This is a genomic window from Streptomyces sp. NPDC087859 (genome assembly GCF_044742595.1).
GTDB lineage: Bacteria > Actinomycetota > Actinomycetes > Streptomycetales > Streptomycetaceae > Streptomyces > Streptomyces canus_F.
In genome coordinates this window covers 57,672-283,499 of the sequence record NZ_JBIUUU010000009.1, presented here as the reverse complement: position 1 = coordinate 283,499, position 225,828 = coordinate 57,672, and the positions used below count along the sequence as shown (strand labels likewise).

The window sequence follows — 225,828 nt, the reverse complement described above, 5'->3', positions numbered from 1 at the left end:
CCTGGTCCGGGTCACCTTCGCCGGGGAGGAGTTGCGGGAGTTCTGCTCCAACGGGTGTGACCAGTCGCTGTCGCTGTTCCTGCCACATCCGGGGCAGACCGAGCCCGCGGTGCCGATCGAACTCGGTGACGGCTGGTGGCAGGCGTGGCGTGAACTCCCCGACGACGTACGGGCCGTGATGCGGTCGTACACGCTCCGCGCGCTGCGTCGCGACTCCCTGGGGAACACCACCGAGATCGACATCGACTTCGTCCTGCACGGCGTCGAGCCCGACGCCGCCACCCCGGCGGGCCCCGCCTCCCGCTGGGCCTCCCGTGCCGCCGCCGGGGACCGTGTCCTGCTGCTCGGCCCGGCCATCGCCGACAACCGGGCGATCCGGTTCCGGCCCGCCGAGGACACCGACCTGGTCGTCATCTGGGGTGACGAGACCGCCGTACCCGCCGCCTCCGCGATCGTCGAGTCGCTGCCCGCCGGCACCCGGGCCCGGGTCTGGCTGGAGGTGCAGCACGCCGAGGACGTCCAGGACCTGGTGACCGAGGCCGACGCCGAGGTCACCTGGCTCGTGCGGGACCACCAGGAGCCTGACGCCGAGGGCGCCCCCATGGCCCTCGGCGCCCTTCGCGACGCCCAACTCCCGCCCGCCGAGCGCCCCTACGTCTGGATCGCCGGCGAGTCCGGTCACATCAAGGCACTGCGCCGGCACTTCGTGGGTGAGCGGGGCATCGACCGCCGCAGTGTCACCTTCGTCGGCTACTGGCGTCAGGGGCTGACCGAGGAGCAGCTCCGCGCCGCGGAGTAACCCACCGAGCGGCACCCACCGCTGTACGCGACTCCCGCGTGCGGCGGTGACTGCTGTGCCCGCAGGGCCGACTGCGGCCGGAGTGATCACAGTCACGGCTGATGCCACGTTTGACCAGCGTTACTTAGGTTAGGCTAACCTAAGTAACGCGAAGCGAGATCGAAGATCGCGTCCCCACCCCCGTCCGACCCGCACGGACTGCTCCCCCCGGAGGACCCCCACCATGCGCTCGCACCTGCTCAATGACACGACCGCGGAGCAGTACCGCCGCTCCGTGACCGAAGGAGTAGAGCGGGTGGCAGCCAAACTCGCCGCCACCGACCGTCCGTTCACGGGTGTCACCGTCGATGCCCTCGCCCCGACGATCGACGCGATCGACCTCGACAAGCCGCTGCTCGACACCGCCGCGGCCCTCGACGAGCTGGAGGACGTGTACCTCCGCGACGCGGTCTACTTCCACCACCCGCGCTACCTCGCCCACCTCAACTGCCCGGTCGTCATACCGGCGGTGCTCGGCGAGGCGATCCTCTCCGCGGTCAACTCCTCCCTGGACACCTGGGACCAGTCGGCCGGCGGCACCCTCATCGAGCGCAAACTGATCGACTGGACGAACGCACGGATCGGCCTCGGCCCGAACGCCGACGGTGTCTTCACTTCCGGCGGCTCCCAGTCCAACCTCCAGGCCCTGCTCCTGGCCCGCGAGGAGGCCAAGACCGACTCCTTCGCGAAACTGCGTATCTTCGCCTCCGAGGTCAGCCACTTCAGCGTGAAGAAGTCCGCGAAACTGCTGGGCCTCGACCAGGACGCCGTGGTCACCATCCCGGTCGACCAGAACAAGCGCCTGCAGACCGTCGCGCTCGCCCACGAGCTGGAGCGCTGCAAGGCGGACGGCCTCGTCCCCATGGCCGTCGTCGCCACCGCCGGCACCACCGACTTCGGCTCCATCGACCCGCTGCCCGAGATCGCCGAGCTGTGCGAGCAGTACAACACCTGGATGCACGTCGACGCCGCCTACGGCTGCGGACTGCTCGCGTCGGTGAAGCACCGCGGCCGTATCGACGGCATCGAGCGCGCCGACTCGGTCACGGTCGACTACCACAAGTCCTTCTTCCAGCCGGTGAGTTCGTCCGCGGTGCTGGTCAGGGACGCGGCCACCCTGCGCCACGCGACCTATCACGCGGAGTATCTGAACCCCCGCCGTATGGTCACCGAGCGCATCCCCAACCAGGTCGACAAGTCCCTGCAGACCACCCGCCGCTTCGACGCCCTCAAGCTGTGGATGACCCTGCGGGTGATGGGCGCCGACGGCATCGGGCAGCTCTTCGACGAGGTGTGCGACCTGGCCGTCGACGGCTGGCGGCTCCTCGCCGCCGACCCGCGCTACGACGTGGTCGTCGAGCCCACGCTCTCCACCCTCGTCTTCCGCTACATCCCCGCCGCCGTGACCGACCCGGCCGAGATCGACCGCGCCAACCTGTACGCCCGCAAGGCCCTGTTCGCCTCCGGGGACGCGGTCGTCGCGGGCACCAAGGTCCAGGGCCGCCACTACCTGAAGTTCACCCTGCTCAACCCCGAGACGACGACCGACGACATCGCCGCCGTCCTCGACCTGATAGCCGGCCACGCCGAGCAGTACCTGGGAGAGTCCCTTGACCGCGCGTCCTGAAAACCCGACAAAAACCCATGACTTCGTGGGCATCGGGCTCGGCCCGTTCAACCTCGGCCTCGCCTGCCTGACCGAGCCCATCGACGAACTCGACGGTGTCTTCCTGGAGTCGAAGCCCGACTTCGAGTGGCACGCCGGCATGTTCCTCGAAGGCGCCCACCTCCAGACGCCGTTCATGTCGGACCTGGTGACGCTGGCGGACCCGACCTCGCCGTACTCCTTCCTGAACTACCTGAAGGAGAAGGGCCGGCTGTACTCGTTCTACATCCGCGAGAACTTCTACCCGCTGCGCGTCGAGTACGACGACTACTGCCGCTGGGCCGCGAACAAACTGAGCAGCGTCCGCTTCAGCACGACGGTCGCGGAGGTCACGTACGAGAACGGCCTGTACGTCGTGACGACCACGGCCGGCGACACCTACCGCGCCCGTCACCTCGTCCTCGGTACCGGCACCTCCCCGCACTACCCCCAGGCCGTCCAGGGCCTCGGCGGCGACTTCTTCCACAACTCCCGCTACATGCAGAACAAGGCGGAGCTCCAGAAGAAGGACTCGATCACGATCGTCGGCTCCGGCCAGTCCGCCGCCGAGATCTACTACGACCTCCTCGCCGAGATCGACGTGTACGGCTACCGGCTGAACTGGGTGACGCGCTCCCCCCGCTTCTTCCCCCTCGAATACACCAAGCTCACGCTGGAGATGACCTCCCCGGAGTACATCGACTACTATCGCGAGCTGCCGGAAGCCACCCGCTACCGGCTCACGGCCCAGCAGAAGGGCCTGTTCAAGGGCATCGACGGCGATCTCATCAACGAGATCTTCGACCTGCTCTACCAGAAGAACCTCGGCGGGCCCGTCCCCACACGGCTGCTCACCAATTCCTCGCTGAACAGCGCCGCGTACGAGAACGGCACGTACACCCTCTCCTTCCGCCAGGAGGAGCAGGAGAAGGACTACGACCTGCAGACGCAGGGCCTGGTCCTGGCCACCGGCTACAGGTACGCCGAGCCGGAGTTCCTGACCCCCGTCAGGGACCGGCTGCGCTACGACACACAGGGCAACTTCGACGTCGCCCGCAACTACTCGATCGACACCACGGGCCGCGGCGTCTTCCTGCAGAACGCCGGTGTGCACACCCACAGCATCACCTCGCCCGACCTGGGCATGGGCGCGTACCGCAACGCCTACATCATCCGTGAGCTGCTCGGCACCGAGTACTACCCGGTCGAGAAGACCATCGCGTTCCAGGAGTTCTCCGTATGACCACCCCCCACACCTTCGCCTTCCGCCCGCTCGACCCGCTCAAGGACGCCGAGCTGCTGCACGGCTGGGTCACCCACCCCAAGGCCGCGTTCTGGATGATGCAGGACGCGAAACTGGAGGACGTCGAGCGCGCGTACATGGAGATCGCCGCCGACGAGCACCACCACGCGCTGCTGGGCCTCGACGCGTACGGCGTCCCCGTCTTCCTCATGGAGAAGTACGACCCCGCCCACCGCGAACTGGTCGGCCTGTACGACCCGCGGCCGGGCGATGTCGGCATGCACTTCCTGACTCCCGCGACCGACACCCCCGTGCGCGGCTTCACCCGGTCCGTCATCACCGCGGTCATGGCGCACCTCTTCGAGGACCCCTCCACGAAACGTGTCGTCGTCGAGCCGGACGTCTCCAACAAGGCCGTCCACGCCCTCAACGAGGCCGTCGGGTTCGTGCCCGAGCGCGAGATCCGCAAGCCGGAGAAAATGGCCCTGCTGAGCTTCTGCACCCGGGAGCAGTTCACCGCGGCGACGGCGGTGACGGCATGACCCTCGCCGACTCGGTCGCCCACCTCTCACCCGAGCGCTGGGAGCAGGCCAACCGCCTCCTCATCCGCAAGGCCCTCGCCGAGTTCGCCCACGAGCGGCTCATCACGCCGGAGGCCACCGCCGACGGCCGCTTCGAGGTCCGCAGCGACGACGGTCTGACCCGCTACGGGTTCACCGCCACGCGCCGCGCCCTCGACCACTGGCAGGTCGACGCCGACTCGATCTCCCGTCACCGAGACGGCGTCGACCGCCCCCTCGCCGCGCTGGACTTCTTCATCGAGCTGAGGAAGTCGCTGGGCCTGAGCGACGAGATCCTGCCGGTCTACCTGGAGGAGATCTCCTCCACCCTCTCCGGCACCTGCTACAAGCTCACCAAGCCGCAGATCCCGGTCGCCGAGCTCGTCCGCTCGGACTTCCAGGCCATCGAGACCGGCATGACCGAGGGCCACCCCTGCTTCGTCGCCAACAACGGACGGCTCGGCTTCGGCATCCACGAGTACCTGTCGTACGCCCCGGAGACGGCGAACCCGGTCCGCCTGGTGTGGCTGGCCGCACACCGCTCGCGCGCCGCGTTCACCGCCGGTGTCGGGATCGAGTACGAGTCCTTCGTACGGGACGAGTTGGGCGCGCGGACCGTCGAGCGCTTCCACGAGAAGCTCACCGCCGAGGGCCTCGACCCGGCCGACTACCTCTTCATCCCCGTCCACCCCTGGCAGTGGTGGAACAAGCTCTCCGTCACCTTCGCCGCCGAGGTCGCCCGCCGGCACCTGGTCTGCCTCGGTGAGGGCGACGACGAGTACCTCGCCCAGCAGTCCATCCGGACCTTCTTCAACACCTCGCACCCCGAGAAGCACTACGTGAAGACGGCCCTGTCCGTCATCAACATGGGCTTCATGCGCGGACTGTCGGCCGCCTACATGGAGGCGACCCCGGCGATCAACGACTGGCTCGCCCAACTCATCGACAACGACCCGGTGTTGAAGTCGACGGGCCTGTCGATCATCCGCGAGCGCGCGGCCGTCGGCTACCGGCACCTGGAGTACGAGGCCGCGACCGACCGCTACTCGCCGTACCGCAAGATGCTGGCCGCCCTGTGGCGGGAGAGCCCGGTGGGCTCCCTCCAGGACGGCGAGTCACTGGCGACGATGGCCTCCCTCGTCCACGTCGACCACGAGGGGAAGTCGTTCGCCGGCGCCCTGATCGAACAGTCGGGCCTGGCGCCCACCCAGTGGCTGCGCCGCTATCTGACGGCGTACTTCACCCCGCTGCTGCACAGCTTCTACGCCTACGACCTGGTCTACATGCCGCACGGCGAGAACGTGATCCTCGTCCTGAAGGACGGCGTCGTGGAGCGCGCGATCTACAAGGACATCGCCGAGGAGATCGCGGTCATGGACGTCGACGCGGTCCTGCCGCCGACGGTCGAGCGACTGCGTGTGGACGTGCCGGAGGAGAAGAAGCTCCTCTCGATCTTCACGGACGTCTTCGACTGCTTCTTCCGCTTCCTCGCCGCGAACCTCGCCGCCGAGGGAATCGTGGCGGAGGACGACTTCTGGCGGACGGTCGCGGACATCACCCGCGAGTACCAGGCCTCGCTGCCCGAACTCGCCGACAAGTTCCGGCAGTACGACATGTTCGCCCCGGAGTTCGCGCTGTCCTGCCTCAACCGGCTCCAGCTGCGCAACAACAAGCAGATGGTGGACCTGGCCGACCCGGCGGGCGCACTCCAGCTCGTCGGCAATCTGAAGAACCCGATCGCCGGGTTCTGACCCGGAGACAGACGGGCGCCCGGGGTACGGTCCCCCGGGCGCCCGTCCGCGTCTACCGTGCGGGCCAGGGGACTTGGGGCGACCTGTAGTAGTCGATCCCCAGCGCCTCCCACCGCGGCCCCTGCGCCGCGAGCCGCACCTTGTACCGGTCCCAGTCGTGCGTGGCCGCCGGCGACCACCCCAGCTCGGCCGCGCCCGCCAGCCTCGGGAAGGCCATGTACTCGATGTCCGCGGAGTTCGTGAGCGTCTCCGTCCACATCGGCGCCTCCACCCCGCGGATCGCCGAAGCGGGCGCGCCCGGGAGGTAGGTGCCGGGGTCCCAGTCGTACGACCGCTGCACCTCGACCAGACCGGCCCAGTCCAGCCCCAGCGGAGTGTCCGCCGTGTACTTCATGTCGAGGTAGATCCGGTCGGCGGGCGACAGCACGATCCCGGTCCCGTTGCGCGCGGCTGCCGCGACCTGCTCCTTCTCCTCGGCACTGGTGTCATCGAGCCCCCAGTACTGGGCCACCGCCCCCTTCGCGGGCGTCGCCCCGGTCAGCTGGTGCCAGCCCACCACGGTCTTCCCGTACTCGGCGACGACCGGCTGCACCCGGTCCATGAACTTCACGTAGTCCTCGTGACTCGTGGAGTGCGCCTCGTCCCCGCCGATGTGCAGATACCGGCCCGGCGTGAGCGCGGCGAGCTCCCGGATCACGTCGTCCACGAAGTCGTACGTGATCTCCTTCGACACGCACAGCGAGCTGAAGCCGACCTCGGTGCCGGTGTACAACGGCGGCGCGACGCCGTCGCAGTTGAGCTCGGCGTAGGAGGCGAGGGCCGCGTTGGTGTGGCCCGGCATGTCGATCTCGGGGACGACCTCCAGATAGCGGGAGGCGGCGTACCGGACGATCTCCTGGTAGTCGGCCTTCGTATAGAAGCCGCCGGGCCCGCCGCCGACCTGGGTGGAGCCACCGTACGTCGTGAGGCGCGGCCAGGAGTCGACGGCGATCCGCCAGCCCTGGTCGTCGCTCAGGTGCAGATGCAGCTTGTTGACCTTGTACAGGGCGAGTTGGTCGACGTAGCGCTTGACCTGGTCGACGGTGAAGAAGTGCCGGGACACGTCGAGCATCGCGCCGCGCCAGCCGTAGCGCGGGGTGTCCTCGATCGTGCCGCCGGCGACCAGCCACGGGCCCTGCTGCACCGAGTCCTTCTCGACGGCGGCCGGGAGGAGCTGGCGCAGGGTCTGGACGCCGTGGAAGAGCCCCGCGGGCTGGGCGGCGGTGATGGTGACGCCCTTGGCGCCGCTGTCGAGGCGGTATCCCTCGGCGCCGAACGGACCCTTGGCCAGGCGGAGTTGGATGCCGCCCCGACCCCGGGAGGTGACCGGCAGCGGATAGCCGGTCGAGGGGCGCAGGACGTCCGCGACGTACTCGCCGATACGGCGGACCGCACGGGAGTCGTCGACGCGGATGTGAGTGGCGCGGGTGATGCGGTACGGCGATCCGCCCGGCTCGACCGAGGCGGGCGCCGGGACGACCTCGTCCAGCGGCCTCGCCCCGGTGTCGGACGCCGGGGGCGCCGCCCCGACGCTGAAGGAGCCCGCGGCGGCCATCAGCAGCAGCGAGCCGAGCAATCGGGTCATACGGGGAGTTGGTCTGTGGCGCGGCCTCACCTGTGGCTCCCTTCAGCCCTGAATTGGTAGAGACCACTCTGCGACGGCCACCCCACCGAAGTCCACCCCGAAGCCGCTGGGCAACCCCGTCTGGAATGCCAGACTTTGCCCATGGCGGAAATCATCCAGAAGGACGGCACCTGGACCTTCGACGGCGACGCCCTGCGGCTGACCCCCGGGCGCGACAAGAACGTCAGCCTGTTCCGCAAGACCCTGGGTGAACTGGTCGTCCCGCTGGGCGCGTTGGCGGGCGCCTCGTTCGAGCAGGGCCGCAAGGCCGGGCGGCTGAGGTTACGGCTGCGCGACGGCGCCGATCCGTTGCTGCACGCGACCGGAGGCCGGCTGACCGAGCCGAACGACCCGTACCAGCTGTTCGTCGAGTCCGACCGCTACGGCGTCGCCGAGTACTTCGTGGACGAGGTCAGGAACGCCCTGCTGCTCGACCAGGTCCCAGCCGTGCCCGTCGCCGAGTATCTGCTGCCGGGCCCGGCCGTCCCGCTGTCCGTGTCCGCCGGGGACGGCACCGCGAGCTTCGACGGCGAGCGCGTCCGGCTGGAGTGGAACTGGAAGACGGAGGACGCCAAGGCCGCCGCCGGCATCCGCACCCTCGCCGTCACCGACCTCGACGCCGTGGAGTGGCTCCCGGCGGTCGGCCTGGAGAACGGCTGCCTCCGCTTCAGCGTGAAGAACGCGCCGACCAAGGCACCCCCGAAGTACGACCCCAACTCGGTGGAGCTGTGGGGCTTCAAGAAGGACCCGCTGATGGCCCTGATCGCGGCGGCCGTCCAGGCCCGGCTTCCTCACCCGGCCAGGGCGGCCGCCACGGACGTACGGGGCGCACGCGAGGGACGACCGGAACTGCCCTCCGCTCCGGTCGGGCCCGCCGAGGACGACCACGACGCCCTTCTGCGCCGTCTGCGCGAGCTCGGCGAGCTGCGCCGCACGGGTGTGCTGACGGACGAGGAGTTCACGCTGGCCAAACAGGCGGTCCTCAAGCGGATGTGATCCCCGCGGGCCCCGGAGACTCCACGGCCCCCACGGCCCCCTCGGGGCTACTTGGCCCTGCGGGCCACCGTGAAGCGGTCGACCTCCTCGCCCGTCTCGGCGATGCCGCGTACCGTCAGCGTGGCCGTCCGGCCCTTGGCCGCGGGCGTGACGTCGACCCGCAGGAACGAGTAGTCGAGGTAGCGCACCCGGGACCAGGTGACGGTCTCGTTCTGCTTGCCGTCCTTGGTGTTGATGAACGAGGCGACGGACTCGACCTCGTTCTCGTGCCCCTCGTAGGACTCGGCCGCGCTGAACGCGTACAGGCTGCGGCCCGCCGCACCCGCCGTCACGTACACCACGCCCTCGCTCTCGGGGTACGCCGTGCCGCCGACCGGCAGCTTCTTGGCGACCTCGCCCGCCTTGATGACGTCGGTGCGCTCGTACTGGTGGTTGTGGCCGTTGATGACCAGGTCCACGGTGTACTTCTCGAACAGCGGCACCCACTCCTGGCGCACACCCCCCTCCGAGGCGTGCGCGGTGGAGGTGCAGTAGGCGCAGTGGTGGAAGAAGACCACGACGAAGTCGATGTCGTGCGCCGCCCGGAACTTCTTGAGCTGCGCCTCCAGCCATGTCGTCTGGGTGCCCCCGGAGAGGCCGAGGTTGGCCGGAATCTCGTACGAGATGTCGTTGGCGTCGAGCGAGATGACCGCGGTGTTGCCGTAGACGAAGGAGTAGACGCCCGGGAGGTTCTTGGCGTCGGGTCCGTTGGCGGGGAGGTTCCAGCGGGCCTCCTCGCCGCCGTAGCCGTTGGGCGAGTACCAGGCCTCCATGTCGTGGTTGCCGTACGCCGGCATCCACGGCACGGACTTGGCGACGGACTCGGTCTGGGCCAGGAACTGGTCCCACACGCGCGAGTCGAAGCCGGTGTCGGCGGTCTTGCCCTGGCCCGCCGGGTCGGCGTACGCGATGTCGCCGGCGTGGAGGTGGAAGGCCGGGTTCTGGCCGAGGAGCAGGCTGTTGTTGGCGAGGCCGTGGTAGCCGACGCCCTCGTCGCCGAAGGCGGTGAAGGTGAACGGCTTCTTGTGCGCGGGGGCGGTGGTGAAGGTGCCGAGGGTGCCCAGGAGGTGCGGCTCGGCGGGGTCGAAGCCCTGGTGGCCGACGCCGTAGTAGTACGTCCGGCCGGGCTTGAGCCGGCTCAGCTCGGCGTGCACGTAGTACTGCGTGTGGTCGCCGCTCGCGCCGACGCCGGCCGGTGTGTGGAGCGTGCGGACCTCGGCCTCGATCTTGCGGGAGAGGTCCCAGGGATGGACGCCGATGCGGAGGAAGGGCTTCTTGACGGCGAGCGGGACCTGCCAGGAGACGGTGAGCTCGGTGCGGGGGTCGGCGCCGAAGGCGAGGTGGCGGCCGAAGGGGGCGACGAGGGAGCCGTCGACCGTCTCGGTGCGCGGCGTGGCCGAAGGGGTGGCCAGGGGCGTGGCCTGTGCGGTGGCGCCCGGCACGAACACGCCGCCCGCGACGGCGCCCAGCGTGACGGCGCCGCCTCTGATCATCGTGCGCCGGGAGAATCTGGCGCGCAGGTACTCGTGCTGCTCGGCCATGCTCATGCGCTCGGCGAGCTGCTCGGGTACGCCCATACGAGGAATGTCCATGGCTCCACAAGCTGCTGGTCGGACACATCGGCCCGGGGAACAGCCGGCCAATGGACTCCCATGGGCAGCCCATAAGTGTTCTAAGTGCCCGAACAGCCTCTTGCCCGAAATCGGGCAGGATTCTTGCGAAAGACGTGCCCGTCCTTCAGGATCTACCGGGTGCACGACGAACTTGTTGATCATCTGACGCGATCCACGCCCCTCCAGCGGGGCGAGGCGCTGCGGGTGATCCAGGACGTGCTCGCCTACTTCGACGAGACGACCGAGGACTACGTCCGTCGCCGCCACCGCGAACTCCAGGCCCAGGGTCTGGTGAACGCGCAGATCTTCGAACGGGTCGAGGCGGACTTGAAATACCGGGCGGTCGCGCCGCCGGAGCTTACGCTCAGGCAGCTGCGCCGCATCGTCTACGGCTGAGTCGCTACGACCGGGGAACGGAATACATATACATGTGCGGAATCGTCGGATACATCGGGAAGCGTGACGTGGCCCCCCTCCTTCTGGAGGGCCTGCAGCGCCTGGAGTACCGCGGCTACGACTCGGCGGGCATCGTCGTCACGTCCCCGAAGACGGCCGGCCTGAAGATGGTCAAGGCCAAGGGCCGGGTCCGTGACCTGGAGGCCAAGGTCCCGGCGCGCTTCAAGGGCACGACCGGTATCGCCCACACCCGCTGGGCCACCCACGGCGCCCCCTCCGACGTGAACGCCCACCCGCACATGTCGGCCGACCTCAAGGTCGCCGTGGTCCACAACGGGATCATCGACAACGCCTCCGACCTGCGCCGCAAGCTGGAGGCGGACGGCGTCGAGTTCCTCTCCGAGACCGACACCGAGGTCCTCGTCCACCTCATCGCCCGCTCCCAGGCCGACAAGCTCGAGGACAAGGTCCGCGAGACGCTGCGCGTCATCGAGGGCACGTACGGCATCGCGGTGATGCACGCCGACTTCAACGACCGCATCGTCGTCGCCCGCAACGGCTCCCCGGTCGTCCTCGGCATCGGCGAGAAGGAGATGTTCGTCGCCTCGGACATCGCCGCCCTGGTCACCCACACGCGGCAGATAGTGACTCTCGACGACGGCGAGATGGCCACGCTCAAGGCCGACGACTTCCGCACCTACACGACGGAGGGCACCCGTACGACGTCGGAGCCCACCACCGTCGAGTGGGAGGCCGCCTCCTACGACATGGGCGGCCACGACACCTACATGCACAAGGAGATCCACGAGCAGGCCGACGCCGTGGACCGCGTGCTGCGCGGCCGCATCGACGACCGCTTCTCCACCGTGCACCTCGGCGGCCTCAACCTGGACGCCCGGGAGGCCCGCCAGATCCGCCGGGTGAAGATCCTCGGCTGCGGCACCTCGTACCACGCGGGCATGATCGGCGCCCAGATGATCGAGGAGCTGGCCCGCATCCCCGCGGACGCCGAGCCGGCCTCCGAGTTCCGCTACCGCAACGCGGTCGTGGACCCCGAGACGCTGTACGTGGCGGTCTCCCAGTCGGGCGAGACGTACGACGTCCTCGCCGCGGTCCAGGAGCTGAAGCGCAAGGGCGCGCGGGTCTTCGGCGTCGTGAACGTGGTCGGCTCGGCGATCGCCCGCGAGGCGGACGCCGGCATCTACGTCCACGCGGGCCCCGAGGTCTGCGTGGTCTCCACGAAGTGCTTCACCAACACCACGGTCGCCTTCGCCCTCCTGGCGCTCCACCTGGGCCGCACCCGCGACCTCTCGGTCCGCGACGGCAAGCGCATCATCGAGGGCCTGCGCAAGCTGCCGGAGCAGATCACCGAGATCCTCGACAACGAGGCGGAGATCAAGAAGCTGGCCGAGCAGTACGCCGACGCCCGCTCGATGCTCTTCATCGGCCGGGTCCGGGGCTACCCGGTGGCCCGTGAGGCCTCCCTGAAGCTCAAGGAGGTCTCGTACATCCACGCCGAGGCCTACCCCGCCTCCGAGCTCAAGCACGGCCCCCTGGCCCTGATCGAGCCCGCCCTCCCCACGGTCGCGATCGTCCCCGACGACGACCTCCTGGAGAAGAACCGCGCCGCCATGGAGGAGATCAAGGCCCGCAGCGGCAAGATCCTCGCGGTCGCCCACCAGGACCAGGAGAAGGCCGACCACACGATCGTCGTCCCGAAGAACGAGGACGAACTGGACCCGATCCTCCTCGGCATCCCGCTCCAGCTCCTGGCGTACCACACGGCATTGGTGCTGGGCCGCGACATCGACAAGCCGAGGAACCTCGCCAAGTCCGTGACGGTGGAGTAGGGGCTTTTAGGGGCGCGGGGAACTGCGCGGGCAACCGCAACGCTCCCGCACAGGCCGGACGACAAAACGGACCCCCCACGTGTGCCACCGCACGTGGGGGGTCCGTTTTCATCGCCGGGGCCGCCCAATACCCCGGCGTCGGCTGCCACTTAGCCGGTGGCCGTCACCCCCCGGCCGGCAGCACGCCTCGGAAGCACCGTCGGCCAGTGAGCCATCGCAGCGGTCGCCGCGTACCAGGCCACCGCACCCGCGGCGACGGCGAACCATCCACCCACCTTGGTGAGCCCGTCGTTGTCGGCGAACCGGGCGATGGCCATGAGCACCAGCGCCACGAAGAACAACCCGTAGGAGCCCTGCCCGAGTTGGTCCCCGCCCGCGAGGGTGAGAGACAGCGCCACGAGGGCGAAGAGCGTGAGGAACAGCCCGGCCGCGTTGGCGGAACCGGCGTCCGAGACGGCCCACGTGAACCACAGCGCACCCAGCGCCGCGAAGGCCGTGCCGTTGGCGGTGTCACGGTCGCGGAAGGCCATGAGACCCGCGACGAAGAGGGCGATTCCGCCCACGTACTGGGCGATTGACACCGCGTCAGCGGCTGTCACGCCGTCGATCACGTCGGTGTGGCCGAGGCCGAACGCCAGGAGGGTGATCCCGAGGGCGAGTCGGCCGACGATGGTGGTGGTTGCTCCCGCGGAGACGTCATTGTCCACGGCGGGCTCCCTTCATGCTGTGCAGTTGCGCGATGTGCGATATATGCCCTTCACAAGGGCACAAACACCTCTACGCGCGAGTAGATTTATGCGCTGCACAAGGGAGTTCGAAGGGGCAGCCGACGGTTCCCCCGCCGCATCCCACCAGGGACGACGACGCGTTACGGAATCACGACGACAGGACGCTTCGCGCGCTTCGCGAGCCGCCCCGCCACGGACCCGAAGATCCGCCCGACGAGTCCGTGCGTGGAGCCGACGACGATCGCGTCCGCCTCGTACTCGCGCCCGACCTCTTCGAGTTCATGGCAGATGTCGCCGCCGCGCTCGACAAGGATCCACGGCACCTCGGCGAGATAGTCCGCGCAGGCGAGCTCGAGTCCGAGCACCTCGGTGCGGTGGTCCGGCACGTCGACGAAGACCGGTGGCTCGCAGCCGGCCCACACGGTCGTGGGCAGCCGGTTGGCGACGTGGACGATGATCAGGCCCGAGCCGGAGCGATGGGCCATGCCGATGGAGTACGCGAGCGCGCGCTCACTGGATGTGGAGCCGTCGAATCCGACCACTACGCCGTGCTTGAAGGCGGGGTCGCAGGAATGACGTGGCTCTTCCGCCGCCAGGGGCTCGGCCGCCGTGGGGTCGGCGACGGGCCGCTTGCGGTCCGCGGGTTCAAAGAATTCGTGACCGGCCATGGCTGTCTCGGCGTTGTGATCCTTTTTGGGAGGGACGACAGTGTGCGGCGGAGCTGTGTCCGGGAATCATCTTCCCAACCCCATACCCCCAAGGGTACGGCGGCACGCCTCCTTAGCCCAGATCCCGCGCACGGTCGGTGGGGGTTCCAGGGAGCATGCACGAGGGTGCGCCCGTAACGCAATGGTTGCTGCGCTGTACAGGCGGTTTGCACAGGATTCACGCGGCTGTGGGTCCTGACGGCCGTACGCGCAGTGACCGACCGCTCGAACACGCGTTGAACCCGGCAGTCACGCCCCAGGGAGCAACACATGTCCGGACACCGACCCCCCTCCGAGGACTCCGCCACGGACGTGGTCCGCTGGGCGGTGTTCAGCTGCGCCCTCGTCCCCGTGGTCCTTCTCTGGTACGGCACCTCGCTCGCCGGCGCGGCGGGCACGGCCCTCGGCCTGGCCGCCGTCACGGCCGTCTGCCGGGTCCTGCTGCGCCAGTCCGAGCGCGGCGCCGCCCGGCTGCTCGCCGAGGAAAGCGCGCCCCATCGTGGCCGTCATCACAGGACCGGAAACGGGACCCATCGAGGCGGTCGTCACACTGGGGGAAACTCACCGGTCGCTTGACCGGTTTCCATGCACGGACCCGTATCTTTTCAGCCAACTTCCGGCCACCGCGCATCCGTTGCCGCCACCACCCCCCACCCCCCGTTCGACCTGCACGGAAAGGGTCTCCAGGGCCCCCCGCACCCTACGTGGATTGGCCACTACGACGAGGCGCACTTCCCTGCACGGCCCGCGAGTGCAACGCTTCGTGATCGAATGCTTCACGCCAAGTTGCCATGTCGACAATGTGCCGGTTGCCGAACTGGTCACCCCGGCACCACTGGACACAGTAGATTCGATCTTGACGTCTTACGGCGGGGGACTCGTGCAGGACCGAGGGGAAACGTGCAGGAGCGACACAACCGAGGAGCCGCGACCACCGAGGGGGGCTTAGCAGTATGAGCCACGACTCCACTGCCGCGCCGGAAGCCGCGGCCCGGAAACTTTCCGGGCGACGCCGCAAGGAGATCGTCGCGGTGCTGCTGTTCAGCGGCGGCCCCATCTTCGAGAGTTCCATACCGCTGTCGGTGTTCGGGATTGACCGCCAGGACGCCGGCGTGCCGCGCTACCGCCTATTGGTGTGCGGCGGCGAGGAAGGCCCACTGCGGACCACAGGGGGACTGGAACTCACCGCGCCACATGGCCTGGAGGCGATCTCACGGGCAGGCACGGTCGTCGTGCCGGCCTGGCGTTCGATCACCTCGCCACCGCCGGAGGACGCGCTCGACGCACTGCGCCGCGCGCACGAAGAGGGCGCCCGCATCGTCGGGCTGTGCACGGGCGCCTTCGTGCTGGCCGCGGCGGGCCTGCTGGACGGCCGTCCCGCGACAACACACTGGATGTACGCACCGACGCTGGCCAAGCGCTACCCGTCGGTGCATGTGGATCCACGCGAACTGTTCGTCGACGACGGCGACGTACTGACATCAGCCGGTACGGCGGCCGGAATCGATCTCTGTCTCCACATCGTGCGGACGGACCACGGCAACGAGGCGGCGGGCGCGCTGGCCCGGCGTCTGGTGGTCCCCCCGCGCCGCTCCGGCGGTCAGGAGCGCTATCTCGACAGGTCTTTACCTGAGGAGATCGGCGCCGACCCGCTCGCCGAGGTCGTCGCCTGGGCGCTGGAGCACCTCCACGAACAGTTCGACGTGGAGACGCTCGCCGCGCGCGCCTACATGAGCCGTCGGACGTTCGACCGCCGCTTCCGCTCGCTGACCGGCAGTGCGCCGCTGCAGTGGCTGATCACCCAGCGGGTGCTCCAGGCGCAGCGGCTGCTCGAGACGTCGGACTACTCGGTGGACGAGGTCGCGGGGCGCTGCGGCTTCCGTTCGCCGGTGGCGCTGCGCGGGCACTTCCGCCGTCAGCTGGGCTCGTCGCCGGCGGCGTACCGCGCGGCGTACCGGGCGCGGCGGCCGCAGAGCGACAGGCAGGCCGAGAGCGACGGAGCGGGGGGCCCGGTGGGCCCGGCACCCGTTCTCCATCCGGAGGGCGGCCCGGTCCCGCTCCAGACCCGCCGTACGGCGGCGGCGAGCTCGATGGGCCCGGCGGCCCAGCTGTCGGCGAGCCTGCCGGGACAGCGCAGCGGATCGTAACGACGTACCGGAACGCCGGACGGGATGACCGACTCATCCCGTCCGGCGTTCGGGCGTGCGCTCAGGTCCGCCGCACCGCCGGGCCCCCAAAAGGCGACGTCAGCTTTAGGGTGGTCGCATGAACGATCGCATGGTGTGGATCGACTGCGAGATGACCGGCCTCTCGCTGTCCGACGACGCGCTCATCGAGGTTGCCGCCCTCGTCACCGACTCCGAGCTGAACGTACTCGGCGAAGGAGTGGACATCGTCATCCGACCGCCGGACCGGGCGCTGGAGACGATGCCGGAGGTGGTGCGTCAGATGCACACCGCGTCCGGGCTCCTCGACGAGCTGGCCGGCGGCACGACGCTGGCCGAGGCCGAGGAGCAGGTCCTCTCCTACATCCGGGAACACGTCAAGGAGGCCGGCAAGGCCCCCCTGTGCGGCAACTCCGTGGGCACCGACCGCGGCTTCCTGCTCCGGGACATGCCGACGCTGGAGGACTACCTCCACTACCGGATCGTCGACGTCTCCTCGGTGAAGGAGCTGGCCCGGCGCTGGTACCCCCGGGCCTACTTCAACAGCCCGGAGAAGAACGGCAACCACCGCGCCCTCGCCGACATCCGCGAGTCCATCGCGGAGCTGCGCTACTACCGCGAGGCCGTGTTCGTGCCGCAGCCCGGCCCCGACTCGGACACCGCGAAGACGATCGCCGCGAAGTACGTCCTGCCCGCTCAGTAAGTGCGTCAGGGTCCGCCGAAGGGGCGCCGTAAAAGGCGTGCACGAGCACCCCTTCGGACCCTGTACACTTTTTCTCGGCCGGTCAGGGAAACCTGAAAGCAGGAAAGCCGGTCATGGTGGGTGTAGCTCAGCTGGTAGAGCACCTGGTTGTGGTCCAGGAAGTCGCGGGTTCAAGTCCCGTCACTCACCCTCAGTGATCAGCCGGTGACCTCGATACAGAGGTCACCGGCTGATTCGTTGTCCCGGGAGTCCACGTGCACACCGAACTGATCCGCACGGCCCGCCTCGACCTCCTCCCCCTGCGCGTGGACCACGCCGGGGAGATGTCGGCCGTACTCGCCGACCCGGCCCTGCACACCTTCATCGGGGGAACGCCCCTGACCGTCGAGGAGCTGCGAGCGCGCTACCAACGTCTGGTCACCGGTTCCCCCGACCCGGCCGTCTCCTGGCTCAACTGGGTCCTGCGCCGGCACACGGACGAAACCCTCATCGGCACCGTCCAGGCCACGGTCACGGGTAAGCACGAGGCAGAGATCGCCTGGATCGTCGGCACCCCCTGGCAGGGCCAGGGCCTGGCCTCGGAGGCGGCCCGGGCGCTGGTGACCTGGCTGGTCCGCCACTACGTCCGGACCGTCACGGCCCACATCCACCCCGCCCACACCGCGTCGGCGGCGGTCGCCACAGCTGCGGGTCTGCTCCCCACCGACGAGCAGCACGACGGCGAGACGGTCTGGCGCCTGTCGCTGGGCGACTGAAGCGGACCGCCAACCACCTTGCGTTCCCGCGGGGTTGGCGGGTGCCCTACGACGACGTACGCTCCACCAGCTCCGTGGCCAGCACCACCTGCCGTCTCTCCAGCCCCCGCGACACCGCCGGGCGGCGGTCCGCGATCTCGGTGAGGAGGAGGTCGATCATGTGGCGGCCCATCTCGGCGATGGGCTGGCGGACGCTGGTGAGGGGCGGGTCCATGTGGCGGGCGATGGCGGAGTCGTCGTAGCCGACGAGGGCGACGTCGTCGGGGATGCGGCGGCCCGCCTCGCGGAGCGCCTGGCGGGCGCCGGCCGCCGTGACGTCCGAGGCGGCGAAGACCGCGTCCACGTCGGGAACGCGGGCCAGCAGCGCGGCCATCGCGCGGGTGCCGCCCTCCTCCGAGAAGTCACCCGCTTCGATCAGGTTCTCGTTCGCCTCCAGGCCCGCCTCGCGCAGCGCGTCCCGGTAACCGTCGATACGGCGCTGGGCACCGTACACATCGAGGCGTCCGGTGATGTGCGCTATGCGGGTGCGACCGCGGGACAGCAGGTGTTCCACCGCCTGCCGGGCGCCGCCGTAGTTGTCCGAGTCCACCGAGGGGAGCGTTTCCGCCGCCGAGCGCGGGCCGCTGATCACCGACGGTATCTCCAGCTGGGCCAGCAGATCCGGCAGCGGGTCGTCCGCGTGCACGGAGACCAGCAGCACCCCGTCCACGCGGTGCGCCGCCAAGTACTGGGCCAGCCGCTGCCTTTCACGGTCGTTGCCCGCGAAAATCAGCAGCAGCTGCATCTCCGTGTCGGAGAGTTCGGCCGCGACGCCCTTCAGCATGTCCGAGAAGTACGGTTCGGCGAAGAACCGGGTCTCCGGCTCGGGGACGACCAACGCGATCGCGTCCGTCCGGTTGGCCGCCAGGGCGCGCGCCGCCGTGTTCGGGACGTAGCCGAGCTCCGCGACCGCCGCCTCCACCGCCGCGCGGGTCGCGTCACTGACCCGGGGCGAGCCGTTGATCACCCGGGAGACCGTGCCGCGGCCGACTCCGGCACGCGCGGCCACCTCTTCGAGGGTCGGCCGGCCACCGCTCCGGCCACGCGCTCCGTGGGTTGCCATGGGCTCCGCCTTCCCGCCGTATGTTGACGCTGGCCTGGAATGTAACAGTCCCGTCCATCACAGTGAGCGTCCCTGGGGGTCGCCGTCCCCGGACCTCCGCGTCGGCACGGAGGGCCTCGCCCTCACATGCCGGGCAGGCCGAAAAGGGTCGGCCGGTGTCCGACCCCCGAGTTAGTTAACAGGCCGATAACTGAAGACATATCTCCTCGCCGACTCCCTTGACACCCCCGCCAAGACCGACGACTCTTCAACTCATCACTGATGGGAGCGCTCCCACAGTACCTGACACATACACATCCCGCACGTTCCCCGCCCGAGCCGCCGCGAGAACTAACGGGCCCAACAATGCAGTTGGCCGGGGGGTCGGCACGTCAGGGCAACAGGAGGACTCAATGCGAGCACGTACCCGAACCGCCCGTCGCAGGGTGGTGGTCCTCGCGGCCGTAGCGTCGCTGGGCGCCGGGCTGCTGGCCGGCTGTGCCGACGACGGTAAGGACGACGAGGGAGGCTCGTCGTCCGGGGGCGGCGGCGGCAAGACCAAGATCACGCTCGGCCTCTTCGGCACCGCCGGCTTCGAGGAGTCCGGCCTGTACAAGGAGTACGAGAAGCTCCACCCGGACGTCGACATCCAGCAGACCGTCGTCGAGCGCAACGAGAACTACTACCCGGCGCTGATCAACCACCTCACCACCAACAGTGGTCTCCAGGACATCCAGATGGTCGAGGTCGGCAACATCGCCGAGATCGTCGGGACCCAGTCCGACAAGCTGCTCGACCTGTCGAAGTACGGCAAGAAGAGCGACTACCTGGAGTGGAAGTGGGAGCAGGCCACCACCAAGGACGGCGCGACCGTCGGTGTCGGCACCGACATCGGCCCGATGGCCATCTGCTACCGCACCGACCTGTTCAAGGCGGCCGGTCTGCCCACCGACCGCGAGGAGGTCGGCAAGCTGTGGGCCGGTGACTGGAACAAGCTCGTCGACGTCGGCAAGCAGTACAAGGCGAAGGGTCCCAAGGGCACCACCTTCCTGGACTCTCCCGGCGGTCTGCTGCAGGCGATCGTCAGCGGTGAGAAGGAGCGGTTCTACGACGCTTCCGGCAAGGTCATCTACAAGACCAACCCGGCCGTCAAGGACGCCTTCGACCTCACGGCCCAGGCCGCCGAGGACGGACTGATCGGCAACCAGACGCAGTTCCAGCCGGCGTGGGACACCACCATCGCCAACAGCAAGTTCGCCGCGATGTCCTGCCCGCCGTGGATGCTCGGCTACATCAAGGGCAAGTCGAAGCCCGATGCGGCCGGCAAGTGGGACATCGCCCAGGCGCCGAAGTCCGGCAACTGGGGCGGGTCCTTCCTGACCGTGCCGAAGTCCGGCAAGAACACCGAGGAGGCCGCGAAGCTGGCCGCCTGGCTGACCGCACCCGAGCAGCAGGCCAAGCTCTTCGGCGTCCAGGGCAGCTTCCCGAGCACCCCGGCCGCGTACGACTCGACCGAGGTGAAGAGCGCCAAGAACGACATGACCGGTGACGCGCCGATCGGCACGATCTTCGCCGAGGCCGCCAAGAACATCCCGGTCCAGACGATCGGCCCGAAGGACCAGATCATCCAGCAGGGTCTGACCGACAACGGCGTCATCCTGGTGACCCAGGGCAAGTCCGCCAAGGAAGCCTGGGACAACGCCGTGAAGACCATCGACAACAACCTGGACCAGTGACCCGTATGACCACTGGGCACGAAACCGCTGCCGCGCCCCCCACCAAGGAGGGGGGCGCGGCCCCGGCCCGCCCGCCCGCGGGGCCCTCGGACGACGAGCGCCGCCGGGCCCGGCTGTCGCGGCGCTGGCAGCGCGACATGCGCTGGAGCCCGTACGCCTTCGTCTCGCCGTTCTTCCTGCTCTTCCTCGCGTTCGGCCTGTTCCCGCTGATCTACACCGGCTGGGCCTCGCTGCACCAGGTGGAGCTGACCGCGCCCACCGACATGAACTGGGTGGGCTTCAGGAACTACACGCGGATCTTCGACGACGACTTCTTCTGGAACGCGGCGAAGAACACGCTGACCATCGGGATCATCTCGACGGTGCCGCAGCTGCTGATGGCGATGGGCCTCGCGCACATCCTCAACTACAAGCTGCGCGCCTCGACCTTCTACCGGGTCGCGATGCTCGCCCCGTACGCGACGTCGATCGCCGCCGCCTCGCTCGTCTTCGTCCTGCTCTTCGGCCGTGACTACGGCATGATCAACTGGGCGCTGAACCAGGTCGGCATCGACAACATCGACTGGCAGAACGACAAGTGGGCCTCGCAGATCGCGGTCTCCTCGATCGTCATCTGGCGCTGGACCGGCTACAACGCGCTGATCTACCTGGCGGCGATGCAGGCGATCCCGCAGGACCTGTACGAGTCCGCCGCCCTGGACGGGGCCAACCGCTGGCGGCAGTTCCTGCATGTGACGCTGCCCGCGCTGCGGCCGACGATCCTGTTCACGGTGGTCGTCTCCACCATCGGCGCCTCCCAGCTGTTCGGCGAACCGCTGCTGTTCGACGCCAGCAAGGGGGCCTCCGGCGGATCCCAGCACCAGTTCCAGACGCTCGGCCTGTACCTGTACGAGCAGGGCTGGGTCAACCAACACCTGGGCCGCGCCTCCGCGATCGCGTGGACGATGTTCCTGATCCTCATCGTCATCGGGATCGTCAACTACGTCATCTCGCGCCGGCTGCGCGCCAGTAGTTAGGAGAACCGGCCGTGACGACGACATTGACTCCGCCCTCCGACACTCCCCCCAAGGAGCAGAAGCGGGTACGAGGTCCCAAGGCCGCCCGTGCGGGCGGCACCCTGCACGCCGGGCCGATCGCGTATGTGATCCTCGCCCTGTTCACCGTCGGCTCGCTGTTCCCGCTGGTGTGGACGGCGATCGCCGCCTCGCGCGACAACCAGCGCCTGGCGCAGAACCCGCCGCCGTTCTGGTTCGGTTCGGGACTGTTCGACAAGCTCGAACTCGCCTGGACCGACGCCAACCTGGGCGAGGCGTTCATCAACACCACGTTCGTGGCGGGGGTTTCGGCGATCACCATCGTCGTCCTGTCGACGATCGCCGGGTTCGCCTTCGCCAAGCTGCGCTTCAAGGGCCGTGGCGCCATGATGCTGATCGTGATCGGCACGATGATGGTGCCGCCGCAGCTGAGCGTGATCCCGCTGTACATGATGGTCGCCAAGCTCGACTGGTCCGACCAGCTGCAGGCGGTGATCCTGCCCTCGCTGGTCAGCGCGTTCGGTGTGTTCTTCATGCGGCAGTACCTGATCCAGGCGCTGCCCGACGAGATCATCGAGGCGGCCCGGGTGGACGGCGCGAGCAGCTGGCGCGTGATCTGGCACGTCGTGTTCCCGGCGGCGCGGCCCGCGATGGCCGTGCTGGGCATGCTGATGTTCGTGCAGACGTGGAACGACTTCCTGTGGCCCTTCCTGGTCCTGACCCAGAACGGCAACCCGACCGTGCAGGTCGCGGTGGCGGGTCTGGGCCGTGGCTACACCCCGGACCAGTCCCTGATCATGGCCGGCGCGCTGCTCGGCACGCTGCCGCTGCTGATCGTCTTCGCGATCTTCGGCAAGCAGATCGTCGGCGGCATCATGCAGGGTGCCGTCAAGGGCTGACCTCCACTTTCCCGGGGGCCGGGTCATCGCCGCCTCGGCCCCTTCCCTTCCCCCCATCTACCCGTCGGTCTCCACGACCTCCAATGGGAGCGCTTCCATGCCTGAGCCCGCTACGCCGGCGACCCCGGTGACCTTTCCCCCCGCCTTCCTCTGGGGCGCCGCGACCTCGGCGTACCAGATCGAGGGGGCGGTGCGGGAGGGCGGCCGTACGCCCTCGATCTGGGACACCTTCAGCCATACGCCCGGCAAGACCGCCGGCGGCGAGCACGGTGACATCGCTGTCGACCACTACCACCGCTACCGCGACGACGTGGCGATGATGGCGGACCTCGGCCTGAACGCGTACCGCTTCTCGATCTCCTGGTCGCGTGTGCAGCCGACGGGCCGGGGCCCGGCGGTCCAGGTGGGCCTGGACTTCTACCGCCGTCTGGTGGACGAGCTGCTGGACAAGGGCATCAAGCCGGCCGTGACGCTCTACCACTGGGATCTGCCGCAGGAGTTGGAGGACGCGGGCGGCTGGCCGGAGCGTGACACGGCCTACCGTTTCGCCGAGTACGCGCAGATCGTCGGCGAGGCGCTCGGCGACCGGGTGGAGCAGTGGATCACCCTCAACGAGCCCTGGTGCAGCGCCTTCCTGGGCTACGCGTCCGGGGTGCACGCACCCGGCCGCACCGACCCGGCGGCCTCGCTGAAGGCGGCCCATCACCTGAACCTGGCGCACGGGCTGGCCACTTCGGCCCTGCGGGCGGCGATGCCGGCCCGCAACTCGGTGGCGCTGAGCCTCAACTCCTCGGTGGTGCGGCCGGTTTCGCAGGACCCGGCGGACCTGGCCGCGGCCCGGAAGATCGACGACCTGGCCAACGGGGTCTTCCACGGTCCGATACTGCACGGGGCGTACCCGGAGTCGCTGTTCGCGGCGACGGAGCTGATCACGGACTGGTCCTACGTCGAGGACGGCGACCTGCGGGCGATCAACCAGCCGCTGGACGCGCTGGGCCTCAACTACTACACGCCGGCGCTGGTGTCGGCGGCGGACAACGATCTGAGCGGTCCGCGCGCGGACGGCCACGGGGCCAGCGAGTTCTCCCCGTGGCCGGGCGCGGACGACGTCGCCTTCCACCAGACTCCGGGCGAGCGCACGGAGATGGGCTGGTCGATCGACCCGACCGGCCTGCACGAGCTGATCATGCGCTACACGCGTGAGGCCCCGGGCCTGCCGCTGTACATCACGGAGAACGGCGCGGCCTACGACGACAAGCCCGACCCCGACGGCCGCGTCCACGACCCGGAGCGCATCTCCTACCTCCACGGCCACCTCGCCGCGGTCCGCCGCGCTGTCTCGGACGGCGCGGACGTGCGCGGCTACTACCTGTGGTCGCTGATGGACAACTTCGAGTGGGCGTACGGCTACGAGAAGCGCTTCGGCGCCGTCTACGTCGACTACGCGACCCTCGCGCGTACGCCGAAGTCGAGCGCTCTCTGGTACGGACAGGCGGCCCGCTCGGGCACGCTGTCCCCGGTGCCGGAGGTCTAGCGGGGGCTGGACCATCACGGGCGGGGGAGGGGCGCGGCATCCGAGGGGGATGCCGCGCCCCGGCCCGTGGGGGGCGTCAGTTGTAGGCCGCGAACGCCTTCGAGAACGCGTGCTGGTCCTGGACGATCGAGCTGCAGGTGGCGTCGGCGTAGTTCTTCGCTCCGCCCGAGCACTGCTTGTCGCGGGTGGCCGACCACATGGACAGCCAGCCGATCCCCTTGGACTTGGCGAAGTTCACCAGCTGGGTGGCGTCGTCGACCTTGAAGATCTCGGTGGTGACGTCGTTGACGCCGATCATCGGGGTGACGGCGACGGCCTTCCAGGCGGCGCTGTCGGAGAGGCCGAGGACGCTCTTGACCTGGGCCTGGGTGGCGGTGGCGGCCTGTTCGGCGTAGGTGCCCATGTCGCCGCTGTAGGCCGGGCCGTAGTCCATCGCCATGATGTTGACGGTGGTGATGTCGACGCCGTTCTTCCTGGCGTCGGCGAGCAGGTCCACGCCCGCCTGGGTCAGGCCCTCCGGCATCACCGGGAGGGTGAAGGAGACGTCCAGGTCCGGGTGGTCCTTCTGGAGCTCGGCTATGGCCTGCGCACGGCGGGTGTTCGCCGCGGTGTCGGGCAGCGCGCCGCCCTCGACGTCGAAGTCGACCTTGGTGAGGTCGTAGGCGGCCACGGCCTTCTCGTAGGCCGTCGCCAGCGCGGCCGCCGACGAGCAGGTCGTCGCCAGCTCCGAGCCAGCGGCGCCGCCGAACGACACCCGGACGTCGCCGCCCTTGGCCCGCAGCTCGCCGATCTGGGCGGCCACGGCGTCGCTCGCGAGGTCGGTCACGCCGCCCCACTTCGGGGTGCAGCCGCCGCCGTCGGTGACGAAGGCGAGGTTGTAGTCCTTGACGCCGGTGGCCTCGGCGGTGGCGACCAGGTCGAAGGCCGGGTAGAGGGAGGTGTCGACGTAGGGGGCGAAGCCGGCGCTTGTGGGGGTGCCGGTGCCGCTGCTGGTCGAGGGGGACGCGGTGGCCGTGGGGGTGCCGGTCGCCGTCGGGGTCGGGGTGGCGGTCGGGGTCGCTGTCTCGGTCGGGCGGCCGCTGGGCTCCGGCGTGGCCCCGTCGTCGGCGGAGCACGCGGCGCCGTCGATGAGACAACCGGCCGGGTCGCCGGTGCCGTTGACCACGAAGCCGACGGTGACGGACTTGCCGGGGGCCAGGCCTTCGGTGTCCCACTTGGCCGGCCGCACGGTGACGTGCTGCCCGCTGACGCCGGACTCGGCGTTCCACAGGGAGCTCAGCCGGGACCCGGCCGGCAGGTCGAACTCCAGCGCCCAGTCCTTCTCGGTCTCCCCGCTGTTGTTCGTCACGACGTACTGGGCGGTGTAGCCGGTCGACCAGTCACTGGTCCTGGTGTACGCGGCGCCGACCCCGGCCGCCTGAGCCGTACCGGTGAGCAGGATCGCGCCGCCGCCGACCACGGCCGCGGCGACAGCCCCGGCGATCACCTTGTTTCTGCCGCTCACCTTGCGCCGGTGCGTGCTCATGACGTGCCTGCCTTCGTGGTTCGGGGGTGGGGTGCGGCAGCACGCTAGCGAGCTCGAATCGGGCAAACGGCCTGTTCGGGACGGGGGGCGAGGATCTTAGGGTGCGCTTAAGGAAGGGATCGGGACCGGTTAAAGGTCGAGACCAATCTGCCGCGCCGGCGGCGTCGTACGCCCCCTCGGTGCCCCCGGCCGGGTGTGCGCTCGCGCCCGGCCGGCTGGATCCAGATCCGCACCTCGGTGCCGCCCAGCACGGAGGCCCCGATCCGCACGTCCCCGCCGGTCTCCTCCGCGAGCCGGCGCACGATGTCCAGGCCGAGCCCGGTCGACCCGGCACTCCCCGACCCGCGTCCACGGGCCATCGCCGCCTCGGGATCGCGGATGCCGGGCCCCGCGTCCGAGACCAGCACGATGACCGCGTCCTCGCCGTTGTGCACGTCGACCGCGAAGGCGGTGCCCTCGGGGGTGTGCCGGAAGACATTGCCGAGCAGGGCGTCCAGCGCGGCCGCGAGGTCGGCGCGGGCCACGGGTATGCGCACCGGCCGCTCCACACCGGCCACCCGCACCTTGCGCCCCTCGTCCTCGGCGAGCGCCGACCAGAACGCCATCCGCTCCCGGACCACCTCGGCGGCATCGCATCCGGCGCCGGGCCCGGCGGCCGCGGTCTGCGGCTTGGCCTCCCGCGCCGTCCGGATGATCGTGTCGACCTCGCGCTCCAGCTGGGCCACCGCGGCCCGGGTCTGTTCGGCGGCGGGCCCGTCACCGAGCGAGGCCGTGTTGAGCCGCAGCACGGTCAGGGGCGTCCGCAGGCGATGGGACAGGTCGGCCGCCAGCTCCCGCTCGTTCGCGAGGAGTTGTACGACCTGGTCGGCCATGGAGTTGAACGCCGCCGCCGCGAGCCGCAGTTCGGTCGGCCCCTCCTCGGGCACCCGGCAGCCCAGCTTCCCCTCCCCCAGTTCGCGCGCGCCCTCGACGAGCCGCTGGGCGGGCTGCACCATCCGTACGCCCAGCCGGTCCGCGACCGCGACCGAGCCGACGATCAGGGCGAGGCCGACGCCGGCGAGCACCGCCCATGCCGTGGCGACGCCGTGGCCGACCTCGGACTGCGGGACGTAGACCTCGACGACCGCGATCTCACCGGAGCTGAGCGCGATCGGCTGGAGCAGCGTGGAGCCGCCGTCCACCTCGCTGGTGGAGGCGCGGCCCAGCTTCCGTACGGTCGCGATGTCGCCGTCGGCGGCGCGCTGCCGTCCGATGTCGACGGCCCGGGTGCCGGCGGCGGCCGGTATGTGCACGGCCATCTCGGCCTCCGAACCGGCGGAGGCGACGACCCGCTCCAGCTGGTCCCGGTCGGTGGTGATGGACAGGGCGGGCGCGACGGCCGCGGCCTCGCGCTCGGCGTTGGAGAAGGCGCGGTCCCGGGCCATCTCCTTGATGACCAGGCCGAGGGGGACGGCGAAGGCGACCACGACCATGGTGGTGACGGCGAGGCAGACCTTGACGAGTGCCCATCTCACAGCGGCGGCTCCAGCTTCACGCCGACGCCCCGCAGGGTGTGCAGATACCGCGGTCGCGCGGCGGTCTCGCCCAACTTGCGGCGCAGCCAGGACAGATGGACGTCGATGGTCTGGTCGTCGCCGTAGGACTGCTGCCACACCTCGGCGAGGAGTTCCTTGCGGGGGACGACGACGCCGGGGCGGCCGGCGAGGAAGGCGAGCAGGTCGAACTCGCGGCGGGTGAGATCGAGGCGGGCACCGTCCAGTTCGGCCTGGCGGCGCAGCGGGTCGACGACGAGGCCGCCGACCCGGAGCACGGACTCCGGCTGCGCCTCGCCGACGACGGCCCGGGAGCGTCGTAGGACGGCGGCCATCCGCGCGGACAGGTGCTCGACGGAGAACGGCTTGGTCAGGTAGTCGTCCGCGCCCGCGTTCAGCAGCCGGACGATCTCCGCCTCGTCGTCCCTCGCGGTGGCGATGATCACAGGGACGTCGGTGATGCCGCGCAGCATCTTCAGTGCCTCGGACCCGTCCAGGTCGGGCAGACCGAGGTCGAGGATGACCACGTCGAAACGGATATGGGCGACCTCGCGCAGCGCCTCCAGCGCCGTACCGACACTGCGCACCGTGTGTGCGGCGTCGGTGAGATGCCGGATCAGCGCCGAGCGTACGAACTGGTCGTCCTCGACCACGAGCACACTTGCCATGCGCCGCACCGTACGCCATGCGGGGGAGGCCCATCCGGTGCCTGTGGACAACTCCCGCCTGTGGACAACGCGGGGGACAGGTGAGGCAGTATGGCCCGCGATGCGCAGAGGACTCATACACGTACTGGCGTGGTCGCTCGCCACGGGCGCGGCGGTCACGCTGTCGTGGTGGGGCGTCCACACGGTGATGGCGGGCACGGCCTACGACCCGCCGCGCGCCCTGCCGATCACGGCCGCCGACGCGACGACCCAGGAGTCCAAGCCGCTGGCGTCGTCCACGGCACGGTCGACACCGTCGGCGAGCCCGTCGCGCACACCGTCCCGCACTCCGACACCCTCGCCCTCGAAGACGCCGACGAAGACCCCCGGCCCCTCCCCCTCCGCGTCGGGCCAGGTCAAGAGCTACGACACCGAGGGCGGCCGCGCGGTCTTCGACCTCGGCAGGACCTCCGCGACCCTCGTGTCGGCGACTCCGGGCGCGGGCTGGTCGATGCAGGTGTGGAAGACGGAGACGTGGATCCGGGTGGAGTTCGCCTCGGGAGCGGACCGGGTGTCGGTGTTCTGCACCTGGCACGACAGCGCGCCCCGGGTCGAGGTGGGGACGTACTAGCGGGGAGCCGTCTCGGAGCCCGCTAGCGGAAGACCGACGGCGGCGGCGCGGGTGACGCGACCGCCGCGGCGTCCGTCACCGGTGCGGCCCCTCCCGTGAAGTCGGTGAGGGACTTGCCGTGTTCGAGGCGGCCGGGGTGGGGGTCGGAGGCGGCTCGGCGGGTGAGTTCGGGGACGGGGAGCGGGGCGTCGGAGGCGACCAGGACCGCGTTGCCGAAGCGTTTGCCGCGCAGGACCGTCGGGTCGGCGATCAGGGCGAGGTGCTCGAAGCGGGCGGCGGCCGTGGCGATCTGGCCGCGCAGATGCGCGAGCGGGGGGCCGTCGGCGAGGTTGGCGGCGTAGACGGCGGCGGGTTTGAGGGCCCGGCGGACCTCGTCGAGGAACTCCGTCGAGGTCAGGTGGGCCGGTGTGCGGGCCCCGCTGAACACATCCGCGATGACGAGATCGGCCCAGCCGTCGGGCACCTTGGCGAGCCCCTCGCGGGCGTCCGTCGAGCGCACCCTGATCCGGGCGTTCGGATCCAACGGCAGCTCGCGGCGGACCAGTTGGACGAGGGCCGCGTCGCGCTCCACGACCTGCTGGGTGGAGCGGGGACGGGTGGCGGCGACGTACCGCGCGAGGGTGAACGCGCCTCCGCCGAGGTGCACGGCGTGGACGGGCTTCCCGGGCGGCGCGACCAGGTCGATGACGTGCCCGAGGCGGCGCTGGTACTCGAAGGAGAGGTACGCCGGGTCGTCCAGGTCGAGGTGGGACTGCGGCGCCCCGTCGATCAGCAGCGTCCAGGCACGCGCGCGCTCCCGGTCGGGTATGAGCTCGGCGAGGCCGCCGTCGACGGCTTCTACGACGGCTTCGGCGACCGCCTGGCCGCGCCGGCCGCTCCTGGACTTTCCCATGGGGGCATTGTCGCAAGCGGCGGGCGGTCGTGCCGCCGGGGCGGCTCTTGGCCCGGACCGGCGCCGGGCCCCGTCACGTCACCGGCAGTTGTCCGCCGCCTCGATCAACCGCGCCGCCTCCCCGAGCGCCGCCCGCAGCACCACCGGGTCCGTCGCCAGGTCGGCCTCGCCCGGTGGCAGCAGCCAGTCCGAGCCCTCCACCGGAGGCTCGGGGTTCAGCCGCAGCCCCCGCCCGTCGGTCTCCGTACAGGTGCTGCCCGGTACGTCCCACGCGGCGGCCGTGCCCGGCGGGACCACGAAGCCGAGGGTGTCGCCGCCGTCGTCGTGGAGAACCGGCCCCACCGCGTCCCCCGCCCCGCGCCGCAGGATGTCGACCGCCTCCAGGCCCTGCCGGGTCGGCACCGTGACGAGGTCGCACCCGGCCTCCGGTACCGGTGGTTCGCCGCACCGCGTCAGCGGCGCACACACTTCGATGCTCTGCCTGGTCTCCATCCCGGCCTCCACCACGGAACCCCTCCTCGTCACGAGCGGGTGCGGGAGTCGGGCGGCTCCCGGTCCTGTGGAGTTCAACGCCCGGCGGCGTCAACGGCTACGGCGGAAGTCAGCCGCAAAGGATGGCAGTTCATGGCAGATCCCGGATGAGATATCCGGTTTGTAGCCAAACCCTGCGTGGCGGGTCCGGCACAGCGGGTACGTTCATGCCCGCTGGAAACAGGGTGTCACACGCATAACTCACCCCGAATCCGGCATGGTTCGACGGTTCGCACGAGAGGACCCGGCCATGGCGTCGTCAACGATGACCTCGTCCCAGTACCCCAGGCCACCGCGGCCGAACCTCGCGTTCCGGGAGCTGCGCGGACAGCGCTCCCCGGCCGAGTTCGCCGCGGCGGTGCGACGGGCCGCCCGCGAGATCGGCGAGCGGGTCAGCTGTGACGCGCGCTATGTGGGCCGGGTCGAGGCGGGCGAGATCCGCTGCCCCAACTACGCGTACGAGCGGGTGTTCCTGCACATGTTCCCCGGCCGCACGCTCACCGATCTGGGGTTCGCCCCCCGCTCGTCCGTACGCGGACGCGGGGCGCGCACCACCGAGGTCGCGCCCCCGGCATGCGTCTCGACTCCCGTGCGCGCCACGGGTGAGACATGGGGGGCGTACGAGCCGTATGACCCGCAGGACCCCTACGAGACGTACGACAACGAGGAGAGCGACGTGCTGCGTCGCGCATTCATGACCGGCGGGGGCGCCACGGTGGCCGCCGCCTCACTGACCCCCATCGGGCTCACCCTCCCCCCCTCCCGACTCGGCCCGGGCGGGGGGACACCCGTCGCCGCGGCCTCGGGACGCCCCGTCCGCCGCGTGGGGGCGGGCGAGGTGGACGCCCTGGACGAAGCGGTCCGCAGGATCCGGCTGCTGGACGACCGGCACGGCGCCGACGGGCTGTACCGGCGCGCGGCGACGCCGCTGCGCGCCGCGTACGCGCTGCTGGACGCCGGAGCCACCCGGCAGACGACCGCCGACCGCCTGCACTCGGGCGCGGGTGAGCTCGCCATCTCGGTGGGCTGGCTGGCGCACGACTCGGGACGGTACGACGACGCGCGCTCGCACTACGCGGAGGCGCTCGCGACCGCCCGGATGACCGGTGACGCCGCCCTGGAGTCGCACGCCTTCTGCAACACGGCGTTCCTCGCACGCGACGCGGGGCGCCCTCGGGAGGCGTTGCGCGCCGCGCAGGCCGCGCAGCGCGTCGGACGTCCGCTGGGCTCCGCGCGGCTGATGTCGCTGCTCGCGCTGCGCGAGGCGGGCGGCTGGGCGGGGCTCGCCGACCGCACCGGCTGCGAACAGGCGCTGGCCCGCGCCCAGGCCCTCTTCGACCGTGGCCCCTCGGACGCCGACCCCGAGTGGATGAGCTTCTACGGCGAGGCCGAACTGGAGGGCCTGGAGGCGCAGTGCTGGTCGACGCTGGGCGACTGGCCGCGCGCGGCCCGCCACGCGCACCGCGCGGCCGAGCTGCAGGACCCCCACTTCAGCCGCAACATCGCCCTGTACACGGCCGAACTGGCGGACGACCTGGCCCGCGGCGGCCGGCCCGACGAGGCCGCGGCGGCGGGGATGCGCGTCCTGGACCTGCTGAGCCAGGTGCAGTCGTCACGGATCCAGACCATGCTGGCGGGGACGGCGCGGGTGCTGCTGCCGCACCGCAGGGCGTCGGGGGTCTCCACGTTCCTGGAGCGGCACGCGAGCGTGCCGCGATCGGCCTAGCCCGCCAGATGCCCCAGGTCGTTCCAGCTCTCGATCGCCGGCTCGCCGTAGGCCCAGCCCAGGACCGACAGCGACGTCGGGTTCAGCCGGATCCGCGCGGCGAAGTCGAGCGGCAGGCCCAGCCAGCGTGCGCCTATGGACCGCAGGATGTGCCCGTGCGCGAAGACCAGGACGTCCCGGTCCGCCGCGCGCGCCCAGGCGACCACCTCGTCCGCGCGGGCCGTCACCTCGGCGAGCGTCTCGCCCCCGGGCACCCCGTCGCGCCAGATGAGCCAGCCGGGGCGGACGGCGTGGATGTCGGCCGGGGTCATGCCCTCGTACGCGCCGTAGTCCCACTCGAGGAGCGTGTCCCACTCGCTCGCGCGCTCCTTGAATCCGGCGATCTCGCACGTCTCACGCGCGCGTGCCAGCGGGCTGGTGCGCACCTCGACCCCGGGCAGACCGTCGAGCGGCGCCCGGTGCAGCCGCTCACCGAGTAGTTTGGCGCCTCTGCGCCCTTCCTCCAGGAGCGGCACATCGGTCCTGCCGGTATGTTTCCCGGCCAGCGACCATTCGGTCTGTCCGTGCCGGGCCAGCAGGATGCGCGGTGCCATGATCGGAGGGACCTTTCAAGGAAAAATGCGGGCGGGCCGCATCCATCATCCCGCACCCTGTGCGGGGGCAACCCGTCGGGCGATCTCTGCGTCCTAGAGGGCCGGGGGCCCTCAACAGGGGCGAACACATACACCGTAAAGTGGTAAGACCGGGCAACCGGACGCCGCAACAAGAAGGGGGAGGCGATCGGATGCCGCACGCCGAGACACCAGGCATCGAGGCTGCCTCGCAAACCCGTCTGCGCTGGTGGACGGAGTTGCCGCTGATCCTCCTGGTGTACGCCTGCTACTCGGCGGGCCGGCTCCTCGCGCGGGGCGACGTCACGCACGCCGTCGACCACGGTCTGGCGATCCTGAAGGTGGAGAAGTTCCTCCACATCAACGCGGAGCACCCGCTCAACCGCCTGTTCACCAACGAGACCTGGATCGGTGTACCGGCCGACTTCTGGTACGCGTCGCTGCACTACCTGGTCACCCCCGTGATCCTGGTCTGGCTGTTCCGCTCCCGCACGGTCCAGTACCGCGCGGCCCGCACCTGGCTGATGACCTCGACGTTCATCGGCCTCATCGGCTTCACCCTGCTGCCGACCTGCCCGCCCCGGCTGCTGTCGGAGAGCTACGGCTTCGTCGACACGATGGCCCAGTACAGCTCGTACGGCTGGTGGGGTGGCGAGGCGAGCGCGCCCCGGGGCATGGGCGGCATGACGAACCAGTACGCGGCCATGCCGAGCCTGCATGTGGGTTGGGCCCTGTGGTGCGGAGTCATGCTGTGGCGCTACGGCGGCACGCGTACGACGAAGGCGCTGGGTGTCGCCTACCCGCTGATCACCACGATCGTCGTGATGGGCACCGCCAACCACTACTTCCTCGACGCGGTCGCGGGCGCCGCCGTCATGGGTGTCGGGCTGCTGCTCGCGCCGTTGGTGCTGCGCGGCGCGGACCGGTTCAAGGCGCGCGCGGCGGTGGTCCTCGCGCCTGCCGCGGTGAGCACTCCTGGCGCACAGGCCTCAATTGTCAGTGCCGGATGCCAGACTTCCGCGGGTGAGCGAATTCCACGGCAGCGCGAGACACGGTTCGCACCAGGAGCCGAGCCGAGTGCCTCCCCCTCGGAAGCGGGGGACGGCGCTCCGGCAACAGCTCGCTGAGCTGCGCGGTCCCGACGTACCGGCCAAGGCGCTGGATGCCCGCGCCCTGGCCGCCCTCGCCGCGAACCCGGGCTGCAGACGGCGCGCGATCCTGGACGGCGCCGGGGTGAACAAGGCGGCACTGGCGGGCGCGCTCGGCTCGCCGTCGGCGTTCGGTCAGTCGCAGTTCGCGCTCACCCGGGGCAACGCGTTCGAGGCGAAGGTCAAGGCGGACGGCGGCGCGGAGCTGCTGCGGCTGGTCCACGAGAGGCTGGACCGGTCCGCCGAGCCGCCCGCCCACGCGCGGGTGCCCGAGCTGACGGCGATCGGCCCCGAGGGGCGCACGGCCCGGACGGCGCTGGCGCTGCGCGAGGCCACCGAGGCGGCCGGTGAGTGGACGCTGCTCGACCATCCGATGCTCGCGCTGGACGTCGCGGGCTCCCCCGCCTTCCTGGAGCCGGACGCGGTGGTCGTGCACCCGGACGGCACGTGGACGGTCGTGGAGATCAAGTCCTTCCCGATGCTGGACGGTTCGGCGGATCCGGCGAAGGTGGGCGCGGCGGCGCGGCAGGCGGCGGTGTACGTGCTGGCGCTGGAGCAGGTCGCGGCGCGTCTCACCCAGGAAGACGCCCCCGCTCCCGCGGTGCGCGACCGGGTGCTTCTCGTCTGCCCCAAGGACTTCTCCAACCTGCCCACCGCGTCCGCCGTCGACATCCGCAAGCAGCGGGCCGTGACCGGGCGCCAGCTGGCCCGTCTCACCCGTGTCCAGGACATCGCCGAGACGCTCCCCGAGGGCACCTGCTTCGACCCCGCCCGGCCCGCCGAGGAGCTGACGGCGGCCGTCGAGTCGGTCCCGGCGACGTACGCGCCCGAGTGCCTGGCCGCGTGCGAGCTGGCCTTCCACTGCCGTGACCGCTCCCGCGCGGCCGGCGCGGTGACGTCCCTGGGCCGGTCGGTGCGGGCCGAGCTCGGCGGCCTGACCACCGTGCCGGACGTCCTGGCCGCGGCCCGGGGAGAGGCCGGGGACGCCGAGGACCCGGCGGTGGCCGCCCTGCGCAGAGCCGCGCAGCTGCGGGCCGAGGCACTGAGCGCCATGGCGCCCGGATCGACCGCGCCGGAGGCACCGGCATGTCACTGATCACCACCCTCGCCCGCCTGGAGGCCGTCACCACCGGCCGCGCCCAGCCCTCCGCCACGGTCCGGCACCGGCACCTCTCCGACCAGCCCCTCGTCCTCGTGCCGCTCACCACCGCCGGTGAGGCCGGCGCCCCGCTGGGCGCGCTCGTCGGCACCGACCGGGACGCCCCGCGCCTCCTCGTCGTACCGCAGCCGCGCGACCGCGATCTGCGGTTCGCGTTCCTGGCCGAGCTGGCGGACATCGTGCTGCCGTACGTCGACACCTACGCGGAAGCCGTCGAGGCGGCCGAGCGCAACGAGACCGACCCGGAGACCGGCAAGCGGGTCAAGGTCGAGGTCGAGCTGTGCGCGGACGCCCCGCAGCTGATCGTGCCGAGCCGCGCGGGCATCGACCTCGTACGGCTGCTGGGACGCTCGATGCGTTTTCGGCGTACGGCCGAGCAGGACCCCGAGTCCCCGCATCCCGCACCACCGCGCGTGCCGCTGCTGGGCCGGTGGCTGACCCACTTCGGGGAGCGGGCCCGGGTCCCCGGCTCCTCCCTGCTGCTCGCCGCGACGGAGGTGCTGTCCCGGCACTGGGCGACCGGCCAGTCCACCCTGGAGGACCAGCACCTGGGCGCACTGCTCGCCTGGATCGACCCGCCGGAGGGCACGACCGGCGCCGAGGCCGCCCTGGAGGCGGAGCTCGGCCGGGACGCGAAGGGGCAGCTGCTGCACCCGCCGGCCGGTCCCGCCACCGACCCGGCGTTCGACAACAAACTGCTCGCCCCGGCCATCGAGCGCTACGACCGCGCGCGTACCGCCCTCGCCGCCGCCGAGGACGGTCTTCAGGCGGACGACCGGCTCGGGGAACTCACCACCGCCGAGCGGGAGATCAGAAAGCTGGTCGAGAGCCGGACCCGGCCCACCTGGGACGCGGTGTGGCGCGGCCTGGATCTGCTGCGGACGCTGCCCGAGGGCGCGCGCGTCGAGGAGCGCTGGACGCGGGACCGCTGGTCCTTCACCAGCCACCGCGACCGTGTCCTGGCCGGCGAGCCCCCGCAGCCGCGCCGCGACGACGCGGTCACCGCCGCCAACAAGCTCGCCACGCGCGAGCGCGAGCAGGCCCGTCTGGAGGCGCAGGAGGCCCTGGACGACCCGCTGGTGATGGCGGGGCGGCGACTGTCCGGGGAGGCGTTCGCGGGCGAGGTCACGGACGTCGTGATGACGTACAGCGAGGGCAAGCGGCCCAGCCCGCGCCCGCTGGTCACGGTCCGCACGGACGACCGGCCCTACCTCGGGGAGCGCGTGAAGGTGTACCGCTCGCTGGGCGGCAAGCCGCAGACGGCCGAGTTCGTCGGATACGAGAGCGAGGGGGAGGAGGCCGCCCTGATCGTCCTGCGGATCCTCGACAAGATGGGCCGCGGCAAGGAGCCCGAGACCGGGTCCGTGCCGGAGAAGGGCGACCGGCTCTGCTTCACCCTCTTCGAGCACGAGCAGCGCGGCGGTGCGAAGCTGCCCGACCCGGAGGCCACGCCCTGGACGCACGGCGGACCGCCCGGCGAGGCGGTCCCGGAGGCCGCCGACCGCCCGACCGAGGAGGATGTTCTGTGACCACGGTCTTCGACCCGGGTACGGCCGCCGCGCAGGCCACCGACGCGATCCTCCACGACACCCTGCACAGCGACAGGCGCGGTGTCGTCGTCGATTCCCCGCCCGGTGCCGGCAAGTCCACACTGGTCGTCCGCGCGGCGCTCGAACTGGCCGAGGCGGGGCGCCCGCTGATGGTCGTCGCGCAGACCAACGCCCAGGTCGACGATCTGGTGCTGCGGCTCGCGGAGAAGAACCCGGAGCTGCCGGTCGGCCGGCTGCACAGCAGCGACACGGACGCGTACGACAAGGCACTGGACGAGCTGACGAACGTACGGAAGTCGGCGAAGCCGGCGGAGCTGGCCGGTCTCCCGGTCACCCTCTCCACCGCCGCGAAGTGGGCGCACGTCAAGGTCGACGAGCCGTGGCAGCACGCGATCGTCGACGAGGCGTACCAGATGCGCTCGGACTCGCTGCTGGCCGTGGCCGGACTGTTCGAGCGGGCGCTGTTCGTGGGCGACCCGGGTCAGCTGGACCCCTTCGCGATCGTGGGCAGCGAGCAGTGGGCGGGATTGTCGTACGACCCATCGGCGTCGGCGGTGACGACCCTGCTGGCCCACAACCCGGAGCTGCCGCAGCACCGTCTCCCGGTGTCCTGGCGGCTCCCGGCGTCGGCGGCACAGCTGGTCTCCGACGCGTTCTACCCGTTCACGCCCTTCCGCAGCGGCACTGACCACGGCGACCGGAGCCTCGCCTTCGCGGTCGCGTCGGACGGCTCCGGTCCCGACCGGGTGATCGACGAGGCGGCTCGGTCGGGCTGGGGTCTGCTGGAGCTGCCCGCGCGGCACACTCCGCGCACCGATCCGGAGGCGGTGCGGGCGGTGGCGACGGTCGTGCGCCGGCTGCTGGACCGGGGCGGCGCGGCGACCTCGGAGCGCTCACCGGACCCGGCCCCCCTCACCGCCGACCGCGTCGCCGTCGGCACGGCCCACCGCGACCAGGCGGCGGCCGTCCGCGCGGCCCTGGCCGAGCTGGGCGTCACGGAGGTGACGGTCGACACGGCGAACCGTCTCCAGGGCCGCGAGTACGACGTCACGGTCGTCCTGCACCCGCTCTCCGGCCGCCCCGACGCGACCGCCTTCCACCTGGAGACAGGCCGCCTCTGCGTCCTCGCCTCCCGCCACCGGCACGCGTGCATCGTGGTCTGCCGGGCGGGGGTGAGCGAGCTGCTGGACGACTATCCGTCGACGGAGCCGGTGCAGCTGGGGACGGTGGTGAAGTTTCCGGATGGCTGGGAGGCGAACCACGCGGTGCTGGCGCGGCTGGCCGAGCACAAGGTGATCTGGAGGTCTTGAGCTGCTTTACCGCGCCCTTGCGCGGCCACGAGACAATGGACGACGGCCCACTCCCGACAGGCGGGTCATCGGCAACGTACGAGGAGGAGAAGACATGGCGGAGCCCACGCCGCGTCGGCATGAACCGCGGCTACGCCCCGCGCCCCTGCTCTTCGAGCCCGCGGAGGTGGCCTCCGATCCGGAGCACTTCTTCGACCTGGAGTCCATCGACGATCCCCGGGCGCTGCTGGCCCGGGCGACGGAGCTGACGCATGCCTTCCGCGCGGCGACGGACCGTGCCGTGGAGTTCCAGGCGCTCGCGGCGGCCCAGCTGGCGGACCCGCGGCGGTTCGACCGGCTGACGGCGGCGGACATCGCGGAACGGGCCGAGTGGACCGAGGACTATGCCAAGAAGATGATCGAGTTCGGCCGGGACCTGATGCGGGGTGCCGAGGGCAAGGGCACCATCGACCCTGCGTAAAGCTCTGGCATATGCCAGGCGAGCAAGATACTCCCCCGCACCCTCACCTGTCCCGGTTTCCGGCAACCCTTCGAAACGGCATGCTCACGCCCGGTACACCTTGAGGCATGAGCGACACACCCAAGGAGCTCTTCGCAGACCGTTCCGACGTCTACGGCGTCACCGCGGACGGGGCGGAGTGGCTCGCCTCGGCAGGAACGTATCCACGGAGCACGCTGGCCCTGTGGAGGGACCGGCCGGACGCGCCGGTCGTCCTGCCCTGCGGCACCGCCTTCGACGTCGTCAGCGTGCCCGCGATCTTCGGGCGCCGGATGCTCGACCGGCTGTGGGGCGAGGGGCCGGGCTCGGGGCCGGTCGCGGTGTTCCGCGGGCGGACGCTGCTGTTCGCCGCGCCGGGCACGGCGCATCGGCTGCCCTCGCTGCTGCGGTGGGAGGAGTTCGGCCGTACGGGAGCGGTTCCGCCGCTGCTGTGCCATGGCGCCGGAGACGCGGTGACCGTCCCCGCCCCGAGGCCGACGGACGCCGCCCCGACCCCGTTCGACAGCCGCTGGCTCGTCGCCCCCGACACCCGTCACCCCTGGCTGCCGGGCCCCGAGATCCTGCTGTGGGCAGCCGTACGGGCGGCCCGCGCTGCCGTGCGGATATCGATTTTTCCTCCCGCCGATCAGGGTGCTAAGGTCTACGACGTCAGCAGGCGCCGCTAGCTCAGTTGGTTAGAGCAGCTGACTCTTAATCAGCGGGTCCGGGGTTCGAGTCCCTGGCGGCGCACGACACGGAGAGGCCTCTCGCGAGAGCGAGGGGCCTTTGCCGTGTCCGCTATGCGCTGGGCGTGATCCGTACCGTCCAGGTTCCCGAGGCCGTGCGATTCTCCACGTCCACGCGTACTCCCGTGCCCGGCACCGTGAAGCTTTCACCGAGGGCGACGGGGGCGTCCGCGAGGGGTGGGTACACCGAGCCCTCCCAGCAGGCCTCGGTGCGGGGGTGGGCATCGAGCACCTGGACCGGGCCGCCGCCGGACGGGGAGCCGGCGTTCACGCGGTAGACGAGCACGCCCTCGCGGCAGGTCGCCGTGTCGTTGCCGACCGCACCGCGCGCCTCGAAGCCGAGGGCACTGTCGGGCCCGGTCCTGACCACCGCGAGCTTGGTGCCGCGCCCCAGCCCGAAGGAAGCCGCCCCGGCCGTACCCGCCGCACCCACACCCACGCCCGCCCCCACACCCGCACCGAGCGGCTCCAGCGTCAGCCGCGTCGAGCCGCGCACACACGCCACCTGCCGCTGCTCCAGCCAGCCCAGCTTCCACTTGTGCCAGGCGAACAGGTCCGGCGACAGTCCGAACTGGCTGCCCATCAGGTCCCAGTCGCCGACGAACGTGTCCCAGTCGCCCTTGCCGTCCACGGGGCGGTGGTAGAGATCGGGCAGGTCGAAGACATGACCGGTCTCATGGGCGAGGACCAGCCGGTCCGGCGGATGCTGCTCGAAGACCGTGACGACCCGGCGGATGTCCGTGCCGTCGGCCCGCAGCGGGACGTCCAGGTTGACAACCTTCGTCGCGTCGGAGTCCACGCCGGGCGCGTCCGGATCGGCGACGAAGTAGACGACGTCGTACCGGGAGAAGTCCACCACCCCGTCCACCGCGGTCAGCGCGTCGCGCAGATAGGCGGCGCGGTGGGACGCGCTCCAGTCGCGCTGTATGGCGTACGCCGTGGACGGCTGCGGCATCCGGATCCACTGCCGGAGCGGATGCGGGCGCAGCGTGAACTTGCCGTAGGAAGCCTGTTCGAAGAAGCGGCTGGTGGCCGGGAAGTGGTCGGCGGCCAGTTCGCCGGGCGTGGTGCGCGGGGTCGCGTCCGGGAAGGACAGGAACACCATCACCGCGTCCAGCGCGCGGGCCGGGCGCGGATAGGCGGTGTTCCAGGTGTCCAGACCCTCGGAGTGGTGCGCCTGAGTGCGGGTCAGGGCACAGGGTTCGGCCGAGAAGGGTTCGGCGGCCGACGGACCGGTGATGAGAGAGGTGGCGGCCAAAGCCGACATGGTGGTGAACAAGGCCGCGGTGCTGCGCAGTCGAGGGCGCGGGAAAGGGCGCGGCACAGAGACCTCCGGGTGCGGTTCGCGGGACACCGCACCCAGCCTGTGTGAGATTGTCGTACTACGCCCTGTTTGTCTGCACCAGACGAGTGAGTACGGCGAAGAACCGTCAGAAGCGACACCCCGAATCGCTCACGGAACGTCACACCTGGTCGGGCGCCCCAACAAGCCGTCCAGGTGCGGGCAGAAACGATCTGCCAGAAGGGCCGGTTGTTCCGGGACACTGGACGGTGGCTGGAAGGGGTGGGGGCCAGCCTCTATGATCGGCACACTTTCCTGCACGGACAGAGATCGAGTGCACTGCGGGAGCGAACGGTGAGCGGAACCTCCGAAGGGCCGGCGCCCGCGGCAGATCTCGACCGGGCGGTCGTCACGGACAGTGACTTCAGTGCGTCTCCTCGTACGGAACCCCCGACGTACCAATCGGCGTTCGCGGCCGCGCCGCTGGCCATGGCCGTCGTGGACCGCGAGGGTCTGGTCGTCGGCGCCAACGAGACGCTGGGCGAACTCCTCGGCAGCGTGCCCGAGGCGCTGGCCGGGCAGGTCGCCGCCGAGCTGGTGGATCTGGCCTCGGACGCGCGTACCTGGCACGCGTACCAGGAAGTGCTGCGCGGCCGGCAGGCCAGGCTGCGGTGCACCCGCCGGCTCAAGCACCCGGACGGCCAGTCCGTGTGGGTGCAGGTGACGGTGGCGCCGCTGGGCACGGGTGAGCCCGGTGTGCTGCTGTCCCTGGCCGACATCAGCTCCCAGCGCGAACTCCAGGCGCGACTGCGGCACTTGCAGATGCACGACCCGGTGACCCGGCTGCCCAACCGGACCCTGTTCTTCGAGCGCCTGTCGGCCGCGCTGGAGGTGGAGTCGTACGCGCAGGGCGGCACCGGGCGGATCGGGCTCTGCTATCTCGACCTCGACGGCTTCAAGGCGATCAACGACACCCTCGGCCACCGTGTCGGCGACCGGCTGCTGGCGGCCGTGGCGGAACGGCTGACCCGCTGCGCCGACGAGGCGGGCCTCACCCGGGGCAGCGCGCCGCTGGTGGCCAGACTGGGCGGCGACGAATTCGCCCTGCTCGTCGAGGACTCCACCGGCACCGACCAGCTGGCGGACCTCGCCGAGGCCGTACTGAAGGCGATCCAGGCGCCCTTCGACATCTCCGGGCGCCGGCTCTCGGTCTCCGCGTCGATCGGCGTCGTGGAACGGCACGCGGCCGGCACCACCCCCACCGCCCTGGTCCAGGCCGCCGACACGACGCTGTACTGGGCGAAGGCCGACGGCAAGGCCCGCTGGACGCTCTTCGACCCGGAGCGCAACGCCCATCGGATGACCCGCCAGGCGCTCGCCTCCACGCTCCGGCCTGCCATCGAGCGCGGTGAGTTCACGCTCGAGTACCAGCCGCTGGTCGGCATGGAGGACGGCCGTCTGCGGGGCGTCGAGGCGCTGGTCCGCTGGAACCACCCGCAGTTCGGCATGCTGACGCCGAATCGGTTCATCGGATTGGCCGAGGAGGACGGCTCGATCGTTCAGCTCGGCCGCTGGGTGCTGGCCACCGCCTGCCGCCAGGCGCGGCGGTGGCAGCTGGACCACCCCGGCGAGCCGCCGATCTTCGTCAGCGTGAACGTCGCGGTCCGCCAGGTCTGGGACTCCGACCTCGTCGAGGACGTCGCCGAGATCCTCGCGGAGACGGGCCTGGCCCCGGGCCTGCTGCAGCTGGAGCTGACGGAGTCGGCGGTCATGGGTTCCGCCGGCCGCCCCCTCCAGGCGCTCCAGGCCCTCAGCGACATGGGCGTCCACATCGCCATCGACGACTTCGGCACCGGCTACTCCAACCTCGCCTACCTCAGCCGTCTCCCGGTCGCGGTCCTCAAGCTGGACGGCTCCTTCGTGCGGGGCTTCCAGTACGAGGGGACGGGCGCCCCGCCCAACCCGGCCGACGAGGTCGTCGTGGAGGCGATGATCCAGCTGGCCCACCGGCTGGGGCTGACCGTCACCGCGGAGTGCGTCGAGACCTCGGCCCAGGCCTCCCGGCTGCGCCGCATCGGCTGCGACACCGGCCAGGGGTGGCTGTACTCGCGGCCGGTGGCGCCGGATCGTATCTCCGAGTTGATGAGCGGTCAGACCGCCGGCAACCCGTAGGCGTCGGCGATCAGTTCGTAGCTGCGCAGCCGCAGCTCCGCGCTGTGGGCGTGGGAGGTGAGCATGAGCTCGTCGGCGCCCGTGCGCTTCTGGAGGTCGTCCAGGCCCGCGCGGACCTCGTCCACCGAGCCGTGGATGACGTTGGCGTTCCAGGACGTGATGAAGTCGCGTTCCATGGGGCTGAAGTCGTAGGCCTCGGCCTCTTCGGGGGTGGGGACGAGGCCGGGGCGGCCGGTGCGCAGGCGGACCATGTTGAGGCTCGCGGCGAGGACCTGGCGGCGGGCCTCCTTCTCGTCGTCCGTGGCGAGGGCGGAGACGCCGATGAGGGCGTACGGCTCCTTCAGGACCGCGCTCGGGCGGAAGGACTCGCGGTAGAGGTCCAGGGCCGGGACGGTGTTCTGCGCCGAGAAGTGGTGGGCGAAGGCGAACGGCAGGCCGAGGGTGGCGGCGAGGCGGGCACTGAAGCCGGAGGAGCCGAGGAGCCAGATCGGGGGGCGGTGCGGGGACTGGACGCCGCCGGGGGACGTCGACTGGATGGGGCCGGGGACCGCGTGGATACGGCGGTAGGGGTGGCCGTCGGGGAAGTCGTCGTCCAGGAAGCGGGTCAGCTCGACGAGCTGCTCGGGGAAGTCGTCGGCGCCCTCGTTGAGGCGTTCGCTGCGGCGCAGGGCCGCCGCCGTGGCGCCGTCGGTGCCGGGGGCGCGGCCGAGGCCCAGGTCGACGCGGCCCGGGGCCATCGCCTCCAGGGTGCCGAACTGTTCCGCGATCACCAGCGGGGCGTGGTTGGGCAGCATGACGCCGCCCGAGCCGAGGCGGATGCGGTCGGTGTGGGCGGCGAGGTGGGCGAGGATCACGGCGGGGGACGACGAGGCGACGCCCGGCATGGAGTGGTGCTCGGCGACCCAGTAGCGGTGGAAGCCGCGGGACTCCGTCAGTTTGGCCAGGTCGACGCTGGTGCGCAGCGCGTCCGTGGCGGTGCGGCCGGCACCGACGGTGACCAGGTCCAGTACGGAGAGGGGGACGGGGGCGGTGCCGTGGATCGTGCCCCGAATCTCGTCTGCCGTCACTGTGGTGCCTCCTGTGGTGGGTGCCGTGCGCTGTCCTTCGGCGTGTAACAGGAGGGTGGCTCCGCTTATTCCTTCGCCCCCGCCGCCCCTACCCGTCCCTGGGGACTGCGCCCCCAGACCCCCGCTTCGGCCCTGAAGGGGCCTCGTCCTCAAACGCCGGACGGGCTGGGTGATACGGACCGGCGTCAGCAAATCCAGCCCCTCCGCCGTTTGAGGAGCGGGGGTCCCGGGGGCGGAGCCCCCTGGGGATGGGAATGGGTAGGGGCGGCGGGGGCGAGAACGGCCTACACCTGGACGATCGGTTCCTTCGTGAACAGGGAGCCCAGGCTCGGCGCGTTCACCCTGCGGTCGGTCAGGCGTAGGCCTTCCCAGACGGTGACCTGGTTGGCGGTGAGGACCGGTTTGCCGAGTTCCTTCTCCAGGGCGGGGAGGTGGGCGGCGGTGTGCAGGGCCGTGTCCGGGAGGAGGATCACGTCCGCGTCGGGTGTGTCGGCCGACCTCGCCAGGGCGAAGACCTCCTTCTCGCCCCAGGTGCCGACCTCGGCCGCCGTGATGATCCCGGCCCCCTTCACACCGGTGACCTCCAGGCCGCCCGCCCGCAGGAACTCCGCGAACAGTGCCGCCACGTCGTCCGGGTAGGTCGCCCCGACCGCGACCCGGCGCGCCCCGAGCTCCCGGGCCGCGTGCACGAAGGCGAAGGAGGTGGAGGAGGCCGGCAGGCCCGCCGTACGGGCGAGGCCGCGGATCTGTTCGTGGGCGCCCTCCCAGCCGTAGACGAAACTGCCGCTGGTGCAGGCCCACACCACGGACTCGGCGCCCGCCATGCGCAGTTCCTCGACACCCGCCGCGAGCCGTTCGGCGGAGCCCATGCGGCGCAGGGCGTCGGGGCGGTGGGCGTCCTCGCCGATGTCGGTGTGGACCACGTCGAGGCGGACGTCGCTGCCCAGGAGCTGCTCGATGCGCGGATAGTCGTCCTCGGCGGAGTGGCCGGGGTAGAGAAATCCGAGTGCGGTCATGACCAGCCTTCCTGCTGCTCTTCTTTCGGCTGCTTCTCTTGCGGGAACACGGGGCCGGACCGTGCCGCCGGATCGACCAGCGCCTGGTACGGCCCTACCGCCCGGGTACCCAGTCGGCGCAGCGCCGCCCACATCGTGACCTGGTTGGCCGAGATCACCGGGATGCGCAGTTCCGCCTCCAGTTGCGGGATGACGTCGTACGTCGGGAGGTTGGTGCAGCTGATGAACAGCGCGTCGGCGCTGTGGCGGACGGCCTTGTGGGCCATGGCGACGACCTCCCGGTACGGGACCTTCCAGATGTGCCTGGTCAGGCCCATGAAGGCGCAGCCGGTGACCGCGATGCCCGCCTCCGCGACGTACTCCTCCAGGGCCCGGGTCACCGACACGGTGTACGGCGTCACCAGGGCGACCCTGCGTACGCCGAGGTCGATCAGCGCCTCCAGAAGCGCGCCGGACGTCGTCACGGACGGGACCGCGCCCGCCCTCGTCATCGCCTCGCACATCGCCCGCTCCCCGGCGACCCCGCCGACGAAGCTGCCGGAGGTGCAGGCGTAGGCGACGACCTCGGGCGAGATGGCGTTCAGGGTGCGTACCGCGTCGTGCAGTGTCTCGTGCTCGCTGACGAGACGGGCCAGGTCGAGGCTGACCTCGACGGGGACGTACGGCGTGCGGGTCAGATGGAGCGACACCTCGTCGGGGACCCAGCGCCACAACTCGCGGTCCAGCGCGAAGTCGAAGGGGGCGACGACACCTACGCCGCGCTGGGGGCGCGGTCCACCAAGAAAAGAAAGGTCCATGGCAGGCACCGGCCTCACGGTGAGAGACGGGGGGACAACGGACCGTACGCGCGCCCGTGTTGACGAAGGTAGGTTCGGGTGCGAGCGTGGTCAATCCGCGCATGTCAGACGCCTGTGGAGGAACGGCTTCGGATGACCGCCCCCACCCTTCTCGTCCTGGACGCCGATCCCCTGCCCCGCCTCGGCAGTCTCACCGGCCGCGCCCGCGTCGAGCACACGGACGCGTCGGCGCTGGCCGAGCGGCTGCCGTACGCCGACGTCCTGCTGGTCTGGGACTTCACCTCCCGCGCGGTGCGCGCGGCCTGGCCGGGCGAGGGGCCCCGGCCGCGCTGGGTGCACACGGCCAGTGCGGGCGTGGACCATCTGATGTGCCCCGAACTCGCCGCGTCCGACACGGTGGTGACCAATGCGCGCGGCGTCTTCGACCAGCCCATCGCGGAGTACGTCGCCGCTCTCGTCCTCGCGATGGCGAAGGATCTGCCCCGGACGCTGGACCTGCAGCGGGAGGGCGTGTGGCGGCACCGGGAGTCGCGGCGGGTGGCGGGGACACGGGCGGTGATCGTCGGTTCGGGGCCCATCGGGCGGACGATCGCCCGCACGCTGAAGGCACTTGAGATCACCACGGCCGTCGTCGGCCGGACTCCGCGCACCGGCATCCACGGCCCGGGCGACCTCGACCGGCTGATCGCCCGCGCGGACTGGGTGATCGCGGCGGCGCCGCTGACCGAGCAGACGTACGGGATGTTCGACTCCCGGCGGTTCGGGGTGATGCAGCCGTCGGCGCGGTTCGTGAACGTCGGGCGTGGCCAGCTCGTCGTCGAGGACGCCCTGGCGGACGCGCTGCGCAAGCGGTGGATCGCGGGTGCGGCGCTGGATGTCTTCGAGCACGAACCCCTCGGCCCCGACAGCCCGTTGTGGCAGGTCCCGGAGCTGATCGTGTCCCCGCACATGAGCGGCGACACGATCGGCTGGCGGGAGGAACTCGGCTCGCAGTTCCTGGAGTTGTACGACCGCTGGGCGGCGGGCAAGCCACTGCTGAACGTGGTCGACAAGAAGCGCGGGTACGTACCGGGGCACTGACTGCGCCATTGCACACAGAGCCGGAGGGGCGGATGACGGAGCTCACCGAACTGACCGCAGTACAGCTCGTCGACGGTTACCGCAAGGGCGGGTTCAGCCCCGTCGAGGTGACCCGGGCGGCCCTGGAGCGGGCCGAGCGGATCCAGCCGGAGGTGAACGCCTTCGTTCGGATCACCGCCGAGGAGGCGCTCGCGCAGGCCCGGGAGTCGGCGGACCGGTGGCGGCGCGGTGAGCCCGCGGGGCTGGTCGACGGGGTGCCGGTCACGGTGAAGGACATCCTGCTGATGCGGGGCGCTCCGACCCTGAAGGGTTCCAAGGCACTGTCGGAGAAGGGCCGTTGGGACGAGGACGCGCCCTCCGTGGCCCGGCTGCGTGAGCACGGCGCGGTGTTCCTGGGCAAGACGACGACCCCGGAGTTCGGCTGGAAGGGTGTCACGGACTCGCCGCTGTCCGGGGTCACCCGCAACCCGCACGACCCCTCACGCACCGCGGGCGGTTCCAGCGGCGGCGCGGCGGCGGCCGTGGCGCTCGGCGCGGGGCCGCTGGCGCTGGGCACGGACGGGGGTGGCAGTGTGCGCATCCCGGCGGCCTTCTGCGGGATCTTCGCGCTGAAACCGACGTACGGGCGGGTGCCGCTGTATCCGGCGAGCGCGTTCGGCACGCTGGCGCATGTGGGGCCGATGACACGGGACGCGGCCGACGCGGCGCTGATGCTGGACGTCATCGGGGCGCCGGACGCGCGGGACTGGTCGGGGATGGGACCAAGTGCCGCTTCCCACCAGGGTGTTCTGCGGGAAGGCGTACGGGGTCTGCGGATCGCCTACTCCCCTTCCCTCGGCGGACAGGTGCGGGTGCAGCCGGGGGTCTCGGCGGCGGTGCGGCGGGCGGTGGAGCGGCTGGCCCGGCTCGGCGCGTACGTCGAGGAGACCGACCCCGACCTCACCGACCCGGTGGACGCCTTCCACACCCTGTGGTTCAGCGGGGCGGCTCGGGTGACCCAGCATTTCGGGCCGTATCAGCGGGAGTCGCTCGATCCGGGGCTGCGGGAGATCTGCGGTCTGGGGGCGCGGTACAGCGCGCTGGACTATCTCGCCGCGGTCGACGTCCGCATGGACCTCGGGCGCCGGATGGGCCGTTTCCACGAGTCGTACGACCTGCTGGTGACGCCCACGGTGCCGATCACGGCTTTCGAGGCGGGCGCGGAGGTGCCGAAGGGTTCGGGGCATCGGCGGTGGACGGGGTGGACGCCGTTCACGTACCCCTTCAACATGACCCAGCAGCCGGCCGCGTCCGTCCCGGTGGGGGTGGACGGCGACGGACTGCCGGTGGGGCTCCAGATCGTGGCCGCCCGGCACCGGGACGATCTGGTGCTGCGGGCGGCTCATGCGCTGGACGCGGTCACAGCCTCCGGAAGCTGAGCGTCTCCCCCGACGCCCCCGACCGCCAGAGGTCGTTGCACCCCTCGGCCAGCTCCGCCAGCCCTTCCACCACCGCTCCCCAGACGATGCCGGGCACCCAGCCCACGTCGCCGTTGAGGAGCAGGTTGTTGCGCTCGTAGAAGAGGGCCAGGTCGACCACGGTCGTGCCCGCGCGGACCTCGCGGTCGTAGCCGTAGGACTTGGTGCCCAGTTCCGTACCCGCGAAGGAGAAATAGCAGAGATCTCCAGGGATGGGGGTAACTGTCGGATTTTCCAGGGGTGGCTCTGATTTCGCGAAAGGCGGGAAAAGGGCGTAGATCTCGTTGCGGGCGTATTTCGCGTGATAGACGTCGCCGGCGAGCGGCAGGGAATCCCAGACGGCCGCGCAGGTGATCGGCGCACGATCGTCCAGCAGCTTCGCCGTACCGGTGATCCCTCGCTTGACCAGCGAGACTTCGATGTAGCGGTCAGCCATACGTTCCATGGTCCCCCGCCGGTCAAGGGCGCCTCGGTCGGGATCGGGCTCGAATCGATCGGCATAAGTCGCATCCGGTCGGGTAGCCGCGCCGCCATGGCTCCACCGATACGAAACGACATTCGAAACGACGTTCGGACCGACAGAAGCACGCCCGGAACCACGCGCCGATCGCTGCTCGCGGGGGTGGCGGCGCTCGGTGCGCTGGGAGCGGCGGGCTGCTCGCGGGTGGCCACGGCGTCGACGACGGACGGCGGTGATCTGCTCGAACGCCTCAGGGCGGCAGGTGTCGTACGGCTGGGAATAGCCGGCGAGATCCCCTTCGGCTACATCGACAAGGACGGCGAGCTGACCGGCGAGGCACCCGAGCTCGCGAAGGCCATCTTCAAACGGCTGGGGGTCGACCGGGTACAGCCCGTGCCCACCGAGTTCGGGTCGCTCATTCCGGGACTGAACTCACAGCAGTTCGATGTGGTCGCCGCCGGAATGTATGTGAATCCCGAGCGCTGTGACCAGGTCATCTTCGCCGACCCGGACTATCAGATGCTCGATTCGTTCATCGTGCGCAAGGGCAATCCCAAGGGACTGCACGACTACAAGGACGTCGTCGGGAAGAAGGCCAAGTTCGCCACCGGGACCGGGTATGCCGAGATCCAGTACGCCGTCGACGCGGGGTACAAGGAGAGCGACATCCTCATCGTTCCCGACCAGGTCGCGGGGCTGAACGCCGTCGAGTCCGGGCGGGCCGATGTCTTCGCCGGTACCGCGCTCACCACCCGCGAGGTCGTCAAGAAGTCCGCCAAGGCCGAGGCCACCAAGGCCTTCGCGCCCCTGGTGGACGGCAAGCCGCATGTCGACGGAGGCGCGTTCGCGTTCCGTCTGACCGAGACCAAGCTGCGGGACGCCTTCAACGTGGAGCTGCGGAAGCTGAAGAAGAGCGGGGAGCTGTTCCGGATCCTCAGGCCCTTCGGGTTCACGGAGGCCGAGATGACCGACCTCACCGCGAAGGAGCTGTGCGGCGGATGACCACCGGACTGTGGGAACTCGTACTCAAGGGCGTGTGGACGACCGTCCAACTGCTCGTCTTCAGCGCCCTGCTGGCGGCCGCCGTCTCGTTCGTCGTCGGTGTCGCCCGCACCCATCGACTGTGGATCGTGCGCTTCCTCGCCGGCTTCTACACCGAGGTGTTCCGCGGGACCTCGGCGCTCATCATGATCTTCTGGGTGTACTTCGTGCTGCCGATCTCCTTCGGCTGGCAGCTGGTGCCGATGTGGGCGGGCACGCTGGCCCTCGGGCTCACCTACGGCGCGTACGGCTCGGAGATCGTGCGCGGCGCCCTGAACGCGGTCGACCCGGCGCAGAAGGAGGGCGGGATCGCGCTGAGCTTCACGCCCTGGCAGCGACTCAGGCTGATCCTGCTGCCGCAGGCGGTGCCGGAGATGATCCCGTCGTTCTCCAACCTGCTGATCGAGCTGCTCAAGGGCACCGCGCTGGTGTCGATCATCGGCATGAGCGACCTGGCGTTCAGCGGCAACCTGGTGCGCCTCGCGCTTCAGGAGAGCCAGGAGATCTACACGTATCTGCTGGTCATCTACTTCGTGATCGCCTTCGCTCTCACCCGCCTGATGCGCGGCCTGGAGAAGAAGCTGAAGTCGGGCGTCGGCAAGGAACCGGAGCGCGGGGTGACCGCACATGAGCTGAAGCGGGCCGAGACGACGGGCGTCGGAGGTGGTGTCGCGTGAAGTGGGACTGGGGAGCGGTCGGCGACTTCATGCCGCAGTTCTGGGACGGTCTGCTGGTCACCCTGCAGGCGCTGGCGCTGGGCTCGGTGATCTCCTTCGCGCTGGGCCTGGTGTGGGCGCTGCTGATGCGGGCGCCGACCCGGTGGGTGACCTGGCCGGTGGGCGCGGTCACCGAGTTCATCCGGAACACCCCGCTGCTGGTGCAGCTGTTCTTCCTCTTCTACGTACTGCCCGAGTGGGGTCTGACGTTCTCGGCGCTGACCACCGGCGTCTTCGCGATCGGCCTGCACTACTCGACGTACACGATGCAGGTCTACCGGGCCGGCATCGAGGCGGTGCCCGTCGGCCAGTGGGAGGCCGCGACGGCACTGAACCTGCCGGTGACCAGGACGTGGCGGGTGGTGATCCTGCCGCAGGCGATCCGCCGGGTCGTCCCCGCGCTCGGCAACTACGTCATCGCCATGCTCAAGGACACGCCGCTGCTGATGGCGATCACCGTCCTCGACATGCTCGGACAGGCGCGGCTCTTCTCCCAGGAGCACTTCCAGTTCACCGAGCCGCTGACCGTGATCGGCGTGGCCTTCATCCTCATCGCCTATCTGGCCTCCCTCCTCGTGCGAGCCCTGGAGCGTCGTCTTGTCCACTGACATCGAGCACACCCCCGACATGAACCCCGCCGACAAGCGGCCCGACGGCGAGCTGATCCGCCTGGAGCAGGTCACCAAGCGGTTCGGGGACAACACCGTCCTGGACCATCTGGACTTCTCCGTCAAGGCCGGCAAGCACGTCACCCTCATCGGGCCCTCCGGGTCCGGCAAGACCACGATCCTGCGGCTGCTGATGACGCTGACCAAGCCCGACGAGGGGATCATCACCGTCGACGGGCAGCAGCTGTTCCCCGCGCCGGAGAAGCAGGTCCGCGAGGTCCGCAAGCAGATCGGCATGGTGTTCCAGCAGTTCAACCTGTTCCCGAACATGTCGGCGCTCAGGAACATCACGGAAGCGCCCGTCACCGTGCTCGGCATGTCCAAGGACGAGGCGGAGGCGCGCGCCCGCGAGCTGCTCGACCTGGTGGGCCTGGCCGACAAGTGCGACGCCCGGCCCTCCCAGCTCTCCGGCGGCCAGCAGCAGCGGGTGGCGATCGCGCGGGCGCTGGCGATGCGGCCGAAGGTGCTGCTGCTGGACGAGGTGACCTCCGCGCTGGACCCGGAGCTGGTCGCGGGCGTCCTGGACGTGCTCCGGGACATCGCCCGCAGCACCGACATCACGATGCTCTGTGTGACCCACGAGATGAATTTCGCCCGGGACATCTCGGACCAGGTCCTGATGTTCGACTCCGGGCGGATCATCGAGTCCGGTCCGCCGGAGAAGATCTTCAGCGAGCCGTCCAAGGAGCGGACACGGGAATTTCTCAGCGCGGTGCTCTGACTACAAGAGGTGAAGGGCCCGATGGGCGAGGTCCAGCCTCTGGGGCATGACTTTGGCATATGCCAACGGGTCAGCGTCCCTGCTGAGAGGGATGGAATATCGTCAACAGGCCCTCACTTCAAGCCTCTTGCCCGCTATCGTGGAGAGGATTAGCTGTCCGGATTACGGCCCCAGTTGTAGAGCGACTGAGCGCAGGGGGAACACCGTGGCGCTGAAGCACGAGCCGACCGCGCCGTACCACTCGGCCCAGGACGCCCTTCGCGTCCTGGAGGCCGTGGCGCGGCACACCACCGGAGTCACCGATACCGAGCTCGCCAAGCAGACCGACATCGACCCGGAGCGCCTGACCACGCTCCTGCTGATGCTGCGCCGCGAGGGCTACGTCGAGCAGGTCGCCGACGGCGCGTACGTCACGGGGGACGCGCTGACCCGTCTCGGTTCCGCGCACGACCGAGAGCAGGCCTTGCGCGAGACACTTCAGCGCACGCTGGACCGACTGCGCGACTCGGTCGGCGCGGCCGTCTATCTCAGCCGTTACGTGGACGGCGAGGTCACCATCACCCAGTACGCGGACGGGCCCACGACCCCCGTCGTCAACGAGTGGGTCGACTTCCGCTACTCCGCCCACGCCACCGCACTCGGCAAGAGCCTGCTGGGCCAGCTGGACAACAACAGCCGCCGCGACCACCTCTCCCGGCACAAGATGGCCCGCCTCACCTCGCGGACCATCACCAGCGACAAGCTCCTGCTGTCCCGCCTGGAGTCCCAGCCGCCGACGGTGCCCCACCTCGACCTCCAGGAGTACGCGGTGGGCACGGTCTGCGCGGCCGTCCCGATCACCGCGGGCTCGTCGGTGGGCTGCCTGGCCCTCTCCCTCCCCGTCGAGCACGCCCACCGCCTCCGCCAGGCGGCGGACGCCCTGAACAGGAACGCGGCCCCGGTACTGCTGAGCCTCGCCATCTGAGCACCACTCGCCGGTCACCCACCGGTGGTCAAAAGCACGCCCCAGGACCGGGTACTATTTTCTTCGTCGCCAGCAGCGAGGCAAGAAAATGCAGCTGGCGAGAGTCATGCGCCGCTAGCTCAGTTGGTTAGAGCAGCTGACTCTTAATCAGCGGGTCCGGGGTTCGAGTCCCTGGCGGCGCACTTCAGAAGGACCTCTCGTGGGAGCGAGGGGTCCTTCGGCATGACGTCACTGCTCGCCTCGCGTCACACACAGCCGGGGGCACACGGCAGCGGCTGGGGGTCCGGGGGTCATCCCCCGGGAGATGCAGCATCAGCGGGTCCGGGGTTCGAGTCCCTGGCGGCGCACTTCAGAAGGGCCTCTCGTGGGAGCGAGGGGTCCTTCGATGTCTTGGGGGGTCAGTTTCCGGTAGGTCCGTTCGCCGGGTGGGCGCCACCAGACCGGGTCGGTGCAGCGGAAGCCCTCTCTGCGCAGCAGGGCACGGTGGATCTTGTTCGTCGCCGTGACCGGCATCCGGTCCACGACCCGGACGAACCGGGGCGCCATCTTCGTCCCGAGGTCGGGCTGCGCGGCCAGAAACGCGGCGAACCGCTCCGGCTGAAAGCTCCCGGCGATCGCCGCCATCACCTGGTCCCCGGTCACCGGATCCGGCACCGCGTAGACAGCGACGGCGCCGGCACCCTCGTATCGCGCGAGGATGTTCTCGATCATCGCGGCGGCCAGGTTCTCGCTGTCGACGCGCAGCCGGTCGTCCGTACGGCCCGCGAAATAGAGGTAGCCGTCGGAGTCCCGGCAGAACAGGTCCCCCGTCCAGTACCACCCGTCCCGCCGCCGCTCCCCCTCCGCCTCCGGATTCCGCCAGTAGCCCTCGAAGGGGTTCGGCCCCTGGTTGACCAGTTCCCCGATCGCCTCGCCGCCGTTGAGCAGCCGCCCGGCCTCGTCGAACAGGGCCGCCGGGCACTCCTTGCGCGACTCCGGATCGAGGACGACGAGCCCGGGCCCCGCCCGTCCGACGGCACCGGAGGGCGTGCCGGGCGACCACTGCACGGCCGCCCCGCCCTCCGAGGACCCGTACCCCTCCACCAACCGCACCCCGAACCGCCGCTCGAAGGCCGCGGCGTCCACGGCCCCGGCCTCGGTGCCGAAGCCCATGCGGAGCGGATTGTCCCGGTCGTCATCGCGCTCCGGGGTGGCCAGGAGGTACTGCACGGCCCGGCCCACATACGTGAAGTACGTCGCCCGGTAGCGCCGTACGTCCGCCAGGAATCCCGACGCCGAGAACCGCCGCCGCAGCGCGACCCCCGACCCGGCCGCGAGCGCGGGGGCCCAGTCGGCGATCACCGCGTTGCCGTGGAACATCGGCATGCAGATGTAGTGGACGTCGTCGGGCCCCACTGCGAACTGGTCGGCCAGCGAGCGCCCCGCGGCGGCCAGTCGGCCCTGTGTGCAGATCGCGGCCTTGGGGGAGCCGGTGGACCCCGAGGTGAAGTAGAGGAGGAGGCGGTCGCCCGGGGCGGCGGCGGAGGCGTCCGGCCGGGCGTCCGCGTACGGCTCGAGCAGGGCCTCGTACTCCTCGGTGCCGGTCACCAGCAGCCGGACACCCGGCAGATCGAGGCCCTCCAGCAGAGGCAGCTGGGCCGGCTCGGTGACCAGGACGCGGCATTCCGTGTGCAGGATGTCCCGGGCCAGTTCGGGGCCGCGGCGGGTGGGGTTGATGCCGGCGACGGCGGCGCGGGCGAGGGCGGCCGCGCTCAACCAGAGCGGATATTCAGGGGTGTTGTCGAGGAGGACGCCGATATGGGCGCCGGGCGGCAGCAGGTCGGTCAGCAGCGCCGCCCGGGCCGCTGCGGCGGCCGCGACCTGGTGGTGGGTGAGCGTCCGTTCCTCGAACCACAGCCCCGGCCGGTGGTCGTCCCACCGGGCGGCGACGAGTTCCGCGACCGTGCGCCTGTTGGACTCCATGGCGGCGCACGGTAGTTGATACACCGTCAGATGTGGAGCCCCACGAGGTCATGGGGTCACGAGGTCGTGCGGTCACGGGGTCAGCGTCACGCCGTCCACGACGACGGTGTTGGTGGTGTCGTCGACATCGTCGCCGAAGCCGAACTCGTCGGACATCGCGTGAAACGTGACCATGAAGCCGACGCAGAACACCACGAACACCCCGAGGAACGCCAGGATGCCCACGGTGGACGCCGTCAGCCTGCCACGCTGCGGCGGCTTGGCCGTGGCGACCACGTTCTGGCCCTCGGCGTAGTGGATGGTGACGAAGTCGCCCTCGAGGTTGGTCGCCGGCCCGTTCTCCTCCTCGAAGCGGACCGTGCGGCCGTCGCGGGCGGTGAACTCGTAGACATGGTGCAGCGTGGTGCTCACGGACGAGTCGCCACCGCCGCCGTGCATCGTCGTGAACACCCGCAGACAGCGCCCCTCGGCCGTCAGCCCGCTGTTCCAGGCGCTGCGGATCTGCAGCGAGCGCCGCAGCACCCGGTAGGACAGGTAGAGAACCCCGGCCAGCATGAGGCTGGGTACGAGGTAGAAGACGACGTCCATGATGCTTCCCCCGGTCAAAGTACTGATCGTGGAGGGAACGTACCCGCGGGGAGTGCCGGACTGTCTCAAGTAACGCTCAGAGTTCCGGCACGGTCGTCCAGGCGTACAGGATCGCGATGACGGCCGCCCCGATGAAGAACAGTCCGAACACCATGCCCGCCGTGTCCTTGCCGGGCTGCGGCTCGGACGCGGTGGCCTTCTCGGGGTCCGCGGGCGTGTAGTACACGAGGACCTCCTCGCCGCTGTCGCGGTCCCGGGGGCCGCCGCTCTCCTTGAAGCGGACCGCGAGGCCGTCACCGGTGGTGTAGTCGTACTCGTGCCACTGCACGCGCCGGGCCACGTTGTTGACCATCTGGGTCGTGGCCCAGGCGCGCACCACCCTCGCCCGGGCGGTCAGTCCGCTCTCCCAGGCGGCTCGCCGCTCCCTGGTCCGGCGTACGAGTGCGTACCCGCCCCAGACCAGGAGGGCGATCATCAGGGGCATCACTATGTTGAAGTAGGGATTCACGGAACGCGGACCCTACCGGAGTTGACCAGGTTGATCAGAAGGTGACGTCCGAGCAGGCGTAGAACGCGTTGCCGGTGTCCGCGATCGTCCATACCGCGAGGATCACGTGATGGCCGCTCAGGCCCGACGGCAGGGTGCCGCTGTGGGAGAGGGTGGCCGGGGGCTGCTGGCTGTTGTACGGGACCGTGAGGAACGGGGTCAGGTTGAGGTCGGAGCGGGCGAGGTTGTGGTTCTGGTTCCAGCCCGCCTTCGTGACGTAGTACTTGAAGTCGGTGGTGGCGTGACGTGCGGTGAACTGCCAGCGGAACGTGTAGCTCTGACCGCCCGTCACCCTGGTGGTGGGCCAGGCGCCGCCCGAGGGCGTCCTCGGTGAGCTGAGCTGGCTGAACCGGCTGTGACCGCCGCTGCATATCGTCCCGTCGGCCGGGCCGGAGCCGGGGAAGCCCTTGGGGCCCTCGACGCTCTGCGGCTCCCACTGGATGTCGCCGCAGTTGGTCACGGTGCCGTTCTGACAGACCTTCTGCCGGCTGACGGGGAGGTCGGTGTAGCCGTGTCCGCTCGCGCCGCCGGAGGAGAGCACGAGGGCTCCGGCCGTGCTGAGGCCCAGCACGGCGGCGTACCACTTGGTCTTTTTGCGCATGCTGCCGCTCCCTGGAGAACGTGGGGGAAGTTCAGTGAGCCGTGCAGGTCTAGACCAAGTCCCAGATTATTGCCGTTGCTTGAGCATGTCCAGACCAATCACTGACCCGTCTCCCCGCGTCCCGCGCAGAACGCCACCGTCAAGTCCTTGACCAGCGCCTTGCGTTCGTAGTCGTCCAGTTCCACCAGGCCGCGCATGGTCAGCCGGGTCACCGTGTCCTCCACCGAGTCCACGACCGACGTCAGCACGCTCGACCGGTGCTGGGCGTCCAGCGCGGCGATCCGGCGGCGATGCATCGCGGGGGCGACCTCGGGGGCGTACTCGACGCGTACCGGCTGCACCGAGAACACCTCCAGGCCGACCGGCCCCGCGTCCGCCGCCACCAGCCGGGTCAGCGCGTCGGTCGCCGAGTCCACCGACGCCCTCGCCGAGCCCGGCGGCTCCACCGGCACCCGCGCCAGCGCCGCCTCTACGCACTCGCGCAGATACGTCTCGTGGTCCTCGACCCCCAGCGTGGCCCGCGCGGTGTCCCGCACCCGCCACACCACGAGGACGACGACCCGCAGCGCGACCCCGTTGCCGTCGGCGGCCGGCATCGGCTCGCCGCGCCAGTGCCGCAGCCGGACATCGACCCGGCGGCGCAGCAGCAGCGGGTTGACCCACATCAGGCCGGTGCGCCGGACCGTGCCCCGGTAGCGGCCGAAGAGGCCGAGCACCCAGGCCCGTCCGGTCCGCCCGCGCGCCAGCCCGCCGAAGCCGAACAGGCTCAGGGCGCCGGCCCCGGCGTACGCGGCCCACTGGGCGGGACCGAGCCCGGCACCGGCGTACTGCGGCAGCCGCAGCGCCTCCACCGCGAGCGGCGAGAGCACGCCCGCCCACCACGAGGCGGCCACGCACCCGGTCGCCCCGCAGATCCCGGCGAGCACCCCCGCCGAGCCGGGCAGTACCCGCGCGGGCCGCTCCACGAGATCCGGGTCGACCTGGGCCGCGGGGCGCGGGCCGACAGGTACCGGGCGCCGGAAGCGCGGCTGCTCGCCGGTGCCCTGCCGGCGCCCCACGATCGCGGGGGTCAGCGGCACCGGTGCCGGGTCCGGGTCGTCGCGGAACAGCAGATGGACGGGGATCTCGGTGGTCACCTCGTTCTGGATGAGCCGGGCGGGCCGGGACGCGGTGGTCGTCTCGGCAGGCCCATCGGGCTCCGGTGTCGATGAGGGGGTGTGGGAAGTGGTCGTGCTCATGCGTGCCTCCAGCCTCCGCGCCAGAAACGTCATGACAGTGGATGGGTTGTCGCGGGACAGCGGCCTATGCGAACAGCCGCCGCCAGGTCTCCGGCCCCGGATAGCCGTCCGCCGCGCCGCCCCGCCAGCCCTGGGTGCGCTGGAAGGCCTCCACGGCCCGGCGGTCCGCCTCGCCCCAGCGCGGACCGGGGCCGGTCGTGTAGTACTTGCCGAACCCCTTCTTCACCAGCTGCTTTCCGAGCAGGGTGACGTACTTGCTGCTGACGCCGGGCCGGAACACCGCCCGCCCCGGATAGCCGGACACCCCGTGCGAGGAAGGTGCCCCCGGTGCGGCGGGCGCGGCCGCCCCGGTCCTGATGTCCTTGCCCTGGCCGGTCGCCAGCAGCGTCCAGGTCTGCGGCCCCGGCAGCCCGTCCGCGTCCCGGCCCTGCCAGCCCTGTGCCTGCTGGAAGGCCCGGGTGGCACGGCGGTCGGTGTCCGTCCAGCGGGGGCCCGGACCCGAGGTGTAGTAGGCGCCGGCGCCCCGCTCGACGAGCATGCGGCCCAGCTCGGTGACGTACTTGTTGTTGGCTCCGGGGCCGAAGTAGGCGGCGCCGGGGTACGGGGCGGCCTCCGTCGGCGACGGCTCGCTCGGCTTGTCGCTGCCCGGCGTGCCCGCCGTCAGCCCCTTGTAGCGGTAGGCGGTGTAGCGGGCCGAGTTGCTCCAGTACGCGTACGGGGTGGCCTGCTTGCGGGCGCGCGGGCGGGTCTCCTCGTAGGCGATGTAGTAGGTGTGCGTGTAGTCCGTCCAGCCGCCGAAGATGACCACGTGCGAGCCCTTCTGGGGGTCCGCGGGATTGTGGAACAGCAGGATGTCTCCGGGCTGGAGATCGTCCTTGGCGATCTTCACGCCGTACTGGTCGAGGCTGCCCGTCCATTCGTTGCCCGGCAGGTTCCAGGCCATCGAGACGAAGCCGGAGCAGTCCTGCCGGTAACCGTCGGACCAGTACTCCGACATGCTGTACGGGACCTGCGCGGCGACCCAGTTCTTGGCCCGCGTGATGATCTCGGCGCGGGTGGTGGCCGGCGTCTTGATCACCGCCGGCTTGGCGCCCGGGCCGTGCAGCGGGGCCTTGCCGCCCTGCGGGGTATCGGGCTCGTCACCTGCGGGAACGCCGGGACGGGCGGGGGCGTGCGGGGTGGCGACGGCGGGGGCGGCGTGGCCGACGAGGACGGTGGAGACGGCCGCGGCGAGTACGACCGCCCGGTGGGCCGCCGGGTGGCGGCCGGTTCGGGAATGCGGCAGGACGCGCCGCCAGTGAACGCATCCGGGGCAGTCGCAGTCGCTCATGGGATCGAATTCCTCGAATACCGGTTCCTTGAATCCCGGAGCCTCCATGCGATTCCCCTCACACTCCAGATGGAAATGTCCGCGACTGTGCACATTCGTCAGTTTCTCAACTGTCGTCCGGACGCGCATGTTGACGGTCCGAATGATGTACGGCGACCGCTGCGCCCCTGGTGAGGCGGTCCGGAGCACTCCTAAACATCGGGTAGAGTTCTCCGGGTCAGCAGGCGCCGCTAGCTCAGTTGGTTAGAGCAGCTGACTCTTAATCAGCGGGTCCGGGGTTCGAGTCCCTGGCGGCGCACAGACAACGAAGGCCCCTCACTCCGGTGGGGGGCCTTTCGTGTTGCCGGGGGTCCGGGCGGGGGTTTACCGGGGCGGTCAAGTGGGTGATCCTTAGCGCGCGTTGGGGTCGAGGGGCGGCTCAGCGGGTGGGGGAATTGGCATGTTCAGGGTGGATCTGTTGGGCTCGGTGCGGGTGCACGGCGGGGACGGTCCCGTCGACATCGGCGGCGCGCGGCTGCGGATGCTGCTCGCCCGGCTCGCCCTCGAAGCCGGCCGCCCGGTCTCCGTGGACTCCCTGGTGGACGGCCTGTGGGGCGAGCAGCCCCCGGCCGACGCGGCCAACGCGCTGCAGGCCCTGGTGTCCCGGCTGCGCAAGGTCCTGCGCGGCACCGGCACGGTGGACGCCGTGGCGGGCGGCTACCGGCTCTCCGTACGGGAAGAGGACGTGGACACGTACCGCTTCGAGGACCTGGCGGCCCGGGGCAGACACGCTCTCGCGGCAGGCCGGACCGAGGAGGCGGCACGGACGCTCACGGCCGCGCTGGGCCTGTGGCGGGGCGCGGCCCTCGCGGATGTGCTGGAGGCCCCGTTCGCGGGCGCGGCCGCCACCCGCCTCGACGAACTGCGGGCCGCGGCCGTCGAGGACCGCTTCGACGCCGAGCTGCGGGCGGGGCGGTACGCCGACGTCCTGGCCGACCTCGAGGCAGCCGGCGCCCGGCGGCCGTTGAGCGAGCGCCTCGCGGGCCTGCGGATGCGTGCGCTGTCGGCGGCGGGCCGCCAGTCCGATGCCCTCGCCGTCTACGAGGACCTGCGCGGCAGGCTGGGCGACGAGCTCGGCGTCGACCCGTCGGCCGAGGTACGGGAGATCCATCTCGCGCTGCTGCGGGGCGAGTTGGAGCGTCCGGCGGCACGGCCCACCAACGCCCCGAGCCGACTGCCGGCCCGGCTGACCAGCTTCGTCGGCCGCGACGGCGAACTGGACCGGCTCGCGGATCTGATGGGTTCGGCCCGTCTGGTGACCCTGGTCGGCCCGGGCGGCGCGGGCAAGACGCGGCTGTCGCTGGAGGCCGCGACGAGGGACGCCGCGCACGCCCGGGACCGCGTCCGCTTCGTGCCCCTCGCCGGTGTCAGCCGCCTCGACCAGTTGGCCGACGTGGTGCTCGGCGCGCTCAGCTCCACCGACGGCCGGCTGTACGAGGGCGGCGGGGCCCAGCAGGCCTCCGCGGTGGAGCGGACGGCCGAGATCCTCGGCAGTGGCGACACCCTGCTCCTGATCGACAACTGCGAGCACGTCGTCGAGGCGGTCGCCGAGCTCGCCGATCAACTCCTCGTACGCCTGCCCGAGTTGCGTATCCTCGCGACCAGCCGCGAGCCCCTCGCCATCAACGGCGAGTCGCTGTTCCACCTCGGACCCCTGGACGTCCCCACGGGGTCGCCCGAGCCGGCCGAGGCGATGGCGGCGGCCGCGGTCCGGCTGTTCGTGGACCGGGCCGCCGGGGTCCGGCAGGGGTTCGCCCTCGACGAGTCGAACCTGGACGCCGTCCTGGAGATCTGCCGCCGCCTGGACGGGATGCCGCTCGCCCTGGAGCTGGCCGCGGCCAAGCTGCGGTCGATGGGCGTGGAGCAGATCGCACGCCGCCTCGACGACCGGTTCCGGCTGCTCTCCTCCGGCAGCCGGACGGCCCTGCCGCGTCAGCGCACCCTGCTCGCGATGGTCGAGTGGAGCTGGGACCTGCTCGACGAACCGGAGCGGATCCTCGCCCGCAGACTGTCCGCCTTCCCCGGCGGGGCGACGCTCGCGGCCCTGGAAACGGTCTGCTCGGACCCGCAGGTGCCCGCCGACGACGTCCTCTACGTGCTCGGCGCGCTGATCGAGAAGTCGCTGGTGCAGGAGGTCCGGGACGCCGACGGCGAGTCGCGCTACCGGATGCTCGACACCGTCCGCGCGTACGCGGCCCGGCGCCTGGCCGAGTCCGGCGACGACCTGACGGCCCGCTTCACGGCGTACCACCTGGCCCTGGCCCAGCGGCACGAACCGCTCCTGCGCACCGGCGCACAGCTGCGCGCCACCGCCGTCTTCGACAGCGAGCACGACAACCTCACGCACGCGCTGCGGCTCGTCCGGGAGGCCGGGGACCGGGAGACGGCGGTGCGGTTCGGTGCCGCGATGTTCTGGTACTGGGGCATACGAGGGATGGGCAGCCGCCTCGAGACCCATCTGGCGGCCGTGGCCGACTCCGCCGCCGCCCCGGCGGCCCTGGGCGGGGACTCGGCGGTGGACCGTGAGTTCCATCCCGCCGGGCTGCTCCTGCGGATGTCCCAGGTCGCCTTCGGAGGCAGCTCGCCGACGGCTGACGATCTGCTCGCCTCGTCCGATCCGTGGGTGCGGGCCAGTGCCCATCTCGCCCGGGACTTCGCGCTCACCGAGCAGGGCGACCTGGAGACCGGGGTGGCGTCGCGGATCGAGGCGCTGCGGGGCTTCGAGGCCGTGGGTGACCGGTGGGGAATCGTGCTCGCGCTGATGCCGATCGGCCGTGACCACTCGCTGCGCGGGGAGCACGCCTCCGCCATCGCGACGTTCGAACGGGCCGTCGTCCTCAGCTCCGAGCTGGGCACCGAGGACTACCTCTATCTCAGCAAGGCGCGACTCGCCCGTGAGCGGCGGCGCAGCGGAGACCTCGACGGCGCGTTCCGTGATCTGCGCGCCGCACACCGCCAGGCCAGGGAGCGCGGCCAGCTGCGGCTGGAGGCCAACATCCTGGTCGGCCTCGCCAACGCGCATCGGATGTCCGGGGACGTGGACCAGGCGAACCGGACCCTGGACCACCTGGAGGCGCTGTCCCGCCGCCGCCCCGACCTCGCGGAACTCGCCCACGACCTGGTCCTCAGCACCCGCGTCGAGAACCATCTCGCCGAAGGCCGCGCCCCCGAGGCCCGGGCCCTGCTCCCCCGGGCGGCGGGCGCGCTCTTCGGCCAGGGCGCCGGGGCGGGCCTCGCCTGGGTCGCCGAACTCCTGGGCGGACTGCGCACCCTGGAGGGCGCCCCGGCCGCCGGAGCTACCGCGTTCGGGATCAGCGAGGTCATGCGCGGCGCCTTCGACGCGGGAGAGCCGGAGCTCCAGGGGCATCGGCGGCGGATGGTCGAGGCGCTGGGCGAGGAGGGGTATCGCGCGGCGTACGGGGAGGGGGCGGCCATGCCTCGGGCACAGGCGCGGGACTGGCTGGAGCGGGAGGCGCTGGGGGCTTGGGCGGTGCGGGCCCCGGTGCGGGCGGAGTAGCGCGACGACGGGGTGGGAGCCGCACGTGACGTGCGGCTCCCACCCCGTCGAGCAGGGTCACCGGGTCAGCCGTTGTTCTTGCGGTAGGCGCGCATCGCCAGGGGCAGGAACACCACGACCATGCCGGCCATCCACGCCAGGCTGCCCGCCAGCGGTGCGGCGACCGCGCCGTCGCCGAGGAGGCCTCGGGTGGTGTCGGCCATGAGGGAGACGGGGTTGACGTCGGACCAGGCGCGGAGCCAGCCGGCCATGTCGTCGGCGGGGACGAAGACGTTGCTGGCGAAGGTGAGGGGCAGTACCAGGATGGTCATCAGGCCCTGCACGGAACCGGGGGTCTTGGCCACCATGCCGAGCCACACCGACATCCAGGAGAAGGACATCGCGAAGGCGATGAGCAGACCGAGGGCGGCGAGCGCGGCGGGCACGGTGGTGTCGGGGCGGTATCCCATGATCAGCGCGAGGACGACCAGGGTGCCCAGGCACACGGCGTAGCGGACGAAGTCGGCGAGCACGGCGCCGATCAGCGGGGCCGAGCGGGCGATCGGCATGGAACGGAACCGGTCGAAGATCCCGGTGCTCGCGTCCGCATTGAGGGAGACCCCGATGCCGATGCTGGCCTGGAACACGGTCATCACCATGACGCCGGGGACGATCAGCTGCACGTAGGCGTCCTGGTCGCCGCCGGAGATCGCCTTGCCGAAGAGGTAGACGAACATCAGCAGGGAGATGATCGGGGTCAGGACCACGTCGACCAGTTGGAGCGGGGAGCGCAGGAACTTGGTGGCGCCCCGCCCGGCCAGGGCCAGGCTGTGGTGGAGCGTGGGCACGAGACCGATCCGGGCCGGCCTGGCGGGGGCGGAGAGCTCAGCGGTGTCGGGGGTGGTGAGGATGTCGGTGGCCATGACGGTGGAGTCCTTCCGGGTGGGGAGAGTCGGGGGTCAGACGGCGGCCGGTTCGGCGGCGGCCACGGCGGGCGCGTGGCCGGTCAGGGCGAGGAACACCTCGTCCAGGCTGGGCAGTCGCAGCCCGAGCTCGTCGGCCGAGATCCCGGCGCCGTCGAGCCGGCGGGCGACCGCGGAGACCAGCAGCGGCTCGTCGGCCGGAACGGTCAGCACGCCCGACTCCTCGGCAGCGGTGTGCCCGGACAGTTCGGCCAGGATCGCGGCCACCTGCGGGACGTCGGCCGGCACGGTCGGGCGGACCTGAAGGATCTGTCCGCCGACGCGGCGCTTGAGCTCCCCGGGCCGGCCCTCGGCGACCTTGCGGCCCTTGTCGAACACCGTGATGGAGTCGGCGAGCTGGTCGGCCTCCTCCAGGTACTGCGTGGTGAGCAGGACCGTGGAGCCGTCCGCGACCAGCCCCTTGACCACGTCCCAGACCTCCTGGCGGGCGTGCGGGTCGAGTCCGGTGGTGGGCTCGTCCAGGAAGAGGATCCGGGGCCGGCCCACCAGGCTCGCGGCCAGATCGAGCCGGCGGCGCATACCGCCGGAGAAGGTGGCGATGGGGCGCTTGGCGGCCTCGGTGAGCGAGAAGTTCTCCAGGAGCTCCGCGGCCCTGGTCCTCGCGTCCCGCCGGGACAGACCGAGCAGCCGGCCGATCAGGACCAGGTTCTCGGCGCCGGACAGCGTCTCGTCCACCGAGGCGTACTGGCCGGTCAGCCCGATCAGCTGCCGTACCCGCACCGGGTCCTTGGCGATGTCGTGCCCGCCGATGATCGCGTGGCCCGCGTCGGGCCGCAGCAGCGTGGCCAGGATGCGCACGGTGGTGGTCTTGCCGGCACCGTTGGGGCCCAGGACGCCGACGACCTTGCCGGCCGGGACCTCCAGGTCCACCCCGTCCAGGGCGGTGAAGTCCCCGTACTTCTTGACCAGCCCCTCGGCGCGGATCGCGTAGGACATCTCAACTCCTCGTCAGCTGCGTGCCGTTCTCGATGAGCGGGACTCTGCCGGGGGGCGCTGACAGGCCGCGGACATCCCGCTGACAGAGCCGGCGGACGCGCTGACAGGACGTACGAGGGCTGTCAGTCAGGACGTACGAGAGGTGTCAGGGAGGGTCAGGGAGACCCCAGGTCACAAAAGTCTCTCGGGCGAACGGGGCGCTTCCCGGCCGTTTGGCCGGATACCCTCTCGCCCATGGCAGCTCGTGACGGGGCTCGTGTCACGGCTCGCGGGGCGGCTGCCGCAGGGTGATCCCGTTGAACTGGACGGGCTCGTGGGCCGTATGGAACAACAGGCCGCGCACGGAGGCGACGGCCTGGCCGACACCGACCGAGCGTTTCACGCCACCTTGTACGGGGGTCTGGACAAGGTGGCGTCGGGCGAGGTGATGGAGGCGTTCCGGACGCCTTCCACCGCGTACGCACGGATCTCGGGGGTGTCCGCAGGATCCATGGATCATCTGCGGGCGGCACCGGGAGATCTTGGGTGCGATACGGTCCTGGGATGCGATATGGGCAGAGGGGGTCATAAGAGAGCACTTCGGCAACATCCGTGCCCGGCTGCCCACAACCTCCCCACAAGGCCCCCACAGGGGCCACAATGAACGCGTATGACCGGTAAACACCGCGTTTCGCATCTTGCGATCATGCCTGACACCGTAGAAACCTGGTTTTCAAGATGCTGCGGATACGCGGCACTTGGGGGGCACGGAGCCGGTTGCCGGTGATGACGGGGAGAGGGGGCCCCGTTCATAGGACGATGCCGAGGGGGGCATCATGCAACCGGAAGGTCGCAGTTCCATGTCTATTGGTATGGAGAATGTGGTGACTGCGGCCCACCACTGATACGTCTGTGAAGGTCGAGGGGGACTCGAGCAGACGTAAGGAACCGACAAAGCACGCGATCACTCGCGTGTGGGGGGATGACTCATGACGTCGACGCCGACGGGCGCCCGGCAGAACTTCGACCCGTCTGAAACCACTCAGCTCAGGGTGGCTTCACAGACCCGGACGGGCACGTTCCGCCGGATCAAGAAGACGCTGCCGAAGTACGACTACGAGCACTACAGCCGGTTGGCCGGACCCCTCACCCAGCCCGATCCGTCGAAGCCCTACAAGGTGGAGTACCGATCGCTGATCTCGCAGGAGACGCACCGCCTCAGAGTCGCCCTGATGCTGGCCGCCGCGCCGGTGCTCTCCCTGGTCCTGCTGTTCTGGCTGCTCCAGCCCGAGCACTGGACCGAGCGCGACTACGTGGACTTCAAGTGGCTGCCCGCGCTCGACATAGTGATGCTCGTCTCGATCGGCCTGATCGAGTTCTTCCGCTGCATGAACGTGCTGTCGAACGCGCACGCCACGCTGGTCGCCCGCGACCCGATCCCGGTGGTGCCCGAGACCGGCACGAGAGTGGCCTTCCTCACCTCCTTCGTGCCCGGGAAGGAGCCCCTGGAGATGGTCACCAAGACCCTGGAGGCGGCGGTCAAGCTGCGCCACCGGGGCCTTCTGCATGTGTGGCTGCTCGACGAGGGTGACGACCCCGAGGTCAAGGAGGTCTGCGCCCGGCTCGGCGTGCACCACTTCTCCCGCAAGGGCATCGCGAAGTGGAACCAGGCCAAGGGCCCGCACCGCGCCAAGACCAAGCACGGCAACTACAACGCCTGGCTGGACGCCCACGGCGACGACTACGACTTCTTCGCCTCGGTCGACACCGACCACGTGCCGCTGCCCAACTACCTGGAGCGGATGCTCGGCTTCTTCCGCGACCCGGACATCGGCTTCGTCATCGGCCCGCAGGTCTACGGCAACTACGACAACTTCGTCACCAAGGCCGCCGAGTCGCAGCAGTTCCTCTTCCACGCCCTCATCCAGCGCGCCGGCAACTACTACGGCGCCCCGATGTTCGTCGGCACGTCCAACGCCGTGCGGATCAGGGCGCTCAAGCAGATCGGCGGCCTGTACGACTCGATCACCGAGGACATGGCCACCGGCTTCGAGATCCACCGCCACAAGAACCCGGCGACGGGCCGCAAGTGGCGCTCGGTCTACACCCCGGACGTGCTCGCGGTCGGCGAGGGCCCCAGCGCCTGGACGGACTTCTTCACCCAGCAGATGCGCTGGTCCCGAGGGACGTACGAGACGATCCTCAAGCAGTACTGGAAGGGCTGGTACTCCCTGCCCCCGGGCAAGCTCTTCAACTACACGATGATGATCATCTTCTACCCGATGTCCGCCCTCAACTGGATCCTCGCGGCGCTCAGCTGTGCGCTCTTCCTGGGCCTGGGCGCCTCGGGTGTGAACATCGACCCCACCGTGTGGCTGATGCTCTACGGCAACGCCTCCGCCCTCCAGATCGGCCTCTACGTCTGGAACCGCAGGCACAACGTCTCCCCGCACGAGCCCGAGGGCTCCGGCGGTGTGGCCGGCATGGTGATGTCCGCACTGTCCGCGCCGCTGTACGCCAAGGCCCTGATCGACTCCGCGCTGCGCCGCAAGAGCAAGTTCGTCGTCACCCCCAAGGGCGACTCGGCCAGCCCCGACCGCTGGTTCGGGACCTTCCGCTACCACTGGTACTTCATCGCGATCTTCGGCGCCTCGATCGCCGCCGGTTTCGTCTACGGCCACTCGCACCCGGCGATGATCATCTGGGCGATCTTCGCCATGCTGATCACCGCGACGCCGATCTTCGTCTGGCGGCACATGCTGCGCCAGGAGAAGAAGAAGCCCGCCGAGGAGCCGCAGGGCCCGGCGGTCCCGGCGCAGCAGCAGTACCAGCCGCAGCCCCTGCCGGCCCAGCACGCGCCCGCCCAGAAGCCGAGCTGGGCCGCCTCCCAGCCGGGCGGCGCAGGCGAGAACAGCGGGGGCAACGACCAGACCATGCAAATCGCCCTGGGTGGACTTGGGGGACGTAAGGAATGAACGACCGTGCCGGACGCCGTCGTGCCCGTCGCCTAGCGATAGGTACGGCGGTGGTACTCGCACTGGCCGGGATGAACGGGCCGTGGCTCTACCGCTTCGGGACCGAGAAATACCACCAGTACCAGATCAACAAACCGGAGTACAAAGCCGACAACGGCAAGTGGGAAGTCGTCGATTTTCCGGAGGAGTTCAGACAGAACACGATCCACGCGGCGCTGCTGCGCACCGGCAAGGTGCTGCTCGTCGCGGGGTCGGGGAACAACCAGGAGAACTTCGACGCCAAGAAGTTCGACACCCGCATCTGGGACCCGGTCAAGGGCACCATCAAGAAGGTGCCCACGCCCAGCGACCTGTTCTGCACGGGCCACACGCAGCTGTCCAACGGCAATCTGCTGATCGCGGGCGGTACGAAGCGGTACGAGAAGCTGAAGGGTGACGTCACCAAGGCCGGCGGCCTGATGATCGTCCACAACGAGAACCCGGACAAGCCGATCACGCTGCCCGCGGGCACCAAGTTCACCGGCAAGGAGAACGGCAAGACGTTCGTCTCCAAGGACTCGGTGCTGGTGCCGCGCGCGAAGAAGGTCTTCGACAAGGCGACCGGCGAGTTCCTGCGCAACGACCCCGGTATCTACCGGGTCTATGTCGAGGCGCAGAAACAGGGCAAGACGCACGAGACGGGCACGCAGGACAACTACCGCATCCAGGGGCTGTCCGGCACCGACGCGCGCAACACCTACGGCATCGCGCAGAAGCTCGCCCTCGACAAGAAGGACTTCCAGGGGATCCGGGACGCCTACGAGTTCGACCCGGTCGCCGAGAAGTACATCAAGGTCGACCCGATGAACGAGGCCCGCTGGTACCCGACGCTCACCACCCTGAGCGACGGCAAGGTCCTCAGCGTCTCCGGCCTCGACGACATCGGCCAGCTGGTGCCGGGCAAGAACGAGGTCTTCGACCCGAAGACCAAGACCTGGACGTATCTGCCGAAGACCCGCCAGTTCCCGACGTATCCCGCGCTGTTCCTGATGCAGAACGGCAAGGTCTTCTACTCGGGGTCCAACGCGGGCTACGGGCCGGACAACGTGGGCCGCGACCCCGGGGTCTGGGACGTCGACACCAACAAGTTCACCAAGCTGCCGGGGCTCAGCGACCCCAAGCTGATGGAGACGTCCGGCACGGTGCTGCTCGCGCCGGCGCAGGACGAGAAGTACATGGTGGTCGGCGGCGGCGGGGTCGGCGAGTCCGAGCAGTCCAGCGACAAGACGCGGATCGTCGACCTGAAGGCGGACGACCCGAAGTTCGTGGACGGGCCGACGCTGGAGAAGGGCACGCGGTACCCGAGCATCTCGGTCCTGCCGGACGACTCCATCCTGATGTCGGGCGGTTCGGAGGACTACCGCGGGCGCGGTGACTCCAACATCCTCCAGGCGCGGATCTACCACCCGGAGACGAACACGTTCGAGCAGGTGGCCGATCCGCTGGTGGGTCGCAACTACCACTCCGGTTCGATCCTGCTGCCCGACGGCCGGGTGATGTTCTTCGGCTCGGACTCGCTCTACAGCGACAAGGCCAACACCAAGCCGGGCAAGTTCGAGCAGCGCATCGAGATCTACACACCGCCGTATCTCTACCGGGACTCACGGCCGTCGCTGTCCGGTGGCCCGCAGACCATCGAGCGCGGCGAGTCCGGGACGTTCACCTCGCAGCACGCCTCGACGATCGAGAAGGTGCGGCTGATCCGGCCGAGTGCGGCGACGCACGTCACCGACGTGGACCAGCGGTCGATCGAGCTGAAGTACAAGGTGTCCGGGGACAAGATCACGGTGACGGTGCCGAAGAACAAGAACCTGGTGCAGTCGGGGTGGTACATGCTGTTCGTCGATGACGATCAGGGGACGCCGAGCAAGGCACAGTGGGTCAAGGTGCCTTAGGCGGTGACAGTTGAGGGCGCCCTCCGTATGACGGAGGGCGCCCTTCGCTGTGCGGCTACTTACTGGCCTTCGCCAGATTCAGGGCGTACTCCGCCCACCACTCCCCCGCCTTCGGGCCGCCCTTGCACTCGCCGTCCGACTCTCCCGGGCGCTTGACCCAGACGTACGCGTCGACCAGCGGGTCCGCCGTCTTCGTCGTCGGGGTCTCGCCCAGGGCGCGGCCGGGCGGGTTGCACCAGCGTTCGTCGGCCTTGCCCTCGTTGTAGGGGCCGTTGCCGTTGCGGCTGGTGTCGATCACGAAGTGCTTGTTGCCGACCTTCGCCGAGAGCTGCTTGCCGTAGGCGATGGAGTCCTCGGTCGAGTAGAAGTTGGAGACGTTGACCGAGAAGCCGTCGGCCTTGTCGACGCCCGCCCACTTCAGCGGCTCGAAGATCTGGTCCGGGTGGCCCCAGCCCGCGTTGCCCGCGTCCAGGTAGACCTTGGTGTTCTTCAGGGACTTGAGCTTGGTGATGGCGCCCTGGAGGAGGTCGTAGCGCTCCTCGTGGAACTCGTCCTGGGTGCAGCCGTCGACCAGGTGCAGAATGGCGTCCGGCTCCAGGATGACCGTCGCCGGGCGGTCCCCGATGCCCGCGGCCACACCGTCGAGCCAGGTCCGGTAGGCGTTGCCGTCGGCGGCGCCGCCCTGCGAGTACTGGCCGCAGTCGCGGTGCGGGATGTTGTAGAGGACCAGCAGAGCCGTACGGCCCGCCTTGTCGGCGGCCTCGGTGAAGCCGCGCGCCTCCTGCTCGGGGTTCTCCGTGCCGATCCACTGCCCGGTGGGCTGCTCGGCGATCTTGCGGATGTGTTCGGCGTCGGCGTCCTTGCCGGCCTTCTCGAACTCCGCGACCTGCTGGGCCGCGGTGCCCTCCGGATTGACCCAGAACGGGTCGGTCTCCTTGGGCTGTTGGGTGATCTTGGCGCCGGACGCATCGTCCGGCTCGTCCTTGTCCCCGGACGAGGAGCATCCGGCGATCAGCAGTGCGGCCCCCAGCACTATCGCGGACGTCCTCATTCCGGCCCCCCTCGTGCCGTACATCCAAATCCCCCTCGGTGCTGCAGTCCAAGGCCCAATCCTGACATACGTGCCGTGGGGCACACGAGATCACCCAAGCCTTGTCGGGGAGCTGTTACAGCACCGATGGTCCGGGTAGGCGCGCACCGCCGTCGGCTGCCCCTGGACCGGGTCGCGAGCGCGGTCATCGAACGGAGTGCGGACGACACCGAGCTGCGGCGGGAGTTCGAAGGCACCGCTCGTGGACCTTCGTAGAACCGCGTACCACCTGGCCGTATGACGCAGAGCCACCAGACTTCGACATGGCGTCAAATGCCCCCTAGGCCTCGGGGCCCATCCGTTCTAGAGTCTTCCCACAGAAGGCCCCAGCCCCCGGCCGACTGCCCACCACTACTGGCTCACGAGCCTCCCGTGCCGATCGCCGGGTTACTCCCGCAACCCGTGCGCGCGCGGTTGAGGACCAGCCCGGTCGGCGGCTTCGGGGGGAGCGGGCCGTCGACCGGGCCAGGTGGCGCAGGCCGGACCTAGAGGCCGGTCCCCGTCAGATACGCGGACACGATCACATTCGCCGTATAGCTGCGGCTCGCCCGGTCGAAGATGCCGCCGCAGGTGATGAGCCGCAGCTCGGCACGGCCCTTCTCGTGTGTCCCGTAGGCCTGGCGGGCGTCGAAGAGGTCGCGGGCGACGACCTGGACGTCGTCGACGGTGAACTCGGCGACCCTGCCGTCGTCGCGGATCACCCGGACCGTCTCGCCCGGCTTCAGCGCGCTGAGCTTGTAGAAGACGGCGGGCCTGGTCTCGGTGTCGACATGCCCCACCATCAGCGCGGCCCCGGCGGCCCCCGGCTTCACTCCGGCGGCGTACCAGCCGACGACTCCGGCCTGGTCGTAGGGCGGCGGGTCGATCGCGCCACTCCCGTCGAGTCCGCGAGCCACCACCGGCGCCTGCACGCCGAGTCCGGGAATGTCGATGCGCTGCGGCAGCGCCGGCCTCAACGGCTCGGTGGGGGGCGGAAGTCGGACCCCGGGCGGCCGTCCGACCGCTGCCACGTCCCCGGTCGTGGGCGCGGATATCCCGTTGCGTACGTCCGTGACCTCCCGCCCCCACAGCCACAGCCCGAGCAGCAGCATCACCCAGGCCACCCCGGTGAGGAGGCGGCCCGTGCCGGAGGAGCGCACGTCAGTCGGTCCCTCGGCTCCGGCGGACCCTCCGCAGCACCACGGCCGCGGCCGCCACCCCGGCCAGCACCAGCCCGGTCACCGCCTGTGCGGTCCCGGGTCCGGCCGTGCGGGCGTCGGCGGCGCCGAGGTGCGCCGTGCCGCCGCCGCCCGCCTGGACCGGGGCGACGGGGGAGGTGTGCGGGGACGGCTCCTGTACGACGGTGACCGCGGCCTTGCGGGACGTGTCCCCGCAGGTGACCTGGACGTCGTAGGAGCCCGCCCGCAGTTCGGTGCGGACCCGGGTCTCGCCGACGAGGGTGCCTCCCCCGGAGGGGGTGCCCCCAGCCCCGGTGAGCCGTACGTCGGCGACGAACGCCGCGGAGACGGCCGTGCCGGTTCGGTCGGCGCAGCCGCTCACGCGAAGGGCGATGTCGGTGCCGGGAGCGGGGGACGACGGGGTGACTGCGACTGCGGCGCCGTCGGCCGCGTGCGCGGCCGGGGTGGTCAGTGCGGTGAATGCCAGCAGTGCGGTGCAGAGAGTGAGGCGTAGAGAACCCATCGTGAACCTCCAGATATGTGGAGAGTCCCCCGGGGGCGGCGGCCCCGCATCCTCAGGGGGCCGCCACTACTCCGTACGAGTCGTGTTCATGGGCCGGGGAGTTTCAGATCCGGTCCACGAGGTCCGCGATCGAGTCCACGACCTTCGACGGGCGGTACGGGAAGTCCTCCACCTGCTCCGGCCGGGTCAGCCCGGTGAGCACCAGGAACGTCTGCATGCCCGCCTCCATGCCGGCCAGCACGTCGGTGTCCATGCGGTCGCCGATCATCGCGCTGGTCTCCGAGTGGGCGCCGATCGCGTTGAGACCGGTGCGCATCATCAGGGGGTTGGGCTTGCCCGCGAAGTACGGCTGCTTGCCGGTGGCCTTGGTGATGAGCGCGGCGACGGCGCCGGTCGCCGGGAGCGGGCCCTCGGTGGAGGGGCCGGTCTCGTCGGGGTTGGTGCAGATGAAGCGGGCGCCGCCGTTGATGAGGCGGACGGCCTTGGTCATGGCCTCGAAGGAATACGTCCGGGTCTCACCGAGGACCACGTAATCGGGCTCGTGGTCCGTGAGGACGTACCCGATGTCGTGCAGCGCGGTGGTCAGGCCCGCCTCGCCGATGACGTACGCCGTGCCGCCGGGCCGCTGGTCGTCGAGGAACTGGGCGGTGGCCAGCGCGGAGGTCCAGATGGACTCGACCGGTACGTCCAGGCCCATGCGCCGCAGGCGGGCGTGCAGGTCACGTGGGGTGTAGATGGAGTTGTTGGTCAGGACCAGGAAGGGCTTGCCGGACTCGCGGAGCCTCTTCAGGAAGGCGTCGGCGCCGGGGATCGGTACGCCCTCGTGGATGAGCACACCGTCCATGTCGGTGAGCCACGAATCGATGGGCCTGCGGTCTGCCATGTGCGGGATCTCCTGCCGTACGCATGTACGCGGTGCTGCGTCGGCCCCAGCCTAGACAGTGGCCGGATCTTGAGGGAATGGCCTACTTCCGGTTGGTTCGGCGGGCGAGGAGGAGTGTGCCACCGGTGGTGAGGAGGAGGGCGGCGGCCAGGAGGCGGGCGGGGGTGCTGGGGCCGGTGTGGGCCAGTTCCGCGGCTTCCTCGGCGTCGGGGAGGGCGTCGGTGGTGTCGCTCGGGGGCGGCGGGGCGTCGTCGGTGGCGACGGCGAAGCGGTAGTCGTTGGACTGGCCCACCCAGTCACCGTCGTCTTCATGGCGTTGTACGACCGCGGCGTTGGCGGTGACCTCGTTCGGTACGGCGTCCGAGGTGAGGGCGAGGCGGAGCTTCACGGTGCGGGTCTTGCCGGGGGCGACAGTGAGGCCCTGCCGGAACACCCCTACGAGTTCGTCCTCGTCGGTGGTCTCGAAGCGGACGGGGTGGGGGCGCTTGCCCTCGTAGAACTCGAGTTGGGGCTGGTCGGGTTCCAGGGCGTGCTTCTTGTCGACGAGGACCACTACAGGGTGGATGTTCTCGCAGGTGCGGTCCGTGGTGTTGGTGAGGTCGAGGTACCAGGTGCCGTATCCGCCGCCGATCTCGTAGGCGTCGGGGCCGCCGTGGATGCGGGTGGTGAGGGGGAAGGTGCGGGCGTCGGGGGTGGCGCAGGTGGGCGCGGCGAGGGCCGCCGCTTGGGCCGGGGTGGGGGTGAGGAGGAGGGCGGCTGCCGCGGCTAGGGGGAGGGTGGCGGTGGCGGGGGTGCACAGTCGCATAAACACATGACCATGGCGGGTGGGGGTGGGGAATGGGGGGTGCCGCTCCGGGCTGGGGTGGAATGCCGCCCGATCGGCGGTGGGGGATGCCTGCGGCGGCCTGTCGCGGTTCGGTGGGGGTTTGCGTTGCGCACTACTCGTCGTTGGGGGTCGGTGCCGCACCGGGGGGTGTCCGTCCTCGGTCGGGCGGTGCTGTGGGCTGGGGATGTGCTCTTGGTTGGTCGCCCGACGCTGCGGGCGGACACCCCCCGGTACGTCCCCTGCTCGCCGTTGCGCGAGCGCGAGCCCGTCCCGTCTGGGGACGGTGTGGCGGTGCGGGTACGTCCCGCCTGGGGCGGCGGGCATGCCTGGGTGGTGCCCCGCCGGGGGCGGTGCGGCGGTGGGGGTGGGTTCTGCCCGGGGGCCGTTGCGGCGGTGCGGGCCCGTCCCACCCGGGGGCCGTTGCGCCGGTGCAGGCCCGTCCCACCCGGGGGCTCGACGGCGGTTCTGCGGTGGTCGGCTCAGGCGGCTGCTCGGCCGAAGAGTGGGGCCAGGAGTAGTTGGGCGGCGCCCTCGGCCACGGCGCGGGGGCCGGCGGGGGCGAGTCGTACGGGTACGGTGCCCTTTCCCTGCGTGCGGGTGTCCAGTGCTGTTTGCACTCCTCGTACGAAGACCTCCGGCATCGCGGTAACCGTGCGTCCGCCCAGGAGTACTACGTCGATGTCGAGCAGGCCGACCAGGTTCGCGGCGCCCGCGCCCAGTACCCGTGCCGCCGTCTCCGTGTCCCCCCGTGCCACGGCTCCCAGGCACAGGGCCTCGATGCAGCCCCGGTTTCCGCAGCCGCAGGGAGGGCCGTCGAGTTGGATGACCTGGTGACCGAACTCCCCCGCGCCCGTACGGGCACCCCGGTGCACCTTGCCGCCGATCACCAGGCCGGCCCCCAGTCCCGTACCGAGATGCAGATACGCGAAGGAGTCGGCCTCGTCTCCGACGGCCAGGCCCAGGGCCGCCGCGTTGGTGTCCTTGTCCACGGCGACCGGCAGGCCGAGCCGGTGCGCCAGTGCGTCACGGAGGGGGAAGCCGTCCCACTCGGGGAAGCCGGTGACGCGGTGCAGCACGCCCCGCCCGTGGTCGAGCGGTCCCGGCAGCGCCACGCCCACGCCGAGTACCGACCTCGGCCGCAGCACGGAGAGCAACGCCTCGGCGAGGCCGGCCACCCCCTCCACCACGGCGTCTGCCCCCGACCCGAGGTCCATCGCGACGCACCGCTCCCCCACCACGGTCCCGTCCAGGTCGACCAGCACCGCCCGCAGCTCGTCCCGGTCCAGGTGCACTCCCAGTGCGTGGCCGGCCTCCGGGACCAGCCGCAGTACCGTCCGGGGCTTGCCGCCCGTCGATGCCCGGTGGCCCGCCTCCGTCGCGAGGTCCTCCTCACGGAGCCGGGCGGTGATCTTGCTGACGGCCTGGGGGGTGAGGCCGGTGCGGTCGGCGAGTTCCAGGCGGCTGATGCCCTCGGTTCCCGCGGTGCGCAGCAGGTCCAGCACCAGGGCGGTGTTGTGGCTGCGCAGCCCGAGCAGGTTCACTCCGGCCGTCACCGGGCGCCCGCCCCTCGCCGACTTCTTCGTCCTGTCCACGCCACCATTCTCCCTATGGCTTGCACTTTGGCAACAGCGTTGCCAAAGTGGGAGGCATGACTGGTACGACTGGTACGGCTGGTACCCCTCTCCGCGTGGGCCTCATCGGTTACGGCCTCGCGGGCTCCGTCTTCCACGCCCCGCTGATCGCCGCCACCGAGGGCCTGGTCCTCGACACGGTGGTCACCTCGAACCCCGAGCGCCAGGAGCAGGCCCGCGCCGAGTTCCCGGACGTGCGCGTCGCCGCCACTCCCGACGAACTGTTCGAGCAGCGGGGTGGCGAGCTGGATCTCATCGTCATCGCCTCTCCCAACAAGACGCACGTCACGCTCGGCACCCGCGCCCTTGAGGCCGGGCTCCCGGTCGTCATCGACAAGCCCGTCGCCGGCACCGCCGCCGAGGCGCGGAAGCTGGCCGCGCTCGCCGAGGAGCGGGGGCTGTTCCTCTCCGTCTTTCAGAACCGGCGGTGGGACAACGACTTCCTGACGCTTCGCAAGCTCCTCGCCGACGGCGAGCTGGGTGACGTATGGCGCTTCGAGTCCCGTTTCGAGCGGTGGCGTCCGCAGCCCAAGGGCGGATGGCGGGAGTCCGGTGACCCGGCAGAGATCGGAGGTCTGCTGTACGACCTCGGCAGCCATCTCGTGGACCAGGCACTCGTCCTCTTCGGTCCCGTCACCTCGGTGTACGCCGAGTCGGACATCCGGCGCGCCGGTGCCTCGGTCGACGACGACACCTTCATCGCGCTCACCCACGCGAGCGGAGTGCGGACCCAGCTGTACGCGACGGCCACCACCGCCCAACTCGGGCCCCGCTTCCGGGTGCTGGGCTCGCGGGCCGGTTATGTGAAGTACGGCCTCGATCCCCAGGAGGCGGCCCTGAAGGACGGCGAGCGGCCGGCCGAGGGCAAGGACTGGGGGCTGGAGCCCGAGTCGCTGTGGGGGCGGGTCGGTGCCGGTGAGTCCCCGCTGACGGGCGGCGGTCGGCCCGAACCGACCCTCGCCGGGGACTACCCCGCTTACTATGCGGCCGTGGCGAAGGCCCTGCTCGACGGCGGTCCCAACCCGGTGACCGCACTGGAGGCGGCCGCCGCCCTCGATGTGCTCGAGGCGGCCCGCCGTTCGGCCCACGACGGAGTGGTGGTGAAGCTGTGACGCACAGCGGCGAGTTGACCCCGAAGTTCCACCCGGAACTGACCCCGCCCATCGAGGAGCTGGAGGCGCAGGAACGCCGCCTGGTCTTCCGCCAGTTCACGCATGACGACGCCTGGGCCCTGGGTTCCCTCCTGGTGGAGCTGGCCCGTGAGCGCCAGGCCCCCGTCGCCATCGACATCCACCGCGCCGGCCAGCAGCTCTTCCACGCCGCCCTGCCGGGCTCCGCCCCGGACAACGACGCCTGGATCAACCGCAAGCGCCGCGTCGTGGAGCGCTACGGCTCCGCCTCCTACCTGGTCGGCGCCCGCTTCCGCGCCAAGGGCAGCACCTTCGAGGAGTCCTCCCGTCTCGACCCGGACGAGTACGCGGCGCACGGCGGTTCCTTCCCGATCACCGTGGAGGGTGTCGGGGTCGTGGGCGCGGTGACGGTGAGCGGTCTGCCCCAGCTCCAGGACCACAAGTTCGTGGTGGAGGCGCTGGAAGAGTTCTTGAACAAGAACGTGTAGGTGACCCACCCCAGGGGCGCGGGGAACTGCGCGACCAGCCACGCACGGCCCGCGGCTGACGTACCGCAGTTCCCCGGCTCTCCCAGCGGAGCGTCTACGCGCTCTTGAACTCCTGCCGCTGACGTCCGAGCCCCTCGATCTCCAGCTCGACCACATCCCCGGCCCGCAGGAACGGCTTCGGCTCCGGCTGCCCCAGCGCCACCCCCGCCGGCGTCCCCGTGTTGATCACATCACCGGGGTAGAGCGTCATGAACTGGCTGACGTACCGCACCACTTCCGCCACCGGGAAGATCTGCTCGGCCGTCGTGCCGTTCTGCTTCAGCTCCCCGTTGACCCAGAGCTTCAGCGACAGGTTCTGCGGGTCCGGTATCTCGTCCGTCGTCACCAGCCACGGGCCCAGCGGATTGAACGTCTCGCAGTTCTTGCCCTTGTCCCAGGTCCCGCCCCGCTCGATCTGGAACTCCCGCTCGGACACGTCGTGCGCCACCGCGTACCCGGCGACATGCGCGAGCGCCGCCTCGTCCGAGTCGAGGTAGCGGGCCGTACGTCCGATGACCACCGCCAGCTCGACCTCCCAGTCGGTCTTCTCGGACTTGCGGGGCACGAGGACGGTGTCGTGAGGACCTACGACCGTGTCCGCGGCCTTGAAGAAGATGACGGGCTCGGCGGGCGGCTCGGCGCCGGTCTCGCGGGCGTGGTCGTGGTAGTTCAGGCCGATGCACACGATCTTGCCGATCCGGGCGATCGGCGGCCCGACGCGCAGCCCGGTGGCGTCCAGCGCGGGCAGCTCGCCGGCCTCCGCGGCCGTGCGGATCCGCCCGAGCGCGGCGTCGTCGGCGAGCAGCGCTCCGTCGATGTCCGGGACGAGACCGCTCAGGTCCCGCAGCGTCCCGTCGGCGTCGAGCAGCGCGGGTGTCTCCGCTCCCGCCGTACCGACTCGCAGCAGCTTCATGATCACAATCTCCCTCGATCGCGGCGCGCCATCCCATGGGTGCAGCCATCGGATGACTGGTCGATCCTCCAAGGTAGGCGTCCAGTCCGCAATACCCGGTTCACGGACTGGACCGCGGGCCGGCTGATCAGCGGTAGAGCGCCGCCCGCTCCACCGCGCTCCACGTCGTACTGGTGACGACGTACAGAGCGGCCGCCAGCGGCACGACCGCCACGGTGAAGAGCGTGAAGAAGGACATGAACGGCATGACCTTGCTCATCGCCCCCATCCCCGCCATCGGCTGCCCGTCGACCACCGGTACGGCCGGATTCGCGGCCATCATCCGCTTCGTGCGGCGGAAGTTGAAGGCGGCGACACAGGCGACCAGCGTGAACAGTCCGACGTAGACGAGTCCCGCTCCCCCGAAGGCGCCACCGTCGCCGAGCGCGTCCGCCCAGTGGTTGCCGAGGGGTGCGGCGAAGAGCTGGTGGGTCAGGAGCGGGTTGGTCGTGTTCGAGAACAGGTGGTAGAGGAGGAAGAACGCCGGCAGCTGGCACAGGCTCGGCAGACAGCCGGACAGCGGGGAGACCTTCTCCTCGGCGTGCAGGGCCAGTACGGCCTTCTGGAGTTTCTCGGGGTTCTTCGCGTGCTTCTTCCGCAGCTCGGCGATCTTCGGCTGGAGTTCGGTGCGGGCCTTCTGTCCGCGCGCCGCCGCGCGGGACAGGGGGTGCACGAGGAGTCGTACGAGCGCGGTGAACAGGACGATCGCGCCGGCCGCGGCGGATGCGCCGAGCAGGGGGTGGAGGAGGTCGGCGAGATGCTCGACCAGGGTGGCGAAGACGGACATGGGTGAGCCCTCCGGGGGTCTCGTCAGTGCCGGGAACCCGGATACGGCGATCCGGGAAGGGATGTGCGGCATGACGACCCGCGCGGGGTCCGCGTCACCTCTCGAAGACACCCGGGAGTGCTCTCAGGGAGCCTCGGGGTGCTTCGGGGTGCTTCGGAAAAGAAGGTGGGGCCCCTACGCGGCGGTCGCCAGGAGGCTCTGTCCCGGCGCTCGGGGCCTGGTGCGGCCCTTGGCGTCGGGGTCGCGTTGCGGCAGGAAGGCCGTGCGGCGGGCGCGGTCGCGGATGGCCGTACGGACCCGGGTGGGCGGTACGGCGGGTGCGCAGCGCGCGACGAGCAGGGAGCAGGCGGCGAAGGCCGAGCCGGCCGCGGCGGTCGCCGCGAGGGCGACGGCGGCGGAGAGGCTGCCGGTGTCGAGGAGTACGACCTGGAGGAACAGGAGCAGCAGGGGTACGGCGGAGCGCGGACCGCGGATCATCGGCCACCCCTCCCCTCGCTCACCGGACGACATACGTTATTCGTACCTGTGTCGGTTATACCTGATCGGTCACTACCGGCTCCAACAACCGCTTGGGCTTCAGCAGAGCCCGGCTGACCGGATCCACCGGGTCCGGATCGAGTCCGGGGCCCGGAATCATGAGGACGTCGGCGGGCGGCACGAAGGTCGCGCAGGCGGGGCACTCGCCGTACGGGCCGAGTTCGGTGCCGCACTCGGCGTGCCGGAAGGCGCGCAGCACCGTCTTGTCGTAGTGCTCGCGGCCCCACCGCCCGAGTGAGCGCACCACGGGCCACAGCTCGATGCCGCGGTCGGTCAGGACGTACTCGTCGCGCGGCGGCGACTCCTGGTACCGGCGCTTCTCCAGGACGCCCTCCTCGGTGAGCATCTGGAGGCGGGCGGCGAGGACGGCGCGGGGGATGCCGAGGTGGCCGAGGAAGTCGTTGTAGCGCCGTACGCCGTAGAGCGCGTCGCGGACGACGAGGAGCGTCCAGCGCTCGCCGACGATCTCCAGCGCGCGGGCGACCGAACACTGCTGTGTCGCGTAGTCCTTGCCCAGTGCCATGCCGTCCACCTTAGCCACTTTGCGAGCGGTTGGTTCAGTCACCGAACCGACCCTGCTACGGTACTCCGCATGACTAGGTTCAGTGAACGAACCATCACCGAGGTGGCGGCTCCGGCGCCCCTCCCACCCGCCGGGCCCACCCTCGCCCTGACCAGTGCGGCCACCGCCGTGGCCCTGATGACGTACACCGCGCCGATGGTCACACTCCCCGACATCGCCGCCGCCCTGCACACCCCGCTCTCCGCCCAGGCCTGGTTGCTGAACGGCACTCCGCTCGGTCTCGCCGCCCTCCTCCTGGTCGCCGGCAGCCTCGCCGACGACTACGGCCGCCGCCGGGTCTTCGTCGCCGGCACCCTCGCGCTCGGCCTCACCACGGTCCTCGGCGCCTTCGCCTCCACGACCTGGCTGTTCACCCTGGCCCGCATCACCCAGGGCGCGGCCAGCGCGGCCCTCCTCGCGAGCAGCCTCGGCCTGATCGCCCACGCCTTCCCGACGCCGGCCGGGCGACTGCGGGCGACCGGGGTGTGGGGCGCGTTCGTGAGCGGCGGTATCGCGGTGGGGCCGCTCGTGACCGGTGCCATGCCGAGTTGGCGCTTGTCGTACGTCGTTCTCGGCGCCGCCGCCCTGGTCGTGGGGGCCGTGTCGGCGCGCGCGTTGCCGCATGCCGACGAAAGGAGGGCGGCGCCGGACCTCGTGGCAAAGGAACAGCCGTTGGTGGGCGACCACACGTCCCGCGCCCCGCGTGGCGGCCGCCCCGACCTCGGTGGAGCCGTGACCTTCGGGTCGGCCCTGGTCGCCCTGGTCGCGGCCCTGACACTGGGCCGGGACGGCTGGCTGCGGGCTCCGGTGGGGCTGTTGCTGCTGGCCTCGCTGGTGCTGCTGGCCCTCTTCGTCGTGGTCGAGCGGCGCGCGGCGACCCCGATGATCGACCTGGGTCTGCTCCGCCGCCCCGGTTTCCTCGCCTCCTCCGCGGGCGGGCTCTTCACGGGGCTCGCGGTGATAGGCCTGTTCAGCTTCCTGCCGGCCCTGCTCCAACAGACGATGGGCCTGTCGGCGATGGACACGGCCTGGCTGTTCCTGCTCTGGTCCGGGCTCTCCTTCGCCGTGGCACTCCAGGCACGCCGACTGTCCGGCCGGGTATCCCCGCGGCTGCAACTCGCCCTGGGTTTCCTGCTCCACGCGGCCGGCGTCCTGACCATGCTGGGCTCGGTCGCCTCCGGCTCCTGGACCCGCCTGCTCCCCGGCCTGGTCGTGGCGGGGGTGGGCAGCGGCCTGCTGAACGCCGCGCTGCCCCTGCTCGCCGTGGAGTCGGTGCCCGCCTCGCGGGCGGCGATGGGATCGGGGGCCCAGCAGACCCTCCGCTACATCGGGTCCTGCGCGGGGGTCGCCCTGACGATCGCCCTCGCGACCTCTTCGGGAGATCTGGCCCAGGGCGCGGATGTCGCGATGGTGGTGTCGGCGGGGCTGGCCGTGGTGGCGGGGGTTGTGGTGGGGGTGCTGCGGGAGCGGGGGTGAGGGGTGGGGTCGGGTCAGGGCGTGGCTGGTGGATCATGCCGGTCAGCGCCGCCCATCGGGTCGGCGGCGCGTTTGCCCGACAGGAGGTGCTCGCCGTGTGGCCGGATCCTTGGGCCGTGGTCGCCGAGTCCGATCGAGCACAGTGGGATTACGTCCCGCTCGAACGGGTCGGCCCACTGAGCTTCGGCATGAGCCCGCAGGAGGCGGCCATCGCGATGGAGGCAGGGGGTTACGCCTCCGACAGCGCCGCGGAGATCGCCAGGTTCGCCCGCCTCCAGCAGCTGCGCACGCGGTTCCGTGGCGTGGGTACCCCGCCGTACAGTTCCTGCGAGCGACATCGCCCTCGGTGGTGAACTCGAAGCCCCTGCCGGTCTTCTCCAGACGGGTGGTGAGCTCGGCCGCGCGCTCCGTACGTTCCACTCCTCGGCCGGAACGCAGTCGTACAGGGTGTGGGCCCAGTCCCAGTCGTTGTTGGGGAGTGGCGCGCGGCGCATGTCCTAACGGGGGCGCATCGAGATCAGCTTGCCCCAGACCACCAGGCGGTATCGGGACGTGTACTCCGGAGTGCACGTCGTCAGAGTGATGAAGTAGCCGGGTGCGGTGTAGCCGTGGGCGGGGTGGACCGTCGAGCGGGGGATCTTTCGGAGCACTCCCGAGTCGCGGGCCGAGGTCTGGGCGAGGGTCTTGTCCACGGCGTACGTGTAGACGGCGTCCGCGGTCTCGACCTGGAGCGTGTCCTTGGGTGCGAGCCGGTTGATGTACCGGAAGGGCTCGCCGTGGGTGTTGCGGTGCCCGGCGAGGGCGAAGTTGCCTGCCTGGCCGGGCTGTTGGGTGCCGGGGTAGTGGCCGACGTACCCCTTGTTGAGGACGTCCTGCTTGCCGATGCCCTCGGCGACGGGGACGCGGAGGCCGAGGCGGGGGATGGTGAGGATGGCGTAGGCCTGGGACCAACCGGGTTGTCGGGAGCGGTTGGTGGACTGTTGCGGCTGTCGGCGGGCGTCGTCGGTGTTCGAAGTGTCGGCGCTCGGAGTGTCGGTGCTCTGCGGGCTGGGGACGATGGCCGACTCCTGCCCGGTGTCCCATTCCCGCTCCAGTGCCTCCACCTTCCGCTCGGCGCCCCGCCGTGCCTCCCGGTTGGTCCACCACAGCTGATGGACGACGAGCAGCAGGAGGACGACCCCCACGGTGACCAGGAGTTCGCCGCCCGTCCACAGCGCGCGCCGGCGACGGACACGCCGACGCCGGGTGTCGTGCCCCACGACGGGAACCCGCATGCCGTACACCGCCCTTCGCCTGTGTACGCCGCCTTCACCGGGCCCGCACGATAAGCGCTGCCACCTCAAGTGACCAGCCCCATAAGCTCGTCGGCCATGAGTAAGTACTGGCTCCTCACCCTGATCCCGTTCCTCTGCGGCCTCGCCCTCACGGCGTACGAGGCACGGGTCGCCCTCACCGAGCATGTGCTGCGCCGCATGGGCCGCCGCGCGGAGGCGGTGGTGACGGGTCACACCACGTCCCGGGAGGGGACGTATCCCTCTCTGCATCCGGTGGTTCGCTGGACCGACGAGCAGGGCGAGGAGCAGGAGCACGCGGTCGTCGCCGCGGGCCCGGGCGCGCACCGGCTGTCGGAGGGCGCGGTGGTCCGCATCATCCACACGCCGGGCGCCCCCGGCACGGCGGCGCTGGACACCCCGGAGCGTTACAGGACCGCGGTGTTCGGGATGTGGCTGGGCGTACTGCTGTGGGTGGGCGCGCTGGCGGCGGTGCTGATACGGATCGCGACGCTGCTGCCGACGTATCGCTACTGACCGCCGGTATCCAGCGCGCTCACTAACCGCTACCCCTTCTGATAACCGTTGGAAAAATAGAAAGCCGGATAGAAAGAAAGCGCTGTCACGCATCTCGACAACCCCGTGCGCCACACCCGATGCTTCGTGATGGCACGCGGGGGGCCCGATGGGCGAGCCACTACGTCTTCAGCCCGGCCGCCCGTTCAGGGACAGGCGGTCGAGCCCCACGGAGAGGCGGACAGACAGCCATGATCCGACGCAGAACGCTGCTGACAGCCGCAGGAGGCACCCTCCTCGGCAGCGCCCTGGCGACGGGCACCGCACGCGCGGACGCCACGATCGCCATCACCCCCGGCACGTCGTACGGCACTTGGGAGGGCTGGGGCACCTCCCTCGCCTGGTGGGCGAACGTGTTCGGCGCACGGGACGACTTCGCCGACCTCTTCTTCACCACCAAGTCGACGACCTACAACGGCACTTCGCTCCCCGGCCTCGGCATGAACATCGCCCGCTACAACCTGGGCGCATGCAGCTGGAACGCGGTCGGCGGGCAGTCGATGGTGGCCTCCGCCAACATCCCCGCGTTCAAGCAGATCGAGGGCTACTGGCAGGACTGGAACAACGAGGACCCCACCTCCTCCGCCTGGGACTGGACCGCGGACGCCACCCAGCGCGCGATGCTGACGAAGGCGGTGGCGCGCGGCGCGACGACGGAGCTGTTCGCCAACTCGCCGATGTGGTGGATGTGCTCCAACCACAACCCCTCGGGCGCCTCGGGCGGCGGCAACAACCTCCAGACCTGGAACTACCGCCAGCACGCCTCCCACCTCGCCGCCGTCGCCCTCTACGCCAAGAACAACTGGGGCGTGAACTTCGCGACGGTCGACCCCTTCAACGAGCCCTCGTCGTCCTGGTGGACCGCCACCGGCACTCAGGAGGGCTGCCACATGGACTCGACGGTCCAGGCCGCCGTACTGCCGTACATGCGAAGCGAGTTGAACAGCCGAGGGCTGTCGGGCGTGCGGATCTCGGCCTCGGACGAGACGAGCTACGACCTCGCCCGCACCACCTGGAACTCCTTCAGCTCCACGACGAAGGGGTACGTCAACCAGGTCAACGTGCACGGCTACCAGGGCTCCGCCGGCCGCAGGGACCTGCTCTACACGGACGTGGTGACCACGGCCGGCAAGAAGCTGTGGAACTCGGAGACCGGCGACAGCGACGGCACCGGGTACAACATGGCGTTCAACCTCCTGTACGACTTCCGCTGGCTGCACCCGACGGCCTGGGTCTACTGGCAGGTCATGGACCCGAGCGCGGGCTGGGGCGTGATCAAGTACGACGCGAGCACCCTGCAGGCGGGCGCGATCGAGCGGAAGTACTACGTGCTGGCCCAGTTCAGCCGCCACATCCGCCCCGGCATGCGCATCCTGGACACGGGCGTGAGCTATGCGACGGCGGCGTACGACGCGACGGCGAAGCGGCTCGTCATCGTGGCCCTCAACACCTCGACCTCGGCCCAGACCCTGACGTTCGACCTGTCGCGCTTCACGACGGTGACGGGCGGGACGGGCGGCCTGGTCCCGCGCTGGAACACGGTGACGACGGGCGGGGACGCGTACCGGTCGTACTCGGACAGGTATCTGAGCGGGAAGTCGGTGGCGGTGCCGTTCGCGGCGAAGGCGGTGCAGACGATTCAGATCGACGGGGTGACGATCTGAGGGAGTGGAGTTGCGTGGGGTGGAGCGGGGTGGACTGGAGGGGGGTGGACTGGAGCGGGGTCGGCCGGTCGGGCCGGTTCCGCTGGTTCACGCCTGCTCTGGCTGGGTCATGCCTGTTCTACGGGAGAGGGCGAGTGGGCACCGGCGGCGGTCGGCCGTAGGTGCCGGTGGAGCTGCCAGGCCGTGACCGCGACGATCGGTACGACGACGGCGGGCACGATCCACGACGGAACGCCGATCCACACGGCCGGCAGCCCCACGCCCGCGCAGGCGGCCGTCATGACGATCAGCAGCGTCTTCCCCAACGGCCGCCAGGTGAAAGGCTCGTGACCGTGAGGCCGTGCGATCCGCACCGCGCCGAACCCGAGCCCCAGCGCCGCGAGGAGCCCCAGGAACGTGCCGATGGCGTACGTCATCTGGGGCTCGTCGCGGGGTGCGTCGGAGGTGTTCTGCCGTAACTCCCCCTTGCCCACCGTCATGACCTCGCCCCGCCAGAGGGTGCCGGTGATCCGGTCGCCCGGTACGAGCCGCTCCAGCACGGGGTCCGGGTCACCGAAGGACACGGTTCCGCTCCAGACGGGGGCGCCGTCCAGGGTCGCGGTGTAGCTGCCGCTTCTGCGGCCGGGATCGTTCTTCGTGCGCTGGACGGTGAAGGCGACCGTGAGCAGGCAGTCCGCCGACGCCTTTGCCGTCTCCGGCGTCGACCGGTCCGGGCACGGCTCGGCAGCCCGGTACTCCTGATACCGCTCGACGTCGGAGGGCAGCCAGGCGGAGAACACGAGCCAGCAGCTCACGGCCGGGACGAGGGACAGCAGGACGAGTAGGACGCCCACGAGTCGCGTCCGTGTCGAGGACCGCGGGTCCGTACCTGTTCCGGTCACCGTCATCACGCGCCCCCGTATCGCTGTGCCGTGGTGTAGCCCGTTGCCGTTGCCGTTGCCGTTGCCCACTATCTTCATTCACTGCGGCGGCCCGACAAGGCGGGCCCGGGCTCCGCCGGGTGTCCTGGCCTGCGTATATCTCTCCTCATTCAGCCATCGGCAGTACGGTGTCCCCCATGCGCCCCGACACGCCTGCCGAGAACGTCGACCACACCGCCGAAGCGGCACGCCTGGAGCGAACCGCCGGCCTGTATCCCGAGGACGCCGAAGCCCTGCTCCTGCAGGCCGCGGCCCACCTGGAACTGGCCGGCGACCGCCCCGCGGCGACCGCCCTCTACGACAGCCTGCTGGCATCGCAGACCGCCCTGGAGAACCCCTTCCTGGTACGCGCCCTCAAGGCGTCGAACCTCTGGGAGTACGGCCATGAGGCGGAGGCCCGCGCCATCATCGAGGGCGTCCGGGCAGCGTCACCGCGGGACCCGGCGCCCTGGGTGATCGTGGCGGAGGCCCTGGAGGCCCACGACGAGTTGGAGGCGGCCCAGGAGACGTTCACCGAGGGCACCCGCCTGCTCCTGGCGGACGTGCAGGAGCCGCCGTACTCCACGCACCCGCTGCTGTTCGGCCGCCACCGGGTCCGCCGCATGCTGGGCGCGGGCCACGACGACTGGGACATGCTCGCGGACACCCTCCACACGTCCCCGGTCCCGTTGGACGAGCTGCACGACCCGAAGCGCGTCTGGTCCCTGGGCTCGGACAACCCGACGGAACTGGCGGCGGAAATCTCCCGTCTGCGGGCAGAGCTGGGCACGTTCAGGGAGGCACTGTCCCGCCCGTTCCCGGTGGCGGTCCTGCACTGGCCGTCGGCCGAACTGACGGAACTGGTCACGGCGTACCCGACGCTGGCGGATGAGTACCCCTCCCACGAAGAGCACCTCGCGACCATAGAGGCCTCCCTGCGGGAGCTGGCCGCCTCCGGCACCCCGAACCTGGGCATCGTCACGGGCACCGTCCCCTCCTACGAGGCCTTCGCCGCCTCGGAGGGCACGTCACCGGGCGACGGGGCGCTGCTGCCGCAGTACGCGACGACACTGGCGGCCCGGGGGCGAGCGGTGGCCTGGCCTCCGCAGCGGGGGGCGGTTTGCTGGTGCGGTTCGGGGCGGGTTTATGGGGAGTGCCACGGTACGCAGGCATAGCTGAGCCGGGGAGAGCCGGACATGTCCCAGCCAGGCCTTTCGGTCGCGTTACTCTTGGCCGCCGTCTGGCTGGGCACCGGCCTGAAGATCATCCACGTAGCCGCCCATGACCGCCGGGGCCTTCGCCTCCTGGGCGTACGGGGCGCCCGCACCCAGGGCGAGGTGGTCCGGGGCGCCGCATCGAGGGGCCTGTGGTCCACCCCGCCCAGGTGCGCTAAGAGGCTGGCCCGACGACCAGACCTACCGCCGGGCTCCGCTCAACGCGGAGCACGTCCCCGGCCTTGAGGTCGGCCTCCCGGTGACGGTCCGGTATGACCCGGGGGACCCACGGCGGATGGTGGTGGCGGGCACACGGAGGACTGCTGGGTCTGTCTCCAGGCATCCACGAGCGGCTGCGGCCTCATTCAGTCGACGACCACCTCCCGCCACGCCAAAGCACAGGACAGATAAGGGAATTATCGACCTACTTCAACGCTCTACCTCCCTCTATGTCCTACCTTTGCAGTACGGTCACATTCACCGTCCATATCGAGGGGCCGACGTCTTCGGAGCGGTCCTGACCTGCGCATTTCGAGGAACCAATGCCTTACGAGCCCGGCACCGTCTGGCAGTACGACGTCCCCACCACCGGCAGCACGCATCTGCCACCAGACGCCGGCTACGGCAGAGCACTCACCAACCAGGGTTACGGTTTCGAAGTCGCCGTGGCGGACCTGATCGACAACTCGATCGACGCGGGCGCGGACAAGGTCGTCGTGCACTTCCTGCGGGACGCCGAGCGCATCCTCACCCTGCTGATCATCGACAACGGCAAGGGCATGGACGAGACCGGCCTGGACGACGCGATGACGGTCGGAAGACGCCGCACCTACGGTGACCACGCCCTCGGCATGTACGGCACCGGCCTGAAAGCCGCGTCGCTCTCCCACGCTTCGTCCCTCACCGTGGTCAGCCGCACGAAGCGCAGTCGCGCCGCGGGCCGCCGCCTCACCGCCGAGGGGATCGAGGACGGCTTCCGCTGTGACACGGTCGACCCGCGCTACGCGCAGGACCTCGTCGACCGGTACGACGGCATCATCGAGTGGCACGGCACGGTCGTACGGTGGGACCAGGTGCGCGCCTTCGAAACCGTGACGCCGGGCCAGAGCGACCAGTACCTCTCGCAGGCGATCGCCCGCCTGGAGACCCACCTCGGCCTCTACCTCCACCGCTTCCTGCAACGAGGTCTCCAACTGGACATCGCAGTGTGGGACGTGAGCAGCAGCGCGAACGAACTCGGCGAAGAGGTGGACCACATCGCCGTGGAGGCGCTGGATCCCTTCGGGTACAAGGTGCCCGGGAAGAAGGGATACCCGCGGCCGTTCACCGCGCCCGTGGAGGGCATCGGGGACGTGCGCCTGACCGCCCACATCTGGCCCGCCAAGTCGAAGCAGGCAGGCTTCCGACAGATCGGCGCGCTCGCGGAACGTCAGGGCTTCTACTTCTACCGGAACGACCGCCTCGTCCAGGCGGGAGGCTGGAACGGCCTGCGCAACCCCGAAGGACACCACGTATTGGCCCGGGTAGCCGTGGATCTCCCCACGAACGCGAACAGTGTCCTCAGCCTCGACGTGAAGAAGGAAAAGGTCACGGTCACTCCGGCTTTCACCCTCGGCGTGGACAAGGCGGTGGACTCCGGGGGCAACACCTTCCACCAGTACCTCGGTGACGCCGAGGCCGCCTATCGGGACGGTTCGAGGCGCACGGAGATCGTCCGCAAGCCGGTCACGCCTCCAGGCAAGGGAATCGATCCGAAGGTCAAGCGGGTCATCAAGGAGGAACTGCCGGAGAAGGGCGGCGAAGAGCCCATCACGTTCACCTGGGCAGCGCTTCCCCGCGACCGCTTCTTCGATCTCGACCGCGAGAACAACACCGTCATCCTCAACAAGGATTACCGCGAGGACTTCAACGACGGCAGACGCGGCGGCGCGAACGACGCCCCGGTCTCAAAGACCCTGCTGTACCTGCTTCTTGAGGACTGCTTCGGGCTCGGCCGCTGGGAGCGGAGCCGCCAGGACCGCGTGGACTACTGGAACACCATCCTGGTGGCTGCCGCGGAAGCACATCGCATACGGCGTAAGCAGACGTTCTCCTGACCGCCGTGCGGCACTCTTCCTGGCTCCCCTCCCCCACAGACCGCTGATTGAGGCCCGCCCATGAGCTACACCCCGGCCGACGTTCTCCTGGACATCCATGCTTCCGCCCTCGCGGGCATGGCCAGCAGCCCCAAGCACTTCGAACGCTGGGCCGCGCTCGCCGCCGACGAGGACCATCCCGACGCCGATCTCAGCGAAGATCGCTTCCACGAGAGGTTGGCCGGCGCGGACGAGGCACTCACCGCCCTCTGGAGCCGCCATCTCACCGCATGGGACTTCGCGGAAGACCCTCAGTGGGCACTCGGCACGCCGGCCCGCACCGACGAACGACGGACGGTCGTGTACGACCGTCTGCGCTTCGGCAGCGACCTGCGGAAGGCACTGGACAACGCCGTCCCCGTCGCAAAGCTCCCCGGCCCCACCGTAATCACCCGCGAGTTCACCCCCTGGTACACCCCGGAGCGCACGGCTGCCCGCTCCTTCTACTGGAAGTCGTACGAAGGGAAGCTCCGCGCCAAAGGCTGGTCCGACGCGGCGATAGCCAGCCTCGACGAGGCGAGCCGAGCGGTCGTCGAACGCCTCACCGACCCCGAACAGCCCGCCGCCCGGCAGGCGAAGGGCCTGGTCGTGGGATACGTCCAGTCGGGCAAGACAGCGAACTTCACCGGAGTCACCGCCAAGGCGATCGACGCCGGCTACCGCCTGGTCATCGTCCTCGGCGGAACCCTGAACCTCCTTCGCGCACAGACCCAGCGCCGCCTAGACATGGAACTGATCGGCCAGGAGAACATCCTTCGCGGCGCCGACATCAACGACCTGGACTCCCTCGTCGGCATCGACTACGTCAGCGACGACGACACCGACTGGCCCGACTTCGTCCGGCACGGCGGACGCCCCTCCACGCTGGGCGCGTTCGACGTCGAACGCCTGACGACCCGGGACAGCGACTACAAGAGCCTGGCCCAGGGCATCCGAGCACTGGAATTCGAGAAGCGCGAACCCACCCACCCGCTGCACGACCCGGCGAACCTCCACCACACCGCGGCCCGCGTTCTTGTGGTGAAGAAGAACAAGTCCGTCCTCACCAAGCTCGTCAAGGACCTCAAGCAGATCCACGGCCTGCTCGGCGAACTCCCGGCCCTGATCATCGACGACGAGTCCGACCAGGCTTCGGTGAACACGCTGGACCCGAAGAAGTGGGAGGCGGGCAAAACCGACCGCACCGCGATCAACGGACTGATCTCCCAGCTCCTGAGGCTCCTGCCGCGGGCTCAGTACGTGGGTTACACGGCTACGCCCTTTGCCAATGTCTTCGTCGACCCCGGTGACGAAGAGGACATCTTCCCGCGCGACTTCCTCATCTCGCTTCCCCGCCCCACCGGTTACATGGGGGTCCAGGACTTTCACGACTTGGACGACGACGGGCAAGGGCAAGCGGAGACGACCCACGTCCGTGGCATCTACGACTCCACCGGCGATCGACTCCAGGAGGCCCTGGACGCCTTCGTGCTCACCGGCGCCCTCAAGCTCTACCGAGCCGACCACGGCGTCCCCGAGGGGCCGTTCCGTCACCACACCATGCTGGTGCACGAGTCGGTCAGGATGGCCGAACATGCCGCCTTGGCACTCCGCATCAGCTCGATGTGGCACAACTCGGCGTACAAGGGGACGGAAGGCCACGCCCGCCTGGCCTCCCTCTTCGAGAAGGACTTCCACGCCTACGCGGACGACGCCCTGCCCACTCCGGAGGCGTACGCGGCCCTCAAGCCGTACATCTCGCGTGCCCACCAGCTCATCGCCAAGGGCGGCACGCCGGTCATCGTCGTGAACGGCGACAGCGAACGCGACTACGACCAGCCCGACCTCGACTTCGACCGCAACCCGCATGTCTGGAAGATCCTCGTCGGCGGCACCAAGCTCTCCCGCGGCTTCACGGTCGAGGGTCTGACGATCACGTACTACCGCCGCACGACCCAGCAGGCCGACACCCTGATGCAGATGGGCCGTTGGTTCGGCTTCCGGCCCGGCTACCGCGATCTCGTGCGCCTCTACATCGGCCGCGAGGAATCCCTTGGCCGCGGCCGCAACGCCAAGACGGTCGACCTGTACGAAGCCTTCGAGGCGATCTGCCGCGACGAGGAACTCTTCCGCGACGAACTCTCCCGATACGCCCACCTGGTCGACGGCCACCCCCAGGTCACCCCGGCCCAGATCCCGCCGCTGGTTGCCCAGCACCTGCCTTGGGTGAAGCCGTCGGCGCGGAACAAGATGTTCAACGCGGAGTTGGTGGAGGTGCGGTCGCCGGGGATCTGGGTGGAGCCGACGGCCTACCCGACGGCACCTGAGGACCTACGGCACAACGCGGAGACGTGGGCCCCGGTCCTCTCCGACCTCGGCCATGAACCATTCCCGTTCGTACACCTCTTCGCCAACGACCGTGGTAACTACACGACTTACTCCGCGAAGACATGCGTCGTCCAGCACAGCCAGCTGCTGGAGATCATGAATGATCTCGTCTGGGGACGCCCCGACCTCATGCTCCCGCATCTGCGTTATCTGCAGAACCCGGGCGAGACCGGCTGCGACACGGACGACTGGGTAGTCATCGCGCCCCAGACAAGCGGGCCAACGTCGGTGAAGGCCTCCATCCTCGGCAGCAGCGTCCTGAGCCTCGTCCAGCGTTCCAGGAGGGCGGGCGGCGTCTTCAACCGCATCTCGGGCATGGCGCACCGCCAGGCTGCGGAACGCATCGCCGGAGTACGCCCCCTCACCGAGGAGGACCCGTTCGCGAGCGAGCTTCATCGTCCGCGCCGGGGCGCGCTGCTGCTCTATCCCGTGATCGCTACTGACCTCGGCGCACCGGATTCACTCATCACGGACAACGGTCAGATCAGCCCCGGCAAGATTGTCCTGGCCGTGGCGTTCGTACCGGCCACGGACCGTAACGCCAAGGCTTCCCCGCTGGTCCGGTTCCAGGCCATCAACTCGGCTCTTGAACGTGAGGCCGTCATTGATACCCCGTAGCGTGGAACGTGCCTCACGAACGAGCGCAACCCCATTCGCGGGCAGGAGTCAGCAGTGAACGATCCACAGCCCTGGTCCCCGCCAGAGGGCTCCTGGGCGTCGTCCGCCGCGAGACGCCGCAATATGCAGGCCATCCGAAGCCGGGATACCAAGCCGGAGCGCCTGGTCCGGCGGCTCGTGCATGCCCAAGGCCTGCGATATCGGGTAGCGGCACGTCCACTGCCGGACCTTCGCCGGACAGCAGATATGGTCTTCCGGCCGGCGAAGGTCGCCGTGTTCATCGACGGGTGCTATTGGCACGGTTGCCCGGATCACTACGTGTCGCCGAAGACCAATCCGGGCTACTGGTCGGAGAAGGTCGCACGCAACGTCGCGCGCGACCGCGATACCGATCAGCAGCTCACAGAGGCTGGCTGGCTTGTCCTGCGGTTCTGGGAACACAACCGCGCAGAAGAAACCGCTGCCGAGATCATCCAGTTGGTCGCCGAGCGACGAAGGACCGCATCAGACAAGGGTCCCCTGGGCTGAATCCCAGGTCATTCCGTCAAGCTCAAGATCTCCGTCAGGGATCTCCGCAAGATCTCCCGTGCGTTCCAACGCCTCCCTAATCGCCTTTCCTACAGCCTCGGCTACCGGCGGCGGGAACGCGTTGCCCACCTGGCGGTACTGGGCGGTCTTACGGCCAGAGAAACGCCAGTTTTCTGGGAAACCTTGGATGATGGCCGCCTGCTCGACAGTGAGCATGGGACCTACTTCCTCACCGTCCCCCAGATCTCTGTCGAGATTGACATCGTCCTCGTCGTTGGCAACACCCATGCCATTCACGCCAAGTTCCGCCCAAGCCTTCTTGGCTCTTGTCGGCCCCAAGTCGGCACCACCATGCTTCTTGGAGCCTCCAACCAAGGTCGGCCCAACCGTTCCAGCCTCCGTGGCCTTCTTACTCCACTTGTCATACCAGCCCAGTCGGTTGGCCTTCTCGAAACGACGCTTCATCGTAATGTCGAGCGCCGCAGCAACCGTTCGGAATTCCCCCGCGGGCGTCGGCCAGGAAAATCCGCGGTAGCAGTCCTCCCGAATCGCCACCAGAATGGCGCGGGGGCGGAGCTGAGGAACCCCGTAATCAGCTGCTTGCAGCAGTCGCCAGCCGCACACTACGTACCCCTCGGAGCGGAGCCGCCGCTTAATTTCCTCACGGTAAGTGAAAAACTTATCGTGCGGCTTAACGAGGCCTGCAACATTCTCAATCATCACCGCGCGCGGCTTGAGTTCTTCCACCAGGTCCAGCATGGTTGGGAAAAGGTCACGGTCGTCATCTTTTCCCAGCTGTTTTCCGGCGACAGAGAATGGCGGGCAAGGAACTCCACCGGCGAGAAGGTCCAGTTCTCCCTGTTCAATAGGACGCTTCTTACGCTTGTTGAACTTCTCAAGATGCCTGGCCGGCTCAAAGTCCTTCACGTCCATGGGAAGGATCTCGCACTGCCGAGCCTCCACGGCTCCCCACGACTTCCGGTTGATTACGTTGAGTTCCAGCGTCGCTGCCGCATGCTTGTCGATCTCAACGAGCGCAAGGTGACTGAACCCCGCGTTGTGGAGGCCGACAGCCTGGCCTCCCGCGCCCGCGCAGATCTCAATCGAGGTCAGCGACTGGCCGCTGGAACTCATCGAACGCCTCCCGGTACTGACTGGTTACAGACACGCAAGTGTCGCATCCAGAACCACCGGCCATCCCGCGTGTTGCGCCTCTTCCTCCCTGCATCAGCTGGCGAGCAGCGCTTCCAAGCCCCGCTCAATCCCCTCCCACAACCTCGCTGGTAACTATCCGCGCATCCCTGGGCCACGATCTGTGAAGGTCTGTGGCCGGGGGCAGCGGCCCTCTGCAGCACCCCGGACCCCCCAGGGCGAGGAGGACCTGCCTGATCTCTGGTCAGAGCGAGCTCAGCAGATCACTCCGCCCCTTGCGCGGCGGCTCAGAATGCGACGGGCCGGACCTTTGGCAGCCCCTCACTCAACCCCCAGACGGGCATGAAGGGAGCAACAGCATCCGAGACAAGCCGACGGCCGTCCGCACACACGACGCCACGCTCCAGTACGTGATCCGGGACGATGAAACACGCCGACTCCCACCGAGCATGCCGATCAATGTCTTCAGGTGCGGCCAGGCTCAGCCAGTCCCGGCTGACTGTCACCACATTCAGAGCGTCGCCCTGCGCACCGATCAGTACCGCAGTAAGTAGCCAGTCGGGATCCCGGCGCATCACTTCGTACTCATGTCGCGTGAGGTGAACCCTAAGCCTGGTGGGATCAGTTGTTGCCTTCACCTCAATGTGGCCGACGGCTCCTCGCCTCGATACCGCGCGAACGTCATAGCCGTACGCGTCGGACAGCGCAGCCATGTGAACGACGTCTGCCGCACCGCTCAGCTCCAGCAGACGGATAACGGCCTGCTCGCCCGCTGTTCCCGTCTCTCTGCGTGCGGCTTCAGCAGCCGGGGTCCACTGGACTTCGGCGATATTGAACGTGGCCGTCCTGTCCCGGCGTTCATGCACACCGACCCTGACCAGCGGTCGGCCGTTCGACGCTACGAGCCCCTGCCTGAGCAGCCAGGCAAGGCCATCCGCGTACTGGACCGGAGTGAGGTCCGAGTAGTCCGGGTGATGGCTGAAAAGTGAACGTAAGCGCGGAATGTCGGCTACGTGGAGGTGTTCCAGCCAGCGCCGCGCCGCTCGACGCGTCCCCTCACCGGGTGCTGTGGTCATCAAGGTGCCTGAGCAGAGCGCGAACATCGGCCATGTCCATACCTGCCGCAAGGGCGGGCTCCTCTTGAAGATCCGCGAGCTGCTGTACGGACGGGTCATCCAGGATCTGCCCCATGAATTCGAGCTTCTCCTCCAGCCGAAGAGCCACAAGCTCATCAATCGTGGCTTCGGCAGCGAGCACCGTGACGCGCGTCTGCGTGCCGGGAGCCAGCCCCAGGCGGTGGATGCGGTCGAGGCTCTGCAGGAACCGGCCCGCCATGAAGTCGCGGTCCACGTAAACGGCATCATGGCAGACCTGGTGAAGGCTGATGCCCTCGCCAAGGGTGGCTGGGTTCGACAACAAGACGTGGCAGTCCGGGTCCTCGCGGAACCGCCGGATCTGTTCCTCCCGGTCCGGGGTACCTCCGTGGACCACGGCAGGCTGATAGGCGGCGAAGAGCCTCTCCATGGTGGTCAGACTGCGCACGAACGTCGACCAGACCAGGGTCTTCCGGCCCGACTCGGCGTTCTCAGCCACGATGCTCAGCGCCTCCTTGTACTTGGGCGAGAGCTCATAGCTCGGTAGTTGCTGCATCAGGGAGTACAGCGAATCGGTCTCCGGAATGGCCAGCGGGGGGACCTGATAGGAAAGAGGTGCGTACCGGCTCTCCCCTTCCAGCAGAAGTGCCGGGCTAGTGGCAGCCATCAGCAGGCGAAGCATCGCCTTGCCCAGCGCGTCAAAGTCAGAGCGTCCCGCCTCGGCCCGCGAGGTGAAGTTTCCGATCAGTGCGTCGTACAACTCGCGGTGGAGGGAGGGCAATTCGACGTACCGGATGCGCGTCTCGAATGGGGGCAGCCCGAGTTCGTTCTTGGTGGTACGCGTGAACATCGGACGAAGCACGCTGCTGGCGTAGGCCAGATTCCCGCCGGCGACAGCCTGCGTGACCACGCGCCGCCCATGACCAGGCCAGACGAAGGAGAGCAGATTCTCCAGGTCACGTGCTCCGTTCGGGGCCGGCGTTCCGGTGAGGATGAGGCGCCGCTGAGCCAAGGGCCCGAGAGCCATGCAGGCGCTTCCATAGATGCCCTGGGAACCTAGTTTCATCCGATGTGCCTCATCAAGAATGATCACGGTCGGGGCCGTACGGAGCCAGGAGGCGAGCGCGGGAAGGGAACGATCGAGGCGCTCATAGTTGACAATGAGCACATCGGTGCCCGGGTCCGGGACGCCGTCCATAACCCGCACAGTGAGAGGTTCCTTGAAGCACACCTCGCTCTCATAACGCCAGGATTCGTAGGCCGACTTGGGGCTGACTACGAGAAGCCGCCGCGCTTCACCCCTCGTCCGCATCGCTGCGAACACAGCCAGGCCTACGCGTGTCTTACCGGCTCCCGGCACAGAGAAGTTCGCGCCGTGCTGCATGGAGAGCAACTGGGCGATGTCCCGTCGCTGGAAATCCGTGAGATCGGCACACCACTCCTGGCCGAGCTGTTCATCCACTTCGTCCGGAGCGACAAGACTGGCGGTCTGTGGGTTGTTGAGCAGCTCCTCCGCGCGATCAGCGTCGTCGAGCACACCACCGACCAGCGTAATCAGGTCGGTCTCCCACTCGACCGTATCCGCGTGCGGCCAGGCGGCCAGCGCTTCCAGGCCCGTCAGAAAATCGTCGAGGTCGACCTCCACGGACAGCGAGGTGCGCTGCCCGCCAGATGGAAAGCGCAAGGCCACCTTGGCGAAATCGTCTTCGTAACCCCGGGCTGCCCGCAGGACAGCCCGGGTACGGGTGACGTCAAAGGCAACCCGCAGAGACGGTTCCTCGATTACGGTCACTGGTTCTCCCGACCAACCGCACTCAAGAGCCAGGAGACCCCATCGCCAGGGGCCTTGATGCTCCGCAGCGTCGCCACGGCTAGATCCGTCAGGGTCTCCCGGAGTACGAGCACAGCCTCGTCGAAAGCCTCCTCATCCAAGCTGCCGGATGCCTTGGCGAGTGTCAGGTCCGTGATGCACTGCCTGAGATCCTGGCAGGCATCAGTGATCCGGTCCGGGGCGGCCTGCTTCCGCTTGCGGACTCGAGCGTCTTTACCCGCGGGCTCCAACGCGTTCTCCACTGCCTCCTGCGCTGCGGAGAACGCCCTGGTAGCCGCTGCTCCGCGCTCAGTGAGCTTCCCGTCCTCGGCAGCCTCCACAGCCTTGGCCTTCAAGACGGCGTCCGTCAGCATCTTTGCCTGGACAACCTTAGGAGCAGCGGATTTGACCGTCCGGTTGAGCCCCGGAATGGCGACGGCAGCCGCTGCTGCCGGTTCGGCCTTCAGCGTCTCGGGAAGCTTCTGGTCCAGGTATCGCGCCCTGAAGTCCGACTCGATGAGACGAACGTCAGTCTTCGAGAATCCCAGAACGATCGCGGTAAGCCTCGTCTCCTTGATCAGCTCGGCGTTGTCCCTGTTTCCGTCCACCTCCTTGGCATATCGGCGGTGGAGTTCCCGAAGCTTCTCCTGATGCTGTTCGAAGTCCAGGAGCCGAAGCTGGGCATCCCCATCCTTCGAGCGTTCAATAAGGTCACGCAGGCACGAGAGGATCCACAGATCCTGCTCACACGTGGACGTCCGGATGCGAAAGTCCCGGGCGATGTCGGCCAGGGTACGTCCGAGCAGATGCTGCTCCTCAACAGCGAGCAGACGGTTGATGTACGAGTAGTCACGACGTTGGTCAGGCCGAAGTTGCAGCGAGAGCTCGACCGCACTGATGTCGTCCCATGTGCATGATTCCGGCAGCACACCGACCCGGATATTCTTAACGCCAAGCTTCTTCAGCGCTGCCCTGCGGGTGTTGCCGTTGACAAGGACGCCGTCCCGCGTGATGAGACCGGGCTCGTTCTGCCGGTACTCGCGCAAGCTCTCCAGGAGGTTCTCGAACTCCGGATCCGGCTTCGACGGGTCAGCCGGCAGTGCCTTGAGGAGAAAGTCCAGGTACGCCTGGCTCTCCGGGATCCACGGGTCCTCGTCCAGCTGCAGATCCAGCCCCGGATCATGGCTGCGCTGAGCCCGGATACGGTGCGTTCCCGGGTTGTAGTAGAGCGAGTCCACCGGCATGTCGATGACCTCGACGTGCATCGGCTTGCTACGCCACTCCACAGTCAGCGTCTCCCGGATACCGCCGCCGGCGGCCTCCTTCAGACGCTGCTCAACCAGTGTCTGGTTTTCCTGCGCCAGCGGCGGCCGGCCGAAGTCCTTGCTCATGGAAGTGTTCTCCTGCGAAACGTGATGGTCAGGTCTCAGCGAGAAGGCCGACATGAGGTCCGGCCTCCTCGGGATGTACGGCGGTTTGAGCCTCAGTCGTCCGGCTCAAGGACCTTGCGAATCCTCGCCCTCGACTCCTCGGGGAGCGTGCGGAAATCGGCCCAGATGAGTTCCACCCTGCTGAACTCACGCTTGTCCTGGTCGATCCAGTCCGTGAGCATCCTGCGCTCCATGCCACTGAGACCCTCGACGTCGGCAAGCAGCTCCCCGAAGTCGACCGTCTTCCCGCGCCCCCCGACGCGGCACCGATTGCACTCGGCGACGAGCTCGACGTCCTCAGAGCCATCCGCCTTCCTCACCACCCGGCGCGCGATGTCCAGCTGCGCGGATTCATACGTGCCGGCGTAGATCTCGCCGGGGGCGATCCCGCACGACCGACAGAAGTGCCCGTCCCTCGCCAGGACTTCACGACGCCGGGTCTGCGTGATCGACGTCCCGGGCACGGAACCCTTGCCCGGCTCCCACACCGGAGCGCCCTGCTTGACGAAACGCTGCTCGTGCTGGCCGAGGGAAGCATCCTCACGGTTCGTGTCAATCTGCCAGCCGTGATCGCGCAGATCCCGCACACGGCGATCGGCCTGGCTGACACCCGGAAACAGCTCCTTGACGTCCTCCTTGGTGAAGACGTTCCCCTCGCCGACCACGGTCACGAGCCAAAGCGCCGCGCGCTTCATCGTGCCGAGCTTGGTGTCCTGCCACGACGGAAGATCCATCAACGTTCCCCTTACGCCAGATCCTCTGAGACCGCTTCGAAACAGACCACGAGCAACTCCGAAGCCCATCCGAGCGATGCTCCACTGTCACCCTCGGCAGCACCTGAAATCCAGTCCCACAGGATCTTCGCGGGATGCGCGTAAGTCACATCCGCCACGGAACCTGTCGCCGCTGACAAGGCGTCACCCACAATCAAGAGTGGGGGACTTCGCTCACCATCCGAGAGGGCTGATGTGACCGGCAGAACGCAGAGGTGGAAGGAAATCCGGAGTGAACGTTCCTCCGGAATCCGGGAGTTCGTCATCGCACTGCGTGAGGCGAAGGACTCGACAGCCCTGACCCAGCAGCAGGTCGCTGCAGCGGCCGGGATAGCGCCAACCACGTTCTCCGGCTATCTGAACGGCTCGCGCCTCCCGGAGGAGGACGTCCTGACACGGATCTTCAACGTTATCTCGGAGGACGTACGGCAGAGGGGTGCGCGCGAGGCACACTCCCTCGACACACTTCGCGGGCTCCGGAACCGTGCGGTGTACTGCCCTGCCTGCGCTCGGCGCGGGCCGAGTATCCCGCCAGAGAAGTCTTCACCTGAGGGAGCCACTAACACCACGACTGCCAGGCAACGGCCGGCACCCCAAGTCGTTCGCAGTCAGGCACGAAAGCGGATCCGCCTTCACCGCAGCCGCCGACATGTGATTTCTGTGCCGCCGCCACGCGCAGAGGTGCCGGTCCCCCCTCAAGAGGGGGACCGGCACCTCACACCGGAAATTAGTGGCCCACTCGCCGCGGAGCTCACGGCGCTGCGCCGCCATCAGGCCGCAGGGCGCACCCGGGACACACACTTGCTGCTGTGGGGCAAGGCCCGCAGTGTCACGCCTGGCGAGTTCCCGGAGACCGTCGCGGCCTATAGGGCCGCCGGATTAGAGGAAGAGGTAGAGACCCTCTTGCGGACTGCCGCCTCCGAACGGGACGTGCACGCTGTACTGAACATCGTGGCAGCGCTGCACGACAGCCATCAGTATGCGGACGCGCAAACCATACTGACGACCGCCCGCACCGATGCCTGACCTCCGCCGGCCGGCATACGGCCACCAGGGCGACGCCTGTTACGCGGCTTCCGCTTCAGCCTCGAAGTGCGTCTGCGCCCGGTCCAGCACATCATCCGGATCGCCGCCCTGAGCCGCGAGCCAGTGCAACAGATCAGCGATGACGTCCGTGACCGACTCCTCCAGCACCGCATAGCTCGGCACTACCACCGAGGACGCGCCGACCGCACGCCGGTACTCGTCCAGCACCGTGGCAGCTCGCCGGATCCGCGTACAGCGACGCGTAGGTTCCAGGGACAACTCGCACCACACCGCCTTGCCGCTGGCTGTGAGCAGGGTGCCCCATCCCAGGCACATCGCCGCCAGCAGGTGCAGCCCTCGTCCGCACTCCAGGTCACAGTCGGCCGACACAAGTGCCGGTACAGCGCGACTCTTGTCATGGAGCTCGACCCGAAGCCGGTCGCCCCCAGGCTCCAGGACAAGGGTCGCCGCAGCACCCTCCCCCACGTGCTTGATGACGTTGGTAGCCAACTCGGTTACGGCCAGTTCGGCCTCCTCCGCAACAGCTGCTGCACCCCACTGCCCCAGCACGCCCCGGACCGCGAGACGCATCGTTCGCACCTCCGCCGGCTCCGCTTTGAAGGGCAGGACGAGACGCAGGCGATGTTCAGTCCGTTCATGCAAGGTCATGACGAAACTCCCTCCTGGCCACGCTAGTGCCGCGCCCACCGCGATCACGCGGCGACACTGTGTAGCCGTCCTGAGTCCGAGTATCGCATCGAGAAGTCTCGCCGTGTAACTTCTCACGAAACCCGGTTGGGTGAATCTGGTAGTACGCCAACTCCTGTTCGACCTAGCCTGATTGGCGCTCACCAGGCATGTGGTGCGGCATCGCAGCGGGGAGGAAGACAACATGTCCGCGAGAGCCACAACCCGTCGCCGCCAACTCGGCGCCGTCATGCGCAAACTGCGTGTGCACAAGGGGATGACGCTGGAAGAGGCCGGGCAACTCGTGGGGGTATCCAAGGCGACGATCAGCCGCTACGAGACTCAGACCGGGCCCGTGAAGTGGCTCATCGTCGATGCGCTCTGCCAGGCGTACGGAGTGAGCGACGCCGAGCGCCGGGCTGTTGTGGCCCTGGCCAAGGACGTGAAGCAGCAGGGCTGGTGGAGCTCCTTCGCTGACTCCATCCCAGAGAGCATGAACCTGATGCTCACGCTCGAAGACGAAGCTGTCCGCGAGAACCACTTCTCGTGCGTCTACGTCCCAGGGCTTCTGCAGACAAGGAGTTACACGACCGCTTTGCAGCAGGCCAATGAGATGCGCCGCTCACCAGAGGAGATCGAGCGACTGGTCGACATCCGCATGAAGCGGCAGGAGATCCTGACACGCCCCAACGCGCCGCACCTGTGGGCCATCCTCGACGAGTCGGTGATCCGTCGCGTGGTCGGATCACCCGAGATCATGAGAGAGCAGCTTTGCCAGTTGCTGAGTGCCGGCGAGTCCTCCAATGTCACTCTCCAAATCCTGCCGTTCGCCAGGGGTGCTCACGCCGCTGCGCTCGGCAGCTTCGTGATCTTCGGCGGAGCCGAGGCCTCCCTCGATGTCGTGTACGTAGACCTCCATGTCGGCTCCCTCTTCATGGAAAAGGAGGAAGAACTGGACCGTTACCGGCTTGCGTTCGAATACTTGCGCGCACAAGCCTTGGACATCGACGCTTCGTCGTCGATGATCAAGCGTGCGCGTGAGGAGTTGTGAAATGGCCACTGGTATCGGTGTTGTGCCGGACACCGCATGGTTCAAGTCGTCGTACAGCGGGGCGAACGAGACCGAGTGCGTTGAGGCCGCGATGCTGCCCGGCCGAACCGCCGTACGGGACAGCAAGCATCCAACGGGGCCGCTGCTGTCCTTCCGGTCAATAGCCTGGGCCGACTTCGCGACTGCTGTCGGGCGGCACGAACTCTGAAACCGCAGACCAGTGCAGCAGACTCAGCTCACCGCCATCCGAGCCCCAACGACAACAACGACGCCCGCAGACGCAACTCGCTGCGCTCGTCCTCCGCGGCGGACACAAGCCTGGATCATGCGGAGGCCCAGGCGGACGCGATCAGGTCCTGGGTCTCGCTGCAGCCGAGGAGCTCGCCCGTGAGGCGTGCCACACGGGTGTCGGTGTCGGACTGAAGGTCGGAGACGGGGTCAGCAAGGAAGGGGCCGAGGGCGCCGCAGGCCGGATGCCAGGGGTCTCAGGGCACCTGATCGTCTTCGGCCGCCTGGCACTAGACCCGCACCAACCCCGGGCCGCGACGATGGGCTTCGCCCTACGGCCGTCGAGCTGTACGCACGGCTACGGCCTGGAAACCGTCCAGCTCCTGCGCGACATCGGGATCCCTCGCTCACCTAGAAGTTCTGCCGACCACCACGGACATCGACGTGGACCCCATCCCTGTCCAGCGGCGTGGACATCACCGACGCGGACGAAGTCGCGTCGCACGGCAAGGGGTTCGAGGCCTTCAGCTGTTCCGCCTGCTACGGATAGGACGCCGAGGGGCTGATCGCCAATGCGCTGGCCTTCTGGTGTCACTGCTGGTCTCGGAGCGTGTCCTTGCCTGCCACGAAGCCGGGAAGGCCGTAGAAGTGGCCGACGATGTGCATCAGAACGCGTTCGTCCCGGTCGGCACGTTTGGCCGCGCGCCAGTCGGCGGCGTCCGGCGTCGCCGTCATGGCGGGCAACGCCAGCCGGACGCCCGGATGACGCGCAGTTCGTTTCTGCACTACAGCGCGTGATCACCCCGTACCAAGATCCGCTATCAATGCATGCGCCAGGCCGACGGCACTGACGGTCCCGCCCCGCAAGGCATCCGACGCCACGATTTGCGGCAGCCCAAGCCCGAGGGTGCAGGATAGACCCATGACAACCAAGGTCTACTTCGACATCACCATCAACGACGAGCCCGCCGGCCGTATCAACTTCAACCTCTTCGACGACGTCGTCCCGAAGACCGCGGAGAACTTCCGCGCGCTGGCCACCGGCGAGAAGGGCTTCGGTTTCGCCGGGTCGTCCTTCCACCGGGTCATCCCGGACTTCATGCTCCAGGGTGGCGACTTCACCCGGGGCAACGGCACGGGTGGCAAGAGCATCTACGGTGAGAAGTTCGCCGACGAGAACTTCAAGCTCAAGCACGACCGTCCGGGCCTGCTGTCCATGGCCAACGCGGGCCCGAACACCAACGGCTCGCAGTTCTTCATCACCACGATCGTGACGGGCTGGCTGGACGGCAAGCACGTGGTCTTCGGCGAGGTCGCCGACGAGGCCAGCATGGCGGTCGTCAAGAAGATCGAGTCGCTCGGCTCGGGCAGCGGCGCGACCTCGGCGAAGATCACCATCGCCGAGTCCGGTCAGCTCTGACACCTGCGGGTTCCGCGGACGGCCGGTGCGGTATCCCATCGCCCCGGCCGTCGCGTACCGGTCAGCCCCCGGTCAGGCCGGTCAGGGGATCAGTAAGTACACCTTGCAGTCCGCGCACCCCTTGTGCTCGCTCAGCTCGGTGTTCCCGGCGCTGTTCTCGATGGTCATCTTTCCGGAGGCATGCTTCCAGCCCTGCCACTTCCCGTTGACCTTGATACGGACCCAGGCGTGACCCGAGCAGTCGCCGCCCGAGTACTTCTTGGTCCATGAGGTGTACTCGTCGGAGAAGGCGTAGTACTTGGAGCCGCAACTACGCGTCCAGAACTCGTCGTCGGCGGCCGCAGGTGATCCCACGGCGATGACGGCGCCGAACGCCGCGGCGAGGGCTACGGCGCCGAGCTTCAGTCGATTACGCATGTGCTGTTCCCCCATGTCGTCGAGATGCCCGGATGGCGCAGGCTCTGGTCCGTGTCGCCCGTGTCACCCGCGCCGGGTCGTTGTCCAGCGTGATCCATGTCGACTTCCTGGAGTGCCTGCAAAGTTGCAGGGTGCGCCTGAGTGAGGCGCCTCTTTCCCCGGCCTGCTTTGAGTAGGAGTACTCATGCCCGGCTTGTCGATCAGGCACAGACTTCGGGCATGAGACGACGACTTACCGGATCAGCCAGGAAGAACAGCGTTTTCGGCCGTACGGCGCTGGCGGCGCTGTGTGCGCTGGGACTTGCCGCCTGCGGGACAGCGCGGGCGGGCGACACGGAGTCCGAGCGGGCCGCAGTCCGAGCCGAGAACCGGAGCACGGCCTCCCCCGCCGCCCCCGCCTCCAAGGACGCTGCGGAGACCGAGGGCGCCGATTTCCTCCCGTTCATGGAACTCCTCCTCGACATCGCCGAGCCGTGCTTGCCATCGGATCTCCCGACCGCACCTCCGCCGGAGGAGTTGGAGGAGGCATTGGCCGAGGAGAGCGAACTCCGCGGCACCGCGTCGCCCGAGGAGCCGCTGCCCCTGCCCGACGCCCCGATACCCACCAGCGCCCCCCGTGACCCGGAGGACGCCAAGAAGGAGACGGAACTGAGCTCCGTGGAGAAGTGCGAGGCCCCTCTCCACGTCGACCGCATCACCAAGGCCCTCGAGAAGAACCCCGACCCGACACCCGCGCAGGTCGCCGGGACACTGCACGACCTCGGCTACATCGAAGAGCGCGTCCACACCCCCCGGCACGCCTCCGACCCTGTCGAGTTCACCCTCGACCTACGCCTGATGGACAGCCAGCTGTGCCTGTCCGGCACCACCACCGGCACGAGGACGACCATCGAGGCGTACGGCGGCTCCCCGGAGGTCGAGTGCCAGGACGTGCGGCGCACGAGCTGACCGACGCGGGCCTCACCGTCGCCAGTCGGCCCGCCTCAACTCGTACTCGACCTCCCCGTGTTCCGACCCCTCGATCGCCTCCGGCCACTCACTGCGGAACCCCCGTACAAACCCCAGCCCCGCCTTCTCCATCACCCGCCGGGACCCCGTGTTGACCGTCATGGTGTTCGCGGTGACCCGCTCCACGCCCAGCTCGCCGAACCCCTTGTCGATCAGCGCCCGGCAGCCCTCGGTGGCATAGCCCCGGCCCCAGGCGGCCTTGTTCAGGCGGTAGCCCAGCTCCACGGTCTCGGCACTGTGTTCCTCCAGCGGCCGGAACTCGAACCATCCCAGGAAGACCCCCGTCGTCCTCTCCTCGGCGGCCCAGAAGCCGCGGGTGCCTAGGCAGGGGTAGTCGTGGAGGAGGTGCGGGAGGGAACGGGTGCGGATCGCCTCCAGGGAGGTCGGCTTGCCGCCGTTCAGGTAGCGCATGACGTCCGGGTCGTTGTCCAGCGCGAACAAGGCGTGGGCGTCGGCCTCGGTGAAGGCGCGCAGCCGTAGCCGCTCGGTGGTCAGGAAGACATCCATGGCGCGATCCTCGTCATCGTCCGGCAAGCACGTCAGCGGCGGTTCGAGTCGTATCCCACCGACCTTGTGAACTCCTCGACGGCCTCCGCCAGTTGTTGCGGCTCTTCCAGATGTACGTCGTGACCGGCCCCCGGCACCACCTTCACCCGCGTGTCCGGGCGCAGCTCCCGCATGTCGGCGGCCTCCGTCGGACGCATCGTGCCGTTCTCGCCCTGGATCACGAGGGTCGGGCAGGTGATGCGCGACCACTCCCGCCAGTAGGCGTTCTGGGCCAGTTCGGCCAGTGACTCGACCATGCGGTCGCGGTCGAAGCGCGGGTGCCAGCCGTCCGCGCGTTCCTCCAGCCCCCTCGCCCACCCTTCATGACCGAGGAAGCCCTCGGCCTCGGCGCGGGACCGGAACGGCGTCGGCCAGCTGTCCAGCCATCCCCTGATCCGCGCGGGTACGTCCGGACTCGGGCCGGCGGGGCCCGCCTCGACGAGGACCAGCGCGTCCACCAGTTCCGGGCGGGCGGACGCCAGCAGCATCGCCGTATGCCCGCCGAGGGACTGCCCGATGAGGGTCACGGGTCCCGGCGCGAGCTCCTCGATCAGGGTCGCCGCGTCCTCGACGTAGGCCGCGCGGGTCACGTCGGACGGGCGGCGGGTGCTGGCGCCGTGGGCGCGGGCGTCGTACGACACCGCGCGGAAGCCGGCGGTGAGGAGGTGCGGGATCAGGGCGTCCCACTCCCCCATGTGGCCGGCGAGGCCGTGCAGGAGGAGGGCGGTGCGGGGCGCGCCGGGGCCGGGGTGGTCGCGGTAGGCGATGCGGGTGCCGTCGGACATGGTGACGTGGCTCAAGGTGCCCCCCGGTTCTCTGTGACGGCCCGTCTCCCCTGGCTGGCCGCCTGCCTTCTGTGGCCGCCCTGTTGCCGGAATTGTGGGCTCCGCCACAGCCGTGGAGATCGAGCGCTGTTGGACTCGGCGGTTCAGGAGATCACACCAGGGGGCGCGATGGCTTGGCTGAGCATGCTGTTCTTCGTGATCGCGGCGATCACGGCCGTCGCACTCACCGGGCACGGCTTCGGCCGCCTGGCCGACCGTGGCCTACGGCGATCCGGTCTCCCGGTGATACTCCGCAGTCTCGCCTCGCTGGCCGGTGCCGCCGCGGTCGCCTTCTACGCCCTCGGGCTGCTGGGGGTCATCGGCGCGATCATGACGGCGCAGGACGGGGGCACGGACTCGGCCCCGCCGCAGTCCTGCCGTACGCCGGGCTGGTGGGAGCGGCACGAACAGGGCATCGAGATCGTCGACTGGTCGGTGAGTTTCGTCCCGCTCGGGTTCGTGTGCGAGACCAGCGACGGTGGGAGCTACGACAACGGTGACGTGCCGGGGTACGTCAATCCCGCCGCCCTGGGCCTCGCCCTCACCGCCGCCGGGTGCGCCGTCGGCTCGGGATACGCGACGGAGCTTCGCACCCGCAAGAGCGAGGCCCGGCAGGAGGGCCGGTAGGAGTGCCGTCCGGGGGCGGCGTTAGCCTCGGGACATATCGAACGTGATCGCCAGGAGTCGCACGAGCAGTACGGGCAGCGCGAGTCACGTCAGTTCTCAGGAGGCAGGCATGGCGAAGGTTCCCAGCGCGGTGGTCGCGGCGGGCGGGCTCGTCGGTGGGTACGGCGTGGCCCGTTGGACCAGGAAGCGGCAGCTGGGCGGGGTCGTGCTGGCGGTCGCCGGGGCCGCGGCCGCGCAGCGGTGGCGGCAGCAGGCGGGCGGGAAGGCCGCGGGTGCGCTGACGGCCGCGTATGTCGCCGCCTTCGCGGGGTCGCATCCGCTGGCCAAGAAGGTGGGCGCCTGGCCCGCGGTGTTCGGGGTGGCGGGGGCGGTGGCCGTGGCGTCGTGGGTGGTCGCGGACCGGCGGGGCTGAGGGCCGCACGAACGGCTCCGCGAGGCGAACGCGGGGAAGCGGGAGGCCTCCGGGGCGCGGCACGGCCCGAGCCTCCGGAACCGCACCCGACCACCCGACCTCGGGCCCCCTCGGCCCGGCGGAGGGCCCCGCACATCGCTTCCTCCCCGTCCGAGAAACCGCCAGGCCCCCGTATATCGCGCGCCCCGAACGAGGCCACGCCGGTACCGTCTCGTCCGACGCGAGGGGAATGGGCAGGATGAGGCTGGGGATCACGGAGCATCGGGTGCGGCTCGGTCCGGAGGAGTACCGGGTGCTGCGTACGACCGGGCTGCGCCGTGCGCTGTGCGGTGACACCGGGCACTGGCTGGACTTCCGGGTGGACCGGGAGGCCGCCGCGGAGCTGGCCGCGGCCTGGCTGCTGGCCGCACGCTCGCCCCGCTCACTGGTGCACGTGCCGCTGCGACATCGCGGCGAGCGGCCCGTGGGTCCCCATCCGCTCGAGCCGCATCAGGCCCGTGACCTGCTGCTGGTGCATCACTCCCGGCAGTTCCCGGCCTCCCGCTGGAAGGCGGTCCGGGCCCGGCTGGGGCACGGCAGCCCGCACACGGTCGAATTCCACCGGGCCGACTTCCCCGCCGGCGAGGACCGCCCCGTCACCGGTGCCCATCACGCCGAGTTCCGCGACCGGGTCCGGCTGACCACCGCCGCCGACACCCTCGTGCTGAGCGGCAGCGCCCTGCCCTTCGCGGACGCCGCCGCGGACTTCCTCGACCTGGCCGACACGGGGCCCGGCTGGGACATCCGGTGTAGGTCCGACGGGCACGCATGCGCCGAACTGCACCCGACCTCCGGTCTGTTGGACCATTCGGTGCCCCTGGTGCATGTCGAGTACTGCCCGGACTGGGAGCCCGCACCGGCAGGCGGCTAGTTCCGGTGCGTCAGCACGTTCACCACCTGTCCGTTCGGGTCCCGCACGAAGAAGCGCCGTACGCCCCACTCCTCGTCCCGCAACTCCCGTACGACGTCCGCGCCCGCGGCCACGAGCTGCGCGTACACCGCGTCCACGTCCTCGACCTCCACGCTGAGGTCGGGCACGACGGGGGCTGTGCGTTCCTCGGTGAAGAAGCTGATCTGGGCGGTGGGGTTGGCGGGTGAGGCGAGGGTGACCACCCACCCCATGTCCATCACCTCGCGGAAGCCGAGGAGGCCGTAGAAGTCACGGCTGGCCTTCATCGCCTCCTCCGACTCGACCTGGAAGTCGGGCATGATCCGGCGGACGGTCATGGGTACGTCTCCTCGCAGTCGCCGTCGGCTTTCTGTTATCGCCGCTCCCACCCTCGCGTCTCCTGACCGTCCCCAGCCACAGGCACGCGAGGAATGACGCACGTGACTTCGACTTCACTGATCAGCCGCCGCACCATGCTCAAGGCAACCGGAGCCGTCGGTACCGTCGCAGCCTTCGGTACGGCCCTGTCGGCGCCGCCCGCCGCGGCCGCCGGCTCCGGGTACGCGCACCCGGGTCTGCTGCACACCACCACGGACCTGGCCCGTATGGCGGCCAAGGTGAAGGCGGGCGCCGCGCCCTACACCGCCGGGTACGCGAGGCTGACGGCCAACCGGCATGCGCAGAGCGGCTGGACGCCCAACCCGCAGGCGACCATCACCCGCGGCGGCTCCGGCCAGAACTACGCGATCCTCTACAACGACATCCACGCCGCGTACCAGAACGCTCTGCGCCACCACGTCAGCGGTGACACTGCCCACGCCGACACCGCCGTGGCGATCCTCAACGCCTGGTCGGCCAAGCTCACCGCGCTCGCCGGCAACGCGGACCGGTTCCTCGCCGCGGGACTGTACGGCTACCAGTTCGCCAACGCCGCCGAACTCGTCCGTGACCAACCGGACTTCGAGCTCGACCGCTTCAAGGAGATGCTGTCCGGGGTCTTCGCACCGCTCAGCGACAGCTTCCTCGTCCAGCACAACGGCGCGGTGGTCTCCAACTACTGGACCAACTGGGACCTCGCCGCCATGGCCTGCGTGCTGGCCACCGGCATCTTCTGCGACGACAAAGCCCAAGTCGGCCGCGCGGTCGACTACTTCAAGCACGGCGAGGGGCTCGGCTCGATCAGGAACGCGATTCCTGTCGTGCACGACGACGGGCTCGCCGAGTGGCTGGAGGCGGGGCGGGATCAGGGGCATGCGCTGCTCGGGGTCGGGCTGATGGGCACGTTCTGCGAGATGGCGTGGAACCAGGGCATCGATCTGTACGGCTATGACGACAGCCGCTTCCTCAAGGGGGCGCAGTACGTGGCGAAGTGGAGCATGGGCGGGGAGGTGCCGTTCACCGCGAACACGCGTGCCAAGGGGGCCGTCAACGGCTGGTCGGGGTCGGAGACGGTGGCCGGGGCGGCGGGTGTCGATCCCGGCATGACCCGGCCCATCTGGGCGGTGATCGCCAACCACTACACCAAGCGGCGGGGGTTGTCCGCCTCGTACCTCACCCGGATCGCCGCGAAGTCCGGGCCGGAGGGCGGGGGTGGGGACTACGGGCCCAACAGTGGGGGGTACGACCAACTGGGCTTCGGGACACTGGCGTTCACGCGGAACAGGTCGACGGCGCCCGCAAGCCCGTCCGCCACGGCGTCCGGCGCGGCATCGGACCCTCGTCCGCAGACCGATGCCTCCGCTTCCGCGTCCACGTCCACGCCCCCGGCTTCCGGTAAGGACCTTGCGGCCACGGGGTCCACCGACGCCGTCGCCTGGAGCGCCACGGCGGGGCTCACCGCCGTCGCGGGAGGCCTGCTCCTGCTCCGCCGCCGGGACAAGGCCCGCCGCGGGACCGCCGAGTAGCAGGAACCCGGGCGGTTTCTCGCCCCCGCCGCCCTTACCCGTTCCCATCCCCAGGGGCTGCCGCCCCTTCGACCCCGCCCCCAGGGGGCTCCGCCCCCTGGACCCCCATCGGCCCGAAGGGCCTCGTCCTCAAACGCCGGACGGGCTGAAAGCCACGGGTGGGTGGGGGATCGGGACGGCAGGCACTTGTCGCGAACCTCCACCGAACCCCCGCCGAAACCGCGCAGGCCGCCGCAGGCAGCCCCCACTCACACCGCAGCCGACCGCGCCCCCGAACCCACCGCAGTCAGCGGACGTGCGACGTCCTCCAGTGACCGTCGCTCCGCGTTCACCGCCAGCACCGCCGCCACCAGCCCCGCGATACACATCAGGGCCGCGCCGATCTGGAAGGCGAGCACGGTGTCGCCGACGTGGCCGGTGCCGGTCAGGTCGGCGAAGAGCAGGGGGCCGCTGATGCCGCCCGCTGCCGTGCCGAGGGCGTAGAAGAAGGCGATCGACATGGCGCGGGTCTCCATCGGGAAGATCTCGGAGACCGTGAGGTACGCACTCGACGCACCCGCGGAGGCGAAGAACAGCACCGCGCACCAGCAGGCCGTCAGCGTCGTCGCGTCCAGCGCGCCGCGGTCGAACAGCCACGCCGTACCGAAGAGCAGCAGCCCCGACAGCAGATACGTCGACGAGATCATCACCCGGCGCCCGACCGTGTCGAACAGCTTGCCCAGCAGCAGCGGGCCCATGAAGTTGCCGACCGCGATCACCGCGAAGTAGTAGCCGGTGTTGCCGGTCGGGACGTCGTAGAACGTCGTGAGGATCGCCCCGAAGCCGAAGGTGATCGCGTTGTAGAGGAACGCTTGTCCGATGAAGAGGGCGAAACCGAGAACCGCCCGGCGCCGGTACTTCGAGAACACCGTCCGGCCGATCTCGACGAACGTCACGCTGCGCCGCTGATGGATCGTGAGCTCGGCGTCAGGGGACGGCGGCGGCAACGGCTCGCCCCGGTCCGCCTCCACCCGCTCCTCGATCGAGGACACGATGCGTTCCGCCTCCTCGTCCCGCCCGTGGATCAGCAACCACCTCGGACTCTCCGGGACATGACGCCGTACCAGCAGGATCACCAGCGCCAGCACCGCGCCCAGCGCGAACGTCAGCCGCCACCCCACGTCCTTCGCGAACACGGACGTGTCCAGCGCGACGATCGACAGCAGCGAACCTCCCACCGCGCCCAGCCAGAAGCTTCCGTTGATCATGAGGTCGACCCGCCCCCGGTACTGCGCCGGGATCAGCTCGTCGATGGCCGAGTTGATCGCCGCGTACTCGCCTCCGATCCCGAACCCCGTCAGGAACCTGAACAGGAAGAACCACCAGGTGGAGAAGGAGACCGCGGTCAGCGCGGTCGCCGCCAGATACACGGCCAGCGTGATCATGAACAGTTTCTTGCGGCCCCATTTGTCCGTCAGGCGGCCCCAGAAGAGTGCCCCCGCGCACGCCCCCGCCACATACAGGGCCGCCGCCATCCCGGTCACCTGGCCGGAGGAGATCGGCAGCCCGCTCCCCGGTTCCGACAACCTCCCCGCGATGTTGCCGACGACGGTCACCTCCAGACCGTCGAGGATCCACACGGTGCCCAGTCCGATGACGATCGTCCAGTGCCAGCGCGACCATGGCAGCCGGTCGAGTCTCGCGGGGATGTTCGATGTCACGGTCCGGCCCGTCTCGGCCTCTGCAGTGGTCATGGGCTCCCTCCTCCTCGAGTGAGAACCCGGGCCGAGTGCCCAGAGAAGGCCCGCCCTACGCCCTCACCCCACGACCCCCGCCCCACGCCCTCCTTGAGCGACCCGCGGCTGTGCCACCGTTCCTCCAGCGGAGCGCCTACGCCCCCAGCGCCTGCGCCACCGTGTAGATCAGCAGCCCCGCCAACGAACCCACCACCGTGCCGTTGATCCGGATGAACTGCAGATCCCGTCCGATATGAGCCTCGATCTTCCGCGTCGTGTGCTCGGCGTCCCAGCCCGCCACCGTGTCCGTGATGAGCAGGGTGATCTCCCGGCGGTACGTCGTCACCACGTACACCGCGGCCCCCTCGACCCACCCGTCGACCTTGTTCTGCAACCGGGGCTCCACCGCCATCCGCGCCCCCAGCGACAGCAGCGACGCCCGCACCCGCAGCCGTAGCTCACTGCGCTCGTCCTCGGCGGCGGAGACGATCATCGACCGTACGGCGGTCCAGGCGGACGCGATCAGGTCCTGGACCTCGCCGCGCCCGAGGACCTCGCCCTTGAGCCGCTCGACCCGCGCCCGCGTGTCCGTGTCGGACTGAAGGTCCGACGCGAAGTCCGTCAGGAAGCGGTCCAGCGCGCCCCGCGCCGGATGCGAGGGCATGTCCCGCATCTCCGTCACGAACCGCAGCAGTTCCTTGTAGACGCGCTCGCCGACCTTCTTGTCGACGAACCGGGGGGTCCAGCCGGGCGCGCCGCCCTGCACCGCGTCCATGACCTGTTCGTCGTGGAGCACCAGCCAGTCGTGCGCCCGCGTCACCACCAGGTCCACGACCCGCCGGTGCCCGCCGTCCGCGACGATCTTGTCCAGCATCTTCCCGATGCCGGGCGCGATCTCCTGCGCGTCGGCCCGCCGGGTGATGGCCTCCCCCACGACCGCCTGCACATCGGAGTCCCGCAGCACGGTCAGCGCCCCGCGCAGCGCCGCGGAGAGCTCCGCCGTCACCCGGTCGGCGTGCTCGGGCTCCGCCAGCCAGGCGCCCAGCCGGCTGCCGATGCCCACCGCCCGCAGCCGTTGGCGTACGACGTCCTCGGAGAGGAAGTTCTCCCCGACGAACTCGCCCAGGGACACGCCGAGCTGGTCCTTCTTGTTCGGGATGATCGCGGTGTGCGGGATGGGCAGACCGAGCGGGTGGCGGAAGAGGGCCGTGACCGCGAACCAGTCCGCCAGCGCACCCACCATCCCCGCTTCGGCGGCCGCGGCGACATAGCCCGCCCACGGGCCCGCCCCGTGTCCGGACGCCACCTCGGCGAGCACGTACACGACCGCCACGAACAGCAGCAGCCCGGCCGCGGTGAGCTTCATCCGGCGTACGCCGCGCTGCTTCTCCTCGTCGGCGGCGCTGAACGCGGTCATCGCGCGGTTACCGGCGGCGACCGGGCGGGCATGCTGCTCTACGTCAGCGGTATCCGATTCGTCTGGTTTCGTGCGTTCCATCCACTCCACCCGTTCGTGATCCCCGGTACACATTGTCCCTTCCTGACCGACTCCTGGAACGGAACAGGAGTTCCCGACGTCTGTCAGGTCGGGGGGAGCTCACTCCTGAACTCCGGTGGCCCAATGGGGGGTCTGTTCAAACACCCCTCACCGCATGACGCATCATGAGGTGATCACATCGGAGCCTCGGGCTCCCGTCTGCCCGAGGAGATATGCACCGCATGACCAGGCGTAGTGCCGGGGGTGTGGGGGCGTCCCCCACAAAGCACCGTGCCCTGCTTTCCGCGATGGTCGCCCTGATCGTGGCGCTGTCCGCCGCCATATACGTCGGTGTCGCCGCCGACGACGGCAGCACCGACCAGCGGAACACCGTCGCGCAGGGCGCCGCCCCGCACAATCCCGCCGCCCCCGCCTCCACCGGCACCTGGGTCGGCGCATGGTCCACCTCTCCGGCGGGCGCCGAGCCCGGCACCGAGACCGAGGGCATGGCGGGCCGCTCGGTACGCAATGTCGTGCACTCCTCCATAGGGGGTACGAGTGCCCGCATCACGCTCTCCAACCTCTACGGCCAGTCGCCGCTGACCATCACCCACGCGTCGATCGCCGTCGCCGCGGGCAGCGACACGGCCGCCGCGACCGCGCAGACGATGCGGCGCCTCACCTTCGGCGGCAACACCACGGTCGTCGTCCCGGCCGGCGGCCAGGTCATGAGCGACGCGGTCCGCATCGCCATCGCGTACGGCAGTGACGTCCTGGTCACCACGTACTCCCCCACGCGGTCCGGGCCGGTCACCTACCACCCGCACGCCCGCCAGATCTCCTACGTCGCCGTCGGCGACCTCGCCGAGGACGTCACGGGGACGGCGTACACCGAACAGACCCCGTACTGGCGCTACCTGACCGCGCTGGACGTGCTGAGCAACGAGTCCGACGGCACGGTCGTCGTCCTCGGCGACTCGCTGACCGACGGCATCACCTCCACCCAGGGCGCCAACCACCGCTGGACGGACGTCCTTTCGGACCGGCTGCGCACCGCGATCGAGGCCGGCCGCGACCTGCCCCGCTACAGCGTCGTCAACCAGGGCATCAGCGGCAACCAGGTCCTCGCCAACGGCCTCGGCCGCCCCGCCGACAACCAGAGCGGCCTGGGCCGCTTCGGCCGGGACGTGCTCGGCCGTACGAACGTGAAGGTCGTCGTCATCGACCTCGGCGTCAACGACATCCTCCGCAACCCGCAGCTCGCCGACCCCGACAAGATCCTCGACGGCCTGCGCACGATGGTCCGCCAGGCCCACGCCCGCGGCATCAAGGTCGTCGGCGCGACCCTGATGCCCTTCCAGGGCCACCGGGGATACACGGGGGCCAGGGAGGACGTCCGGCAGCGGATCAACGCCGAGATCCGCGACGGCAAGGTCTACGACGCGGTCGTGGACTTCGACGAGGCGCTCAGGGACCCGTACAACCCGCGGCGGCTGCGGTCCGACTACGACTCGGGGGACCGTCTCCACCCGAGCGACAAGGGGTACGCGCGGATGGCGGAGGCCTTCGACCTGGAGGACCTGAAGGGCTCGGCGCCGGCGGAGCTGTAGGGCGGGGCCGGGCCTCAGTCCTCGTACCGTCCCGGCCTCAGTCCTCGTACCGCCGCCGGTCCCGCCTCTCCCGGCGCAGCTCGCGGCGGTCCTCCATCGCCTCGCGGACCTGGTCCATGGCGTCACGGTGGACATCGTGGAGGTCGAGCGGATCGTGGCGGGAGGAGCCCAGCTCCCGGCGCGCGTTCTTCCGCTCCAGCCGCTCCAGCCGCCGCTCCTCCTTCAGCCGCTGCCGCTCCGCCCTGGGCAGTTTCCGGTACACCTCGACGCCACCCATCAGCGCGAGCCCGTTGACGATCACCCGCGGCGCCTGCGGATCGTCCGGCTCCTCGTGGGCGCGCTCGTCGAAGCCGCCCATGATCCCGAGCCCCCGCACGACGACCTCGACGCCCGGCGGCACGATCACCTCGATACCGCCCATGATCGCCACGCAGGTGATCTCGACCTCGCGGTCCGCGAAGTTCGCCTCCCGCAGATCGATCTCGCCACCGCCCCAGAAGGCGAAGCCGGTGAACCGCTTCGGCACGGTCCAGCGCCCCTTGCGCTGGAACCCGGCCATGACGGCGACCCCCCACGTCGACGAGCCCTCGCCGCCCGTGATCCTCGACGCCCAGCTCCCGTCCGCGACCGGCTCCTTGAACAGGTTCACCGCCGGCCCGGGCGCGGTCGGCAGATCCCGGGTGATCGGTGTCAGCTCGCCGTAGGTCCGCGCCTTGTACGTCGCGTCCAGCCGCTCCTCGAACTCCTCCATGTCGAGACGGCCCTCCGCGAGGGCGTCCCGCAGGATCTCGGCCACTCGCTCACGGTCGGCGTCGGATGCGCGAAGGTCCGGGAGTTCGTCGTCCGTCATACGCAGAAGCCTACGAGTTCGAACGTTCCCGCACTATGCGGTCGCCCGCTCCGCGTACATCTTCGCGATGACCGCCTCGATGTCCGGCTCCCGCACCGACAGATCCACCAGCGGATACTCCGCCGCGATCAGCGCCACCAGCGGCGCCGCCGACGCCCCCGCGGGGAACGCCAGCCACTGCCGCGGCCCCTCCACCTTCACCACCCGGGCGGGCGCCGCCTCGATCGGCGGCAGCTCCCGCTCCAGGTCCACCACCAGGATCCGCTCACTGTCCCCCGCCTCGTGCAGACCGGCGAGCGGACCGTCGTACATCAGACGCCCGTGGTCGATCACCATCACCCGTGAGCAGAGCTGCTCGATGTCCTGGAGATCATGCGTGGTCAGCAGGACCGTCGTGCCGTTCTCGGAGTTCAACTCCCGTAGAAAACCACGCACCTTGGCCTTGGAGATGACGTCGAGGCCGATCGTCGGCTCGTCCAGGTACAGCACCTCGGGGTCGTGCAGCAGTGCCGCCGCGATGTCGCCGCGCATCCGCTGGCCCAGCGAGAGCTGGCGCACGGGCACATCCAACAGGTCCGCCAGTTCGAGGAGTTCGACACAGCGGTCCAGGTTCTCGCGGTACCGGGCGTCGGGGATCCGGTACATGCGGTGCATCAGCTTGTACGAATCGATCAGCGGCAGATCCCACCACAGCGTCGTCCGCTGCCCGAACACCACCCCGATCCGGTGCGCGAGCCGCGACCGCTCCCGGGACGGGTCGATGCCCGCCACCCGCAGCCGGCCCCCGCTCGGCGTCAGGATGCCCGTCAGCATCTTGATCGTGGTCGACTTCCCGGCACCGTTCGGCCCGATGTACCCGACCATCTCGCCCCGCGCCACCCGGAAGGAGATCGAGTCGACGGCCCGCACCTCACGCCGCTCCCGCTTCAGGAACCCGGTCTTCCTGCGCACGTCGAAGACCTTCTCGACGCGGTCCAGCTCGATGAAAGCCTCGCCCATGACCCCTCAGTTCCCTGTGCTCTGATACGTCCGCAACCCGGCCCGCCACGCCAGCCCCGCCAGCGCACAACACCCCACCGCCACCAGCGGCGACAGGAACGCCACCCACGAGGGCAGCCCGAGCGGCAGCGGCACACCCAGCACATACGTGGCCGGCAGCCAGTTGACGAAGGCCAGCGGGAACACGAACGTCACCCCGCGCACCAGCTCCGTCGCGAACACCGTCGGCGGATACTGGAGCATCGTCGTACCGCCGTACGTGAACGCGTTCTGCACCTCGGAGGCGTCCTTCGCCACGAACTGGAAGGCCGCGCCCGCGATGAACACCGCGCCGAAGATCCCGGCGCCGCTCAGGATCATCATCGGCATCAGCAGCAGCTTCAGCGGCGTCCAGTCGATGTCGACCGTGGCCAGCCCGTAGACCAGCACCATCACACCCTGCGTGATCCGGCCCAGGCGCCGCAGCCCGAACTGGTCCGCCGCCATCTGCGCGAGCACCGGCGCCGGACGCACCAGCAACGTGTCCAGCGTGCCGTCACGCACCCGCCGGCCCAGCTTCTCCATCGAGCCGAGCAGCAGATCGGCGAGACCGAACGCGGTGCTGGACAGCCCGTACAGGAAGGCGACTTGGGGCAGCGTGTAGCCGCCGAGCGCGTCGACACGGGAGAACATCAGCATGATCGCGACGAAGTCGAGCGCGGTCGCCGTGAAGTTGCCCAGCGTGGTCATGAGGAAGGAGGCCCGGTAGGCCATCGTGGAGCGGATCCACATCGCGGAGATCATCCGATAGACGCGCAGCCCGTCGACGACCCTGCCGCTCCCGGCCACTTCACCGCTCCCGACCACCCCGCCGGTGCCGACCGCCCTGCCGGTGTCAACCACCCTGCACCACCACCCGCCGCGTCGCCGCCCCCTGCACCATCCGCCCGGCCGCCAGCAGCACCACCGCCCACATCGCCTGGAAGGCATAGGTGCCCAGCGGATCCGCGTGCCCCATCAGCACATCCGCGGGCGCCTGGAGCAGCGACGACCACGGCAGAGCCCGTACGACCTCGCCGAGCGTGCCCGGGAAGACGTTCAGCGGCAGGATCATCCCCGAGCAGAACCACCCGACGAACATCACCATCTGCGCCACCCCGGTGCCGTCGAGCAGCCAGAACGCGCTCAACGCCACCAGATACCGGATCCCGAAACTGACCAGCATCGCCAGCAGCACCGCCACGAAGAACGCCACCCACGAGGACACGTCCGTCGGCAGCGCGAGATCGAAGACCAGTGCGCCGAACACGAAGGGGATCACCCCGCGCCCCAGCAGCTCGAACCCCGCCCGGCCCAAGTCGGCCGCCAGCCACCACAGTTGGAGATCGGCCGGACGGTACAGGTCGATCGCGATGTCCCCCGTACGGATACGCTCCATGAGCTCGCTCTCGACGCCCCCGCCCCCGTTGGCGAGCGTCTTGAACAGCGACTGGCCGATCCACACATAGGTGACGGCCTGCGCCAGGTCGTACCCGCCCAGGTGCGGCTTCTCGTCCCACAGCGCGGTGTAGGTGTAGACGAGAATCAACCCGAACACCGTGTTGGTGAACACCCCGGCCGCGGTGGCTGCCCGATAGGTCGCGTACCGTCTGAATCCGCCCGCCGCGACGGCCAGGTACAACCGCCCCGAACCCATCAGTCCCAGCCCTCCCGGCCCGTCCGGACACCGAAGCGCAGGAGCCTAGCCCGCCGGTGGTGACGCATGCCACCCAATTTCCGGGCGGACGCGCGCCGCTCATCGGGAACGGAACGCATGGTGCGACAGTCTTCATCCGGGGACGCAGAAGACGTACGAGGGCGTACGGCGACGTACGACGTAAAAGCGTGAAACAGGAGTCCGTGCACGACATGAGCGACGAGCCGCAGCAGCCGAACCAGGGCTGGGCACCCAGAGAACCTCAGGCGGCTGAAGAGCCCGGCGGGAAGAAGCCGAAGCGGCCCAAGCGGACCGGATGGCGACGGATCATCCCCACCTGGCGCATGGTGCTCGGCACCTTCGTCCTAGGGATACTGCTGCTGATCGGCCTGTTCTTCCTCGGCTACTCGCTGGTGAAGATCCCGCCCGCCAACGCCCTCGCCACCAAGCAGTCCAACGTCTACCTCTACGCGGACGGCAGTCAGCTCGCCCGCGACGGCGAGGTCAACCGCGAGAACGTCAGCCTCTCCCAGGTCTCCAAGTCCGCCCAGCACGCCGTACTCGCCGCCGAGGACCGCGACTTCTACTCCGAGTCGGCGATCGACCCCAAGGCGATGGTGCGCGCCGGCTGGAACACCGCCACCGGCAAGGGCACCCAGTCCGGCTCCACGATCACCCAGCAGTACGTGAAGAACTACTACCTGGCGCAGGAACAGACCGTCACCCGCAAGGTGAAGGAGTTCTTCATCTCGATCAAGCTGGACCGGGAGAAGTCCAAGGCCGAGATCCTCGAGGGCTACCTCAACACCAGCTACTTCGGCCGCAATTCCTACGGCATCCAGGCCGCCGCCCAGGCGTATTACGGCAAGGACGCCACCGACCTCTCCGCGGCCGAGGGCGCGTATCTCGCCGCCCTGCTCAACGCGCCCAGCGAGTACGACGTCGTCGCCCATCCCGAGAACAAGTCGGCCGCGGTGGCCCGCTGGAACTACGTCCTCGACGGCATGGTCAAGGAGGGCTGGCTGGAGCAGTCCGAGCGCACCGGCCTGAAGTTCCCGATGCCGAAGGAGGCCACCGTCTCCACCGGCATGTCCGGGCAGCGCGGCTACCTCGTCAACGCCGTCAACGACTACCTGCGCGACAACAAGATCCTCACCTCCGACGAACTCGACGCCGGCGGTTACCGCATCACCACCACCATCCAGAAGAGCAAGCAGGACGCCTTCGTCGACGCCGTCAACGACAAGCTGATGGACAAGCTCGACAAGAAGAACCGCAAGGTCGACACCTACGTCCGCGCGGGCGGCGCCGCCGTCGACCCGAAGACCGGGCAGGTCGTCGCCATGTACGGCGGCATCGACTACGTCAAGCAGTACACGAACAACGCCACCCGCCGGGACTTCCAGGTCGGCTCCACCTTCAAGCCCTTCGTGTTCACCTCGGCCGTCCAGAACGAGTCCACCACGCAGGACGGCCGCACCATCACCCCGAACACGATCTACGACGGCACCAACAAGCGCCCCGTCGAGGGCTGGACCGGCGGCAGCTACGACCCGGCCAACGAGGACGACGTGTCGTACGGCGACATCACCGTGCGCACCGCCACCGACAAGTCGGTGAACTCGGTGTACGCGCAGATGGCCGTGGACGTCGGCTCCGACAAGGTCAAGGACACCGCGGTCGCCCTCGGCATCCCCTCCGACACCCCCGACCTGACCGCCTCGCCCTCCATCGCGCTCGGCGTGAACACCGCCAGCGTCCTCGACATGGCGGAGTCGTACGCCACGCTCGCCAACCACGGCAAGCACGGCTCGTACACGTTGATCAAGACCATCACCAGGGACGGCAAGGACGTCGTGGAGCTGCCGAAGCACAAGAGCTCCCAGGTCGTCACCCGCCAGGCCGCCGACACCACGACGTCGATCCTGCAGAGCGTCGTGGAGAACGGCACCGCCACCGCCGCCCAGGCCGCGGGCCGCCCGGCGGCCGGCAAGACCGGCACGGCCGAGGAGGACCAGGCCGCCTGGTTCGCCGGCTACACCCCCGACCTCGCCACCGTCGTCGCGGTGATGGGCCAGGACCCGGTCACCGCCAAGCACAAGTCCCTGTACGGCGTGATGGGCCTGCCGCGCATCAACGGCGGCGGGGCGCCCACCGAGATCTGGGCCCAGTTCACCGAGTCCGCCCTGAAGGGCAAGCCCGCCACCGAGTTCGACCTCGAACTCCAGGAGGGCGCCGACGTGGTCGAGACGCCGACGGAGGAACCGAGCTTCGTCCCCCCGGAGGACACGGAGGGCGAGGACGACGGCGGCACGGCCGACGGGGGCCAGGACACCGGCGGTCAGACCGACGACGGCACGACGGGTGACACCACGACGACCGGCGGTACGACGGGCGACACCACGACGGGCGGCACGACGGGAGACACGACCACCACGGGCGGGACGACCGGCGACACGACCACGGGTGGCACCACAGGGGATCCCACCACCGGCGGCACCACGGGAGACACGACCACCGGCGGCACGACGACCGGGACGACAGGCGGCACGACGGCGGGCGGAGGCCTACCGACATTTCAGTGACCTGACGTCGCCTTCAGCCCGACGACGGCGACGAGCAGCAGGCACACGAAGAAGATCCGGGCGGCGGTCGCCGGCTCCCCCAGCACGACCATGCCGAGCACCGCCGCCCCGGCGGCCCCGATGCCCACCCACACGCCGTAGGCGGTACCGATGGGAAGGGTCTTCGCGGCGTGGGACAGCAGAACCATGCTGGCCACGATGCCCGCCCCGGTGAGCAGGCTGGGGACCAGCCGGGTGAAACCGTCGGTGTACTTCATCCCGATCGACCAGCCGACCTCGAGCAGACCGGCGACGACGAGCAGAACCCAGGCCATGACAGGCACCTCCGAGACGCGGATTTCTTCACGGGGTGCGTCGTCTTTGCTGTACAGCCCGGTACGGCGCGTCTCGTCGGGTCGTCCTTCAAAGGTAGCAAAAGGACAGCAAAAGGGGCCGGTGACGATGGTCACCGACCCCTTTCGGCTTCGATCCGCAGGCTGGATCTACAGGTACAGCCCGGTCGAGTCCTCGGACCCCTCGAACCGGTCCGCGGCCACCGCGTGCAGATCACGCTCGCGCATGAGCACATAGGCGACACCGCGCACCTCGACCTCGGCACGGTCCTCGGGGTCGTACAGGACCCGGTCCCCCGGCTCGACGGTGCGTACGTTCTGCCCGACCGCGACGACATCCGCCCACGCCAGCCGCCGGCCCACGGCCGCGGTGGCGGGAATGAGGATGCCGCCCCCGGAACGCCGCTCGCCCTCACCGGCGTCCTGCCGCACGAGTACACGGTCGTGCAGCATCCGAATGGGCAGCTTGTCGTGCTGGGTGCTGTTTCTGTTGGCGCTCACGGCTGAGAACCTACCTGCCTGACGGGGATTCGTAAGCGCCCGGGTCAGCCCTTGCGACGCCGGGTCCCCAGGGCGAGCAGCCCCACGAGTCCGACGGCGACGAGCGCGACGGGAACGATGCGCTCAAGGCGAGGGGCGCCGTCACCGTCGACGAACTGGGCCCTGGTGTTGCTGACGGCCCGATTGACGCCGACGTAGGCCCGCCCGAGCGTGTGGTCGATGTTCGACACGACCTTGGCCTTGGCGTCGCCGACGATCGTCTTCGGGTGCACCCGCACCCCGATCTCGTCGAGCGTCTCGGCCAGGTTCTCGCGGCGGCGCTTGATGTCCGCCTCGATCTGCGCCGGGGTTCTGGTGTCCGACGTGTCCGCCACCGTACGGCCTCCGAGGTGTCGATGTCTGTCGATGCTGTTCTGGACAGTCTGTCAGTTCGCCGGGCGGTCGCACTGTCGGCACCCCCGGTTAGGCTGGTCCGATGAGCGAGCGACTCCAGCCCGGTGACGTGGCCCCCGCCTTCACCCTCCCCGACGCCGACGGCAATGACGTGTCCCTCTCGGACCACAAAGGCCGCAAGGTCATCGTCTACTTCTACCCGGCGGCCCTGACCCCCGGCTGCACGAAGCAGGCGTGCGACTTCACGGACAACCTGGAGGTGCTGGCCGGCGCGGGTTACGACGTCATCGGCATCTCCCCCGACAAGCCGGAGAAGCTGGCGAAGTTCCGCGACAAGGAATCCCTGAAGATCACCCTCCTCGCGGACGAGGACAAGCAGGTCCTCGACGCCTACGCCGCGTTCGGCGAGAAGAAGAACTACGGCAAGACCTACATGGGCGTCATCCGCTCCACGTTCGTCGTGGACGAGGAGGGCAAAGTCGAACACGCCCTCTACAACGTCCGGGCGACGGGCCACGTGGCAAAGATCATCAAGGACCTGGGCATCTAGCGGTCCGGGTACCGGAAGGACACCCACACATCGGGAGCCAGGCCGGGCTTGTCCGGCACCGGCCTGCGCTCCTCCTCCCAGGCACCGGGGGCGAGCGTCTCGCCGACCCGGCGCCAGAACCGGACGGCGCCGGGATTGGCGTCCTGGAACGCGACGGTCCACGCCCCGGGGTGCCGCGCGACGACCTCGCGAACGGCCCGCATCCCGACCCCGGCCCGCCGAGCCCCTCGCACGACGAAGAAGCTGTTGAGCACCCGGGTGGGCTGGGTGACCGCCCGCACGAAGGCGAACCCGACGGGGTGCGCGCCGCGGCTGAACAGATACGCCGCCCATTCCCCTGACCCACTGAAGGCCGCTTCCAGCCACTCACTCCGGAACGTCCCGTCGGGGTTGGGCAATTGCCCTCGGAACTCGGACAGGTCGTGCCGGAAGAGGAGCCAGAGCCTTTCCACGGTGGGGCGGTCGGTGGGGGTGGCTGGGCGGACGGTGATGTCGTGTGCGGAGTCCCCGCTGTTCTCGGTCATGAAAAAAGCCTCCCGAGCGGACAAGGGGTCCGGGCTGGGGAGGCGTTCGCGTGTGAGGTACAGGATATCAATCCCCTTCACCTTGCAGGCGTGACTGTCCGATTAGCGGTTCGTTGATCCGTACGGGCCACGAACGTGTGGCCGGGAACGGAGGGGAACGGTATGGGGGCCGGCGCGTATCCGAGGGAGCGGCTCGAGGAGGCGGCTCGGGGGGCTCGGACGTTGACGGAGGCGTGCCGGAGGTTGGGGGTGGATCCGAAGAGCTGGAAGCGGCGATACGTCCACGAGCGGATGAAGAAGCTTGGGGTGGATGTCTCGCACTTCGAGCGGGAGGGCGTCAAGTGGACGAGGGACATCCTTGAGCCGATGGTCGCAGCATCGACGAGCGTCAACTCGGGCTTGAGGTGGTCGGCGGTCACCACACCCACATCTCGCGGCGCATCAAGGCCTACGGCATCGACACCTCGCACTTCACGCCGGTGGTCCGCACGGAGCGGCAACAGTTCAACCAGCGCCGCCGACCGGCCGGAGAAATCCTCGTCGAGAACGCCTCGGCACACGCCATGCGCATCCCGAGCAGCAGGCTCAAGCGAGCGATGCGCGAGGTGGGCGTGGAGGAGCGCTGCGCCCTGTGCGAGATCGAAGGAGTGTGGCTCGGGGAGCCGCTTCCCCTGGAGGTCGACCACATCGACGGCAACTGGCGGGACAACCGGATCGAGAACCTGCGGCTGCTGTGCCCCAACTGCCACTCGACGACCGACAGTTACCGGGGGCGCGGCAAGGGGCGAGCATCATGAGCGAGGTCACGCACTACACCCGCGAACGGCTGCTCGAAGCATCAGCTCAGTGTTCCGACCTGGACGAAGTCATCGCCTTCTTCGGCACGCGACCATACGGCTACCTCCGCAAGTACCTCACCAAGCGGTTCGCCCACTTCGGCATCGACATCTCGCACTTCCGCCCCTGTGGGAGGCCTGCCCGACCCACCGCTGACGAACTGCGGGTGGCGGTCGCCGAATCAGTCTCCGTGGCCGAGGTGCTGCGGCGCCTGGGGCGCACGAACAACGGGGCGCAGCGTCAGAATCTGCGTCAGTGGATCGCCGACGATCACCTGCCGACGGACCACTTTCTGGGGCAAGCACACCAACGGGGAAGGCCGGCACTGAACTCCAAGAGGCCCGAGGACGTGCTGGTACGGCACCAAGGCGGCCATCGGACAGCGACGAAGCGGCTACGTCGGGCACTCCACGAAGTCGGCGTCACCGAGGAGTGCGCCAGGTGCAAGGTTGGCCCGGAGTGGCTCGACAGACCCATGACGCTGGAGGTCGATCACATCAACGGGGACTGGAGTGACGACCGGCGCGAGAACCTGCGGTTGCTCTGCCCCAACTGCCACGCGATCACCACCACCTGGTGCCGAGGGGGACGACGGCGGCAGACGGTCCGGGGCGCCCAGTAGAGTAGGCATCGCTGCTGAGGGCCCGTACCCCAGCTGGCTAGAGGGCGCCGGTTTAGGTCCGGTGTGTCGTGGGTTCGAGTCCCACCGGGCCCACGAAAAAGGCCCCGCATCTTCTGCGGGGCCTTTTTCGTGATCAGCCCAACAGCTCCCGCACCACCGGCACCAACGCCCGGAACGCCTGCCCCCGATGGCTGATCGCGTTCTTCTCCTCAGCCGTCAGTTCGGCGCAGGTGCGCGACTCGCCCTCCGGCTGGAGGATCGGGTCGTAGCCGAAGCCGTTCGTGCCGGTCGGGGTGTGGCGGAGCAGGCCCCGGAGGCGGCCCTCGACCACGCGTTCCGTGCCGTCCGGCAGGGCCAGGGCCGCCGCGCAGGCGAAGTGGGCGCCGCGGTGTTCGTCCGCGATGTCCGACAGTTGGGCCAACAACAGTTCCAGGTTCGCCTTGTCGTCCCCGTGCCTACCCGCCCAGCGGGCCGAGAAGATGCCCGGGGCGCCGTTCAGGACGTCCACGCACAGGCCCGAGTCGTCGGCGACCGCCGGCAGGCCCGTCGCCTGGGCGAGCGCGTGGGCCTTCAGGAGGGCGTTCTCGGCGAAGGTCACGCCTGTTTCTTTGACGTCGGGGATGTCCGGGTACGCGTCCGCGCCGACCAGGTCGTGGGGCAGGCCCGCGTCGGCGAGGATGGCGTGGAGTTCGGTGATTTTTCCGGCGTTGCGTGTGGCGAGGATCAGGCGGGTCATGGGGTCCAGTATCGCCGTCTCACCCGGCCCGCCCGGCCCCGTTTACGACGTGCAGACCTTCGTCAACTCGCCTGCCGCGTCCGTGATGGGGCTGAGGTCGGGCGTCTCGTCGCCGTTCTTCACCGCCGTACGGACGTTGTTGACCGCCTCGTTGAGGTTGTCGACGGCCTTGTTGACGTCGGCGTTGTCGGTCTTGTCGCCGATCTCGTCGAGGTTCTGGTCGATGGAGCCGAGGGACTCCTCGATCTGGGTCGGGTCGTTGGACGCGTTCTCGACGGCCTGCTGGAGGTCGGTCACGCTGTCGGCGACGGCCTCGGCGGTCTGGACGCAGTCCAGGGCCTTGTTGACCGCGTCGCAGCCGGTCGTGAGTCCCACCGTCAATCCAACGGCCGCCACTACTGCGGCGATGGCGGTACCTCGACGGCGTCGGCTCTCGGCCATGGTGATGGTCCTCCCTTGCTCAGCCCCAAGGGCCCCCGTGTACTGGCCGGGCGTACGGTGGTGTGCCGTACGCCCGTACCGGTAGTGACGCGAGCGCGGGCGGCCGGGTTGCCCGTTCCGACCACTTTTCTTGGTGCGTCCTTTACTTTTCGAGGACGGTATCAAGGGCCTTGCGCTGGAGGACAGCGAGTTCCGTGCAGCCCGAAACCGCAAGGTCGAGCAGGGAGTTGAGTTCGTCGCGGGCGAAGGGCTCGGCCTCCGCGGTGCCCTGGACCTCGACGAAGCGGCCGTCGCCGGTGCAGACGACGTTCATGTCGGTCTCGGCGCGGACGTCCTCCTCGTAGCAGAGGTCCAGCAGCGGTACCCCTCCCACGATGCCGACCGAGACGGCGCTCACGGTGCCGGTCAGGGGCTGACGGCCGGCCTTGATCAGCTTCTTGCCCTGGGCCCATGCCACGGCGTCCGCGAGGGCTACGTATGCGCCGGTGATGGCCGCGGTACGGGTGCCGCCGTCGGCCTGGAGGACATCGCAGTCCAGGACGATGGTGTTCTCGCCGAGCGCCTTGTAGTCGATGACCGCGCGCAGGGAGCGGCCGATGAGGCGGGAGATCTCGTGGGTGCGGCCGCCGATCTTGCCGCGGACGGATTCCCGGTCGCCGCGGGTGTTGGTGGCGCGGGGGAGCATGGAGTATTCGGCGGTCACCCAGCCCTCGCCGCTGCCTTTGCGCCAGCGGGGGACGCCTTCGGTGACGGAGGCGGTGCAGAAGACCTTCGTGTCGCCGAAGGAGACGAGGACGGAGCCCTCGGCGTGCTTGCTCCAGCCACGTTCGATGGTGACGGGGCGGAGCTGTTCGGGGGTGCGGCCGTCGATGCGAGACATGGCGCTGAGCCTAGCGGCACATGCGGAAGGGGCTCCTCCCGCGGTGGGTGGAGCCCCTTCCGGGGTGGGCTCAGTGGCTCACATCATGTCTTCGATCTCCGCGGCGATGGGGTCGGCGTCGGTGCCGATGACGACCTGGATCGCGGTGCCCATCTTGACGACTCCGTGGGCGCCGGCGGCCTTCAGGGCGGCTTCGTCGACGAGCGCTGCGTTGTGGACCTCGGTGCGGAGGCGGGTGATGCAGCCCTCGACCTCTTCGATGTTGTCGATGCCGCCGAGCCCGGCAACGATCTTCTCAGCTTTGGTGGCCATGTCGGTCTCCTCATGCACAGTTGGCCCAACTTCGCGAGCGATTGCGCTGTATGTACCGAAAGATGACGTCACAGCAACCAATCGTCCGTAACTGGTCTACACCACCTGACAGGCGGTCGCCAACTCATGAGCTCCGAGACCGAGATCTCTCCCGCACGCCGACGGTGGCAGTCGGTGTTCCAGGGCCTGCAGAAGATGGGCCGCAGCCTTCAGCTCCCCATCGCCGTCCTGCCGGCTGCGGGCATCCTCAACCGGCTCGGGCAGCCGGATGTGTTCGGGGACGACGGGCTGGGCTGGACGAACGTGGCCAAGGTGATGGCGGGGGCGGGCGGCGCGCTGCTCGACAGCCAGTTGGGGCTGCCCCTGCTGTTCTGCATCGGCGTGGCGATCGGCATGGCGAAGAAGTCGGACGGGTCGACGGCGCTGGCCGCGGTGGCGGGTTTCCTCGTCTACTACTCGGTGCTGCGCCAGTTCCCGGAGGACTGTCCCGCCGGGGCGAAGACGGTGACCGGCATCGGCTGCGTGGCCTCGGCGGACGGCACGGTGACGGCGTTCACGTTCCAGAATCCGGGTGTCTTCGGCGGCATCGTGATGGGTCTGCTGGCGGCGTTCTTCTGGGCGCGTTATCACCGTACGAAGCTGGTGGACTGGCTCGGCTTCTTCAACGGGCGTCGGCTGGTGCCGATCATCATGGCGTTCGTGGCGATCGTGTTCGCGGCGCTGTGTCTGTGGATCTGGCCGCCGATCGGTGACGGGCTGGAGAGCTTCAGCGACTGGCTGAGCGACGCGGGCTCCTGGGGTGCGGGCATCTTCGGTATCGCGAACCGGGCTCTGCTGGTGATCGGGTTGCACCAGTTCCTCAACGTGCCCATCTGGTTCCAGTTCGGCACGTACACCAAGCCGGACGGCACCGAGGTGCACGGTGACATCAGCATGTTCCTGGCGGGCGACCCCAGCGCGGGTCAGTTCACGTCCGGGTTCTTCCCCATCATGATGTTCGCCCTCCCGGCCGCGGCCCTGGCGATGACGCACTGCGCCAAGCCGAGTCGCCGCAAGGAGGTCGGCGGTCTCATGCTCTCCGTCGCGCTGACGTCGTTCGTCACGGGGATCACCGAGCCGATCGAGTACTCGTTCCTCTTCATCGCGCCGCTGCTGTACGTGGTTCACGCGCTGCTGACGGGTGTGTCGATGGCGGTGACGTGGGGGCTCGGGGTGCATGACGGCTTCAGCTTCTCGGCCGGGTTGATCGACTACATCATCAACTGGAATCTGGCGACGAAACCGTGGGCGATCATTCCGATCGGTCTGTGCTTCGCCGTCGTCTATTACGTGATCTTCCGTTTCGCGATCACGAAGTTCGATCTGAAAACTCCGGGCAGGGAGCCGGAGGACGAGGTCGAGGACGTCACGAAGGTCTGACCGTACGTAGCCCTCCGGTTGCGGAATTGACGGGTTCCTTATATCGCCCTCCATCGTGTACAACAGGTCTACACCACTGAGTGGTGTAGACCACCACCCGATGGAGGACGTATGAGCACCGCCACCGACACGGCGGCCCCCGCGAAGAAGCGGGGATCCGGTCTTTTCCAGGGCCTGCAGAAGGTCGGCCGCAGCCTGCAGCTTCCGATCGCCGTGTTGCCGGCGGCGGGCATCCTGCTGCGTCTCGGCCAGGCCGACGTGCAGGAGAAGCTGAACCTGCCCGACAAGGTCACGGCGGTCTTCGCCACGGCCGGTGGCGCGATCTTCGACAACCTGCCGATGCTGTTCTGCATCGGTGTCGCGATCGGCTTCGCCAAGAAGTCGGACGGCTCCACCGCGCTGGCCGCACTGGTCGGGTTCCTGGTCTACAGCAATGTCCTGAAGGCCTTCCCGGTGACGGAGGCCAAGGTGCAGGCGGGCGCGGACATAGCCGCGACCTACAACAACCCGGGTGTCCTCGGCGGCATTCTCATGGGTCTGCTGTCCGCGGTGCTGTGGCAGCGCTACCACCGCAAGAAGCTGGTGGACTGGCTCGGCTTCTTCAACGGCCGCCGGCTCGTCCCGATCATCATGGCCTTCGTCGGTACCGCCATGGGCGTCTTCTTCGGTCTGGTCTGGGAGCCGATCGGTGAGGTCATCTCCGACGCCGGCGAGTGGATCACCGGCCTGGGCTCGGTGGGTGCCGGTCTGTTCGGCCTGATCAACCGTGCGCTGATCCCGATCGGCATGCACCAGTTCGTCAACACCGTCTCCTGGTTCCAGATCGGTGACTTCACCGACTCCGCCGGTGCCGTGGTGCACGGTGACCTGAACCGCTTCTTCGCGGGTGACCCGACCGCCGGTCAGTTCATGTCGGGCTTCTTCCCGATCATGATGTTCGGTCTGCCGGCGGCCGCGATCGCGATCGCCCACTCCGCTCGTCCCGAGCGCCGCAAGGCCGTGATGGGCATGATGGTCTCGCTCGCCCTGACCTCCTTCGTGACCGGTGTGACCGAGCCGATCGAGTTCTCGTTCATGTTCATCGCCCCGGTGCTGTACGTGATCCACGCGGTGCTCACGGCCATCTCCATGGCGATCACCTGGGCGCTCGGTGTCCACGCGGGCTTCACGTTCTCCGCGGGCGCCATCGACTACGCCCTGAACTGGAACCTGGCCACGAAGCCGTGGCTGATCATTCCGATCGGCCTGGTCTTCGGAGCGATCTACTACGTCGTCTTCCGCTTCGCCATCACCAAGTGGAACCTCCCCACCCCGGGCCGCGAGCCCGAGGAGGAGGTCGAGGACCTCACCAAGGCGTGAGTTCCGACCGCCGTACGGCATGACGAAGGCCCCGGGACCGGGAAGGTTCCGGGGCCTTCGTGTGCGTACGAGGACTCAGATGTCGTACGACACCCTCGGCGTCGCCAGCTCCACCGGGCCGTCGTAGACCGCGCGGGCGTCGGTGAGGTTGACCTGCGGGTCGGTCCACGGGGGGATGTGGGTGAGGACCAGGCGGCGGGCGCCTGCCCGGGCCGCCGTCTCACCCGCCTCGCGGCCGTTGAGATGCAGGTCGGGGATGTCCTCCTTGCCGTGCGTGAACGCGGCCTCGCACAGGAACAGGTCGGTGTCCCGGGCGAGTTCGTCCAGCACGGGGGTGATACCCGTGTCGCCGGAGTACGTGAGCGACTTGCCGCCGTGTTCGACGCGGATGCCGTACGCCTCCACGGGATGCGCCACGCGCTCGGTGTGCACGGTGAAGGGGCCGACCTCGAAGGTGGACGGCTTGACCGTGTGGAAGTCGAAGACCTCGCTCATGGAGGAGGCGGTCGGGGTGTCCGCGTAGGCGGTGGTCAGCCGGTGTTCCGTGCCCTCGGGTCCGTAGACCGGGATCGGATCGCAGCGGCCGCCGTCATGGCGGTAGTAGCGTGCGACGAAGTACGCGCACATGTCGATGCAGTGGTCGGCGTGCAGATGGCTGAGGAAGATCGCGTCGAGGTCGTAGAGACCGCAGTGGCGCTGCAACTCGCCAAGGGCACCGTTGCCCATGTCGAGAAGCAGCCGGAAGCCGTCGGCCTCTACGAGGTAGCTCGAGCAGGCCGATTCCGCGGACGGGAACGACCCCGAGCAGCCGACGACGGTGAGCTTCATAAAGCAGAAACCTCCGCTGGCGGTAATCCAGGAGATCCAGGAATCCAGGAATCCAGAAGATCGGGAAAGAGGGACTCGGGGGGCGTGCGGTCCGTCGAGCGTAAGGCGCAAAACCCCTTGTCGCTCCTCCGCCAAGGGCTGTTGTGGGCGAACTCACCTGTGCTGTCACCGGTTCGGCTGGACCGGAGGCGCGTAAGGCTGGGCAGAAGGCGCGCAATGCGGATCGCGCGCCGGTAACGTCGTCCGCATGGACACGTCCTGGTGGCTGGCGCTCGCGGCGGTGGTACTGCTGGCGCTGGTCGCCACGCTCGTGGACGGGTGGGGGCGGGGGCGCAGGCCGGAGGGTCGCAGGACGCGGCCGCCGGGGCGTCCCGGGCCGCGGACCGGCAGCGCGCGGCCACGGCCCGCGGAGATCTGGTGGGCGAACGTGCCCTTCGAGGACGGGCCGGGGGCCAAGGACCGGCCGTGTCTGGTGCTCGCGGTGCGCGGCAGGCGCGCGGTCGTCGCGAAGATCACCAGCAAGTACCACGACGAGCGGGCCGGGGTGATCCCGTTGCCGCCGGGTTCGGTGGGCGATGCCCACGGGCGCGCCAGCTTCCTGGAGACGGACGAGCTGCGCGAGGTGGCGGTGTGGGACTTCCGGCGGCGGGTGGGTGTGGTGGACCCGGTCCTGTGGGACCAGGTCCGTCACCTGGCGACGTAACGCGTCAAGGAGCGTGACGAGGGGTTACGCCCAGAGCTGGCCCTGAAGCGTCTCGATCGCTTCCTCTGTCGTCGCCGCCGTGTAGACCCCCGTCGACAGGTACTTCCAGCCGCCGTCCGCGACGACGAACACGATGTCCGCGCTCTCCCCCGCCTTCAGCGCCTTGTTACCGACGCCGATCGCGGCGTGCAGGGCGGCGCCCGTGGAGACGCCCGCGAAGATGCCCTCCTGCTGGAGGAGTTCGCGGGTGCGGGTGACCGCGTCCGCGGAGCCGACCGAGAAGCGGGTCGTCAGGACCGAGGCGTCGTAGAGCTCGGGTACGAAGCCCTCGTCGAGGTTGCGCAGGCCGTACACGAGGTCGTCGTAGCGCGGCTCGGCGGCGACGATCTTGACGTCCGGCTTGTGCTCGCGCAGGTAGCGGCCGACGCCCATCAGGGTGCCGGTGGTGCCCAGGCCCGCCACGAAGTGGGTGATGGAGGGGAGGTCGCTGAGGATCTCCGGGCCGGTCGTGGCGTAGTGGGCGCCCGCGTTGTCCGGGTTGCCGTACTGGTAGAGCATCACCCAGTCGGGGTGCTCGGCGGACAGTTCCTTGGCGACGCGTACGGCCGTGTTGGAGCCGCCGGCGGCGGGTGACGGGATGATCTCCGCGCCCCACATGCCGAGCAGTTCCCGGCGCTCCTGCGAGGTGTTCTCGGGCATGACGCAGACCATGCGGTAGCCCTTGAGCTTGGCGGCCATGGCCAGGGAGATGCCGGTGTTGCCGCTGGTGGGCTCCAGGATGGTGCAGCCCGGGGTGAGGCGGCCGTCCTTCTCCGCCTGCTCGATCATGTGCAGGGCCGGGCGGTCCTTGACCGAGCCGGTGGGGTTGCGGTCCTCCAGCTTGGCCCAGACGCGGACGTCGTCGGACGGCGACAGCCGCGGCAGGCGCACCAGAGGGGTGTTGCCCACCGCGGCCAGCGGGGAGTCGTAGCGCATCGGGATCAGGCCATGCCGCCGGCGACGGCCGGCAGGATCGTGACGTTGTCGCCGTCCGACAGCTTCGTGGTGATGCCGTCGAGGAAGCGGACGTCCTCGTCGTTGAGGTAGACGTTGACGAAGCGGCGCAGCTCGCCGCCGTCCACGATGCGGGCCTGGACGCCCGGGTGCCGGGTCTCGAGGTCGGCGAAGAGCTCGGCGAGGGTGTCCCCGTTGCCCTCCACCGCCTTCTGGCCGTCGGTGTAGGTGCGGAGGATGGTGGGGATGCGGACCTCGATGGCCATGGTTGCGGGCTCCTGTCGGAAGTGTCTGGTCGGTGGGCGCGCGGCAGCGCATATAAGCAGGTCGTGCGTGGTGAGGCGCCGCGGCTCACGGCCGTTCGGCGGCAGGGGGCAGCGTCAACAGATGGCGCTGGCGAGCCTGCACAGGTCGACGTGCAGCCGCGCCACGAGCAGCATGCCCGGCGTCTTTTCGCTCACGTCGTCAAAAACCATGGGCTCATCGTATCGATTCCCGTCCCGGGTCCCGGAATGTGATCCCACATTCCGGACGGATTCCGGCCGGGAAGTGAGACGGCACTGTTCAGACCGCACCGCTCAGGCGGACGCGCGCAGGACGATCCGGGTGGGTACGACGACCGTGGGGAGGTCCGAGGGACGGTCGAACAGCAGTCGGGCCATCAGGCGCCCCATCTCCCCCACGTCCTCGATCGTGGGGCGCTGTCCGGGTGGCCGTCGCGTCAACACCGTCTCCGATGGGGCGAGTTGGTCGGGCGTACGGTGATCAGTATGCCTCTACGACCGTGACCTCTTCCTCCGTGATCTCGCCGTCCACGATCCGGAACGAGCGGAACTGGAAGTCGCCGAGGCCGTCGGTGTCCGCGGTGGAGACCAGGACGTAGTGCGCGCCGGGCTCGTTGGCGTAGCTCACGTCGGTGCGGGACGGGTAGGCCTCGGTGGCGGTGTGGGAGTGGTAGATGACCACCGGTTCCTCGTCGCGGTCGTCCATCTCGCGGTAGAGCTTGAGGAGGTCGCCGGAGTCGAACTCGTAGAACGTGGGCGACATGGCCGCGTTCAGCATCGGGATGAAGCGCTCGGGACGGTCCGAGCCGGCCGGACCCGCGACGACGCCGCACGCCTCGTCGGGGTGGTCCTTGCGCGCGTGCGCGACGATCTGGTCGACGAGGGCCTGGGTGATGGTCAGCATGCTGGCCAGGATAAGCAGACGGGCCGCCCCGTACCGACGGGTGGTACGGGGCGGCCCATATGCCGGACGCCTGAGCGGCGGGCGTCGGGAGCACCACGAGAGCTCCCGACGCCGGGACGTCCTGGACAAGCGGTTCAGCACCCACCTGGGGGCGCGGGGAACTGCGCGACCAGCCACAACGGCGCAGCAGTCGACCGACAGCCCTTGGCGCAGCGCCTATCCGACCTTCTCGAACTCCGGCTCGCGCCGCTCGGCGATCTGCGGGTTACGCGCCTTGAGCACGGCCCAGCCGATCCCGAGCGCGACGGCCCAGCCCGCCATCACGTACAGACACACCCGGGACTCGGAGTCGTACGCGATGAGGCCGGTCACGAAGAGCAGGAACACGATGGCGACGTACGAGCCCTTGGAGCCGCCCGGCGCCGGGAAGGACGACGCCGGCAGGCGCCCCGCCTCGACCGCGCGGCGGTACCGCACGTGGCTGATCAGGATCATCAGCCACGTCCAGATGCCCGCCGCGGTGGCGACGGAGACGACGTAGCCGAAGGCCTTCTCCGGAACGATGTAGTTCAGGACCACGCCGATGCCCATGAACAGCACCGACACCGTGATGGCCAGCGCCGGCGTCTTCGTCACCGACAGCTTGTTGAAGGCCTTGGGGGCCTCGCCGCTGTCCGCGAGGGTGCGCAGCATGCGGCCCGTGGAGTACATGCCGGAGTTGCAGGAGGACAGGGCCGCGGTCAGCACGACGAAGTTGACGATGCCCGCGCCCGCCGGGATGCCGATCATCGCGAAGGCCTTCACGAAGGGGCTGACGCCGGGTGCGAACTCGGTCCACTTGACCACGCAGAGGATGACGGTGAGGGCGCCGACGTAGAACAGACCGATGCGCCAGGGCAGGGTGTTGATCGCCTTGGGGAGGGTCTTCTCCGGGTTCTCCGACTCCCCGGCGGTGACGCCGACCAGTTCGACGGCGAGGTAGGCGAACATGACGCCCTGGAGGGTCATCAGGGACGAGCCGATGCCCTTGGGGAAGAAGCCGTCGAAGGCCCAGAGGTTGGAGACGGCGGCCGTGTCGCCGGCGGCGCTGAAGCCGAAGGTGAGGACGCCGAGGCCGATCACGATCATGCCGATGAGGGCGGTGACCTTGATCATCGAGAACCAGAACTCGATCTCGCCGAACAGCTTCACCGAGATCAGGTTGGCCACGAACAGCACGACCAGGAAGCCGAGTGCCGAGGCCCACTGCGGGACGTCCGGGAACCAGTAGTGGATGTAGATCGCGGCGGCGGTCAGTTCCGCCATGCCGGTGACGACCCACAGCAGCCAGTACGTCCAGCCGGTGAAGTAGCCGAAGAACGGGCCGAGGAATTCGCGGGAGTACTCCGCGAACGAGCCCGAGACGGGGCGGTAGAGCAGGAGTTCACCGAGCGCGCGCATGATGAAGAAGATGATGACGCCGGCGACGGCGTACATCAGGATGAGACTGGGGCCCGCCTTGGCGATGTTCGCCCCGGCGTTGAGGAAGAGACCGACGCCGATGGCGCCGCCGATCGCGATCATCTGGACCTGGCGACTGCCGAGGCCACGCTCGTAACCCTCTTCGGAGGTGTGCTCCGAGCCTTTTTCGACCTGAGCGGAGGTCATATGTGTGGTGCGCCTTTCTCCATACCGAACCGGGCCTCTCGTCGGCCTCGGATCGGTTCTCGATCCCCCCGGATACTGGAGCTTTCTGCCTGGCCGGCGGTTACCGGCTCGGTGGCGCACCCGAGCGAACATACGGGTGGTGTTCGTCGGGCGGTCGTGAAGATTTATCACGGCCGCAATATTGATCACCTGTGCGAGATGTGGCGCAGAGCACAGGAAGAAGCGGACAAACAAATACCGGAGTGGGCATACGCCATCAGCACGGTGACGTGATCGTTATCCGGATTTGAGCGTCCGCTGAGCGAACACAAAAACATCACAAACTGCGCCGGAAGGTTACGGAAGCAGCGTCGTCACGAGGGTTTCCTGGAGACCGCCCAGCCACAGATACGCCATCACCATCGGCTTACGGGGGTCCTCGTCCGGCAGCCGGTAGAGGAGGTCGGTGTCCTCCTCGTCGGCGATCTCCAGCCGGGAGCCGATCGCGAGGCGCAGGTCGTTGAGGGCGCCGAGCCACAGGCGCGACTCCTCCGGCGACAGCTTGAGCACCGCCCCGCCGTCGCCCACCGGGCTCAGCGCGTCCAGGGAGCGGATCACCGCGAGGGCGCTGTCCCGCTTGCCGGCCCGCAGGTCGTTCTCGGTGTAGCGGCGGAACTCCGAGGAGTACGCCTTCTGCTCCTCGGCCTCCTCGGGCCCGGGCGTGCCCTCGGGGTCGCTGTAGGCGTCCGGGAAGAGGCGTCTGAGCACGGGGTCGGAGGGCGGCTCGCTGGGGCCGTCGTTGAAGAGTTCGGCGAGCGGGTCGTCGGGGGCGTCCTCGGCGGGCCCTGGCCCGATGAGCTCCAGGAGCTGGACGGCCAGTGAGCGGATGATGGAGATCTCGACGTCGTCGAGCGCGACGGCCGCGCCGCCGCCGGGGAGCGGTTCGAAGTGTCCAGGCATGAAGGTGAGTTCAGCTACTTCCGGTCCTGCTGGAGGGTGGCCCACAGACCGTAGCCGTGCATCGCCTGCACGTCGCGCTCCATCTCCTCGCGGGATCCGCTGGAGACGACCGCCCGGCCCTTGTGGTGAACGTCGAGCATGAGCTTGGTGGCCTTGTCCTTCGAGTACCCGAAGTACGTCTGGAACACATAGGTCACGTAGCTCATGAGGTTGACCGGGTCGTTGTGGACGATGGTGACCCAGGGGACGTCCGGCTCGGGTACGGCGAAGACCTCTTCCGCCGACTCGGTGCGTTCGATCTCTACGGGAGCGGGTGACGTCACATGGCCCATGCTGCCACGCATCACAGAAATCGTCACACCGACGAGAAGGGAGTACTATCCCGTCCTATGAACACAGCGGACCTTGGGCTGCCGGTGGATGTTCCCTCGACGGCACTCTTCACGGATCAGTACGAGCTCACGATGTTGCAGGCCGCACTGAAGGCCGGAACCGCCGAGCGGCACAGCGTCTTCGAGGTCTTCACCCGGCGGCTGCCGAACGGGCGCCGGTACGGCGTCGTCGCGGGCACCGGGCGTGTCCTGGACGCCGTCGAGAACTTCCGGTTCGACGCGGACGTCCTGCGCTTCCTGGGTGAACGGAACATCGTCGACGCGCAGACCCTGGACTGGCTCGGCTCGTACCGGTTCTCCGGTGACATCTGGGGCTACCCCGAGGGCGAGGTGTACTTCCCGGGCTCACCGATCATGCGGGTCGAGGGCTCCTTCGCCGAGTGCGTGCTCCTGGAGACCGTGATCCTCTCGATCCTCAACCACGACTCCGCGATCGCCGCGGCCGCCTCCCGGATGGCCTCGGCCGCCGGGGGCCGCCCGCTGATCGAGATGGGCGCCCGCCGCACCCACGAGCTCGCCGCCGTCGCCGCCTCCCGCGCCGCCTACCTCGGCGGCTTCGCCTCCACCTCCGACCTCGCGGCCGGCTTCCGCTACAACATCCCGACCGTCGGCACCTCCGCCCACGCCTTCACCCTCCTGCACGACCAGGAGCGGGACGCCTTCCGGGCCCAGGTGAACTCGCTGGGCCGGGGCACCACGCTGCTCGTGGACACGTACGACGTGACGGAAGCCGTCCGTACGGCGGTGGAGGTGGCCGGACCGGAGCTGGGCGCGGTCCGTATCGACTCGGGCGACCTGCTCCTGGTGGCCCACCGGGTACGGCAGCAGCTGGACGAGCTGGGCGCCCGGGACACGAAGATCATCGTGACCTCGGACCTCGACGAGTACGCCATCGCCTCGCTCGCGGCGGCCCCGGTGGACGCGTACGGCGTCGGCACACAGCTGGTGACCGGCTCCGGGCACCCGACCTGCTCGATGGTCTACAAGTTGGTCGCCCGCGCCGAGTCCGCCGACGTGAAGGCGCCGCTGGTGCCGGTCGCCAAGAAGTCCTCCGGCGGCAAGACCTCCGTCGGCGGCCGCAAGTGGGCGGCCCGGCGGCTGGACGCGGACGGGATCGCGGAGACCGAGGTGGTCGGCACCGGGGCCGTCCCGGCCGACCTCGTGGACCGGCAGCTCCTCGTCGAACTGGTCAAGAGCGGCGACGTCGTGGCGCGCGAGCCGCTGGACGTCGTACGGGACCGGCACACGGCCGCGCGTGACGGGCTGCCGCTGTCGGCGACCCAGCTGTCGCGCGGGGAACCGGTCATTCCGACGGAGTACGTACACGGGCGCTCGGGTAGCTAAAGCTGGTGCGCCCTCCCGCAGCGCCGTCGAAGTCTCTAGGCTCGTAAGTTCACTCTTAGTCGAAGGACACCCACCATGCGCCGCGCCTTGATCGTCGTCGACGTACAGAACGACTTCTGCGAGGGGGGCAGTCTCGCGGTGGCCGGGGGTGCCGATGTGGCCGCCGCCGTCACCGAGCTGATCGGACAGGCCGCCGGCGGCTCCGGCTACCAGCACGTGGTGGCCACCCGCGACCACCACATCGCGCCCGGCGGCCACTTCGCCGACAACCCCGACTACGCCCACTCCTGGCCCGCGCACTGCGTCGCCGGCACCGAGGGCGTCGGCTTCCACCCGAACTTCGCCCCCGCCGTCGCCTCCGGCGCGATCGACGCCGTCTTCGACAAGGGGGCGTACTCGGCGGCCTACAGCGGCTTCGAGGGCGCCGACGAGAACGGCGTCGCGCTGGCCGACTGGCTGCGGGAGCGGGAGGTCGTCGAGGTGGACGTGGTCGGCATCGCCACGGACCACTGCGTACGGGCCACCGCGCTGGACGCCGTGCGGGAAGGTTTCCGTACGCAGGTGCTCCTCGACCTCACCGCGGGAGTGGCCGAGGAGACCACCGACCGGGCACTGGAGGAGCTGCGCCAGGCCGGCGTGGAACTCTCCGGGAAGCCGGTCGTCGCGTAGGCGCCCGGTGACTAGGCCGGTGCCGTCGGCCTCCTGATCAGGGCCCTGATCGGGTGCCACAGCTCCTGGGCCGGCTCCGGCCCGGGCACCGCCGCGACAGCGTTGTCAGGGGCCGTACGCCATATCAGGCCGTCCGGATGATGCAGGACGGCCGTCACCTCGTCCGGGGTCGGCGGCGCCGCGTTGCCACGCAGGTAGACCGCCCGCAGACCCAGGTTGCGCAGCCTGGTCAGGGCTCGTGCGCGGTTGCGGGCGTGGACGAGGACACGGACACAGCCCGTGCCGTCGGTGGCGGGTCTGGGCAGGTTCAGCGCCACCACCACGCTGCCTGTCGGCAGCTTGCAGAAACCTCCTGCGGCCATGCAGTCACACCCCCGTGTGCACCGGTGTCAATAAGAAAGCCATCAGGACGCACCTAAACACGATCGGCGGCGACCCGCCAGGGGTCACCGCCGATTCGCTTCTGACCTGCGCAAATGCCGACTACTTCACCGCGCGGCCCACCTCGAGCGAGATCGTCGAGCCGTTCAGGGCCTCCTGGACAATCTTGATCTTGGTGTTGGTGTCAGTGAGCTTCACGCCCGCGAACGGGGTCGTCGCGTCGTAGTACGTGCTGGTGTGATCGTTGAAGACCGACACCCCCTTCGACGACGGGATCCTCTTCGCGACGTCCGCGTTGTGCAGCGTGATGCCGTCCGTGCGGAACAGGCTGAAGGGCGAGTCGTACGCCTGGATGCGGCTGCGCATCGCGGTGCCGTCGGACCACTTCAGCGCCGTCGGGTGCGAGTCGACCGGCAGCAGCAGACCGACGCCGGGGTGCTCGCTGGTGTTGTTGTCCACCTGGGAGGTGTCCCACTTCCAGATCAACAGACCGTTCTGGTACGGGAAGTGCTCCACCCAGCTCGGACGGGTCGTGGAGAAGCCGAAGTTGTACGGGCCGACCTTCAACGTCCGGTCGTACGACACGTACTGGCGGTTCTCGGCGATGTAGTACTGCGCGTAGTCGTCCGTGACGGTCGCCCCGACACGGGTGAACCCGCTCGCCGTCCAGGCCGCGTCCGCGGTCTCGGCGTCGTCGGCGAACAGGGCGGCTCCGTCGGCCGTCACGGTGATCCGGTCCGCCGCGAAGCCCTTCTCGGCCACGCCGCCGTCGGTCGAGTAGCGGAAGCGCAGGCCGATCTTCTGGCCCGCGTAGGCGTCGAGCGGGAACGACAGCTTCTTGTACGTCTCCGAGAAGCCGGTGAGCGTCGGCTGGCCGCTGGCGTCGCGCGGGAGGGCCGCGCCGTCCGCGGTGCCGTCGATCGCCTTCCAGGTGGTGCCGCCGTCGGTGGAGACCTCGGTGTAGACGAAGTCGAAGCTCGCCTCGGTGGCCCACCAGCCGTCGAGGCTCAGCGTCGCCGCGGACTTGCCGGTGAGGTCGACGGACCGGGTCAGCGTGTTCCGGAGGCCGTTGCCGCTGCCGCTCCACCACTGGGTGGCGCCCTGTGCGGGGGCCACGATCTCGCTCGTGACCTCCTTCTCGGGCAGTTCGACGACGAGGGCCTGCTTGTTCTTGGTGTTGTACTCGGCGACACCGAGCTTGTGCTTCGACTTGGTCGCGGCCTTCGCCACGTCGTAGTCCAGCCAGCCCAGTTGCAGCTTGTCCCAGGCGGTCATGTCGCCCGGCAGGTCACCGATGGTGTCCTTGCCGGTGCCGAGCCAGGAACCGGAGGACATCAGGGTCCAGAAACCGGTGGAGTTCTCGCCGCCGCCGGAGGTGTCGTAGTGGTCCGGCAGACCGAGGTCGTGGCCGTACTCGTGGGCGAAGACGCCGAGTCCGCCGTTCTCCGGCTGGATGGTGTAGTCGCCGACCCAGATGCCGGTGTCGCCGATCTGGGTGCCGCCGAGCAGGTTGCCCGAAGGGCCGGTGGCGCCGGAGTCGGTGCCGAACGCGTACCAGCGGTGGGCCCAGATGGCGTCCTCGCCCTGGGCGCCGCCGCCCGCGGACTCGTCCTCACCGGCGTGCACGATCTGGAAGTGGTCGATGTAGCCGTCGGACTCGTTGAAGTCGCCGTCGCCGTCGAAGTCGTAGCGGTCCCACTGGTCGAACTCGGCGATGTCCGCCTTGATCTCGGCCTCGGTGCGCCCCGCCGCCTTCTGCTGGGCGACCCATGCCGTGACGCCGTCCTGGACCGCGTTCCACGCGCAGGTGTCACAGGAGTTGGAGCCGTAACGGGCCTCGTTGTAGGGGACCTTGACCCAGTCGGTGACCTCGCCCTCGACCGAGTAGCGGCCCGAGGACTGCTTCTCGTAGTAGGTCTTCATCGACGCGGTGCCGTCGCCGAAGTAGAGGTCCTCGAAGTGGGCCTTGTTGTAATCCGGCTGCCAGGCCGTGCTGTTGTCCTGGGCACGGTCCGGCTCGGCTATCTCGTTGTGCGCGGGGCCGGGCGTGCCGCCGTAGCGGGGGTCCGTCTGGTCGCCGAACTCGACGAGGATCGTGAAGATCTTGTCGGTCCGCTCGCGGCCCAGCTCGACGTACTTGCTGGCGCCCTTGCGGCTCTTGAGCTCGACGACCTGGGAGCCGTCACGGTTCTTGACCGTGGCGGCGCCGGATATGACCTGCTTCAGCGCCTCTTCGCGCTGCGCCTCCTGGGTCCGGGAGAGCGGGCCGTCGAAGTCGTGCTCCTGTGTGGTCTTCGCCGGCTGCGGATCGGTGCGGGGCGCCGCGGCCGGTGCCGCGGTGGTGTCGGCCTGCGCGACGGCGAAGGTCGAGATGGTCGCCGTCGCGGCGGCCAGTGCGACGGTGGTCGCGGCTGCTCTGAACGTCCAGGGTCTGCTGGGCACCTGAGTCTTCCTCCCCTAGTCAAGTGACGGCATTTGACTAGAGGTTCAGAAGAAAAGACAGACCTTGACTTGGACAGGACAACTGCACTATGCGGATCTGACGTCCGCTTTACGAACATCTCGAGAACGCCCCGAGCCACCCTCGACCGGCGCTCGCGCGTGTCCACTTCGTGGACGGTATGACTCCGTGCGCCCCCCATGCACCGGTACTGTTGGTTAGGTCACGCTTACCGTTCGTTCCGCTCGGGCATGCACGCGATTAGAGTCATTCGGCGGAACGCCCCAAAACGGCGGAAAGCCAGGCCGACACCCCCGTGGACCCCCACTTCCGAGGACACGATTGCCATGCCTCGTCCGACTGCCGCACAGCTCGCCTACGGTTCGTTCACCGTGATCTTCTCGACGCTCGCCATGCTGCTGCTGTCACAGACGAGTTCGGGTCTGGGGATCGCGGTCATCGCCGTAGCGGCGCTCGCCCTCGGGCTGCTCGTCGCCATGACGGTCCCCATCCCCAAGGCCCGCGTGGTCGCGGTGCGCAAGCCCGCCACCGAGACAGCGGAGACGGCACAGACGCCCGTACCGGCGTCGGTCACCGTACTGGCGACCGAGCCGGTGCACGAGCGCGCCGCCTCCTGATGAACTGACGGTGCCCGGTGGTCAGTTGGTGCTGACCACCACCGTCTTCGCCGCCTTGTCGTGCAGGCCCTGCTTGTAGGGCTTGTCGAAGAAGCTCCAGCCGCCCGAGATCGCGGTCCAGACACAGGCGCAGCAGAACGCGAACGGGATCCACAGCACCGCCGAACGCGACAGCGCGGTCTGCACGGAGGGCGTGGAGCCGTTCTCGAGGTTCGCCACCCGCATCCCGAGCCACTTCTTGCCGAGCGTCTGGCCGGAGCGGCTGATCATGACGGTGTCGTACGCGATGTAGAGCACGGCCGTGATGAGCGACTGCGTGAAGGACTTGCCGTACTCGACCTTGTCGGGGTCCACGTCGTACTCGTTGACGCCGAAGCCCCAGGTGAGCAGTCCGACGACGATCGCGACGAGGATCATGTCGATGATCCGGGCGAGCGTGCGCTTGCCGCTGGCGGCGAGCGGGGGCATGCCGGCGAGCGGGTCGTTCGGGTACGAGCCGCCACCGTACGGGTCACCGCCGCCGTAGGGACCGCCGCCTCCGTACGGCGGGGGCTGGCTGCCGTACGGCGGGCCCGCGTCCCCTGGCGGCGGGGGCTGACTGCCGTACGGGGAACCCTCTCCGCCCGAGGGCGGGGGCTGCTTCCTGAACGGGTCGTCTTCCGGCGGCTGCTGGCCGGAGCCGGGGGGCGGTTCGCTGCTCATGGCCCGAGTCGACCGCGATCCCCACGGTTCCGCATCCGGCGAGCGGCCGTCCGGAGTACGGAATCCGGTGGCCCCGGTGGCGTATGCGGCTATCCCGCTACGAACGTATGTGCGGCCTTGTCGTGCCAGCACTGGCGCCACGGCTTGTCGAACAGGCCCCATACGACGCCCACGACACCGATCGCGAGCAGACCGGGGACGCTGTAGACGAGCCAGCGGCGCAGGGCGGCGCCGAACGTCGGGGGCTCGCCGCCCTCGATGTCCCGCACCTCCAGTCCGAGCAGCTTCTTGCCGAGGGTGCGGCCCCACTTGGCGGTGGGCAGCGCCTCGTAGAGGACGCCGAAGACGAGGAGGACGGCGAGGACGATGCCGAGGTAGGCGGAGGTCGTGCCGTCCAGGAGCCAGACGGTGACGGTCTCGCCGGAGAGCTTGGCCGCGTCGATCTTCTCGTTGACGTGGTCCAGCGCCCTGGTGCCGAGCGGGACGGCGGCCGCGCCGGTGACGCCGACGAGGACGACGGTGTCCAGCAGCCGGGCGGTCAGCCGCTTGCCGAGGCCCGCGGGGCGGGCGGAGGCCTGACGCCGGGCGGCGGCCTGGAAGACGTCCTCCACGGGCGGCTTCCAGGGCGCGACGGGCTGGTCCTCGCCGGAGGGGGCGGCAAGGCGGTGCACCTGCTGGGCCCAGGAGGACTGCCCCCCACCGGCGCCGCCGGCCATGGGGGTGGGCTGCTGGGGGACGGAGGCGGCCGAGGTCTGCGGAGTCGCCTGCTGCGGGCCGGCGGGACCGGCGGAGGCCGCCTGTCCGACGGCGCCCTGGACACCGGCCTGCGCGGTGGCGGCCCGCTCGGCGGCCGCCTTGCCCGCGCCGAAGCCGGGGGTGGGCGCGGGCGGGGCTCCGAAGCCGCCCGCCGCGCCGTCGGACCGTGCGCCGCCCGTGCCCCCGCCCTGCGCCCCACCCTGCTGAGGCGTGCGCGGGGCAAGCGCCCGGAACGTCATGGTGCCCTCGTCGGCGACGGGGCCACCGGGGGCGGGAACGCCGGGAGTTGCGGCACCGGAGGGGCCCGCACCACCGAAGGCGGGCCCCCCGGAAGCGCCGGGCCCGGAGGCGGAGGGACCGTGGGCGCTTGCCGCACCCGGGCCGCCCGCGCCCGGGCCGCTGAAGGCCGGACCGCCGGACGCACCCGCACTAGAAGAACCGTGGGAACCCGCCGCACCCGGGCCGCCCGAGCCGGGGGTGCCCTGTCCGCTGCCGCCCTGCGGTGCCGTGGCCGGGACGGACGGGGCCGCTCCCCCGGGTGTCGGCCTGCGGAACACGAACGTGTTGCCCGAGGCCGCCCGGTCGGACTCCGCGGGCGGGATCGTCGCCGTGCCGTCGCCGCTCGTCGTGTCCGACGGGACGCGGGGGTCGGTGCCCGCCGCCGCGCCCCAGGAGATCCGGCGGTCCTGGTCGCCGCCGAAGCCGGACTGACGGGAGCGGTCGGCACCCCAGGCGGACGCGGGTTCGGGACGGCTGCCGTGCTGGGCGTCGGACGGGTGGGCCGCGGGCGGCGGGTCCTCGTCGAAGAAGTGCGGGCCCGTCTCCTCCACCGACGCGGGTGCCGGGGACGCCGGGGCCTCGCCGTCCGACGGGGCCGGCCGGCTCGTACCCGGTACCCAGGCGGCACCGTTCCAGAACCGGACATATCCAGGAATGGACGGGTCCGGGTAATACCCTTCGCGGGGCCTGTCGTCACCGGGGGCCGGGGTTGGGGCGCTCATGTCCGTCGTCCCGTATCTGCTCGGGGGTGAATATGGGGGGCTCCACATCTATCAGACCGGCTGCGCCCCCACCGCCAGTCCCACCGGACCCACCCCTTTTGGGCAACGTCATGAACCCCCGGGAAAAAAGTTTCCCGAACCCGCGTAATGGTTCCGGCCGCACCGCCTCTCTCCACTCGTACGAGACAGAACACGAGAGGGGAACACGCGACATGCACACCGTGGTAGAGCGCGAGCTGGAGCTCAAACTCATTCTGTCGCCCGAGCGCAGCATCCCGGTCCCGGCCCGGCTCAGCTATCGCTCCGACGACCCGTACGCCGTCCACGTCGCCTTCCACATCGGCTCCGACCACCCGGTGAACTGGACGTTCGCCCGCGAGCTCCTGGTGGAGGGCGTGTTCCGGCCGTGCGGGCACGGGGACGTGCGGGTGTGGCCGACGAAGGTGGACGGCCGCAGCGTCGTCCTGATGGCGCTGAGCTCGCCCGACGGGGACGCCCTCCTGGAGGCGCCCGCGGCCCAGGTGTCGGCCTGGCTGGAGCGGACGCTGCGGGTGGTGCCCCCGGGGTCTGAGGGCGAGCAGCTCGGTCTCGACGAGGCCCTGGCGGACCTGCTCGCCCCGACACCCGCCGACGACCTGTGGCTGCGCGACCCATGGCCGAGCGACGAGTCGAAGGACGGGGAGTGATCGCGTACGGACCTCAGAAGAGCTTGCCGGGGTTCAGGATCCCCAACGGGTCGAAGACCTGCTTGATCTGCCGCTGCATCTCCACGCCCACCGGGCCGATCTCGCGCGCCAGCCACTCCTTCTTCAGTACGCCCACGCCGTGCTCGCCGGTGATCGTGCCGCCGAGCTCCAGGCCGAGGGCCATGATCTCGTCGAAGGACTCGCGGGCGCGCCGGGACTCGTCGGGGTCGGCCGCGTCGAAGCAGACGGTGGGGTGGGTGTTGCCGTCGCCGGCGTGCGCGACGACGCCGATGGTGAGCCGGTACTTCTCGGCGATCCGCTCGGTCCCTTCGAGCATCTCGCCGAGCCGGGAGCGGGGCACGCACACGTCGTCGATCATCGTGGTGCCCTTGACGGCTTCGAGGGCGGTGAGCGACAGCCGGCGGGCCTGGAGGAGGAGTTCGGACTCGGCGGCGTCGTCGGCGGGCACGACCTGCGTGGCGCCGGCCGCCTCGCACAGCGCGCCGAGGGCGGCGAGGTCGGCGGCCGGGTCGGTGGTGTCGAAGGCGGCGAGCAGCAGGGCCTCGGTGGTCTCCGGGAGTCCCATGTGGGCGAGGTCGTTGACGGCCTTGACCGTCGTACGGTCCATCAGTTCGAGGAGGGACGGCACATGCCCGCCCTCCATGATCCGGCACACCGCGTCGCAGGCGGCCGCGCCGGACGCGAACTCGGCGGCCAGCACCAGCTGCTCGGGCGGCTGCGGGCGCAGGGCCAGGGTCGCCCCGACGACGATGCCGAGGGAGCCTTCCGAGCCCACGAACAGGCGGGTCAGGTCGTATCCGGCGACGCCCTTCGCGGTCCGCCGGCCGGTGGACATCAGGCGGCCGTCCGCCAGGACCACGTCCAGGCCGAGGACGTACTCCGCCGTCACCCCGTACTTCACGCAGCACAGCCCGCCGGAGGCGGTGCCGATGTTGCCGCCGATGGTGCACATCTCCCAGCTGGAGGGGTCCGGCGGGTAGTAGAGGCCGTGCTCGTTGACCGCGCGGGAGAGGGTGGCGTTGATGACGCCGGGCTCGACCACCGCGATGCGGTCGACGGGGTTGATCTCGAGGATGCGGTCCATCTTCGTCAGGGACAGCACGATGCAGCCGTCGGTGGCGTTGGCGCCGCCGGACAGGCCCGTGCGGGCGCCCTGCGGGACGACGGGGACGCGCAGCTCGGTGGCGGTGCGCATGACGTGCCGCACCTGCTCGACCGTGCGCGGCAGGACGACCACGGCGGGGGCGCCGGCCGGGCAGAAGCTGGCCATGTCGTTGGCGTAGGAGGCCGTGACGTCCGGGTCGGTCAGGACGGCCTCGGCGGGCAGACCGCTCAGGAGACGGTCGGCCAGGTTCCCTGTCTGTTCGTCGCGAGGCGCTTCGATACGGCTCATGATCACAGCGTCGCACCTGGGTCCATCGGTGTGAACCCCGTCTGCGGCAACCGTCCCCTGCCCGGGTGTGGTCGTCGTATTGACGCACAGTGATCGCCATGGAGAACCATGAGGAGGCGGCCCCCCGGCGTTCGCGTGTCGCGGGGCGGGTGCTGATCGCGGCCGTCACCGGGTGTCTGGTGCTCGGCGGGACGCTGATGGTGCTGCCCTCGCAGCCGCCGGGCGCGAAGGCGCCCGTGCCCGCCCCGGGGGCGCAGGCACGGGCGGCTGTCACCACGGGGGTGGCGGCCGCGCTGCCGGACCTGGCGGCGCTGATCGGTGAGCGGGAGACGCATCTGCGGAGGCATCCGCGGGACGCCGAGTCGTGGGCGGTGCTCGGGGCGGCGTATGTGGAGCAGGGGCGGCGGACGGCGGAACCGGCGTACTGGCCGAGGGCCGACCGCGCGTTGCGTACGTCGCTGAGGGTGCGGGCCGAGGGGAACGCCGAGGCGCTCGGCGGGCTCGCCGCGCTGGCGAACGCGCGGCGGGACTTCCGGGCGGCGAAGAGATGGGGCGAGGCCGCGCTGAAGCTGGATCCGAAGCGCTGGACGACGTATCCGCCGCTGCTCGACGCCTACACCGGGCTCGGCGACTGGAAGGCGACGGAGCGGACTCTGGAGCGGCTCCAGGGGCTGCGCGGCGGGCCCGCCGTGATGGCGCGGGCCGGGGCTGTGTACCGGGACCGGGGCTGGCGCGAGGACGCGATGGCGCAGCTCTCCGACGCGGCGGCGGGCGCCGAGGCCCCCGCGGAACGGGCCGCGTATCTGGAGCGGGTGGGGCAGCTGGCCTGGGAGCGCGGTGACCGTGAGCCGGCGCTGCGGCACTTCCAGGAGGCGGTGCGCATCGACCCCGACCAGCGGGCCGCGCAGGCCGGACAGGGGCGGGTGCTGGCGGCGCTGGGGCGGACCTCGGAGGCGCTGAGCGCGTACCGGATGGCGCTGGCCAAGCAGCCGCATCCGCAGTACGCGCTGGAGCTGGGCGAGTTGTACGAGTCGCTGGGGCTGCGGCAGGCGGCTCAGGTCCAGTACGACCTGCTGCGGGCGCGGGTGCGCGGTGCCGCGGCGGGCGGGGCCGACGAGGAGTTGGTGCTCGGGGTGTTCGAGGCGGACCACGGGGATCCGCAGGCGGCCGTACGGCGGCTGCGGGCGGAGTGGCGGCGCCAGCCCGGGATCGCGGTGGCCGACGCGCTGGGGTGGGCGCTGCACCGGGCCGGTCAGGACGAGGAGGCGCTGCGGTACGCGGTGCGGGCGACGGACAAGGTGCACGGGGGCGGGGTGCGCAGCGCGCTGCACGCGTATCACCGGGGCATGATCGAGCGGGAGTTGGAGAAGGACGGGCCGGCCCGGCGGCATCTCCAGGAGGCGTTGCGAATCAACCCGTACTTCTCGCCGCTGCTGGTGCGGACGGCTCGGGAGGCGTTGACGGCGTTGGGTGAGCCGCCGGTGGAGGAGCTGCCGGTGATGGACGCGAAGGCGGAGGCGGAGGCGGAGTCCTAGACGGCGGCGGTGCCGATCAGTGCGTTGCGCGTGACCAGAGCCGCCAGTTCGTCCTCTCCGAGTCCGTCGGTTCCCTCGGGCCTGCGGGGCAGCACCATGTAGCGGGACTCGGCGCTGGAGTCCCACACCGTGATGTCCGTGGTGTCGGGCAGTTCGAGTCCGAACTCCCGCAGCACCTCGCGGGGTTCGCGGACCACGCGGGAGCGGTAGGCCTCGGACTTGTACCAGCTCGGGGACGGGCCCAGGAGGCGCAGCGGGTAGCAGGAGCAGAGGGTGCAGACGATGACGTTGTGGGTCGTCGCCGTGTTCTCGACGACGCGCAGCCGCTGGTAGGAGCCGTCCATGTAGCCCAACTCCCGCACGGCGGCGGTCCCGTCGGCCAGCAGCCGAGCCTTGTACGCCTCGTCGGTCCAGGCGCGGGCGACGACCTTCGCCCCGTTCGCCGGTGACGACGCGGCGAGGAAGGCGTCGATCGCCTCGTCCACCTTCTCGCCGGTGATCACGCCCTTCTCCTCCAGCAGGGTCTCGAGCCGGCGGACCCGGCGGGCGATGGTCGCGTCGGCGTGGTGGTCACCGCTCATCGGCACGGTCCTCCTCCAGATAGCTTTCCCACAGATCCAGTACGACGTGATGGTCGCCCTCGCCCCACAGGTCACGGGCCTCGAAGCGGACCGCGTAGATCTGCTCGACCGGCGCGTCCCCGCGCCCCTGTGCGCTGATGTCGGGGAGTTCTTGCGGGCCCTCCGGCTCGACGATCACGCCCCGCTTGCCGCGCGCGTACCGGGGCAGCCGGGTGTGGTGCGGCGGGTCGTGCGGGAAGGTGCGCACCCGGGTGCCGGGCGGGAAACGGTCAGTCATCCAGCTCACCCGGCCCGATCACGCCCTTGCGTTCCAGGAGCGCGCAGATCGCGGTGAACCAGCGCTCGTAGTACGACGCCGCCAGGTACTCCGCGGGCGGCATCGACTCGATCGCGTCGCGGAACTCGTTGGTGTTGAAGAGCCCTTGACCGCGCAGGGTGTTGAAGAGGCCGACGACCCGCGCCTCCCAGTCCGCGTGGAAGGGCTCGGTGTCGTCGGTGGTGTCGATGGGGCCGAAGCCCTGGGTGCCGCCGACGTCGTTGATCCTGGCCATGCGGCCAGCGTACGTTCGCCCTACTGCTTCGGCTTCTTGTAGTAGAGGGAGAACCTGCGTTCCCCGGCCGCCCCGGAGGCGAGGCCCAGATACAGCCGCGTGCCGCCCTTGCGGCGGACGGCGAGGCCCTCCGGCTCGCGGTGGGTGAGGGAGCGGCCGGCCTCGGTGCGCAGCCGCTGGACCAGCTCGCCGGTGGTGATGTCGACGCTGGAGAGGTAGGTGTTGCCGTGCTCGGCGGGCGGGTTGGTCTCGGCGTCGTAGGCCGTCCCGGCGAGCTGGTAGATGTGGTCGCGGTGCAGGGCGTAGCCCTGGAAGGGGATCTTCTTGTCGGGGTGCGCGGCGGGCTGGGCGATGTCGGCGACGGGGTGGTCGTACTCGCGGGCGACGAAGGCGTCCAGGTCCCAGATGCGGTAGCGCGGCTTGCCCTTGACGCGGTAGCGGACGGCGATGCGCTTCGAGGCCATGCAGACCGAGGGCTGGTTGTTGGTGGACCCCGGTATCGGCTTGCGTATCTTGACGTCCTCGCCGGTGCGGGTGGCGCCGTTCCTGAACTGGAAGCGGGTGACGCCCTGGCCGTAGCCGCCCTTGGCGTCGGCCTCGGTCCAGATCCAGACCTTGCCGTCGGCGGCGTTCTGCACACCCATGCTGACGCCGTGCCCGAAGCCCTGGAGGTTCATGCTGCCGAGCAGCTTGCCGTCGTGGTCGAGCTTGTTGAGGCACAGGTTGCCCGCGCCGATGCCACCGCGGCGCACCTGGAGGACGTACAGGTGCTGGTGCACCTCGTCGAAGGCGAAGGACTGCAGGACCGTGCCCTCCTTGAGGGCCTTCTCCTTCAGCCAGCGGGTCGCCGGTACGTCGAGGTCGATGCGGTCGGTCACGGTCGGTGTCCCCAGGGTCCTGCGGACGCCCCGATGGCGTCCACAGGACCAGAGAGTGTCAACTCCCGTTCACTGGTTTCAAGCTTCTGCGAAAGCGCTTGTGGATTTACCTGACATTCACAGGTTTCCGCGCCGCTCCTGCTCCCGCTCGATCGCCTCGAAGAGGGCCTTGAAGTTGCCCTTGCCGAAGCCCATCGAGCCGTGCCGCTCGATGAGTTCGAAGAACACGGTCGGCTTGTCCTGGACCGGCTTGGTGAAGATCTGCAGCAGATAGCCGTCCTCGTCGCGGTCGGCGAGGATCTTCAGTTCGCGCAGGGTGTCGACGGGCACGCGGGTGTCGCCGACCCATTCGCCGAGGGTGTCGTAGTAGGAGTCCGGGGTGTCGAGGAACTGGACTCCGGCCGCCCGCATGGTCCGTACGGTCTCGACGATGTCGTTGGTGTTGAGCGCGATGTGCTGGACGCCCGCGCCGCCGTAGAACTCCAGGTACTCGTCGATCTGGGACTTCTTCTTGGCGATGGCGGGCTCGTTGATCGGGAACTTGACCTTGAGCGTGCCGTCCGCGACGACCTTCGACATCAGCGCGCTGTACTCGGTGGCGATGTCGTCGCCCACGAACTCCTTCATGTTCGTGAAGCCCATGACCTTGTTGTAGAAGCCGACCCACTCGTTCATCCGGCCGAGCTCGACGTTGCCGACGCAGTGGTCGATGGCCTGGAAGGTGCGGTGGGCGGGCGGCTGGACGAGCGGGGTCGCCGCGGTGAAGCCGGGGAGGTAGGGGCCGTCGTAGCCGGAGCGTTCGACGAGGGTGTGACGGGTTTCGCCGTACGTGGCGATCGCGGCGAGGACGACGGTGCCGTGCTCGTCCTTCAGCTCGTACGGCTCGGCGACCGAGCGGGCGCCGTGCTCCAGCGCGTAGGCGTACGCGGCACGGGCGTCCGGGACCTCGATGGCGAGGTCGATCACGCCGTCGCCGTGCTCGGCGACGTGCTGGGCGAGGAAGTGGCCCCAGGTGGTGGCGGGCTTGATCACCGAGGTGAGCACGAAGCGGGCGGAGCCGTTCTCCAGGACGTAGCTCGCGGTCTCGCGGCTGCCGTTCTCCGGTCCGGAGTAGGCGACCAGCTTCATGCCGAAGGCGGTGGAGTAGTAGTGCGCCGCCTGCTTGGCGTTGCCCACGGCGAAGACGACCGCGTCCATTCCCTTGACCGGGAAGGGATCGGCCTGCCGGGCGGTGTCGGGAGTGTGGTGAGTGGTCTGCGTCATAGCGGCAGCCTTCTCCGCGGACGCAAGGTGCGCAATAGTTTGCGTTTCAGGTGTGCAATATGACCAGTGCCGGGCCCGTTTCCACGGGCTCTCTGTACAGGATGACCACCGGGAAGGGTGGCGCTCGTGGGGATCGACGGACTGGACGGACGGATCATCGTGCTGCTGGCGCGGGAGCCGCGGATCGGGGTGCTGGAGATGTCCCGGCGGCTGGGCGTGGCGCGCGGGACCGTGCAGGCACGTCTGGACCGGCTTCAGTCGAATGGCGTCATCCGGGGATTCGGGCCGCAGGTGGATCCGGCCGCGCTCGGCTATCCGGTGACCGCGTTCGCCACGCTGGAGATCCGGCAGGGGCAAGGAGCGGACGTACGGGCGCACTTGGCGACCGTGCCGGAGGTCCTGGAGCTGCACACCACGACCGGCAGCGGGGACATGCTGTGCCGTCTCGTGGCCCGGTCCAACGCCGATCTTCAGCGGGTGATCGACCTGGTTGTCGGTTTTGATGGCATTGTCCGGGCCGCCACGGCGATCGTGATGGAGAACCCCGTTCCGCTGCGGATCATCCCGCTGGTGGAGCAGGCGGCCGAGGACCGGGAGAGGACCTAGCCGCCATGGGGTGACCGCGTGACGTTCTGGGAGTACCTGGGCAACCGCCATCAGCAGCTGCTCTCGGATGCCTACCAACACGCGAGCGTCGTCTTCCAGTGCATGGTCGTGGCGACGGTGATCGGGGTCCTGATCGGTGTGGTCACCTATCGCAGCGACTGGGCCGGCAACCTCGCCACGACGGCCACCTCGACCATCCTGACCATCCCGTCGCTCGCCATGATCGGTCTGCTCATCCCGATGGTCGGCCTGGGCGTGCCGCCCACGGTGATCGCGCTGACCCTGTACGGCCTGCTGCCGGTCGTGCGCAACGCGATCGTCGGCCTGCGCGGCCTCGACCCGTCGCTGGTGGACGCGGCGAACGGCATCGGAATGTCCCGGCTGACGCGGCTCGTGCGGGTCGAGCTGCCGCTGGCCTGGCCGCCGATCCTGACCGGCATCCGGGTCTCCACGCAGATGCTGATGGGCATCGCCGCCATCGCCGCCTACGCCTCCGGACCCGGCCTCGGCAACGAGATCTTCCGCGGCATCGCCTCCCTGGGCAGCAAGAACGCCCTCAACCAGGTGCTCGCGGGCACGCTCGGGATCATCGTCCTGGCCCTGCTGTTCGACGCCGCGTACGTCCTGATCGGACGGCTGACCATTCCCAGGGGGATCCGTGTCTGAAGCCTCCGGCGCCTCCATCGAGCTGGAGAACCTGACCAAGAGGTATCCCGGCAGCCCACAGCCTGCCGTCGACAACGTCACCATGGAGATCAAGGCGGGCGAGATCGTCATCTTCGTCGGCCCCTCCGGCTGCGGTAAGTCGACCACGCTCAAGATGATCAACCGGCTGATCGAGCCGACCGGCGGCCGGATCCGCATCGGCGGCGAGGACGTCACCGACATCGATCCGGTGAAGCTGCGCCGCAAGGTGGGCTACGCGATCCAGTCGGCCGGTCTGTTCCCGCACATGACGGTCGCGCAGAACATCGCGCTGGTGCCGAGGATGGTCGGCTGGGGCAAGAGCCGGATCAAGGACCGTATCGAGGAGCTCCTGGACCTGGTGGGGCTCGACCCCGGCGAGTTCCACGGCCGCTATCCCCGTCAGCTCTCCGGCGGTCAGCAGCAACGCGTGGGCGTCGCACGGGCCTTGGCGGCGGATCCGCCCGTCCTGCTGATGGACGAGCCGTTCGGCGCGGTCGACCCGATCACCCGTGACCATCTCCAGGACGAGCTGATCAGACTCCAGCACGAGCTGCACAAGACGATCGTCTTCGTCACGCACGACTTCGACGAGGCCATCAAGCTCGGTGACCGGATCGCCGTGCTGCGCGAACGCTCGCACATCGCGCAGTTCGACACCCCGGAGGCGATCCTCACCAACCCGGCGGACGACTTCGTGTCCGGGTTCGTCGGGGCCGGGGCGGCTCTCAAGCGGCTCAACCTCACCCGCGTACGGGACGTGGAGATCACCGACTATCCGACGGTCACCGTCGACGACCCGCTCCAGGACATCTTCAACCGGCTCCGGGACAGCGGTACGAACGAGATCCTGCTGCTCGACAAGCGGGGTCGGCCCTACAAGTGGCTCAGGCGCGGGGACCTGATGCGGGCCAAGGGCTCACTGGCCCGGGCCGGGACGCTGGTGCACGACACGGTGACCCGGGACGCGACCCTGCGGGACGCCCTCGAAGCCGTGCTCACCGACAACGCGGGGCGGGTCGCGGTCACCGGACGGCGCGGTGAGTACACCGGCGTCGTGGACATGGAGACGCTCATGAACTCCGTGCACGAGCTGCTGGAGGCCGACCGTCTGGACGCCGTGGAGCACCAGCACGAGCTGGAGGAGGCACGCGCCCGCCAGACGCACGCCGAGCAGGAGGGCGACGGAGGGGAGAAGAAGGCGTGAGCATCCCCGAGCTGGAGGAGGACGCGCCGGCGGAGCGGGAGGCGCCGCCACCGCCGGCCGTCGCCCGGCGGCGGGTCACCTGGCAGAAGCTGACCCTTCTGCCCGCCGTGCTGGTGGCGTTGCTGCTGGCGACCTGGCTGTGGTTCCAGCAGGCGGACCTGGACGCGATCTCCGAGAACGCCCTGTCGAACGGGCAGGTCTCGAAGGCCCTTTGGCAGCATGTGGAGCTGACGGTGATCTCGACGTTCTTCGTGCTGATCATCGCGATCCCGCTGGGCATCCTGCTGACCCGCAGGATGTTCCGCCCGGCGACCCCGGTGGCGATGGCGTTCGCCAACATGGGGCAGGCGACACCGGCGATCGGTCTGCTGGCCCTGCTGGTGATCTGGCTGGGCACGGGGATGAAGTCGGCACTGATCGGCATGATCATCTACGCCGTGCTGCCCGTGCTCGCGAACACCGTCGCGGGCCTGAAGGCCAACGATCCGACCCTGCTGGAGGCGGCGCGCGGCATCGGCATGTCCCCGCTGGGGGTGCTCAGCCGCGTCGAACTGCCGTTGGCGGTCCCGCTGATCCTGGCGGGCGTCCGGACGGCGCTGGTGCTGAACGTCGGGACGGCGACACTGGCGACCTTCGGCGGCGGCGGAGGGCTGGGCGTCCTGATCACGACCGGCATCACCACCCAGCGCATGCCGGTGCTGATGCTGGGCTCGATCCTCACGGTCTCCCTCGCCCTGCTGGTGGACTGGCTGGCATCGCTCGCCGAACTGCTCCTCAGACCACGGGGGTTGGAGGTGGGGACGTGAAGCGCGCGGGCGTACTGGCGACGGCGGGCGTACTGGTCCTGGCCTCCGCCTGCGGCCTCACCAGCGGCTCGCCGATGGTCGACGACGTCGAGCCCGGCTCCATCGGCAGGGGTCTGCCCCTCAAGGGCGCCGACCTCACCGTCACGTCCAAGGAGTTCACCGAGCAGCTGATCCTCGGCGCGATCATGGGGATCGCGTTCCAGGCGGCCGGGGCGGATGTCCTGGACCGGACGGGCATCCAGGGCTCGATCGGCGCCCGGGAGGCCGTCAAGTCCGGTGACGCGGACGGGATGTACGAGTACACGGGCACCGCCTGGATCACGTACCAGGGCAACAGCGAGCCGATCGCCGACCCGCGGGAGCAGTGGGAGGCGGTACGGAAGGCCGACCTGAACAACGGGGTGACGTGGCTGGCGCCGGCGTCCCTCAACAACACGTACGCGCTGGCGATGAACCAGGCCAACTTCAAGAAGTACGGCACGAGGACGCTGTCGGACGTGGCGGCGCTGTCGAAGTCGGACCCCGGGACCGTGACCCTGTGTGTGGAGAGCGAGTTCGCCAACCGCGCGGACGGGCTGCCGGGTATGGCGAAGGCGTACGGGATGAGCGTCCCGGCGAAGAACATCACCCAGATGGACACCGGGATCATCTACACCCAGGTGAAGAAGGGCAGTTGCACCTACGGCGAGGTCTTCACCACCGACGGCCGCATCAAGTCCATGAACCTCGTGGTGATGGCCGACGACAAGAAGTTCTTCCCCAACTACAACGCGGCGCCCGCGATCAACTCCGAGACGCTGAAGAGGTGGCCGGCGATCGCGGAGGTCCTCGACCCGGTCACCAGGAAGCTGAACAACACGGTCGCCCAGGAGCTGAACGCCAAGGTGGACGTGCAAGGGCAGGATCCGCACCAGGTCGCGCTGGACTGGATGGAGGACGAGGGGTTCGTGAAGGAGAAGTAGGGCCGCCGGAGGGCACGGGCAGGGCAGGCCCTAGCAGCTCGGGACGGAGCCCTTCCCGGTCTCCAGCGCCACCAGCGCGCTGACCGCGCCCTTCAGCGTGGTCACCGGAACGAGCCGCAGCCCCTTCGGCAGCTCCGCCTCCGCGTCCGAGCACTCGTCCTCGGGGACCAGGAACACCGTCGCCCCGTCCCGCTTCGCGGCCTGCGTCTTCAGGGGCACTCCCCCGACCGCGCCCACCGTGCCGTCCGCGTCGATCGTGCCGGTCCCGGCGATGGTGCGGCCGCCGGTGAGGTCGCCGCCGCTGCCGTCGCCGTCCAGCTTGTCGACGATGCCCAGGGAGAACAGCAGGCCCGCGCTGGGGCCGCCGACGTCCGCCAGCTTCAGCGAGACCTTGATGTCGTCGTCCTTGAGGTCCAGGTAGTTCAGCGCCGCCTGCGTCGCCGCGTCCTGGGACTGCTTCATCTGCGCGGTGTTGTGCCGCTCGATCTCCTTGGTGGTCTGCCCGCTCGGATAGACCGAGTCGCGCGGCATGACCGCCCGGTCCGTGTCGAACCACGCGTCGAGCACATCGCCGAGCGAGACCCGGGTGTCCGGATTGGTCGCCTCGATGGTCGTCATCCGGAGCTGTCCGCTGGTGTCCCGGGTCGGCGCGCCCGAGATCGTGATCACCGGGGTGCCCTTGTTCTCGCCGAGGACGTTCGCCGTCATACCGGGCTGTGCCAGCGAGAACGGCAGCGGTGCGAAGGCCGCCGTGGCGAGCAGGGCCACGACGGGCAGGGCACAGACGGCTACGGCCTGGGGGCGTGTGAGGCGAGAGAGCACGGGATCAATCTAACGCGACGACCACTTCCGGCCGGGGCCCGGTCAGCCGGCGTACGGATCTTCCCGACGGCGGGCGAAGCGCCACGACACCTCCGGAAGCGGCTCGACGCCAATGCCGACCGCGGCGGAGACGCAGGTGCCGGGGGTGGCGGAGGCGCCGGTGCCGGGGGTGGCGGAGGCGCCGGTGCCGGGGGTGGCGGAGGCGCCGGTGCCGGGGGCGGCGAAGGCGCCGGTGCCGGGGGCGGCGAAGGCGCCGGTGCCGGGGGTGGCGGAGAGACCGATGCCGGGGTGGCGAAGACACGGTGCCGGACACGGCGAAGACGCCGGTGCCGCGAGTGGCGAAGACGCCGGTGCCGCGAGTGGCGAAGACACTGGTGCCGATCATGGCGAAGACACCGATGCCGGGGTGGCGGAGAGACCGATGCCGGCCGCGGCGAAGACACCAATGCCGCGAGTGGCGAAGGCACCAGTGCCGCGGGTGGCCAAGACACAGGTGCCGACCACGGCAAAGACACCGATGCCGGGGGTAGCGGAGAGACCGATGCCGGGGGCGGCGAAGGCGCCGGTGTCGGCCGCGGCGGGGACACCGGTGCCGCGAGTGGCGAAGACACCGGTGCCGGACGCGGCGAAGACGTCGATGCCGGACGCGGCGAAGACACCGGTGCCGGACGTGGCGGAGACGCCGGTGCCGGGGGTGGCGCCCACGCTGAGCGGCGTGGGTCGGCCCACCCCCATTGCCCGGCCTGTTGTCATGGCTCGCGGATCCGGCGACCGGTCAGCGCAATGCCTCCGCGACCTCCTTCGCCGCGTCCACGACCCGTGGGCCCACGCGTTCCGGCACCGCGTCGGCCAGCATCACGACTCCGACGCTGCCCTCGACGCCCGTGACGCCGAGCAGCGGTGCGGCGGCGCCGCTCGCGCCCGCCTCCAGCTCCCCGTGCGTCAGGGTGTACCCGGGGTCCCGGAGCGGCTGGGTGCGGGCGGAGAGGATCGCTCGGCCCGCGGCCCCGCGGTCCAGTGGGTGACGGAATCCGGCCCGGTACGCCACGTGGTAGTCCGTCCACGTCGGCTCGACCACGGCGACGGCGAGCGCCTCCGCCCCGTCGACCAGGGTGAGATGGGCGGTGGCTCCTATGTCCTCGGCCAGAGAGCGCAGGGCCGGCAGTGCCGCCTCGCGCACGAGTGGGTGCACCTGACGGCCAAGGCGCAGCACCCCGAGCCCGACCCGGGCACGTCCGCCCAGGTCACGGCGGACGAGGGCATGTTGCTCCAGCGTGGCGAGCAACCGGTACACCACGGTCCGGTTGACGCCCAGTTTGTTGGATAGCTCGGTGACGGTCAGCCCGTGGTCCGTATCGGCCAGCAGCTTGAGGACACGCAGTCCTCGGTCGAGCGTCTGAGAGGTCTCCGCGGTCACGACGCCCACTCCTCCAGTGGTGAGGTCGGCGGCCCTGTCGCGGGGATGCGTCAACGAGTCCCGTCGGTGACGCGCTTCAGAGGCCGCCGATCGGCCGGCGGCCCGGAGCGGTTTCCGGACCGCGTCGCTTCACGGCTGCGCTCCGCGGCGGCGCTGCCACGGGGCGTGTGCGTAGCGGGACTGTAGCGATGCCGGTTCGCTGAGCGGAAGGCTCCGTCCAGAATCCGGTCAGTGGCTGGTACGGAGGACTCCGGTTTGTACTGATACGTACAGCGCTCGGTGACCGAAGCGCGCCCCGCCATGCCCGGTGTCCCACCCCACCGGGCCGGGGGTCACTTCATCCGGGTCGCCCACTCCTGCACCTTGGCGATCCGCTGCCGCAGCTGCCCGGCCGTCGCCTCGGCGCTCGGCGGCCCCCCGCACACCCGCCGCAGCTCGGTGTGGATGACGCCGTGCGGCTTGCCGCTCTGGTGGACGTACGCGCTGACCATGGTGTTGAGCTGCTTGCGGAGCTCCATCATCTCCTTGTGCGAGACGACGGGCCGCCGCTCGGCGGGCAGTTCGAGCAGGTCCGCCTCGGAGTCCGGCTTCTTGCGGCTGTGCGCGATCTGCCGGGCCTGCCGCTTCTGGAGCAGCAGCTGCACCTGGTCGGGTTCGAGGAGCCCGGGGATACCGAGGTAGTCCTGCTCCTCCTCGCTGCCGGGGTGGGCCTGCATGCCGAACTCGGCGCCGTCGTACAGCACCCGGTCGAAGACGGCCTCGGACTCCAGCGCCTCGAAGGAGAACTGCTCCTGCTCGCCGGTGTCCTCGTCCTGCTCCTTGTTCGCCTCCTCCATCTCCTTCTCGGACTCGGCGTACGGGTCCTCCTCGCCCTCCTTCTTCGGCTTGTCGAGGGCGTGGTCCCGTTCCACCTCCATCTCGTTGGCGAAGGTGAGCAGGTCGGGGACGGTCGGCAGGAAGACGGAGGCGGTCTCGCCGCGGCGCCGGGACCGCACGAAGCGGCCGACGGCCTGGGCGAAGAAGAGGGGGGTGGAGATGGTGGTGGCGTAGACGCCCACCGCCAGTCGCGGGACGTCGACACCTTCGGACACCATGCGGACGGCGACCATCCAGCGGTCGTTGCTCGCGCTGAAGTCGTCGATGCGCTTGGACGCGGCGGCCTCGTCGGAGAGCACGAGGGTCGCCTTGCTCCCCGTGATCTCGCGGATCAGCTTGGCGTAGGCGCGGGCGGATTCCTGGTCGGAGGCGATGACGAGCGCGCCGGCGTCCGGGATGGCCTTGCGGACCTCGGTGAGCCGCTGGTCGGCGGCGCGCAGCACGCTCGGCATCCACTCACCGCGCGGGTCGAGTGCCGTACGCCAGGCCTGGCTGATCGCGTCCTTGGTCATGGGCTCGCCGAGCCGGGCGGCGATCTCGTCGCCCGCCTTGGTGCGCCAGCGCATGTTGCCGCTGTAGCTCAGGAAGATGACCGGCCGGACGACATGGTCGGCGAGCGCGTTGCCGTAGCCGTAGGTGTAGTCGGCGGCGGACCGTCGGATGCCGGCGTTGTCCTCCTCGTACGTGACGAAGGGGATGGGGTTGGTGTCGGACCGGAAGGGCGTACCGGTGAGCGCGAGCCGGCGGGTGGCCGGCTCGAAGGCCTCCAGGCAGGCCTCGCCCCAGGACTTGGAGTCACCGGCGTGGTGGATCTCGTCGAGGATGACGAGCGTCTTGCGCTGCTCGACGCGGTTGCGGTGCAGCATGGGGCGCACGCCGACACCGGCGTACGTCACGGCGACCCCGTGGTAGTCCTTGCCGAGCGGACCCGCGCTGTACTCCGGGTCCAGCTTGATCCCTATCCGCGCGGCCGCTTCCGCCCACTGCTTCTTCAGGTGCTCGGTCGGCGCGACCACGGTCACCTGCTGCACGACGTGGTGGTGCAGCAGCCAGGAGGCGAGGGTCAGCGCGAAGGTGGTCTTGCCGGCGCCGGGGGTGGCGACGGCGAGGAAGTCGCGCGGCTGCTCCTGGACGTACTTCTCCATCGCACCCTGCTGCCAGGCGCGCAGCTTGCTGGCGGTGCCCCAGGGGGCGCGGCCGGGGAAGGCGGGAGAGAGGTGGTGGGAGGAGGCGGCGGTGGTAGTCACGGTCTCCGTAACGGGGTCGAGCGGCTCGGCTGGGGGGTGCGGACGGGTCGGCTGGGTATGACAACCGGGCCACCCTACCGGCGGCCCGGCGGGGTCAACGTGCGGACAGGCCCGGGTCCCCCGTGGGTGGGACCGAGGTCACACGGGCACCCCGCGCACCGTCACCGGCCGTCGTCGTCCAGCAGACCCGACGTGGCCACCAGGTACCCGAGCTGGGCCCTGCTCCCGCTGCCCAGCCGTAAGGACACCTTCCTGATGTGCTCCGCCACGCTTCTGCGGCTCATGCCGAGGCGGCGGGCGATGGAGTCGTCGGTCTCGCCCGCGACGACCGCGCGCAGGATCGTCTGCTGGAGGTCGGAGGTGACGGCGGGGTTGCGGCGCTCGGCGGGGTCCGCCGGGTGCACGGGGGTGGAGCGTTCCCAGGTCTGCTCGAAGACGCGGGCCAGGAAGCGGACCAGGGCGGGGTCCCGGATCTGCAGGGCGCCGTCCGCGCTGTCCCTCGACAGCGCCACGAAGGCGACCGAGCGGTCGCAGACGATCAGCCGTTCGACGACCTCGGCCAGGGTGCGCACCTCGGCCCCCGCCTCGGTGACCCGCTCGATGTACGCCATGGTCGGCCGGTGCGCGTGCACGGTGTGCTGGTACAGGGTGCGCTGGCGGACCCCGCGCCGCAGCGCCCTCAGATCCCGGCCGAGCGCCTCGCGCAGGGTCGCCTCCGCGCGGCCGCCGCCCGGCTGGGCGGTGAGCAGTTCATGCCGGCAGTCCCCCACCGCCGCCTCCAGGGCCGCGCTGATCACCGCCTTCTCGGTCAGCCGGACCAGGGCGGGCAGAGCCGAGCGCTGCTCGCGCGCGTACAGCGACTCGAAGGCCGTGAGCCGCGCGGACGCCGACCGCAGGGCCCGCCGCTGCTCGGCCAGCCGGTCCTCCATCGTGGACAGCACGGCGAACCGCGCGGCGTCCGGCGCCACCGGCAGACACCAGCCGGGCTGGTCCGCGTCGGCGACGACGAGTCCGAGTTCCGTCAGACAGCGCGGCACCTCGCCGCCCGGCACCCGTCCCTCGCGCAGCGCGGTGCCGTACACCTCCAGCGCTCGCGGGCAAGGGCGGGTCGGCCGCGTTTCATGGCAATCACACGTGCGTGGGTCGAAATGATCACGCTTCACAAGTGTGCAGATTACATTCATGCGCCCCCGCCGTCCGGGCCGAACTCCGCACCACCTGACTAGTGTTCGACAGGTTCTGTTCGACGGGTTCCGCCCCTGGGGCCGCCCTGCCCGCACCTCGCCCTGTTGCCGTCCGCGAAGGAAGTCGAGAATGCCGGAACCCGTCACGGCCTCGGTGCGGGAACGCCGGTACCGCATCCTGGTCGCGGGCTACGCCCTGTCGTCGTACGGCAGTTATCTCAACGTCGTCGCACTCAATCTGTACGTCTACGCCGTCACCGACCGCGCGCTCGCCGTCGGCGCCTTCATGGCCGTACGCCTCGCCGCGGGGATCGTCGCGGGGCTGTTGGCCGCGCCGATCCTGGCGCGGTGGTCGGCGCGGCCCGTCATGTTCTGGGTGAACGTGGTGCAGGCGGCGGTGCTGGCGGTCCTGGTGGCGGCGCCCGACACGCTGCGCACCCCGGTGCTGTTCGTGGTCTCCGCGGTGGGCGGCATCACCGGCACGGTCTTCCTGGTCGCGCTGCGCAGCTCGGTCATCCCGGAGATGGTGGCCGAGGACCGCCGGACCTGGGCCAACTCACTGATGGTGAGCGGGCGTTCGCTGGCGATGGTGGCCGGGTTCGCGTCGGCCGGTGTGGTCGTCTCCCTGCTCGGCTACACGGCGGCCTTCCTGCTGGACATGGCCACGTTCCTGGTGTGCGCGGTGGCGGTGGCCCAACTGCCCGTCACCCGGCGGCAGAAGACCGACGCCGAGGAGGACACGGCGGAGACCGCGAGTGCGGCCGGGGCCGGGAAGAAGCGCCGCCGGCTGCCCGCCGCGGTGGTGGTCCTGGCCGGCGCGCCCGTGCTCGGCCTGATGGTGCTGCTGCGGGGCGTCGACGCGCTCGGCTCGTCCTCCCACAACGCGGCGCTGCCCGTGTACTCCACGGAACTGGACACCGACAGCCCGGCCACGTTCGTCAGCGTGTTCTGGTGTGTGTGGGCGTTCGGCAACATCGTGGCCCAGCAGGTGATCCAGCGCCTGCCGCGGCGCTCGGAACAGGCCCTGGGCGCCCTGGGCTTCGGGCTCGGCACCATCGTGATGTCCGGCGCCTTCATCCTCACCTTCGCCGGGCTGCCCTGGACCGCGACCGTGCTGATCGCGCTGGTCGCGGGGGCCGCCGACGGGCTGACCGAGGTGTCCTACACCCAGCATCTGCAAGCCCTGCCGGAACGCCTGCGCACCCCGGCCTTCGGGCTGTCGGCGACGGTGGAGAGCTTCGGCTTCGGTGCCGGGATGATCGCGGTCGGCGCCGCGCTCGACGTGTTCTCGCCGCTGTCGGTCGTCGCGGTCGCACACGGTGTGGCCATCGTGATCGCCGTGCTCTTCGTGGCCCTGGTGCTGCGCCGCCGTTCGACGCCGCCGGCCGGCGCCGAGGCGGAGGGCAGGGGCACGGGGGCGGAGGCACGCGCGGAGGTGTGAAGGAGACCCGGACGTCGAACCGCCGAGGTCGAACCATCGAGCCGGAGCAGAAGGGGGAGAAGGGGTGCCGGACGACCGACGCGTGGCGGTCATCGGGATGGCGCTGAGGTTCCCGGGAGCGGGGACCGCCGAGCAGTACTGGCGTGACATCGAGGCGGGCGTCTCACACGTACGACGGTTCAGCCGGGCCGAGTTACGGTCCGCGGGAATCTCCGAGGACCTCCTCGACGACCCCGACCTCGTCGGCGCCAGTGCGCCGCTGGACGGGGTCGACGGCTTCGACGCCGCGTTCTTCGGGATGACCGGACGCGAGGCGGAGGTGACCGACCCGCAGCAGCGGCTCCTCCTGGAGTGCTGCCACCACGCCCTGGAGGACGGCGGCTACGCCGGCTCCGACGCCCGTATCGGGGTGTACGGCAGCGTCGGGTACCGGCTGTACTCACTGCACAGCTATCTCGCCAACAACCTCGCGGACGTGCCGGGCGACGACTGGATCGCCCAGAAGCAGGTCCAGGTCGGCAACTATCCCGACTTCGCCGCCAACCGGGCCGCCTTCCGGCTCGGGCTGCGCGGCCCGGCGGTCAATGTCGCCACCGCCTGCTCCAGCGCCCTCGTCTCGGTCCATCTGGCCTGCCAGGCGCTCCTGGCGGGCGACGCCGAGCTGATGCTGGTGGGCTCGGCGGCCCTGCACCTCCCGCAGATCACCGGGCACCGGCACGTCAAGGGGTCCACGATCTCCCGGAGCGGCACGGTACGGGCCTTCGACGCGGACGCCGACGGCACGGTCGGCGGCAACGGGGTCGCGGCGGTCCTGCTGAAGCCGCTGGCCCGGGCGCTGGCCGACGGCGACACCGTGCACGCCGTCCTCCTCGGCTCCGCCGTCACCAACGACGGTGACGACAAAGGGGGGTTCGCCGCGCCCGGCGTCGCCGGCCAGCGCGACGCGGTACTGGGCGCGCTGTCACGGGCGGGCGTACCGGCCGACTCCCTCGGCTATCTGGAGGCGCACGGCACCGGCACGTTCAAGGGCGACCCGATCGAGTTCGCCGCGCTCACCGAGGCGTTCCGCGCGCATACGGACGGCACGGCCTTCTGCGCGCTGGGCTCCACCAAGCCCGCGATCGGCCACCTGGACAGCGCGGCGGGTCTGGCGGGACTGATCAAGGCGATCCTGGTGCTACGGCACGGGGTGATACCGCCCCTGGTGAACTTCACCCGCGCCAATCCCCTCCTCCCGCTGGAGACCAGCCCGTTCGTCGTACCGACCCGCGCGACACCGTGGCCGCACGACGGGGTCCGGCGGGCGGGGGTGCACTCCATCGGGATGGGCGGGACGAACGCGCATGTGATCTTGGAGGAGGCGCCGGGGAGAGAGCTGGGGCGTGTGTCCGGGGGCGCGTCGGGGAGGGCGCCGGGAGGCTTGTCCGGAGGCGGGGCGGGAGGCGCGGCCCAGGGCATGCCGGGAGACGTGGCCCAGCGCATGCCGGGGGACGAGTCCGGGAACGCGCCAGGAGGGGGGTCCGGGCGGGGCGCGGAAGAGGTTCGCGGTGGGCGGGGCGTGCCCGCGCTGCTGCCGCTGTCGGCTCGGACGCCGGAGGCGCTGACCGCGTATGCCCGGGCCTTCCGGGACGAGTTGGTCCGGCGCCCGGATCTCGCCCCCGCCGATCTGCTGACGACGACCGCGCTCGGCCGGCGCCATCTGCCCCACCGGCTGGTCGTCACCGCGCCCTTCGTCGAGGGGCTGGACGCGTTCCTCGCCGCCGCGCCGGGCACCCTGCCCGGGACGGCCGACCGAACCACCGCTCCCGCCGCCCACACCGACCCGCCGGGCACCCGGCCCGGAACCACCCACCGAACCACCGCTCCCGCCGCCCACACCGACGCGCCCAGCACCCTCACCGGAACCACCCACCGAACCACCACCCCCGCCGCCCACACCGACGCGCCCAGCACCCTCACCGGAACCGCCGACCGGATCGTCGCCCCCGCCTTCCTCTTCAGCGGCCAGGGCGCGGGCGGTCCCGGTATGGCCGCCGCGCTCGCCGCCCGCTTCCCGGTCGTCGCCGAGGTGCTGCGGGAGTGCGCGCGGGTCTACGAGGTGGAGACGGGCGAGAAGGACTTCCTCGCCCGGATCACCGACGCGGGGAAGCCGTCGGGCGGGCGCGAGGACGACCCTGCCCGGGCCGCCGACGGGTCGCGTACCGCCCACGGACCGGTCAGCTCCGACCCCCTGAGCACCTCCAACCGACCGATCGTCTCCGTCGGGCCGAGGAACCTCGGCGGGCCGAGCACCGCCGACCGGCCGGACACCTCCGACGAGCCCAGCGCCTCCGCCGGATCGAGGAGCCCCGTCGGGTCGGGCCAGGACGGTCCCACCGACCCGGGCGCGGAAGAGGCGCGGCATCCCGGTCACCCCGGCCCGGTCGCCGAAGACCCTCGCCGGGCCGCCCGAACCCTCGGTCCGGTCTCCGCACCCCCCACCCCCTGGGACACCGCCTTCGCGCAACCCGCGATCTTCGCCCTGCAAGTCGCTCAGCTGCGGCTGTGGGCGAGCTGGGGAGTACGGCCCGGGTCGGTCGCCGGGCACAGTGTCGGGGAGTACGCGGCGCTGTGTGCCGCCGGGGCGCTGTCCCTGGCGGACGGCATGCGGCTGCTGTGCCGACGGGGCCGGCTGATGCAGGACACGGCGCCCGGCGCGATGCTCGCCGTCTTCGCCGACCGGGACCGGGCTCGGGAACTCGCCGCCGAGGCAGGGCGGGTGGAGCTCGCCGTGTCCAACGGGCCCGAGCACCAGGTGCTGGCCGGCCCGCCCGACGCCATCGCCGAAGCGCACCGCCTACTGACCGAGCAGGGCCTGACCGGCGTACCGCTGCCGGTGGACCGCGCCTTCCACAGCGCCCTCCTCGACCCGGTCCTCGACGAGCTGCGCGCGGCCGCCGAGAAGGCCGAACTGCGGCCCGTCGAGATCGAGTTCGTCAGCGGTCTGGACGGTGTCGCCCATCCCCCGGGCTGGCTGCCCGACGCCGACCTCCTCGTCCGCCAGGCCCGGCACACCGCCGACTTCCACGCCGTACTGCGCACTCTGGCCCCCAAGGACGCCCTGCTGGAACTCGGCCCGGACGCCACCCTGACCCGGCTGGCCCGGCGGGCGGTCCCGGACACCCTCTGCGTGCCCACGGGCGGCACCCCGGACGAGGTGTGGCGGGCCGCGGCCCGGCTGCACTGCGCCGGGGCGCCCCTCGACTGGGCCGCCCTGCTCGAAGGGTGCGGAGGCCGGCGTATCCCGCTGCCGACCTACCCCTTCGAGCACCGGTCGTACTGGATCGGCCCACCACCGCCACGCACCACGGCCGTACCCGCGCACGAACCCGCGAGAGAACCCGATGGGGAGAACGACGTGACCGACCAGGCAGTACTCAAGCGTGTACTCGAACTGACCGCACAGCACCTGGGATACGACCAGGACGGGCTGCGCGCCGGGGAGACCTACGTGGGGCTGGGCGCGGACTCCCTGCAACTGATCGGCATGCTGCGGCAGTTGGAGGGCGAGTTCGGGGTACGGCTGGCCGTGCGGGAACTGCTGGAGGACGCGGGGTCGCCGGAGTTGACCGCACGGCTCATCGCGGAGCGCGTGGCACGGCCGGCACCGGAGCCACGGGCCGAGATCATCGACGTACGGCAGATACCGGAGCCGCGGAAGGCGGCACCCCAGGCACCCGAGACACCCCGGACACCCCAGGCACCCGGGCAGGCGGAGTACGCCAGTCGCAGCGAGGTCGCCGAACTGCGGCGGCAGATCGACCTGCTGGCCGAGACGCAGGCCTCGTTGATCACCCAGCTCTCCGACGCCGTCGCCCTGCTCACCGCCGAGCGGGCCGCCCGATGAGCCCGGGCACGGCCGCGGACCGGGCCGCGGCGCTGTCCCGCCGACTGGACGAACAACTGGCGCGGGCACGGCAGGACGCGGCGGATCCCGCACCCCCGGCACCCGCCGTCCACGGCCCCCGCGTCACCCTCCCCCACGACTCCGGCATGGCCGGCGCCGACGCCACCGACACCCAGCGCACGCACGCCGCGGGCCTCGCCCGGCGGCTCGCGGAACGCACCCGGACCTCCAAGGAGCTGGCGCAGTCCCGGCGTTCGGTGCTCGCGGACAGCCGGGCCGTGGTCGGGTTCCGGCGTTCGACGAAGGAGACGCTGTACCCGCTCGCGGCCCGTGACGCTCGCGGCGCGCACCTGACGGACGTCGACGGGAACACGTACACCGACATCACGATGGGGTTCGGGTCCCTGCTCCTCGGCCACGAGCCGAGTTGTGTGACCGAGGCCGTGCGCGCACACCTGGACGGCGGGCTGCGGTTCGGGCCGCGTCCGGTCGAGGCGGGTGAGGTCGCCGAGCTGCTCGCCGAGTTCACCGGCATGGAGCGCGTCGCGTTCGCGGCCTCCGGCACCGAGGCCAACTCCGCCGCGATCCGGCTCGCCCGCGCCGCCACCGGACGCGACCGGATCGTCATGTTCCGCGGCTCCTACCACGGTCACATCGACACCGTGCTCGGCCGCCCCGGACCCGGCGACGGCGCCGTCCCCGTCTCCCGCGGCATCCCCGACAGCGCCGTCGCCGAGCTGATCGTCCTGGAGTACGGCAGCCAGGAGGCCCTCACCACCATCGACGCCCTCGGCGACCGCATCGCCGCGGTCCTCGTCGAGCCCGTGCAGTGCCGCAACCCCGCCCTGCGCCCGGTCGCCTTCCTGCGCGAGCTGCGCGAACTGACCCGGCGGCGCGGCATCGTGCTGCTCTTCGACGAGATGCTCACCGGTCTGCGCCCGCATCCGCGCGGCGCCCAGCACCACTTCGGTGTCGTCCCCGACCTGGCCACCTACGGCAAGGCGCTCGGCAGCGGCTTCCCCGTCGGGGCGATCGCGGGCCGTGCCGACATCATGGACGGCGTCGACGGCGGATTCTGGCGGTACGGCGACGAGAGCCGCCCTACCGCCGAGACCACCTTCTTCGGCGGGACCTACCTTCAGCACCCGCTGTCCATGGCGGCGGCCAAGGCGGTCCTCACCCATCTCGCCGCCGAGGGGCCTGGGCTCCAGGAGCGGCTCAACGCCCGTACGGACGCCCTCGCCGACGATCTCAACCGGTTCTTCACCGACGAGGAATTCCCCCTGGAACTCGCCCACTTCGGGTCCATGTTCCGATTCGTCCACCGCGCGGACATGGAACTGCTCTACCAGCACCTGCTGTTGCGCGGCATCTACGTCTGGGAGTGGCGCAGCTTCTATCTCTCCACCGCCCACACCGACACCGACACCGAGCGGGTCGCGGACGCGGTGAAGGGGTCCCTGCGGGAGCTGAGGGACGCGGGCTTCTTCCCGACGTCCCGGCCCACCCCCGGCCGGGTGCGGCCCGAACCCCGCCCCAAGCGGCCCGACTTCGGGGTGTACTTCTTCGGCGACTACCCCGACGCCGACAGCACCTCCGCCTACGAACGGCTCGTCGACACCGCCCGCTTCGCCGACGAGCGCGGCTTCAGCTCCCTGTGGCTGCCCGAGCGGCACTTCCACTCCTTCGGCGGACTCTTCCCCAACCCGGCGGTCCTGGCCGCCTCGCTGGCCCGCGAGACCAGCCGGATCCGGCTCAACGCGGGGTCGGTGGTACTCCCGCTGCACGATCCCGTGCGGGTCGCGGAGGAGTGGTCGGTCGTCGACAACCTCTCCGGCGGCCGGGTCGGCCTCGGCTGCGCCACCGGCTGGCACGCCCAGGACTTCGCACTCCACCCGGACCGTTTCGAACGCCGCAAGGAGATCGCCTTCGCCCACCTCGACGACGTGACGACGCTGTGGCGCGGCGGTGCGGTACGGCGCGTCACCGGCGAGGGCGAGCCCGTCGACGTGACGATCCACCCACGTCCGGTGCAGGAGCTGCCGCCGATGTTCCTCGCCACCTCCGGGCGGCGTGCCTCGTACGAGGAGGCGGGGCGACGCGGACTCGGGATCGTCACCAACCTGATGGGACAGACCGTCGCCGAACTCGCCGACAACATCCGCCACTTCCGCAAGGCCCGCGAGCAGCACGGCCTCGACCCCGACACCGGCCGGGTCGCCGTCCTGCTCCACACCTACCTCGGCACGGACCACGCCACGGCCCGCGCGGAGGCGCTGGAGCCGATGAGCCGCTATCTGCGTTCCTCCCTCCAGATGCGGTCGGCGGCGAGCGCGGTGGGCGCCGGGCCCGAGGACGTGGCGACGGCGAGCGAGGACGACCTCGACTACCTCTTCCGCCGCGCCTACGACCGCTACTGCGACGAACGCGCCCTGATCGGCACGCCCGACAGCTGCGCCCCCCTGGTGCAGACCCTGCACGAGGCCGGCGTCGACGAAATCGCCGCCCTGGTGGACTTCGGCATGCCGGCGGAACGGATGCGGGCAGGCCTGGAACACCTGGACACACTGCGGCGACGCACGTTGGGGGCGGTGCCGGAGGGAGTGGAGGCGGAGGGGGCTGTGCTGCCGGGTTCGGGGGCGGCGGGAGCTGTGCCGCCAGGCGGTGGGGTGGTGGAGGCTGTGCCGCCGGGCGCGGGCACGGCGGAAGCTGTGCAGCCGGGCGCGGGCACGGCGGAAGCTGTGCCGCCAGGCGCGGGCACGGTGGAAGCTGTGCCGCCAGGCGCGGGCACGGTGGAAGCTGTGCCGCCAGGCGCGGGCACGGTGGAAGCTGTGCCGCCAGGCGGGAGCACGGACAAGGCGGTGCCGTCAGGCGCGGGCGCCGTGGAGGCTGTGCTGCCAGGCACTGGGGCGGCGGAAGCTGTGCTGCCGGGCCGGCGCCCGGACGAGGCGGTGCCGTCAGGCGCGGGCGCGGTGGACGTGGTCGGCTCCGACTCCGCGGGGGCGTACCGCCGGGGCTCCGCGGAAGGCCTCGGTGGGCCCGCGACCGGCGGCCCGCCGGCGATGGTCCGGCGTGGTCCCGCGACCGACGCCCAGCGTCGGCTCTGGCTCGCCGCCCGGCTGATCGCCGATCCGGCCGCTTACAACGAGATCCAGTCCGTACGGCTGCGCGGCCCCCTCTCCGAGCGGGCGCTGCGCGCGGCCGTGGCGGGACTCGTCGAGCGGCACGCGGGCCTGCGGACGGTCTTCCGCGCGGCGGGCGACACGGTCGAGCAGGTCGTACGACCCGACCTGCGGCCGGAGTTGACGGTGACCGACGTGCACGGGGCGGAGGCGGTGGCCGCGGTCCTGCGCGAGGAGAGCGGACGGCCGTACGACCTCGCCGAGGGCCCCCTGTTCACACCCCGGCTGCTGCGCCTCGCGGCGGACGACCATGTGCTGGTCCTCGGCCTGCACCACATCATCACGGACGCCCACTCGGCCGGGCTGCTCGCCGCGGACCTGGAGGAGCTGTACCGCGCGTCGGTGGAGGACCGGGACCCGGTGTTCGCAACACCGGCGGGCAGCACCCTGGACGAGCTGCGGACCGCCCACGCCCCTGCCCACCTCCATGAACCGGCGTCCGCCTCGCCCACCGGAACCACCCCGCCCGGCCACCGCCCCACCACCCCGGACACGCCGTCGACCGGCTATGACCCCGTCGACCTGGAGTGGTGGCGCGGGTATCTCGACCCCCTGCCGCCCTCCCCCGCCCTGCCGACCGACCGGCCTCGCGGGCGTCGGGTCGCCGGGCGGGGGGCGGCCGAGGAGGTTTTCTGGGGTGCGGGTCGGGCCGGGCGGTTGCGGGAGTGGAGCGGGCGGCACGGTGTGACGCTGTTCTCGACGCTGCTCACCGCATGGCAGCTGGTGCTGAGGGAACGGTCCGGGCAGGACGAGTTCGTGGTCGGATCGACCTTCGGGAGGCGCCGCCCCGGTACCGAGCACACGGTCGGCTTCCATGTCGCCGTACTCCCGCTGAAGGCGTCGCTCACCGACACGACCGTGCTGCGGGACGCCGTACGGACCACACGGGACGCGCTGTTCGCCGCCGACGCGCACCAACACGTGGACGTGGACGCCCTGTTGGCCGCCGTCAATCCCGACCCGGGGCATCCGCGCCCGCTGGTGACGGTGTCGGCGGACCTGGACGGCGCGCCCCTGTCCCGGCTCCGGCTGCCCGGACTCACCGCGGAGCAGATCCCCGGCGGCACCGAATCGGCGCCGCTGGAACTGGCGTTGGCGGCCCTGGACACCCGCGACGGGCTACGGCTGCGGATCCGCTACGACGCCGATCTGTACGACGCGTCGACCGTACGGGGGCTGCTGGCCGACCTGGACCGGGTGCTGGAGGCCATGGCGGTTGGACGGGCCGTGACGGTGGCGGACACCCAACCCGCCGCCGCCCCGGAAGTGATCAACTCGGAAACGCCCGCCCCGCGCGAGACCGAAACCCTGCGGACCCTGTGGTCCTCCGTCCTCGGCACCGACGACGTCTCCGACACCGCTGACTTCTTCGACCTGGGCGGCAGTTCGATCGCCGCGATCCGGCTGCACAACCGGGTCCGGGACGCCCTCGGCGTCGAGTTCTCGCTGGCGGACTTCTTCGCCGAACCGACGCTCGGCGCGCTGATCCGGTCGCTGACGGGGAGCGGGCCCGCCGGAGTCGCCGGAGTCGCCGGAGTCGCCGAGGACGTCATCGATCGTGCCCCGGTCACCGACCAGCAGGCCCGGATGCTGGCCGCCCAGCCCGCCCTGCCCCGGCCGCAGGTCTACAACGTGCCGACGCGCATCCGTCTCACCGGCCCCGTCGAAACGGACGCCCTGCGCACGGCCCTGACCGGGCTGGTGCGGCGCCACCACTCCCTGCGCACCCGGTATGTGCGGGACGGCGAGGGCGCCTGGTGGCAGGAGGTCGTGGACGTCGCCCCGCCGCCCCTGCGGATCGTCGACTACAGCCGACTCCCCGCCGAACGGGCCGCCCAGCGCGCGGAACAGGCCTGCCGGGCGGCGGCCGACGAGCCCTTCGACCTGACCCGCCCGACCCTGCCCCGGCTGCGGCTGCTGCGGGTCGCGCCGGACGAATGGGTGCTGATGTTCGTGGTGCACCACATCTGCACCGACGGCTGGTCCCACGGCGTACTCCTCAGCGAGCTGGCCGCCCTGTACACCGCCGCCGCGACCGGCACCGCCCCCACCCTGTCCGCGCCCTCGGCCCAGCCCGCCGACCACGCCCGCCGTCAGCTCGCACGCCGGGGCGGGACCGAACGGGCCCGGCGGGCCGCGCACTTCGTCGACCACCTCACCGGCGTACCCACCCGCCTGGAGGTGCCCACGGACCGGCCCCGTTCCGGACACCTCAGCGGCGACGGCGACACCGTCCGCGCGCACGCCCCGGCCGAACTGCGGTGCAGGGTCGAGAGGTTCGCCGCGGCGCACCGGGTGACACCGTTCGCCGTGGCGGCCGCCGCGCTCGGCGTCACCGTGGCCCGGCTCTCCGGACGGCGGGACCTGCTGGTGGGGGTGCCGTACGCCAACCGGGACGGCAGCGACACCGAGACGCTGGTGTCGCTGGTCTCCACGAACATGCCGGTCCGGATCCGGGTCGGGCCCGAGGAGACCTGCGCCGGACTGGTCGCCCGCACCGGCGCGGAGACGCTGGCCGCCATGGCGAACGTGCTGCCGACGGCCGAGGTGTGGCAGGCGCTGCGGGAGGCGGGCGTGCGCGAGGTGCCCGAGGTGGTGTCGTGTCTGCTGGTCTTCCAGAACACCGACGACGTGGAGATCGAGATCCCCGGACTCGGGGTGGAGGTGGACGACGTGGCGCCGCCGGCGGCGCGCACGGAGCTGACGTTCGGACTGACGCCGCGGCGCGATCCGTCGCTGGGCTACCGGGCGTATGTCGAATACTCGGCGGACCTGTGGGACAGGAAGTCGGCGGAGCGGATCCTCGCCTCCTACCTGTCCGCCCTCGACGACCTGTGCGCCGAACCCGGCCGTACGGTCGGCGAGCTGCTCGCCCCCACCACCTCCGGAGAGGCATAAGCGCATGACCAAGGCCATCGACCCCCTGCACAACGAGGACCTGCTCGCCTTCCTGGAAGCCGCCTCCTCGCCCTACCACGCGGTGGCGCAGGCCGTGCAGCGCCTGGAGAAGGCCGGCTTCGAGGAGCTGCGGGAGACCGAGGAGTGGACCGGTCACAGCGGTGGCCGGTTCGTCGTACGGGGCGGCGCGCTGCTCGCCTGGTACGTCCCCGAGGGGGCGCCCGCGCACACACCGTTCCGGATCATCGGCGCGCACACCGACTCCCCCAACCTGCGGGTGAAGCCGACCCCGGACACCGGCTCGGCCGGCTGGCGCCAGGTCGCCGTGGAGATCTACGGCGGGGTCCCGCTGAACACCTGGCTCGACCGCGACCTCGGAGTCTCCGGCCGGCTGACCCTGCGCGACGGCACGGCGAAACTGGTCAAGATCGACGAACCTCTGTTGCGGGTACCGCAGTTGGCGATCCATCTCGACCGTACGGTGAACGAGGGCCTGTCCCTCGACCGGCAGCGCCAGCTCCAGCCCGTGTGGGCGCTGGGCCGGCCGGAGCCGGGTGCGCTGCTGCGCCGGATCGCGGCGGGCGCCGGGCTCGACCCGGCCGAGGTGCTGGGCTGGGACCTGATGCTGCACGATGTGCAGAAGCCCGGACTGCTGGGCGCCGACCGGGAGTTCCTGGTCTCGGCACGGCTGGACAACCTCGTCTCCGTGCACGCGGGCGCCGCCACGCTGGCCACCGCCGCACAGTCCTGGCCGGGGGCCGCCGAACGCATCCCGGTCCTCGCCGCGTTCGACCACGAGGAGGTCGGTTCCGGCTCCGAGACCGGGGCGCAGGGCCCGCTCCTGGAACGCGTCCTGGGCCGGGTGGTGACCGCGCGGGGCGGGGGCGCCGAGGACTGGGCGCGGGCACTGGCGGGCACGATCTGCGTCTCCTCCGACATGTCGCACGCGGTGCACCCCAACTACAGCGAGCGGCACGACCCGGACAACCACCCGCTGCCCAACGGCGGCCCGGTGATCAAAGTCAACGTCAATCAGCGGTACGCCACCGACGGCACCGGCTATGCCGCGTTCGCCGCCGCCGCGGACCGGGCCGAGGTGCCCTGGCAGCGGTTCGTGTCCAACAACGCCATGCCCTGCGGTACGTCGATCGGGCCGATCACCGCGGCCCGGCTGGGCGTGACGACGGTGGACGTGGGCGTGCCCGGACTGTCCATGCACTCCTCGCGCGAGCTGTGCGGGGCGGACGACCCGGGCTATCTGACCCGGGCGCTGACGGAGTTCGTCTCGGCGGGCTGAGCCGACCGAAAAGAGGGGGGCAGAAGGTGTCATCGAGGAATGTGACCCTGGCGGGGGCCGACCCCGAGCGGGCCGCACTGCGGGTGCTGATCGTGCCGCACGCCGGGGCGGGCGGGGCGAGCGGGCAGCCGTTCGCCGCGCACGCGCCGGACGACTGGCTGGTGGCGACGGCCCGGCTGCCCGGCCGCGAGTCCCGCGTCCGGGAGACCGGGCGTGATCTCGACGCCCTCACCGCGGACGTCACCGCCACGATCCGGGACCTGCCGGGCTCGGCACCCCTGCTCGTGCTCGGCGTGTGCTCGGGCGCCGTGATCGCGCTGGAGGCGCTGCGGCGCTCGGGCTCCGCGGGTGTCGCGGGCCTCGTCGTGGTGTCCCAGTGGGCGGTGAACGAGAAGCCCGACCCCGGCCGCCGTCTCCTGCGCGACGTCGACCCCGCCCGCGACCGTGCCGAAGTCCTGGACATCCTGCGGGACTTCGGCGGCGTACCGGACGCACTCGCCGCGAACGAGGAGATGCTCGGCCTGCTGCTGCCCGCGATCGTGGCGGACATCAGGGCCGTCGAGGACTACGTCTGCGAGCCCTTCGACCCCGGCGTCCCCCTGCTGACCGTCTTCGGCGACGAGGACGAACTCTGCTCGGAGGAACGCACCGACGGCTGGTCCCTCTTCGGCCCCCGCACCCGCACGGTCTGGCTGCCGGGCCACCATTTGCTCCTGGTGGACGAGCCGGAGGCGCTGGCCACAACGGTGGCGGAGAACCTCGACCACTGGGGTCTCGTATGACGCGTGTGACGAGTACGGCGGGCTCGGCGGACGCGACCGGCACAGCGGTCGGCGCGGATGTCGCCGGTGCCGCCCACCGGGTCGATGCGTTGCTGCTGGAGCGTCTGGGGCGGGACCCGGGGCGGACCGCGCTGGTCCGTGCCGACGGCGCCCTGGTGAGTGCCGGGGAGCTGCGGGAGCGGGTGCTGGTGGTGGCGGCCGCGCTGGCGGCCCGGGGGCTGGGGCCCGGCGACCGGGTCGCGGTCTATCACGAGCGGTCGGTCGAGTTCGTGGCGGCGGTGCTGGGCGTGGCCTGCGCGGGGGCGGCGCACGTGGCGTTCGACGTGGCCGATCCGCCCGCGCGCACGCTCGGCATGCTGGAGGACTGCGCGCCGCGCGCGGTGCTGACGAGCCGGGCCCTGCGCGACCGCCTCGACGGCTGTGCGGTCCCGCTGCTGACGGACGACGAGTACCGCACCGGACAGCCGGCACCGCCACCGCCATCGGTGACCGGCTCCCCGGACGACCCCGTCGCGCTGATCTTCACATCCGGCTCGACCGGCCGCCCGAAGGCCTCCCTGATCAGCCACCGCGCCCTGATCTCCCGCATGAACGCGTTGCAGACCACGCACCCCATGACCGGGGACGACCGGCTCGTCCACCACACCACGTGCACCTTCGACATGCATCTCGCGGAGATCTACTGGCCGTTGCTCTCCGGCGCCACGCTCGTACTCGCAGCCCCCGGCGGACAGCGCGACGCCGACCACCTGGCGGCGCTGATCCGCGACCACGGCGTCACGACGATGTACTTCGGGGTGTCGCTGCTCGAGCTGTTCCTGCTGGCCCGCGACGAGACCGAGCGCTACGACGGTCTGCGCCAGGTCCTGACCGGCGGCGAGCCGCTCCCCGCCGACCTGGTGCACCGCTTCCACGCCCGCTCCACGGCCTCCCTGACCAACCTCTACGGCCCCAGCGAGTGCACGATCCACTGCACCGCCTGGACGTGCCCGCGCGACCCCGCCCTCGACACGGTCCTCATCGGCTCCGCCGTCCCCGACACCGAGCTGTGGGTCCTCGACGACGACGGCCGTCCGGTGCCCGAGGGCGCACCCGGCGAGCTGTACATCGGCGGCGCCGGCCTGGCCCTGGGCTATCTCGACCGGCCCGAACTGACCGCGGAACGCTTCCTCCAGTCGCTCCCCGCGGCACCGGGCCGGCGCCTCTACCGCTCCGGCGACCTCGTACGGGCCCGGCCCGGCGGCGCGTTGGAGTTCCTCGGCCGGGTCGACCGGCAGGTGAAGATCCGCGGTGTCCGTATCGAGCTCGGCGAGATCGAGTCGACGGCCCGGCACTGCGCGGGAGTGCGGCAGGCGGTCGTGGTGGCGCACGGCACGGGCCTGGAGAAGGCGCTGGCCGCGTTCGTGGTGCCCGAGGTGCCGTCCGCGCCGGCCGCCGAGCTGACGGCGTCGGTCCGTGAGGCCCTGCGCGGCTGGCTTCCGCCCACGATGGTCCCGGCGACGGTCGACCTCCTGGACGCCCTCCCGTTCACGCCGAACGGCAAGGTGGACCGCCTGCTGCTGGAGTCCCGGGCGGCCCGCACCACGCCGTCGCGCCCGGCGCCCGTGACGGACGCGAGGGCCGAGGAGCTGGACGTCGAGGAGCTGGTGACCGCCGTCTGGTGCGAGGCCCTCGGGCTGGACTCCGTGAAGCCCGACGACGACTTCTTCGACCTCGGCGGCAACTCGTACAAGGTGGTCGAGACCGTCACCCGGCTCAGGGAGCGGCTGGGTGCGGAGATCCCGCTGGCGGCCCTGCTGGAGGAGCCGACCGTAAGGGGCTTCGCCGAGGAGATACGGCGGGTCACGGGCCGTGCGTGACGCTCGGGCTCAGGATGTGGTCGGCCGTTCCCTGAGCCGGGTCGTCACCCATGCCCCGACCAGGGCCACCGCCGCCATCGGCAGGAACACCGCGGCGAACGCGGCCGGGTGGGAGCCGGTGGTCTCCGTCGCCGTATGGCTCACCGTGCCACCGCCCAGGGCCGCGAACGCGGCGCCGCCCGTCGCCAGCAGGACGACGTTGGACAGGGCGTCGGAGATCTGCAGGGAGGCGGAGTTGGTGCCCGCCTCGGCCGGGGCGGAGAGCTGGAGCAGCAGCACACTCGTGGAGGCGATCACCAGACCCATGCCGAAACAGCCGAGCCCCCAGACCACGGCCAGCGTCCATACGGGCACCGCTGTGATCAGCACGCTCGGCGCGGCGGCGATCGAGGCGGCGACCAGGACCATGCCCAGCGTCATCAGGCGCTGCCGGTGGGGCTCGACCCGTGGCCGTGACTGCACCCACGAGCCCAGCGCCCAGGTGACGCCGCCCGCGGCGAGGGAGAACCCGGCGAGTGTCGGGGACAGCCCCCGCTGGGTGACCAGCATCAGCGGTACGAAGGACTCGGCGGCGATGAAGGAGCCCGCGGCGACACCGCGCAGCAGCACCACCGAGGGCAGTCCGCGCGCCGCCCGGTAGGTGCCGCGCGGGAGCAGCCCGAGCACGGCCGGCACCAGCAGCGCGGCTCCGGCGACGCCGGGGACGAGGGAGAGCGGGCGGAGGTCCTGGGCGGCGTACTGGAGGAGTCCGGCGCCGAGCGAGACGGCAAGGGCGAGCCGGATACGGCGGCGGTCGAAGGCGGCGCTCCCGTCGGATCCCTCCATGGGCCCCGAGGCCCTGCGCCGTATCTGTGGCAGGGCGAGGGCCAGCGGGAACACGACCAGCACCGGAATCCCGACGAACACCCAGCGCCAGCCGAGGTGTTCGGTCACCGCGCCCGAGGCGAGCGGCCCGACGATCGACGGCACGATCCAGCCCGCCGCGAAGGCCGCCATGATCGCCGGCCGCAGCCGCTCGGGATAGGCCCGCCCGACGACGACGTAGAGGGCGACGATCACCAGCCCTCCGCCCAGCCCCTGCACGGCCCGCCCGAGGATGAACAGCCACATGGCGCCCGCGGTCCCGGACAGCACCAGCCCCGCGGCGAACGCCCCGATCCCGCCGGTCAGCGCACCGAGGGGACCGCGCCGGTCGGACCACTGCCCGGCCAGCACCATCCCGAACAGGCTCGTCGTGAAGTACCCGGAGAACGCGAACGCATAGAGCGAGACCCCGTCCAGCTCCCGCGCCGCGACCGGCATCGCCGTCCCCACGGCGGTCGCCTCGAACGCGATCAGCAGCACCACGGACACGATCCCGATGCTGAGCGCCCGGTACGGCCGGCTCAGCACCCCCTCCTCGACGACAGTGGCCAGGTCGGGGGCGGTGTCCGCGGCATCGGTGCCGCGCGGTTCGAGGGCTGTCATGGTCGCCATCGTAAGGGTCACACCCCGGCTTGACCCCTGTCGGGAGGCGGTCCGACGCCAGGACCTTGGTCGTACGACCAGCGACGGACTCCCCCGTTCATGAACGGCGTGTGGCAGTCCCGTTGCAGCCCCCGCGATTCCCTTGAGCCCCCTCCCGACGCCGCCGTACGGTCGTACCACCGAGTTCGGCACGGAGCACCACACTCCACCGACCCGGCCGTGTGCCCGAGTGGTTCAGGGACTCGCCTGCAAAGCGAGTTACGTGGGTTCGATTCCCGCCACGGCCTCTACCTGCCCGACCGGGCAGAACTCAAGGGCGGCACTCCGGAAGGAGTGTCGCCCTTCTGGGCGGTCCCGGCGCTTCAGTCGGCGCAGAGCACCCCGCCCGCCTCGTCCTGGAACGTCTCCGTCCAGTAGTGCCGGCCGACGTCCGTGAGGGTGCCGGTCGGGTCCACGGACGACAGGACCTGGACCATGGTGGCCGCCAGCTGGGCGTACGGACCCTCGGACAGCCCGTGTTCCAGGTCCTCGTCGATCGCGCGCTCGCGGTGCAGCAGCCAGAGCGTGAACGCGAGCGTGGAGACGTCGGTGTTGAGCGGATGGAGCCTGGCCTCGGGCTCGCTCCAGCGCAGGACCGCGCCCGTTCTGCCGTCGAGGACCAGGCTGTTGTCCTCGACGAGACAGCCGAGGCGGATCAAGTGGTCGGCCCCGTCGGGGAGTTCCGCTCCGGGGGCGTCGGCGTGGTGCTCGGCGAGGGTCGGCAGCGGGACGTCCGTGTCCAGCTGGAAGAGGACGGCGTCCTCGGGCAGGCCGGTGTCGCGCAGGAAGCGGCGGGTCGGTTCGTGGGTGAGCGTGGCGGGGAAGTCGACGTCCTCGAAGCGCCAGACGCCGCCCTGCCCGAACTCCTGGTCCAGGAGACGCGCGGGAAGGTCCAGGACCGACCCGGACGGCGTCCCCGGACCCGCGACGAGGGACAGCGGGCGGATCAGCGCCGCCATCCGCCAGTACGGCGGCACCTCACCGTCCGCGCCCTCCTCGAAGACCGCGAGCAGCTGACGCGAGGCTTCCGCCGCCACCTGCGGCCCGAAGCGGCCGGCGTAGGAGGCGAACTGGCCGCGCAGCTCCGCCAGTTCCTCCGCCGCCGAGGCGAAACGGACCAGCTTCTCCAGCGAGGGGGCCAGCGGGCGGCGCTCCATGAGTTCCGGGGTGTCGTACCAGAAGTCGGTCGTGGACACCTCGCCCGTGGCGCCGTCGAGCAGGACCGGCTCCGTCTCCTGGCCCTCGATGTCGAGCAGTCCGCCGATGACCAGCTGGTCCCGCAGCTCCTCGGCCAGCCGCCCCTCGGGGTCACCGGTCGCGTCGGTCACCGTCCGCAGGCCCTCGCGCTCCAGCTCCGTGAAGCTCAGCAGGCCGATCTCGGAAGGCAGTCCGGGACCCGCCAGCCAGCGGCGCGTCGAGGCGTGCGTGACGAAGCGTTCCAGGTCGTCGTCGGTCAGTGTGATCACCGCGGTGGCGGTCGCGCTCATCGTTCCCCCGTGCGTGCAAGTTCGCAGTCCCAGGCAGTCCCGGGGCAGTTCGCAGGCAGTTCCCCGAGCAGGGCTGGACGGGCCGAGCAGGTCTCGCCGCCGTTCCCCACTGACAGGAACACTACGCGGCACCACTGACAACGCCCCTTGGCTCAGAAGACGTCAGGCGACCCTCGCGCGTTCCCTCTCCGCCACAATCGCCTCCACCGTCTCCCCCACCGACAGCTCCGAGGTGTCCAGCCACAGACCGATGCGTGGAGTCCCGGCCCGCAGCACCCGGTCCAGTTCCGTGACCGACCAGTGCGCCCCGTACCCCGTCTTGCCGCGCCCCGCCTCCCGGACGGCCACGGTCTCGGGGTCCGGCGCGAGGACGACGACGTACAGCGGGCGGGTGCGGATCAGGCGTACGTACGCGGCCAGTTCCTCCCCCAGCACCACGTCCTGCACCACCGCCGTGAACCCGGCCTCGGCGTACGCGTCCGCCGTCGCCGCCGACAGCCGGTACCGCAACCGGAGCTGAAACTCGCCCTCGCCGCCGGGGCCGCCGTCGTAGTCCTGGCGTCCGGAGACGATCATCCGCCGGAAGAGGTCCCCGCGGACGTGCGCGGCCCGCGGCAGCCTCTCGGCGAGTGCCTGTGCGACCGTCGACTTGCCGGACGCCATCACGCCGGTCACGAGGACCACCCCGGGCATCACGTCAGATACACGCCGCCCAGCACGACCACGATCGCCGCCAGCGCGAACACCAGGATCCACACCAGCAGCTTCCCCACACTGGGCGGAGGCTCGTAGCGCTGCGGATCCTGTGCGCTCACTGCGCTGTCACCACCGCGGCCTGCGGCCGGATCGGCAGCCGGTTCACCGGACGTCCGGTGGCGGCTCGTACGGCGGAGGCGATGGCCGCCGGTGATGTCACCACCGGCACCGCGCTGGCCGCCTTCGCGCCGAAGGGGGCGACCACGTCCCGCTCCTCGACCAGCTTCACGATCCGGATGTCCGGGGCGTCCAGGGCCGTCGGCAGCGCGTAGCCCGTGAGGTCGGGGTGGCGGATCAGACCGCGCGCGGTGCGCAGGTTCTCCGTCAGCGCTATGCCCACGCCCTGGGTGACGCCCGCCTCGATGCGCGCGGCGAGCTGTGCCGGGTTGAGGATCCGTCCCACGTCCTGGGCGACGGCGAGTTCGACGACCCGGACCGAGCCGAGCTCGATGTCGACGTCCACCACCGCGCGGATCGCGCAGAAGGCCATGCCCACGAAGGCGTCGCCCTGGCCGGACTCGTTCAGGGGTTCCGTGGGGTGCGGGCGGCACTGTGCCGTCGCCCACAGTTCCTTGCCGTCCATCGCCTCGGTGACGGTGGTCGACAGGACGCCGTCGTACGAGGTGATCTTGCCGTCGGTGATCTGGAGCAGTTCGGTGGACATCCCGAACTTGTGCGCCAGCGGCTGGAGCAATTGCGTGCGGACCATCTTCGCGGCCCGTTCCACCGCGCCGCCCGAGACCCAGGTGTGACGGCCCCGGCAGCCCGGGCCCGCCGGGGGCTGGTCGGTGTCCACGGGTGCGACGTGCACCTCGTCGATGCCGAGGGTCTCCTGGACGATCTGGCGGGCCAGCGTCGTGAAGCCCTGGCCGGACTCGACGGCGGCGCACAGGACCGTGGCCACACCGTCGTGGACCTTCACCGTGGCGGTGGAGACCTCGTCGGCGCCCTCCGCGCCGAGCATGTGCACCATGCCGAGGCCGTAGCCCACGCCGCGTCGGATCGCGCCCGGCTCGCCCGCGCCCTCGGGGCCGCCGGGCAGCAGCCACTCGTCCTCGGGGGTGTCCTTGGGCAGCGCGGGCAGCGGGAAGTCCCGTACGGCCTGCAACAACTCCGCCACGGGCGCGGGGCAGGTCACCGTCTGGCCGGTCGGGAGCACGTCGCCGGTGGCGAGCGCGTTGCGCAGGCGCAGTTCCGCCGGGTCGACGCCGAGCTTCTTGGCCAGCTTGTCCATCTGCGCCTCGTAGGCGGCGCAGACCTGCATGGCGCCCTCGCCGCGTACATGGCCGGAGGGCGGGTTGTTGGTGCGTACGGCCCAGCCCTCGATGAAGGCGTTCGGGACGACGTACGGGCCGCAGGCGAAGCCCACGGCGGCCGCGAGGGCCTCGGCGGAGGTGTCGGCGTAGGCGCCCGCGTCGAGCAGGATCTGTGCCTCGACCTTCACCAGCCTGCCCTCGGCGTCCGCGTGGTGGCGGTATCTGAGGAGGGTCGGGTGGCGGTGGGCGTGGCCGAGGAAGGACTCCTCGCGCGTGGCGGTGAGTTTGACCGGGCAGCCGGTCTTGAGCGCGAGCAGGCCGAGCGGGAGCTGGACGCCCTGGTCCTCGCGGTCGGCGGTGGCGCCGGGGACACCGGTGACGACGACCTTGACGCGTTCGGGTTCCAGGCCGTAGCAGGCGGCGGCGGTGTCCCGGTCGGTGTGCGGGTCGGTGGAGGCCAGGTACAGCTCGACGCCGCCGTCGGGCCGCGGCACGGCGAGGCCGGCCTCGGCGCCGATGGGGGCCGGGTCCTGGCGGCCGATGCGGTACTGGCCCTCGACGACGATCTCGCCGTTCACGGACGGGTCGCCGTGGTGCAGCGGGATGTGCCGGATCAGGTTGCCGTCGGCGTGCAGCGGCTCGGCCTCGAAGGCCTGCTCCGGGTCGGTCACCGGGTCGAGCACCTCGTACTCGACGATGACGGCGGCCGCGGCCATCCGCGCGGTGTCGGGGTGGTCGGCGGCGACGGCCGCGATGGGCTCGCCGTGGTGACGTACGACCTCGGAGGCGAAGACCGGGCGGTCGGCCTTGCCGCGGCCGTGGACCGGGCTGCCGGGCACGTCCTCGTGCGTGACGACGGCGCGTACGCCGGGCATGTCGCGCGCGTGGGACGTGTCGATGGACACGATGCGCGCGTGCGCGTGCGGGGAGCGCAGTACGGCGGCCCACAGCAGGCCCTCGGCCCACAGGTCGGCCGCGTAGGGGAAGGTGCCCTCGGTCTTGGCACGGGCGTCGGCGGCCGGCAGGGAGACGCCGATGCCGTGCGGGATCGGTTCGGGGGCGGGGGCTGCCTCCGCGGGTGTGGTCGCGGTGGCGGCTTCGTTGCTCACGCCTGGCCTCCGTCCTGTCCGTACGCCTGGTCACGGCGCGGCTCGAAGGCCGACGGGTTGACGCCGCCGGCTCCCGGGCCCGCCTGATGCGGGATACGTGCCTCGTCCGTGTCCGACTCAGATTCCGCCGCGGCGTGGTGCGCCGCGCGCTCCGCGACGACCGCCTGGACGGCGTCCACGACGCCCCGGTAGCCGGAGCAGCGGCACAGGTTGCCGCACAGTGCCTGGCGGGTCTCCAGCTCGGACGGCGCCGGGTTGCCCTCCAGGAGGTCGTGCACGGTCATCGCCATGCCGGGCACGCAGAACCCGCACTGCACCGCGCCGCACTTGGCGAGCGCGCGCTGCACGTCGGAGGGGCGCCCGTCCTCGGCGAGGCCCTCGACGGTACGGACCTCGCTGCCGGCGGCGGTGACGGCGGGCACCAGGCAGGAGGCGACGAGGCGTCCGTCGACCTGGACGTTGCACGCCCCGCACTCGCCCTGCGAGCAGCCGTCCTTGGCGCCCGCGAGGCCGAGGCGCTCGCGCAGCACGTAGAGCAGCGACTCGCCGATCCAGGCGTCGGCGACGGGGCGTTCGACGCCGTTGACGCGCAGGACGTAGGCGGCGAGGGGGTGTTCCTCGCCGGAGGGCACGGGGGGCTGCTCGTCCGGGGCGGCGGTGGAGTCGTCGGCGGACTCGGGGTCGGCGGCGTGCTCTTCCGCGGTCCGCGTCGCGGCCTCGTCGTCGCCGTCGGCGGGGGTGTGCTCCGCGTGCGGCTCGGAGGCCGCCTCAGCGGTCTCCACGGCCTCTTGGGCGCCCTCGGGCCCATCAGCTGCCGCCGCGGCCTCACCGGGGCCGTGAGCGGGCTGTGAGGCGCCGGTGGCGGGGGTGTCCACGGCGGGCTCGGCGGGGGCGTGTGCGGCGCTCGTCTCCACGGGTGCGTGGGTGTCCGGCACGGCGTGGTCCGGAGCGTCGGCGACCGCGTGGCCGCCGTTGTGCCCGCCGGCCGGCACGTGCGCGTGCTCGTCGCCCGGCGGCTCGGAGTCCCACGGCTGTCCCGTCGGTGTCGCCCACGGCGCGGACGCGCCGCCGGGCAGGGTGGCCGGCGGTGTGCCGCCCCACTGCTCGACCAGGGACGACGTGGTGAACTCTCCCGATTCGTCCGGAAGGTCACCACCGGCGACGGGGATCGACCACTGCCCGGTCACATCGTGACCCGGCGCGGGAGCGATCTCCGCGGCCTCCGTGTGCTCCTGGAAGTTCCACTGCCCGGTCGCGCCCGGGCTGTACGTGAACCGGTCGTCCACGCCGCCCTGCGGCACGGCGTTCGGGTCGGGCCACTGGGTGCCGTCGACGGGCACGGCCCAGGAACCGGTGGCCGCCGGGTCGGTGCCGGCGGCGCCGTCGGGGGCCACCGTTATCTGCGGCGGCACATAGCCGTGGCCGGGCGCGGCGAGCGGAGTGTCGGAGGCCAGCAGGGCCTCGATGCCGCCCTCGGGGAGCTTCACGAAGGCGGTCGCGCCGTCGTCGTAGTCGCCCTGGGGCAGCGGGTCCCAGCGGCCGCCGCCCTGGGGCATGGCCTCTTCGTTCCGGTCGTCGGTCACGACAGCGCCCTCCCCAGTGCTCGTCGGGCCAGCGCGGCGACGGTGCGCCGCAGGTGCAGTACGCCGGGCGGAAGCTGTGGCACGGAGCCGTCCGCCTCCGGGGTCGGGTCGGGGATGCAGGCCGCGGCGACGTACTCACCGAAGGCCTGAAGCGCCTCCGGGACGAGCGCGCGGTTGTTGTCCCAGTCGATCAGCCGGCCGACCCACAGCTCGGCGTCCAGGGGCCGCAGCGGCATCGGCGCTATGGCTCCGACGGCGCACCGCACTCCGCGCCGGGCGGGGTCGAGGACGAGCGCGACGGAGGCCATCGCCCGTCCGGGGCCGGTGCGGCCGGTGGCCTTGAGGAAGACCTGCGGCGCGTGCAGCAGCGGCACGCGCACGAAGCCGATGAGTTCGCCGGCGCGCAGCATCTCCATGCCGGCCAGCAGATGCGACACCGGGATCTCCCGGCGGGCTCCGCCCGGGCCCGCGATGATCAGCGTCGCTTCGAGAGCGGCGAGGACCGGGAGCGCGTCACCGGTGGGGGACGCCGTGGCGATGTTGCCGCCCAGGGTGCCCGCGTTGCGGATCTGCGGCGGGCCCGCCGCGCGTGCCGAGGCGGCGAGCGCGGGGATGAGGGCGGCGAAGTCGGGCCGGCCCATCCGCGCGTGGGTCAGTCCGGCGCCGAGCAGGGCGTGTCCGTCCTGGTACTGCCAGCCGCGGATCTCGCTGATGCGGCCGAGGCCCACCAGGGCGGCGGGCCTGAGCTGGCCGGAGTTGACGGCGGCCATGAGGTCGGTGCCGCCCGCGACGGGCACGGCTGCGGGCATGGCGGTGAGGGCCGTCACTGCCTCGTCCAGCGTCGTGGGCAGCGTGACGGCCTGCGCCGCCTGCGGTGCGTGCGTGGTCAAACCGGCTGCCCCTTCCCGCTGCCCCACCTGGTCCCAGCTGGTCCCACCTGTTGCTGCCGTACGGTACGTGCTGACAGGGCGGACGTGGCAACTCTGGCACATCTTCGCCGGGGCCGAAGACAGGGGTCCGCTAGGAGGCATTCGCCCACGTCGTCAGGGAGATGGTCCGTTTTCGTACGGCATCACCGGTGCGTACTGATTGACACTCTTCGGTGATGCTTGCGGGCTTTATCCGTAACCTGTTCGGAAGACCTACCTGTTCGGTGGCGGCCCCTCGATCGGCCGGCCGAGCACTCCTGGGCGCCGCTGCCAGGGCAGCGGTCCCGCGGGCGGCCGGTAGGAGACGCCCAGGGCGTCAAGTCGCTCGTAGTGCCGGACCATTCGCCGCTCGAAGCCGTCGAAGTCGCGCTCGGCCGGGGCGGGCAGATCGCTCCAGGCGACCTCGGCGAAGGCCGAAAGCCTGGGAAACGCCTGGTAGTCCACGCGCGCCTGGTCCTCCATCACCTCGGTCCACAGGTTGGCCTGCGTACCGAGGACATGCGCCGCCTCCGCCGAGGTCAGCTCGGGTGGAACGGGTTCGAAGCGGTAGACGTCCTCCAGGGTGCGGACGTAGCCGATGGGGACCGGCTCGTCGGCGCCCTCGTGCTGCCGGTGGTCCAAGTACACCTGCTGTTCAGGACACATGACGACGTCGTGGCCCGCGCGCGCGGCCGTGATGCCGCCCTCGTACCCGCGCCACGAGGACACGGCCGCGCCCCGGGCGAGGCCGCCCTCCAGGATCTCGTCCCAGCCGATGAGCCGGCGGCCGCGCGCGGTGAGCCATTTGTCGAAGTGACCGATGAACCACGACTGCAGCCCGTCCTCGTCGCCGACCCCGAGTTCCTTGATCCGGGCCTGCGCGGCGGGTGAGGCCCGCCACTGGTCCTTCAGGCATTCGTCGCCGCCGACGTGAACGAACTCACTCGGGAACAGTTCCAGGAGTTCCTCGAAGACGCCCTCGTAGAAGCGCAGGGTGTTGCCAGTGGGGGCGAGTACGTTCGGAGAGATACCCCAGGTGTCCCAGACCGAGAGGGAGGTGTCGGTGTTGCCGAGTTCCGGATACGCGGCGATGGCCGCCTGCGAGTGTCCCGGTACGTCGATTTCGGGGACGACGGTGATATGCCGCTCGGCGGCGTAGGCCACGATCTCCCGGATGTCGTCCTGCGTGTAGTAACCACCGTGCGGCTTCTCCTCCCACAACGGCGAGGCCCGGTGGCCGAATTTGGTACGCGCCCGCCATGAGCCGACCTCGGTCAGCCGGGGGTACCTCTCGATCTCGATCCGCCAGCCCTGGTCGTCCGTCAAGTGGAAGTGGAAGACGTTGAGTTTGTGGGCGGCCATCAGATCGAGGTAGCGCAGGACACCGTCCTTGGGCATGAAGTGCCGGGCGACGTCGAGCATGAGGCCGCGCCAGCGGAAGCGGGGGGCGTCCTCGATGGTCTGGTGCTGGACGCCGTATTCGAGTCCGGGGTCGATGGGAGCGCGCCGGAAGGCGTCGGGGCCGAGGAGTTGACGCAGTGACTGCGCGCCCCAGAACACCCCGGCCGAGCCGCCGCCCGTGATCTCGACGCCCCGGTTGAAGGTGACCTTCAGCCGGTACCCCTCCGGGTCCAGGGTGTCGTCGAGCCGCAGCGTGACGGTGTTCTCGGCACCCTCCTGCCCGGGCGGCAGCGACAGCCCCAGGGCCGCGCCCACCGTGGAGCGCAGCCACCGCTGCGTGCCCTCGGTGCCCGGCGCGCCCCACAGGGCGGTGTCCACCCCGAAGACGAAACCGCAGGCACTGGGTCCTTCGACGGCGCGCGGCGCCGGAATCAGATCCGCAAGTGAAGTCACGTCAGTCCTTTACCGCTCCGCCCAGCCCCGAGACCAGCCGTCGCTGTACGAGTACGAAGAACACCAGCACCGGAACCGTCATCACTGTCGACGCCGCCATCACGCCGCCCCAGTCCGGCTCGTCCGGCTTGTAGAAGACCAGCAGGGCCATCGGCAGCGTCGACTGGGACGTGTCGCTGATGATGAACGACTTGGCGAACAGGAAGTCGTTCCAGGCCGAGATGAAGGAAAACACGCTCGTGGCCACCAACCCGGGGAACACGAGCGGGAAAAGGATCTGCCACAGGAATCGCGCCCGGCTCGCCCCGTCGATGTACGCGGCCTCCTCCAGCGCCTCGGGGACCGCTTTCACGAACCCCCGCAGCATCCAGATCGCGAAGGGCAGCGAGAAGGCGATGTGCGGCAGGATCAGCGAGCCCAGGGTGTTCAGCTGGCCGAAGTCCCGCATGAGGAAGAAGAGGGGGATGGTGAGTGCCTCCACGGGCACCATCTGCGCCACCAGAAACATGATCAGCAGCGTGGTCCGGAAGCGGAAGCGGAATCGGGTCACCGCGGTCGCCGCGAGAAACGCGATCAGTGCGGAGGCGATCACCACGGTGCACGCCACGACAAGGCTGTTGACGAAATACCGACCGAAATCCTGCTGGCCGAACACGCGCCGGAAGGAATCCAGGGAGGGCGAAAGCGTCCAGGGCCGCGGCTCGGCCGACTCGATCTCCCCGGCCGGTTTGAAGGCGCTCAGCACCATCCAGTAGAGGGGGAAGGCGACGACCACCGCGATCAGCAGCGCGGACGTCTCGGCGGCCAACCGCCACGGACGCCTCACAAAAGGCCGCGCCTGGGCTCGTACAAGATTCACAGTTCCTCCCCCTGCCTGCGGAGCAGTCGCAGATACACCAGCGTCACGGCGAGCAGGATCAGCAGCATCACGATCCCGATCGCCGAGCCGAGGCCGTACTGCGAGGAAGCGAACGCCTGCTGGTAGGCGTAGACGTTCAGGACGAGGTTCTGGCCCGCGATGCCGCCGCCGTTCGTCATGACGTAGATCTGCGTGAAGACCTTGAAGTCCCAGATGACCGACTGGATGGTGACGACCACCAGGATCGGCCGCAGCATCGGCGCCAGCACGGACCGCCAGATCCGCCAGTGCGAGGCGCCGTCGAGGGCCGCGGCCTCCAGCACCTCGCCCGGGACGGCGCGGATACCGGCGTAGACCGTGACCATCACGAACGGGAAGGAGCACCACACCACTTCGAGCAGCACGAGGAAGAAGGCACTGAAGCGTCCGTAGGTCCACGAGTGGTCACCGAGGCCCAGGACCCGGTTCACCGGCCCGAAGTCCGCGTCGAACAGGAACAGCCACACCGTCGACCCCGTGACGGCCGGCGTCGCCCACGCGCCCAGCGCGGCCAGCATCAACACCAGCCGCGGCACGGCCCGCACCCGCGTGAGCAGCACGGCGAGGGCACACCCGACACCAAGCGTGGACACGACACAGGCCGCGGCGAAAACGACGGTGGCGAGCAGTACTTGCCAGAACTGGTTGTCGGAGAAGATCTCCGCGTAGTTCCCGAAGCCTTCGAAGGTGGTGGGTTCACCGCCGCTGACCTGGGCTTGGGTGTACTGGAAGAGGGAGATCAGCCCGAGCTGGTAGATCGGGTAGACGAGCAGGGAGCCGAGAACGACGAGGGCGGGGGCGAGGTAGAGCCAGGGTGCTTTCTGATGCCGCGAACTCCGGCCCCCCAAGGGGCGCGGGGAACTGCGCGACGAGCCACGAACCACCCGCACCCGCGAACGCTCCGCAGCCCCCGAGCTCGTAGGCGTGGCGCTCACCCGGCGGAGCCGAACGCCTCGTCCATCTTCGCGGCCGCGTCCTTCGAAGCCGCAGCCACATCCTTCTTACCGCTGATGATCTCCTGCAACATCGTCGGCAGCACCAGCGACGAGTCGATCTGCGACCACCCCGGCGACGCCGGCACGAACTTCGTCCCCGCCCCCAGCGTCCGCGCGAACGGCTTCACATACGGCTCCCGCGCCGCCACCCGCTGCCGCACATCGGTGAACGTCGGCAGAAAGCCCATCGCGTCGAACATCGAGGCCTGCGTCTTCTTCGACGACAGCTGCTCCATCAGCTCGACGGCCAGCGTCCGGTGCGACGTGCTCTTCAGTACGCCGATGTTGTTGCCGCCCGCGAAGGCGGGAGCGATCGAGCCGGACGCGACCCCCGGCAGCGGGACGACCGCGTACTTGCCCTTGACCTTGCCCGCCTCGACCGCCGTGTGGCTGAAGTCGCCGCCGATCGCCATGCCCGCCTTGCCGGCCGCGAACGCGGTGATCGTGTCGTTGCCGCCGAAGCCCGCGCACTTGGCGGCGGGACAGTTGTCGTCCGAGAACAGGGACGTGTACGCCTTGATGCCCTTCCGGGCCGCCGCGCTGTCGATCGCGGAGGTGTACGAGCCCGCCGTGCCGGTGGCGAGTTCGCCGCCGTTGGCCCATACGAACGGCATCGCGCCGTAGGTGTAGGCGCCGCCGACGACCAGGCCGTACAAGTCGGGCTCGGCGGCACGGATCCTGCGGGCCGTGGAAGCCAGCTCGGCCATCGACCTCGGCACATCGAGGCCGAGTTCTTCGAACACGTCCGTGCGGTAGTACAGGGCGCGTACGCCGACGTAGAACGGCGCCCCGTAGACCTTGCCGTCCACGGTGACCGACTGCTTCGCCGTCGGGTCGGTGTCCTTCGCCTCGCTCCAGGCGCCGAACTCCTTCGTGACGTCGAGGAGTCCGCCGTCCTTCACATAGCCGGCGGTGTCGGTGTTGCCGTACTCCATGACATCGGGCGCGGACTTCGGGTCGTTGAAGGCGGCCTTGACGCGCTGGGCGCGGGTCTCGATCGGGATGTACTCGACGTCGACCTTCGTGTCCTTGTGGGCCTTCCGGAAGGCGGTCACGACCGAGTCGACGACCTTCTCCTTGGGCTTGTTGCCGACCTCCTGGAAGAGCCAGACGCGCAGGGTGCCGGTCTTCTCGTCCTTGTCGGAGGAGGAGTTGGCGGAGGTCTGCGGGGCGCAGGCGGTGACGACGAGGGCCGTGAGCAGGACGGCCAGGCGGGGGGATCGGGGGGAGCGCTTCATGGAGTGGGGCCTCCGAGCATGCGTTGCAACATATGCAATGACAGTTTCGCTCTGCACAACGGAGGCTAGGGACTACATGAACATGCCCACAAGAGGTCTCAACCACTTCGTGACATGCGAGGGCATGCGAAAGGCCCCCGGAGCGCGCCGAAACGCGCCCCGGGGGCCTCGCGAAGCTCAGTCGGGCAGCGGGCCCGGCAGCGGGCCTACTTGTCGCCGCCGCCCTTGCCGTCGCCGTCCCCGCCGGCACCCATGGACTCGTAGATCTCCTTGCACATGGGACACACGGGGTACTTCTTCGGGTCGCGGCCCGGCACCCAGACCTTGCCGCACAGCGCCACGACGGGGGTCCCGTCGAGGGCGCTCGCCATGATCTTGTCCTTCTGGACATAGTGGGCGAAGCGCTCGTGGTCACCGTCACCATGGGACACCTGCGGCGTCGGCTCTACGAGGGTCCCCGTACCAGTCCCGCGCTGCGGCTGGGTCTCAGGCTCAAGAGTGCTCATAAAGGCAAGCGTACTGAAGCTCACAGACATCAGTTGAGCGAAGGGTCGTCCGGATACGTGGCCACCATCGCGAGCTCGTTGCGCTGGCGGCGCAGAACCTCGCGCCAGAGTCTTTCCGGGGACGGGGAGGAGACGTCGCCGGGTTCGGACTCGACGACGTACCAGGCACCCTCGACCAGCTCGTCCTCCAGCTGGCCGGGCCCCCAGCCGGCGTATCCGGCGAAGATCCTCAGCGATCCCAGGGCCGAGGCGAGAAGTTCCGGTGGTGCCTCCAGGTCGACCAGACCGATCGCGCCGTGCACCCGGCGCCAGCCCAGCGGGGCGCGCTCGCCGGACGCGCCGCCCGGGATGACGGCCACGCCGAGCGCGGAGTCGAGAGAGACCGGGCCCCCCTGGAAGACGACGCCGGGCTCACCGGTGAGGTCCGCCCAGCCCTCCAGGATGTCGCCCACGTCCACCGGGGTGGGCCGGTTGAGGACGACGCCGAGGGAGCCCTCCTCGTCGTGGTCGAGAAGGAGCACCACCGCACGGTCGAAGTTCGGGTCCGCCAGGGCGGGCGTTGCCACGAGCAACCGCCCTGTGAGCGAGGACACCTCGGTCATGCCAGACATGATCCCGCATCTTCCCCGCGAGCGGGGAGGCAATGCCGGTACGGCCGTGAATGCAGCTCAGAGCGCAACCACGCGCCCCACGCGCACAACCGCCCCCGTGACCCCATGTGCCCGGGACCACACGGCACGTGTTGTGACACAGCTATGACGTAGCTGGGCGGCACTTGGGCTTACGGAAGGGGGGTGGGCGGCGATTACCCTTTCCCTTCTGGCCACCTGCCCCACCAATCGGAACGCGAGATACATGACCGTCAACGGCTCTGACGACGTACTGCTTGTCCACGGCGGCACCCCGCTCGAGGGCGAGATCCGTGTTCGTGGTGCGAAGAACCTCGTACCGAAGGCCATGGTCGCCGCCCTGCTGGGCAGCGGACCGAGTCGACTGCGCAACGTTCCGGACATCCGTGACGTGCGCGTCGTACGCGGTCTCCTGCAACTGCACGGGGTGACGGTCCGTCCGGGTGAGGAGCCGGGCGAGCTGGTGATGGACCCGACGCATGTCGAGAGCGCGAACGTCGCCGACATCGATGCCCACGCGGGTTCCAGCCGTATCCCGATCCTGCTGTGCGGCCCGCTGCTGCACCGCCTCGGGCACGCCTTCATCCCCGGTCTCGGCGGCTGCGACATCGGCGGCCGGCCCATCGACTTCCACTTCGAGGTGCTGCGGCAGTTCGGCGCGACGATCGAGAAGCGGGCGGACGGGCAGTTCCTGGAGGCGCCGCGGCGTCTGCGCGGAACGAAGATCCGGCTGCCGTACCCGTCCGTGGGCGCGACCGAGCAGGTCCTGCTCACCGCGGTCCTCGCCGAAGGTGTCACCGAGCTCTCCAACGCCGCGGTGGAGCCGGAGATCGAGGACCTCATCTGCGTCCTGCAGAAAATGGGCGCCATCATCGCGATGGACACCGACCGCACGATCCGCGTCACCGGTGTGGACCAGCTCGGCGGCTACAACCACGCCGCCCTCCCGGACCGCCTGGAGGCCGCCTCGTGGGCTTCCGCGGCGCTGGCGACCGAAGGCAACATCTACGTCCGCGGCGCCCAGCAGCGCTCGATGATGACGTTCCTGAACACCTACCGGAAGGTGGGCGGCGCCTTCGAGATCGACGACGAGGGCATCCGCTTCTGGCACCCCGGCGGCCAGTTGAAGTCCATCGCGCTCGAAACCGACGTGCACCCGGGCTTCCAGACGGACTGGCAGCAGCCGCTGGTCGTGGCGCTCACCCAGGCCACCGGCCTGTCGATCATCCACGAGACGGTCTACGAGTCCCGCCTCGGATTCACCTCCGCGCTCAACCAGATGGGTGCTCACATCCAGCTGTACCGCGAGTGCCTGGGCGGCAGCGACTGCCGCTTCGGCCAGCGCAACTTCCTCCACTCGGCCGTCGTGTCGGGCCCGACGAAGCTCCAGGGCGCCGATCTGGTCATCCCCGACCTCCGCGGCGGCTTCTCCTACCTGATCGCCGCCCTGGCGGCCCAGGGGACCTCGCGGGTCCACGGCATCGACCTCATCAACCGCGGCTACGAGAACTTCATGGAGAAGCTCGTCGAGCTGGGCGCGAAGGTCGAGCTGCCGGGCAAGGCGCTCGGATAGCCCAGTCCCTGAGTACGGCGATGGGGCGGCCCCTGGAAAAGGGGGCCGCCCCATTGGCGTTACTGCGCCTGGTACGTCGTACTGGCGTTACTGCGCCGGGTACGTCGTACCGGACGTACCGTCAGGCCTTACTTGCCCTTGGCGGCTTCCTTGAGCTTGCTGCCCGCGGAGACCTTGACGCTGTAACCGGCGGGGATCTGGATCGGGTCGCCGGTCTGCGGGTTGCGCGCGGTGCGAGCGGCACGGTGGGTGCGCTCGAAGGTCAGGAAGCCGGGGATGGTGACCTTCTCGTCGCCCTTGGCGACGATCTCGCCGACGGTCTCGGCGAACGCGGCCAGCACGGCGTCGGCGTCCTTGCGGGTCACCTCGGCGCGGTCGGCCAGGGCGGCCACCAGCTCACTGCGGTTCATGTTGTTACTCCCGTGTTCTTTTGCCGTTGGGGCGTGCCACGCGGCGTAGCCGCACATTCGGCACAGCGATGCCGATGCTGCCAGGGTTCTCGGTAAGGCCCCGGACCCGGGTCCGTCGTCAGACCCTCGCGCCCAGAGACGCATCCTGCCCCCACCTGCGGCGCGAAAGCCAATCCGGCACCCGTAGGAATCGTGAGAACACCCTTGGGTGTCACACGAAGAGAGGCCCCGAGCCTGGCCGACACGATAAACGGCGGCCAGGAGCCCCGGGTTCCACGACGCGCCGATGCAAGGCCTTGCCGTGGTGATCCTCACAGCCCGCGCACATCGTCCTACGAGGACGCCGCCGCCTTCGCCGCCTCGCGCACCGCTCCGGCGACCGCGCCCGCGACCTTGTCGTTGAAGACGCTGGGGATGATGTAGTTCGGGTTCAGTTCATCCTCGGTCACCACGTCCGACAGGGCGGTCGCGGCGGCCAGCATCATGTCCGTGTTCACCGTGCGGGACTGCGCGTCCAGCAGACCGCGGAAGACACCCGGGAAGACCAGCACGTTGTTGATCTGGTTCGGGAAGTCGGAGCGGCCGGTGGCCACGACCGCCGCCGTCTGACGGGCGATCGCCGGGTCCACCTCGGGGTCGGGGTTCGCGAGCGCGAACACGATGGCACCCTCGGCCATGGCGGCCACGTCGTCGCCGTCGAGGACGTTCGGGGCGGAGACGCCGATGAAGACGTCCGCGCCGCGCACGGCCTCCTTCAGGGTGCCCGTCAGGTTCTCGGGGTTGGTGTTGTCGGCGATCCAGCGCAGCGGCGAGTCCGCGGCGGCGGACACCAGGTCCTCGCGGCCCGCGTGCACGACACCGTGGATGTCGGCGACGACGGCGTTCTTGACACCTGCGGCGATCAGCAGTTTGAGGATGGCCGTACCGGCCGCGCCCGCACCGGACATGACGACGCGAATGTTCTCGATCGCCTTGCCGGTGACCCGGAGCGCGTTCTTCAGCGCGGCGAGGACGACGATCGCGGTGCCGTGCTGGTCGTCGTGGAAGACGGGGATGTCGAGGGCCTCGCGCAGCCGGGCCTCGATCTCGAAGCAGCGGGGCGCGGAGATGTCCTCGAGGTTGATGCCGGCGAAGCCCGGGGCGATCGCCTTGACGATCGCGACGATCTCGTCGGTGTCCTGGGTGTCCAGGCACAGCGGCCAGGCGTCGATGTCGGCGAAGCGCTTGAACAGGGCCGCCTTGCCCTCCATGACCGGCATGGCGGCCATCGGGCCGATGTTGCCCAGACCCAGGACCGCCGAGCCGTCCGTCACGACCGCGACGGTGTTGCGCTTGATGGTGAGGCGGCGCGCGTCCTCGGGGTTCTCGGCGATCGCCATGCACACGCGGGCGACGCCCGGGGTGTAGATCATGGACAGGTCGTCACGGTTGCGGATGGGATGCTTGGACTGCATCTCGATCTTGCCGCCGAGGTGCATCAGGAACGTACGGTCGGAGACCTTGCCGAGCGTGACGTCCTCGATGCCGCGCAGCTGCTCGACGATCTCCTCGGCGTGGGCCGTGGAGGTCGCCGCGATGGTGACGTCGATACGGAGCTTCTCGTGGCCGGAAGCGGTCACGTCGAGGCCGGTCACCGAGCCTCCGTGGGACTCCACGGCCGTGGTGATCTGGGAGACCGCCGTTCCGCTCGCGGGCACCTCCAGACGGACCGTGATCGAGTAGGAGACGCTGGGCGCCGTTGCCATGGCCGACTTCCTCTGCTTTCACCTTTGACGCTGTATGCCGTCCGATCGTCGCACCTACTGTCGAGTAGGCGTTAGCCACGTTGGATTGCGAACGTTTTGTTCACAACGAGAGAGGCCCACGTCCGTGACGTGGGCCTCTCTCGCAGTCAGTGACACCGACCCGCCATGCTCGCCTCGCGGCAAGTGGTCCCTCTGAGGGACGAAGGTTGGGCCCGGGGGCTTGGATCGGGCCGGTGTCACACCCAGGCTAACAAACGGATCCCGTAAGGCCATTCCCGTCTCGAGAGTTCATATCGATCAATCTCTGAGAAGGTCGGGCACCCCGGCCGCGTCGGGCTGGTCGCGCTCCCCCGACACGACCGTCAGCTGCTGGGTCGCGCGGGTGAGCGCCACGTACAGCACCCGCAGGCCGGCCGGGGACTCGTCGGCGATCTCGGCCGGGGAGACGACGACCGTCGCGTCGTACTCCAGGCCCTTGGCCTCCAAGCTGCCCAGGGCCACCACCCGGTCGCCGAGCCCGGCGAGCCAGCGGGCGGCCTCCTCGCGGCGCTGCATGGCGACGACCACGCCGATCGTGCCGTCGACCCGGTCGAGGAGGCGGGCGGCCTCCTCGCGGACGGCGCTCGCGAGGGATTCCCGCACGACGGCGAAGCGGGGTTCGACGCCGGTGGACCGTACGGCCCTCGGGGACTCGGAGCCGGGCATCGCGAGGGCCAGCACCCTGGAGGCGAGCTCGGCGATCTCCGAGGGGTTGCGGTAGTTCACGGTGAGCTGGAAGCGCCGGCGCGGACGCGTGCCCAGGGCCTCGTCCCTGGCCTCGGCCGCCTCGTCGGGGTCGGACCAGGAGGACTGGGCCGGGTCGCCGACGACCGTCCAGGTGGCGTGCCGGCCGCGACGGCCGACCATGCGCCACTGCATCGGCGTGAGGTCCTGGGCCTCGTCGACGATGACGTGGGCGTACTCGGTGCGCTCCTCGGCGAGCCGCTCGGCGCGTTCGCGCTGGGTCTCCTCGCGGACCGGCATCAGCTCCTCCAGGCCGGTCAGCTGGTCGAGCGGGTCCAGGTCGCGCCGCTTCCTGGGGCGGGCCGGGGTGCCGAGGATCGCCTGGAGCTCGTCGAGCATGGCGATGTCGTGCACGGAGTACCCGTCCCGCCGCAGCGAACGGGCGACCTTGCGGACCTCGCCGGGGTTGAGGATCCGGCGGGCCCAGCGGCCCAGGCGGCGCTCGTCGGCCATGGCGGTGAGGACGGCCTGCGGGGTGAGCTCCGGCCACCAGGCGTTCAGGAAGTCGATGAAGCTGTCCTCGCTGCTGACGTCCTCGTCGAAGGAGGAGCGCAGCTCGGCGGCGAGCTCCGGGTCGGTGTGCCGGCCGGCGGAGCCTGAGCGGGCCCACAGGGCGTCCAGGAGGAGCCTGCGGGCCCGGGGGCGCAGCAGGTTCACGGGGGCCGTGCCGCTGAGCGCGGTGTGGCGGATACGTTCCAGCTCCGGTGCCTCCAGCTCCAGGCGGCGCCCGAAGGCCACCACGCGCAGCCGGGAGGCCGGGCCCGTGGGGGCCTGGTCGGGGGTGTCGTCGTCACCGAAGGCGAGCTGGTCCGCGTCGCCGGCGCCGAAGGCGAGCCGGCCGGACGCCTCGCCGCGACGGCGCCGCCTCCCGGAGCCGCCCGCGGACGCGCCGCTGCCCGAGCCTGCCTCCAGCGCCCCTCGTGCCGCCTTCCGCAGCACCTTGAGCATCCGGTACGAGCCCTTGGCGCGGGCCGTGGACGGAGAGTCGTAGAGCGTGGCCTCCACGCCGTCGACGAGCGAGCCGATCGCCCGGATGGCGACCTGGCCCTCCTCGCCCAGTGAGGGCAGCACGCCCTCGGTGTACGCCACCAGGAGCGGGGTCGGCGAGACGATGAGGATGCCGCCGGAGTAGCGGCGCCGGTCCTGGTAGAGCAGGTAGGCGGCGCGGTGCAGGGCCACGGCCGTCTTGCCCGTCCCCGGGCCTCCCTCGACGTAGGTCACCGAGGCGGCGGGCGCGCGGATGACCAGGTCCTGCTCGGCCTGGATGGAGGCGACGATGTCCCGCATGGTGTGGCTGCGGGCCTGGCCGAGGGCGGCCATCAGGGCGCCGTCGCCGATGACGGCGAGCTCCTGCCCGTCGAGGAAGGCCTTGAGCTCGGGGCGCATGAGGTCGTCCTCGACACCGAGGACGCGGCGGCCCTTGGAGCGGATGACCCGTCGGCGCACCACCCGGCCGGGGTCGACCGGGGTGGAGCGGTAGAAGGGAGCCGCGGCCGGGGCCCTCCAGTCGATGACGAGCGGCGCATACTCGGAGTCCAGGACTCCGATCCGGCCGATGTGCAGGGTCTCGGCGATGTCGGCGGTGCTGTCGTCCCGCACGGCGCCGTCGGCGGGTTCCACGGCGGTGTAGGCGCCGTCGGGACCCTTCTTGCCGTCCTTGCCGAGGAGCAGGTCGATCCGGCCGAAGAGGAAGTCCTCGAACTCGTTGTTGAGGCGGTTGAGGTGCACCCCCGCCCGGAAAACCTGCGCGTCCCGCTCGGCGAGCGCGCCGGGGGTGCCGACCTGGCCACGCTTGGCCGCGTCGTTCATCAGGAACTCCGCCTCGTGAATCTTCTCCTCGAGACGCCGGTACACCCGGTCAAGGTGTTCCTGTTCGACACTGATCTCTCGATCCCGAACCGAGTCGTGAACCGAGTCGACCGCGGTTTGTTGAGCCTGAGCGGCCACCGGGCCCCCTTCTGACGTGCTGGGCAGCCGTCAACCGTACGCGAAGGGGACCCGATGCAGCTACGTCAGCTACGCGTCGACTTCGACGAGTCGCTTGCCGCCGAAGGTCATGACCTCGAAGTGATCGATGTCGTTCAGGTCGAAAGCGGCGCCGCCGTGGACGTAGAGCGGCTGCTTGGCCTGCTCGGTCTTGGCGTTGGCGATGCCATAACCCCAGGTCGGGACGGACCAGGAGGTGACCGTCTCACGCTCGCCGTTCTTGCCCACGGCGATGAGGGAGCACTTCTCCGGGCCCTTGACGTTCTTCAGCTGGAGGACGGCATGGGTGCCCCAGGCCTTCTCCTCCACGGCGACGGTCGCACTGACGTCCGTGCTGGGGTCGGTCGCCGTCAGCTTGTCGTCGATGGCGTCGAAGGCTTCCTTGGCGGGGCTGCTGCTCGTCGTGTGCGCGGAGACGTTTCCGCCGGAGTCGTCGCCGGTCGCCCCTACGGCCACCAGCGGACCGCCGATGATCAGGGCGGCCGCCGCGGCCACCATGTAGAAGGCGCGCCGGCGCTTCTGGGCGCGGCGTTCGGCGACCTCGTCGACGAGCTTGTTCACCAGCCGCGGACTGGGCTTGGCGGACAGGGACTCGCCGATCGCGGGAGTGCCGGAGCCGGGCAGGTCCGCGAGCGCGGCCAGCATCGGTTCCATCCCGGCGAGCTCGTCGAGCTGCTGGGCGCACCACTCGCAGGTCGCGAGGTGCATCTCGAAAGCGGTTGCCTCGGCGTCGTCGAGAATCCCGAGGGCGTAGGCGCCGACGGTCTCGTGCTCGTTCGGCACCGGAGAACCCTGCATGGAGCCAGACATACCCGAACCACCACTACCGAATCCCTGGTTTCCCCCGTAAACACTCATCACGCCGTCACCCCCCGCTCCTCCAGTGCCAGCTTCATCGACCGCAGGGCATAGAAGACCCTTGAGCGAACGGTGCCGCTGGGTATCCCGAGCGTCTCGGCCGCCTCATTGACGGTACGCCCCTTGAAGTACGTCTCGACGAGCACCTCCCGGTGTGCGGGAGTCAGGTCGTCGAGCGCGTCCGACAGCGTCATCAACCACAGCGCCTTGTCGATCTCGTCCTCCGCGGGGATGACCTCCAGCGGCGACGGATCGACCTCCTGCGGCCGGGCCTGCCGGCTTCGGTGGCCGTCGATGACGATGCGCCGGGCGACCGTCACCAGCCAGGGGCGTACAGATCCGGTCGCTCGATTGAGCTGACCGGCGTTCTTCCAGGCACGGATCAGCGTCTCCTGCACGACGTCCTCTGCTCTTTGGCGGTCTCCGGCGACCAGCCGCAGTACATAGGCGAGCAGGGGTCCTGCGTGCTCTCTGTACAGAGCACGCATGAGCTCCTCATCAGGTTCCGAGGGCTGGGACATGCGATGTCGGGCCCTCGATCCACGTTCATTGGCCACGACGGAATCCTTGCGCACGCCCACCTCCGATGTCCGGGGGTTCCCCCGACCGGTCGCTCAACACGGGGTACGGACGCGGGCTGTTGCGTGTTCAAAGTGACACGACAGTTTTCTTCAGGATGCCGAGACTAGGGGGACATGGGTGCACATACCCACCCCTCGATCTTTACATTTCCACCACATTGACTCGAGCGCCGGGACTGCCCGTGCGCCGCCGCGAGTAAACGGCATGTAATCGAAATCACTTCGACATCCGTTCCACAGAAGGGACATAACGCCCCCTCAGGCGCGTGCGAGCGCGGCCCGACGCCGGTGCCGGGCCACTCTTTCCCGGTTTCCACAGACCTCACTGGAGCACCAGCGCCTCCTGCGCCCCCGGGATGTATCGAGATAGACGATCGGGCAGTTGTCGCCGGCGCACTGCCGCAGACACGCCCGCGCGACGGGGTCGGTGAGCAGTTCCACGGCGTCCCGGGCGATCGCGCCGAGCAGCGCGGCGAGTTCGGGAGGGTTCGCCAACTCCCTGACGAGCGAGCCGTCCTCACCCTGCACGGCACGCGGTGCCGGGGGTGCGGTGCGGGCCAGGTCGTTGACGCGGGCGAGCGCGAGGTCGTACGACGGCCGGGGCTCGGGGACGAGTCTCGCGCGTACCAATTGGCTTGTCTGCCCGCGAAGTTCGCGAAACCCCACTAGCCAGGACGCATCGGCGTGGGCCAGCGGGGTGTCCGGTGGTACGAGCCCGGCTCCGGTGATCCAGGCGAACAGTGCCTCGGTCGAGTCGAGCCGTTCTACGGGGTGGGTGGTCGCGAGGAGATCGAGGCAGATCCGCCCCGCGTCGAACCGCAGCTCGTACGGGGCCGTGGCCGTACCCAGTGCCATGTGCCTGTCACCGCCTAGAGGTGCCCTGCGTGTGAGGGGCCGGTGAGAAGGGGCCGGGAGAAAAGGTTCCCTCTCAACAGTGCCTTCCCGCTCTCGCCGTCGGAACCCCTCGTACCGGTGAGGCGTGGACGTGTGCGTATGGGGATGCGCCTTTGGACCATGTTCCGGTGGATGTGCCGGCCGTTGACTGGAGGGCATGACGACGAAGAAGAGCGCGGGAACCGTACTGGGGGCGGCCACGGTCGCGATGGGCCTGATCGCCGGGGCCTTCTACGTCTTCGCCTGCGCGGTGATGCCGGGGCTGGCGCGCAGCGACGACGAGGTCTACGTCGAGGTGATGCGGAACATCAACGACGTGATCCAGAACCCGGTGTTCATGCTCAGCTTCCTCGGGGCGCTGGTGCTCACGGGGGTGGCGGCTTGGCAGGCGCGGGGTGCGGGGTACCGCCGGTGGGTGTGGGCGGGGCTGGTCGCCTACGCCCTCGGTTTCCTGGTGACGGTCGTCTTCAACATCCCGCTGAACGACGCGCTCGACCGCGCGACGGACTCCGCTGCGGCGCGGGAGGAGTTCGAGGACGCGTGGGTGGCGTGGAACGTGGTGCGGGCGGTGCTGTCGACGGTGGCGATGGGCTGCCTGGCCCGGGGCCTGGTCCGCTACGCCCGCCTGACACCTCGCTGATCTCGCCCCCGCTTCGGCCCTGAAGAGGATTGCCTGGACCGGCGTGAAATTCAGCCCCTCCGGCGTTTGAGGAGCGGGGGTCCAGGGGGCAGCGCCCCCCTGGGAGCGGGGTCGAAGGGGCGGCAGCCCCCTGGGGATGGGAACGGGTAAGGGCGGCGGGGGCGAAGAAGAGCCCCTGCCTCACGCGTCCGAGTACTTCGCGTCCGCCGCCGGGTCCAGGGCGAGGCGGTAGCCGCGCTTCACGACCGTCTGGATCAGCTTCGGCGCCCCCAGGGCCGTACGCAATCGAGCCATCGCCGTCTCCACCGCGTGCTCGTCGCGCCCCGCACCCGGGAGGGCACGCAGCAGCTCCGCCCTCGCCACCACCCAGCCGGGCCGGCGGGACAGGGCGCGCAGCAACGACATACCGGCCGGCGGCACAGGGCGCAGGACACCGTCGACGAGGACCGCGTGGCCGCGGATCTCGACGCGGTGACCGGCGATCGGGAGGGAACGGGCCCGGGCCGGGAGCTCCTGGCAGAGGAGCTGGACGAGGGGACCGAGGCGGAAGCGGTCGGGTGAGACCGTGTCGACGCCACGAGCCTGGAGCGGCAGCGAGGTGACGGGGCCCACGCAGGCCGGAAGGACGTCATGGTTCAGAGCGGCCAGCAGCTCCGGCAGCAGTCCGCGCTCCTCCGCCCGGTTCAGCAAGGACGCCGCGGCGGGCGCGCTCGTGAAGGTCAGCGCGTCCAGGCCACGGGAGACCGTCGCGTCGAGAAGCCGGTCCACCGGCCCGATGTCCTCCGGCGGCATCCACCGGTAGACAGGGATCCCGAGCACCTCCGCTCCCCCGGCCCGCAGCGCCTCCACGAACCCGGGCAGCGGCTCACCGTGCAGCTGGATGGCGATACGGCGGCCCTCGACACCCTCCTCAAGGAGCCGGTCGAGCACCTCGGCCATCGACTCGGACTCCGGCGACCAGTTCTCCGTCAGCCCGGCGGCCCGGACCGCGCCTTTGACCTTCGGTCCGCGTGCGAGCAGCTCGATCCCCCGCAGCCGCTCCAGCAGGTCCTCGCCCAGACCCCACCCGTCGGCGGCCTCGACCCAGCCCCGGAAGCCGATGGCGGTCGTGGCGATCACGACATCCGGTACCTCGTCGATGACCTGCTTGGTCGCGGCGAGGAGCTCGCTGTCGTCGGCGAGCTGCACGATCCGCAGCGCAGGTGCGTGCAGGACGGCGGCTCCCCGTCGCTGCAGCAGTGCGCCCAGCTCGTCGGCCCGGCGCGCGGCTGTCACGCCAACCGTGAAACCGGCCAGAGGGCCGTGCTGTTCTGGTCGCTGCTGTTCGTCGTACATATAACTCTCGTCCCGCACTCGAGTCGTTTGCACCTACACCGGGTGTGATGGCACCTGCATGCCGAGCGAGCCTGTCAACGGCGCGTGACAGGCTCGGTTCGGCTTGATGTCGCCAGTGTTACGTCACACCTCGGCGTAGCTGAGCTGCGACTTCGCCTCGGAGGCGGCCGAGGAGGCCTGAATCCGGGAGGCCGAGCGCCGAAGGTATACGGCCCAGGTGACCACGAAGCAGGCGGCGTAGAAGGCGAGGAAGACAACGAAGGCGCCGGTGCCGGAGCCGTTGGAGAGGAAGGACTGGCGGAAGGCCAGGTTGATGCCGACGCCGCCGAGCGCGCCCACCGCGCCGATCAGTCCCATGGAGGCACCGGAGAGGCGACGGCCGTAGGCCGCGGCCGCTTCTCCCTGCAGCCCCTGGGCGAGGGCCTTGGCCTGGAAGATGCCGGGGATCATCTTGAACGTGGACCCGTTGCCCAGGCCGGTCAGGACGAAGAGGATCACGAACGCGGTGACGAACAGCGGCAGCGACTTCTCCATGCTGGCGAAGATCAGGACCGCGGTCGCCGCGCCCATGGCGACGTAGTTGTAGAGGCTGATCCGGGCGCCGCCGTACTTGTCGGCGAGCCAGCCGCCCAGCGGGCGGATGAGGGAGCCGAGCAGCGGGCCGATGAAGGTGACGTACGCGGCCTCCAGCGGCGTACGGCCGAACTGGACCTGGAGCACCTGGCCGAAGGCGAAGGCGTAGCCGATGAAGGAGCCGAAGGTGCCGATGTAGAGGAAGGACATGATCCAGGTGTGGGCGTCCCGCGCGGCGTCCTTGGCGGCGCCGGTGTCGTTCTTCACGGAGGCCAGGTTGTCCATGAAGAGGGCGGCGAGGACGGCGGCGATCACGATCAGCGGGATGTAGATACCGAGCAGGACGCGCGGGCCGCCGCTGGCGCCGATGACGGCGAGCGCGATCAGCTGGATGACCGGCACCCCGATGTTGCCGCCGCCGGCGTTGAGCCCGAGGGCCCAGCCCTTCTTCCGCAGCGGGAAGAAGGCGTTGATGTTGGTCATGGAGGAGGCGAAGTTGCCGCCACCGATACCGGCCAGCAGGCCGACCAGGAGGAAGGTGTTGAACGAGGTCCCTGGCTCCATCACCGTGAACGCGGCGACGGTCGGGACGATGAGCAGGCCGGCCGAGACGATCGTCCAGTTCCGGCCGCCGAAGATGGCCACGGCGAAGGTGTACGGCACCCGGACGACGGCGCCGACCAGCGTGACCATCGAGGTCAGCAGGAACTTGTCCGCCGGGGTCAGGCCGTACTCCGGACCCATGAAGAGGACGAGCACGGACCACATGGTCCAGATCGAGAAGCCGATGTGCTCGGAGAGGACGGAGAAGATCAGGTTGCGGCGGGCGACCTTCTCCCCGCCCTCGTTCCAGAAGGTCTCGTCCTCAGGATCCCACTGCTGGATCCAGCGGCCGCCCCTGGTCGGCGGTGCGGGGACGGTGCTAGGGGCTGTCATTGCGCCTCCACGGGGCTCCGGGGCTCGCTGGTGCGTTCGTGCTGAGCGGTGATGTCCCGAAGGTAGGGAGGGCGCGTTTCCTGACTGTGGCACCCGGTGACCGGTAAGGAACTTTGCTCTCACCCCGCGCGAACACGGGATGAGAGGTTCTGTCGCCTTACGTTACGAACAGCTCCCACCGGGCCGGTCGCCGATCGTGGAAAGCCGTGCCCGGGGTCAGCGCTGAGGGGACTGCCAGTTCGGGTTCTGCTGGGGGTAGGGCTGCTGCGGCGGGTACGGCTGCTGCTGGGGGTACGGCGGCTGGGCGGCGTACGGGCCGGGGGCCGGGGGCTGCTGGGGGTACGGCTGCTGGGGCGGGTAGGGAGCGGCCGCGGGCTGGGCGCCGTAGGGCTGCGGCTGCTGCTGCGGGTACGCCTGCGGCTGCTGCTGGGGATACGCCTGCTGACCGTAGCCCGGTGCGGGCGGTGCGGCCGGGGCGTTGCCGTACGGACCGGCGGCGTACTGGCCGGCGAAGGGGTTGGCCTGCTGCCCGGGGAACTGCGCCCCCGGCGGCAGATACCGCAGCCGCCCGCTCTCGTCACTGACGGGCGTGAACCCGGCGGCGTGCAGCCGGGCCGCGAACTTGGCGTTGCGCTTGCGGGTGACGAGGAGGCCGATCCCGAAGATCGCCATGAAGACGACCCAGGTGACGGCCGCCGCGACGAGGTCGCCGGGGCTCCCGCCGAGCCGGAACGCGAGGATCACGCATCCGATGGTGACGCCGAGGGCGCCGTACCCCATGCGCTTCTCGGCGTTCTTGCCGGTGAGGTCGAAGTTGATGCGGGCCTTGAGCAGCTCGAAGGCGTCCGGCACGAGCGGCGGCACGGAGACCCCGTCGCTCGCGTTCGGGTACTGGGCCCAGTTCTGGGCGGCCCGGGTGCGGGCCTGCGGGCTGGGGTCCGGGACGAGCAGCATGATGAGCGCGCCGTTGCGTCCGGAGCTCTGGCGTACGTCGGCGTACTCGTACCCGAACTGCTGGGCGATGAAGGCGAGCCGACCGAGTTTCTTCACGGAGGCCATGGCGCTGGTGAGCTCCACGGGCTCCCCGCTCGCCATCAACCGGAGCATCTTCTGCACTTGCCGCTTGCTCATAGCCGTCCGCTCCCCACCGGGCCACCCCGTTCACTTCCGCAACCGACGCAGTCTCGCACGCCCGTACTCCGCGGGGAAACCGCTGTCCCCTTGGGTTTACAGGACCTTGGCACGCCGGTCCGGCCCGGTAACCTCTGGGTCACATGTGATCTGTGGGGGGACTGTGCGAACGCGTGCGACCGTGCTGACGGCTGTGCTGGCGTGCCTGGTGGTGGCCGGGTGCGCGGGAGAGGACGGCGGTGGCGCGACGGAGCGCTCCGCGCAGGAGATCCTCGACGGCGCGAACAAGACGATGAGCGAACTGACGTCCGTGACCGTCGAAGGGAAAACCACCAACGCCAAGGGCGAGGGTTTCACCGGCCGTCTGACGACCGACCTCAAGAACCGGTGCACCTCGAGGACCACCTGGAACTGGAACGGCGCCGCCCTCGAACAGATCCGGATCGGCGAGACGGACTACGTCCGCCCGAACCGCGCGTACATCGAGTGGTGGTCGAACAAGCCCCTGAGCGGGGCCCAGGACACCTGGCTCAAGACTCCCGCGAGTGAGGCCGAGCGGGGTGACGGGCTCTCCGCCTGCCCCCGGGACTTCACCTCCTTCGGAACGACGAACAAGGGCGAGCCGACCGAGGTCGACGGCACTCCCGCGCTCGCGTTGATCGTGACCGACAAGTCGGTGAAGACCGGCAAGTACACCTTCTACGTGGCCACCGAGGGCAAGCCGTACATCCTGAAGGTCGTCTACAAGGGCACCGACTTCCACACCACGACCACGTACAGCGGCTTCGACAAACCCATGGACGTACGACCGCCCGCGAAGGTGCTGGACGTCAGCACACTCGGCAAATAGCCCACAACGGACAGGGCTTGCTTCCCGCACCCCTCACGCTTATCGTTTCTCGATAACATCGATAAACGATAAGCGTGACGGGGGAACCATGACCGAAGTGACCGATGACCGCAAGATGCTCGAGCCCATGGCCACGGTGGTGTCCATAGCGCTGCGCCTCCTGGTCGGCCTCGCGACGGCGGGGCTCATCCTCTCGGTGGTCCGGGGCAGCTGGGGCAGCGGCAGCGTCTGCATCACCGACGAGTCCACCATCAGCTCGGTCGCCCCCGGCAGCTTCGCTCCCGAGCCCGGGGCGCAGATCGCCTCGGTCCCCTACTACTGCGCCGACGACCCCGGCACCGCCCTGCGGCTCCTGGACGAGCTGGGCACGACGGCTTCGTCCCTGCTGCTGATCAGCAGCCTGTTCCTGTTGCACCGGCTGCTCCAGGGAGCGGGACGCGACGGCGTCCACACGACCCTGACGGCATCCCGGCTCCGCCTGCTCGGCTGGTGGCTGCTCGCCGGAAGCCTGGTCGTCGCACTCGTCCAGGCGAACACCCAGGCGGCCGTGCTCGCGGAACTGTCCAAGGACGCGGACTACTCGGTCGGCTCCTGGCTGCAGATGTGGGACTTCCCCTACCTCGCCGTGCTGACCGGCCTCGGCCTGCTGACCTTCGCCCGTATCACCCGCGCGGGCACGGCCATGCGCGAGGACCTCGAAGGAGTCGTCTGATGGCCGGCCCGGACGACGACCACGAGGACCATCACATCGAGGTCCACCTCGACAGGATCCTCAGCGATCGCGGCATGACCGTCACCGAGCTCGCCCAGCGCGTCGGCGTCACCAACGTCAACCTCTCGGTTCTCAAGAACGGCCGCGCCAAGGCGATCCGCTTCACCACCCTCACCCGCATCTGCGAAGTCCTGCAGTGCCAGCCGGGCGACCTGCTCAGCTACCGCAAGCCCTGAAGGAGGCTCATATGTTCAGCACCATGGACACCGCCACCGCCACCGCCGTCGCGGTCTTCGCCTGCGCCCCGATCGCTCTGCTGGTCGCAGCGGCCGTGTGGCTCAGGCGCCGCTGAGCCACACGGACCGAGGAAGGGCGCGCCCGGTCAGGCGCGGTGCCCCGCCCGTACCCGCTTCTTCTTCGCCCCGTTCGGCCAGAGCCGCGGCTTCCGCTGGGCCGCGAGGTCCTCGATCCAGCCCACACCGAGGATCGCCAGCGCGATCAGCGGCCAGACCAGGAAGAACATCCAGATCATGTAGGTCGAGTCGAGGGCGGCCGTCGCCCGCTCGCTCTCCATGAAGGGAAGGCTGTACAGCTGGTCGAGGATCGGGACCGTGGCCATGATCAGCATGTTGTGCCAGAGGTAGATCGTGACCGCGCGGTTGTTGGAGAGCGTGACCAGCTTGTCCCACTTCGCCAGCCGGCCCGGCAGCTCCTGCCAGGACGGGGAGTACTGGAGCAGGATCACCACGAAACCGAAGGACCAGGTCGCCTGGGCCAGCGGGATGTCGTTGAGGTCCCAGCCGTCGGGGCCCAGATGGCCCGACGCCCACCACAGACCGAACGCCATCAGCAGCACCGACCAGGAGACCGCGAGATAGCGCGGGACCTTGGCCAGCAGACCCTCGTGATGGGCGAAGCCCATGACCCAGCAGCCGCCGTAGACCGCGAAGTCGGTGACCGCGTTGCCGGTCTCGCCCGGGATGGAGACAAGTCCCGTACCCACCACGGCCGTCAGCCCCAGCGGGGCGAGCAGGGTCGGCCACGGCGCCCGGCGGAACGCCCACAGCAGGAGCGGGGAGGCGACGACGAACCAGAGGTAGGCCCGCAGATACCAGAGCGGTCCCGCCGCCTGCACGGCCCAGGTGTTCTCCAGCAGCCCGGACTGGGAGCCGATGCTCCACGGGAAGGGCGGGGCGCCGAGCGGGATGACGTAGTTGACCATCTCGATCAGGCCCCAGGTCCCGCTGTGGTCCGGGTCCTTCGACAGGTCCCAGCCGCCCGCGAACAGCAGCACCAGCACCACCGCGCTGAACGCCCACAGCGGCGGCAGCAGCCTCCTGATCCGGCCCCGGATCACTCCCCACGCCGGACGCTTCAGCGAGCGCGCCATCAGCGAGCCCGCGAGCGCGAACATCACGCCCATGGAGGGGAACAGGACCGTCAGCCAGGCCCAGCCGAACAGGTGGTAGGCGACCACGCGGACCAGGGCGATCGAGCGCAGCAGGTCCAGGTAGCGGTCGCGGCCCGGTTTCTTCGGGGCGGCCGCGGCGGGTGCGGGCACCGTGGGCGCGGGCGCGGCGGGTGCGTCGTACGGCTGTGTGTGTCCGTGGGTCATCCCACTGGCTCCCTGGGTCATCCCACCGGCCTCCGATCGCTTCCGCTGCCCGCCCGCTGGCGCGGTACCGCGCCGCCGGGTGCCTCGACGACACCGGTGCGCCGCAGCTTCTGCCAGCGCAGCCGGCCGCCGGTCAGGGCGGTGATCCAGGACTGGAGGAGGACGACGTACATGAGCTGGCGGTACAGGATCTGCTGGAGCGGCAGCGAGATGAGGTGGGTCATGCGTTCGCGGTCGAGGCGGAAGGCGTAGGCGGCGCAGACCAGCTGGATCGCCAGGACGCCCAGCCAGGCCATGACGGTCTTCTGGGTGGGACCGAAGACCAGGCCGTAGATCAGGAACACGTCGATCAGCGGGGCCAGCAGCGGTGCCAGGACCATGAAGAGCGAGACCAGCGGCAGGCCGACCCGGCCGAAGCGGCCCGAGGGTCCCCGTTCCACCAGTGCCCTGCGGTGCTTCCAGATCGCCTGCATGGTGCCGTACGACCAGCGGTAGCGCTGCGACCACAGCTGCTGGACGGTCTCCGGCGCCTCGGTCCAGGCCCGCGCCTTCTCGGCGTAGACGACCCGCCAGCCGTCGCGGTGCATCGCCATGGTGATGTCGGTGTCCTCGGCGAGCGTGTCGTCGCTCATGCCGCCGACCCGCTCCAGAGCCGACCTCCGGAAGGCTCCGACGGCGCCCGGGATGGTCGGCATGCAGCGCAGGATGTCGTACATACGGCGGTCCAGGTTGAAGCCCATCACGTACTCGATGTGCTGCCAGGCGCCGATGAGCGAGTCCCTGTTGCCGACCTTGGCGTTGCCGGCCACGGCTCCGACGCGCGGGTCGCCGAAGGGCTGGACCAGTTCGCGGACGGTGGACGGCTCGAAGACGGTGTCGCCGTCCATCATCACGATGATGTCGTAACGGGCGTTGGCCAGACCGCGGTTGAGCGCGGCGGGCTTGCCCGCGTTCAGCTGGCGGACCACCCGCACGTTCGGCAGGCCCATCGCCTCCACGATCCGCGCGGTGCCGTCACTGGAGCCGTCGTCGATGACGATGACCTCGATGGGGTGTTCGCTCGCCATCAGGGAACGGACGGTGTTCTCGATGCACTTGGCCTCGTTGTACGCCGGTACCAGCACCGACACCGGTTCGAAGACCGGGTTGCCCCAGCGGAAGTCGCGGCGCCGCACCCGGCGGGCGTGGACGCCGGACAGGAGGAGCATCAGGAAGAAGCGGCTGATGACCAGGAAACCGATGATCGCGAGGGCGACCACCAGTACGGCGGTGATGTTGTCGGAGGCGCCGACCAGGAAGACCCAGGCCTTGCCCTTCCACAGCTCGGCTCCGGTGACCTGGGTGTGCGCGCTGGGGGCGCCGAGGGCCTCGGTGAGGCTGTCGAACTCGTAGCCGTCGGCCTTCAGCTGGGGCAGCAGCCGGTCGAGCGCCTGCACGGTCTGGTGGCGGTCGCCGCCGGAGTCGTGCATCAGGACGATCGCGCCCTTGCCGCCCTTGGGCGTGGCCTTGCGGATGATCTCCTCGACGCCGGGCTTGCGCCAGTCCTCGCTGTCGGTGTTGTTGACGATGGTGATGTAGCCGCGGGTGCCGATGTACTCGGTGACCGGCCAGGACTTGTTGTCCATGGCGTCGGCGAAGGAGGAGTACGGCGGGCGGAAGAGCGAGGTGCGGATGCCGGCGGCGCCGGTGATCGCGAGCTGGTTCTGGGACAGCTCCCAGTCGACCCGCTTCTTCGACTGGTAGGACAGGTCGGGGTGGTTGAAGGTGTGCAGGCCGACCTCGTGGCCCTCTTCGACCATGCGCCGCACCAGGTCCGGATAGCGCGAGGCCATGGTGCCGGTGACGAAGAAGACCGCGTGGGCGTCGTGCTCCTTCAGCACGTCCAGGACCTTCGGGGTCCACTCCGGGTCCGGACCGTCGTCGAAGGTGAGGACGAGGCGGTGGTCCCGGAGGCTGAGGCTCTGGGTGCGGCCGCTGCGGGTGTCGATGACCGGCCCGCCCTCGAGGATCTCCTCCGGGACCCGGTCGGAGGCGGCGGGGGCCTGGACACGGTGGTCGGCGAGGATCTCGCTGTGGACGTACCCGCGCAGCATCAGCATCGCCATCATGGCGACGAGGATCAGGCAGGGCAGCAGCAGGCGCATGGGCAGGCGGCGCCGAGAGCCGTCGCGGGCCGGGGACGCGGCCCGGGGACGGCGGGTGCGGGTTGCCATCAGACGGTGCTCTCCGGGGACGGTGTCGTGGTGCTGAGGGGCGCGGGGTCGTTCGCACCGCCGGCCACCGTGTCGGTGCCGGTGCCGCCGTTGTCGCCGACCGGTGTCTCCGTCGGGTCGGGCGTGGGCTCCTCGGTGGGCGTCGGCTGGGGCGGACTGCTCGTCGCCGGCTCGGTCGGGTCGGGGTTCGGGGTGGGGTTGCTGCCGGTGCCCGAGGTGGTCTTCGTCGCCGTCGGCTCCGGGGCCGTCACCGCGCCCGGGTCCTGGGCGGTCGCGGTGGCGCCGGGCGCGGTGGCGCCCGCGTCCGGCGACGCCGTCGTGGTGCCGCTCGGAGGCGGTGAGACGCCGGGCGAGAGAGTGCCGCCGTCGGTGGGCGGGACCGTCTCCCCGGGCAGCGGGGAGTTGTCGACCTGGCCGGCCTCCTGGCCCTCGCCCTGGCCCGGTACGGGCAGCCAGGGGGCGTTGGAGTTGCCGGACAGCAGGGTCGTGACGATGACCACGGCGTAGATCGCGCAGGCGAGTCCGATGAAGATGCCGATACGGCGGTATCTGCGGCTTCTGCGGCCCGACTCGTCGACGAAGACCGGACCGTCGGAGCCTTCCGCGGTGTCGCCGCCGGCCTGGCCGACCAGACGGTTGTCGGCCCGCAGGGCGACCGCGTCCAGCTGGACGGTCACCTCGTGCGGGTCATGGGTGTTGCTCCACGGGTCGGCGAAGGCCGTCCCCTCGGGGCTCACCCCGGGCAGCACCTCGGTCTGGTCCGCCGACGCGAGGACATCCGACCCTCTTGTCTCCGGAAAAGCCTGGGTGCCGTTCCCCGGCGCGGGGAACCCCCTGGTCCCGGTGGCCACTGAGGGCCATTCCGGTTGGGCGTCTTCTCGCCAATTCTCGCGCACGCAGATCCCCCCACGGGACAGTTCTGGGTGCGCATACGACGCCGAGCACTCGTCGACCGAACCGAGCCCCCACCCGGCCCGAGCGCCCCCTTTACCACAGCGTGCTCAGGCCACGAATGTAGCGCACTGACGGCCGACGTGTTTGCAGTGTGTCAGTTGTGGACATTGATGATCTTCATGTCGATGGCCGGAATCCATGCCCCGGCAGGCCGGTGAAGCCACTTCTCAGCTGCCGAAAGTTCGGCCGCCGCGCGGCGCAGTGCGTGGATTCCGGGGTGCACCAGTCCCTTGCGCCACACCAGTGACACGGGTGACAGAGGCACCGGATCGACGAGCGGGCGCAGCACGGTGTTCGGCATGGCTGGAAAGTCCACTACCGCGAGGACCGGGTTGCGTGTTCTGGCCATGACACGCCGGAACTCTTCGTGACCGACCGCGAGCGGCGCGGGCGAGGCGACCTCGATCCCCCGTCCGTCGAACAGCCGGCGCGCGAGATCGGTCCACTCCGGCGTACGCGGATTTCCGGCACCCGCGTACACCTCCTCCCCCGCCAGCTCGGCCAGCGGCACCTCCGCCGAGGCCGCCAGGCGGTGGTCCTCGGGCAGCACGACCGCCATGGGCTCGAAGCGGACGATCTGGTGGTCCAGGCCCGCCCGCAGCGCCGGGGCCAGCCCCGCGTACCGGCCGAAGGAGGCGTCGAGGCGGCCCGCGAGCACCTCGGCGGCCGCGCCGGTCAGACCGCTCTCGTAGCGGGCCATCAGCTCGATGTCGGGGGCGAGTTCGCGGGCCCGGTGCAGCACCCGGCTGCCGGTGCCCAGGCCCGGTGAGTTGATGTCGACCAGCAGCGGCCGGACCGGTCCGAAGGCGGCGATCAGCGCGTCCTGCGCGTCCAGCACCCGCCGGGCGTGCGGCACCAGCCGCTCCCCGTCCGCCGTCAGCGTCACCTGCCGGGTGGTCCGTACGAAGAGTTCGGCGCCCAGCTCCCGCTCCAGCCGCCGTACGTCCCGGCTGAGCGCCTGCTGGGCGACGTAGAGCCGGGCCGCGGCACGGGTGAAGTGCAGTTCCTCGGCGACGGCGAGGAAGGCGCGCAGGAGGCGGGCGTCGAGGTGGGTCGGGGCGGGCATCCCGCGAACCTACAACGCAGGTGCGTGAATGCCCACCGATCAGGTGTTGGACCCCCTGATCACTCCCGGGCGACGGTGGACGCATGCCGCAACCCCTGTTCACGACGACCGCGGACACGCTCGTCGCCGTCGACTTCACGCCCCGGACCCGCCACCGGGAACCCGGCCCCTACCGCCGTCTCCTCACCCACCCCGGCACCCGCGCCTTCACCGTCGGAAACCTCCTCGCCCGCCTGCCCATGGGCATGTTCAGCGTGAGCGCGGTCATCATGATCGTCGCCGCGCGGGACTCGTACGCCCTGGCCGGCGCCGTCACCGCGACCGGCCTCGCGGCGACCGCGCTGGTCGCGCCCTGGACGGCACGGCTCGTCGACCGGTACGGACAGGCCCGGGTCGCCGTACCGGCCACGCTGCTCGCGGCGCTGGGTTCGCTCGCCCTGGTGCTGTGCGTCCACCGGGGCGCCCCCGACTGGACGCTGTTCGCCGCGTACGCCGCCACCGCCACCACCCCCAACACCGGCGGCATGTCCCGGGCCCGCTGGGCCCATCTGCTCAAGGGCGACGACACGGCCCTGCACACCGCGAACTCCTTCGAACAGGCCGCGGACGAACTGTGCTTCATGCTGGGCCCGGTGCTGGCGGTGGTGCTGTGCGGTTCGCTCTTCCCGGAGGCGGGGACGCTCGTCGGGGTGGCCCTGCTGGTGACCGGGATCCTGGTGTTCGCGGCACAGCGGTCGACGGAGCCGCCGGTGTCCGGCTCGCTCCGCAGGACCAAGGCCCCGCTCCGCGCCCCCGGCATCCCCGCGCTCCTCGCCGTCTGCCTCGCCATGGGCGCGGTGTTCGGGTCCATGGAGGTCGTCACCCTCGCGTTCGCGGACGTCCGGGGGCACCCCTCGGCGGCCGGTGTCGTCCTGGCCCTCCAGGCGGCCGGTTCCTGCGCGGCCGGGCTTCTGTACGGGGCGTGGAAACCGTCCGGTCCCGCCGAGCGGCGCTACCCGTGGTGCGTGGCCGCGATGACCGCGCTGATGACCCTGCCGCTGCTCGCCGCGTCCCTGACCGGGTCCCTGCTCGCCCTCGCGGCCGCGCTGCTGGTCGCCGGGATGGCGACGGCGCCGACGATGGTCACGGGTCTGACGCTCGTCCAGGAACACACCCCCGAGGGCCGCCTCAACGAGGGCATGACCCTCGCCGTGACCGGCCTGCTCGGCGGGATCGCCGGGGGCAGTGCGATGGGCGGCTGGACGGCCGAACACGTATCGCCGACGGCGGGATTCGGGGTACCGGTGGCCGCGGCGACGGTGGCGCTGCTGATCACGCTGGGGCGGGCGGTACGCCGCTGAACGCCGGTCCGCATCTTTCAGCCCGTCCGGCGTTTGAGGACGAGGCCCCTTCGGGGCCGAAGCGGGGGTCTGGGGGCGCAGCCCCCAGGGACGGGACGGGTAAGGGCGGCGGGGGCGAAACACCCGAACCCGTACCCCCAATTCGCGCGCACCCCATTGACGCCCCCACAGCTCGCACATACCTTCGCCCGTCGAAGCGCTTCGACGTCACGCATCGAATCGATTCGACGACCCCTGTCGATCCCCGCCGCGTGACGTCGCACCGAGAACCATCCGGCTCCGACTTCCCTGGAGGCACGGGATGTTGACGGCACGAAGGCGTGTGATGGCGACGGCGGTGGCCCTGACAGGGTCACTGCTCCTGGCCTCCTGCGGAGACTCGGACAGTGGGTCCTCCGAGGACGGCAAGACGCTCAAACTGTGGCACTACGAGGCTCCCAACAGCGCGATGGGACAGGCCTGGGACGAGGCGATCAAGGAGTTCAAGGCCAAGCATCCGGGCGTGAAAGTGGAGTTCGAGGCGAAGGGCTTCGAACAGATCCAGAAGACCGCCCCGATGGTCCTCAACTCCTCCGACGCGCCCGACGTCATGGAGTACAACAAGGGCAACGCGACGGCGGGCCTCCTGTCCAAGCAGGGGCTCCTCACCGATCTCACCCAAGAGGCGACCACGCGCGGCTGGGACAAGAAACTCAGCGCGAGCGTCCGCACCACCAGCGTGTACGACACCAACGGCGTGATGGGCTCCGGCAAGTGGTACGGCGTCCCCAACTACGCCGAGTACACGATGGTCTTCTACAACAAGGACCTCTTCGCGAAGTACGGCATCGCCGAACCGAAGACGTTCGACGAACTGACCGCCGCGATGGACACGTTCGTCCAGAACAAGGTCACCCCGCTCGCCAACGCCGGCGCCGAGTACATCGCCCAGCAGTACCTCTACCAGCTCGCCCTGTCGAAGGCCGACCGCTCCTGGGTCGACTCGTACGAGCTCTACAAGGGAAAGACCGACTTCCACGACACCGCCTGGAGCCACGCCGCCGACACCTTCGCGGACTGGGTGAAGAAGGGCTACATCGCCAAGACCTCCAGCAGCGCCAAGGCCGAGGACGCGGGCGTCTCCTTCATCCAGGGCAAGTCGCCGATCCTGTTCTCCGGCAGCTGGTGGTACGGCCGCTTCGTCGACGAGGCGAAGTTCGACTGGGGCACCTTCCTGTGGCCCGACTCGAACCTCACCCTCGGCTCCGGCGGCAACCTCTGGGTCGTCCCCAAGGGCGCCAAGAACAAGAAACTGGCCTACGACTTCATCGACATCACCATGTCGAAGAAGATCCAGAACCTGCTCGGCAACAAGGGCGGTGTCCCGGTCGCGGCCGACGCGAGCGCCATCACCGACGCGAAGTCGAAGGCCCTCATCGACAACTTCAACGTCCTGTCCGAGCGCGACGGACTGGCCTTCTACCCCGACTGGCCGGTCCCCGGCTACTACGACGTCCTCGTCTCCGAGACCCAGAAGCTGATCACGAGCAGCGAGCAGCCGGACGGCTATCTGGACGCCCTCCAGGAGGCGTACGACAAGGGCGCGCCGAAGCAATGACGGTGACCGTCGAGAAGAGGGTGACCAGCGAAGAGACCCACGCCGGTCACCCTCGCCGCCCCCGCGACTCCTACGCCCTGTTCCTCCTCCCCGGCGTCCTCGCCTTCCTCGCCGTCATCGTCGTCCCGTTCCTGATGAACACGGGCGTCAGCTTCACCGACTGGCAGGGCGTGGGCTCCCCCAGCTGGACCGGGCTCGCCAACTACCGCGAGCTGATGGACGACTCGGAGTTCTGGGAGTCGTTCCGGCACAGCCTGTTCATGGTCGTCGCCATGGCGGCCGTACCGACCGCGGTCGGACTGGTCCTGGCCGCCGCGCTGTTCGACTACATCGGCAAGCACTTCGGATCGAGGATCGTCGCGGTACTGCGCGCCTGCTTCTACCTCCCCCAGGTGCTGCCGATCGCGGTCGCGGGCATCGTCTGGAGCTGGATCCTGGCTCCCACCGACGGCTCCCTCAACGAACTCCTCAAGGCCGTAGGGCTGTCGAGCTGGCAGCAGGACTGGCTCGGCGACCCCGACATCGCCCTCTACAGCGTGATGGGCGTGATGGTCTGGGTCCAGCTCGGCTTCCCGCTGGTCATCTTCATGGCGGGCCTGCAACGCGTGGACCCGCAGCTGCACGAGGCGGCCGAGCTGGACGGCGCCGGCTGGTGGCGCCGGTTCTGGCACATCACGCTGCCGCAGATCCGCCCGGAGATCTACGTCGTCCTGACCTGGTGCACGATCGCCGCGCTGAAGGTCTTCGGAGCGGTGTACGTCCTGACGAAAGGCGGCCCGGGCGGCGCCACGAACGTCCCGTCCTACTTCTCCTTCACCACGTTCTTCGAGAAGACGCAGGTCGGCTACGGCGCCGCCATCTCCACCGTCCTCACGGTGATCATCCTGGCCCTCTCCCTGATCGGCCTGAAGCTCCAGACCCGCGCGGAGGGGACAGCATGAGCACCGCCCTACGCCGATACCCCGTCCTCGTCGCCCTGTGCGTCGCGGCCCTCTTCATGGTCGTGCCCTTCCTGATCGTCGCGGTCAACGCGGTCAAGTCCCCCGCCGAGTACTCCCAGAACGGCCCCCTGAGCCTCCCCGACGGCCTCTACCTGGACGGTCTGAAGGACTTCTGGGAGCGCGTCGACTACAGCCAGAAGCTCTTCAACTCCCTGCTGATCAGCGGCGGAGTCGCCGTCCTCGCGGTGATCCTGTCCGTCCTCAACGCGTACGCGATCGGCATCGGCCGCATCAAGGGCCGCACCTGGGTGCTGGCCTTCTTCGTCCTGGCGAACATGCTGCCGCAGGAGGCGCTGGTCTACCCGATCTACTACCTGAGCAAGGAAGCCGGGCTCTACGACACCAGGCTCAGCGTGATCATCGTGTTCACGGTGATCCAGGCGGCGTTCGGCACCTATCTCCTCTCCGCCGTCCTCGGCCAGTTCCCCCGCGAGATCATCGAGGCCGCGAAGATCGACGGCGCCGACAAGTGGCAGATCCTGTGGCGGATCGTCGTCCCGGTGAGCCGCCCCACCATCGGTGTGCTGCTGGTCTTCTTCTTCATCTGGACCTGGAACGAGTTCCTGCTCCCCCTGGTCATGCTGATCTCCAACGACAACCAGACGGTGTCGGTGGCCCTCGGCGTCCTCCAGGGCCAGCGCCTCATGGACGCCACCATGACCAACGCGGCAGCTCTTCTGGGCGTCCTCCCGGCCATCGTCTTCTTCCTTCTGTTCCAGCGGACCCTCACCCGCGGCATCGCCGTGGGTGCCGTCAAATAAGGACCCCCCACATGAAGTTCACCGACGGCTACTGGCTGCTGCGCGAAGGCGTCACGGCGGACCACCCCGCCCAGGTCCTCGACGTCACCCCCACCGAGTCCGGTCTGGAGATCCACGCACCCTCCCGGCCCATCCTCAGCCGCGGCGACCTGATGACGGGACCGGTCATGACCATCAACGCCCACACGCCGATGCCGGACGTCGTAGGCGTCACCTTCACCCACTTCGAGGGCGAGCAGCCCACCGGCCCCGCGTTCGAGCTCCGCACGGACCACCCCGCCGCACAGATCTCCTACGACGACGACCACGCGACCCTGACCTCCGGCGACCTCTCGGTCCGCTTCGCCACCGACGGCCCCTGGCACCTCGACTTCCGCGCCCACGGCCGCGTCCTGACCAGCAGCGGCCACAAGAGCATGGGCATCATGCGGGACGCGGCCGGCGGCCACTATCTGCGCGAGCAGCTCAACCTCACGGTCGGCACCAGCGTCTACGGCCTCGGCGAGAGATTCGGCCCGCTGGTCAAGAACGGCCAGGTCGTCGACATCTGGAACGCCGACGGCGGCACGACCACCGAACAGGCCTACAAGAACGTCCCGTTCTACCTGACCGACGCGGGTTACGGCGTCTTCGTCGACCACCCGGGCAAGGTCTCCTTCGAGGTCGCCTCGGAGGCGGTCTCCAGGGTCCAGTTCAGCGCGGAGACCCAGGAGCTGACGTACTACGTCATCTACGGCCCCACCCCGAAGGACATCCTCCGCAAGTACACGGCCCTGACCGGCCGCCCGGCCCTCCCGCCCGTCTGGTCCTTCGGCCTGTGGCTCTCGACCTCCTTCACCACCTCCTACGACGAGGAGACGGTGACCTCCTTCATCGAGGGCATGCGGGAACGTGAACTCCCGCTGTCCGTCTTCCACTTCGACTGCTTCTGGATGCGCGAGCACAACTGGTGCGACTTCGCGTGGGACCCACGGGTGTTCCCGGACCCCGAGGGCATGCTCAAGCGGCTCAAGGAGCGGGGGCTGCGGGTCTGTGTCTGGATCAACCCGTACATCGCCCAGCGCTCTCCCCTCTTCGCGGAGGGCAAGGCGCTCGGGCATCTGCTGAGGCGGCCGGACGGCAGGGTCTGGCAGTGGGACCTCTGGCAGCCGGGGATGGCGATCGTGGACTTCACCAGCCCGGCGGCGCGCGAGTGGTACGCGTCCAAACTGGTGGGGCTGCTCGCGCAGGGCGTCGACTGCTTCAAGACCGACTTCGGCGAGCGGGTGCCCCTCGACGTGACCTGGTCGGACGGCTCGGACCCGGAGCGGATGCACAACTACTACACCTACCTCTACAACCGCACCGTCTTCGACGTGCTGCGCGAGCACCGCGGCGAGGAGGAGGCGGTCGTCTTCGCCCGGTCGGCGACGGCGGGCAGCCAGCAGTTCCCCGTCCACTGGGGCGGCGACTGCGAGGCCACGTACGAGTCGATGGCGGAGTCCCTGCGCGGCGGACTCTCACTGGGCCTGTCGGGGTTCGGGTTCTGGAGCCATGACATCGGCGGCTTCGAGGGCACCCCGACGCCGTCGCTGTTCAAGCGGTGGCTGGCCTTCGGGCTGCTGTCCTCCCACAGCCGGCTGCACGGCAGCTCGTCGTACCGCGTCCCGTGGCTCTTCGACGAGGAGTCGGTCGACGTGCTGCGGCACTTCACCCGGCTCAAGCTCCAGCTCATGCCGTATCTGTACGAGGCCGCCCGCACCGCCCACACCGAGGGCGTGCCGGTCATGCGGGCGATGGTGCTGGAGTTCCCGGACGACCCCGGGTGCGCGCATCTGGAGCGGCAGTACATGCTCGGTCCCGATCTGCTGGTGGCGCCGGTGTTCAGCGACTCCGACGACGTCGCGTACTACGTCCCCGAAGGCACCTGGACCCACTTCGTCAGCGGGCGGACGGTCACCGGCCCACGCTGGGTCCGCGAGCAGCACGGCTTCCTCAGCGTGCCGCTGCTCGTGCGGCCAGGGGCGGTGATCCCGGTCGGCGCGGTGGCCGACCGGCCCGACTACGACCACACCGACGGGGTGACCCTGCGGGCCTACGGCCTGGAGCGGGGCGCCCAGGTGACGGTACGGATCGGGGACGTGGCCTACACCGTCGTACGCGAAGGGGACACGCTGCGGGCCTCGTGCAGTGACCCTTCGGCGCCGTGGGCGCTGGCGGCCGGGGAGCGGGACGGACGGGCCCAGGCCGGGACCGGGTTTCTCACGGTGGAGCTGGGCTGATGGTGAAGATCACTGATGTGGCCCGGCACGCCGGAGTCTCCCCCAGCACCGTCTCCTACGCGCTCAGCGGCAAACGCCCGATCTCCGAGGAGACCCGGCAGCGCGTCGAGGCGTCCATCCGCGAACTGGGCTACCGGCCGCACGCGGGCGCCCGGGCACTGGCCAGCAGCAGATCGAACGTGCTGGCACTGGTGGTGCCCTTACGCACCGGGATCCACGTCCCGGTGGTGATGCAGTTCGCGGTGTCGGTGGTGACGACGGCACGGCGCCACGACCATGACGTGCTGCTGCTGACGCAGGAGGAGGGCGAGGACGGGCTGCGCCGGGTCGCCGACACGGCACTGGTGGACGCGATGATCGTCATGGACGTCCAGCTCGACGACCCCCGGCTGCCGTTGCTGCGCTCGCTGGAGCGGCCGTCCGTGATGATCGGGTTCCCGGCCGAGGCGGACGGTCTGACCTGTATCGACCTCGACTTCAAGGCGGCCGGCGAGGCGTGCGTGGAGCATCTGGCGCGGCTCGGGCACCGGGTGGTCGCGCTGGTCGGGTCGCCGCCCGAGGTGTACGTCCGCCAGACCGCGTTCGCCCAGCGTGTGGTCCAGGGTTTCACCGCCGCCGCGGACCGGGGCCGGCTCGCCTCCTCGGTCCACCCGTGCGAGGCCTCGCCCGCCGCCGCCCGCCAGGTCGCCGAGCAACTGCTGCGCGAGCAGCCCGCGTTGACCGGGGTCGTCGTCCACAACGAGGCGATCCTCGAACCCCTCGTCGACGCCTTCGAGCAGCTCGGCCTGCGCGTCCCCGCCGATCTCTCCGTCACCGCCATCTGCCCCGACGAACTCGCCGGGAACCTCCGCGTCCCCGTCACCTCGGTCGACCTGCCCTCCGCCGAGGTCGGCACCCGGGCCGTGGAGCTGCTGATGAAGAAGCTCGACCACAAGACGGTGCCCGAGGCCACACTGCTGCCGCCCCGTATGACGGAGCGCGCGAGCACGGCGCCGAGGAACGCGCCCTGAACCCCACGACAGACCGTCCGTGCAAGGCCCTACCGAAGGAGCCGCTACATGAAAGGCAGCAAGAGACGTAGATCCGCACTCGTGGTGGCGCTGGCCCTGATCGCGGGGCTCGGCGCCGCTGTTCCCTCCCACGCCGACACCCCGTATCCCTTCCGCGACCCCTCGCTCACCGTGGACCGGCGCGTCGACGACCTCCTTGACCGGCTCACCCTCGACGAGAAGATCTCCCTCCTCCACCAGTACCAGCCCGCCGTCCCCCGCCTCGGCATCCAGTCCTTCCGCACCGGCACCGAGGCCCTGCACGGCGTCGCCTGGCTCGGCGAGACCACCGTCTTCCCCCAGGCCATCGGGCTCGCCTCCGCCTGGGACCCGGCCCTGATGGAACAGGTCGGCTCGGCGGTCGGCGACGAGGCACGCGGCTTCCAGCAGGAACGCCCGGCCGGCTGGGGCCTCAACCTGTGGGCGCCCGTGGTGAACCCGCTCCGCGACCCGCGCTGGGGCCGCAACGAGGAGGGCTACAGCGAGGACCCCGAGCTGACCGGCGCCCTGTCGACGGCGTACGGCGAGGGCCTGACCGGCGGCGACCCCGATCACCTGAAGACCGCGCCCACCCTCAAGCACTACCTCGCCAACAACAACGAGTGGCACCGCACGACCACCTCCTCCGACCTGCGCCCGCGCGTCGCGAAGGAGTACGACGAGGCGGCCTTCAAACCGGCGATCGAGGCGAACGCGGCGACGGGGGTCATGTCCTCGTACAACCTCGTCAACGGCCGCCCCGCGACGGTGAATCCGGACCTGGACGGCGTCGTGCGGAAGTGGACCTCCTACGACCTCCTGAACGTCACCGACGCCTTCGCCCCGGGCAACCTCCCCGGCGACCAGAAGTACTACCCGAGCGTGACGGAGGGCGACGCCGCGGCCATGAAGGCCGGCATCGACAGCTTCACCGACAACGACGCGAACTCCTCGGTGACGACCGGAGCGATCAAATCCGCTTTGCAGCAGGGCCTGCTGAAGGAGTCGGACGTCGAGGAGGCCGCCGGGCACATCCTGTCCGTGCGCGTCCGGCTCGGCGAGTTCGACCCGGGCGGCGGCAAGTACGGCGCGATCGACAAGTCCGTCATCAACAGCCCCGCCCATCAGAAGCTCGCGCGCAAGGCGGCCACAGAAGGTGCCGTGCTGCTGAAGAACCAGGCGGGCACCCTGCCGCTGAAGAAGTCGGCGAAGGACGTCGCCGTCGTCGGCCCGCTCGCCGACACCCTCTACACCGACTGGTACTCGGGCACGCTCCCCTACGCCGTCACCCCGGCCGACGGCATCGCGGCCAAGCTCGGCACCGCCGTCACGACCGACGAGGGCGTCGACCGGATCGCGCTGAAGAACGCGGAGACGGGCCGTTACGTCACAGCGGGCACGGACGCGGACGGCGAACCGCTCAAGGAGACGTCCGCCTCGGACGCGAGCGCCCAGTTCGACGTCTTCGACTGGGGCGCGGGCATCGTCACCCTGCGCTCCGCCGCCAACGGCAAGTACGTCGGCTACAACTGGGCGAACTTCGTCAACGACCAGGTACAGCCGAACGGCTGGTACGTCCAGCAGCAGTTCAAGCTGGAGGAGCAGCCGGACGGCACCTACCTCCTGCGGTACGCCGGCTACGAGACCGAGGAGCCCTGGTGGGGCAACCCCGTCTACCTCGGCCCGACCGGTGCGGACGGCACGCTCGGCCTGGTCGCGAAGGACGCCGCCGCGCACTACACGAAGGACGTCGTCCGCAGCGGTGTCGACGAGGCCGTGGCCGCGGTCAAGGGCAGGGACCACGCGGTGGTCGTGGTCGGCTCCAACCCGTCGATCAACGGCCGCGAGGCCCACGACCGCACCGACATGGGCCTGGCCCCGGCACAGGAAGCCCTGGTCAGGGCGGTCAAGGCAGCCAATCCTCGGGTCGTGGTGATCGTCGAGAACAGCTACCCGACCACCCTCGGCGCCCTCCAGAAGGAGGTCCCGGCCCTCCTGTGGACCTCCCACGCGGGCCAGGAGACCGGAAACGCCCTGGCCGACCTCCTCTACGGCGACGCCAACCCCTCGGGCCGCCTCACCCAGACCTGGTACCGCTCGGAGTCGGACCTCCCGTCGATCCTCGACTACGACATCATCAAGTCCGACCGCACCTACCAGTACTTCAAGGGCAGCCCGCTCTATCCGTTCGGCCACGGGCTCTCCTACACGTCCTTCCGCTACGGCGGCCTTCACAAGACGGGCGACGGCTACGAGGTGAAGGTCACCAACACCGGTAGCCGCACCGGCGACGAGGTCGTCCAGCTCTACGCCCACCAGCGCGTCTCCCGCGACAAGCAGCCTCTGAAGCAGCTGGAGGCCTTCCAGCGGGTGACGCTGAAACCGGGCGAGACGAAGACGGTCGAGCTGAGGCTGACGAAGAAGGACCTCGCGCACTGGGACGTCACGCGCTCCAAGTGGGTCGTGGAACAGGGCACCTACGACGTCCTCGTCGGCTCCTCCTCCGCCGACATCCGCACCCGCGCGACCTGGCAGGTGTCCGGCGAGACGATCCCGGCCCGCGACCTCTCCCGCACGACCCGCGCCGAGAACTTCGACGACTACGACGGCACGCGTCTCGTCGACGAGTCGAAGGAGCGCGGCACGGCGGTGGGGGTCGCCGCCGACCGGGCGTGGCTGAAGTACGGCGACGCCCGACTCGGCTCCGGCGCCTCGACGTTCACGGCTCGCGTGGCCGGCGCGTCCGGCACGGTCGAGGTCCGGCTGGGCTCCCCGACCGGCACCCTCGCCGGTACGGCGGCCTTCGGCGGCACCTCGTCGCCGTACGCCTACGAGACGGTGACCGCCGACCTCTCGCGCGCGGCGAAGGGCCGTACCGACGTCTACCTGGTGCTGAAGGGAGCGGGCCTGCGCCTGGCGACGTTCAGCGTGGACTGAGACCGCGTGGCGCAGGCCCTCCACCTCAGCAGAGGACGGGCTTGCGCCACGCGCACTCGAGGTCGCCGCCACGTGCTGTCCTCGGTTCGACCAGCGTGGCGGCCTCCTCCGTCGACTTCGCGAGCGTGACCACGATGGCGTCCTCCAGCGGCTTCACGGAGGACGCCAGATAGTTGTTGAGGACGATGCTGAAGACCAGCTCACGTCCACCGGCGTCCGTGACATACCCGGAGAGCGCCGACGCGCCCGTCAACGACCCGGTCTTCGCCCGTGCGTTGAGCGCGGCGGCCGTCCCGCACATCCGCGTCCGCAGCGTGCCGCCGACGAACCGGTCAGGGTCGCAGGCGACCGGCAGCGAACGCTTCCAGTCCGCGTACCAGGGCTCGGCGCGTACGGCGAGCAGCAGCTTGGCGAGCTGTCCGGCGGGGAAGTTGTCCATCCGCGACAGCCCCGAGCCGTCGACCTGCCGCACCTTGGCGGTGTCGACGCCGATGCCCTTGAGATATCCGGCGATCGCGGCGAGCCCGGCGCTCCAACTGCCCTGCTTCGACACCTCGTAGCCCATGGCCTTGGTGAGGATCTCGGCGTGCATGTTGTTGGACAGCTTCATGAACGGGACGAGCAGGTCCTTGAGCGCCATGGAGTCGTGCGACGCCAACGGCCGCGCTCCGGCCGGCGTCTGACGTCCGAGCCGGTTCGGTCCGGTGACCTTGACCCCGTGGTCGGCGAGCGCGTCCCGGAAGACGTCGGCCGCGTATCCGGTGGGCTCCCAGACGGTCATCCACTCCTTGGCACCTGCGCCGCCCACGGGTGTCGTGCCGCTGACGACGATGTCGTTCGTACCGTGCTCCCGCTCGACGGCGAGGGCGTTCGCACCACCGGCGGCGACGGTCGTGGCCCGCACCTCGATGTCGACGTAGTCGGTGTCGGGTGTGACGGTGACGACCGGCTCGTCCCCCGCCGCCGCCCCCGGGACAACCGTCACGATCACGGTCCCGGTGTCGTAGTCGGTGTCCGGGGCCACGCTCAGCGCACTGATCTGCGCCGCGTAGTAGTACGACTCGTCGTCCCAGGCCCAGTCGCGCCCGAGCCGCTGCGCGTCGAACCGGGTGTCGTCGGCGATCAGCCGCCCGTCGACGCGGGTGACACCGGACGCGGCGACCTGGGCGGCGAGCCTGTCGTAGTCGGCGGCGAGCAGGGTCGGATCGCCGGTGCCGCGGAGGTAGAGGTCGCCGCGGAGCACGGAGCCGGACCGTCGCCCGTTCGCCAGTACGTCCGTGGTGAACCGGTATCCGGGGCCGAGGATCTCCATCGCGGCGGCCGAGGTGGACAGCTTGGTGTTGGAGGCGGGCATCAGTCGGGTGCTCGGCAGATGCTGGTACAGCAGCTCACCGCTCGCGGCATCGGCGACGACGACACTCGCCACCCCGCCCTCCATACGGGCGTCGCCCAGGACGGTGTCGATGGCCTCGGGAAGGCCGGAGCGGTCCGAGTCCGCTCCGGCCTGCGCGCCGGGGCCGAGGACGGCGGCGACGAGCGCCACGGTGACGGCCCAAGTCCATTTGCCTCTGTGGGGGTTCATGCCGGCCGAGCATTCCGGATCCCGGCGCTCCTCACCAGAACGCCTCTCAGCCGTTCAGCCCCCACACCGCACCCATCCGGTACGCGGCACACAGGTTCACATCGAGGATGTACGCCCCCGCGGTCCCGCACTGCGCGCTCCCGCTGCCGGGGTCGACGGGCTGCCCGTGCCCCATGCCGGTGACGCTGTACGTCTCCACGACGGTGGTGCCGCCCGCGTTCGTGTACGTCCGATGCGGATACCCGGCGACGGTGTCACTCACGTCCGCGACCTGGTCGCCGCCCTGCACATCGGTCCACTGCTCCACGAGGTCGCTCATGTTCACGGGCTTCACGGTGTAGTCGGCGGTCCCCTGGAACGCGACCAGCCTCGGCCAGGGCCCGGCATACCCGGGCCGCGCGGCCCGCACCCGGTCGCCCCACTGGTCCGGCGTCTGCGTGGCCCCGACGTACATGCACACATACGGCGACCCGGCGGCCTGCGCACACCCGTACGGCAGCCCGGCGACGATCCCGCCCGCCGCGAATTTCTCGGGATACGCGGCCATCATCACGGCGGCGAGCCCGCCCCCGGCGGACAGCCCGGTGACGTACACCGGCCCCCCGGAGACATCGCCGACCTGCCGCTCCACCATCTGCGCGACGGACGCGGCCTCGCCCTGGCCGCGTGCCATGTCGCCGCTCTGGAACCAGTCGAAGCAGAGCGAGGCGTTGTTGGCGGACTGCTGCTGCGGCAGCACCACGGAGAAGCCCCACCGGTCGGCGAGCTGCGTCCACCCGCTGCCGGTGCCGTATCCGGCGGCGTTCTGGGTGCACCCGTGCAGCGCGACGACGACCGGCCGCCCGGCGGGCAGCCCGTCGGGGACGTACCGGAACATCCGCAGCGCGCCGGGGTTGGTCCCGAACCCGGTGACCTCCTGGACGGAGGCGGCGGAGGCGGGCGTCGGGGTCAGGAGGACGGCGAGGAGGGCCGTCAGGACGGTGAGCAGGGTCGCGGCTCTGGTCTGTGTCATGGGGAGGGACCGTAGAAGCGTGAACGAACCCTCGATATGGGGTGGCGCACCACAACGGGCGGGCCGACCGTGGGGCTACCAGACCCCTCCGTAGGTCACCGTCCGCCCCGGACCCAGCTCACGGGCGACCCGCTCGGTCAACTCCCGGCCCACGTCCCGCAGTCGGTCGTGGGCCGCGGTGAGCGCGGCGTCGTCCCGGTCCGTCAGCCAGGTGTCCATGGCGGCGGTGATGTCCCGCGCCCACCGGTTCAGGTCGTCCACCAGCCCGTCGGAGAGATCGAGGGCGGCGGCGGGGTCGTCGGGGGCGAAGTCGCCGAAGCCCTCGGCGCGCAGCGGGTGCCACTTGTATTCGCACTCGACGACAAGGTGCAGCGGGTGCGGAGGCGTACCGTGCGCGTCGAGGGACCAGTACAGCTGCCCGCACCCCCAGCACACGGTCTTGTCGGTGCGGTGTCGCTCGTCCCGGTACCGCACCACCCATGCGGGACCGAGCCGGTTCGCCAGCGCCCGGGCCACCTCCAACCCCTGCTTGACGTGCCTGCGCAGAGCCGGGCGGTCGGTGAAGCCGCCGGGAGGGCGGGCCAGGATCCACGCGCGCAGCCGGTCGGTGAGGTCGGCGGGCAGGTCGTCCCACGGCAGATCCGCGTCGGCGCGCAGCAGTAGCTGCCGGGGTTCGGTTTCGTCGGTCAAGGCATGTCCGTGGGTCATGGCGGCATGGCAAAGGCCCCGCCGCTCGAAAGCTACGGGGCCTCGCCCACATGGGAAATGGTGGAGATGGCGGGAATCGAACCCGCGTCCAACGGTGCAGAATCAGGGCTTCTCCGTGTGCAGTTCGCTGTGATTTTCTCGGCCCCGGCAATCACGCGAACAAGTCGCCGACGGGCCCAGTCACTGTTTGATTTCCCATCGAACCCCGTGACCGGGCTCGATGGTTTAGTTCCCTAAATTATGCCAGGATCCGGGTCGGGAACACTCCCGGGCTGACACCCGTTATGGGCCTCCGCTCACTGCTTATTAGGCAGCGAGGGCGAAGGCGCGGGAATCGCTCTTGTTAGTGGCGATTATT

The 225,828-nt window shown here is 70.1% G+C and carries 204 protein-coding genes, 6 tRNA genes, 1 other RNA gene, 4 pseudogenes and 1 riboswitch (2 of these 216 running past the window's edge); of the genes and pseudogenes, 98 read left to right on the top strand and 117 right to left on the bottom strand.

Annotated features, from left to right (window positions below; genetic code table 11):
* From ACIOHP_RS23740 to ACIOHP_RS23720, 5 genes are all read left to right on the top strand, one after another.
* Positions 1-799 carry the 3' portion of a siderophore-interacting protein gene (locus ACIOHP_RS23740; protein WP_401890502.1) on the top strand. 74 nt of this gene lie to the left of the window's left edge, so the window shows 799 of its 873 coding nt (coding positions 75-873); the start codon falls outside the window, past its left edge; it ends in the stop codon at positions 797-799.
* Positions 800-1,022: 223 nt separating this feature from the next.
* Positions 1,023-2,465: a lysine decarboxylase DesA gene (gene desA / locus ACIOHP_RS23735; RefSeq protein WP_361478930.1), complete on the top strand. Its 1,443-nt coding sequence runs from the start codon at positions 1,023-1,025 to the stop codon at positions 2,463-2,465.
* Positions 2,449-3,726, top strand: a complete 1,278-nt coding sequence (locus ACIOHP_RS23730) for a lysine N(6)-hydroxylase/L-ornithine N(5)-oxygenase family protein (protein ID WP_361539297.1) — start codon at positions 2,449-2,451, stop codon at positions 3,724-3,726. Before desA ends, ACIOHP_RS23730 begins: the two co-directional genes overlap by 17 nt.
* Positions 3,723-4,268: a GNAT family N-acetyltransferase gene (locus tag ACIOHP_RS23725; RefSeq protein ID WP_401890499.1), complete on the top strand. Its 546-nt coding sequence runs from the start codon at positions 3,723-3,725 to the stop codon at positions 4,266-4,268. The genes ACIOHP_RS23730 and ACIOHP_RS23725 overlap by 4 nt, the downstream gene beginning before the upstream one ends.
* The gene (locus tag ACIOHP_RS23720) at positions 4,265-6,037 is read left to right on the top strand and encodes an IucA/IucC family protein (protein WP_401890496.1); all 1,773 of its coding nucleotides are present in this window, start codon (positions 4,265-4,267) and stop codon (positions 6,035-6,037) included. The genes ACIOHP_RS23725 and ACIOHP_RS23720 overlap by 4 nt, the downstream gene beginning before the upstream one ends.
* Positions 6,038-6,089: 52 nt before the next feature.
* Here ACIOHP_RS23720 and ACIOHP_RS23715 read toward each other — a convergent pair whose 3' ends face one another.
* Positions 6,090-7,661, bottom strand: coding sequence for a beta-N-acetylhexosaminidase (locus ACIOHP_RS23715; protein ID WP_401890494.1), 1,572 nt, complete (start codon positions 7,659-7,661; stop codon positions 6,090-6,092).
* Between the two features lie 141 nt (positions 7,662-7,802).
* Here ACIOHP_RS23715 and ACIOHP_RS23710 point away from each other — a divergent pair, with 141 nt between their 5' ends.
* On the top strand, positions 7,803-8,696 hold the full coding sequence (locus tag ACIOHP_RS23710; protein WP_401890491.1) for a DUF4429 domain-containing protein: 894 nt from the start codon (positions 7,803-7,805) through the stop codon (positions 8,694-8,696).
* 47 nt (positions 8,697-8,743) lie between these two features.
* Here ACIOHP_RS23710 and ACIOHP_RS23705 read toward each other — a convergent pair whose 3' ends face one another.
* On the bottom strand, positions 8,744-10,312 hold the full coding sequence (locus ACIOHP_RS23705) for a purple acid phosphatase family protein (protein WP_401890831.1): 1,569 nt from the start codon (positions 10,310-10,312) through the stop codon (positions 8,744-8,746).
* A gap of 174 nt (positions 10,313-10,486) precedes the next feature.
* Between ACIOHP_RS23705 and ACIOHP_RS23700 the strand changes: the two genes are divergently transcribed.
* Together ACIOHP_RS23700 and glmS are read left to right on the top strand one after the other, a co-directional pair.
* A complete protein-coding gene (locus ACIOHP_RS23700; RefSeq protein ID WP_046260898.1) occupies positions 10,487-10,744 on the top strand; it encodes a hypothetical protein in 258 nt (85 codons plus the stop codon).
* A 32-nt stretch (positions 10,745-10,776) separates the two neighbouring features.
* On the top strand, positions 10,777-12,594 hold the full coding sequence (gene glmS, locus ACIOHP_RS23695) for a glutamine--fructose-6-phosphate transaminase (isomerizing) (RefSeq protein ID WP_361539312.1): 1,818 nt from the start codon (positions 10,777-10,779) through the stop codon (positions 12,592-12,594).
* 149 nt (positions 12,595-12,743) lie between these two features.
* Here the strand turns inward: glmS and ACIOHP_RS23690 are convergent, their stop codons facing one another.
* A complete protein-coding gene (locus ACIOHP_RS23690; RefSeq protein ID WP_401890488.1) occupies positions 12,744-13,301 on the bottom strand; it encodes a GPR1/FUN34/YaaH family transporter in 558 nt (185 codons plus the stop codon).
* A gap of 161 nt (positions 13,302-13,462) precedes the next feature.
* On the bottom strand, positions 13,463-13,990 hold the full coding sequence (locus ACIOHP_RS23685; protein ID WP_046260901.1) for a universal stress protein: 528 nt from the start codon (positions 13,988-13,990) through the stop codon (positions 13,463-13,465).
* A 309-nt stretch (positions 13,991-14,299) separates the two neighbouring features.
* Between ACIOHP_RS23685 and ACIOHP_RS23680 the strand changes: the two genes are divergently transcribed.
* The 5 genes from ACIOHP_RS23680 to ACIOHP_RS23660 all read left to right on the top strand — a co-directional run bounded on the left by ACIOHP_RS23680 (position 14,300) and on the right by ACIOHP_RS23660 (position 17,652).
* Positions 14,300-14,605: a hypothetical protein gene (locus tag ACIOHP_RS23680; protein WP_361539318.1), complete on the top strand. Its 306-nt coding sequence runs from the start codon at positions 14,300-14,302 to the stop codon at positions 14,603-14,605.
* A gap of 377 nt (positions 14,606-14,982) precedes the next feature.
* Entirely contained in the window at positions 14,983-16,176 is a 1,194-nt protein-coding gene (locus ACIOHP_RS23675; RefSeq protein WP_401890483.1) for a helix-turn-helix domain-containing protein, read from the top strand.
* Between the two features lie 118 nt (positions 16,177-16,294).
* Entirely contained in the window at positions 16,295-16,897 is a 603-nt protein-coding gene (gene orn, locus ACIOHP_RS23670) for an oligoribonuclease (protein ID WP_307030288.1), read from the top strand.
* Between the two features lie 116 nt (positions 16,898-17,013).
* Positions 17,014-17,086 (top strand) — tRNA-His (locus tag ACIOHP_RS23665).
* A gap of 65 nt (positions 17,087-17,151) precedes the next feature.
* Positions 17,152-17,652 (top strand): GNAT family N-acetyltransferase, encoded by a 501-nt coding sequence (locus tag ACIOHP_RS23660; RefSeq protein ID WP_401890480.1) that lies wholly within the window; start codon positions 17,152-17,154, stop codon positions 17,650-17,652.
* A gap of 46 nt (positions 17,653-17,698) precedes the next feature.
* Here the strand turns inward: ACIOHP_RS23660 and ACIOHP_RS23655 are convergent, their stop codons facing one another.
* Positions 17,699-18,754, bottom strand: a complete 1,056-nt coding sequence (locus ACIOHP_RS23655) for a LacI family DNA-binding transcriptional regulator (protein WP_361478967.1) — start codon at positions 18,752-18,754, stop codon at positions 17,699-17,701.
* A gap of 392 nt (positions 18,755-19,146) precedes the next feature.
* Between ACIOHP_RS23655 and ACIOHP_RS23650 the strand changes: the two genes are divergently transcribed.
* The 4 genes from ACIOHP_RS23650 to ACIOHP_RS23635 all read left to right on the top strand — a co-directional run bounded on the left by ACIOHP_RS23650 (position 19,147) and on the right by ACIOHP_RS23635 (position 23,936).
* On the top strand, positions 19,147-20,469 hold the full coding sequence (locus ACIOHP_RS23650; protein ID WP_361539331.1) for an extracellular solute-binding protein: 1,323 nt from the start codon (positions 19,147-19,149) through the stop codon (positions 20,467-20,469).
* Positions 20,470-20,474: 5 nt separating this feature from the next.
* Positions 20,475-21,485: a sugar ABC transporter permease gene (locus ACIOHP_RS23645; RefSeq protein WP_327717277.1), complete on the top strand. Its 1,011-nt coding sequence runs from the start codon at positions 20,475-20,477 to the stop codon at positions 21,483-21,485.
* An 11-nt stretch (positions 21,486-21,496) separates the two neighbouring features.
* On the top strand, positions 21,497-22,402 hold the full coding sequence (locus ACIOHP_RS23640; RefSeq protein ID WP_401890475.1) for a carbohydrate ABC transporter permease: 906 nt from the start codon (positions 21,497-21,499) through the stop codon (positions 22,400-22,402).
* A 97-nt stretch (positions 22,403-22,499) separates the two neighbouring features.
* Positions 22,500-23,936, top strand: a complete 1,437-nt coding sequence (locus tag ACIOHP_RS23635) for a GH1 family beta-glucosidase (RefSeq protein ID WP_361539338.1) — start codon at positions 22,500-22,502, stop codon at positions 23,934-23,936.
* 76 nt (positions 23,937-24,012) lie between these two features.
* On the opposite strand, the gene ACIOHP_RS23630 is transcribed toward ACIOHP_RS23635, so the two are convergent.
* The 3 genes from ACIOHP_RS23630 to ACIOHP_RS23620 all read right to left on the bottom strand — a co-directional run bounded on the left by ACIOHP_RS23630 (position 24,013) and on the right by ACIOHP_RS23620 (position 27,661).
* Complete coding sequence (locus tag ACIOHP_RS23630) at positions 24,013-25,461, bottom strand: cellulose binding domain-containing protein (protein ID WP_401890472.1); 1,449 nt, start codon at positions 25,459-25,461, stop codon at positions 24,013-24,015.
* A 107-nt stretch (positions 25,462-25,568) separates the two neighbouring features.
* Positions 25,569-26,975: a sensor histidine kinase gene (locus tag ACIOHP_RS23625; RefSeq protein WP_401890469.1), complete on the bottom strand. Its 1,407-nt coding sequence runs from the start codon at positions 26,973-26,975 to the stop codon at positions 25,569-25,571.
* Positions 26,972-27,661, bottom strand: coding sequence for a response regulator transcription factor (locus tag ACIOHP_RS23620; RefSeq protein WP_361478988.1), 690 nt, complete (start codon positions 27,659-27,661; stop codon positions 26,972-26,974). Before ACIOHP_RS23620 ends, ACIOHP_RS23625 begins: the two co-directional genes overlap by 4 nt.
* A gap of 100 nt (positions 27,662-27,761) precedes the next feature.
* Between ACIOHP_RS23620 and ACIOHP_RS23615 the strand changes: the two genes are divergently transcribed.
* Positions 27,762-28,271 (top strand): hypothetical protein, encoded by a 510-nt coding sequence (locus tag ACIOHP_RS23615; protein ID WP_401890466.1) that lies wholly within the window; start codon positions 27,762-27,764, stop codon positions 28,269-28,271.
* 22 nt (positions 28,272-28,293) lie between these two features.
* On the opposite strand, the gene ACIOHP_RS23610 is transcribed toward ACIOHP_RS23615, so the two are convergent.
* Entirely contained in the window at positions 28,294-29,163 is an 870-nt protein-coding gene (locus ACIOHP_RS23610) for a spermidine synthase (protein ID WP_401890463.1), read from the bottom strand.
* Between the two features lie 78 nt (positions 29,164-29,241).
* Positions 29,242-29,655, bottom strand: a complete 414-nt coding sequence (locus tag ACIOHP_RS23605) for a hypothetical protein (protein ID WP_401890461.1) — start codon at positions 29,653-29,655, stop codon at positions 29,242-29,244.
* A gap of 289 nt (positions 29,656-29,944) precedes the next feature.
* Between ACIOHP_RS23605 and ACIOHP_RS23600 the strand changes: the two genes are divergently transcribed.
* On the top strand, positions 29,945-31,420 hold the full coding sequence (locus ACIOHP_RS23600; RefSeq protein ID WP_361539356.1) for a hypothetical protein: 1,476 nt from the start codon (positions 29,945-29,947) through the stop codon (positions 31,418-31,420).
* Here ACIOHP_RS23600 and ACIOHP_RS23595 read toward each other — a convergent pair.
* Positions 31,417-32,013, bottom strand: a complete 597-nt coding sequence (locus ACIOHP_RS23595) for a histidine phosphatase family protein (protein WP_361479003.1) — start codon at positions 32,011-32,013, stop codon at positions 31,417-31,419. The genes ACIOHP_RS23600 and ACIOHP_RS23595 overlap by 4 nt on opposite strands.
* A gap of 191 nt (positions 32,014-32,204) precedes the next feature.
* On the opposite strand from ACIOHP_RS23595, the gene ACIOHP_RS23590 reads away from it, so the two are divergent.
* The 7 genes from ACIOHP_RS23590 to ACIOHP_RS23560 all read left to right on the top strand — a co-directional run bounded on the left by ACIOHP_RS23590 (position 32,205) and on the right by ACIOHP_RS23560 (position 38,426).
* Positions 32,205-33,158 (top strand): phosphatase PAP2 family protein, encoded by a 954-nt coding sequence (locus ACIOHP_RS23590; RefSeq protein ID WP_401890458.1) that lies wholly within the window; start codon positions 32,205-32,207, stop codon positions 33,156-33,158.
* Positions 33,109-34,275 (top strand): hypothetical protein, encoded by a 1,167-nt coding sequence (locus tag ACIOHP_RS23585; RefSeq protein ID WP_401890455.1) that lies wholly within the window; start codon positions 33,109-33,111, stop codon positions 34,273-34,275. Before ACIOHP_RS23590 ends, ACIOHP_RS23585 begins: the two co-directional genes overlap by 50 nt.
* Positions 34,266-35,867, top strand: coding sequence for a hypothetical protein (locus ACIOHP_RS23580; RefSeq protein WP_401890453.1), 1,602 nt, complete (start codon positions 34,266-34,268; stop codon positions 35,865-35,867). The genes ACIOHP_RS23585 and ACIOHP_RS23580 overlap by 10 nt, the downstream gene beginning before the upstream one ends.
* The gene (locus ACIOHP_RS23575; protein ID WP_401890449.1) at positions 35,864-37,198 is read left to right on the top strand and encodes an AAA domain-containing protein; all 1,335 of its coding nucleotides are present in this window, start codon (positions 35,864-35,866) and stop codon (positions 37,196-37,198) included. Before ACIOHP_RS23580 ends, ACIOHP_RS23575 begins: the two co-directional genes overlap by 4 nt.
* Before the next feature lie 94 nt (positions 37,199-37,292).
* The gene (locus ACIOHP_RS23570) at positions 37,293-37,658 is read left to right on the top strand and encodes a hypothetical protein (RefSeq protein ID WP_361479018.1); all 366 of its coding nucleotides are present in this window, start codon (positions 37,293-37,295) and stop codon (positions 37,656-37,658) included.
* 107 nt (positions 37,659-37,765) lie between these two features.
* Positions 37,766-38,362: a bifunctional DNA primase/polymerase gene (locus ACIOHP_RS23565; RefSeq protein ID WP_361479021.1), complete on the top strand. Its 597-nt coding sequence runs from the start codon at positions 37,766-37,768 to the stop codon at positions 38,360-38,362.
* Positions 38,353-38,426 (top strand) — tRNA-Lys (locus ACIOHP_RS23560). The genes ACIOHP_RS23565 and ACIOHP_RS23560 overlap by 10 nt, the downstream gene beginning before the upstream one ends.
* 48 nt (positions 38,427-38,474) lie before the next feature.
* On the opposite strand, the gene ACIOHP_RS23555 is transcribed toward ACIOHP_RS23560, so the two are convergent.
* A complete protein-coding gene (locus ACIOHP_RS23555) occupies positions 38,475-39,776 on the bottom strand; it encodes a M6 family metalloprotease domain-containing protein (RefSeq protein WP_401890445.1) in 1,302 nt (433 codons plus the stop codon).
* A gap of 282 nt (positions 39,777-40,058) precedes the next feature.
* On the opposite strand from ACIOHP_RS23555, the gene ACIOHP_RS23550 reads away from it, so the two are divergent.
* Positions 40,059-41,876, top strand: a complete 1,818-nt coding sequence (locus ACIOHP_RS23550) for a putative bifunctional diguanylate cyclase/phosphodiesterase (protein WP_401890443.1) — start codon at positions 40,059-40,061, stop codon at positions 41,874-41,876.
* Here the strand turns inward: ACIOHP_RS23550 and ACIOHP_RS23545 are convergent.
* From ACIOHP_RS23545 to ACIOHP_RS23535, 3 genes are all read right to left on the bottom strand, one after another.
* Entirely contained in the window at positions 41,855-42,943 is a 1,089-nt protein-coding gene (locus ACIOHP_RS23545; protein WP_401890440.1) for an LLM class flavin-dependent oxidoreductase, read from the bottom strand. The two genes, ACIOHP_RS23550 and ACIOHP_RS23545, sit on opposite strands and share 22 nt — an antisense overlap.
* 284 nt (positions 42,944-43,227) lie before the next feature.
* Positions 43,228-43,959 (bottom strand): decarboxylase, encoded by a 732-nt coding sequence (locus ACIOHP_RS23540; RefSeq protein ID WP_401890438.1) that lies wholly within the window; start codon positions 43,957-43,959, stop codon positions 43,228-43,230.
* A complete protein-coding gene (locus tag ACIOHP_RS23535) occupies positions 43,956-44,756 on the bottom strand; it encodes an aspartate/glutamate racemase family protein (protein WP_361539859.1) in 801 nt (266 codons plus the stop codon). Before ACIOHP_RS23535 ends, ACIOHP_RS23540 begins: the two co-directional genes overlap by 4 nt.
* Positions 44,757-44,888: 132 nt before the next feature.
* On the opposite strand from ACIOHP_RS23535, the gene ACIOHP_RS23530 reads away from it, so the two are divergent.
* Together ACIOHP_RS23530 and ACIOHP_RS23525 are read left to right on the top strand one after the other, a co-directional pair.
* Complete coding sequence (locus ACIOHP_RS23530; protein WP_361539384.1) at positions 44,889-45,836, top strand: D-2-hydroxyacid dehydrogenase; 948 nt, start codon at positions 44,889-44,891, stop codon at positions 45,834-45,836.
* Between the two features lie 32 nt (positions 45,837-45,868).
* Complete coding sequence (locus tag ACIOHP_RS23525; RefSeq protein WP_401890434.1) at positions 45,869-47,254, top strand: amidase; 1,386 nt, start codon at positions 45,869-45,871, stop codon at positions 47,252-47,254.
* Here ACIOHP_RS23525 and ACIOHP_RS23520 read toward each other — a convergent pair.
* Complete coding sequence (locus ACIOHP_RS23520; protein ID WP_361495208.1) at positions 47,235-47,729, bottom strand: DUF3830 family protein; 495 nt, start codon at positions 47,727-47,729, stop codon at positions 47,235-47,237. The genes ACIOHP_RS23525 and ACIOHP_RS23520 overlap by 20 nt on opposite strands.
* 96 nt (positions 47,730-47,825) lie before the next feature.
* Between ACIOHP_RS23520 and ehuB the strand changes: the two genes are divergently transcribed.
* From ehuB to ACIOHP_RS23490, 6 genes are all read left to right on the top strand, one after another.
* Complete coding sequence (gene ehuB / locus ACIOHP_RS23515) at positions 47,826-48,755, top strand: ectoine/hydroxyectoine ABC transporter substrate-binding protein EhuB (RefSeq protein WP_401890431.1); 930 nt, start codon at positions 47,826-47,828, stop codon at positions 48,753-48,755.
* Positions 48,752-49,471 carry an ectoine/hydroxyectoine ABC transporter permease subunit EhuC gene (gene ehuC / locus ACIOHP_RS23510; RefSeq protein WP_401890428.1) on the top strand — a complete coding sequence of 240 codons (720 nt, stop codon included), beginning with the start codon at positions 48,752-48,754 and terminating at the stop codon, positions 49,469-49,471. The genes ehuB and ehuC overlap by 4 nt, the downstream gene beginning before the upstream one ends.
* Positions 49,468-50,118 carry an ectoine/hydroxyectoine ABC transporter permease subunit EhuD gene (gene ehuD / locus ACIOHP_RS23505; protein WP_353696737.1) on the top strand — a complete coding sequence of 217 codons (651 nt, stop codon included), beginning with the start codon at positions 49,468-49,470 and terminating at the stop codon, positions 50,116-50,118. Before ehuC ends, ehuD begins: the two co-directional genes overlap by 4 nt.
* A 19-nt stretch (positions 50,119-50,137) precedes the next feature.
* Positions 50,138-50,899: an ectoine/hydroxyectoine ABC transporter ATP-binding protein EhuA gene (gene ehuA / locus ACIOHP_RS23500; protein ID WP_401890829.1), complete on the top strand. Its 762-nt coding sequence runs from the start codon at positions 50,138-50,140 to the stop codon at positions 50,897-50,899.
* Between the two features lie 205 nt (positions 50,900-51,104).
* Entirely contained in the window at positions 51,105-51,863 is a 759-nt protein-coding gene (locus tag ACIOHP_RS23495; protein WP_361539397.1) for an IclR family transcriptional regulator C-terminal domain-containing protein, read from the top strand.
* Positions 51,864-51,971: 108 nt separating this feature from the next.
* Positions 51,972-52,045 (top strand) — tRNA-Lys (locus tag ACIOHP_RS23490).
* Positions 52,046-52,175: 130 nt separating this feature from the next.
* Here ACIOHP_RS23490 and ACIOHP_RS23485 read toward each other — a convergent pair.
* The 6 genes from ACIOHP_RS23485 to ACIOHP_RS23460 form a co-directional block, all read right to left on the bottom strand.
* Positions 52,176-53,825, bottom strand: a complete 1,650-nt coding sequence (locus tag ACIOHP_RS23485) for a long-chain-fatty-acid--CoA ligase (protein WP_401890424.1) — start codon at positions 53,823-53,825, stop codon at positions 52,176-52,178.
* Positions 53,826-53,897: 72 nt separating this feature from the next.
* A complete protein-coding gene (locus ACIOHP_RS23480; RefSeq protein WP_401890421.1) occupies positions 53,898-54,431 on the bottom strand; it encodes a DUF3592 domain-containing protein in 534 nt (177 codons plus the stop codon).
* A gap of 58 nt (positions 54,432-54,489) precedes the next feature.
* Positions 54,490-54,921, bottom strand: coding sequence for a DUF3592 domain-containing protein (locus ACIOHP_RS23475; protein ID WP_401890418.1), 432 nt, complete (start codon positions 54,919-54,921; stop codon positions 54,490-54,492).
* 34 nt (positions 54,922-54,955) lie between these two features.
* Positions 54,956-55,561, bottom strand: coding sequence for a lytic polysaccharide monooxygenase (locus ACIOHP_RS23470; RefSeq protein WP_361539409.1), 606 nt, complete (start codon positions 55,559-55,561; stop codon positions 54,956-54,958).
* Positions 55,562-55,659: 98 nt separating this feature from the next.
* The gene (locus tag ACIOHP_RS23465) at positions 55,660-56,799 is read right to left on the bottom strand and encodes an SPFH domain-containing protein (protein ID WP_401890415.1); all 1,140 of its coding nucleotides are present in this window, start codon (positions 56,797-56,799) and stop codon (positions 55,660-55,662) included.
* Positions 56,800-56,863: 64 nt separating this feature from the next.
* Positions 56,864-58,129, bottom strand: coding sequence for a peptidoglycan-binding protein (locus ACIOHP_RS23460; RefSeq protein ID WP_401890413.1), 1,266 nt, complete (start codon positions 58,127-58,129; stop codon positions 56,864-56,866).
* 224 nt (positions 58,130-58,353) lie between these two features.
* Here ACIOHP_RS23460 and ACIOHP_RS23455 point away from each other — a divergent pair.
* Together ACIOHP_RS23455 and ACIOHP_RS23450 are read left to right on the top strand one after the other, a co-directional pair.
* Positions 58,354-58,427: transfer RNA gene (locus tag ACIOHP_RS23455), tRNA-Lys, on the top strand.
* Positions 58,428-58,568: 141 nt separating this feature from the next.
* Positions 58,569-61,685: a BTAD domain-containing putative transcriptional regulator gene (locus ACIOHP_RS23450; RefSeq protein WP_401890411.1), complete on the top strand. Its 3,117-nt coding sequence runs from the start codon at positions 58,569-58,571 to the stop codon at positions 61,683-61,685.
* Positions 61,686-61,750: 65 nt separating this feature from the next.
* Here ACIOHP_RS23450 and ACIOHP_RS23445 read toward each other — a convergent pair whose 3' ends face one another.
* Positions 61,751-62,587 (bottom strand): ABC transporter permease, encoded by an 837-nt coding sequence (locus tag ACIOHP_RS23445; protein WP_361539420.1) that lies wholly within the window; start codon positions 62,585-62,587, stop codon positions 61,751-61,753.
* Positions 62,588-62,623: 36 nt separating this feature from the next.
* Positions 62,624-63,583, bottom strand: a complete 960-nt coding sequence (locus tag ACIOHP_RS23440) for an ATP-binding cassette domain-containing protein (RefSeq protein WP_401890408.1) — start codon at positions 63,581-63,583, stop codon at positions 62,624-62,626.
* A gap of 247 nt (positions 63,584-63,830) precedes the next feature.
* Between ACIOHP_RS23440 and ACIOHP_RS23435 the strand changes: the two are divergent.
* The 3 genes and pseudogenes from ACIOHP_RS23435 to ACIOHP_RS23425 all read left to right on the top strand — a co-directional run.
* Positions 63,831-64,236 (top strand): annotated as a pseudogene (locus ACIOHP_RS23435) (FCD domain-containing protein); the annotation flags it as partial.
* A 315-nt stretch (positions 64,237-64,551) separates the two neighbouring features.
* Positions 64,552-66,537, top strand: coding sequence for a glycosyltransferase family 2 protein (locus ACIOHP_RS23430; RefSeq protein ID WP_401890405.1), 1,986 nt, complete (start codon positions 64,552-64,554; stop codon positions 66,535-66,537).
* Positions 66,534-68,471 (top strand): galactose oxidase-like domain-containing protein, encoded by a 1,938-nt coding sequence (locus ACIOHP_RS23425; protein ID WP_401890402.1) that lies wholly within the window; start codon positions 66,534-66,536, stop codon positions 68,469-68,471. The genes ACIOHP_RS23430 and ACIOHP_RS23425 overlap by 4 nt, the downstream gene beginning before the upstream one ends.
* Positions 68,472-68,526: 55 nt before the next feature.
* On the opposite strand, the gene ACIOHP_RS23420 is transcribed toward ACIOHP_RS23425, so the two are convergent.
* From ACIOHP_RS23420 to ACIOHP_RS23395, 6 genes are all read right to left on the bottom strand, one after another.
* Positions 68,527-69,546 carry a glycoside hydrolase family 6 protein gene (locus ACIOHP_RS23420; protein ID WP_361495240.1) on the bottom strand — a complete coding sequence of 340 codons (1,020 nt, stop codon included), beginning with the start codon at positions 69,544-69,546 and terminating at the stop codon, positions 68,527-68,529.
* A 500-nt stretch (positions 69,547-70,046) separates the two neighbouring features.
* Positions 70,047-70,652, bottom strand: coding sequence for a class F sortase (locus ACIOHP_RS23415; RefSeq protein WP_401890827.1), 606 nt, complete (start codon positions 70,650-70,652; stop codon positions 70,047-70,049).
* Between the two features lie 49 nt (positions 70,653-70,701).
* Positions 70,702-71,241, bottom strand: a complete 540-nt coding sequence (locus ACIOHP_RS23410) for a hypothetical protein (RefSeq protein WP_401890399.1) — start codon at positions 71,239-71,241, stop codon at positions 70,702-70,704.
* Between the two features lie 103 nt (positions 71,242-71,344).
* Positions 71,345-72,124: an HAD-IIA family hydrolase gene (locus ACIOHP_RS23405; protein WP_401890396.1), complete on the bottom strand. Its 780-nt coding sequence runs from the start codon at positions 72,122-72,124 to the stop codon at positions 71,345-71,347.
* Positions 72,125-72,206: 82 nt separating this feature from the next.
* A complete protein-coding gene (locus tag ACIOHP_RS23400; RefSeq protein WP_401890394.1) occupies positions 72,207-72,929 on the bottom strand; it encodes a hypothetical protein in 723 nt (240 codons plus the stop codon).
* Between the two features lie 500 nt (positions 72,930-73,429).
* A complete protein-coding gene (locus ACIOHP_RS23395; protein ID WP_401890391.1) occupies positions 73,430-74,542 on the bottom strand; it encodes an ROK family protein in 1,113 nt (370 codons plus the stop codon).
* Positions 74,543-74,598: 56 nt separating this feature from the next.
* Between ACIOHP_RS23395 and ACIOHP_RS23390 the strand changes: the two genes are divergently transcribed.
* Together ACIOHP_RS23390 and ACIOHP_RS23385 are read left to right on the top strand one after the other, a co-directional pair.
* A complete protein-coding gene (locus ACIOHP_RS23390) occupies positions 74,599-75,693 on the top strand; it encodes a Gfo/Idh/MocA family oxidoreductase (RefSeq protein WP_401890388.1) in 1,095 nt (364 codons plus the stop codon).
* Positions 75,690-76,199: a heme-degrading domain-containing protein gene (locus ACIOHP_RS23385; protein ID WP_327717318.1), complete on the top strand. Its 510-nt coding sequence runs from the start codon at positions 75,690-75,692 to the stop codon at positions 76,197-76,199. Before ACIOHP_RS23390 ends, ACIOHP_RS23385 begins: the two co-directional genes overlap by 4 nt.
* 94 nt (positions 76,200-76,293) lie before the next feature.
* Here the strand turns inward: ACIOHP_RS23385 and ACIOHP_RS23380 are convergent, their stop codons facing one another.
* The 4 genes from ACIOHP_RS23380 to ACIOHP_RS23365 form a co-directional block, all read right to left on the bottom strand.
* Positions 76,294-77,151, bottom strand: a complete 858-nt coding sequence (locus ACIOHP_RS23380; protein ID WP_361539457.1) for a fumarylacetoacetate hydrolase family protein — start codon at positions 77,149-77,151, stop codon at positions 76,294-76,296.
* A 127-nt stretch (positions 77,152-77,278) separates the two neighbouring features.
* Entirely contained in the window at positions 77,279-77,977 is a 699-nt protein-coding gene (locus ACIOHP_RS23375) for a YidC/Oxa1 family membrane protein insertase (RefSeq protein WP_401890384.1), read from the bottom strand.
* A gap of 174 nt (positions 77,978-78,151) precedes the next feature.
* On the bottom strand, positions 78,152-78,454 hold the full coding sequence (locus ACIOHP_RS23370) for a DUF6412 domain-containing protein (protein ID WP_401890381.1): 303 nt from the start codon (positions 78,452-78,454) through the stop codon (positions 78,152-78,154).
* Positions 78,455-78,509: 55 nt separating this feature from the next.
* Positions 78,510-79,037 (bottom strand): winged helix-turn-helix transcriptional regulator, encoded by a 528-nt coding sequence (locus tag ACIOHP_RS23365; RefSeq protein WP_401890379.1) that lies wholly within the window; start codon positions 79,035-79,037, stop codon positions 78,510-78,512.
* Between the two features lie 69 nt (positions 79,038-79,106).
* On the opposite strand from ACIOHP_RS23365, the gene ACIOHP_RS23360 reads away from it, so the two are divergent.
* Both ACIOHP_RS23360 and ACIOHP_RS23355 read left to right on the top strand, forming a co-directional pair.
* Entirely contained in the window at positions 79,107-80,552 is a 1,446-nt protein-coding gene (locus ACIOHP_RS23360; RefSeq protein WP_401890377.1) for an MFS transporter, read from the top strand.
* A 35-nt stretch (positions 80,553-80,587) separates the two neighbouring features.
* Positions 80,588-80,905, top strand: a complete 318-nt coding sequence (locus ACIOHP_RS23355; RefSeq protein ID WP_401890374.1) for a hypothetical protein — start codon at positions 80,588-80,590, stop codon at positions 80,903-80,905.
* 144 nt (positions 80,906-81,049) lie between these two features.
* Here ACIOHP_RS23355 and ACIOHP_RS23350 read toward each other — a convergent pair whose 3' ends face one another.
* A complete protein-coding gene (locus tag ACIOHP_RS23350; protein WP_401890372.1) occupies positions 81,050-81,826 on the bottom strand; it encodes a class E sortase in 777 nt (258 codons plus the stop codon).
* A 96-nt stretch (positions 81,827-81,922) separates the two neighbouring features.
* Here ACIOHP_RS23350 and ACIOHP_RS23345 point away from each other — a divergent pair, with 96 nt between their 5' ends.
* Both ACIOHP_RS23345 and ACIOHP_RS23340 read left to right on the top strand, forming a co-directional pair.
* Positions 81,923-82,360 (top strand): DUF3592 domain-containing protein, encoded by a 438-nt coding sequence (locus ACIOHP_RS23345; RefSeq protein WP_401890369.1) that lies wholly within the window; start codon positions 81,923-81,925, stop codon positions 82,358-82,360.
* 230 nt (positions 82,361-82,590) lie between these two features.
* Positions 82,591-84,063 carry a beta-1,6-galactanase gene (locus tag ACIOHP_RS23340; RefSeq protein WP_361539478.1) on the top strand — a complete coding sequence of 491 codons (1,473 nt, stop codon included), beginning with the start codon at positions 82,591-82,593 and terminating at the stop codon, positions 84,061-84,063.
* Between the two features lie 107 nt (positions 84,064-84,170).
* On the opposite strand, the gene ACIOHP_RS23335 is transcribed toward ACIOHP_RS23340, so the two are convergent.
* Positions 84,171-84,896, bottom strand: a complete 726-nt coding sequence (locus ACIOHP_RS23335) for a hypothetical protein (RefSeq protein WP_401890366.1) — start codon at positions 84,894-84,896, stop codon at positions 84,171-84,173.
* A 224-nt stretch (positions 84,897-85,120) separates the two neighbouring features.
* Here ACIOHP_RS23335 and ACIOHP_RS23330 point away from each other — a divergent pair, with 224 nt between their 5' ends.
* The 4 genes from ACIOHP_RS23330 to ACIOHP_RS23315 all read left to right on the top strand — a co-directional run bounded on the left by ACIOHP_RS23330 (position 85,121) and on the right by ACIOHP_RS23315 (position 91,824).
* Positions 85,121-86,137, top strand: coding sequence for an SEC-C domain-containing protein (locus ACIOHP_RS23330; RefSeq protein WP_401890363.1), 1,017 nt, complete (start codon positions 85,121-85,123; stop codon positions 86,135-86,137).
* Positions 86,138-86,718: 581 nt separating this feature from the next.
* Positions 86,719-88,272, top strand: a complete 1,554-nt coding sequence (locus ACIOHP_RS23325; RefSeq protein WP_401890360.1) for an ATP-binding protein — start codon at positions 86,719-86,721, stop codon at positions 88,270-88,272.
* A gap of 60 nt (positions 88,273-88,332) precedes the next feature.
* A complete protein-coding gene (locus ACIOHP_RS23320; protein WP_401890357.1) occupies positions 88,333-91,296 on the top strand; it encodes a Z1 domain-containing protein in 2,964 nt (987 codons plus the stop codon).
* 54 nt (positions 91,297-91,350) lie between these two features.
* Positions 91,351-91,824: a very short patch repair endonuclease gene (locus ACIOHP_RS23315; RefSeq protein ID WP_401890354.1), complete on the top strand. Its 474-nt coding sequence runs from the start codon at positions 91,351-91,353 to the stop codon at positions 91,822-91,824.
* On the opposite strand, the gene ACIOHP_RS23310 is transcribed toward ACIOHP_RS23315, so the two are convergent.
* The 5 genes from ACIOHP_RS23310 to ACIOHP_RS23290 form a co-directional block, all read right to left on the bottom strand.
* Positions 91,801-92,958, bottom strand: coding sequence for a DNA cytosine methyltransferase (locus ACIOHP_RS23310; protein WP_401890351.1), 1,158 nt, complete (start codon positions 92,956-92,958; stop codon positions 91,801-91,803). The genes ACIOHP_RS23315 and ACIOHP_RS23310 overlap by 24 nt on opposite strands.
* Before the next feature lie 305 nt (positions 92,959-93,263).
* A complete protein-coding gene (locus tag ACIOHP_RS23305; protein WP_401890348.1) occupies positions 93,264-94,052 on the bottom strand; it encodes a protein NO VEIN domain-containing protein in 789 nt (262 codons plus the stop codon).
* A complete protein-coding gene (locus tag ACIOHP_RS23300; RefSeq protein ID WP_401890345.1) occupies positions 94,033-95,862 on the bottom strand; it encodes a DEAD/DEAH box helicase in 1,830 nt (609 codons plus the stop codon). Before ACIOHP_RS23300 ends, ACIOHP_RS23305 begins: the two co-directional genes overlap by 20 nt.
* The gene (locus tag ACIOHP_RS23295; RefSeq protein WP_401890342.1) at positions 95,859-97,271 is read right to left on the bottom strand and encodes a transcriptional regulator; all 1,413 of its coding nucleotides are present in this window, start codon (positions 97,269-97,271) and stop codon (positions 95,859-95,861) included. The genes ACIOHP_RS23300 and ACIOHP_RS23295 overlap by 4 nt, the downstream gene beginning before the upstream one ends.
* A 92-nt stretch (positions 97,272-97,363) precedes the next feature.
* On the bottom strand, positions 97,364-98,044 hold the full coding sequence (locus tag ACIOHP_RS23290) for a hypothetical protein (RefSeq protein WP_401890824.1): 681 nt from the start codon (positions 98,042-98,044) through the stop codon (positions 97,364-97,366).
* Positions 98,045-98,278: 234 nt separating this feature from the next.
* Between ACIOHP_RS23290 and ACIOHP_RS23285 the strand changes: the two are divergent.
* Together ACIOHP_RS23285 and ACIOHP_RS23280 are read left to right on the top strand one after the other, a co-directional pair.
* Positions 98,279-98,479: pseudogene (locus ACIOHP_RS23285) on the top strand (helix-turn-helix domain-containing protein); the annotation flags it as partial.
* 405 nt (positions 98,480-98,884) lie between these two features.
* On the top strand, positions 98,885-99,109 hold the full coding sequence (locus ACIOHP_RS23280; protein ID WP_401890852.1) for a hypothetical protein: 225 nt from the start codon (positions 98,885-98,887) through the stop codon (positions 99,107-99,109).
* A gap of 39 nt (positions 99,110-99,148) precedes the next feature.
* Here the strand turns inward: ACIOHP_RS23280 and ACIOHP_RS23275 are convergent, their stop codons facing one another.
* Positions 99,149-99,778: an ATP-binding protein gene (locus ACIOHP_RS23275; RefSeq protein ID WP_401890339.1), complete on the bottom strand. Its 630-nt coding sequence runs from the start codon at positions 99,776-99,778 to the stop codon at positions 99,149-99,151.
* Positions 99,779-100,001: 223 nt separating this feature from the next.
* Between ACIOHP_RS23275 and ACIOHP_RS23270 the strand changes: the two genes are divergently transcribed.
* A complete protein-coding gene (locus tag ACIOHP_RS23270; protein ID WP_401890336.1) occupies positions 100,002-100,847 on the top strand; it encodes a helix-turn-helix domain-containing protein in 846 nt (281 codons plus the stop codon).
* Between the two features lies 1 nt (position 100,848).
* Entirely contained in the window at positions 100,849-101,055 is a 207-nt protein-coding gene (locus ACIOHP_RS23265) for a DUF397 domain-containing protein (RefSeq protein ID WP_401890333.1), read from the top strand.
* A gap of 43 nt (positions 101,056-101,098) precedes the next feature.
* On the opposite strand, the pseudogene ACIOHP_RS23260 reads toward ACIOHP_RS23265, so the two are convergent.
* Both ACIOHP_RS23260 and ACIOHP_RS23255 read right to left on the bottom strand, forming a co-directional pair.
* Positions 101,099-101,329, bottom strand: a pseudogene (locus ACIOHP_RS23260) (DUF445 domain-containing protein); the annotation flags it as partial.
* Positions 101,330-101,666: 337 nt separating this feature from the next.
* Positions 101,667-101,810 carry a hypothetical protein gene (locus ACIOHP_RS23255; RefSeq protein ID WP_401890330.1) on the bottom strand — a complete coding sequence of 48 codons (144 nt, stop codon included), beginning with the start codon at positions 101,808-101,810 and terminating at the stop codon, positions 101,667-101,669.
* A gap of 187 nt (positions 101,811-101,997) precedes the next feature.
* On the opposite strand from ACIOHP_RS23255, the gene ACIOHP_RS23250 reads away from it, so the two are divergent.
* Positions 101,998-102,495, top strand: a complete 498-nt coding sequence (locus tag ACIOHP_RS23250; protein ID WP_401890328.1) for a peptidylprolyl isomerase — start codon at positions 101,998-102,000, stop codon at positions 102,493-102,495.
* Positions 102,496-102,576: 81 nt separating this feature from the next.
* Here ACIOHP_RS23250 and ACIOHP_RS23245 read toward each other — a convergent pair whose 3' ends face one another.
* Complete coding sequence (locus tag ACIOHP_RS23245; protein ID WP_401890325.1) at positions 102,577-102,912, bottom strand: hypothetical protein; 336 nt, start codon at positions 102,910-102,912, stop codon at positions 102,577-102,579.
* A 219-nt stretch (positions 102,913-103,131) separates the two neighbouring features.
* Between ACIOHP_RS23245 and ACIOHP_RS23240 the strand changes: the two genes are divergently transcribed.
* Positions 103,132-103,860: a hypothetical protein gene (locus tag ACIOHP_RS23240; protein ID WP_401890323.1), complete on the top strand. Its 729-nt coding sequence runs from the start codon at positions 103,132-103,134 to the stop codon at positions 103,858-103,860.
* A gap of 12 nt (positions 103,861-103,872) precedes the next feature.
* Here ACIOHP_RS23240 and ACIOHP_RS23235 read toward each other — a convergent pair whose 3' ends face one another.
* Complete coding sequence (locus ACIOHP_RS23235; protein WP_401890320.1) at positions 103,873-104,427, bottom strand: GNAT family N-acetyltransferase; 555 nt, start codon at positions 104,425-104,427, stop codon at positions 103,873-103,875.
* Positions 104,428-104,459: 32 nt separating this feature from the next.
* The gene (locus tag ACIOHP_RS23230) at positions 104,460-105,251 is read right to left on the bottom strand and encodes an alpha/beta fold hydrolase (protein WP_401890318.1); all 792 of its coding nucleotides are present in this window, start codon (positions 105,249-105,251) and stop codon (positions 104,460-104,462) included.
* A 168-nt stretch (positions 105,252-105,419) separates the two neighbouring features.
* Between ACIOHP_RS23230 and ACIOHP_RS23225 the strand changes: the two genes are divergently transcribed.
* The 3 genes from ACIOHP_RS23225 to ACIOHP_RS23215 all read left to right on the top strand — a co-directional run bounded on the left by ACIOHP_RS23225 (position 105,420) and on the right by ACIOHP_RS23215 (position 107,239).
* Positions 105,420-105,917 carry a hypothetical protein gene (locus ACIOHP_RS23225; protein ID WP_401890315.1) on the top strand — a complete coding sequence of 166 codons (498 nt, stop codon included), beginning with the start codon at positions 105,420-105,422 and terminating at the stop codon, positions 105,915-105,917.
* Between the two features lie 109 nt (positions 105,918-106,026).
* Positions 106,027-106,329 carry a hypothetical protein gene (locus ACIOHP_RS23220; protein WP_361539507.1) on the top strand — a complete coding sequence of 101 codons (303 nt, stop codon included), beginning with the start codon at positions 106,027-106,029 and terminating at the stop codon, positions 106,327-106,329.
* A gap of 238 nt (positions 106,330-106,567) precedes the next feature.
* Positions 106,568-107,239 (top strand): hypothetical protein, encoded by a 672-nt coding sequence (locus tag ACIOHP_RS23215; RefSeq protein WP_401890312.1) that lies wholly within the window; start codon positions 106,568-106,570, stop codon positions 107,237-107,239.
* Here ACIOHP_RS23215 and ACIOHP_RS23210 read toward each other — a convergent pair.
* The gene (locus ACIOHP_RS23210) at positions 107,236-107,595 is read right to left on the bottom strand and encodes a VOC family protein (protein WP_401890310.1); all 360 of its coding nucleotides are present in this window, start codon (positions 107,593-107,595) and stop codon (positions 107,236-107,238) included. The genes ACIOHP_RS23215 and ACIOHP_RS23210 overlap by 4 nt on opposite strands.
* A gap of 93 nt (positions 107,596-107,688) precedes the next feature.
* Here ACIOHP_RS23210 and ACIOHP_RS23205 point away from each other — a divergent pair, with 93 nt between their 5' ends.
* A complete protein-coding gene (locus ACIOHP_RS23205) occupies positions 107,689-109,161 on the top strand; it encodes an alginate lyase family protein (RefSeq protein WP_401890307.1) in 1,473 nt (490 codons plus the stop codon).
* A gap of 248 nt (positions 109,162-109,409) precedes the next feature.
* Here ACIOHP_RS23205 and ACIOHP_RS23200 read toward each other — a convergent pair whose 3' ends face one another.
* Positions 109,410-110,894: an MFS transporter gene (locus ACIOHP_RS23200; protein WP_361539517.1), complete on the bottom strand. Its 1,485-nt coding sequence runs from the start codon at positions 110,892-110,894 to the stop codon at positions 109,410-109,412.
* 136 nt (positions 110,895-111,030) lie between these two features.
* Positions 111,031-112,407: a DUF445 domain-containing protein gene (locus tag ACIOHP_RS23195; RefSeq protein ID WP_401890303.1), complete on the bottom strand. Its 1,377-nt coding sequence runs from the start codon at positions 112,405-112,407 to the stop codon at positions 111,031-111,033.
* Between the two features lie 188 nt (positions 112,408-112,595).
* Between ACIOHP_RS23195 and ACIOHP_RS23190 the strand changes: the two genes are divergently transcribed.
* Positions 112,596-113,963 carry an SGNH/GDSL hydrolase family protein gene (locus ACIOHP_RS23190; protein WP_401890301.1) on the top strand — a complete coding sequence of 456 codons (1,368 nt, stop codon included), beginning with the start codon at positions 112,596-112,598 and terminating at the stop codon, positions 113,961-113,963.
* A 37-nt stretch (positions 113,964-114,000) separates the two neighbouring features.
* Here the strand turns inward: ACIOHP_RS23190 and ACIOHP_RS23185 are convergent, their stop codons facing one another.
* The 4 genes from ACIOHP_RS23185 to ACIOHP_RS23170 are packed head-to-tail and all read right to left on the bottom strand — an operon-like array spanning position 114,001 to position 117,487.
* Entirely contained in the window at positions 114,001-114,813 is an 813-nt protein-coding gene (locus ACIOHP_RS23185; RefSeq protein WP_401890299.1) for a DUF1707 domain-containing protein, read from the bottom strand.
* 33 nt (positions 114,814-114,846) lie between these two features.
* Positions 114,847-115,812 (bottom strand): ATP-binding cassette domain-containing protein, encoded by a 966-nt coding sequence (locus ACIOHP_RS23180; protein WP_401890296.1) that lies wholly within the window; start codon positions 115,810-115,812, stop codon positions 114,847-114,849.
* 6 nt (positions 115,813-115,818) lie between these two features.
* Positions 115,819-116,694 (bottom strand): ABC transporter permease, encoded by an 876-nt coding sequence (locus tag ACIOHP_RS23175; protein ID WP_401890294.1) that lies wholly within the window; start codon positions 116,692-116,694, stop codon positions 115,819-115,821.
* Positions 116,687-117,487, bottom strand: coding sequence for an ABC-2 family transporter protein (locus tag ACIOHP_RS23170; RefSeq protein ID WP_361539532.1), 801 nt, complete (start codon positions 117,485-117,487; stop codon positions 116,687-116,689). Before ACIOHP_RS23170 ends, ACIOHP_RS23175 begins: the two co-directional genes overlap by 8 nt.
* 212 nt (positions 117,488-117,699) lie before the next feature.
* Here ACIOHP_RS23170 and ACIOHP_RS23165 point away from each other — a divergent pair, with 212 nt between their 5' ends.
* The gene (locus ACIOHP_RS23165; protein ID WP_401890292.1) at positions 117,700-120,072 is read left to right on the top strand and encodes a transglycosylase domain-containing protein; all 2,373 of its coding nucleotides are present in this window, start codon (positions 117,700-117,702) and stop codon (positions 120,070-120,072) included.
* On the opposite strand, the gene ACIOHP_RS23160 is transcribed toward ACIOHP_RS23165, so the two are convergent.
* The 3 genes from ACIOHP_RS23160 to ACIOHP_RS23150 all read right to left on the bottom strand — a co-directional run bounded on the left by ACIOHP_RS23160 (position 120,066) and on the right by ACIOHP_RS23150 (position 121,279).
* On the bottom strand, positions 120,066-120,386 hold the full coding sequence (locus ACIOHP_RS23160; protein ID WP_046259004.1) for a multidrug efflux SMR transporter: 321 nt from the start codon (positions 120,384-120,386) through the stop codon (positions 120,066-120,068). The genes ACIOHP_RS23165 and ACIOHP_RS23160 overlap by 7 nt on opposite strands.
* A 34-nt stretch (positions 120,387-120,420) precedes the next feature.
* A riboswitch (guanidine-III (ykkC-III) riboswitch) is annotated at positions 120,421-120,496 on the bottom strand.
* Between the two features lie 58 nt (positions 120,497-120,554).
* On the bottom strand, positions 120,555-120,905 hold the full coding sequence (locus ACIOHP_RS23155) for a co-chaperone GroES (protein ID WP_266826473.1): 351 nt from the start codon (positions 120,903-120,905) through the stop codon (positions 120,555-120,557).
* 44 nt (positions 120,906-120,949) lie between these two features.
* Positions 120,950-121,279, bottom strand: a complete 330-nt coding sequence (locus tag ACIOHP_RS23150; protein ID WP_361495325.1) for a DUF3618 domain-containing protein — start codon at positions 121,277-121,279, stop codon at positions 120,950-120,952.
* Between the two features lie 101 nt (positions 121,280-121,380).
* Here ACIOHP_RS23150 and bcp point away from each other — a divergent pair, with 101 nt between their 5' ends.
* Positions 121,381-121,848 (top strand): thioredoxin-dependent thiol peroxidase, encoded by a 468-nt coding sequence (gene bcp / locus ACIOHP_RS23145; protein WP_351680911.1) that lies wholly within the window; start codon positions 121,381-121,383, stop codon positions 121,846-121,848.
* On the opposite strand, the gene ACIOHP_RS23140 is transcribed toward bcp, so the two are convergent.
* A complete protein-coding gene (locus ACIOHP_RS23140) occupies positions 121,845-122,372 on the bottom strand; it encodes a GNAT family N-acetyltransferase (protein WP_401890288.1) in 528 nt (175 codons plus the stop codon). The two genes, bcp and ACIOHP_RS23140, sit on opposite strands and share 4 nt — an antisense overlap.
* 162 nt (positions 122,373-122,534) lie before the next feature.
* On the opposite strand from ACIOHP_RS23140, the pseudogene ACIOHP_RS23135 reads away from it, so the two are divergent.
* From ACIOHP_RS23135 to ACIOHP_RS23125, 3 genes and pseudogenes are all read left to right on the top strand, one after another.
* A pseudogene (locus ACIOHP_RS23135) lies at positions 122,535-123,169 on the top strand (HNH endonuclease signature motif containing protein).
* Complete coding sequence (locus tag ACIOHP_RS23130; RefSeq protein WP_401890285.1) at positions 123,166-123,831, top strand: HNH endonuclease; 666 nt, start codon at positions 123,166-123,168, stop codon at positions 123,829-123,831. Before ACIOHP_RS23135 ends, ACIOHP_RS23130 begins: the two are co-directional and overlap by 4 nt.
* An 18-nt stretch (positions 123,832-123,849) precedes the next feature.
* A tRNA-Leu gene (locus ACIOHP_RS23125) sits at positions 123,850-123,924 on the top strand.
* A 40-nt stretch (positions 123,925-123,964) separates the two neighbouring features.
* Here ACIOHP_RS23125 and rdgB read toward each other — a convergent pair.
* From rdgB to ACIOHP_RS23105, 4 genes are all read right to left on the bottom strand, one after another.
* Positions 123,965-124,567, bottom strand: coding sequence for an RdgB/HAM1 family non-canonical purine NTP pyrophosphatase (gene rdgB / locus ACIOHP_RS23120; RefSeq protein ID WP_361539541.1), 603 nt, complete (start codon positions 124,565-124,567; stop codon positions 123,965-123,967).
* A gap of 42 nt (positions 124,568-124,609) precedes the next feature.
* On the bottom strand, positions 124,610-125,008 hold the full coding sequence (locus ACIOHP_RS23115; RefSeq protein ID WP_307030109.1) for a hypothetical protein: 399 nt from the start codon (positions 125,006-125,008) through the stop codon (positions 124,610-124,612).
* A 142-nt stretch (positions 125,009-125,150) separates the two neighbouring features.
* The gene (rph, locus tag ACIOHP_RS23110; protein WP_109498535.1) at positions 125,151-125,888 is read right to left on the bottom strand and encodes a ribonuclease PH; all 738 of its coding nucleotides are present in this window, start codon (positions 125,886-125,888) and stop codon (positions 125,151-125,153) included.
* A gap of 78 nt (positions 125,889-125,966) precedes the next feature.
* Positions 125,967-126,200 carry a glucose PTS transporter subunit EIIB gene (locus ACIOHP_RS23105; RefSeq protein ID WP_171144364.1) on the bottom strand — a complete coding sequence of 78 codons (234 nt, stop codon included), beginning with the start codon at positions 126,198-126,200 and terminating at the stop codon, positions 125,967-125,969.
* Positions 126,201-126,326: 126 nt separating this feature from the next.
* Between ACIOHP_RS23105 and ACIOHP_RS23100 the strand changes: the two genes are divergently transcribed.
* Positions 126,327-127,619 carry a PTS transporter subunit EIIC gene (locus ACIOHP_RS23100; RefSeq protein WP_361539546.1) on the top strand — a complete coding sequence of 431 codons (1,293 nt, stop codon included), beginning with the start codon at positions 126,327-126,329 and terminating at the stop codon, positions 127,617-127,619.
* A gap of 111 nt (positions 127,620-127,730) precedes the next feature.
* A complete protein-coding gene (locus ACIOHP_RS23095; protein WP_361539549.1) occupies positions 127,731-128,978 on the top strand; it encodes a PTS transporter subunit EIIC in 1,248 nt (415 codons plus the stop codon).
* A gap of 75 nt (positions 128,979-129,053) precedes the next feature.
* On the opposite strand, the gene ACIOHP_RS23090 is transcribed toward ACIOHP_RS23095, so the two are convergent.
* The gene (locus ACIOHP_RS23090) at positions 129,054-129,806 is read right to left on the bottom strand and encodes an MBL fold metallo-hydrolase (RefSeq protein WP_327717358.1); all 753 of its coding nucleotides are present in this window, start codon (positions 129,804-129,806) and stop codon (positions 129,054-129,056) included.
* Positions 129,807-130,053: 247 nt separating this feature from the next.
* Here ACIOHP_RS23090 and ACIOHP_RS23085 point away from each other — a divergent pair, with 247 nt between their 5' ends.
* Positions 130,054-130,509, top strand: coding sequence for a type II toxin-antitoxin system PemK/MazF family toxin (locus ACIOHP_RS23085; RefSeq protein ID WP_361495341.1), 456 nt, complete (start codon positions 130,054-130,056; stop codon positions 130,507-130,509).
* Between the two features lie 24 nt (positions 130,510-130,533).
* Here the strand turns inward: ACIOHP_RS23085 and ACIOHP_RS23080 are convergent, their stop codons facing one another.
* From ACIOHP_RS23080 to clpS, 8 genes are all read right to left on the bottom strand, one after another.
* Positions 130,534-131,484, bottom strand: coding sequence for a cysteine synthase (locus tag ACIOHP_RS23080; RefSeq protein WP_361539553.1), 951 nt, complete (start codon positions 131,482-131,484; stop codon positions 130,534-130,536).
* 5 nt (positions 131,485-131,489) lie between these two features.
* Positions 131,490-131,768, bottom strand: a complete 279-nt coding sequence (locus tag ACIOHP_RS23075; RefSeq protein WP_171144370.1) for a MoaD/ThiS family protein — start codon at positions 131,766-131,768, stop codon at positions 131,490-131,492.
* Between the two features lie 114 nt (positions 131,769-131,882).
* Positions 131,883-131,978: a putative leader peptide gene (locus ACIOHP_RS23070; RefSeq protein ID WP_310736469.1), complete on the bottom strand. Its 96-nt coding sequence runs from the start codon at positions 131,976-131,978 to the stop codon at positions 131,883-131,885.
* Between the two features lie 102 nt (positions 131,979-132,080).
* Positions 132,081-132,227: a hypothetical protein gene (locus ACIOHP_RS23065; protein ID WP_401890275.1), complete on the bottom strand. Its 147-nt coding sequence runs from the start codon at positions 132,225-132,227 to the stop codon at positions 132,081-132,083.
* 40 nt (positions 132,228-132,267) lie between these two features.
* Positions 132,268-132,690, bottom strand: coding sequence for a M67 family metallopeptidase (locus tag ACIOHP_RS23060; protein ID WP_266891813.1), 423 nt, complete (start codon positions 132,688-132,690; stop codon positions 132,268-132,270).
* 216 nt (positions 132,691-132,906) lie between these two features.
* Positions 132,907-134,337, bottom strand: coding sequence for an amino acid permease (locus ACIOHP_RS23055; RefSeq protein ID WP_401890272.1), 1,431 nt, complete (start codon positions 134,335-134,337; stop codon positions 132,907-132,909).
* Positions 134,338-134,673: 336 nt separating this feature from the next.
* Entirely contained in the window at positions 134,674-135,276 is a 603-nt protein-coding gene (locus ACIOHP_RS23050; RefSeq protein WP_361539565.1) for a DUF2017 domain-containing protein, read from the bottom strand.
* A gap of 14 nt (positions 135,277-135,290) precedes the next feature.
* Positions 135,291-135,608 carry an ATP-dependent Clp protease adapter ClpS gene (gene clpS / locus ACIOHP_RS23045; RefSeq protein WP_142152253.1) on the bottom strand — a complete coding sequence of 106 codons (318 nt, stop codon included), beginning with the start codon at positions 135,606-135,608 and terminating at the stop codon, positions 135,291-135,293.
* Positions 135,609-135,665: 57 nt separating this feature from the next.
* On the opposite strand from clpS, the gene ACIOHP_RS23040 reads away from it, so the two are divergent.
* The gene (locus ACIOHP_RS23040) at positions 135,666-137,012 is read left to right on the top strand and encodes a nicotinate phosphoribosyltransferase (RefSeq protein ID WP_361539568.1); all 1,347 of its coding nucleotides are present in this window, start codon (positions 135,666-135,668) and stop codon (positions 137,010-137,012) included.
* A 75-nt stretch (positions 137,013-137,087) separates the two neighbouring features.
* Positions 137,088-137,681: an isochorismatase family protein gene (locus tag ACIOHP_RS23035; RefSeq protein WP_361539571.1), complete on the top strand. Its 594-nt coding sequence runs from the start codon at positions 137,088-137,090 to the stop codon at positions 137,679-137,681.
* A gap of 11 nt (positions 137,682-137,692) precedes the next feature.
* On the opposite strand, the gene ACIOHP_RS23030 is transcribed toward ACIOHP_RS23035, so the two are convergent.
* Positions 137,693-138,043: a hypothetical protein gene (locus tag ACIOHP_RS23030; RefSeq protein ID WP_361495356.1), complete on the bottom strand. Its 351-nt coding sequence runs from the start codon at positions 138,041-138,043 to the stop codon at positions 137,693-137,695.
* A 121-nt stretch (positions 138,044-138,164) separates the two neighbouring features.
* A complete protein-coding gene (locus ACIOHP_RS23025; protein ID WP_401890268.1) occupies positions 138,165-140,504 on the bottom strand; it encodes an immune inhibitor A domain-containing protein in 2,340 nt (779 codons plus the stop codon).
* 345 nt (positions 140,505-140,849) lie between these two features.
* Here ACIOHP_RS23025 and ACIOHP_RS23020 point away from each other — a divergent pair, with 345 nt between their 5' ends.
* The gene (locus ACIOHP_RS23020; protein ID WP_365398710.1) at positions 140,850-141,140 is read left to right on the top strand and encodes a hypothetical protein; all 291 of its coding nucleotides are present in this window, start codon (positions 140,850-140,852) and stop codon (positions 141,138-141,140) included.
* 21 nt (positions 141,141-141,161) lie between these two features.
* Here ACIOHP_RS23020 and ACIOHP_RS23015 read toward each other — a convergent pair whose 3' ends face one another.
* Together ACIOHP_RS23015 and ACIOHP_RS23010 are read right to left on the bottom strand one after the other, a co-directional pair.
* Positions 141,162-141,842 (bottom strand): RDD family protein, encoded by a 681-nt coding sequence (locus tag ACIOHP_RS23015; RefSeq protein ID WP_401890266.1) that lies wholly within the window; start codon positions 141,840-141,842, stop codon positions 141,162-141,164.
* Positions 141,843-141,931: 89 nt separating this feature from the next.
* The gene (locus tag ACIOHP_RS23010; RefSeq protein ID WP_401890263.1) at positions 141,932-143,599 is read right to left on the bottom strand and encodes an RDD family protein; all 1,668 of its coding nucleotides are present in this window, start codon (positions 143,597-143,599) and stop codon (positions 141,932-141,934) included.
* 212 nt (positions 143,600-143,811) lie between these two features.
* Between ACIOHP_RS23010 and ACIOHP_RS23005 the strand changes: the two genes are divergently transcribed.
* Complete coding sequence (locus ACIOHP_RS23005) at positions 143,812-144,285, top strand: SsgA family sporulation/cell division regulator (RefSeq protein ID WP_361495366.1); 474 nt, start codon at positions 143,812-143,814, stop codon at positions 144,283-144,285.
* A 13-nt stretch (positions 144,286-144,298) separates the two neighbouring features.
* On the opposite strand, the gene ACIOHP_RS23000 is transcribed toward ACIOHP_RS23005, so the two are convergent.
* Positions 144,299-145,705, bottom strand: a complete 1,407-nt coding sequence (locus tag ACIOHP_RS23000) for an FAD-linked oxidase C-terminal domain-containing protein (RefSeq protein ID WP_361495368.1) — start codon at positions 145,703-145,705, stop codon at positions 144,299-144,301.
* A 92-nt stretch (positions 145,706-145,797) separates the two neighbouring features.
* On the opposite strand from ACIOHP_RS23000, the gene ACIOHP_RS22995 reads away from it, so the two are divergent.
* The gene (locus tag ACIOHP_RS22995) at positions 145,798-147,234 is read left to right on the top strand and encodes a tetratricopeptide repeat protein (protein ID WP_401890259.1); all 1,437 of its coding nucleotides are present in this window, start codon (positions 145,798-145,800) and stop codon (positions 147,232-147,234) included.
* Here ACIOHP_RS22995 and nthA read toward each other — a convergent pair.
* The 5 genes from nthA to hppD all read right to left on the bottom strand — a co-directional run bounded on the left by nthA (position 147,231) and on the right by hppD (position 150,507).
* A complete protein-coding gene (gene nthA, locus ACIOHP_RS22990; RefSeq protein ID WP_401890256.1) occupies positions 147,231-147,815 on the bottom strand; it encodes a nitrile hydratase subunit alpha in 585 nt (194 codons plus the stop codon). The two genes, ACIOHP_RS22995 and nthA, sit on opposite strands and share 4 nt — an antisense overlap.
* On the bottom strand, positions 147,805-148,092 hold the full coding sequence (locus tag ACIOHP_RS22985; RefSeq protein WP_401890254.1) for an SH3-like domain-containing protein: 288 nt from the start codon (positions 148,090-148,092) through the stop codon (positions 147,805-147,807). The genes nthA and ACIOHP_RS22985 overlap by 11 nt, the downstream gene beginning before the upstream one ends.
* Complete coding sequence (locus tag ACIOHP_RS22980; RefSeq protein WP_307030063.1) at positions 148,085-148,366, bottom strand: SH3-like domain-containing protein; 282 nt, start codon at positions 148,364-148,366, stop codon at positions 148,085-148,087. The genes ACIOHP_RS22985 and ACIOHP_RS22980 overlap by 8 nt, the downstream gene beginning before the upstream one ends.
* A 20-nt stretch (positions 148,367-148,386) precedes the next feature.
* Complete coding sequence (locus tag ACIOHP_RS22975; protein ID WP_401890251.1) at positions 148,387-149,244, bottom strand: Teichoic acid biosynthesis protein C (Precursor); 858 nt, start codon at positions 149,242-149,244, stop codon at positions 148,387-148,389.
* A gap of 117 nt (positions 149,245-149,361) precedes the next feature.
* Complete coding sequence (gene hppD / locus ACIOHP_RS22970; RefSeq protein WP_361539601.1) at positions 149,362-150,507, bottom strand: 4-hydroxyphenylpyruvate dioxygenase; 1,146 nt, start codon at positions 150,505-150,507, stop codon at positions 149,362-149,364.
* Between the two features lie 126 nt (positions 150,508-150,633).
* Here hppD and ACIOHP_RS22965 point away from each other — a divergent pair, with 126 nt between their 5' ends.
* The 5 genes from ACIOHP_RS22965 to ACIOHP_RS22945 all read left to right on the top strand — a co-directional run bounded on the left by ACIOHP_RS22965 (position 150,634) and on the right by ACIOHP_RS22945 (position 154,772).
* Positions 150,634-151,113, top strand: coding sequence for an Lrp/AsnC family transcriptional regulator (locus tag ACIOHP_RS22965; RefSeq protein ID WP_361495380.1), 480 nt, complete (start codon positions 150,634-150,636; stop codon positions 151,111-151,113).
* An 18-nt stretch (positions 151,114-151,131) separates the two neighbouring features.
* Entirely contained in the window at positions 151,132-151,779 is a 648-nt protein-coding gene (locus ACIOHP_RS22960; protein ID WP_401890248.1) for an ABC transporter permease, read from the top strand.
* Positions 151,772-153,004, top strand: a complete 1,233-nt coding sequence (locus ACIOHP_RS22955; protein WP_401890246.1) for a betaine/proline/choline family ABC transporter ATP-binding protein — start codon at positions 151,772-151,774, stop codon at positions 153,002-153,004. Before ACIOHP_RS22960 ends, ACIOHP_RS22955 begins: the two co-directional genes overlap by 8 nt.
* Positions 153,001-153,810 carry an ABC transporter permease gene (locus ACIOHP_RS22950; protein ID WP_401890244.1) on the top strand — a complete coding sequence of 270 codons (810 nt, stop codon included), beginning with the start codon at positions 153,001-153,003 and terminating at the stop codon, positions 153,808-153,810. The genes ACIOHP_RS22955 and ACIOHP_RS22950 overlap by 4 nt, the downstream gene beginning before the upstream one ends.
* A gap of 74 nt (positions 153,811-153,884) precedes the next feature.
* Positions 153,885-154,772: a glycine betaine ABC transporter substrate-binding protein gene (locus ACIOHP_RS22945; RefSeq protein WP_401890821.1), complete on the top strand. Its 888-nt coding sequence runs from the start codon at positions 153,885-153,887 to the stop codon at positions 154,770-154,772.
* Positions 154,773-154,802: 30 nt separating this feature from the next.
* On the opposite strand, the gene ACIOHP_RS22940 is transcribed toward ACIOHP_RS22945, so the two are convergent.
* The 6 genes from ACIOHP_RS22940 to ACIOHP_RS22915 form a co-directional block, all read right to left on the bottom strand.
* Positions 154,803-155,594 (bottom strand): S16 family serine protease, encoded by a 792-nt coding sequence (locus ACIOHP_RS22940; protein ID WP_361539610.1) that lies wholly within the window; start codon positions 155,592-155,594, stop codon positions 154,803-154,805.
* A 42-nt stretch (positions 155,595-155,636) separates the two neighbouring features.
* Complete coding sequence (locus ACIOHP_RS22935; protein ID WP_401890240.1) at positions 155,637-155,966, bottom strand: hypothetical protein; 330 nt, start codon at positions 155,964-155,966, stop codon at positions 155,637-155,639.
* Between the two features lie 9 nt (positions 155,967-155,975).
* Positions 155,976-156,299, bottom strand: coding sequence for a hypothetical protein (locus ACIOHP_RS22930; protein WP_401890237.1), 324 nt, complete (start codon positions 156,297-156,299; stop codon positions 155,976-155,978).
* A gap of 70 nt (positions 156,300-156,369) precedes the next feature.
* A complete protein-coding gene (locus ACIOHP_RS22925; RefSeq protein WP_046259016.1) occupies positions 156,370-157,011 on the bottom strand; it encodes an IclR family transcriptional regulator in 642 nt (213 codons plus the stop codon).
* 332 nt (positions 157,012-157,343) lie between these two features.
* Positions 157,344-159,134, bottom strand: a complete 1,791-nt coding sequence (locus ACIOHP_RS22920; protein WP_361539614.1) for a DEAD/DEAH box helicase — start codon at positions 159,132-159,134, stop codon at positions 157,344-157,346.
* A gap of 161 nt (positions 159,135-159,295) precedes the next feature.
* Positions 159,296-160,216 carry a LuxR C-terminal-related transcriptional regulator gene (locus tag ACIOHP_RS22915; RefSeq protein ID WP_361539617.1) on the bottom strand — a complete coding sequence of 307 codons (921 nt, stop codon included), beginning with the start codon at positions 160,214-160,216 and terminating at the stop codon, positions 159,296-159,298.
* A gap of 232 nt (positions 160,217-160,448) precedes the next feature.
* On the opposite strand from ACIOHP_RS22915, the gene ACIOHP_RS22910 reads away from it, so the two are divergent.
* The 6 genes from ACIOHP_RS22910 (at position 160,449) to ACIOHP_RS22885 (ending at position 175,663) form a co-directional block, all read left to right on the top strand.
* The gene (locus tag ACIOHP_RS22910) at positions 160,449-161,759 is read left to right on the top strand and encodes an MFS transporter (protein WP_401890233.1); all 1,311 of its coding nucleotides are present in this window, start codon (positions 160,449-160,451) and stop codon (positions 161,757-161,759) included.
* A gap of 64 nt (positions 161,760-161,823) precedes the next feature.
* On the top strand, positions 161,824-165,645 hold the full coding sequence (locus tag ACIOHP_RS22905; protein ID WP_401890231.1) for a type I polyketide synthase: 3,822 nt from the start codon (positions 161,824-161,826) through the stop codon (positions 165,643-165,645).
* Positions 165,642-171,725, top strand: a complete 6,084-nt coding sequence (locus ACIOHP_RS22900; RefSeq protein WP_401890228.1) for a MupA/Atu3671 family FMN-dependent luciferase-like monooxygenase — start codon at positions 165,642-165,644, stop codon at positions 171,723-171,725. The genes ACIOHP_RS22905 and ACIOHP_RS22900 overlap by 4 nt, the downstream gene beginning before the upstream one ends.
* A 4-nt stretch (positions 171,726-171,729) precedes the next feature.
* Positions 171,730-173,022, top strand: a complete 1,293-nt coding sequence (locus ACIOHP_RS22895) for a M18 family aminopeptidase (RefSeq protein ID WP_361495398.1) — start codon at positions 171,730-171,732, stop codon at positions 173,020-173,022.
* Positions 173,023-173,063: 41 nt separating this feature from the next.
* On the top strand, positions 173,064-173,804 hold the full coding sequence (locus ACIOHP_RS22890) for a thioesterase domain-containing protein (RefSeq protein ID WP_361539630.1): 741 nt from the start codon (positions 173,064-173,066) through the stop codon (positions 173,802-173,804).
* Positions 173,801-175,663, top strand: coding sequence for an amino acid adenylation domain-containing protein (locus ACIOHP_RS22885; RefSeq protein ID WP_401890224.1), 1,863 nt, complete (start codon positions 173,801-173,803; stop codon positions 175,661-175,663). Before ACIOHP_RS22890 ends, ACIOHP_RS22885 begins: the two co-directional genes overlap by 4 nt.
* Before the next feature lie 9 nt (positions 175,664-175,672).
* On the opposite strand, the gene ACIOHP_RS22880 is transcribed toward ACIOHP_RS22885, so the two are convergent.
* A complete protein-coding gene (locus ACIOHP_RS22880) occupies positions 175,673-177,130 on the bottom strand; it encodes an MFS transporter (RefSeq protein WP_401890222.1) in 1,458 nt (485 codons plus the stop codon).
* Between the two features lie 215 nt (positions 177,131-177,345).
* Between ACIOHP_RS22880 and ACIOHP_RS22875 the strand changes: the two genes are divergently transcribed.
* Positions 177,346-177,417: transfer RNA gene (locus ACIOHP_RS22875), tRNA-Cys, on the top strand.
* Between the two features lie 75 nt (positions 177,418-177,492).
* Here the strand turns inward: ACIOHP_RS22875 and ACIOHP_RS22870 are convergent.
* From ACIOHP_RS22870 to ACIOHP_RS22815, 12 genes are all read right to left on the bottom strand, one after another.
* A complete protein-coding gene (locus tag ACIOHP_RS22870; protein WP_401890217.1) occupies positions 177,493-178,656 on the bottom strand; it encodes an SUKH-4 family immunity protein in 1,164 nt (387 codons plus the stop codon).
* 162 nt (positions 178,657-178,818) lie between these two features.
* Positions 178,819-179,349, bottom strand: a complete 531-nt coding sequence (locus ACIOHP_RS22865) for an AAA family ATPase (protein WP_401890215.1) — start codon at positions 179,347-179,349, stop codon at positions 178,819-178,821.
* Positions 179,349-179,471 (bottom strand): hypothetical protein, encoded by a 123-nt coding sequence (locus ACIOHP_RS22860; protein ID WP_327717391.1) that lies wholly within the window; start codon positions 179,469-179,471, stop codon positions 179,349-179,351. The genes ACIOHP_RS22865 and ACIOHP_RS22860 overlap by 1 nt, the downstream gene beginning before the upstream one ends.
* On the bottom strand, positions 179,468-181,777 hold the full coding sequence (locus tag ACIOHP_RS22855) for a xanthine dehydrogenase family protein molybdopterin-binding subunit (protein ID WP_361539646.1): 2,310 nt from the start codon (positions 181,775-181,777) through the stop codon (positions 179,468-179,470). Before ACIOHP_RS22855 ends, ACIOHP_RS22860 begins: the two co-directional genes overlap by 4 nt.
* On the bottom strand, positions 181,774-183,360 hold the full coding sequence (locus ACIOHP_RS22850) for a 2Fe-2S iron-sulfur cluster-binding protein (protein ID WP_401890212.1): 1,587 nt from the start codon (positions 183,358-183,360) through the stop codon (positions 181,774-181,776). Before ACIOHP_RS22850 ends, ACIOHP_RS22855 begins: the two co-directional genes overlap by 4 nt.
* Positions 183,357-184,250 carry an FAD binding domain-containing protein gene (locus ACIOHP_RS22845; protein ID WP_361495412.1) on the bottom strand — a complete coding sequence of 298 codons (894 nt, stop codon included), beginning with the start codon at positions 184,248-184,250 and terminating at the stop codon, positions 183,357-183,359. The genes ACIOHP_RS22850 and ACIOHP_RS22845 overlap by 4 nt, the downstream gene beginning before the upstream one ends.
* A 252-nt stretch (positions 184,251-184,502) precedes the next feature.
* On the bottom strand, positions 184,503-186,122 hold the full coding sequence (locus ACIOHP_RS22840) for a beta-N-acetylhexosaminidase (protein WP_401890209.1): 1,620 nt from the start codon (positions 186,120-186,122) through the stop codon (positions 184,503-184,505).
* A gap of 1 nt (position 186,123) precedes the next feature.
* On the bottom strand, positions 186,124-186,981 hold the full coding sequence (locus ACIOHP_RS22835; RefSeq protein WP_361539655.1) for a carbohydrate ABC transporter permease: 858 nt from the start codon (positions 186,979-186,981) through the stop codon (positions 186,124-186,126).
* Positions 186,978-187,904, bottom strand: coding sequence for a carbohydrate ABC transporter permease (locus tag ACIOHP_RS22830; protein WP_401890818.1), 927 nt, complete (start codon positions 187,902-187,904; stop codon positions 186,978-186,980). Before ACIOHP_RS22830 ends, ACIOHP_RS22835 begins: the two co-directional genes overlap by 4 nt.
* Positions 187,905-187,951: 47 nt before the next feature.
* Positions 187,952-189,253, bottom strand: coding sequence for an extracellular solute-binding protein (locus tag ACIOHP_RS22825; RefSeq protein ID WP_361539660.1), 1,302 nt, complete (start codon positions 189,251-189,253; stop codon positions 187,952-187,954).
* 206 nt (positions 189,254-189,459) lie between these two features.
* A complete protein-coding gene (locus tag ACIOHP_RS22820; RefSeq protein ID WP_046259009.1) occupies positions 189,460-189,759 on the bottom strand; it encodes a DUF3039 domain-containing protein in 300 nt (99 codons plus the stop codon).
* Positions 189,760-189,788: 29 nt separating this feature from the next.
* Complete coding sequence (locus tag ACIOHP_RS22815) at positions 189,789-190,361, bottom strand: YqgE/AlgH family protein (protein WP_046258927.1); 573 nt, start codon at positions 190,359-190,361, stop codon at positions 189,789-189,791.
* A gap of 253 nt (positions 190,362-190,614) precedes the next feature.
* Between ACIOHP_RS22815 and murA the strand changes: the two genes are divergently transcribed.
* The gene (gene murA / locus ACIOHP_RS22810; RefSeq protein ID WP_046258926.1) at positions 190,615-191,961 is read left to right on the top strand and encodes a UDP-N-acetylglucosamine 1-carboxyvinyltransferase; all 1,347 of its coding nucleotides are present in this window, start codon (positions 190,615-190,617) and stop codon (positions 191,959-191,961) included.
* Positions 191,962-192,089: 128 nt separating this feature from the next.
* Here murA and ACIOHP_RS22805 read toward each other — a convergent pair whose 3' ends face one another.
* The 6 genes from ACIOHP_RS22805 to ACIOHP_RS22780 all read right to left on the bottom strand — a co-directional run bounded on the left by ACIOHP_RS22805 (position 192,090) and on the right by ACIOHP_RS22780 (position 199,179).
* A complete protein-coding gene (locus ACIOHP_RS22805; RefSeq protein ID WP_007382399.1) occupies positions 192,090-192,371 on the bottom strand; it encodes an HU family DNA-binding protein in 282 nt (93 codons plus the stop codon).
* A 332-nt stretch (positions 192,372-192,703) separates the two neighbouring features.
* Positions 192,704-194,116, bottom strand: coding sequence for an NAD-dependent malic enzyme (locus ACIOHP_RS22800; protein ID WP_327717398.1), 1,413 nt, complete (start codon positions 194,114-194,116; stop codon positions 192,704-192,706).
* Between the two features lie 297 nt (positions 194,117-194,413).
* Positions 194,414-196,846 carry a HelD family protein gene (locus tag ACIOHP_RS22795; RefSeq protein ID WP_401890204.1) on the bottom strand — a complete coding sequence of 811 codons (2,433 nt, stop codon included), beginning with the start codon at positions 196,844-196,846 and terminating at the stop codon, positions 194,414-194,416.
* Between the two features lie 69 nt (positions 196,847-196,915).
* On the bottom strand, positions 196,916-197,743 hold the full coding sequence (locus ACIOHP_RS22790; protein ID WP_401890202.1) for a zf-HC2 domain-containing protein: 828 nt from the start codon (positions 197,741-197,743) through the stop codon (positions 196,916-196,918).
* Positions 197,743-198,264, bottom strand: a complete 522-nt coding sequence (locus ACIOHP_RS22785; RefSeq protein WP_010039908.1) for a sigma-70 family RNA polymerase sigma factor — start codon at positions 198,262-198,264, stop codon at positions 197,743-197,745. Before ACIOHP_RS22785 ends, ACIOHP_RS22790 begins: the two co-directional genes overlap by 1 nt.
* A 318-nt stretch (positions 198,265-198,582) precedes the next feature.
* Positions 198,583-199,179: a CGNR zinc finger domain-containing protein gene (locus ACIOHP_RS22780; RefSeq protein ID WP_401890200.1), complete on the bottom strand. Its 597-nt coding sequence runs from the start codon at positions 199,177-199,179 to the stop codon at positions 198,583-198,585.
* A 196-nt stretch (positions 199,180-199,375) separates the two neighbouring features.
* Here ACIOHP_RS22780 and ACIOHP_RS22775 point away from each other — a divergent pair, with 196 nt between their 5' ends.
* Complete coding sequence (locus tag ACIOHP_RS22775) at positions 199,376-199,858, top strand: DUF1772 domain-containing protein (RefSeq protein ID WP_401890197.1); 483 nt, start codon at positions 199,376-199,378, stop codon at positions 199,856-199,858.
* Positions 199,859-200,038: 180 nt separating this feature from the next.
* Here the strand turns inward: ACIOHP_RS22775 and ACIOHP_RS22770 are convergent, their stop codons facing one another.
* The 3 genes from ACIOHP_RS22770 to ACIOHP_RS22760 all read right to left on the bottom strand — a co-directional run bounded on the left by ACIOHP_RS22770 (position 200,039) and on the right by ACIOHP_RS22760 (position 203,833).
* Positions 200,039-201,193, bottom strand: a complete 1,155-nt coding sequence (locus ACIOHP_RS22770) for a uroporphyrinogen-III synthase (protein WP_327717403.1) — start codon at positions 201,191-201,193, stop codon at positions 200,039-200,041.
* Between the two features lie 123 nt (positions 201,194-201,316).
* Positions 201,317-202,702, bottom strand: coding sequence for a nitrate/nitrite transporter (locus tag ACIOHP_RS22765; protein ID WP_361539678.1), 1,386 nt, complete (start codon positions 202,700-202,702; stop codon positions 201,317-201,319).
* 216 nt (positions 202,703-202,918) lie between these two features.
* The gene (locus ACIOHP_RS22760) at positions 202,919-203,833 is read right to left on the bottom strand and encodes a hypothetical protein (protein WP_401890193.1); all 915 of its coding nucleotides are present in this window, start codon (positions 203,831-203,833) and stop codon (positions 202,919-202,921) included.
* Between the two features lie 163 nt (positions 203,834-203,996).
* Between ACIOHP_RS22760 and ACIOHP_RS22755 the strand changes: the two genes are divergently transcribed.
* From ACIOHP_RS22755 to ACIOHP_RS22745, 3 genes are all read left to right on the top strand, one after another.
* Positions 203,997-204,683: a hypothetical protein gene (locus ACIOHP_RS22755; protein ID WP_401890190.1), complete on the top strand. Its 687-nt coding sequence runs from the start codon at positions 203,997-203,999 to the stop codon at positions 204,681-204,683.
* An 88-nt stretch (positions 204,684-204,771) separates the two neighbouring features.
* Complete coding sequence (locus ACIOHP_RS22750; protein ID WP_401890187.1) at positions 204,772-205,395, top strand: hypothetical protein; 624 nt, start codon at positions 204,772-204,774, stop codon at positions 205,393-205,395.
* Positions 205,395-205,631, top strand: a complete 237-nt coding sequence (locus ACIOHP_RS22745) for a helix-turn-helix transcriptional regulator (protein WP_327717408.1) — start codon at positions 205,395-205,397, stop codon at positions 205,629-205,631. Before ACIOHP_RS22750 ends, ACIOHP_RS22745 begins: the two co-directional genes overlap by 1 nt.
* 146 nt (positions 205,632-205,777) lie before the next feature.
* On the opposite strand, the gene ACIOHP_RS22740 is transcribed toward ACIOHP_RS22745, so the two are convergent.
* The 4 genes from ACIOHP_RS22740 to ACIOHP_RS22725 all read right to left on the bottom strand — a co-directional run bounded on the left by ACIOHP_RS22740 (position 205,778) and on the right by ACIOHP_RS22725 (position 211,243).
* Positions 205,778-207,010 (bottom strand): acyltransferase, encoded by a 1,233-nt coding sequence (locus ACIOHP_RS22740; protein ID WP_401890184.1) that lies wholly within the window; start codon positions 207,008-207,010, stop codon positions 205,778-205,780.
* A gap of 17 nt (positions 207,011-207,027) precedes the next feature.
* On the bottom strand, positions 207,028-209,223 hold the full coding sequence (locus tag ACIOHP_RS22735; protein WP_401890181.1) for a glycosyltransferase: 2,196 nt from the start codon (positions 209,221-209,223) through the stop codon (positions 207,028-207,030).
* Positions 209,223-209,960 (bottom strand): hypothetical protein, encoded by a 738-nt coding sequence (locus ACIOHP_RS22730; RefSeq protein ID WP_401890178.1) that lies wholly within the window; start codon positions 209,958-209,960, stop codon positions 209,223-209,225. Before ACIOHP_RS22730 ends, ACIOHP_RS22735 begins: the two co-directional genes overlap by 1 nt.
* Positions 209,961-210,271: 311 nt before the next feature.
* A complete protein-coding gene (locus ACIOHP_RS22725) occupies positions 210,272-211,243 on the bottom strand; it encodes a LysR family transcriptional regulator (RefSeq protein ID WP_401890176.1) in 972 nt (323 codons plus the stop codon).
* A gap of 83 nt (positions 211,244-211,326) precedes the next feature.
* Between ACIOHP_RS22725 and ACIOHP_RS22720 the strand changes: the two genes are divergently transcribed.
* From ACIOHP_RS22720 to ACIOHP_RS22690, 7 genes are all read left to right on the top strand, one after another.
* Positions 211,327-212,583, top strand: a complete 1,257-nt coding sequence (locus ACIOHP_RS22720; RefSeq protein WP_401890174.1) for an MFS transporter — start codon at positions 211,327-211,329, stop codon at positions 212,581-212,583.
* A 325-nt stretch (positions 212,584-212,908) separates the two neighbouring features.
* On the top strand, positions 212,909-214,180 hold the full coding sequence (locus tag ACIOHP_RS22715) for an extracellular solute-binding protein (RefSeq protein ID WP_361539705.1): 1,272 nt from the start codon (positions 212,909-212,911) through the stop codon (positions 214,178-214,180).
* Positions 214,177-215,121 carry a carbohydrate ABC transporter permease gene (locus ACIOHP_RS22710; protein ID WP_401890171.1) on the top strand — a complete coding sequence of 315 codons (945 nt, stop codon included), beginning with the start codon at positions 214,177-214,179 and terminating at the stop codon, positions 215,119-215,121. The genes ACIOHP_RS22715 and ACIOHP_RS22710 overlap by 4 nt, the downstream gene beginning before the upstream one ends.
* Positions 215,118-215,942, top strand: coding sequence for a carbohydrate ABC transporter permease (locus ACIOHP_RS22705; RefSeq protein WP_361539711.1), 825 nt, complete (start codon positions 215,118-215,120; stop codon positions 215,940-215,942). The genes ACIOHP_RS22710 and ACIOHP_RS22705 overlap by 4 nt, the downstream gene beginning before the upstream one ends.
* An 11-nt stretch (positions 215,943-215,953) precedes the next feature.
* Positions 215,954-218,203, top strand: a complete 2,250-nt coding sequence (yicI, locus tag ACIOHP_RS22700) for an alpha-xylosidase (protein ID WP_401890168.1) — start codon at positions 215,954-215,956, stop codon at positions 218,201-218,203.
* Complete coding sequence (locus ACIOHP_RS22695) at positions 218,203-219,213, top strand: LacI family DNA-binding transcriptional regulator (protein ID WP_361539714.1); 1,011 nt, start codon at positions 218,203-218,205, stop codon at positions 219,211-219,213. The genes yicI and ACIOHP_RS22695 overlap by 1 nt, the downstream gene beginning before the upstream one ends.
* 48 nt (positions 219,214-219,261) lie before the next feature.
* Complete coding sequence (locus ACIOHP_RS22690) at positions 219,262-222,168, top strand: glycoside hydrolase family 3 C-terminal domain-containing protein (RefSeq protein ID WP_401890165.1); 2,907 nt, start codon at positions 219,262-219,264, stop codon at positions 222,166-222,168.
* Positions 222,169-222,193: 25 nt separating this feature from the next.
* On the opposite strand, the gene dacB is transcribed toward ACIOHP_RS22690, so the two are convergent.
* The 4 genes from dacB to ssrA form a co-directional block, all read right to left on the bottom strand.
* Entirely contained in the window at positions 222,194-223,750 is a 1,557-nt protein-coding gene (gene dacB / locus ACIOHP_RS22685) for a D-alanyl-D-alanine carboxypeptidase/D-alanyl-D-alanine-endopeptidase (RefSeq protein ID WP_401890163.1), read from the bottom strand.
* A 46-nt stretch (positions 223,751-223,796) separates the two neighbouring features.
* Positions 223,797-224,762 carry an alpha/beta hydrolase family esterase gene (locus ACIOHP_RS22680; RefSeq protein WP_401890160.1) on the bottom strand — a complete coding sequence of 322 codons (966 nt, stop codon included), beginning with the start codon at positions 224,760-224,762 and terminating at the stop codon, positions 223,797-223,799.
* A 75-nt stretch (positions 224,763-224,837) separates the two neighbouring features.
* A complete protein-coding gene (locus ACIOHP_RS22675) occupies positions 224,838-225,452 on the bottom strand; it encodes a hypothetical protein (protein ID WP_401890158.1) in 615 nt (204 codons plus the stop codon).
* Between the two features lie 76 nt (positions 225,453-225,528).
* Positions 225,529-225,828: a transfer-messenger RNA gene (gene ssrA, locus ACIOHP_RS22670) on the bottom strand (it continues 88 nt past the right edge of the window).

Bases quoted from the DNA above. Each gene is read 5' to 3' on its own strand.
- ACIOHP_RS23165 (WP_401890292.1), top strand. From the start codon at position 117,700: ATGAGCGACGAGCCGCAGCAGCCGAACCAGGGCTGGGCACCCAGAGAA.
- ACIOHP_RS23195 (WP_401890303.1), bottom strand. From the start codon at position 112,407: ATGTGTACCGGGGATCACGAACGGGTGGAGTGGATGGAACGCACGAAA.
- ACIOHP_RS23180 (WP_401890296.1), bottom strand. From the start codon at position 115,812: ATGGGCGAGGCTTTCATCGAGCTGGACCGCGTCGAGAAGGTCTTCGAC.
- ACIOHP_RS23605 (WP_401890461.1), bottom strand. From the start codon at position 29,655: ATGGAGACCAGGCAGAGCATCGAAGTGTGTGCGCCGCTGACGCGGTGC.
- ACIOHP_RS22760 (WP_401890193.1), bottom strand. From the start codon at position 203,833: ATGAGCAAGCGGCAAGTGCAGAAGATGCTCCGGTTGATGGCGAGCGGG.
- ACIOHP_RS23380 (WP_361539457.1), bottom strand. From the start codon at position 77,151: ATGAAGCTGCTGCGAGTCGGTACGGCGGGAGCGGAGACACCCGCGCTG.
- ACIOHP_RS22895 (WP_361495398.1), top strand. From the start codon at position 171,730: ATGACCAAGGCCATCGACCCCCTGCACAACGAGGACCTGCTCGCCTTC.
- ACIOHP_RS23345 (WP_401890369.1), top strand. From the start codon at position 81,923: ATGAGTAAGTACTGGCTCCTCACCCTGATCCCGTTCCTCTGCGGCCTC.
- ACIOHP_RS23420 (WP_361495240.1), bottom strand. From the start codon at position 69,546: ATGTACGGCACGAGGGGGGCCGGAATGAGGACGTCCGCGATAGTGCTG.
- ACIOHP_RS23410 (WP_401890399.1), bottom strand. From the start codon at position 71,241: ATGGGTTCTCTACGCCTCACTCTCTGCACCGCACTGCTGGCATTCACC.
- ACIOHP_RS23240 (WP_401890323.1), top strand. From the start codon at position 103,132: ATGAGACGACGACTTACCGGATCAGCCAGGAAGAACAGCGTTTTCGGC.
- ACIOHP_RS23015 (WP_401890266.1), bottom strand. From the start codon at position 141,842: ATGAGCAGCGAACCGCCCCCCGGCTCCGGCCAGCAGCCGCCGGAAGAC.
- ACIOHP_RS23610 (WP_401890463.1), bottom strand. From the start codon at position 29,163: ATGGGAAAGTCCAGGAGCGGCCGGCGCGGCCAGGCGGTCGCCGAAGCC.
- ACIOHP_RS23375 (WP_401890384.1), bottom strand. From the start codon at position 77,977: ATGTCCGTCTTCGCCACCCTGGTCGAGCATCTCGCCGACCTCCTCCAC.
- ACIOHP_RS22735 (WP_401890181.1), bottom strand. From the start codon at position 209,223: ATGGCAACCCGCACCCGCCGTCCCCGGGCCGCGTCCCCGGCCCGCGAC.
- ACIOHP_RS22885 (WP_401890224.1), top strand. From the start codon at position 173,801: ATGACGCGTGTGACGAGTACGGCGGGCTCGGCGGACGCGACCGGCACA.
- ACIOHP_RS22680 (WP_401890160.1), bottom strand. From the start codon at position 224,762: ATGACACAGACCAGAGCCGCGACCCTGCTCACCGTCCTGACGGCCCTC.
- ACIOHP_RS23245 (WP_401890325.1), bottom strand. From the start codon at position 102,912: ATGCGTAATCGACTGAAGCTCGGCGCCGTAGCCCTCGCCGCGGCGTTC.
- ACIOHP_RS22820 (WP_046259009.1), bottom strand. From the start codon at position 189,759: ATGAGCACTCTTGAGCCTGAGACCCAGCCGCAGCGCGGGACTGGTACG.
- ACIOHP_RS23185 (WP_401890299.1), bottom strand. From the start codon at position 114,813: ATGACGGACGACGAACTCCCGGACCTTCGCGCATCCGACGCCGACCGT.
- ACIOHP_RS23265 (WP_401890333.1), top strand. From the start codon at position 100,849: ATGGCCACTGGTATCGGTGTTGTGCCGGACACCGCATGGTTCAAGTCG.
- ACIOHP_RS23080 (WP_361539553.1), bottom strand. From the start codon at position 131,484: ATGCGCTACGACTCCCCGCTGGCCGCGGTGGGCAACACCCCTCTGGTG.
- ACIOHP_RS23565 (WP_361479021.1), top strand. From the start codon at position 37,766: ATGAGCGACACACCCAAGGAGCTCTTCGCAGACCGTTCCGACGTCTAC.
- ACIOHP_RS22900 (WP_401890228.1), top strand. From the start codon at position 165,642: ATGAGCCCGGGCACGGCCGCGGACCGGGCCGCGGCGCTGTCCCGCCGA.
- ACIOHP_RS23055 (WP_401890272.1), bottom strand. From the start codon at position 134,337: ATGACCTCCGCTCAGGTCGAAAAAGGCTCGGAGCACACCTCCGAAGAG.
- ACIOHP_RS23040 (WP_361539568.1), top strand. From the start codon at position 135,666: ATGAACACAGCGGACCTTGGGCTGCCGGTGGATGTTCCCTCGACGGCA.
- ACIOHP_RS22750 (WP_401890187.1), top strand. From the start codon at position 204,772: ATGACCGAAGTGACCGATGACCGCAAGATGCTCGAGCCCATGGCCACG.
- yicI (WP_401890168.1), top strand. From the start codon at position 215,954: ATGAAGTTCACCGACGGCTACTGGCTGCTGCGCGAAGGCGTCACGGCG.
- ACIOHP_RS22800 (WP_327717398.1), bottom strand. From the start codon at position 194,116: ATGGCAACGGCGCCCAGCGTCTCCTACTCGATCACGGTCCGTCTGGAG.
- ACIOHP_RS23520 (WP_361495208.1), bottom strand. From the start codon at position 47,729: ATGGCTGACCGCTACATCGAAGTCTCGCTGGTCAAGCGAGGGATCACC.
- ACIOHP_RS23250 (WP_401890328.1), top strand. From the start codon at position 101,998: ATGACAACCAAGGTCTACTTCGACATCACCATCAACGACGAGCCCGCC.
- ACIOHP_RS23675 (WP_401890483.1), top strand. From the start codon at position 14,983: ATGAGCCACGACTCCACTGCCGCGCCGGAAGCCGCGGCCCGGAAACTT.
- ACIOHP_RS23465 (WP_401890415.1), bottom strand. From the start codon at position 56,799: ATGAGCACGACCACTTCCCACACCCCCTCATCGACACCGGAGCCCGAT.
- ACIOHP_RS23570 (WP_361479018.1), top strand. From the start codon at position 37,293: ATGGCGGAGCCCACGCCGCGTCGGCATGAACCGCGGCTACGCCCCGCG.
- ACIOHP_RS23095 (WP_361539549.1), top strand. From the start codon at position 127,731: ATGAGCACCGCCACCGACACGGCGGCCCCCGCGAAGAAGCGGGGATCC.
- ACIOHP_RS23330 (WP_401890363.1), top strand. From the start codon at position 85,121: ATGCGCCCCGACACGCCTGCCGAGAACGTCGACCACACCGCCGAAGCG.
- ACIOHP_RS23470 (WP_361539409.1), bottom strand. From the start codon at position 55,561: ATGCGCAAAAAGACCAAGTGGTACGCCGCCGTGCTGGGCCTCAGCACG.
- ACIOHP_RS23290 (WP_401890824.1), bottom strand. From the start codon at position 98,044: ATGGATCTTCCGTCGTGGCAGGACACCAAGCTCGGCACGATGAAGCGC.
- ACIOHP_RS23360 (WP_401890377.1), top strand. From the start codon at position 79,107: ATGACTAGGTTCAGTGAACGAACCATCACCGAGGTGGCGGCTCCGGCG.
- ACIOHP_RS23035 (WP_361539571.1), top strand. From the start codon at position 137,088: ATGCGCCGCGCCTTGATCGTCGTCGACGTACAGAACGACTTCTGCGAG.
- ACIOHP_RS23220 (WP_361539507.1), top strand. From the start codon at position 106,027: ATGGCGAAGGTTCCCAGCGCGGTGGTCGCGGCGGGCGGGCTCGTCGGT.
- ACIOHP_RS23355 (WP_401890374.1), top strand. From the start codon at position 80,588: ATGCCGGTCAGCGCCGCCCATCGGGTCGGCGGCGCGTTTGCCCGACAG.
- ACIOHP_RS22720 (WP_401890174.1), top strand. From the start codon at position 211,327: ATGCCGCAACCCCTGTTCACGACGACCGCGGACACGCTCGTCGCCGTC.
- ACIOHP_RS23230 (WP_401890318.1), bottom strand. From the start codon at position 105,251: ATGTCCGACGGCACCCGCATCGCCTACCGCGACCACCCCGGCCCCGGC.
- ACIOHP_RS23010 (WP_401890263.1), bottom strand. From the start codon at position 143,599: ATGAGCGCCCCAACCCCGGCCCCCGGTGACGACAGGCCCCGCGAAGGG.
- ACIOHP_RS23210 (WP_401890310.1), bottom strand. From the start codon at position 107,595: ATGACCGTCCGCCGGATCATGCCCGACTTCCAGGTCGAGTCGGAGGAG.
- ACIOHP_RS23200 (WP_361539517.1), bottom strand. From the start codon at position 110,894: ATGACCACTGCAGAGGCCGAGACGGGCCGGACCGTGACATCGAACATC.
- ACIOHP_RS23650 (WP_361539331.1), top strand. From the start codon at position 19,147: ATGCGAGCACGTACCCGAACCGCCCGTCGCAGGGTGGTGGTCCTCGCG.
- ACIOHP_RS22690 (WP_401890165.1), top strand. From the start codon at position 219,262: ATGAAAGGCAGCAAGAGACGTAGATCCGCACTCGTGGTGGCGCTGGCC.
- ACIOHP_RS23085 (WP_361495341.1), top strand. From the start codon at position 130,054: ATGGACACGTCCTGGTGGCTGGCGCTCGCGGCGGTGGTACTGCTGGCG.
- ACIOHP_RS23590 (WP_401890458.1), top strand. From the start codon at position 32,205: ATGCCGCACGCCGAGACACCAGGCATCGAGGCTGCCTCGCAAACCCGT.
- ACIOHP_RS23005 (WP_361495366.1), top strand. From the start codon at position 143,812: ATGCACACCGTGGTAGAGCGCGAGCTGGAGCTCAAACTCATTCTGTCG.
- ACIOHP_RS22780 (WP_401890200.1), bottom strand. From the start codon at position 199,179: ATGGCACTGGGTACGGCCACGGCCCCGTACGAGCTGCGGTTCGACGCG.
- ACIOHP_RS23715 (WP_401890494.1), bottom strand. From the start codon at position 7,661: ATGACCCGATTGCTCGGCTCGCTGCTGCTGATGGCCGCCGCGGGCTCC.
- ACIOHP_RS22910 (WP_401890233.1), top strand. From the start codon at position 160,449: ATGCCGGAACCCGTCACGGCCTCGGTGCGGGAACGCCGGTACCGCATC.
- orn (WP_307030288.1), top strand. From the start codon at position 16,295: ATGAACGATCGCATGGTGTGGATCGACTGCGAGATGACCGGCCTCTCG.
- ACIOHP_RS23215 (WP_401890312.1), top strand. From the start codon at position 106,568: ATGAGGCTGGGGATCACGGAGCATCGGGTGCGGCTCGGTCCGGAGGAG.
- murA (WP_046258926.1), top strand. From the start codon at position 190,615: ATGACCGTCAACGGCTCTGACGACGTACTGCTTGTCCACGGCGGCACC.
- ACIOHP_RS23600 (WP_361539356.1), top strand. From the start codon at position 29,945: ATGGCGTCGTCAACGATGACCTCGTCCCAGTACCCCAGGCCACCGCGG.
- ACIOHP_RS23460 (WP_401890413.1), bottom strand. From the start codon at position 58,129: ATGAGCGACTGCGACTGCCCCGGATGCGTTCACTGGCGGCGCGTCCTG.
- ACIOHP_RS23530 (WP_361539384.1), top strand. From the start codon at position 44,889: ATGACCGCCCCCACCCTTCTCGTCCTGGACGCCGATCCCCTGCCCCGC.
- ACIOHP_RS22745 (WP_327717408.1), top strand. From the start codon at position 205,395: ATGGCCGGCCCGGACGACGACCACGAGGACCATCACATCGAGGTCCAC.
- ACIOHP_RS23390 (WP_401890388.1), top strand. From the start codon at position 74,599: ATGACTGGTACGACTGGTACGGCTGGTACCCCTCTCCGCGTGGGCCTC.
- ACIOHP_RS23540 (WP_401890438.1), bottom strand. From the start codon at position 43,959: ATGACCGCACTCGGATTTCTCTACCCCGGCCACTCCGCCGAGGACGAC.
- ACIOHP_RS22770 (WP_327717403.1), bottom strand. From the start codon at position 201,193: ATGTACGACGAACAGCAGCGACCAGAACAGCACGGCCCTCTGGCCGGT.
- ACIOHP_RS23320 (WP_401890357.1), top strand. From the start codon at position 88,333: ATGAGCTACACCCCGGCCGACGTTCTCCTGGACATCCATGCTTCCGCC.
- ACIOHP_RS22705 (WP_361539711.1), top strand. From the start codon at position 215,118: ATGAGCACCGCCCTACGCCGATACCCCGTCCTCGTCGCCCTGTGCGTC.
- ACIOHP_RS23340 (WP_361539478.1), top strand. From the start codon at position 82,591: ATGATCCGACGCAGAACGCTGCTGACAGCCGCAGGAGGCACCCTCCTC.
- ACIOHP_RS23440 (WP_401890408.1), bottom strand. From the start codon at position 63,583: ATGTCCTACGCGATCCGCGCCGAGGGGCTGGTCAAGAAGTACGGGGAC.
- ACIOHP_RS23020 (WP_365398710.1), top strand. From the start codon at position 140,850: ATGCCTCGTCCGACTGCCGCACAGCTCGCCTACGGTTCGTTCACCGTG.
- ACIOHP_RS23235 (WP_401890320.1), bottom strand. From the start codon at position 104,427: ATGGATGTCTTCCTGACCACCGAGCGGCTACGGCTGCGCGCCTTCACC.
- ACIOHP_RS23370 (WP_401890381.1), bottom strand. From the start codon at position 78,454: ATGATCCGCGGTCCGCGCTCCGCCGTACCCCTGCTGCTCCTGTTCCTC.
- ACIOHP_RS22870 (WP_401890217.1), bottom strand. From the start codon at position 178,656: ATGAGCGCGACCGCCACCGCGGTGATCACACTGACCGACGACGACCTG.
- ACIOHP_RS23620 (WP_361478988.1), bottom strand. From the start codon at position 27,661: ATGGCAAGTGTGCTCGTGGTCGAGGACGACCAGTTCGTACGCTCGGCG.
- ACIOHP_RS23160 (WP_046259004.1), bottom strand. From the start codon at position 120,386: ATGGCCTGGGTTCTGCTCGTCGTCGCCGGTCTGCTCGAGGTCGGCTGG.
- ACIOHP_RS23170 (WP_361539532.1), bottom strand. From the start codon at position 117,487: ATGGGTTCGGGGCGGTTGTACCTGGCCGTCGCGGCGGGCGGATTCAGA.
- ACIOHP_RS23350 (WP_401890372.1), bottom strand. From the start codon at position 81,826: ATGCGGGTTCCCGTCGTGGGGCACGACACCCGGCGTCGGCGTGTCCGT.
- ACIOHP_RS23060 (WP_266891813.1), bottom strand. From the start codon at position 132,690: ATGCTGACCATCACCCAGGCCCTCGTCGACCAGATCGTCGCGCACGCG.
- ACIOHP_RS23270 (WP_401890336.1), top strand. From the start codon at position 100,002: ATGTCCGCGAGAGCCACAACCCGTCGCCGCCAACTCGGCGCCGTCATG.
- nthA (WP_401890256.1), bottom strand. From the start codon at position 147,815: ATGAGCGGTGACCACCACGCCGACGCGACCATCGCCCGCCGGGTCCGC.
- ACIOHP_RS23595 (WP_361479003.1), bottom strand. From the start codon at position 32,013: ATGGCACCGCGCATCCTGCTGGCCCGGCACGGACAGACCGAATGGTCG.
- ACIOHP_RS23425 (WP_401890402.1), top strand. From the start codon at position 66,534: ATGAACGACCGTGCCGGACGCCGTCGTGCCCGTCGCCTAGCGATAGGT.
- ACIOHP_RS22775 (WP_401890197.1), top strand. From the start codon at position 199,376: ATGACGACGAAGAAGAGCGCGGGAACCGTACTGGGGGCGGCCACGGTC.
- ACIOHP_RS23100 (WP_361539546.1), top strand. From the start codon at position 126,327: ATGAGCTCCGAGACCGAGATCTCTCCCGCACGCCGACGGTGGCAGTCG.
- ACIOHP_RS23090 (WP_327717358.1), bottom strand. From the start codon at position 129,806: ATGAAGCTCACCGTCGTCGGCTGCTCGGGGTCGTTCCCGTCCGCGGAA.
- ACIOHP_RS23305 (WP_401890348.1), bottom strand. From the start codon at position 94,052: ATGACCACAGCACCCGGTGAGGGGACGCGTCGAGCGGCGCGGCGCTGG.
- dacB (WP_401890163.1), bottom strand. From the start codon at position 223,750: ATGAACCCCCACAGAGGCAAATGGACTTGGGCCGTCACCGTGGCGCTC.
- ACIOHP_RS23255 (WP_401890330.1), bottom strand. From the start codon at position 101,810: ATGACGGCGACGCCGGACGCCGCCGACTGGCGCGCGGCCAAACGTGCC.
- ACIOHP_RS22825 (WP_361539660.1), bottom strand. From the start codon at position 189,253: ATGAAGCGCTCCCCCCGATCCCCCCGCCTGGCCGTCCTGCTCACGGCC.
- ACIOHP_RS23710 (WP_401890491.1), top strand. From the start codon at position 7,803: ATGGCGGAAATCATCCAGAAGGACGGCACCTGGACCTTCGACGGCGAC.
- ACIOHP_RS22945 (WP_401890821.1), top strand. From the start codon at position 153,885: ATGGTCGACGACGTCGAGCCCGGCTCCATCGGCAGGGGTCTGCCCCTC.
- ACIOHP_RS23485 (WP_401890424.1), bottom strand. From the start codon at position 53,825: ATGGAGTCCAACAGGCGCACGGTCGCGGAACTCGTCGCCGCCCGGTGG.
- ACIOHP_RS23645 (WP_327717277.1), top strand. From the start codon at position 20,475: ATGACCACTGGGCACGAAACCGCTGCCGCGCCCCCCACCAAGGAGGGG.
- rph (WP_109498535.1), bottom strand. From the start codon at position 125,888: ATGTCTCGCATCGACGGCCGCACCCCCGAACAGCTCCGCCCCGTCACC.
- ACIOHP_RS22805 (WP_007382399.1), bottom strand. From the start codon at position 192,371: ATGAACCGCAGTGAGCTGGTGGCCGCCCTGGCCGACCGCGCCGAGGTG.
- desA (WP_361478930.1), top strand. From the start codon at position 1,023: ATGCGCTCGCACCTGCTCAATGACACGACCGCGGAGCAGTACCGCCGC.
- ehuC (WP_401890428.1), top strand. From the start codon at position 48,752: ATGACCACCGGACTGTGGGAACTCGTACTCAAGGGCGTGTGGACGACC.
- ACIOHP_RS23655 (WP_361478967.1), bottom strand. From the start codon at position 18,754: ATGGCAACCCACGGAGCGCGTGGCCGGAGCGGTGGCCGGCCGACCCTC.
- ACIOHP_RS22980 (WP_307030063.1), bottom strand. From the start codon at position 148,366: ATGGCCAGGATCAACGACGTCGGCGGCACCCAGGGCTTCGGCCCCATC.
- ACIOHP_RS23365 (WP_401890379.1), bottom strand. From the start codon at position 79,037: ATGGCACTGGGCAAGGACTACGCGACACAGCAGTGTTCGGTCGCCCGC.
- hppD (WP_361539601.1), bottom strand. From the start codon at position 150,507: ATGACGCAGACCACTCACCACACTCCCGACACCGCCCGGCAGGCCGAT.
- ACIOHP_RS23115 (WP_307030109.1), bottom strand. From the start codon at position 125,008: ATGGCCGAGAGCCGACGCCGTCGAGGTACCGCCATCGCCGCAGTAGTG.
- ACIOHP_RS23310 (WP_401890351.1), bottom strand. From the start codon at position 92,958: ATGAGTTCCAGCGGCCAGTCGCTGACCTCGATTGAGATCTGCGCGGGC.
- ACIOHP_RS23535 (WP_361539859.1), bottom strand. From the start codon at position 44,756: ATGGACCTTTCTTTTCTTGGTGGACCGCGCCCCCAGCGCGGCGTAGGT.
- ACIOHP_RS22695 (WP_361539714.1), top strand. From the start codon at position 218,203: ATGGTGAAGATCACTGATGTGGCCCGGCACGCCGGAGTCTCCCCCAGC.
- ACIOHP_RS23580 (WP_401890453.1), top strand. From the start codon at position 34,266: ATGTCACTGATCACCACCCTCGCCCGCCTGGAGGCCGTCACCACCGGC.
- ACIOHP_RS23190 (WP_401890301.1), top strand. From the start codon at position 112,596: ATGACCAGGCGTAGTGCCGGGGGTGTGGGGGCGTCCCCCACAAAGCAC.
- ACIOHP_RS23075 (WP_171144370.1), bottom strand. From the start codon at position 131,768: ATGGCCATCGAGGTCCGCATCCCCACCATCCTCCGCACCTACACCGAC.
- ACIOHP_RS22765 (WP_361539678.1), bottom strand. From the start codon at position 202,702: ATGACAGCCCCTAGCACCGTCCCCGCACCGCCGACCAGGGGCGGCCGC.
- ACIOHP_RS22710 (WP_401890171.1), top strand. From the start codon at position 214,177: ATGACGGTGACCGTCGAGAAGAGGGTGACCAGCGAAGAGACCCACGCC.
- ACIOHP_RS23030 (WP_361495356.1), bottom strand. From the start codon at position 138,043: ATGGCCGCAGGAGGTTTCTGCAAGCTGCCGACAGGCAGCGTGGTGGTG.
- ACIOHP_RS23680 (WP_361539318.1), top strand. From the start codon at position 14,300: ATGTCCGGACACCGACCCCCCTCCGAGGACTCCGCCACGGACGTGGTC.
- ACIOHP_RS22815 (WP_046258927.1), bottom strand. From the start codon at position 190,361: ATGACCGAGGTGTCCTCGCTCACAGGGCGGTTGCTCGTGGCAACGCCC.
- ACIOHP_RS22880 (WP_401890222.1), bottom strand. From the start codon at position 177,130: ATGACAGCCCTCGAACCGCGCGGCACCGATGCCGCGGACACCGCCCCC.
- ACIOHP_RS22785 (WP_010039908.1), bottom strand. From the start codon at position 198,264: ATGTCCCAGCCCTCGGAACCTGATGAGGAGCTCATGCGTGCTCTGTAC.
- ACIOHP_RS23635 (WP_361539338.1), top strand. From the start codon at position 22,500: ATGCCTGAGCCCGCTACGCCGGCGACCCCGGTGACCTTTCCCCCCGCC.
- ACIOHP_RS23445 (WP_361539420.1), bottom strand. From the start codon at position 62,587: ATGGCCACCGACATCCTCACCACCCCCGACACCGCTGAGCTCTCCGCC.
- ACIOHP_RS23275 (WP_401890339.1), bottom strand. From the start codon at position 99,778: ATGACCTTGCATGAACGGACTGAACATCGCCTGCGTCTCGTCCTGCCC.
- ACIOHP_RS23405 (WP_401890396.1), bottom strand. From the start codon at position 72,124: ATGGCAGACCGCAGGCCCATCGATTCGTGGCTCACCGACATGGACGGT.
- ACIOHP_RS22790 (WP_401890202.1), bottom strand. From the start codon at position 197,743: ATGAGTGTTTACGGGGGAAACCAGGGATTCGGTAGTGGTGGTTCGGGT.
- ACIOHP_RS23725 (WP_401890499.1), top strand. From the start codon at position 3,723: ATGACCACCCCCCACACCTTCGCCTTCCGCCCGCTCGACCCGCTCAAG.
- ACIOHP_RS22715 (WP_361539705.1), top strand. From the start codon at position 212,909: ATGGCGACGGCGGTGGCCCTGACAGGGTCACTGCTCCTGGCCTCCTGC.
- ACIOHP_RS23400 (WP_401890394.1), bottom strand. From the start codon at position 72,929: ATGCGACTGTGCACCCCCGCCACCGCCACCCTCCCCCTAGCCGCGGCA.
- ACIOHP_RS23225 (WP_401890315.1), top strand. From the start codon at position 105,420: ATGGCTTGGCTGAGCATGCTGTTCTTCGTGATCGCGGCGATCACGGCC.
- glmS (WP_361539312.1), top strand. From the start codon at position 10,777: ATGTGCGGAATCGTCGGATACATCGGGAAGCGTGACGTGGCCCCCCTC.
- ACIOHP_RS23615 (WP_401890466.1), top strand. From the start codon at position 27,762: ATGCGCAGAGGACTCATACACGTACTGGCGTGGTCGCTCGCCACGGGC.
- ACIOHP_RS23685 (WP_046260901.1), bottom strand. From the start codon at position 13,990: ATGGCCGGTCACGAATTCTTTGAACCCGCGGACCGCAAGCGGCCCGTC.
- ACIOHP_RS23630 (WP_401890472.1), bottom strand. From the start codon at position 25,461: ATGAGCACGCACCGGCGCAAGGTGAGCGGCAGAAACAAGGTGATCGCC.
- ACIOHP_RS23050 (WP_361539565.1), bottom strand. From the start codon at position 135,276: ATGCCTGGACACTTCGAACCGCTCCCCGGCGGCGGCGCGGCCGTCGCG.
- ACIOHP_RS23295 (WP_401890342.1), bottom strand. From the start codon at position 97,271: ATGAGCAAGGACTTCGGCCGGCCGCCGCTGGCGCAGGAAAACCAGACA.
- rdgB (WP_361539541.1), bottom strand. From the start codon at position 124,567: ATGACCCGCCTGATCCTCGCCACACGCAACGCCGGAAAAATCACCGAA.
- ehuA (WP_401890829.1), top strand. From the start codon at position 50,138: ATGAACCCCGCCGACAAGCGGCCCGACGGCGAGCTGATCCGCCTGGAG.
- ACIOHP_RS22740 (WP_401890184.1), bottom strand. From the start codon at position 207,010: ATGACCCACGGACACACACAGCCGTACGACGCACCCGCCGCGCCCGCG.
- ACIOHP_RS23525 (WP_401890434.1), top strand. From the start codon at position 45,869: ATGACGGAGCTCACCGAACTGACCGCAGTACAGCTCGTCGACGGTTAC.
- ACIOHP_RS22985 (WP_401890254.1), bottom strand. From the start codon at position 148,092: ATGACTGACCGTTTCCCGCCCGGCACCCGGGTGCGCACCTTCCCGCAC.
- ACIOHP_RS22995 (WP_401890259.1), top strand. From the start codon at position 145,798: ATGGAGAACCATGAGGAGGCGGCCCCCCGGCGTTCGCGTGTCGCGGGG.
- ACIOHP_RS23140 (WP_401890288.1), bottom strand. From the start codon at position 122,372: ATGACCGAGAACAGCGGGGACTCCGCACACGACATCACCGTCCGCCCA.
- ACIOHP_RS23720 (WP_401890496.1), top strand. From the start codon at position 4,265: ATGACCCTCGCCGACTCGGTCGCCCACCTCTCACCCGAGCGCTGGGAG.
- ACIOHP_RS23325 (WP_401890360.1), top strand. From the start codon at position 86,719: ATGCCTTACGAGCCCGGCACCGTCTGGCAGTACGACGTCCCCACCACC.
- ACIOHP_RS22725 (WP_401890176.1), bottom strand. From the start codon at position 211,243: ATGCCCGCCCCGACCCACCTCGACGCCCGCCTCCTGCGCGCCTTCCTC.
- clpS (WP_142152253.1), bottom strand. From the start codon at position 135,608: ATGGGCCATGTGACGTCACCCGCTCCCGTAGAGATCGAACGCACCGAG.
- ehuB (WP_401890431.1), top strand. From the start codon at position 47,826: ATGGCTCCACCGATACGAAACGACATTCGAAACGACGTTCGGACCGAC.
- ACIOHP_RS22865 (WP_401890215.1), bottom strand. From the start codon at position 179,349: ATGCCCGGGGTGGTCCTCGTGACCGGCGTGATGGCGTCCGGCAAGTCG.
- ACIOHP_RS23130 (WP_401890285.1), top strand. From the start codon at position 123,166: ATGAGCGAGGTCACGCACTACACCCGCGAACGGCTGCTCGAAGCATCA.
- ACIOHP_RS23415 (WP_401890827.1), bottom strand. From the start codon at position 70,652: ATGCTGCTGCTCGGGCTGTGGCTGTGGGGGCGGGAGGTCACGGACGTA.
- ACIOHP_RS23450 (WP_401890411.1), top strand. From the start codon at position 58,569: ATGTTCAGGGTGGATCTGTTGGGCTCGGTGCGGGTGCACGGCGGGGAC.
- ACIOHP_RS23430 (WP_401890405.1), top strand. From the start codon at position 64,552: ATGACGTCGACGCCGACGGGCGCCCGGCAGAACTTCGACCCGTCTGAA.
- bcp (WP_351680911.1), top strand. From the start codon at position 121,381: ATGAGCGAGCGACTCCAGCCCGGTGACGTGGCCCCCGCCTTCACCCTC.
- ACIOHP_RS23705 (WP_401890831.1), bottom strand. From the start codon at position 10,312: ATGGGCGTACCCGAGCAGCTCGCCGAGCGCATGAGCATGGCCGAGCAG.
- ACIOHP_RS23070 (WP_310736469.1), bottom strand. From the start codon at position 131,978: ATGGTTTTTGACGACGTGAGCGAAAAGACGCCGGGCATGCTGCTCGTG.
- ACIOHP_RS23105 (WP_171144364.1), bottom strand. From the start codon at position 126,200: ATGGCCACCAAAGCTGAGAAGATCGTTGCCGGGCTCGGCGGCATCGAC.
- ACIOHP_RS23205 (WP_401890307.1), top strand. From the start codon at position 107,689: ATGACGCACGTGACTTCGACTTCACTGATCAGCCGCCGCACCATGCTC.